Source organism: Halomonas sp. B23F22_3, from assembly GCF_043496965.1.
In the GTDB taxonomy this organism is placed as follows: Bacteria; Pseudomonadota; Gammaproteobacteria; order Pseudomonadales; family Halomonadaceae; genus Halomonas.
The window spans coordinates 334,396-558,388 of the sequence record NZ_JBIEKG010000003.1 but is presented as its reverse complement, the minus strand read 5'-3'; the positions used below and the strand labels follow the sequence as shown (position 1 = coordinate 558,388).

Annotated in this window: 199 protein-coding genes and 1 riboswitch (2 of these 200 running past the window's edge); of the genes, 95 read left to right on the top strand and 104 right to left on the bottom strand. The window is 68.9% G+C overall.

Annotation, left to right across the window (positions count from 1 at the left end; translation table 11 throughout):
- Positions 1-630 carry the 3' portion of a nuclease-related domain-containing protein gene (locus ACGTNG_RS08980; protein ID WP_394576673.1) on the top strand. Its footprint begins 270 nt before the window's first position, so only the last 630 of its 900 coding nucleotides appear in the window; the start codon falls outside the window, past its left edge; it ends in the stop codon at positions 628-630.
- Between the two features lie 38 nt (positions 631-668).
- On the opposite strand, the gene ACGTNG_RS08975 is transcribed toward ACGTNG_RS08980, so the two are convergent.
- Positions 669-1,520 carry a ribonuclease T2 family protein gene (locus ACGTNG_RS08975; RefSeq protein WP_394576672.1) on the bottom strand — a complete coding sequence of 284 codons (852 nt, stop codon included), beginning with the start codon at positions 1,518-1,520 and terminating at the stop codon, positions 669-671.
- Between the two features lie 2 nt (positions 1,521-1,522).
- Complete coding sequence (locus ACGTNG_RS08970) at positions 1,523-2,872, bottom strand: deoxyguanosinetriphosphate triphosphohydrolase (protein WP_394576671.1); 1,350 nt, start codon at positions 2,870-2,872, stop codon at positions 1,523-1,525.
- Positions 2,873-3,131: 259 nt separating this feature from the next.
- Between ACGTNG_RS08970 and ACGTNG_RS08965 the strand changes: the two genes are divergently transcribed.
- Positions 3,132-4,709: a peptide MFS transporter gene (locus tag ACGTNG_RS08965; RefSeq protein WP_394576670.1), complete on the top strand. Its 1,578-nt coding sequence runs from the start codon at positions 3,132-3,134 to the stop codon at positions 4,707-4,709.
- A gap of 1 nt (position 4,710) precedes the next feature.
- Positions 4,711-6,525, top strand: a complete 1,815-nt coding sequence (locus ACGTNG_RS08960) for an aminopeptidase P family protein (protein ID WP_394576669.1) — start codon at positions 4,711-4,713, stop codon at positions 6,523-6,525.
- 139 nt (positions 6,526-6,664) lie between these two features.
- Here the strand turns inward: ACGTNG_RS08960 and ACGTNG_RS08955 are convergent, their stop codons facing one another.
- The 8 genes from ACGTNG_RS08955 to ACGTNG_RS08920 all read right to left on the bottom strand — a co-directional run bounded on the left by ACGTNG_RS08955 (position 6,665) and on the right by ACGTNG_RS08920 (position 15,703).
- Positions 6,665-8,158 carry a tripartite tricarboxylate transporter permease gene (locus tag ACGTNG_RS08955; protein WP_394576668.1) on the bottom strand — a complete coding sequence of 498 codons (1,494 nt, stop codon included), beginning with the start codon at positions 8,156-8,158 and terminating at the stop codon, positions 6,665-6,667.
- A 7-nt stretch (positions 8,159-8,165) separates the two neighbouring features.
- The gene (locus ACGTNG_RS08950; RefSeq protein WP_394576667.1) at positions 8,166-8,618 is read right to left on the bottom strand and encodes a tripartite tricarboxylate transporter TctB family protein; all 453 of its coding nucleotides are present in this window, start codon (positions 8,616-8,618) and stop codon (positions 8,166-8,168) included.
- The gene (locus ACGTNG_RS08945; RefSeq protein WP_394576666.1) at positions 8,615-9,610 is read right to left on the bottom strand and encodes a Bug family tripartite tricarboxylate transporter substrate binding protein; all 996 of its coding nucleotides are present in this window, start codon (positions 9,608-9,610) and stop codon (positions 8,615-8,617) included. Before ACGTNG_RS08945 ends, ACGTNG_RS08950 begins: the two co-directional genes overlap by 4 nt.
- 143 nt (positions 9,611-9,753) lie before the next feature.
- Positions 9,754-10,962, bottom strand: coding sequence for a CaiB/BaiF CoA transferase family protein (locus ACGTNG_RS08940; protein WP_394576665.1), 1,209 nt, complete (start codon positions 10,960-10,962; stop codon positions 9,754-9,756).
- Positions 10,962-11,921: a hydroxymethylglutaryl-CoA lyase gene (locus tag ACGTNG_RS08935; RefSeq protein ID WP_394576664.1), complete on the bottom strand. Its 960-nt coding sequence runs from the start codon at positions 11,919-11,921 to the stop codon at positions 10,962-10,964. The genes ACGTNG_RS08940 and ACGTNG_RS08935 overlap by 1 nt, the downstream gene beginning before the upstream one ends.
- Positions 11,922-12,069: 148 nt before the next feature.
- Complete coding sequence (gene glnG, locus ACGTNG_RS08930) at positions 12,070-13,479, bottom strand: nitrogen regulation protein NR(I) (protein ID WP_394576663.1); 1,410 nt, start codon at positions 13,477-13,479, stop codon at positions 12,070-12,072.
- Entirely contained in the window at positions 13,472-14,518 is a 1,047-nt protein-coding gene (gene glnL / locus ACGTNG_RS08925; RefSeq protein WP_394576662.1) for a nitrogen regulation protein NR(II), read from the bottom strand. The genes glnG and glnL overlap by 8 nt, the downstream gene beginning before the upstream one ends.
- 597 nt (positions 14,519-15,115) lie before the next feature.
- On the bottom strand, positions 15,116-15,703 hold the full coding sequence (locus ACGTNG_RS08920) for a DUF4124 domain-containing protein (RefSeq protein WP_394576661.1): 588 nt from the start codon (positions 15,701-15,703) through the stop codon (positions 15,116-15,118).
- A gap of 150 nt (positions 15,704-15,853) precedes the next feature.
- On the opposite strand from ACGTNG_RS08920, the gene ACGTNG_RS08915 reads away from it, so the two are divergent.
- Entirely contained in the window at positions 15,854-16,567 is a 714-nt protein-coding gene (locus ACGTNG_RS08915; RefSeq protein WP_394576660.1) for a ZIP family metal transporter, read from the top strand.
- A gap of 116 nt (positions 16,568-16,683) precedes the next feature.
- Here the strand turns inward: ACGTNG_RS08915 and glnA are convergent, their stop codons facing one another.
- Positions 16,684-18,090 carry a glutamate--ammonia ligase gene (glnA, locus tag ACGTNG_RS08910; protein ID WP_394576659.1) on the bottom strand — a complete coding sequence of 469 codons (1,407 nt, stop codon included), beginning with the start codon at positions 18,088-18,090 and terminating at the stop codon, positions 16,684-16,686.
- A gap of 584 nt (positions 18,091-18,674) precedes the next feature.
- Between glnA and ACGTNG_RS08905 the strand changes: the two genes are divergently transcribed.
- From ACGTNG_RS08905 to ACGTNG_RS08870, 8 genes are all read left to right on the top strand, one after another.
- The gene (locus ACGTNG_RS08905) at positions 18,675-19,214 is read left to right on the top strand and encodes a glycosyltransferase family A protein (RefSeq protein ID WP_394576658.1); all 540 of its coding nucleotides are present in this window, start codon (positions 18,675-18,677) and stop codon (positions 19,212-19,214) included.
- Positions 19,215-19,353: 139 nt separating this feature from the next.
- Complete coding sequence (gene typA / locus ACGTNG_RS08900) at positions 19,354-21,180, top strand: translational GTPase TypA (RefSeq protein WP_394576657.1); 1,827 nt, start codon at positions 19,354-19,356, stop codon at positions 21,178-21,180.
- Between the two features lie 124 nt (positions 21,181-21,304).
- On the top strand, positions 21,305-21,634 hold the full coding sequence (locus tag ACGTNG_RS08895; protein ID WP_394576656.1) for a hypothetical protein: 330 nt from the start codon (positions 21,305-21,307) through the stop codon (positions 21,632-21,634).
- Between the two features lie 129 nt (positions 21,635-21,763).
- Positions 21,764-23,209 carry a sodium-dependent transporter gene (locus ACGTNG_RS08890; protein ID WP_394576655.1) on the top strand — a complete coding sequence of 482 codons (1,446 nt, stop codon included), beginning with the start codon at positions 21,764-21,766 and terminating at the stop codon, positions 23,207-23,209.
- A gap of 52 nt (positions 23,210-23,261) precedes the next feature.
- Complete coding sequence (locus tag ACGTNG_RS08885; RefSeq protein ID WP_394576654.1) at positions 23,262-24,029, top strand: ABC transporter ATP-binding protein; 768 nt, start codon at positions 23,262-23,264, stop codon at positions 24,027-24,029.
- Between the two features lie 107 nt (positions 24,030-24,136).
- The gene (locus tag ACGTNG_RS08880) at positions 24,137-24,841 is read left to right on the top strand and encodes an ABC transporter ATP-binding protein (protein ID WP_394576653.1); all 705 of its coding nucleotides are present in this window, start codon (positions 24,137-24,139) and stop codon (positions 24,839-24,841) included.
- 28 nt (positions 24,842-24,869) lie between these two features.
- Positions 24,870-25,874 carry a branched-chain amino acid ABC transporter permease gene (locus ACGTNG_RS08875; protein WP_394576652.1) on the top strand — a complete coding sequence of 335 codons (1,005 nt, stop codon included), beginning with the start codon at positions 24,870-24,872 and terminating at the stop codon, positions 25,872-25,874.
- Positions 25,874-27,175 carry a branched-chain amino acid ABC transporter permease gene (locus ACGTNG_RS08870; RefSeq protein ID WP_394576651.1) on the top strand — a complete coding sequence of 434 codons (1,302 nt, stop codon included), beginning with the start codon at positions 25,874-25,876 and terminating at the stop codon, positions 27,173-27,175. The genes ACGTNG_RS08875 and ACGTNG_RS08870 overlap by 1 nt, the downstream gene beginning before the upstream one ends.
- Before the next feature lie 99 nt (positions 27,176-27,274).
- Here ACGTNG_RS08870 and ACGTNG_RS08865 read toward each other — a convergent pair whose 3' ends face one another.
- Together ACGTNG_RS08865 and ACGTNG_RS08860 are read right to left on the bottom strand one after the other, a co-directional pair.
- A complete protein-coding gene (locus ACGTNG_RS08865) occupies positions 27,275-29,086 on the bottom strand; it encodes a methyl-accepting chemotaxis protein (RefSeq protein ID WP_394576650.1) in 1,812 nt (603 codons plus the stop codon).
- Between the two features lie 343 nt (positions 29,087-29,429).
- Positions 29,430-30,638, bottom strand: a complete 1,209-nt coding sequence (locus tag ACGTNG_RS08860) for an ABC transporter substrate-binding protein (protein WP_394576724.1) — start codon at positions 30,636-30,638, stop codon at positions 29,430-29,432.
- A 236-nt stretch (positions 30,639-30,874) separates the two neighbouring features.
- Here ACGTNG_RS08860 and ACGTNG_RS08855 point away from each other — a divergent pair, with 236 nt between their 5' ends.
- The 4 genes from ACGTNG_RS08855 (at position 30,875) to ACGTNG_RS08840 (ending at position 34,763) form a co-directional block, all read left to right on the top strand.
- The gene (locus tag ACGTNG_RS08855) at positions 30,875-31,642 is read left to right on the top strand and encodes a dienelactone hydrolase family protein (RefSeq protein ID WP_394576649.1); all 768 of its coding nucleotides are present in this window, start codon (positions 30,875-30,877) and stop codon (positions 31,640-31,642) included.
- Positions 31,643-31,787: 145 nt separating this feature from the next.
- Positions 31,788-33,044, top strand: a complete 1,257-nt coding sequence (locus tag ACGTNG_RS08850) for a dicarboxylate/amino acid:cation symporter (RefSeq protein WP_394576648.1) — start codon at positions 31,788-31,790, stop codon at positions 33,042-33,044.
- Between the two features lie 188 nt (positions 33,045-33,232).
- Complete coding sequence (locus ACGTNG_RS08845) at positions 33,233-34,321, top strand: C45 family autoproteolytic acyltransferase/hydrolase (RefSeq protein ID WP_394576647.1); 1,089 nt, start codon at positions 33,233-33,235, stop codon at positions 34,319-34,321.
- Positions 34,322-34,394: 73 nt separating this feature from the next.
- Positions 34,395-34,763, top strand: coding sequence for a DUF6746 family protein (locus ACGTNG_RS08840; RefSeq protein WP_394576646.1), 369 nt, complete (start codon positions 34,395-34,397; stop codon positions 34,761-34,763).
- A gap of 64 nt (positions 34,764-34,827) precedes the next feature.
- Here the strand turns inward: ACGTNG_RS08840 and ACGTNG_RS08835 are convergent, their stop codons facing one another.
- Positions 34,828-35,433, bottom strand: a complete 606-nt coding sequence (locus tag ACGTNG_RS08835) for a DUF4202 domain-containing protein (protein ID WP_394576645.1) — start codon at positions 35,431-35,433, stop codon at positions 34,828-34,830.
- Positions 35,434-35,918: 485 nt separating this feature from the next.
- Between ACGTNG_RS08835 and ACGTNG_RS08830 the strand changes: the two genes are divergently transcribed.
- Together ACGTNG_RS08830 and arsH are read left to right on the top strand one after the other, a co-directional pair.
- Positions 35,919-37,466: an alkaline phosphatase D family protein gene (locus ACGTNG_RS08830; protein WP_394576644.1), complete on the top strand. Its 1,548-nt coding sequence runs from the start codon at positions 35,919-35,921 to the stop codon at positions 37,464-37,466.
- A 152-nt stretch (positions 37,467-37,618) separates the two neighbouring features.
- Positions 37,619-38,338: an arsenical resistance protein ArsH gene (gene arsH / locus ACGTNG_RS08825; protein WP_394576643.1), complete on the top strand. Its 720-nt coding sequence runs from the start codon at positions 37,619-37,621 to the stop codon at positions 38,336-38,338.
- Positions 38,339-38,350: 12 nt separating this feature from the next.
- Here the strand turns inward: arsH and ACGTNG_RS08820 are convergent, their stop codons facing one another.
- From ACGTNG_RS08820 to ACGTNG_RS08795, 6 genes are all read right to left on the bottom strand, one after another.
- Complete coding sequence (locus ACGTNG_RS08820; RefSeq protein ID WP_394576642.1) at positions 38,351-39,412, bottom strand: endonuclease; 1,062 nt, start codon at positions 39,410-39,412, stop codon at positions 38,351-38,353.
- A 96-nt stretch (positions 39,413-39,508) separates the two neighbouring features.
- Positions 39,509-39,970 (bottom strand): DUF3592 domain-containing protein, encoded by a 462-nt coding sequence (locus ACGTNG_RS08815; protein ID WP_394576641.1) that lies wholly within the window; start codon positions 39,968-39,970, stop codon positions 39,509-39,511.
- A gap of 101 nt (positions 39,971-40,071) precedes the next feature.
- A complete protein-coding gene (locus ACGTNG_RS08810; RefSeq protein ID WP_394576640.1) occupies positions 40,072-41,517 on the bottom strand; it encodes a cytochrome D1 domain-containing protein in 1,446 nt (481 codons plus the stop codon).
- 62 nt (positions 41,518-41,579) lie between these two features.
- Positions 41,580-42,383, bottom strand: coding sequence for a zf-HC2 domain-containing protein (locus ACGTNG_RS08805; protein WP_394576639.1), 804 nt, complete (start codon positions 42,381-42,383; stop codon positions 41,580-41,582).
- Positions 42,376-42,972, bottom strand: a complete 597-nt coding sequence (locus ACGTNG_RS08800) for an RNA polymerase sigma factor (RefSeq protein WP_394576638.1) — start codon at positions 42,970-42,972, stop codon at positions 42,376-42,378. Before ACGTNG_RS08800 ends, ACGTNG_RS08805 begins: the two co-directional genes overlap by 8 nt.
- Before the next feature lie 194 nt (positions 42,973-43,166).
- On the bottom strand, positions 43,167-45,449 hold the full coding sequence (locus tag ACGTNG_RS08795) for a CehA/McbA family metallohydrolase (RefSeq protein ID WP_394576637.1): 2,283 nt from the start codon (positions 45,447-45,449) through the stop codon (positions 43,167-43,169).
- Between the two features lie 235 nt (positions 45,450-45,684).
- On the opposite strand from ACGTNG_RS08795, the gene ACGTNG_RS08790 reads away from it, so the two are divergent.
- The 3 genes from ACGTNG_RS08790 to ACGTNG_RS08780 all read left to right on the top strand — a co-directional run bounded on the left by ACGTNG_RS08790 (position 45,685) and on the right by ACGTNG_RS08780 (position 47,924).
- Positions 45,685-46,215, top strand: a complete 531-nt coding sequence (locus ACGTNG_RS08790) for a TetR/AcrR family transcriptional regulator (protein WP_394576636.1) — start codon at positions 45,685-45,687, stop codon at positions 46,213-46,215.
- Positions 46,202-47,269 (top strand): alcohol dehydrogenase family protein, encoded by a 1,068-nt coding sequence (locus ACGTNG_RS08785; protein WP_394576635.1) that lies wholly within the window; start codon positions 46,202-46,204, stop codon positions 47,267-47,269. The genes ACGTNG_RS08790 and ACGTNG_RS08785 overlap by 14 nt, the downstream gene beginning before the upstream one ends.
- A gap of 115 nt (positions 47,270-47,384) precedes the next feature.
- Positions 47,385-47,924 (top strand): GNAT family N-acetyltransferase, encoded by a 540-nt coding sequence (locus ACGTNG_RS08780; RefSeq protein ID WP_394576634.1) that lies wholly within the window; start codon positions 47,385-47,387, stop codon positions 47,922-47,924.
- A 441-nt stretch (positions 47,925-48,365) separates the two neighbouring features.
- Here ACGTNG_RS08780 and ACGTNG_RS08775 read toward each other — a convergent pair whose 3' ends face one another.
- From ACGTNG_RS08775 to ACGTNG_RS08765, 3 genes are all read right to left on the bottom strand, one after another.
- Complete coding sequence (locus ACGTNG_RS08775) at positions 48,366-48,707, bottom strand: YbjQ family protein (protein WP_394576633.1); 342 nt, start codon at positions 48,705-48,707, stop codon at positions 48,366-48,368.
- 161 nt (positions 48,708-48,868) lie between these two features.
- Positions 48,869-49,438: a cytochrome b gene (locus tag ACGTNG_RS08770; protein WP_394576632.1), complete on the bottom strand. Its 570-nt coding sequence runs from the start codon at positions 49,436-49,438 to the stop codon at positions 48,869-48,871.
- A gap of 79 nt (positions 49,439-49,517) precedes the next feature.
- Positions 49,518-50,063, bottom strand: a complete 546-nt coding sequence (locus ACGTNG_RS08765) for an outer membrane beta-barrel protein (RefSeq protein WP_394576631.1) — start codon at positions 50,061-50,063, stop codon at positions 49,518-49,520.
- A 147-nt stretch (positions 50,064-50,210) separates the two neighbouring features.
- Here ACGTNG_RS08765 and ACGTNG_RS08760 point away from each other — a divergent pair, with 147 nt between their 5' ends.
- The 8 genes from ACGTNG_RS08760 (at position 50,211) to ACGTNG_RS08725 (ending at position 58,240) form a co-directional block, all read left to right on the top strand.
- Entirely contained in the window at positions 50,211-50,807 is a 597-nt protein-coding gene (locus ACGTNG_RS08760; RefSeq protein ID WP_394576630.1) for an SAM-dependent methyltransferase, read from the top strand.
- A 137-nt stretch (positions 50,808-50,944) separates the two neighbouring features.
- On the top strand, positions 50,945-51,094 hold the full coding sequence (locus tag ACGTNG_RS08755; RefSeq protein ID WP_394576629.1) for a hypothetical protein: 150 nt from the start codon (positions 50,945-50,947) through the stop codon (positions 51,092-51,094).
- Positions 51,094-51,828, top strand: coding sequence for a metal ABC transporter ATP-binding protein (locus ACGTNG_RS08750; protein WP_394576628.1), 735 nt, complete (start codon positions 51,094-51,096; stop codon positions 51,826-51,828). Before ACGTNG_RS08755 ends, ACGTNG_RS08750 begins: the two co-directional genes overlap by 1 nt.
- Positions 51,812-52,702, top strand: coding sequence for a metal ABC transporter permease (locus tag ACGTNG_RS08745; RefSeq protein ID WP_089846549.1), 891 nt, complete (start codon positions 51,812-51,814; stop codon positions 52,700-52,702). The genes ACGTNG_RS08750 and ACGTNG_RS08745 overlap by 17 nt, the downstream gene beginning before the upstream one ends.
- A gap of 23 nt (positions 52,703-52,725) precedes the next feature.
- Positions 52,726-53,754 carry a metal ABC transporter solute-binding protein, Zn/Mn family gene (locus ACGTNG_RS08740; protein ID WP_394576627.1) on the top strand — a complete coding sequence of 343 codons (1,029 nt, stop codon included), beginning with the start codon at positions 52,726-52,728 and terminating at the stop codon, positions 53,752-53,754.
- Between the two features lie 90 nt (positions 53,755-53,844).
- Positions 53,845-54,528 carry an ABC transporter ATP-binding protein gene (locus ACGTNG_RS08735; protein ID WP_394576626.1) on the top strand — a complete coding sequence of 228 codons (684 nt, stop codon included), beginning with the start codon at positions 53,845-53,847 and terminating at the stop codon, positions 54,526-54,528.
- Complete coding sequence (locus ACGTNG_RS08730; RefSeq protein WP_394576625.1) at positions 54,519-57,053, top strand: FtsX-like permease family protein; 2,535 nt, start codon at positions 54,519-54,521, stop codon at positions 57,051-57,053. The genes ACGTNG_RS08735 and ACGTNG_RS08730 overlap by 10 nt, the downstream gene beginning before the upstream one ends.
- Positions 57,050-58,240, top strand: coding sequence for a lipocalin-like domain-containing protein (locus ACGTNG_RS08725; protein ID WP_394576624.1), 1,191 nt, complete (start codon positions 57,050-57,052; stop codon positions 58,238-58,240). Before ACGTNG_RS08730 ends, ACGTNG_RS08725 begins: the two co-directional genes overlap by 4 nt.
- Positions 58,241-58,319: 79 nt before the next feature.
- Here ACGTNG_RS08725 and ACGTNG_RS08720 read toward each other — a convergent pair whose 3' ends face one another.
- Positions 58,320-59,291: an ABC transporter substrate-binding protein gene (locus ACGTNG_RS08720; protein ID WP_394576623.1), complete on the bottom strand. Its 972-nt coding sequence runs from the start codon at positions 59,289-59,291 to the stop codon at positions 58,320-58,322.
- A 99-nt stretch (positions 59,292-59,390) separates the two neighbouring features.
- Positions 59,391-59,924 carry a lactoylglutathione lyase gene (gloA, locus tag ACGTNG_RS08715; protein WP_394576622.1) on the bottom strand — a complete coding sequence of 178 codons (534 nt, stop codon included), beginning with the start codon at positions 59,922-59,924 and terminating at the stop codon, positions 59,391-59,393.
- 203 nt (positions 59,925-60,127) lie between these two features.
- On the opposite strand from gloA, the gene ACGTNG_RS08710 reads away from it, so the two are divergent.
- The 8 genes from ACGTNG_RS08710 (at position 60,128) to ACGTNG_RS08675 (ending at position 67,486) form a co-directional block, all read left to right on the top strand.
- Positions 60,128-60,472 carry a hypothetical protein gene (locus tag ACGTNG_RS08710; protein WP_394576621.1) on the top strand — a complete coding sequence of 115 codons (345 nt, stop codon included), beginning with the start codon at positions 60,128-60,130 and terminating at the stop codon, positions 60,470-60,472.
- On the top strand, positions 60,472-60,966 hold the full coding sequence (locus ACGTNG_RS08705) for a C40 family peptidase (RefSeq protein ID WP_394576620.1): 495 nt from the start codon (positions 60,472-60,474) through the stop codon (positions 60,964-60,966). Before ACGTNG_RS08710 ends, ACGTNG_RS08705 begins: the two co-directional genes overlap by 1 nt.
- 97 nt (positions 60,967-61,063) lie before the next feature.
- Positions 61,064-61,750: a thermostable hemolysin gene (locus ACGTNG_RS08700; RefSeq protein ID WP_394576619.1), complete on the top strand. Its 687-nt coding sequence runs from the start codon at positions 61,064-61,066 to the stop codon at positions 61,748-61,750.
- Positions 61,734-63,914: an AMP-binding protein gene (locus tag ACGTNG_RS08695; RefSeq protein WP_394576618.1), complete on the top strand. Its 2,181-nt coding sequence runs from the start codon at positions 61,734-61,736 to the stop codon at positions 63,912-63,914. Before ACGTNG_RS08700 ends, ACGTNG_RS08695 begins: the two co-directional genes overlap by 17 nt.
- Positions 63,901-64,743 carry an SDR family oxidoreductase gene (locus ACGTNG_RS08690; protein ID WP_394576617.1) on the top strand — a complete coding sequence of 281 codons (843 nt, stop codon included), beginning with the start codon at positions 63,901-63,903 and terminating at the stop codon, positions 64,741-64,743. Before ACGTNG_RS08695 ends, ACGTNG_RS08690 begins: the two co-directional genes overlap by 14 nt.
- Positions 64,740-65,414: a tetratricopeptide repeat protein gene (locus ACGTNG_RS08685; protein ID WP_394576616.1), complete on the top strand. Its 675-nt coding sequence runs from the start codon at positions 64,740-64,742 to the stop codon at positions 65,412-65,414. Before ACGTNG_RS08690 ends, ACGTNG_RS08685 begins: the two co-directional genes overlap by 4 nt.
- An 18-nt stretch (positions 65,415-65,432) precedes the next feature.
- On the top strand, positions 65,433-66,101 hold the full coding sequence (locus ACGTNG_RS08680) for a response regulator (protein ID WP_394576615.1): 669 nt from the start codon (positions 65,433-65,435) through the stop codon (positions 66,099-66,101).
- The gene (locus tag ACGTNG_RS08675) at positions 66,098-67,486 is read left to right on the top strand and encodes an ATP-binding protein (RefSeq protein ID WP_394576614.1); all 1,389 of its coding nucleotides are present in this window, start codon (positions 66,098-66,100) and stop codon (positions 67,484-67,486) included. The genes ACGTNG_RS08680 and ACGTNG_RS08675 overlap by 4 nt, the downstream gene beginning before the upstream one ends.
- A 63-nt stretch (positions 67,487-67,549) precedes the next feature.
- On the opposite strand, the gene ACGTNG_RS08670 is transcribed toward ACGTNG_RS08675, so the two are convergent.
- The gene (locus ACGTNG_RS08670; protein WP_394576613.1) at positions 67,550-67,771 is read right to left on the bottom strand and encodes a ribbon-helix-helix protein; all 222 of its coding nucleotides are present in this window, start codon (positions 67,769-67,771) and stop codon (positions 67,550-67,552) included.
- Between the two features lie 143 nt (positions 67,772-67,914).
- Between ACGTNG_RS08670 and dauA the strand changes: the two genes are divergently transcribed.
- The 4 genes from dauA (at position 67,915) to thiE (ending at position 71,628) form a co-directional block, all read left to right on the top strand.
- The gene (gene dauA, locus ACGTNG_RS08665; protein ID WP_394576612.1) at positions 67,915-69,654 is read left to right on the top strand and encodes a C4-dicarboxylic acid transporter DauA; all 1,740 of its coding nucleotides are present in this window, start codon (positions 67,915-67,917) and stop codon (positions 69,652-69,654) included.
- A gap of 120 nt (positions 69,655-69,774) precedes the next feature.
- The gene (locus ACGTNG_RS08660) at positions 69,775-70,041 is read left to right on the top strand and encodes a hypothetical protein (protein WP_394576611.1); all 267 of its coding nucleotides are present in this window, start codon (positions 69,775-69,777) and stop codon (positions 70,039-70,041) included.
- 41 nt (positions 70,042-70,082) lie between these two features.
- A riboswitch (TPP riboswitch) is annotated at positions 70,083-70,182 on the top strand.
- A gap of 35 nt (positions 70,183-70,217) precedes the next feature.
- The gene (gene thiM / locus ACGTNG_RS08655) at positions 70,218-71,024 is read left to right on the top strand and encodes a hydroxyethylthiazole kinase (RefSeq protein ID WP_394576610.1); all 807 of its coding nucleotides are present in this window, start codon (positions 70,218-70,220) and stop codon (positions 71,022-71,024) included.
- Complete coding sequence (gene thiE / locus ACGTNG_RS08650; RefSeq protein WP_394576609.1) at positions 71,014-71,628, top strand: thiamine phosphate synthase; 615 nt, start codon at positions 71,014-71,016, stop codon at positions 71,626-71,628. Before thiM ends, thiE begins: the two co-directional genes overlap by 11 nt.
- Before the next feature lie 83 nt (positions 71,629-71,711).
- On the opposite strand, the gene ACGTNG_RS08645 is transcribed toward thiE, so the two are convergent.
- Complete coding sequence (locus ACGTNG_RS08645; RefSeq protein ID WP_394576608.1) at positions 71,712-72,434, bottom strand: metal-binding protein ZinT; 723 nt, start codon at positions 72,432-72,434, stop codon at positions 71,712-71,714.
- A gap of 315 nt (positions 72,435-72,749) precedes the next feature.
- Here ACGTNG_RS08645 and ACGTNG_RS08640 point away from each other — a divergent pair, with 315 nt between their 5' ends.
- Both ACGTNG_RS08640 and ACGTNG_RS08635 read left to right on the top strand, forming a co-directional pair.
- Positions 72,750-73,028: a PepSY domain-containing protein gene (locus ACGTNG_RS08640; protein WP_394576607.1), complete on the top strand. Its 279-nt coding sequence runs from the start codon at positions 72,750-72,752 to the stop codon at positions 73,026-73,028.
- Between the two features lie 10 nt (positions 73,029-73,038).
- Positions 73,039-73,608 (top strand): cytochrome b/b6 domain-containing protein, encoded by a 570-nt coding sequence (locus tag ACGTNG_RS08635; protein WP_394576606.1) that lies wholly within the window; start codon positions 73,039-73,041, stop codon positions 73,606-73,608.
- Positions 73,609-73,717: 109 nt separating this feature from the next.
- Here the strand turns inward: ACGTNG_RS08635 and ACGTNG_RS08630 are convergent, their stop codons facing one another.
- From ACGTNG_RS08630 to ACGTNG_RS08565, 14 genes are all read right to left on the bottom strand, one after another.
- Positions 73,718-74,608, bottom strand: a complete 891-nt coding sequence (locus tag ACGTNG_RS08630; RefSeq protein WP_394576605.1) for a DMT family transporter — start codon at positions 74,606-74,608, stop codon at positions 73,718-73,720.
- Positions 74,609-74,716: 108 nt separating this feature from the next.
- A complete protein-coding gene (locus ACGTNG_RS08625) occupies positions 74,717-76,141 on the bottom strand; it encodes a serine hydrolase (protein ID WP_394576604.1) in 1,425 nt (474 codons plus the stop codon).
- A 161-nt stretch (positions 76,142-76,302) separates the two neighbouring features.
- Complete coding sequence (locus ACGTNG_RS08620) at positions 76,303-79,065, bottom strand: HD domain-containing phosphohydrolase (RefSeq protein WP_394576603.1); 2,763 nt, start codon at positions 79,063-79,065, stop codon at positions 76,303-76,305.
- 121 nt (positions 79,066-79,186) lie between these two features.
- A complete protein-coding gene (locus tag ACGTNG_RS08615; protein WP_394576602.1) occupies positions 79,187-79,957 on the bottom strand; it encodes a TSUP family transporter in 771 nt (256 codons plus the stop codon).
- An 81-nt stretch (positions 79,958-80,038) separates the two neighbouring features.
- Complete coding sequence (locus ACGTNG_RS08610) at positions 80,039-80,428, bottom strand: putative zinc-binding protein (RefSeq protein WP_394576601.1); 390 nt, start codon at positions 80,426-80,428, stop codon at positions 80,039-80,041.
- Positions 80,429-80,456: 28 nt separating this feature from the next.
- Positions 80,457-81,200, bottom strand: coding sequence for a Crp/Fnr family transcriptional regulator (locus ACGTNG_RS08605; protein WP_394576600.1), 744 nt, complete (start codon positions 81,198-81,200; stop codon positions 80,457-80,459).
- Positions 81,160-82,416, bottom strand: coding sequence for a molybdopterin molybdotransferase MoeA (locus ACGTNG_RS08600; RefSeq protein WP_394576599.1), 1,257 nt, complete (start codon positions 82,414-82,416; stop codon positions 81,160-81,162). Before ACGTNG_RS08600 ends, ACGTNG_RS08605 begins: the two co-directional genes overlap by 41 nt.
- Positions 82,413-82,997, bottom strand: a complete 585-nt coding sequence (gene moaB, locus ACGTNG_RS08595) for a molybdenum cofactor biosynthesis protein B (protein WP_394576598.1) — start codon at positions 82,995-82,997, stop codon at positions 82,413-82,415. Before moaB ends, ACGTNG_RS08600 begins: the two co-directional genes overlap by 4 nt.
- A 115-nt stretch (positions 82,998-83,112) precedes the next feature.
- Positions 83,113-83,934 (bottom strand): peptidylprolyl isomerase, encoded by an 822-nt coding sequence (locus ACGTNG_RS08590; protein ID WP_394576597.1) that lies wholly within the window; start codon positions 83,932-83,934, stop codon positions 83,113-83,115.
- Positions 83,935-84,121: 187 nt separating this feature from the next.
- Positions 84,122-84,805, bottom strand: a complete 684-nt coding sequence (gene narI, locus ACGTNG_RS08585) for a respiratory nitrate reductase subunit gamma (protein WP_394576596.1) — start codon at positions 84,803-84,805, stop codon at positions 84,122-84,124.
- A gap of 12 nt (positions 84,806-84,817) precedes the next feature.
- Positions 84,818-85,603, bottom strand: a complete 786-nt coding sequence (gene narJ, locus ACGTNG_RS08580) for a nitrate reductase molybdenum cofactor assembly chaperone (protein ID WP_394576595.1) — start codon at positions 85,601-85,603, stop codon at positions 84,818-84,820.
- Positions 85,596-87,152, bottom strand: a complete 1,557-nt coding sequence (gene narH, locus ACGTNG_RS08575; protein WP_394576594.1) for a nitrate reductase subunit beta — start codon at positions 87,150-87,152, stop codon at positions 85,596-85,598. The genes narJ and narH overlap by 8 nt, the downstream gene beginning before the upstream one ends.
- Positions 87,149-90,916 (bottom strand): nitrate reductase subunit alpha, encoded by a 3,768-nt coding sequence (locus tag ACGTNG_RS08570; RefSeq protein WP_394576593.1) that lies wholly within the window; start codon positions 90,914-90,916, stop codon positions 87,149-87,151. Before ACGTNG_RS08570 ends, narH begins: the two co-directional genes overlap by 4 nt.
- A gap of 204 nt (positions 90,917-91,120) precedes the next feature.
- Positions 91,121-92,455 carry an MFS transporter gene (locus ACGTNG_RS08565; protein ID WP_394576592.1) on the bottom strand — a complete coding sequence of 445 codons (1,335 nt, stop codon included), beginning with the start codon at positions 92,453-92,455 and terminating at the stop codon, positions 91,121-91,123.
- A 152-nt stretch (positions 92,456-92,607) separates the two neighbouring features.
- Between ACGTNG_RS08565 and ACGTNG_RS08560 the strand changes: the two genes are divergently transcribed.
- From ACGTNG_RS08560 to ACGTNG_RS08530, 7 genes are all read left to right on the top strand, one after another.
- Positions 92,608-94,515 carry a type IV pili methyl-accepting chemotaxis transducer N-terminal domain-containing protein gene (locus ACGTNG_RS08560; protein WP_394576591.1) on the top strand — a complete coding sequence of 636 codons (1,908 nt, stop codon included), beginning with the start codon at positions 92,608-92,610 and terminating at the stop codon, positions 94,513-94,515.
- Positions 94,512-95,174, top strand: a complete 663-nt coding sequence (narL, locus tag ACGTNG_RS08555; RefSeq protein WP_394576590.1) for a two-component system response regulator NarL — start codon at positions 94,512-94,514, stop codon at positions 95,172-95,174. Before ACGTNG_RS08560 ends, narL begins: the two co-directional genes overlap by 4 nt.
- Positions 95,175-95,449: 275 nt before the next feature.
- Positions 95,450-97,102, top strand: coding sequence for an MFS transporter (locus tag ACGTNG_RS08550; protein ID WP_394576589.1), 1,653 nt, complete (start codon positions 95,450-95,452; stop codon positions 97,100-97,102).
- A 163-nt stretch (positions 97,103-97,265) separates the two neighbouring features.
- Positions 97,266-98,663 (top strand): MFS transporter, encoded by a 1,398-nt coding sequence (locus ACGTNG_RS08545; protein ID WP_394576588.1) that lies wholly within the window; start codon positions 97,266-97,268, stop codon positions 98,661-98,663.
- A 166-nt stretch (positions 98,664-98,829) separates the two neighbouring features.
- On the top strand, positions 98,830-99,276 hold the full coding sequence (locus ACGTNG_RS08540; RefSeq protein WP_394576587.1) for a DUF4870 family protein: 447 nt from the start codon (positions 98,830-98,832) through the stop codon (positions 99,274-99,276).
- A complete protein-coding gene (locus ACGTNG_RS08535; protein WP_394576586.1) occupies positions 99,273-99,854 on the top strand; it encodes a cytochrome c oxidase subunit 3 family protein in 582 nt (193 codons plus the stop codon). The genes ACGTNG_RS08540 and ACGTNG_RS08535 overlap by 4 nt, the downstream gene beginning before the upstream one ends.
- Before the next feature lie 2 nt (positions 99,855-99,856).
- Positions 99,857-100,147, top strand: a complete 291-nt coding sequence (locus ACGTNG_RS08530) for a hypothetical protein (protein ID WP_394576585.1) — start codon at positions 99,857-99,859, stop codon at positions 100,145-100,147.
- A 78-nt stretch (positions 100,148-100,225) separates the two neighbouring features.
- Here ACGTNG_RS08530 and ACGTNG_RS08525 read toward each other — a convergent pair whose 3' ends face one another.
- The 20 genes from ACGTNG_RS08525 to ACGTNG_RS08430 form a co-directional block, all read right to left on the bottom strand.
- Positions 100,226-100,444, bottom strand: a complete 219-nt coding sequence (locus tag ACGTNG_RS08525) for a hypothetical protein (RefSeq protein ID WP_394576584.1) — start codon at positions 100,442-100,444, stop codon at positions 100,226-100,228.
- Positions 100,445-100,482: 38 nt separating this feature from the next.
- Complete coding sequence (locus tag ACGTNG_RS08520; RefSeq protein WP_394576583.1) at positions 100,483-102,429, bottom strand: nitric oxide reductase activation protein NorD; 1,947 nt, start codon at positions 102,427-102,429, stop codon at positions 100,483-100,485.
- Between the two features lie 232 nt (positions 102,430-102,661).
- Positions 102,662-103,474: a CbbQ/NirQ/NorQ/GpvN family protein gene (locus ACGTNG_RS08515; protein WP_394576582.1), complete on the bottom strand. Its 813-nt coding sequence runs from the start codon at positions 103,472-103,474 to the stop codon at positions 102,662-102,664.
- A gap of 57 nt (positions 103,475-103,531) precedes the next feature.
- Positions 103,532-104,887, bottom strand: coding sequence for a cbb3-type cytochrome c oxidase subunit I (locus ACGTNG_RS08510; protein ID WP_394576581.1), 1,356 nt, complete (start codon positions 104,885-104,887; stop codon positions 103,532-103,534).
- A 68-nt stretch (positions 104,888-104,955) separates the two neighbouring features.
- A complete protein-coding gene (locus tag ACGTNG_RS08505; protein WP_138180175.1) occupies positions 104,956-105,408 on the bottom strand; it encodes a c-type cytochrome in 453 nt (150 codons plus the stop codon).
- A gap of 186 nt (positions 105,409-105,594) precedes the next feature.
- Entirely contained in the window at positions 105,595-106,323 is a 729-nt protein-coding gene (locus tag ACGTNG_RS08500; protein ID WP_394576723.1) for an amino acid ABC transporter ATP-binding protein, read from the bottom strand.
- Between the two features lie 58 nt (positions 106,324-106,381).
- Entirely contained in the window at positions 106,382-107,491 is a 1,110-nt protein-coding gene (locus ACGTNG_RS08495; RefSeq protein WP_394576580.1) for an amino acid ABC transporter permease, read from the bottom strand.
- 1 nt (position 107,492) lies between these two features.
- On the bottom strand, positions 107,493-108,671 hold the full coding sequence (locus ACGTNG_RS08490; RefSeq protein ID WP_394576579.1) for an amino acid ABC transporter permease: 1,179 nt from the start codon (positions 108,669-108,671) through the stop codon (positions 107,493-107,495).
- 86 nt (positions 108,672-108,757) lie between these two features.
- A complete protein-coding gene (locus tag ACGTNG_RS08485; RefSeq protein WP_394576578.1) occupies positions 108,758-109,786 on the bottom strand; it encodes an amino acid ABC transporter substrate-binding protein in 1,029 nt (342 codons plus the stop codon).
- Positions 109,787-109,904: 118 nt separating this feature from the next.
- Positions 109,905-110,222, bottom strand: coding sequence for a carboxymuconolactone decarboxylase family protein (locus ACGTNG_RS08480; protein WP_089846440.1), 318 nt, complete (start codon positions 110,220-110,222; stop codon positions 109,905-109,907).
- Positions 110,223-110,281: 59 nt separating this feature from the next.
- Positions 110,282-110,668 carry a SirB2 family protein gene (locus ACGTNG_RS08475; RefSeq protein WP_394576577.1) on the bottom strand — a complete coding sequence of 129 codons (387 nt, stop codon included), beginning with the start codon at positions 110,666-110,668 and terminating at the stop codon, positions 110,282-110,284.
- Between the two features lie 40 nt (positions 110,669-110,708).
- A complete protein-coding gene (locus ACGTNG_RS08470) occupies positions 110,709-111,923 on the bottom strand; it encodes an NnrS family protein (RefSeq protein WP_394576576.1) in 1,215 nt (404 codons plus the stop codon).
- 254 nt (positions 111,924-112,177) lie between these two features.
- Positions 112,178-113,746: a cytochrome D1 domain-containing protein gene (locus ACGTNG_RS08465; RefSeq protein ID WP_394576575.1), complete on the bottom strand. Its 1,569-nt coding sequence runs from the start codon at positions 113,744-113,746 to the stop codon at positions 112,178-112,180.
- Positions 113,746-114,594 (bottom strand): uroporphyrinogen-III C-methyltransferase, encoded by an 849-nt coding sequence (cobA, locus tag ACGTNG_RS08460; RefSeq protein WP_394576574.1) that lies wholly within the window; start codon positions 114,592-114,594, stop codon positions 113,746-113,748. Before cobA ends, ACGTNG_RS08465 begins: the two co-directional genes overlap by 1 nt.
- A 15-nt stretch (positions 114,595-114,609) precedes the next feature.
- Positions 114,610-115,827, bottom strand: a complete 1,218-nt coding sequence (nirJ, locus tag ACGTNG_RS08455; protein ID WP_394576573.1) for a heme d1 biosynthesis radical SAM protein NirJ — start codon at positions 115,825-115,827, stop codon at positions 114,610-114,612.
- A gap of 18 nt (positions 115,828-115,845) precedes the next feature.
- Complete coding sequence (gene ahbB, locus ACGTNG_RS08450) at positions 115,846-116,403, bottom strand: siroheme decarboxylase subunit beta (RefSeq protein WP_394576572.1); 558 nt, start codon at positions 116,401-116,403, stop codon at positions 115,846-115,848.
- Entirely contained in the window at positions 116,378-116,836 is a 459-nt protein-coding gene (locus tag ACGTNG_RS08445) for an Lrp/AsnC family transcriptional regulator (protein ID WP_394576571.1), read from the bottom strand. Before ACGTNG_RS08445 ends, ahbB (ACGTNG_RS08450) begins: the two co-directional genes overlap by 26 nt.
- A complete protein-coding gene (ahbB, locus tag ACGTNG_RS08440; RefSeq protein WP_394576570.1) occupies positions 116,833-117,366 on the bottom strand; it encodes a siroheme decarboxylase subunit beta in 534 nt (177 codons plus the stop codon). The genes ACGTNG_RS08445 and ahbB (ACGTNG_RS08440) overlap by 4 nt, the downstream gene beginning before the upstream one ends.
- Positions 117,363-117,836 (bottom strand): AsnC family transcriptional regulator, encoded by a 474-nt coding sequence (locus tag ACGTNG_RS08435; RefSeq protein ID WP_394576569.1) that lies wholly within the window; start codon positions 117,834-117,836, stop codon positions 117,363-117,365. The genes ahbB (ACGTNG_RS08440) and ACGTNG_RS08435 overlap by 4 nt, the downstream gene beginning before the upstream one ends.
- Before the next feature lie 96 nt (positions 117,837-117,932).
- Positions 117,933-119,663, bottom strand: coding sequence for a cytochrome D1 domain-containing protein (locus ACGTNG_RS08430; protein WP_394576568.1), 1,731 nt, complete (start codon positions 119,661-119,663; stop codon positions 117,933-117,935).
- 356 nt (positions 119,664-120,019) lie between these two features.
- On the opposite strand from ACGTNG_RS08430, the gene ACGTNG_RS08425 reads away from it, so the two are divergent.
- The 3 genes from ACGTNG_RS08425 (at position 120,020) to ACGTNG_RS08415 (ending at position 122,927) form a co-directional block, all read left to right on the top strand.
- Positions 120,020-120,355: a c-type cytochrome gene (locus ACGTNG_RS08425; RefSeq protein ID WP_394576567.1), complete on the top strand. Its 336-nt coding sequence runs from the start codon at positions 120,020-120,022 to the stop codon at positions 120,353-120,355.
- Between the two features lie 64 nt (positions 120,356-120,419).
- Positions 120,420-121,622, top strand: coding sequence for a cytochrome D1 domain-containing protein (locus tag ACGTNG_RS08420; protein WP_394576566.1), 1,203 nt, complete (start codon positions 120,420-120,422; stop codon positions 121,620-121,622).
- Between the two features lie 135 nt (positions 121,623-121,757).
- A complete protein-coding gene (locus ACGTNG_RS08415; RefSeq protein WP_394576565.1) occupies positions 121,758-122,927 on the top strand; it encodes a globin domain-containing protein in 1,170 nt (389 codons plus the stop codon).
- Between the two features lie 146 nt (positions 122,928-123,073).
- Here the strand turns inward: ACGTNG_RS08415 and ACGTNG_RS08410 are convergent, their stop codons facing one another.
- Both ACGTNG_RS08410 and ACGTNG_RS08405 read right to left on the bottom strand, forming a co-directional pair.
- A complete protein-coding gene (locus ACGTNG_RS08410; protein WP_394576564.1) occupies positions 123,074-123,631 on the bottom strand; it encodes a hypothetical protein in 558 nt (185 codons plus the stop codon).
- 49 nt (positions 123,632-123,680) lie between these two features.
- The gene (locus ACGTNG_RS08405; protein WP_394576563.1) at positions 123,681-124,109 is read right to left on the bottom strand and encodes a globin; all 429 of its coding nucleotides are present in this window, start codon (positions 124,107-124,109) and stop codon (positions 123,681-123,683) included.
- A 199-nt stretch (positions 124,110-124,308) separates the two neighbouring features.
- On the opposite strand from ACGTNG_RS08405, the gene ubiU reads away from it, so the two are divergent.
- The 5 genes from ubiU to ACGTNG_RS08380 all read left to right on the top strand — a co-directional run bounded on the left by ubiU (position 124,309) and on the right by ACGTNG_RS08380 (position 128,922).
- On the top strand, positions 124,309-125,304 hold the full coding sequence (gene ubiU / locus ACGTNG_RS08400; protein ID WP_394576562.1) for a ubiquinone anaerobic biosynthesis protein UbiU: 996 nt from the start codon (positions 124,309-124,311) through the stop codon (positions 125,302-125,304).
- An 8-nt stretch (positions 125,305-125,312) separates the two neighbouring features.
- Positions 125,313-126,230, top strand: coding sequence for a U32 family peptidase (locus ACGTNG_RS08395; protein WP_394576561.1), 918 nt, complete (start codon positions 125,313-125,315; stop codon positions 126,228-126,230).
- On the top strand, positions 126,227-126,967 hold the full coding sequence (locus ACGTNG_RS08390; protein WP_394576560.1) for an anaerobic ribonucleoside-triphosphate reductase activating protein: 741 nt from the start codon (positions 126,227-126,229) through the stop codon (positions 126,965-126,967). The genes ACGTNG_RS08395 and ACGTNG_RS08390 overlap by 4 nt, the downstream gene beginning before the upstream one ends.
- Positions 126,968-126,995: 28 nt before the next feature.
- Positions 126,996-128,129, top strand: coding sequence for an AraC family transcriptional regulator (locus ACGTNG_RS08385; protein WP_394576559.1), 1,134 nt, complete (start codon positions 126,996-126,998; stop codon positions 128,127-128,129).
- A 205-nt stretch (positions 128,130-128,334) separates the two neighbouring features.
- Positions 128,335-128,922: a DUF6448 family protein gene (locus tag ACGTNG_RS08380; protein ID WP_394576558.1), complete on the top strand. Its 588-nt coding sequence runs from the start codon at positions 128,335-128,337 to the stop codon at positions 128,920-128,922.
- Between the two features lie 129 nt (positions 128,923-129,051).
- On the opposite strand, the gene ACGTNG_RS08375 is transcribed toward ACGTNG_RS08380, so the two are convergent.
- From ACGTNG_RS08375 to ubiT, 3 genes are all read right to left on the bottom strand, one after another.
- A complete protein-coding gene (locus tag ACGTNG_RS08375; RefSeq protein WP_394576557.1) occupies positions 129,052-129,795 on the bottom strand; it encodes a ribonucleoside-diphosphate reductase in 744 nt (247 codons plus the stop codon).
- A gap of 54 nt (positions 129,796-129,849) precedes the next feature.
- Positions 129,850-131,961 (bottom strand): adenosylcobalamin-dependent ribonucleoside-diphosphate reductase, encoded by a 2,112-nt coding sequence (locus tag ACGTNG_RS08370; protein WP_394576556.1) that lies wholly within the window; start codon positions 131,959-131,961, stop codon positions 129,850-129,852.
- An 88-nt stretch (positions 131,962-132,049) separates the two neighbouring features.
- Positions 132,050-132,535 carry a ubiquinone anaerobic biosynthesis accessory factor UbiT gene (gene ubiT, locus ACGTNG_RS08365; RefSeq protein WP_394576555.1) on the bottom strand — a complete coding sequence of 162 codons (486 nt, stop codon included), beginning with the start codon at positions 132,533-132,535 and terminating at the stop codon, positions 132,050-132,052.
- Between the two features lie 603 nt (positions 132,536-133,138).
- On the opposite strand from ubiT, the gene gdhA reads away from it, so the two are divergent.
- Positions 133,139-134,491: an NADP-specific glutamate dehydrogenase gene (gene gdhA, locus ACGTNG_RS08360; RefSeq protein WP_394576554.1), complete on the top strand. Its 1,353-nt coding sequence runs from the start codon at positions 133,139-133,141 to the stop codon at positions 134,489-134,491.
- 123 nt (positions 134,492-134,614) lie between these two features.
- Here gdhA and hemN read toward each other — a convergent pair whose 3' ends face one another.
- On the bottom strand, positions 134,615-136,000 hold the full coding sequence (hemN, locus tag ACGTNG_RS08355) for an oxygen-independent coproporphyrinogen III oxidase (RefSeq protein WP_394576553.1): 1,386 nt from the start codon (positions 135,998-136,000) through the stop codon (positions 134,615-134,617).
- A gap of 114 nt (positions 136,001-136,114) precedes the next feature.
- On the bottom strand, positions 136,115-137,311 hold the full coding sequence (locus ACGTNG_RS08350; protein WP_394576552.1) for an NnrS family protein: 1,197 nt from the start codon (positions 137,309-137,311) through the stop codon (positions 136,115-136,117).
- A gap of 160 nt (positions 137,312-137,471) precedes the next feature.
- Here ACGTNG_RS08350 and ACGTNG_RS08345 point away from each other — a divergent pair, with 160 nt between their 5' ends.
- From ACGTNG_RS08345 to ACGTNG_RS08300, 10 genes are all read left to right on the top strand, one after another.
- Entirely contained in the window at positions 137,472-137,924 is a 453-nt protein-coding gene (locus tag ACGTNG_RS08345; protein ID WP_394576551.1) for an RrF2 family transcriptional regulator, read from the top strand.
- Positions 137,925-138,108: 184 nt separating this feature from the next.
- On the top strand, positions 138,109-138,426 hold the full coding sequence (locus ACGTNG_RS08340) for a c-type cytochrome (RefSeq protein ID WP_394576550.1): 318 nt from the start codon (positions 138,109-138,111) through the stop codon (positions 138,424-138,426).
- Between the two features lie 85 nt (positions 138,427-138,511).
- A complete protein-coding gene (nosR, locus tag ACGTNG_RS08335; protein ID WP_394576549.1) occupies positions 138,512-140,650 on the top strand; it encodes a transcriptional regulator NosR in 2,139 nt (712 codons plus the stop codon).
- A 4-nt stretch (positions 140,651-140,654) separates the two neighbouring features.
- Positions 140,655-142,529 carry a TAT-dependent nitrous-oxide reductase gene (gene nosZ / locus ACGTNG_RS08330; RefSeq protein WP_394576548.1) on the top strand — a complete coding sequence of 625 codons (1,875 nt, stop codon included), beginning with the start codon at positions 140,655-140,657 and terminating at the stop codon, positions 142,527-142,529.
- Positions 142,530-142,755: 226 nt separating this feature from the next.
- Positions 142,756-144,102, top strand: coding sequence for a nitrous oxide reductase family maturation protein NosD (locus tag ACGTNG_RS08325; RefSeq protein WP_394576547.1), 1,347 nt, complete (start codon positions 142,756-142,758; stop codon positions 144,100-144,102).
- Positions 144,099-145,043 (top strand): ABC transporter ATP-binding protein, encoded by a 945-nt coding sequence (locus ACGTNG_RS08320; RefSeq protein WP_394576546.1) that lies wholly within the window; start codon positions 144,099-144,101, stop codon positions 145,041-145,043. The genes ACGTNG_RS08325 and ACGTNG_RS08320 overlap by 4 nt, the downstream gene beginning before the upstream one ends.
- Positions 145,040-145,864, top strand: coding sequence for an ABC transporter permease (locus ACGTNG_RS08315; RefSeq protein ID WP_394576545.1), 825 nt, complete (start codon positions 145,040-145,042; stop codon positions 145,862-145,864). The genes ACGTNG_RS08320 and ACGTNG_RS08315 overlap by 4 nt, the downstream gene beginning before the upstream one ends.
- Before the next feature lie 25 nt (positions 145,865-145,889).
- The gene (locus ACGTNG_RS08310; protein WP_394576544.1) at positions 145,890-146,432 is read left to right on the top strand and encodes a nitrous oxide reductase accessory protein NosL; all 543 of its coding nucleotides are present in this window, start codon (positions 145,890-145,892) and stop codon (positions 146,430-146,432) included.
- An 89-nt stretch (positions 146,433-146,521) separates the two neighbouring features.
- Positions 146,522-147,118 carry a hypothetical protein gene (locus ACGTNG_RS08305; RefSeq protein ID WP_394576543.1) on the top strand — a complete coding sequence of 199 codons (597 nt, stop codon included), beginning with the start codon at positions 146,522-146,524 and terminating at the stop codon, positions 147,116-147,118.
- Between the two features lie 11 nt (positions 147,119-147,129).
- Positions 147,130-147,495 carry a DUF6164 family protein gene (locus ACGTNG_RS08300; RefSeq protein ID WP_394576542.1) on the top strand — a complete coding sequence of 122 codons (366 nt, stop codon included), beginning with the start codon at positions 147,130-147,132 and terminating at the stop codon, positions 147,493-147,495.
- A gap of 126 nt (positions 147,496-147,621) precedes the next feature.
- Here ACGTNG_RS08300 and ahpF read toward each other — a convergent pair whose 3' ends face one another.
- The 3 genes from ahpF to ACGTNG_RS08285 form a co-directional block, all read right to left on the bottom strand.
- Positions 147,622-149,178 carry an alkyl hydroperoxide reductase subunit F gene (gene ahpF, locus ACGTNG_RS08295; protein ID WP_394576541.1) on the bottom strand — a complete coding sequence of 519 codons (1,557 nt, stop codon included), beginning with the start codon at positions 149,176-149,178 and terminating at the stop codon, positions 147,622-147,624.
- 171 nt (positions 149,179-149,349) lie between these two features.
- Entirely contained in the window at positions 149,350-149,913 is a 564-nt protein-coding gene (gene ahpC / locus ACGTNG_RS08290; RefSeq protein ID WP_394576540.1) for an alkyl hydroperoxide reductase subunit C, read from the bottom strand.
- 137 nt (positions 149,914-150,050) lie between these two features.
- Positions 150,051-150,443: a ribonucleotide reductase subunit alpha gene (locus ACGTNG_RS08285; RefSeq protein ID WP_394576539.1), complete on the bottom strand. Its 393-nt coding sequence runs from the start codon at positions 150,441-150,443 to the stop codon at positions 150,051-150,053.
- 367 nt (positions 150,444-150,810) lie between these two features.
- Here ACGTNG_RS08285 and ACGTNG_RS08280 point away from each other — a divergent pair, with 367 nt between their 5' ends.
- A complete protein-coding gene (locus ACGTNG_RS08280) occupies positions 150,811-152,478 on the top strand; it encodes a BCCT family transporter (protein ID WP_394576538.1) in 1,668 nt (555 codons plus the stop codon).
- Positions 152,479-152,751: 273 nt separating this feature from the next.
- Complete coding sequence (locus ACGTNG_RS08275) at positions 152,752-153,285, top strand: invasion associated locus B family protein (RefSeq protein WP_394576537.1); 534 nt, start codon at positions 152,752-152,754, stop codon at positions 153,283-153,285.
- 120 nt (positions 153,286-153,405) lie between these two features.
- Here the strand turns inward: ACGTNG_RS08275 and mntP are convergent, their stop codons facing one another.
- From mntP to ACGTNG_RS08260, 3 genes are all read right to left on the bottom strand, one after another.
- Entirely contained in the window at positions 153,406-153,981 is a 576-nt protein-coding gene (mntP, locus tag ACGTNG_RS08270; RefSeq protein ID WP_394576536.1) for a manganese efflux pump MntP, read from the bottom strand.
- 273 nt (positions 153,982-154,254) lie between these two features.
- On the bottom strand, positions 154,255-155,028 hold the full coding sequence (locus ACGTNG_RS08265; RefSeq protein WP_394576535.1) for a glutaredoxin family protein: 774 nt from the start codon (positions 155,026-155,028) through the stop codon (positions 154,255-154,257).
- Between the two features lie 165 nt (positions 155,029-155,193).
- Positions 155,194-155,688, bottom strand: a complete 495-nt coding sequence (locus ACGTNG_RS08260; RefSeq protein ID WP_394576534.1) for a cupredoxin domain-containing protein — start codon at positions 155,686-155,688, stop codon at positions 155,194-155,196.
- Between the two features lie 208 nt (positions 155,689-155,896).
- On the opposite strand from ACGTNG_RS08260, the gene ACGTNG_RS08255 reads away from it, so the two are divergent.
- From ACGTNG_RS08255 to ACGTNG_RS08240, 4 genes are all read left to right on the top strand, one after another.
- Positions 155,897-156,643 (top strand): Spy/CpxP family protein refolding chaperone, encoded by a 747-nt coding sequence (locus ACGTNG_RS08255; RefSeq protein ID WP_394576533.1) that lies wholly within the window; start codon positions 155,897-155,899, stop codon positions 156,641-156,643.
- Positions 156,644-156,757: 114 nt separating this feature from the next.
- Positions 156,758-157,060: a hypothetical protein gene (locus ACGTNG_RS08250; protein ID WP_394576532.1), complete on the top strand. Its 303-nt coding sequence runs from the start codon at positions 156,758-156,760 to the stop codon at positions 157,058-157,060.
- A gap of 75 nt (positions 157,061-157,135) precedes the next feature.
- Positions 157,136-157,288, top strand: a complete 153-nt coding sequence (locus ACGTNG_RS08245; protein WP_394576531.1) for a hypothetical protein — start codon at positions 157,136-157,138, stop codon at positions 157,286-157,288.
- Positions 157,285-157,725: a DUF411 domain-containing protein gene (locus ACGTNG_RS08240; protein WP_394576530.1), complete on the top strand. Its 441-nt coding sequence runs from the start codon at positions 157,285-157,287 to the stop codon at positions 157,723-157,725. The genes ACGTNG_RS08245 and ACGTNG_RS08240 overlap by 4 nt, the downstream gene beginning before the upstream one ends.
- A gap of 90 nt (positions 157,726-157,815) precedes the next feature.
- On the opposite strand, the gene ACGTNG_RS08235 is transcribed toward ACGTNG_RS08240, so the two are convergent.
- From ACGTNG_RS08235 to ACGTNG_RS08210, 6 genes are all read right to left on the bottom strand, one after another.
- Positions 157,816-159,036 carry a TauD/TfdA family dioxygenase gene (locus tag ACGTNG_RS08235; RefSeq protein ID WP_394576529.1) on the bottom strand — a complete coding sequence of 407 codons (1,221 nt, stop codon included), beginning with the start codon at positions 159,034-159,036 and terminating at the stop codon, positions 157,816-157,818.
- Between the two features lie 98 nt (positions 159,037-159,134).
- On the bottom strand, positions 159,135-160,100 hold the full coding sequence (locus ACGTNG_RS08230) for a GlxA family transcriptional regulator (protein ID WP_394576528.1): 966 nt from the start codon (positions 160,098-160,100) through the stop codon (positions 159,135-159,137).
- 134 nt (positions 160,101-160,234) lie between these two features.
- Entirely contained in the window at positions 160,235-161,842 is a 1,608-nt protein-coding gene (locus tag ACGTNG_RS08225) for a BCCT family transporter (protein WP_394576527.1), read from the bottom strand.
- Between the two features lie 192 nt (positions 161,843-162,034).
- Positions 162,035-162,496: a thioesterase family protein gene (locus ACGTNG_RS08220; RefSeq protein WP_394576526.1), complete on the bottom strand. Its 462-nt coding sequence runs from the start codon at positions 162,494-162,496 to the stop codon at positions 162,035-162,037.
- Complete coding sequence (locus ACGTNG_RS08215) at positions 162,496-163,452, bottom strand: L-carnitine dehydrogenase (protein WP_394576525.1); 957 nt, start codon at positions 163,450-163,452, stop codon at positions 162,496-162,498. Before ACGTNG_RS08215 ends, ACGTNG_RS08220 begins: the two co-directional genes overlap by 1 nt.
- On the bottom strand, positions 163,449-164,369 hold the full coding sequence (locus ACGTNG_RS08210; protein ID WP_394576524.1) for a beta-keto acid cleavage family enzyme: 921 nt from the start codon (positions 164,367-164,369) through the stop codon (positions 163,449-163,451). Before ACGTNG_RS08210 ends, ACGTNG_RS08215 begins: the two co-directional genes overlap by 4 nt.
- 312 nt (positions 164,370-164,681) lie before the next feature.
- Here ACGTNG_RS08210 and ACGTNG_RS08205 point away from each other — a divergent pair, with 312 nt between their 5' ends.
- Positions 164,682-165,485: a ribonuclease H family protein gene (locus tag ACGTNG_RS08205; protein WP_394576523.1), complete on the top strand. Its 804-nt coding sequence runs from the start codon at positions 164,682-164,684 to the stop codon at positions 165,483-165,485.
- Positions 165,486-165,591: 106 nt separating this feature from the next.
- On the opposite strand, the gene putA is transcribed toward ACGTNG_RS08205, so the two are convergent.
- The 4 genes from putA to lhpI all read right to left on the bottom strand — a co-directional run bounded on the left by putA (position 165,592) and on the right by lhpI (position 173,235).
- A complete protein-coding gene (gene putA / locus ACGTNG_RS08200; RefSeq protein ID WP_394576522.1) occupies positions 165,592-169,257 on the bottom strand; it encodes a bifunctional proline dehydrogenase/L-glutamate gamma-semialdehyde dehydrogenase PutA in 3,666 nt (1,221 codons plus the stop codon).
- Positions 169,258-169,423: 166 nt separating this feature from the next.
- Positions 169,424-170,725, bottom strand: a complete 1,302-nt coding sequence (locus ACGTNG_RS08195) for an NAD(P)/FAD-dependent oxidoreductase (RefSeq protein ID WP_394576521.1) — start codon at positions 170,723-170,725, stop codon at positions 169,424-169,426.
- Positions 170,725-172,188, bottom strand: a complete 1,464-nt coding sequence (gene nhaC / locus ACGTNG_RS08190; protein WP_394576520.1) for a Na+/H+ antiporter NhaC — start codon at positions 172,186-172,188, stop codon at positions 170,725-170,727. The genes ACGTNG_RS08195 and nhaC overlap by 1 nt, the downstream gene beginning before the upstream one ends.
- An 84-nt stretch (positions 172,189-172,272) precedes the next feature.
- Positions 172,273-173,235 (bottom strand): bifunctional Delta(1)-pyrroline-2-carboxylate/Delta(1)-piperideine-2-carboxylate reductase, encoded by a 963-nt coding sequence (gene lhpI, locus ACGTNG_RS08185; protein ID WP_394576519.1) that lies wholly within the window; start codon positions 173,233-173,235, stop codon positions 172,273-172,275.
- 122 nt (positions 173,236-173,357) lie between these two features.
- On the opposite strand from lhpI, the gene ACGTNG_RS08180 reads away from it, so the two are divergent.
- On the top strand, positions 173,358-174,149 hold the full coding sequence (locus tag ACGTNG_RS08180; RefSeq protein ID WP_394576518.1) for a helix-turn-helix transcriptional regulator: 792 nt from the start codon (positions 173,358-173,360) through the stop codon (positions 174,147-174,149).
- Between the two features lie 51 nt (positions 174,150-174,200).
- Here ACGTNG_RS08180 and ACGTNG_RS08175 read toward each other — a convergent pair whose 3' ends face one another.
- Both ACGTNG_RS08175 and ACGTNG_RS08170 read right to left on the bottom strand, forming a co-directional pair.
- On the bottom strand, positions 174,201-178,187 hold the full coding sequence (locus ACGTNG_RS08175) for an EAL domain-containing protein (RefSeq protein ID WP_394576517.1): 3,987 nt from the start codon (positions 178,185-178,187) through the stop codon (positions 174,201-174,203).
- Between the two features lie 275 nt (positions 178,188-178,462).
- The gene (locus ACGTNG_RS08170) at positions 178,463-178,690 is read right to left on the bottom strand and encodes a DUF2835 domain-containing protein (protein WP_394576516.1); all 228 of its coding nucleotides are present in this window, start codon (positions 178,688-178,690) and stop codon (positions 178,463-178,465) included.
- Between the two features lie 149 nt (positions 178,691-178,839).
- Between ACGTNG_RS08170 and ACGTNG_RS08165 the strand changes: the two genes are divergently transcribed.
- Positions 178,840-179,382 (top strand): FlgO family outer membrane protein, encoded by a 543-nt coding sequence (locus ACGTNG_RS08165; RefSeq protein ID WP_394576515.1) that lies wholly within the window; start codon positions 178,840-178,842, stop codon positions 179,380-179,382.
- A 40-nt stretch (positions 179,383-179,422) separates the two neighbouring features.
- On the opposite strand, the gene ACGTNG_RS08160 is transcribed toward ACGTNG_RS08165, so the two are convergent.
- Entirely contained in the window at positions 179,423-180,412 is a 990-nt protein-coding gene (locus tag ACGTNG_RS08160) for an OmpA/MotB family protein (protein WP_394576514.1), read from the bottom strand.
- 238 nt (positions 180,413-180,650) lie between these two features.
- On the opposite strand from ACGTNG_RS08160, the gene ACGTNG_RS08155 reads away from it, so the two are divergent.
- Entirely contained in the window at positions 180,651-182,177 is a 1,527-nt protein-coding gene (locus tag ACGTNG_RS08155; RefSeq protein WP_394576513.1) for a methyl-accepting chemotaxis protein, read from the top strand.
- Here the strand turns inward: ACGTNG_RS08155 and ACGTNG_RS08150 are convergent.
- The 6 genes from ACGTNG_RS08150 to fliD all read right to left on the bottom strand — a co-directional run bounded on the left by ACGTNG_RS08150 (position 182,108) and on the right by fliD (position 192,727).
- Positions 182,108-182,764, bottom strand: a complete 657-nt coding sequence (locus ACGTNG_RS08150; RefSeq protein ID WP_394576512.1) for a transglycosylase SLT domain-containing protein — start codon at positions 182,762-182,764, stop codon at positions 182,108-182,110. The genes ACGTNG_RS08155 and ACGTNG_RS08150 overlap by 70 nt on opposite strands.
- A gap of 87 nt (positions 182,765-182,851) precedes the next feature.
- Positions 182,852-184,813 carry a diguanylate cyclase domain-containing protein gene (locus tag ACGTNG_RS08145; RefSeq protein WP_394576511.1) on the bottom strand — a complete coding sequence of 654 codons (1,962 nt, stop codon included), beginning with the start codon at positions 184,811-184,813 and terminating at the stop codon, positions 182,852-182,854.
- Positions 184,810-185,775: an ABC transporter substrate-binding protein gene (locus ACGTNG_RS08140; protein WP_394576510.1), complete on the bottom strand. Its 966-nt coding sequence runs from the start codon at positions 185,773-185,775 to the stop codon at positions 184,810-184,812. The genes ACGTNG_RS08145 and ACGTNG_RS08140 overlap by 4 nt, the downstream gene beginning before the upstream one ends.
- 6 nt (positions 185,776-185,781) lie before the next feature.
- On the bottom strand, positions 185,782-189,186 hold the full coding sequence (locus ACGTNG_RS08135; RefSeq protein ID WP_394576509.1) for an O-linked N-acetylglucosamine transferase, SPINDLY family protein: 3,405 nt from the start codon (positions 189,184-189,186) through the stop codon (positions 185,782-185,784).
- Positions 189,187-189,374: 188 nt separating this feature from the next.
- Positions 189,375-191,048, bottom strand: coding sequence for a flagellin N-terminal helical domain-containing protein (locus ACGTNG_RS08130; RefSeq protein ID WP_394576508.1), 1,674 nt, complete (start codon positions 191,046-191,048; stop codon positions 189,375-189,377).
- Positions 191,049-191,317: 269 nt separating this feature from the next.
- Positions 191,318-192,727, bottom strand: coding sequence for a flagellar filament capping protein FliD (fliD, locus tag ACGTNG_RS08125; RefSeq protein WP_394576507.1), 1,410 nt, complete (start codon positions 192,725-192,727; stop codon positions 191,318-191,320).
- 293 nt (positions 192,728-193,020) lie between these two features.
- Between fliD and ACGTNG_RS08120 the strand changes: the two genes are divergently transcribed.
- Positions 193,021-193,293: a hypothetical protein gene (locus ACGTNG_RS08120; protein WP_394576506.1), complete on the top strand. Its 273-nt coding sequence runs from the start codon at positions 193,021-193,023 to the stop codon at positions 193,291-193,293.
- An 85-nt stretch (positions 193,294-193,378) separates the two neighbouring features.
- On the opposite strand, the gene ACGTNG_RS08115 is transcribed toward ACGTNG_RS08120, so the two are convergent.
- A complete protein-coding gene (locus tag ACGTNG_RS08115; RefSeq protein WP_394576505.1) occupies positions 193,379-195,244 on the bottom strand; it encodes a methyl-accepting chemotaxis protein in 1,866 nt (621 codons plus the stop codon).
- 246 nt (positions 195,245-195,490) lie between these two features.
- Between ACGTNG_RS08115 and ACGTNG_RS08110 the strand changes: the two genes are divergently transcribed.
- On the top strand, positions 195,491-197,473 hold the full coding sequence (locus tag ACGTNG_RS08110) for a sensor domain-containing diguanylate cyclase (protein ID WP_394576504.1): 1,983 nt from the start codon (positions 195,491-195,493) through the stop codon (positions 197,471-197,473).
- Here the strand turns inward: ACGTNG_RS08110 and ACGTNG_RS08105 are convergent.
- The 5 genes from ACGTNG_RS08105 to ACGTNG_RS08085 all read right to left on the bottom strand — a co-directional run bounded on the left by ACGTNG_RS08105 (position 197,463) and on the right by ACGTNG_RS08085 (position 206,934).
- A complete protein-coding gene (locus ACGTNG_RS08105; protein ID WP_394576503.1) occupies positions 197,463-199,241 on the bottom strand; it encodes an EAL domain-containing protein in 1,779 nt (592 codons plus the stop codon). The genes ACGTNG_RS08110 and ACGTNG_RS08105 overlap by 11 nt on opposite strands.
- 14 nt (positions 199,242-199,255) lie before the next feature.
- Positions 199,256-200,905, bottom strand: a complete 1,650-nt coding sequence (locus ACGTNG_RS08100) for a methyl-accepting chemotaxis protein (RefSeq protein ID WP_394576502.1) — start codon at positions 200,903-200,905, stop codon at positions 199,256-199,258.
- A gap of 107 nt (positions 200,906-201,012) precedes the next feature.
- Positions 201,013-203,520, bottom strand: coding sequence for an EAL domain-containing protein (locus tag ACGTNG_RS08095; protein ID WP_394576501.1), 2,508 nt, complete (start codon positions 203,518-203,520; stop codon positions 201,013-201,015).
- A 186-nt stretch (positions 203,521-203,706) separates the two neighbouring features.
- Complete coding sequence (locus ACGTNG_RS08090) at positions 203,707-205,521, bottom strand: putative bifunctional diguanylate cyclase/phosphodiesterase (RefSeq protein WP_394576500.1); 1,815 nt, start codon at positions 205,519-205,521, stop codon at positions 203,707-203,709.
- A 60-nt stretch (positions 205,522-205,581) separates the two neighbouring features.
- Entirely contained in the window at positions 205,582-206,934 is a 1,353-nt protein-coding gene (locus ACGTNG_RS08085) for a sensor domain-containing diguanylate cyclase (RefSeq protein ID WP_394576499.1), read from the bottom strand.
- 483 nt (positions 206,935-207,417) lie between these two features.
- Between ACGTNG_RS08085 and ACGTNG_RS08080 the strand changes: the two genes are divergently transcribed.
- Complete coding sequence (locus ACGTNG_RS08080; protein WP_394576498.1) at positions 207,418-207,783, top strand: flagellar protein FlaG; 366 nt, start codon at positions 207,418-207,420, stop codon at positions 207,781-207,783.
- On the opposite strand, the gene fliE is transcribed toward ACGTNG_RS08080, so the two are convergent.
- Positions 207,784-208,113, bottom strand: a complete 330-nt coding sequence (gene fliE / locus ACGTNG_RS08075) for a flagellar hook-basal body complex protein FliE (RefSeq protein WP_394576497.1) — start codon at positions 208,111-208,113, stop codon at positions 207,784-207,786. It lies immediately after the preceding gene.
- A 252-nt stretch (positions 208,114-208,365) separates the two neighbouring features.
- Between fliE and fliF the strand changes: the two genes are divergently transcribed.
- From fliF to fliR, 13 genes are all read left to right on the top strand, one after another.
- Positions 208,366-210,090 carry a flagellar basal-body MS-ring/collar protein FliF gene (fliF, locus tag ACGTNG_RS08070; protein WP_394576496.1) on the top strand — a complete coding sequence of 575 codons (1,725 nt, stop codon included), beginning with the start codon at positions 208,366-208,368 and terminating at the stop codon, positions 210,088-210,090.
- Positions 210,083-211,087, top strand: a complete 1,005-nt coding sequence (gene fliG / locus ACGTNG_RS08065; RefSeq protein WP_394576495.1) for a flagellar motor switch protein FliG — start codon at positions 210,083-210,085, stop codon at positions 211,085-211,087. The genes fliF and fliG overlap by 8 nt, the downstream gene beginning before the upstream one ends.
- The gene (locus ACGTNG_RS08060) at positions 211,080-211,835 is read left to right on the top strand and encodes a flagellar assembly protein FliH (RefSeq protein WP_394576494.1); all 756 of its coding nucleotides are present in this window, start codon (positions 211,080-211,082) and stop codon (positions 211,833-211,835) included. The genes fliG and ACGTNG_RS08060 overlap by 8 nt, the downstream gene beginning before the upstream one ends.
- Positions 211,832-213,223 carry a flagellar protein export ATPase FliI gene (gene fliI, locus ACGTNG_RS08055; protein WP_394576493.1) on the top strand — a complete coding sequence of 464 codons (1,392 nt, stop codon included), beginning with the start codon at positions 211,832-211,834 and terminating at the stop codon, positions 213,221-213,223. Before ACGTNG_RS08060 ends, fliI begins: the two co-directional genes overlap by 4 nt.
- Complete coding sequence (gene fliJ / locus ACGTNG_RS08050) at positions 213,220-213,681, top strand: flagellar export protein FliJ (protein WP_394576492.1); 462 nt, start codon at positions 213,220-213,222, stop codon at positions 213,679-213,681. Before fliI ends, fliJ begins: the two co-directional genes overlap by 4 nt.
- Before the next feature lie 19 nt (positions 213,682-213,700).
- Complete coding sequence (locus ACGTNG_RS08045) at positions 213,701-215,125, top strand: flagellar hook-length control protein FliK (RefSeq protein ID WP_394576491.1); 1,425 nt, start codon at positions 213,701-213,703, stop codon at positions 215,123-215,125.
- Positions 215,126-215,257: 132 nt separating this feature from the next.
- Positions 215,258-215,737: a flagellar basal body-associated protein FliL gene (gene fliL / locus ACGTNG_RS08040; protein WP_394576490.1), complete on the top strand. Its 480-nt coding sequence runs from the start codon at positions 215,258-215,260 to the stop codon at positions 215,735-215,737.
- Positions 215,738-215,758: 21 nt separating this feature from the next.
- Positions 215,759-216,802, top strand: a complete 1,044-nt coding sequence (gene fliM, locus ACGTNG_RS08035) for a flagellar motor switch protein FliM (protein ID WP_394576489.1) — start codon at positions 215,759-215,761, stop codon at positions 216,800-216,802.
- Positions 216,795-217,298 carry a flagellar motor switch protein FliN gene (gene fliN, locus ACGTNG_RS08030; protein ID WP_394576488.1) on the top strand — a complete coding sequence of 168 codons (504 nt, stop codon included), beginning with the start codon at positions 216,795-216,797 and terminating at the stop codon, positions 217,296-217,298. Before fliM ends, fliN begins: the two co-directional genes overlap by 8 nt.
- The gene (gene fliO, locus ACGTNG_RS08025) at positions 217,295-217,735 is read left to right on the top strand and encodes a flagellar biosynthetic protein FliO (RefSeq protein WP_394576487.1); all 441 of its coding nucleotides are present in this window, start codon (positions 217,295-217,297) and stop codon (positions 217,733-217,735) included. The genes fliN and fliO overlap by 4 nt, the downstream gene beginning before the upstream one ends.
- A 26-nt stretch (positions 217,736-217,761) precedes the next feature.
- The gene (gene fliP / locus ACGTNG_RS08020; RefSeq protein WP_394576722.1) at positions 217,762-218,490 is read left to right on the top strand and encodes a flagellar type III secretion system pore protein FliP; all 729 of its coding nucleotides are present in this window, start codon (positions 217,762-217,764) and stop codon (positions 218,488-218,490) included.
- 40 nt (positions 218,491-218,530) lie between these two features.
- Positions 218,531-218,800, top strand: a complete 270-nt coding sequence (fliQ, locus tag ACGTNG_RS08015) for a flagellar biosynthesis protein FliQ (RefSeq protein ID WP_089848004.1) — start codon at positions 218,531-218,533, stop codon at positions 218,798-218,800.
- Between the two features lie 34 nt (positions 218,801-218,834).
- Positions 218,835-219,635, top strand: a complete 801-nt coding sequence (fliR, locus tag ACGTNG_RS08010) for a flagellar biosynthetic protein FliR (RefSeq protein WP_394576486.1) — start codon at positions 218,835-218,837, stop codon at positions 219,633-219,635.
- Between the two features lie 61 nt (positions 219,636-219,696).
- Here the strand turns inward: fliR and flgL are convergent, their stop codons facing one another.
- The 4 genes from flgL to ACGTNG_RS07990 form a co-directional block, all read right to left on the bottom strand.
- Complete coding sequence (gene flgL, locus ACGTNG_RS08005; protein WP_394576485.1) at positions 219,697-220,920, bottom strand: flagellar hook-associated protein FlgL; 1,224 nt, start codon at positions 220,918-220,920, stop codon at positions 219,697-219,699.
- A gap of 17 nt (positions 220,921-220,937) precedes the next feature.
- Complete coding sequence (gene flgK / locus ACGTNG_RS08000; protein ID WP_394576484.1) at positions 220,938-222,851, bottom strand: flagellar hook-associated protein FlgK; 1,914 nt, start codon at positions 222,849-222,851, stop codon at positions 220,938-220,940.
- A gap of 64 nt (positions 222,852-222,915) precedes the next feature.
- On the bottom strand, positions 222,916-223,941 hold the full coding sequence (gene flgJ, locus ACGTNG_RS07995) for a flagellar assembly peptidoglycan hydrolase FlgJ (RefSeq protein WP_394576483.1): 1,026 nt from the start codon (positions 223,939-223,941) through the stop codon (positions 222,916-222,918).
- Positions 223,941-223,993, bottom strand: the 3' end of a protein-coding gene (locus ACGTNG_RS07990; RefSeq protein ID WP_394576721.1) for a flagellar basal body P-ring protein FlgI. 1,042 nt of this gene lie beyond the right edge of the window; only the last 53 of its 1,095 coding nucleotides appear in the window; its start codon lies beyond the right edge, outside the window; the stop codon is at positions 223,941-223,943. Before ACGTNG_RS07990 ends, flgJ begins: the two co-directional genes overlap by 1 nt.

The window sequence follows — 223,993 nt, the reverse complement described above, 5'->3', positions numbered from 1 at the left end:
TGGATCGAGTGGGCGCTCTACGGCGCCTTGAGCACCCTGCTGGTGCTGGTGTTCTGCTTCCTGCTGATCCGCGATTTCCAGCGCATCCGGCGGCTCAAGCTGGGACTCGCCTGCGAGCTCGCCGTGGGCCAGGAGCTCGAGCGGCTGATCCGCCCCGAGGGGCACCCCTTCTTCGTGTTCCACGACGTGCCGGGCGACGGCCGGTCCCTCGATCACGTGGCGGTCACCCCCCACGGCATCTTCGTGGTCGAGACCCGCGCCCGCCCGCCGGCGCTCACCCCCCGCGGCCAGGAGGACAACCGCGTCGTCGTCGAGGCCGAGCGGCTGCGCTTCCCCGGCTGGAGCGAGCGGGTGCCGATGCACAAGACCCGCGAGGCGGCGAAATGGCTTTCGACCTGGCTTCAGCGCCAGGTGGGCGAGGCGGTGCCGGTCAAGGGCGTGCTGGCCCTGCCCGGCTGGCGGGTCGAGGTGGAGGGCGCGATGGATGACCTGCTGGTGGTCAACGGCGAGGACCTGGCGCGACGCCTCAGCGAGAGCCCGCAGGCCGAGCTCGACACGGCCCTGCACGACGCCGCCATCGTCGCCCTGCGCCAGCGCGCCAGCCTGGCGAGCCCGCCGCCCGCGGCCTGACCCCGAGCGCCCCCGCCGATTCACCGACGGCCGCCTCGTCAGTCGAAACTGGCGAGGCGCACCCGCGACGCGCAGCGCCCGCGCGGCTGGCGCACCAGGCTCTCGGCCGCCGGGAAGTCCTCCAGCCGCTCTGCGGCGATGCCGATGCGCACCTCGGTGAGCAGGCGGTTGCCCCGCCCCCCGCAGGTCAGCCGCAGCGCTCGCCCGGTCTGCTCGCCGAAGGCCGCCTCGAAGGCATCGATCAGCGCGTTGCGTGCCACCTCGCCGCCCTGATTCAGGGTCACGAAGGCGCCGAAGGCGCTCTCGTTGACGGCCTCGACCAGCGCCACCGAGGCCGCGAAGTAGACGGTCTCGGGCAGCGCCAGGCAGGCGGCATGCTTGGCATACTGATAGCGATCCAGGCAGCTGGCCCGGCCCGGCATCGCCGACTCGAGGCGACTCTCCAGCGCCGCCGGCAGGTCGAGCGGCGGGTGGACTCGACAGAAGCCGCCGTCGGGTCGCGGCGTCTCGAGAAAGCACCCCTCCCGCCACCAGCGGCGCCGATCGATCCCCCGCTCGGCGAAGCGCTCGGGCAGCGAGGGCCACAGGCCGTGCAGCACGAAGCCGCGATCGGCACCCTCGCGCAGGGCCGGCTCGCGACACTCTCGCGGCGGGCGCGAGCGGCTCGCGCAGAAGCCAGGGTGCCAGGTCATCGCCAGGGTGTAGTGCTCGACGCCCTCGGCCGAGAGGGCCTCGAGGGGGGCTCGTTCGCCGGCGCCCGAGGCCTGCGCCTCCACCCCGCCCGACGCCTGAGCATTCTCCGCGCCCGCCCCCTGCGCGACAAAAGCCGCCGCGACGCTGACCAGCAGCGACGCTGCCAGCCCCCGCCGCAGGCAATACCAGGCCCCCATGCTCAGTCGCCCCGCAGCCGACCGCCCATCTCCTGGGCCAGGTCCACCGCGTAGTGGTCGGTCATGCCGCCGATGAAATCCAGCATGCGTCGGTAGCTGTCGTAGAGGCTCCAGGAGGGGCGCGGGGTGTTCTCGCCGATCAGCGCCAGCACCCGCTGATGCTTGAAGGTGGAGCGCCCCTGATAGTGCAACTCGTGGGCGGCGCCGATAAAGGCCTCAAGAAGAATCCCCAATGTCGTGTACGCACCGATCTCCAGCTTGGCCTTGCGCTCGTTCTGGAAGATCCGCTTGCGTGCCAGCTGCTTGGCCGTCTTCACGCCCCAGCCGAGGTCCGGGTGGCAGAGCTCCAGCAGGTCGTCCTGGAGGCGCCCACCGAGCAGCTCCGCCTCGTGCTGGACGAAGACCGCGCCGACGTCGCTCACCGCGCGCTCCATGGCCGCCCCGCGCAGGGCGGCGATGCGCCGACGCTGGGAGACGCCGCTGCGCTGCATCTCGGGGTAGTCCGGCGGCGCGCCGCCGGCGATCTGGGTGAGGATCTCGGCCACCTCGTCGAAGCCCAGGATGCCCATCTCCAGGCCGTCCTCGAGGTCGAGCAGCGCATAGCAGATGTCGTCGGCCGCCTCGACCAGCCAGGCCAGCGGGTGGCGGCACCAGCGCCCCTCGCCGCGCGGCAGCAGGCCGAGCCGGTCGGCCACCTCCTCGAGCAGCGCGCGCTCGCTCTGGTAGCAGCCGAACTTGCCGGCCGCCCCGCCGTGCTCGACGGTCCAGGGGTACTTGAGCAGGGTGCCGAGCGTCGCCGTGGTCAGGCGCATGCCGCCGCGGAACTGGTTGTATTCGACCTGGGTGACGATGCGAAAGCCCTGGGCGTTGCCCTCGTAGGTCAGCAGGTCCTCGCGTTCGCGGGCCGAGAGCCCCTCGAGCAGGCCGCTGCCGTCGACCTCGGCGCGGGCGAACCAGTCGCGGATCGCGTACTCGCCGGCGTGGCCGAAGGGCGGGTTGCCGATGTCGTGGCCGAGGCACGCCGCCTGGACGATCACCCCCAGGTCGGCCGGCGTGATCCAGGCCGGCAGGCGCTCACTCAGCCGCTCGCCGACGATCATGCCCAGCGAGCGGCCCACGCAGCCCACCTCCAGCGAGTGCGTCAGGCGGGTGTGGATATGATCGTTGTCGGTCAGCGGGTGCACCTGGGTCTTGCGCCCCAGGCGACGGAAGGAGCCGGCGAAGACGATCCGGTCGTGATCCTTGTGGAAGGGGCTGCGGCCGATCTCGCCGCGCCCGTTGCCCGGGCGCGCGCCGCGCCGATCGTGTAGCCGTCCCGGGTCGAGCAGCCGCTCCCAGCTCATCTGCGTCATGGGCAATCTCTCCTTGGAGGCCCCATTCTGGCACCGCCACGCGCGAGATTGCCATCGCCGCGCCGCCGACGTGCCGGAACGCCTCGCGCCAGCGCCGTTATCGTTTCGCCGACTAACAAATTTCCATAGAATCGTCTGTCATAGCCGCGTCATCCAGAAGAAAACCACGCAAAACCGACATTAAACAGCACCGCTGTCTAACGCTGTCCGGATCGACGCGGCGCGCGACGCCAACACACGCATACAGGGCAGACGCTCCATGACCTCACCCTCCGACGCGCCCGACGCGACGTCCCGACAGGACCACGGCTTCTTCGGCCACCCCCGCCCGCTGGGATCGCTGTTCTTCACCGAGATGTGGGAGCGCTTCTCCTACTACGGCATCCGCCCGCTGCTGGTGCTGTTCATGGCCGCCGGCCTCGCCGAGGGCGGCCTGGGCTTCAGCCGCGAGGACGCCGCGGCCATCGTCGGCATCTACGCCGGCGCCATCTACCTCTCGGCCCTGCCCGGCGGCTGGCTGGCCGACAACTGGCTCGGCCAGCGCCGCGCCGTCTGGTACGGCTCGATCCTGATCGCCCTGGGCCACCTGGCCATCGCCCTCTCGGCGCTGTGGGGCGCCACCGCCTTCTTCGTCGGCCTGCTGCTGATCGTGCTGGGGTCGGGGCTGTTCAAGACCTGCATCACCGTGATGGTGGGCAGCCTCTACGACGAGGGCGATGCGCGCCGCGACGGCGGCTTCGCGATCTTCTACATGGGCATCAACCTCGGCGCCCTGCTGGCCCCGCTGATGACCGGCCTTTTGATCGAGAGCGGCGGCTGGCACTGGGGCTTCGGCATCGGCGGCCTGGGCATGCTCGCCGCGCTGCTGATCTTCCGCCTCTGGGCGATTCCCGCCATGCGCCGCGCCGATGCCGAGCGCGGCCGCGACGCCAGCTGGGACGCCCCGGCCGTCCAGCGCCGCGGCGTGGGGCTGGCGGTCTCGGGGCTGTCGCTTGCCGCCGCCGCCCTGGTGGGCCTCGCGGCCGTCGGCGTGATCCGGCTGGAGCCGGTGGCGATCGCCGAGGCCATGACCAGCGTGATCATCGTCTGCGCCCTGGGGTTCTTCGTCTACCTGATGGCCTTCGCCGGCCTCGACGCCCGGGAGCGCGCCCGGGTGGTGGTGGCCTTCCTGCTGATCGTCGCCTCGGCCTTCTTCTGGGCCTCCTTCGAGCAGCAGCCCACCTCCTACAACCTCTTCGCCAACGACTACACCGACCGCGCCCTGTTCGGCTGGGAGATCCCCACGGTCTGGTTCCAGTCGCTCAACGCCGTCTTCATCATCCTGCTCGGCCCGCTGTTCGGCTGGCTGTGGCCGTTGCTGGGCCGCCGCGGCCTGGAGCCGAGCAGCGCCACCAAGTTCGTGATGGGCCTGCTGTTCGCCGCCGCCGGCTTCGGCCTGATGATGCTCGCCGCGCGCCAGGTGCTCAGCGGCGACGGCCTGGTCTCGCCGCTGTGGATCACCGCCAGCCTGCTGCTGCTGACCCTCGGCGAGATGTGCCTGAGCCCGGTGGGTCTCTCCACCATGAGCACCCTGGCGCCCCAGCGCATCCGCGGCCAGCTGATGGGCCTGTGGTTCACCTCGCTGGCGCTGGGCAACCTGGTCGCCGGCCTGATCGGCGGCAACGTCAGCGCCGACAAGCTCGCCGAGCTGCCGGCGCTGTTCGGCCGCTCGGCCGTGGCACTGGTACTCTGTGCCCTGGTCCTGGCGCTGCTGACGCCGCTGATCGGCCGCATGCTCAAGGGCAGCCAGCGCGACTCCGCCGCCGCCACCCCCTCCTCATCCACCACCGGAGCCTGACATGAGCCACGCCCCCTCGACCCCCGCGGCGCGTCTCGCCGCCCTGCGCGACGCCATGCGCGAGCACGCCATCGACGCCTGGTGGCTGCCCTCTTCCGACCCCCACAACTCCGAGTACCTGCCCGAGCACTGGGCCGGCCGCGCCTGGCTCTCCGGCTTCGACGGCTCGGTGGGCACCCTGGTGGTGACCCACGACGCCGCCGGCGTCTGGGTCGACAGCCGCTACTGGGTGCAGGCCGAGGAGCAGCTGGCGGGCAGCGGCATCGACCTGATGAAGCTCCAGCCCGGCCAGGCCGACGCGCCCATGCGCTGGCTGGCCGAGCGACTCGACGAGGGCGCGACCCTGGGCTTCGACGCCGACGTGGTGACGCTCGCCAACGCGCGGCGGCTCGAGGAGGCGCTGACCCCCAAGGGCATCCGCCTGCGCGGCGATCGGGACCTGCTCGACACCGTCTGGCCCGACCGCCCGGCGCTGCCCAAGGCGCCGCTCTACGCCCATCCGGCCGAGTACCTCGACGAAAGCCGCGCCGAACGCCTGGCCCGGGTGCGCGCGGCCATGGCCGAGCACGGCACCGAGTGGCACCCGATCTCGACCCTGGACGACATCGCCTGGCTGACCCAGCTGCGCGGTGACGACGTCGCCTTCAACCCGGTGTTCCTGGCGCACCTGCTGGTGGGCACCGAGACGGCCACGCTGTTCGTCGCCCCGGGCAAGCTGGACGAGGCCCTGAGCGCGGCGCTCGCCGCCGACGGCATCGCGTTGGCGGACTACGCCGACTGGCCGCCATGCCTCAACGAGCTGCCTCCCGAGGCTCGCGTGCTGCTCGACCCGGCCAAGCTGACCCTGGGCACCCGCCAGGCGCTGCCTGCGGGCGTGACCCTGGTGGAGGCCAGCCAGCCGAGCACCCTGGCCAAGAGCCGCAAGAGCGACGCCGACCTCGCCCACGTGCGCGAGGCCATGGCCGAGGACGGCGCCGCGCTGTGCGAGTTCTTCGCCTGGCTCGAGGCGGCCCTGGCGCGCGGCGAGACGATCACCGAGTTGACCGTCGACGAGAAGCTGACCGCCGCCCGCGCCCGGCGTCCCGGCTTCGTCAGCCGCAGCTTCTCCACCATCGCCGCCTTCAACGCCAACGGCGCGCTGCCCCACTATCACGCCACGCCGGCGGCCCACGCCACCATCGCGGGCGACGGCCTGCTGCTGATCGACTCCGGCGGCCAGTACCACGGCGGCACCACCGACATCACCCGGGTGGTGCCGGTGGGCGAGATCTCCGAGCTTCAGCGCGAGGACTACACCCGGGTACTCAAGGGCACCATCGCGCTCTCCCGGGCCCACTTCCCCCGGGGCATTCCCTCGCCGCACCTGGACGCCATCGCCCGGGCGCCGCTGTGGGTCAGCGGCCGCGACTACGGCCACGGCACGGGCCACGGCGTGGGCTACTTCCTGAACGTCCACGAGGGGCCCCAGGTGATCGCCTGGTCGGCGCCGGCGGCGCCGCATACCGCCATGCAGCCGGGCATGATCACCTCCATCGAGCCCGGCGTGTATCGCCCGGGCGAATGGGGCATCCGCATCGAGAACCTGGTCGCCAACCGCCCCGCCGAGGCGAGCGACTTCGGCGACTTCCTGCGCTTCGAGACGCTGACGCTCTGCCCCATCGACACCCGGCCCATCGACGTTTCGCTGCTCGACCCCGCCGAGGCCGACTGGCTCGATGCCTACCACGCCGAGGTGCGCGAACGCCTCGCGCCCAAGCTCGAGGGCGGGGCCCTGGCCTGGCTCGAGCAACGCACCCGGCCGCTCGCGCGCGGCTGATCGCGCGTCGCTCATCGCCGAGCGACGCCCGACATGACAAGGGGCGCCGGCATGCCGGCGCCCCTTGTCGTTGGAGCCTCAGGGAGCAGTGTCAGGAGAAAGGAGCGTCTCGCGGCGCGCCTTCGCCACTGCCGCGGATTTACATCCGCCGCTTCATCAGCCAGTGGAACAAGAGCCCGCCCACCAGCAGGGCGATGGCAAACAGGTAGATGCCCACCGAGATGCCGCTGTTCCAGATGATGCTCCAGTCGCCCCCGGAGATCGACATGGCGCGGCGCAGGTTGTACTCCATCTGGCCACCCAGCAGCAGCCCCAGCACCACCGGCACCGTGGGGATCTCCAGCTTGCGCAGCCCGTAGCCCAGCACGCCGAAGGCCAGCATCAGATAGAGATCGAAGGCGCTGTTGCCGAGCGAGTAGACCCCGACGAAGGCGACCATGACCACCATCGGCATCAGGAACCAGCCCGGCGCCCTCAGCACCCGTGCGAACAGCCCCACCAGCGGAATGTTGAGCGCCAGCAGCATCAGGTTGCCGATGAACAGCGCCGCCACCAGGCCCCACACCAGCTCGGGCTGGTTCTCGAACAGCAGCGGGCCCGGGGTGATGTTCATCGACAGCAGCAGCGCCAGCAGGATGGCCGTGGTGCCGCTGCCGGGAATGCCCAGCGACAGCATGGGGATCAGCGCCCCCCCGGCGGCGGCGTTGTTGCCCGCCTCAGGTGCCGCCACCCCATGCGGGTCGCCGTGGCCGAAATCGCCGCGTGCGCCCTGCCAGCGTCGCTCCAGGGTGTAGGAGAGGAAGCTGCCCAGCGCCGCGCCCGCCCCGGGCAGCACGCCGGCGATGAACCCCAGCACCGAGCTGCGTCCGATGCTGCCGCGGCAGCGCCAGGCCGTGCGTACGCCCGGCATCGCAGAGCCCAGCGTCATGGTCGGCCTGCGTCCCTGATGCGAGTCCTCCAGAAAGACCAGGCACTCCGAGATGGCGAACAGCCCCACCAGCGCCACGATGAAGTCGATGCCGTCGTAGAGCTCGTACCAGCCGAAGGTGTAGCGGGGCACGCTGCTGACCGCGTCGATACCCACGGTCCCGAGCAGCAGACCCAGGCAGGCGGCCAGGAAGCTCTTGGCCAGATGCCCGCCGGTCACCCCGCCGATGGTGGCGAAGGCCAGCACGAACAGCGCGAAGTACTCGGCAGGGCCGAAGCGAATGGCGACCTTCACCAGCAGCGGGGCGAACAGCACCAGCCCGATCGTCGCCACCAGGGCGCCGACGAAGGAGGCGACACCGGTCAGCCCCAGCGCCTCGCCGCCGCGGCCCTGCTGGGCCATGGGGAAGCCGTCCAGGGTGGTCATCATCGCCGGCTCGTCGCCGGGGATGTTGAGCAGGATGGAGCTGATCCGGCCGCCGTACATGCAGCCGTAGTAGATGCTGACCAGCAGGATCAGCGCGGCGGTGGCCGAGAGGCTGAAGTTGAAGGTCAGCGGGATCATCAGCGCTACCCCGTTGACCGGCCCCAGCCCCGGCAGCGCCCCGATCAGCGTGCCCAGGGCGCAGCCCACCAGGGCCAGAAAGAGGTGCTGCGGCTCCAGCGCCACGGCGAAGCCCTGGGCGAGAAAGGCAAGGAGTTCCATGGCGGCGTTACCCGTCGAGGTCGGGCATGTCGGGCAGCGGCATGCCGAGGGCGAATTCGAAGAGGAGGTAGAGCCCCAGGGTCAGCAACAGCCCGAACGGCAGCGCCTGCCGCCAGGTGGCACCGAACAGCCGAATCATCAGGGTCACCGTCAGCAGGGCGGTGGGCAGAAAGCCCAGCGGCTGGATCAGTCCCGCATAGACCATCAGCAGCACCAGCAGGCAGAGCTGGCGTATCAGCGCCGCCCGGCCGGGCCAGCGCTGATTCATTCCCGGTCGCAGGATCAGGTAGAGCGACAGCAGCCCCAGGGGCACGCTGACCAGGCGCGGGAAGGCGCCCGGCCCCACCGTCTGGCCGAAACCGCTGGTGAAGTCATGGGAGAGCCACCAGGCGACGACCGCCACCACCAGCAATACCGCACCGGCGAGGCGATCGCCGAGCGCGCCAGCGCGCTCACTCACTCGATGACCCCGATCTCACGCGAGATGCTCTCCACCTCATCGATGGAGTCCAGCACGAAGGCGCTGAATTCCTCGCCGCCGCGCCACAGCGGCACCAGGCCGTTCTGCTCGGCCACGCCCTTCCACTCGTCGCTGTCGTAGAGTGCCTTGAGGTCGTCCACCATGGCGGCGTAGTCCTCATCCGAGACCTCGCCGCCGGTGTAGAAACCGCGCCAGTTGTAGCCGGCCACGTCATAGCCCTGGCCAGTGGCGGTGGGCAGATCGTCGAAGGGCGCGGGCAGCGGTTCCTCGGAGAGCACCGCCAGCACGCGCACGTCGCCGGACTCGATGAAGCCGGCGATCTCGCCCAGGTCGGTGGAGACCACGTCGACATGGCCGCCCATCATCTGGGTCACGGCCGGGCCGCCGCCGTCGAACTGCACCCAGCGCAGGCTGCCGATCTGGTCGTCCGGCATGCCCGCCTCCCGGGCCAGCATCAGCATACGGATATGGTCCCAGCCACCGGCGCCGCTGGAGCCGGCGACGGCCAGCGCCCCAGGGTCATCGACCACGGTAGTCATCAACTGCTCGAGGCTCTCGAATTCGCTCTCGTCATCCACCAGGATGACCCCCACGTCGGTGCCCAGCATGGCCAGCCAGCGCATGGTATCGGCGCCGCCGGGATACTTGCCCTGGGCGATCTGGGTCACCCCGACGGTGCTGGTGGCGACGATAAGATCGCTGTCGTCGGCACGACTGCTCTCGACATTGGCAAAGGCCACCGCCCCCACCCCGCCCGGCATGTTCGTGACCTGCACCGGGCTGTCCACCAGCTCGAGCTCCAACAGCAGCTTGCCGACCGAGCGGCAGGTGAAGTCCCAGCCGCCACCGGGATCGGCCGGGGCGATGCATTCGCTGATCGGCAGCGCCTGAGCCGGAGCGCTGACGGCGAGTCCGGCCCCCATCAGGGTGGCGGTGGCAAGGCTGAGGGCCCCTCGGGTGAGTGACGGCATGGCGTGTCTCCTGCTGATATCGTCTTGTTGTTGGAACCGCACGTTGAAACTGCGGTAAAGCGGCAGTGGTTCCCGCTGTCGCGGCGCGCGCATGGTGCTCGCCGCACGGCTCCGCCCGCCGCACGGCGGCGAACGGACGTCGTTCAGATCACCCGGTGCGCCCGAAGCGCCGCCAGCTCATCGCCCTCGACACCCAGCTCGGCCAGCAGCTCATCGGTATGCTCGCCCAGCCGTGGCACCGGGTGGTAGAGCATGGCCGGCGCCTCACGCATCTTCACCGGAAAGCCGGTGACCGGCACCCGGCCCGAGGCCTGGGTCAGCTCCAGGCGCATCTCCTGTGCCTGCACCTGGGGGTCGGCAAAGGTCTCGCGCAGGTCGTGGACGCGCCCACAGGGCACCCCGGCGCGATTGAAGTGCTCGATCCACTCGTCGACCTGGCGCGTCACGATGATGGCGTTGAGCAGCTCGCGCAGCGCCTCGCGGTTGGCCATGCGCCGACGGTTATCGAGGAAGCGCTCGTCGTCGAGCAGGTGCAGCAGGTCCAGCGCGCCGAGGAAGCGCTCCACCATGGTGTCGTTGCTGGGGGCGATGGCCACCTCGCCGTCACTGGCGGTGAACAGGCCGTAGGGGTAGAGCATCGGGTGGTCGTTGCCGGTGCGGGCCGGGACCCGATTGGTGGCGAAGTACTCCGCCGCCAGATACCCCATCATGGCGATCAGGCCGTTGGTCAGCGCCGTCTCGACGATGTCGCCCTGCCCCGTCGCGGCGCGGCGCACCAGGGCCGCGCAGATGCCGAAGGCCAGGTTCTGGCTGGCCACCATGTCGCTGATCGGCGGCGCGGCCCGCATCGGCTCGCCGTCCGCAGGGCCGTTGACGCCCATTAAGCCGCTCATGGCCTGGGCGATGAAGTCGTAGGCGGGCCGATCGCGGTAGGGCCCGGTGGAACCGAAACCGTTGATGCGCCCCACCACCAGATGCGGATAACGCTCGCGGAGGGCGTCGTCGTCGAGCCCCATCTTGCCCAGCACGCCGGGCCGGAAGTTCTCCACCAGCACGTCCGCGCCCTCGAGCAGTCGATGGAGAATGTGCTTGCCCTCGTCGCTGCGCAGGTCGAGGGTGAGCGAGCGCTTGTTGCGGTTGAACTGCGCGAAGTACCAGCTCTCGCCATTGACCATGTTGCCCTGATGGCGTACCACGTCGCCCCTGCCGGGCGGCTCGACCTTGATCACATCGGCGCCATGATCGCCGAGGATCTGGGTACAGAAGGGGCCGGAGATCACCCGGGTGAGGTCGATGACGCGAACGCCTTCGAGCGAGCCCATCGAGCGGGCGGTGGAAGTGGTCGCAGCCATCACGCCTCCCCCCGTGCAGTGGGCACCGTGTCACAGGCGCTCAGCGCGAGGCGGGCCCCGGCCCTGGAGACCTGGCCCGGCAGGGGACGTCCCATCAGGTCGCTGGCACGGCCCGCCGCTTCGATCAGCCGCTCCACATCAAGACCGGTCTCCAGCCCCATCTCCTCCAGCAGATAGGCCAGGTCCTCGGTCGCGATATTGCCCGACGCCCCCGGCGCGAAGGGACAGCCTCCCAGCCCCCCGATGGAGCTCTCGTAGCGGTCCACGCCGAGCGCCAGCCCCTGCATGACGTTGGCCAGGCCGATCCCGCGGGTGTTGTGGAAATGCAGCGTCAGTGGAAGATCGGGCGCGGCGTCGCGCAAGCGAGTGACGCGCTCGGTCACCAGCGGTGGCGTGGCCATGCCGGTGGTATCACCAAGGGACAGATGCGTGGCGCCCAGGTCGGCAAAACGACGTGCGATATCGGCCACGGCATCGACCGAGACGTTGCCTTCGAAGGGGCAGCCAAAGGCGGTCGCGATGGCGCCTCGCAGCGCCACTCCCGTGCCTTCGAGTAGCCGAGCGATCTGCTCGAACCCCGCGAGGGACTCCGCGACGCGGCGATTGACGTTCTTGGCGTTATGGCTTTCCGAGGCGGAAACGAACAGCACGACCGAGTCCACCCCCGCCTGCATGGCGCGCTCGGCCCCGCGCACGTTCGGCACCAGTGCCGAGAGATGCAGGCCGCTCATTTCACGACGCAGCGCGGCCATCATGTCGGCCGCATCGGCTAGCGCCGGCACCGCTCGCGGGCTCACGAAGGAGGTGGCTTCGAATTCTCGAACGCCGGCCGCCATCAGGGCTCGCGCCAAAGACAGCTTCTGATCGGTGGACAGCACGACGGCTTCATTCTGAAGGCCGTCGCGCAGGCCTACCTCGGTAATATGGATACCCTGCCGCGGTACATCGGGAGTGGACATGAGCTGCCTTCTTCCATGAATGCCGACTCATGGAAGCTACGCCAGCCGATAAAAAAGCAGCAATGCACCTTTCGTCCTACAGCTCCCTTCTCCAAGACCCCTTCACCACAGGGTGATATTGCCGCTCTCCTGCTCCGGCTCCGCGCCGCTAATCCTCCGCCAGCGCCGGCAGCAGGGTCTTGAGCTTGCGGGTGAGGGTGTTGCGGCCCCAGCCCAGCAGCTCGGCGGCCTCGCCCTTGCGCCCGCCGGTGTGCTTGAGCGCGGTCTCGATCAGGATGCGCTCGAAGTCCGGTACGGCCTCCTCGAGCAGGTGGGTGTGACCGTCGCTCAACGCGCGGTCGGCCCAGTCGCGGAAGGCGGCGCGCCAGTCGCCGACGCTGCCCTCGGTGGCGCCGGGCTCGCGCAGTTCCGGCGGCAGGTCCTCGACCAGCACCTCTCGACCTGAGGCCATTACGGTCAGCCAGCGGCAGGTGTTCTCGAGCTGACGGACGTTGCCCGGCCAGGAGAGCCGGGTGATGTGGGCCTCGGCCTCGGGAGTGAGCACCTTGATGTCGGTGGCGAGTTCCTTGGCCGCCTCGGAGAGGAAGTGGCGCGCCAGCCGCGGGATGTCCTCGCGGCGCTCGGCGAGCGTCGGCAGGTGCACGCGGATCACGTTGAGGCGGTGGAACAGGTCCTCGCGGAAGCGCCCGTCCTCCACCAGCGTCTCGAGGTTCTGGTGGGTGGCGGCGATGATCCGCACGTCCACCTTCACCGAGGTGTGGCCGCCCACCCGGTAGAACTCGCCGTCAGCCAGCACCCGCAGCAGGCGGGTCTGGGTCTCGGCGGGCATGTCGCCGATCTCGTCGAGGAACAGGGTGCCGCCGTTGGCCTGCTCGAAGCGCCCCTGGCGCTGGGCCGTGGCGCCGGTGAAGGCGCCCTTCTCGTGGCCGAACAGCTCCGACTCGATCAGGTCCTTGGGGATCGCCGCCATGTTCAGCGCGATGAAGGGCTTGCCGGCGCGCGGGCTGTGCTGGTGCAGGGCGCGGGCGACGCGCTCCTTGCCGGTGCCCGACTCGCCGTTGATCAGCACCGTGATGTGCGAGTGGGAGAGCCGGCCGATGGCGCGGAACACCTCCTGCATGGCCGGCGCCTCTCCGATGATCTCGGCATCCAGCCCCTCGGGCACGCTGACCGGGCGCTTGCGCTCGCGGGCGTGGGCCACCGCCCGGCGCACCAGGGCCAGCGCCTCGTCGACGTCGAAGGGCTTGGGCAGGTACTCGAAGGCACCGCCCTGGTAGGAGGCCACGGCGCTGTCCAGGTCCGAGTGGGCGGTCATCACGATCACGGGCAACTCCGGGTGGGCCTCGCGCACCCGGGCCATCAGGTCCAGGCCGTCGAGCCCCGGCATGCGGATATCGGTGACCAGCACCTCGGGCGGATCCTCGAGCAGGCGCTCGAGGGCGTGATCGGCGCGCTCATGGGTCTCCACCTCGAGATCGGGCTGGGCCAGGGCTCGCTCCAGCACCCAGCGAATGGCGCGATCGTCGTCGACGACCACGACGCGGGCGGCATCAGTCATGGTGCTTCTCCAGCGGAATCAGCAATCGGAATTGGGTGTGGCCGGGGCGCGAATCGCACTCGATGAGCCCCTGGTGCTGGTGCAGAATCGACTGGGCGATCGAGAGCCCCAGGCCGCTGCCCTCGGCGCGACCGGAGACCATCGGATAGAAGAGCGTCTCGCGCAGCGACTCGGGGATCCCCGGGCCGTTGTCGATGACCGCCACCTCGCAGACCAGCCGGTGACGCTCGGCGCCCAGGGTGAACTGACGCCGGGCGCGGGTGCGCAGCGTGAGCCGCGGCGAGGCGGTGCCGGCCTCGGTCATCGCCTCCACGGCGTTGCGCGCCACGTTGAGCAGCGCCTGGATCATCTGCGACTCGTCGCCCGAGAGTTCCGGCAGGCTAGGATCGTAGTCGCGCTCGATCCATACCGCCGGGTGCTCGACGATCAGCAGCGAGCGGACCCGCTCGAGCACCTTGTGGATGTTGAGCGGCTCGTGGCGGATCATCCGGTTGGGCCCCAGCATCGAATCGACGAGGTCGCGCAGCCGATCGACCTCCTCGATGATGATGCGAGTGAACTCCTGCAGACCGGGGTCGGCGAGATCCCGCTCCAGCAGCTGGGCCGCCCCGCGGATGCCCCCCAGGGGGTTCTTGACCTCGTGGGCCAGCCCGCGGGCCAGCACCTTGATGGTCTCCTGGCGAGTCTGCAGCGCCTCCTCCCGGGAGATCCGCAGCAGCCGGTCGCGGGGCTCCATCTCCAGCAGCAGCTCGTCCGGGGAGAGGGGGGTGACGGTGTAGTCGACGGTCAGCGGCTCGCCGGTGGGCCGGATCAGGCGCGCCTCGCGCTGAGTGAAGGGGTGGAATTCGTCCCGGGCCTTGGCCAGCAGCGCACCTATATCCTCCTCCCCCTCCACCAGGGCAGGCAGCGGCTGGCCCTGCAGGCGGCTCAGGCTGATCGCCAGCAGCGCCTCGGCGGCCGGGTTCATCCAGCGCAGCCGCAGCTCGCCGTCGAGCAGCAGCACCGCGGTGGTGAGGTGTTCCATCAAGCGTCGATACATGAAGCCGTCCTGCCCGATCCGATGAGCGCCTTTCGAAGAAGCGCCGTGAGCCTGCACTGGAGAGGACCTGCAAGAAGCGCGCCACCTCATGAAGCGGCTGGCAGCGCCTTCCCGGGGCAGGACCGCCCCATCTTGGCGCACCACTTTAGTGCATAAGGCCGTCGAACGCCCGTTTACGTGCAGCCAGGGCATCGAGCCTCGCTCGCTGCCTCAACCGGCCGAGCGATCGGGGCGCATCACGGGCGGTAGCGGGCGCTACATTCGCGTATCACCCGGGAAGCGAGCGAGCTTCTAGGGGGCGTGCCGGTGATACGGGGGCGAAGGATAGTGGGGCGGGGGGGGCCGGGTGGGAGGGTAATGGGGCCTGGTATGCCGAGGCGGACGATGCCAGGGTGGACGATGATGGCCCGGGCGATCGCCACTCTCCTCCCTCGGCTTGCCGCGCAGCCGATCGAGCACCTCGAAGGCGCCCCCCTCCTTTATCCGGTCGGCGTGATCGAAGGCATCGAAGTGTCCGTCGTCGCGAGGCATGAACTCGCGACAGGGCCAACGGGTGCCGTCCGGACACGGCGGCCGATGCGTCCGGCGAGGGGCGAACTAACCGCTCGGGTTGTTGGGGTTGCGGGGCAGGTTGACGCTGGCCCGCTGCACGTAGAGGGTCACCGGCGAGGTGCGATGGCGGACCGCCCCGCCGTCATCCAGGAGCTCGGCCTGCAGCACGTGCTCCCCGCGCGCGAGGTTGTTGAGCATGAAGGTATCGGTATGCATGGCCGATTGGCTGACCCGCCCGTCGACCAGCAGGCGCACCCGATGGTCCTCGCGCAGCTCGGGCTGGATGCCCAGGGTCACCTGGACGTTGCCGGCCGCGCCGGTGGGCAGGGTCTCCTCCTGGGCGGGCGAGAGGATGCCGAAGCGATCGTAGGGCATGAACGGCTGCCCCGGGGCGGCCGCGTCGGGCTCGCCCTGTCCGCCCTGTCCGCCCTGCACGGCGGGCGCCATGCCCGCCGTCTCGGCCGGGCTCGGCACCACGGTAAGCGGGTCGAGCGTCACCGCCTCGCCGCCCCCCTCGGGGTTGTCGGTGAACACCACGTTGCCCTGGGCGTCGGTGGTGCGGTAGATGGGCTGGGCGTGAGCCGCCAGGCTCAACGACAATCCCAGCGCCACCACTGCCAGTGCCTTGTTCATGCGCCGATTCCTGCGTTGCCGATGGGTTTCCCTTTATGATGCAAGACTAGCGCAGAAGCGACCGCCCAAGGAACGCGAATGCCCCCCCGGACGAGATCGAGGCGACCGCCGGGGGAGTCGGCACGCCCCGATGGAGAGAGGAGACGACGCATGGACGCCTGGCAGACGGTGATCGTCCTCACGCTGATGGCCGGCATGGCGATGCCGATGGGCGCCTGGCTGGCGCGGGTGGAGTGCATCCCGATCGACTGGCTCGAGAACGAGCTGCGCCACGGCATCATCGCCTTCGGCGGCGGCGCCCTGCTCTCCGCGGTGGCGCTGGTGCTGGTCCCGGACAGCCTGCCGGCCCTCGGCATCGCCACCGCCACGGGCTGTTTCGTGGCCGGCGGGCTGGCCTTCATGGCGCTGGATATCGCCCTCAATCGCAGCGGCACCTCGGCCAGCCAGCTCGCGGCCATGCTCGCGGACTTCGTGCCCGAGGCCCTGGCCCTGGGCGCGGCCTTCGCCCACGGCAGCAGCGGCAGCCTGCTGCTCGCCGGCCTGATGGCGCTGCAGAATCTGCCCGAGGGCTTCAACGCCTACCACGAGCTGCGCAGCACCACCCCCTACACGAGCCGCCGGCTGATCGGGCTGTTCTTCGCCATGGCCTGGCTAGGGCCGCTCGCCGGGTTGAGCGGCTTCCTGTGGCTGGCGCCCTATCCCACGGCGGTGGCGGTGATCATGCTGTTCGCCGCCGGCGGCATCCTCTATTCGGTATTCCAGGACCTCGCCCCCCAGGCCAAGCTCGACTACCACTGGGGACCGCCCCTGGGCGCGGTGCTGGGCTTCGCGCTGGGCCTCGTCGGCCACATGCTGCTGATCTAGCGCCCCACCGACCGGCCCCGCAAAAAAGCCGCACCAAAAAAAGCCGCACCAAAAGAAGAGGCACGCCCGGGGGCGTGCCTCTTTCGATGCTGGGGCGGCGCCGGGGCGCCGCGGGATCAGCAGCTGTAGTACATGTCGAACTCGATCGGGTGCGTGGTCATGCGGATGCGTTCCACGTCTTCCTCGAGCAGCTCGATGTAGGCATCGATCATGTCGTCGGTGAAGACGCCACCCTCGGTGAGGAAGCTGCGGTCGGCGTCCAGCGCCTCGAGGGCCTGGTCCAGGCTCTCGGCCACGGTCGGGATCGACTTGCCCTCTTCCGGCGGCAGGTCATAGAGGTTCTTGTCCATGGCATCGCCGGGGTGGATCTTGTTGCGGATGCCGTCGATGCCGGCCATCAGCATCGCCGCGAAGCACAGGTAGGGGTTGGCGGTCGGGTCCGGGAAGCGGGCCTCGACGCGCTTGCCCTTGGGGCTCGCGGTATAGGGGATACGGATGGAGGCGGAGCGGTTACGGGCGCTGTAAGCCAGCATCACCGGCGCCTCGAAGCCCGGCACCAGACGCTTGTAAGAGTTGGTGGAGGCGTTGGTGAAGGCGTTCAGGGCACGCGCGTGCTTGATGATGCCGCCGATGTAGTAGAGCGCCATCTCGGAGAGACCCGCGTACTCGTCGCCGGCGAACTGGTTGGTGCCGTCCTTCCAGAACGACTGGTGCACGTGCATGCCGCTGCCGTTGTCGCCGACCAGCGGCTTGGGCATGAAGGTCGCGGTCTTGCCGTATGCGTGAGCCACGTTGTGGATCACGTACTTCATCTCCTGGACCTCGTCGGCCTTCTTGACCAGGGTGTTGAACTTCACGCCGATCTCGTTCTGGCCGGCGTTGGCCACCTCGTGGTGGTGCACCTCGACCGACTGGCCGATGGCCTCGAGGGTGTTGCACATGGCGCCGCGGATGTCGTGGAAGCTGTCCACCGGCGGCACCGGGAAGTAGCCGCCCTTGACCCGCGGACGGTGGGCGAGGTTACCGCCCTCCACCGGACGATCGGTGGACCAGGCGCCCTCTTCGGAGGAGATCTTGTACATGGAGCCCTCGATATCGGACTTCCAGTGCACCTCGTCGAAGATGAAGAACTCGGGCTCCGGACCGAAGAAGGCGGTGTCGCCCAGGCCAGAGGACTGCAGGAAGGCCTCGGCGCGCTTGGCGATGGAGCGCGGGTCGCGCTCGTAGCCCTGCATGGTGGCCGGCTCGATGATGTCGCAGCGCAGCACCAGGGTGGCATCTTCGGTGAAGGGGTCGAGGAAGCCGGAGCCGTCTTCCGGGCGCAGGATCATGTCGGACTCGTTGATGCCCTTCCAGCCGGAGATGGAGGAGCCGTCGAACATCTGACCGTTCTCGAAAAACTCCTCGTCGACGTCACGGGCCGGGATGGTCACGTGCTGTTCCTTGCCGCGCGTATCGGTGAAGCGCAGGTCGATCCACTTCACGTCGTGTTCTTCAATCAGGGCGAGCGTCTTCTCGGACATAGGTCCTCCACAGTGAGCTGGGCTGAAAAGTGTGAGCGGTTGCAGGGCAATGGCGCGGGCTAGTTCCAACGACGTTGTAGCATGCCGCCGGGCCGGTGCCCACGACCACCCTGCCGCATCATGGCCATGCCAGGAACAATGCAGGCTGCGTGCCAACCTTGCACCACCGGGCGGCATAAAAATCACAACCCATTGATAGACATAGGCTTTACTCGACCATCTCTCGCAAAAGCATGCACCAGGATCGCCATTCTCACCGGTGGGATGACCTCTTGATCGCCTTATCGCACCACAAGGGTGCAAAAAGACCGCCTTGCGCACCAGATTGAATCGCACTCCTCGGCCGACATTCGCTTTGCCGGCGGGTCAGCGATGACCTCCCTCATGCCCGACGCAGTCGGAAGGTCATGTCCGCGACACAGAAATATCAGTCGGACGTCCGTTGATACGTGTTAACACCAAAAACTACACTCGTTTACATGGCGGCGCCGACCGGGGTGGCGCGGGCTCCGGAGCGGTGGCGTGGGTCCTGGAGTGAGCGCCATCTCAGAGCCCTGCGCCCTACCATGGGAGGCGACCCGAGCATGATCGTCTGCAGCATCATCCTCGATGCCCGCGCCTCGGGTGCCGGCCTTCCGCGCCGCCTGGCGGCGCTGAGGCCCCTGCGACAGCGCCGCGACCTGCGCCTCGAGGTACTGCTGGCCGACGATACCGGCGATGCACGCCTGCTGCGCATGACCAGCCGCCACGATGTCCGCCTGATCGTCACCGAGGGCACCCCCCTCGGCGACCGCCTCAACACGGCGGTCGCTCACAGCCAGGGCGATGTCCTGCTGTTCCCGGCCTCGGGGCGGCTCATCTCCCCGGGCTGGCTGGTGGATACCCTGGCCGACATCGAGCACCACGGCCGGGACGCCGTGGTGCTGACCACCGCGCGCCCCAACCGGCTGACGCTGTTCTGGCAACGCCTGCGCCACCAGCCCCTCGCCGACACCCTCTGCGTCTCCCGCGCCTGGTTCGAGCGCATCGGTGGCTGCGACCCGTCGCTGGACGGCGAGGCCCTGCCCGACCTCATCGCCCGCCTGCATGCCTGCCAGGCACGCGTCACCGCCGTCGACGCCTGAATGGCGCATTCCCGCGCCTTACGACCGCTCCCAAGCCACTGATATCTGGTCGTGACGGAAGATTCACGGCGACAAAGCTGGTAGCCGTCATCGCCCTGCCCCTATAATGCGGCCCCAATTTTGTCAGCAGGATCCCGTCGTGATCGAGAATCTTCGCAACATCGCCATCATCGCTCACGTCGACCACGGCAAGACCACCCTGGTCGACAAACTGCTCAGCCAGTCCGGCACTCTCGACCGCAAGGCCGAGGGGCAGGAGCGCATCATGGACTCCAATGACCAGGAGAAGGAGCGCGGCATCACCATCCTGGCCAAGAACACGGCGATCCGCTGGCAGGCCCCCGACGGCCAGGACTACCACATCAACATCGTCGACACCCCCGGACACGCCGACTTCGGCGGCGAGGTCGAGCGCGTCATGTCGATGGTCGACTCCGTGCTGCTGCTGGTCGACGCGGTCGACGGCCCCATGCCACAGACCCGCTTCGTGACCCAGAAGGCCTTCGATCAGGGCCTCAAGCCGATCGTCGTGGTCAACAAGATCGACCGCCCCGGCGCGCGCCCCGACTACGTCATCGACCAGATCTTCGACCTGTTCGACAACCTCGGCGCCAGCGATGAGCAGCTCGACTTCCCGATCATCTACTGCTCGGCCCTCAACGGCATCGCCGGGCCGGAGCCGGATCAGCTGGCCGACGACATGACGCCGATGTTCCAGTCCATCGTCGACATCGTCGAGCCGCCCAAGGTCGAGCTCGACGGCCCCTTCCAGATGCAGATCTCGGCGCTGGACTACTCCAGCTACGTCGGCGTCATCGGCCTGGGCCGCATCAGCCGCGGCTCCGTCAAGCCGAACCAGCAGATCACCGTGATCAGCAAGGAAGGCAAGGAGCGCAAGGGCAAGATCGGCCAGGTCATGACCCACCTCGGCCTGGAGCGGGTGCAGACCGACGAGGCCACCGCCGGCGATATCATCTGCATCACCGGCATCGACAACCTGGCGATCTCCGACACCCTGTGTGATCCGGCCGCCGTCGAGGCCCTGCCGGCGCTGACCGTCGACGAGCCGACCGTCTCTATGACCTTCCAGGTCAACGACTCGCCCTTCGCCGGCAAGGACGGCAAGTTCGTCACCAGCCGCAACATCAAGGATCGCCTCGACCAGGAGCTGATCCACAACGTGGCGCTGCGGGTCGAGCAGGGCGACAGCCCGGAGAAGTTCATCGTCTCCGGTCGCGGCGAGCTGCACCTCTCGGTGCTGATCGAGAGCATGCGCCGCGAAGGCTTCGAGCTGGCCGTGGGCCGTCCCGAGGTGATCATCCGTGAGATCGACGGGGAGAAGCAGGAGCCCTACGAGGAAGTGATCATCGACTGTGAGGAGCAGCACCAGGGCTCCGTCATGGAGGAGCTCGGCTACCGCAAGGGTGAGCTGGTCAACATGAACCCGGACGGCAAGGGTCGCGTGCGTCTGGACTTCATCATCCCCGCCCGCGGGCTGATCGGCTTCCGTGGCCAGTTCCTGACCCTGACCTCCGGCACCGGCATCCTCACCAGCCGCTTCGACCACTACGGCCCGCTCAAGCCGGACGCCTCCATCGAGCGGCGCAACGGCGTGCTGGTCTCCATGGTCCCCGGCAAGGCGCTGGCCTACGCGCTCTACGCCCTGCAGGACCGCGGCAAGCTGATCATCGACCATGCCACCGAGGTCTACGAGGGCATGCTGATCGGTATCAACAACCGCGCCAACGACATGGTGGTCAACCCCACCAAGGGCAAGAAGCTCGACAACATGCGCTCCACGGGCAACGACGAGAACATCGTGCTGACCCCGCCGATCAACTTCACGCTCGAGCAGGCCATCGAATTCCTCGATTCCGATGAGCTGGTGGAAGTCACCCCCAGCCACATCCGCCTGCGCAAGAAGCACCTGACCGAGAACGAGCGCAAGCGCGCCAGCAAGAAGTAAGCCGGCCCGCCATCGCCAGAGCCCGCCCCTTCGGCGGGCTCTGTCGTTTGTGGCCGCCGCCCACGGCCCTGTGCCCCGGCGACGGCTATGCTGGAGGCACACCCCCCACCCAAGGAGTACCGTCATGCACAAGCATGTGGAGTGGGACGATCCCGGCGAGCGGAGCGTCCTGCGTTACTATGCCGACCATCCCGACGACTACCGCCCGCCCGAGCGCGGCAGCATCCTCTCGGCCAGCTACCGGGGGTTCACCGTCAGGGTGAAGGTCGCGGCCCGGGTCGAGGAGACCAGCATCGGCGAGGTGGTGGCGCTGATCGCCGACGACAACGGGCGGCGCCAGCAGGCCGCCGGGGATCTCTCGCTGGGCGACACGGTGCGCCTGCCCGACGCTTACCGCGCCCTCGAACCTCGTCACCCCGAGGAGTCGGAAGAGCCGGAAGAGCCCGAGGACTGATCCCGGCGGCGGTGACCACCGGGCGCCGCCAACGGCTGCTAAACGCTGGCCCACTAGCCAGCAAGGCCCGCGTGCCGCAAAGTTGGCGGCACAGGCTCACAAGGCCCACTTAGGCAATCCTGGAATTCCATGAGCACGCACAACGTCTGGACCCACAAGGGCACCTTCCTGCTGGCCGCCGTCGGCTCGGCCGTCGGGCTCGGCAACCTCTGGCGCTTCCCCTACCTGACCGGCGAGAACGGCGGCGGCGCCTTCATCCTGGTCTACGCCCTGACCATCTTCGCCGTGGGCATCCCCATCCTGATCGCCGAGATCATGCTCGGCCGCAACAGCCGGCGCAGCCCGATCATGGGCATGCGCTTTCTCACCCGCACCCATCAGACCTCCCGCGCCTGGGAGTCCATCGGCTGGCTGGGGGCCGCCTCCGCCTTCCTGATCCTGAGCTTCTACTCGGTGATCGCCGGCTGGGCGATCCACTACACCGGGCTGATGCTGACCGGCGGGATGGCCGAGATCGACGCCGCCGGTGCCGGCCAGAGCTTCGATGCGCTGCTCGCCTCGCCGATGCTGCTGACGCTCTACCACACCCTGTTCATCGCCGCCTCGGCGCTGATCGTGGGCCTCGGCATCCACAAGGGCATCGAGTCGGGCCTGCGCCTGCTGATGCCGTCGCTGTTCGTGATCCTGCTGGTGGTGCTGGGCTATGGTGCCGTGGTCGGCGACATCGGCGCCGCGGCGAACTTCCTGTTCACCTTCAACCTGGCCGACTTGAGCCTCGAGGGCTGGCTCGAGGCGATGGGGCAGTCGTTCTTCACCCTGAGCCTCGGCATGGGCGCGATCATGGCCTACGGCGCCTATATGCCGGGCGAGTCGTCGCTGACCCGCACCGCCTTCGCCATCGCCATCGTGGATACCGCGGTGGCCATGGTGGCCGGCCTGGCGATCTTCTCGCTGGTCTTCGGCTCCGGTCTGAACCCCGGCGAGGGCCCCGGCCTGATGTTCGTCACCCTGCCGCTGGCGTTCGCCGAGATGCCGGGCGGGGCGCTGGTCGGCGGCGTCTTCTTCATCCTGGTGCTGGGCGCGGCGATCAGCTCGTCGATCTCGCTGATCGAGCCGGTGGCGGCCTTCTTGGTCGAGCGCTTCGACCTGACCCGCCCCCAGGCCGTGACCCTGATGGTCATCGCCAGCTGGGCGCTGGGGCTGCTCACCGTGGTCAGCTTCAACCTCTGGGCCGAGGGCACCCTCTTCCACACCCTGTTCGGGCGCAGCGCCTTCGGCTTCATCGAGATGCTGACCAATATCTTCATGCCGCTGGGCGGCCTGATGATCGCGCTGTTCGCCGGCTGGGCGCTGACCCACTCCGAGGTGATGAAGGAGATGCACACCAACGAGCGCTGGTTCCGCATCTGGCGCTTCCTGGTGCGCTTCGTGGCGCCGGCGGCGGTGGCCTTCGTCTTCCTGCGCAGCATCCCCCAGGTGGAGGGCTACCTGATCCCGGCCATCGGCGCCGTGGTGATCGTCGGCGCCTTCGCCGCGGGTCGCACCTTCCTCGCCGACGACAGCCAGCAGCAGTAGGCGCCGCCACGTCGGCGCAGAAACACCAGAACAACAACCAACGGAATCCGCCATGGCCGCCATCATCGATGTACAGCACGTCAACAAGGCCTTCGGGGGCCTCAAGGTCATCAATGACTGCTCGATCCAGGTGGAGAAGGGCTCGATCACCGGCCTGATCGGCCCCAACGGGGCCGGCAAGTCGACGCTGTTCAACATCATCGCCGGGGCCCTGCCGCTGGACAGCGGGCGGGTCCTGCTCGACGGCGACGACATCACCAACCAGCCGGCCAACGCGCTGTTCCACCGGGGACTGCTGCGCACCTTCCAGATCGCCCACGAGTTCTCCCACATGACGGCGCTGGAGAACCTGATGATGGTGCCGCCGGCGCAGGCCGGCGAGAGCCTGTTCGCCGCCTGGTTCACCCCAGGCCTGGTGCACCGCGAGGAGACCGAGGTGCGCCGCAGGGCCCTGGAGGTGATCGATTTCATCGGCCTGCACCACGTGCGCAACGAGCTCGCCGGCAACCTCTCCGGCGGCCAGAAGAAGCTCCTCGAGCTCGGCCGCACCATGATGACCGACGCCCGGGTGGTGCTGCTCGACGAGATCGCCGCCGGCGTCAACCGTACCCTGCTCGGCGATCTCGTCACCAACATCGAGCGGCTCAATCGCGAGATGGGCTACACCTTCCTGGTCATCGAGCACGACATGGACATGATCGCCCGGCTCTGCGACCCGGTGATCGTGCTGGCCCAGGGCAGCGTGATGGTCGAGGGCAGCATCGAGGAGATCCAGAACAATCCCGAGGTCATCGAGGCCTACTTCGGCGCTGCCAGCTGATTGGGGCGCCGCCAGCTGACCGACGTGCCGATGCCTCCACGGGGGCACGGCGTCCCGCGACGCGGGACGCCGCCAATAACGATAACGAACGCAGAGAACGACTGACCATGCCATTACTCGACGCACGCAACGTGCACGGTGGCTACGGCGGCATGAACATCCTCAACGGGGTGGACATGGCCATCGAGTCCGACCAGATCGGCGTGATCGTCGGTCCCAACGGGGCCGGCAAGTCCACCATGCTCAAGGCCGTGTTCGGCCTGCTCCACGTCAGCCAGGGCGAGATCCTGCTGCGCGGCGAGCCGATCCACAACCTGCCCCCCAACAAGCTGGTGCAGAAGGGGATGGGCTTCGTGCCCCAGGAGAACAACGTCTTCCCGAGCCTCACGGTGAAGGAGAACCTGGAGATGGGCGCCTTCCTCAAGCCGGGCAACGTCAAGCGCATGCTGGCCCAGGTCTACGACTTCTTCCCGCCGCTCCATGACAAGCGCCACCAGCCGGCCGGCGAGCTCTCCGGCGGCCAGCGTCAGATGGTGGCCATGGGCCGGGCGCTGATGGCCGAGCCCAGCCTGCTGCTGCTCGACGAGCCCACCGCCGGCCTCTCGCCGCTCTACATGAACGAGATCTTCGAGCAGGTGAAGCTGGTCAACTCGGCCGGCGTGGGCATCCTGATGGTAGAGCAGAACGCCAAGCAGGCGCTCGGCATCGCCGACAAGGGCTTCGTGCTGGCCGCCGGCCAGAATCGCTTCACCGATACCGGGGCCGCGCTGCTGGCCGACCCGGACGTCGCCAAGAGCTTCCTCGGCGGCTAGTCCGGCGCCCGACCTGGAGAATCCATCCGTGAACGAACTCGTCTTCTTTATCAACAACGTGGTGATCGCCGGCAGCGTGACCGGCTCGATCTACGCCATCGGCGCGGTGGGCGTGACGCTGATCTTCAGCATCATGCGCTTCGCCCACTTCGCCCATGGCGACATGATGACCTTCGGGGCCTTCATGGTGCTGCTGCTGGCCAGCGCCTTCCCTGGGGCCGGGGCGGCCTTCGGCGTGCCCGCCGCCCTGGTGCTGCTGCCGGTGGCCATGGCGCTCACCGCGCTGCTCGCGGTGGGCATCGATCGCGCCTTCTACAAGCCGCTGCGCGCCCACGGGGTCAAGCCCATCGTGCTGGTGATCGGCTCGCTGGGGGTGACCCTGATGCTGCAGGGCCTGATCCGGCTGTTCTCGGGCACCGGCGGGTCGAGCCTCTACGTCGACGACCGCAAGGAGATCTTCCGCCTCGCCCTGCCCTTCGAGGGCGTACGGGCGCCGGTGGTGATTACCGAGCCGCAGCTCTGGCTCTTCGTGATCACCCTCGCCGCCGTGGTGGGGCTGCACTTCTTCCTGACCCGCTCGCGGCTAGGCAAGGCGATGCGCGCCATGTCCGACAACCCCGACCTGGCCCAGGCCTCGGGCATCAACACCAACACCATCGTCGCCGTGACCTGGGTCATCGCCGGCGGGCTCGCCGCCATCGCCGGCACCCTGCTGTCGCTGGACGTCACCTTCAAGCCCGACCTCAGCTTCTTCCTGCTGCTGCCGATCTTCGCCGCCGCCATCGTCGGCGGCGTGGGCCACCCCTTCGGGGCCGTGGCCGGGGGCTTCGTGGTGGGCTTCGCCGAGACCCTGGCGGTGTTCAACTGGAGCGTGCTGCTCAGGCCCTTCCGCGACAGCCTGCCGGAGTGGCTGACCCAGGCCGGCAACCTCGCCTTCGTCGGCACCGAGTACAAGATCGTGGTGCCCTTCTTCATCCTGGTCGTCATCCTGGTGTGGCGCCCCACCGGCATCTTCAAGGGCAAGGTGATCTGATGGACACGAAACGCGCCGATATCGTCGCCGCCCCCAGCCGCCTGCCGCTGCGGGAAATGCTGCTCTTCGTCGCCCTGCTGGCGGCCGTGCTCGGCGTCTACGCCGTGATGGGCGGCGCCTACAGCACGCGCATGCTGGTGGAGGCCGCCTGCTACGCCATCCTGGCCCTCGGCCTGACCATCCAGTGGGGCTACGCGGGCCAGTTCAACGCCGGGGTGATGGGCTTCGTGGCCCTGGGCGGCTTCAGCGCCATGTTCTTCAGCATTCCTGTCAACGAGGCGTTCTGGGGCAGCGAGCTGCCCGGCGAGCTCGGCCGGGTGCTGCTCTACATGGTCGCCGCCATCCTCGTCGTGCTCGGCGCCACCCGGCTCGACCGGATCGGGGTGCCGAAGCGGCTGCGCACGATCATCGCCGTGGCGCTCGGGGTGGTGCTCTACCTGGTGGTGATCAACGCCCTGCGCGACGTGACCGACCAGATCGAGTCCCGGGCCGGCTTCATCGGCGGCCTCGGCCTGCCGGTCGGCGTCGGCTGGATCGTCGGCGGCGCGCTGGCCGGCGGCGTGGGCTTCTTCATCGGCCGGGTCTGCCTGGGGCTGCGCAGCGACTACCTGGCGATCGCGACCCTGGGCATCGCCGAGATCATCAAGGCCTTCCTCAAGAACTCCGACTGGCTGACGCGCGGCACCGCCACCGTCTCGCCGCTGCCCTGGCCAGTGCCGGGCCCGGAGGCCGTCGGCTTCACCCTGGCCCGGGCGATGTACCTGTCGGTGACCGCGGTGATGATCGCGGTGATCTTCTTCCTGCTGAGTCGCGCCTATCACGCCCCCTGGGGACGGATGATCCGCGCCATCCGCGACAACGAGCTCTCCGCCGCCGCCATGGGCAAGGACATCAACCGGCGTCGCCTGGAGATCTTCGTGCTGGGCTGCATCCTGATGGGCATCGGCGGCGCCGCCCTGGCGAGCTTCAACAGCATGTTCGATCCCCAGGGCTACCTGCCGCTCAACCACACCTTCCTGGTGCTGGTGATGGTCATCCTGGGCGGGCCCGGCAACAACCTGGGCACCATCTTCGGCGCCGTGGCGGTCTACATCATCTGGATCATGTCCGAGCCGCTGGCGCTGTTCCTGATGGAGCTGGCCGTCTCCTTCGGCGAGGGCGCCTTCGGCTGGGAGGCCCCCACCAACATGGACAGCCGGGCGCTGCAGGCGCGGGTGTTCGTGATCGGGCTGCTGATCACCCTGGTGCTGCGCTTCGCGCCCAAGGGGCTGCTGCCGGAAAAGGTCAAGCACGTGGCCTGACACGCCAGCGGCCCGGGACAGGCGTCCCGGGCCGCTGGCATCGATCTCTCCCCCGCAGTGCCGGGCCCGGTCGTCACCTCCCGACCGGGCCGGCTGCCGCTAGAAGGCTTCCCACTCGGGCTCAGGCGCCACCGCAGCGGCCCTGGATGCACGCGAGCGCGGCGACGCCTCGCCGGGCGACGCCTCGCCGGGCGCTGGCGTGATCGAGGCGGATGAAGGTGCCGATCCGGCGGGGTGGCTGCCATCCTCGCGCTCATCGCCCAGTACGAAGCTGCTGATCAGGCCGCTGAGCTGCTCGGCCTGACGGCGCATCTGGGCCGCCGTGTCGGCGCTCTGCTCGACCATGGTGGCGTTCTGCTGGGTCATGGTATCGAGCTGATTGACGGCCGTGTTGACCTCCGCGATGCCGGCGCTCTGCTCGCGCGACCCGGCGTTGATCTCGGAGATCACGGCCGTCACCTGTCCCACACGGTCGAAGATCTCGCGCATGGTCTCGCCGGCCTGCTGCACGATCCGGGTGCCATCCTGGGAGAGCGCGACCGACGACTCGATCAGGCCCTTGATCTCGCTGGCCGCCTCCGCCGAGCGCTGGGCGAGCTTGCGCACCTCCTGGGCCACCACGGCGAAGCCGCGACCGTGCTCACCGGCGCGCGCCGCCTCGACCGAGGCGTTGAGCGCCAGGATATTCGTCTGGAAGGCGATGGAGTCGATCATCGAGACGATATCGCCGATCTGCGATGACGAGCGATTGATGTCGCCCATGGTCTTCTCGACGCCCAGCATGGCCGCCTGGCCCTGCTGGGCGACGCCGGAGGTGGCGGTCACCAGCTTGTCGGCCTGCTCGGTGTGGCTGGCGTTGTTCTCCACCGTGGACGTGATCTCTTCCATGGCCGAGGAGGTCTGCTGCAGGCTGGCCGCGGCCTGGTCGGTGCGTGCCGCCAGCTCCTCGCTGCCCTGGGCGATATCGTTGGCCGCCAGGGAGACCGCGTTGGCACCGTGGCGCACGTCGCGCAGCATCGACTGCATGCGCTCGAGGAAGGCGTTGAACTGCTCGCCCAGTTCGCCGATCTCATCGCGGCTGCGCACGCTCAGGCGCCGGGTCAGATCCCCCCGGCCGGCCGCCACCTCGCTGGCGATCTCCTTGATGGTCGAGGCCGTGTAGCGCACCTGCTTGACCGTCCGCCGCGCCAACCACATCGCGAAGGCCGCAATGATCAGGTTGGCCACGGTGCCCAGGCTCCACAGCCGGACCAGGGCGGTGATGAGCGACTCCTCGGCCGCCGCCTCGATCCCGGCCATGGCCGCCTCGATATCACTGACATAGACGCCGGCCCCGATCACCCAGCCCCAGGGCTCGACGGAGGCGACATAGGAGTGCTTGGGCTCAGGCTTGCCGGTCTCGGGGTCCGGCCACTCATAGCGATAGGAGCCGCCGCCCGCCGCCGCCAGCTGGGCCATGTCGCGGATCATGTGAATGCCGTTGGCGTCGGTGGCCCCGAGCATGTTGGTGCCCACCGTATCGGGCGCCGCCGGCTGCACCAGCATGTGGCCGTTCGACTCGAAGGCGAAGATGTAATTGTCGCCCTCGAAACGCAGTCCCTCCAGCATCTCCAGGGCGCGTCGTTTCGCCTCTTCGGGGTCGGGCACCGTGGCCGCGATCCGCTCCACCATGGACGTGGCGAGCTCGACGTGCCCCCGCACGCCGCGCTGGCGGGCCTCGAGCAGCAGCTCTCGCTGCTGCTCGACCTGTTCCCGATTGGCCTGAAAACTGCCATACCCCTCGAGCAGGAGCAGGCAGGAGGAGGAGAGAATCAGCGGCATCAGGACCAGCAGCAGGATCTTTACCTGCAGGCTGTCGGTCACGCACCGCAGCAGGCGAAACCGAGGGGGTGCGGCGGAGGCATTGTTCATTATTGGGTCTCCCGGGGAAACGGAAATGGCTAGGGATCGCGAGCGTGCGAGCCGCGGCGGCTCGCGCTGGTCATCGACCAGCGGCCTGGCCGACGGCGACAGCCAGGAGTAGGGAATCGTGGATAGCATGAGTTCGATGCTGACGCCGTGCTTGGCGAGCCGATGCCGCACGTCAGCCCATTGTCGGGATCGGGCGACGGCGTTACATGATGTATATCAAGATTTATTGTTAAATATAGAACTAACTTAATGGCCCCGTTCCGAGGCCACACACGAGAAAGGCCCCGGCGGTTTCCCGCCGGGGCCTTCGTTCGGTCGCTCCCGCCTAGCGCAGGCGCGTTGCTCAGAGGTCGACGTAGCCCTTGCTGGTGAAGCTGCCGTCCTCGATCACCATCTCCAGCACCACGCCCGGCACGTCGCCGTTGGCATCGAACTCGTGGGTGCCCGAGGCGCCCTCGTAGTTGATCTCGGTGCCGGCGGCGATCAGCTCCACCGCCTTCTCCCACTCACCGGGCAGGATCACCTCACCGGGGGCGCTGGCCACGCTGCGCAGCGCCTCGTTGAGCCCCTCACGCTCGGCGCTGCCGTTCTGCTCGATGGCCAGCGCCAGCAGGAAGGCGGCGTCGTAGGCCTGGGCGGCGAACACCGCGCTGGGGTCGATGCCGGCCTCCTCGGCCTGGGCCTGGAACATCTCGGTGCCCGGCAGTTCGGGGCTGCCCGGGCGGGTGGCGATCATGCCGTCGAGCACGTCGGCGCCGATGGCCTCGACCAGGCTGTCGCCGACCATGCCGTCGGCCCCGATGTACTGGGTGAACATGCCGCTCTCGTAGGCCTGGCGCACCACCGTCTGGCCGGAGGTGTCGGCGTAGGCCAGCACCACCAGGTTCGGCACGCCGGTGGACGAGAGGGTGCCCAGCTCCGAGCGGTAGTCGGCGCGGTTGTCCTCGTGGGCGAGGTTCTCCGCCACCATGCCGCCCTCGGCCTCGAAGGCCGCGGTGAACGCCTCGGAGAGGCCGCGGCCGTAGTCGTTGTTGACGTAGGTGACGACGACTTCCTCGATGCCCTTGGAGATCAGCAGCTTGGCGAGCATCTCGCCCTGAAAGGCGTCCGAAGGCACGGTGCGGAACACCAGGTCGTTGTCATCGAGATCGGTGACGGCCGGGGCCGTGGAGGCCGGCGAGACCATGGTCACCCCGCCCGGCACGGCGGCGTTGTTGGCCGCGGCGATGGTCGCGCCGGTGCACAGCGCCCCGACGATGGCGGTGACCTGCTCGGTGTTGACCATGCGGTCGGCGGCATTCGAGGCGGCCGAGGCATCGGAGCAGGTGGTATCGCCGGTGGGCATCACCAGTTCCTGGCCGTCCAGCAGGCCACCCTGCTCGTTGACCTGGTTCACCGCCAGCTGGGCGCCGTCGAAGATCGGCGGGGTCAGGCTCTCGATGCCGCCGGTAAAGCCACCCAGGAAGCCGACCTTGACCTCGGCCTGCGCCATGCCGGAAAGGGCCAGGGTCGTCGCCGCCACCGCCGTCGCTAGAACGCGTTTCTTCATGATTGTTGGTCTCGCTCTGGTTGCTCGGATCATGAACTGCATGAATCACACATCCCAATCTGGAAGGCCGAGGAGCAAAACACAAGCCGGCGCTGCCAACGCTTCGGCCCCGCCGGTGGGTGGCAAGTCCTTGATCGCCATGCCGGATCCCCCGTGCTTAAGCGTTCGAACACGCGCTTCAACGCAACCATGGCCCCCGACCTATACTGAGAGCCGTTCCCAACCGCCAAGAGGTCACCATGACGCCACGCCTGACGCCCCTCGCCCTTGCCCTCATCACGCCCCTCACGTTTCTTATGAGCCATGCCCAGGCCGATCAGCCCGGCGGCCAGGAGATCGACTACGCCGTGGACGGCGAGGCCTTCGCCGGCTACCTGGCGAGCGCCCCGGATGAATCCCGCGGCACCGTGCTGATCGTCCACGACTGGGACGGCCTCACCGACTACGAGCGCCGGCGCGCCGACATGCTCGCCGAGCTGGGCGTCGACGCCTTCGCCATCGACCTCTACGGCCAGGGCAATCGCCCGGTGGAGACGGACGCCAAGAAGGCCGAGACCGCGCGACTCTACGAGGATCGCGAGCGCATGCGCCGCCTGACCCTGGCCGGCCTCGAGGAGGCGCGCGCCCAGGGCGCCGCCGGCCCGGTGGTGGTCATGGGCTACTGCTTCGGGGGGGCAGTGGTGCTGGAGCTCGCCCGTTCGGACGCAGCCGGGGAGATGGCAGGCTTCGCCACCTTCCACGGCGGCCTGGCCACCCCCGAGGGCCAGGGCTATCGCGCCGACACCGCGCCGATCCTGGTCGCCCACGGCGGCGCCGACGCCTCGATCTCGCTGGATGACGTCGCGTCCCTGGGCCAGGAGCTCGAGGCCGCCGGTACCCCCTACGAGATCGAGATCTACTCCGGCGCCCCCCACGCCTTCACCGTCTTCGGCAGCGAGCGCTACCAGGCGCGGGCGGACGAGAAGTCCTGGGCCGCCTTCCTGGGGCTGCTCGACGAGGTGCTGTGAGCCCCCGGACGGCCCGCGGCGCGGGTCTCATCTCGCCAGTAGGACGCTCGTTTAAATAAGGATTAATGGTTTTTCTTTCTGTAGAATCGCTTTCCCGAACTGACAATCACCACATAAAAGCTGTTTTGCAGAAAGGAGCACCGACGTGACCAGTCCCTCGACGACCGCCTCCACCAGCGTGTGGCGGCGCATTCCCCTGTGGCAGAAGATCCTCGCCGGCCTGGCGCTCGGCATCCTCGCCGGCGCGCTGATGGGCGAGGACGCCAGCGTCTTCAAGCCCATCGGTGACGTCTTCATCAGCGCCATCAAGATGCTGATCGTGCCGCTGGTGTTCTCCACCCTGGTGGTGGGCATCACGGCGATGCGCGACCCGCAGAAGATGGGCCGCATCGGCGTGCGCACCATCGGGCTGTACTTGATCACCACCGCCTTCGCCATCGCCATCGGCCTGCTCGCCTCGCTGCTCTTCCAGCCCGGCGTGGGCCTGGAGATGAGCTTCGAGTCCGGCGTCGAGGCCAAGGAGGCCCCGAGCTTGGTGGAGATCCTGGTCGGCCTGGTGCCCCAGAACCCCATCGATGCCCTGGCCAACGGCAACATCCTGCAGATCATCGTCTTCGCCATCGGGCTCGGCATCTCGCTGACCCTGATCGGCGAGAAGGGCGAGCCGGTCGTGCGCGTCTTCGAGAGCTTCGCCGAGGCGATGTACAAGCTGACCAGCTTCGTCATGGCCCTCGCCCCGTTCGGCGTGTTCGGCCTGATCGCCCACGTCTCGGGCAGCTACGGCCTCGAGGTGCTGCTGCCGCTGGCCAAGGTCATCGGCGTGGCCTACCTCGCCAGCGTGCTGCACGTGCTGATCGTCTATTCCGGCCTGCTGGCGCTGCTCGGCCGCCTCAACCCGGTGCGCTACCTGCAGGGCATCCTCGACGCCCTGGTGGTGGCCTACTCCTCGGCCTCCTCCTCCGGCACCCTGCCGGTCTCGCTGCGCTGCGCCCAGAAGAACCTCGGCGTCTCCGAGGGCGTGGCCGGCTTCGTGCTGCCGGTGGGCGCCACCATCAACATGGATGGCACGGCCATCTACCAGGGCGTGGTGGCGGTGTTCATCGCCCAGCTGCTGGGCGTCGAGCTCAGCATGATGGACTACGGCATGATCATCGTGACCGGCACCCTGGCCTCCATCGGCACCGCCGGCGTGCCCGGCGCGGGCCTGGTGATGCTCTCCATCGTCATGGCCCAGATCGGCCTGCCGCTGGAGGCGATCGCGGTGATCGCCGGCATCGACCGCATCCTCGACATGGCGCGCACCAGCGTCAACGTGGCCGGCGACCTGATGGTCACCACCCTGGTCGGCAAGAGCGAGGGTGAGCTCGACGAGGGCATCTACAACGCCCCCGGCAAGAGCTGATCCCTGCGGCGCCGGCCTCGGCCGGCGCCGCCTGGTTCCGAGCGCTGCTCGCTGACCGGCTCTCCCTCAGCGCTCCCCCTGGGCGCCCTGCGCCGCACCTCCCGCCCCGCCCCGACCGGCCCCACGCTGCGGGCGCCCGCCGAGTGCTACAGTGACCCTGTCGAAGCGCAGCGAGTCGCGAGGTCACCATGCATATCACTCCCCTGACCGGCAGCCGGACCGAGATCGGCGAGGCCCACGGTCGCGCCCATGCCGAACGCATCACCCAGAGCCTCGCGGTCTACGACCGGCTCTTCCAGGACTTCGTGGGTCTCGACTGGGCCCGGGCGCGCCGCGTGGCGGAGCGCTTCCTGCCGATGATCGAGCGCGGTTTCCCGGCGATCCTCGAGGAGATGGAGGGCATCGCCCGGGGCGCGGGCCTGGACCTCACCGATATCCTGACCCTCAACTGCCGCAGCGAGATCTCGCTGACCCAGGCCAGCGGCGGCTGCTCGGCCTTCGCCCTCGCCCGCGACGGTACCCAGTGGCTGGCCCAGAACTGGGACTGGCGCAGCGATCAGCTGCACAACGTGGTGGCGCTGGAGATCGACGTGAACGACGCCCCGGCGCTGATCAGCATCGGCGAGGCCGGCATGGTGGCCAAGATCGGCATGAACGAGCACGGGCTCGGGGTCTGCCTCAACGCCATCCGCTCCCGTACCTGCGGTGAGGGCCTGCCCATCCACGTCGCCCTGCGCAAGATCCTGGAGTGCCGCGACCTGGACGACGCCGCGGCGGTGGCACGCCATGACCGGGTCTGCTCGCCGGCCCACTTCCTCATCGCCCAGGGCGACGGTCGGGCGCTGGGCCTCGAGGTGCATCCCGGCGAACCCGGCATCCTCTCCCCCGACGACGGCGTGGTCACCCACACCAATCATCTGTATGCCGGCGGCGGCGCCGAGCGGGTCGAGGACTTCCCGCGGGCCGATTCCCGCCCCCGCCTGGCGCGGCTGGACGCCCTGCTTCGCCAGGCGCAGGGCGAGATCGGCGAGGGGGAGCTCTTCGCGCTGCTCGGCGACCATGACGGCGCGCCGCTCTCGATCTGTCGCCACTTCAACCCCGACCAGCCCGCGGAGGAGCGCATGGAGACGCTCTTCTCGGTGGTGATGAACCTGACCCGGCGGCGCCTCACCCTGCGCCACGGCAAGCCGTGTGAGAGCGACGAGAGCCTGACGGTGCAGTTCGGCGACGAGCCCGGCGTTGACCCGGATCAAACGCGACAGGATAGCGAACGATAATGATTGTCAGGCGCAGGGGCGGGTGGTAGCGTATTCGTGCGATAAATTCTCATTTGCACCAAGGATCCCCCGCATGAAGAACCTGCTGCTCACCGCGCTCTGCACCGGCCTGCTCGCCACCACCGCCCACGCCGAGGGCCCGGACCACTTCGCGGGCGAGCCCTCGCGCACCCTCGAGGAGGCGCTGACCAACCTCAGCGACTACAACGCGCGGCTGACCGAACTGCTGGCCAAGGACGAGCTGAGCAATCGCGACCTGGGCACCGTCCATGAGCTCACCTACACCCTGGAGAACGCCCTGGCCCGCCTCGATGCCGAGGTCGACACCATGGCCGCCTCCCTCGAGGAGGTCCACCTGGGCTCGGAGAGCGTCGACCGCGAGCGCGTGCGCCTCAACGGCATGGCCTACCTCAACGCCGCGCGTCCGCTGACGGCAGACTGAGGGCCTGATCGCGCCTCGAGCCTCGGGCCGCCGAGCCTGACGACCATGAGGTCCTGCCGGCGCCTCAGCCGGCCAGGGCCTCCTCGACCAGCCCACGGGCCTCGGCGGTCATCGGCAGCGCCAGGGCCAGCGCGTGGGCGTCCGGCGACATCTTCCGCCAGGTCTTCTGCACGATGCGAATCAGGTGATCGTGGTCGACCTGTCGGGAGAAGTCGCCGAAGTAGTGCTCCAGGAACACCAGGCAGGCGCAGTCCTCCACCGCCTGCACGCCCTCGTCACGCCCCAGCCCCTGCTTGCGAATCAGCGTCGCCACCCGCTCGGCCGAGGCGTCGTCATAGCCCGCCTCCCTCATCAGCGCCGCGGTGGTCTCGCCGGCGCGCTTCCCCTGATCGCGACGCCAGGTGAGATAGCCCACCCGCCCCTCGGGATAGTCGCCGCGCGGCACCTGCCAGCGCTGCAGGTGCTGGCCGCGCACCGCCAGGCGCACCAGTTCATCCGGCGACGCCTCGAGCCGCTCCAGCCAGGCGCTCATCCTTCCTGCGTGCCACAGCTCCTGGGGCACCGACTCGCCCGCCACCGTCACGCGGCGCGGGTCCTCGGCGTGCAGGGCATCCAGGGCGGCGAGGGTCGCCGCGAACGGGGAGGGGTCGCGAGGGGATTCGGCGGGCATGGGCACACTCCTTGGTCGGGTCGGGCCGATAACGGTCACGGCGGCGGCAACCACCGCCGGCACCAGCATACCGGGCCGCCGGGCACGGGGCCCAGCCCCGCATGGCGCGTATAGCGCGCATAAAAAAGGCCCCCCGAAGGGGGCCAGTGGGAGCACGCCAGCTCACTCGTTGCATCGCCACTCCAATGGCGATCCTGCCAAACAAATTGCGAAAAGCGCGCCAACCAGAAAAAACCACATACTTGACAACGAGTTAGTGGAAAATAGCGCCCCCAGCCGCCGCGCATCGCCATTCGCTCACTTCGCACCTGCACCATGGCGGGACCGAATGCCCACCCGCTGCCCCATCGCGGCCCACCGATCGCGCACGCTCGCCGGATCACCGGGATGTCACGCGGCCGACAAGCCGGTGTCATGGAAAGCCCCGATCCTGCTTCTGCCACTCGCCTCACCGTCCGTTCCACGATCCCGTGCAGGAGCCCCCGATGAAGATCTCGCGTCGCGATGCCATGAAGCTCGGCCTGAAGGGAGGCGCCGCCCTCGGCGCCTGCCTGGCCGCCCCCTCCATCGTGCTGGCCCAGGGGCGGCGCCCCACGCTGCCCTACGGCGTGATGAGCGGCGACATGCTCGCCGATCGCGCCATGCTCTGGGCGCGTGCCGATCGCCCCTCGCGCCTGCTGGTGGAACTCGCCGACAACCCCGAGTTTCTCGGCGCGCGCCAGCTCCGGGGCCCCGAGGTGCTGCCCGCCAGCGACCTCACCGCCAAGCTCGACGTGACGGGCCTCGCCGACATGGACACCGCCTACTACCGGGTGCGCTTCGCCGCCCTGGACGACCATCGCGCCATCAGCGAGCCGGTCACCGGCCGGCTACGGCTGCCGCCGACCAACCGCCGCGACGTGCGCTTCGTGTGGTCCGGCGACACCGCCGGCCAGGGCTGGGGCATCGACGAGTCGCGCGGCGGCATGACCACCTATGCCGCCATGCAGCGCCAGCGCCCCGACTTCTTCATCCACTCCGGCGACACCGTCTACGCCGACGGCCCCATGGAGGAGCGCGTGACGCTGGCCAACGGCGAGACCTGGCGCAACCTGGTCACCCCCGAGAAGCGCAAGGTGGCCGAGACCCTCGGCGAGTTCCGCGGCCAGCACGCCTACAACCTGATGGATGCCAACGTGCGGCGCTTCAACGCCGAGGTGCCGATGCTCGCCCAGTGGGACGACCACGAGACCGTCAACAACTGGTACCCGGGAGAGCTCCTCGACGACGCCCGCTACACCGAGAAGAACGTCGACCTGCTGGCGGCCCGCGCCCGCCGCGCCTTCCTCGAATACACGCCGCTGCGCCAGATGCCCGACGCCCCGGGGCGCATCCACCGGCACTTCGCCTACGGCCCCGGCCTCGAGGTCTTCATGCTCGACATGCGCAGCCACCGCGCCGCCAACAGCCGCAACCGGCAGGCCGGCGGCGAGGCGGCCAGCTTCCTCGGCCAGGACCAGCTGCGCTGGCTGCTCGACGGCCTGCGCCGCTCCACCGCCACCTGGAAGGTCATCGCCGCCGACATGCCGATCGGGCTGATGGTGCGCGACGGCGAGCACTTCGAGGCGGCCGCCAACGGCCACGGCGGCGAGCCCCTGGGGCGCGAGCTGGAGATCGCCGACCTGCTGCGCGCCATCCGCGACGAGGCGATCCACAACGTGGTCTGGCTCACCGCCGACGTGCACTACACCGCGGCCCACCACTACGCCCCCGAGCGCGCCGGCTTCAAGGCGTTCTCGCCCTTCTGGGAATTCGTCAGCGGCCCGCTGCACGCCGGCACCTTCGGCCCCGGCGAGCTCGACGCCACCTTCGGCCCCGAGGTGGTCTACCAGAAGGCGCCGCCGGCCGGGCAGTCCAACCTGCCGCCCTCCGACGGCTACCAGTTCTTCGGCCAGGTCGACCTGGACGGCGAGAGCGAGACCCTCACCGTCACCCTGATGGACGCGGCGGGCAGCGCCCTGCACACCCAGGTGCTGACGCCCGAGCGCGCCTGATCGCGACAGCTCCGTCACCGCCTCCTCGCGCGTCGCCGGGCCCCGCGCCCGGCGACGCCCCCTGTCCCGGGATCCGGCCGGAGGACGTTGCTTACATATGGAATGGCAGATATGTTGGGGCGATATGTCCCCTATCAGGCCCTTCGCTGACCATGTCCGCTTCGCACGACCTGCCCAATATCGACCGCCCGCTGTTTCGCATCCCCGACCCCGAGGCCCTCGCCGGGGGCGCGGCGCCCCGGCATCCGCCCCGGATCCTGCTGCTCTACGGCTCGCTGCGCGCGCGCAGCTTCAGCCGCCTCGCGGTGGAGGAGGCCGCGCGGCTGCTCGAGGCCATGGGCGCCGAGACCCGCATCTTCGACCCCCGCGGCCTGCCGCTGCCCGATGCCGAGGAGGCCAGCCACCCCAAGGTCGCCGAGCTCAGGGAGCTGGCCGCCTGGGCCGAGGGCATGGTGTGGTGCTCACCGGAGCGCCACGGGGCGATGACCGGCATCATGAAGGCGCAGATCGACTGGATCCCGCTCTCGCTGGGCGCCGTGCGCCCCACCCAGGGTAAGACGCTCGCGGTGATGCAGGTCTGCGGCGGCTCCCAGTCGTTCAACAGCGTCAACCAGCTGCGGGTGCTGGGGCGCTGGATGCGCATGCTGACCATCCCCAACCAGTCGTCGGTGCCCAAGGCCTACCTGGAGTTCGACGAGCACGACCGCATGCGCCCCTCGCCCTACTACGACCGCATCGTCGACGTGATGGAGGAGCTGGTGAAGTTCACCTGGCTGGTGCGCGGCCGCACCGACGTCCTCACCGACCGCTACTCCGAGCGCAAGGAGAGCGCCGAGGCGCTCTCCGCACGGGTCAACCAGCGGGCGATCTGAGGACCGCGGCGCTCAGCCGCGATCGCCGCAGAGCAGGCCGCTCCGGCGGATCTCCCCCAGCCGCCCCTCGCCGATGCCGCCGATCCGGGTGAGCTCGGCCGCCCCCCGCCACGGCCGCCCGGCGACGATGTCCGCGGCCCGCGCCGGCCCCACGTGCGGGAGCTGGGCGAGCCGCGTCGCGTCGCTGTCGTTGAGATCGATGCAGCGTGCTCGCGAGCCGACCGCCAGCGCCTCGCCCCCGGCCGCCGCCATGGGCGCGAGGCGCGCGCCGTTGAGCGCCAGGTAGACCGGCGCATGGTCCGAGACCCGGTCGCGCGCCGCTCGGTGATCCAGGGGCAGCAGGGCGGGAAAGCGCAGGATGCCCCGCTCGGTCGGCGTCAGGCGCTCGGCGTCGTACCAGAGGTTGTCGTAGAGGCTCGCGTACTCGCCGGCCGTGGTCGCCAGGGTCGAGCGCCCCTCGGTGATCGCCGGCACCGCCCCCTGGGCACGCAGCGGCGCCCAGCCCGGATGGTCGGGCGGCAGGTTGAAGTCGCCCGCCAGCAGCCGCGGTGTCCCGGGCGCGAGCTCGCCGAGCCACTGCCAGTAGTCGGCCAGCGCCGCGATCTCCGGCAGTCGGTCGCCCACGCCGTCGCCGTAGACCACGTGCACGGTGGCCAGGGTGAAGCGCTCGCCGGTCGCCAGGTCGCGAAAACGCGCCGAGTAGGGCTCGCGCGAGAAGACGTCGCCGTGATCGATGAACAACACGGCCCCGTCCTCATAGGCCACCTCGCTCTCCCGCCACAGGAAGCCGTAGTGCTCCTCGTAGCTACTCCGCCCCAGGGCGTGGCTGGCCATGGAGGACCAGGCCTCGCCCGAGCGCGCCTCGAGCTCGCGCTCCAGCGCCCCCAGGGTCGCCGGGTCCATCAGCTCCTGCACCGCCAGCAGGTCGAAGTGGTTGGCCACATGGGCCACCTGGGGCATCGCCTTGTCGTTGTTCCAGCCGAGGTGTTCGATGTTCCAGCTGCCGACGAGCACGTCGGCCGAGACGGGAAGGGGGGCGAGGGCCAGCAGCCCCGCCAGCAGATAACGCGACATGCCATCTCCAGGCAAAAGCCCGCTATCCTGGCGGCCTTCTGCATGAAGATCAATGCGTTATATAAGGGGCGGGGCGCCGGATCAGCCGACCGGGCCTCAGCTCCACGCGAGCCACAGCGCGGCGGCGGCCACGCCCAGCAGGAAGAGCGTCAGGCCGAGGCGCCGGGTCGGCAGGCGCGCCGCGCCGATGAGGGCGCGGGCGGGCTCTGCCGGGTCGTGGCGAATCGTCAGCGTGCGGCCGGGCGGGTAGTCGGCCAGGAAGGCCTCGGCCTCCTCGCGGCTCGCGAAGGTGGGCGCGCCGTCGAAGCGGCCATTGTCAGAGACGACCTCGCGGCCCTTGACCCGATAGGCGAGGCGCACCCGCGCCAGGTAGCACCGCGCCTGGTCGGGGCTCTCGCGGTTCTGCACCGGCGAGCCGAGCTCCTCGAGCGCGGTGTCGGTCACCCGGGCCGTCGCCTGGGGCCAACGGCTCGCGCCGCGCCGCCGCCATACGCCGCGCGCCGAGAGGGCGGCACCGGCCAGGGCGGCAACGGCGATCATCAGGGGAATCAGGGACATGCGGCGGCTCCTGTCACGGGGAGCCGCCATCATGGCCGTCGAGGACGCCGTTGCAAAGCCGCCGATCGCCGCCTGCACCGCGCACGCCCCCGGCCGGAGGCTCAGGGATTGCCCGGCACGGCGACCCAGAACGGGAAGGCGCCGGCGACCGGCTCGCGCCGCACCACCGTCATGGTCTCGGTATCGATCACCGCGATGGCATCCTCGGCGGTCAGGGTGGCGTAGAGGTAGCGCCCGTCCTGGGTGGCCCGTACCCCGTGGGGGCCGGTGCCGACCTCGACCGTCGCGGCGACCTCCAGAGCCTTCGCATCGATCACGGTCACCACGGAGTCGGCGATCGCCCCGGTCGCCACGTAGCGTCCGCCGGGCAGCACATCGATGCCGCCGTGGCCGTTGCCGACGGCGAAGGTCTCGACCACGCTGCGGCGCTCGAGGTCGAGCACCGCCGCCTGGCCGACGAAGTCGCGGATCCACAGCCGCCGGCCATCCGCGCTGAGATCGAGGTTGTGGGGGGTCTCCAGGCCCGGGGTGGGAATCTCGTCGACCTTGGTCAGGGTGGCCATGTCGATCACCGCGATGGCGCCGCCGCCATGCAGGGTCACGTAGGCCCGCGCGCCGTCGGTGGAGAAGACGGCGTTGTGCGGCCCGGCACCGACGGGAAGCCGCTCGATCAGCTCGCCTTCGACCAGGTCGATCACCGCCATCACGCCCTGCTTCTGGGCCATGGCGAGGCCCAGGCGCCCGTCGGGCGAGATCTTCACCCCCTGGGCCACCTCGCCGATCGGCAGCGTGGCGAGGCGTTCGCCGCTGCGGGCGTCGAGCAGATAGACATCGCCGGCCTTGAAGCCCGAGACCAGCAGCCGCGAGCCGTCGGGGCTCAGGGCAGCGTAGTGGGCGCCGGGCACGCCCGGCCAGGCCTGTCCGCCGGGCAGCGCCTGGACGGCATTGCCGTGCTGGACCGCCACATAGGCCGGCCCGGGGAACGCCGCCTCGCGGGAGAGGGTCGCCTCGACCTCGGCCGGCGCCGCGTCCGCCGCATCCGGGGTCGCCGCGCCAAGGCCCTCGAGCCCCTGGCGCAGCCGATGGACGTCGCGCCCGTCGAGCGCCGGGTCGCGCAGCGCGGCGATCTCCTCGGCGGTGTAGGGGCGGAAGCCCTCGGGCGCGGGATCGATCTCGGTGAGCAGATAGTTGAGCACCTCGGCGATCTGTGCCGCGCCCAGCGCCTCGCCCCAGGCCGGCATGTTGCCGTCGTAGGTCTCGCCGTCGACGACGATCGGGCCGGTCAGGCCATGGAGCAGCACCCGGGCCAGGTAGTCGCGCCCGCTGATCTCGTTGCCCTCGGCGGCGTACAGCTCGCCGACGTGGCCGCGATGGGGCGGGAAGACGCCGCTCACTCCCTCGCCGTCGGGACGGTGGCAGGCGGCACACTGCTCGGCATAGACCCGTGCCCCGGGGGCATCCGGCTGGGCGGCGGCCAGGGGAGCGGTCAGCGCCCCGGCCAGGCCGAGGGCCAGGGTAGCGCCCGTGAGGGAGTGGCGAATCGTCATCGTGCGACCTCCATATTTGATGGTTGTTATGGGGACTGAGCCCCTTCTTACGCCGAGGCGGCCTAGAGCCGGAGCCGCTCCAGCGACTCGCTGGGCAACTCGCCCACCAGCAGCGAGCCGGCGTTGTCGCCCGGCCAGCCCACCACGGCCTGATCGCCCAGATGGGCGACGTAGCGCCCCTCTCGGGCGACCGCATCGCGCACGCTCGCCCGATTGAAGAACAGCGGCCCGCTGACCACGTACTGGACCACGGTGTGCGCCTCGACCCGGTAGGCCAGCGCGGCCGCCGGCTGCCCCTGCAGCGCGGTCGGCCAGGCGCCGAGGAACTCCACGCCGGGCCCCTCGATGACCTCGATCGGCAGCGCCAGGGTGCGGGCCAGCGCGGCGGTGTCCCGGGAGGCCTGGGGCGGCAGCGCGCCGCTCACCCGCTGGCGGAAGTCCGCCACGGCGTCGCGCACCATCGGCACGCCCTGGCGTGCCTCCCAGCTCGGCCACCCCAGCACCACCGCCAGCACGCAGGCCTGGAGCGCCGCGACGGCCCAGCCCATCCAGCCCCACAGCGGACCAGGGCCCCTGCGGCGATAGGCGGGCGAGAGCAGCCGCTGCCTCAGCCGCCGCTTGACTGCCTCGGCCGAGGCCTCCCGGGCGGCAGCATCGGTGGAGGGCCCGTCGGCGGCGCCGAACCGCGCCAGGCGCCGGCTCACCGCCTGCTGGCGCGCCAGCTCGCGCCGGCACGCCTCGCAGTCGTCGAGATGCTGCGCCATGGCGCGGCACTCGTCGGGGATGAGCTCGTCGTCCAGGTAGGGGGCCACCCGCTCCAGCCAGGCGGCATGGGCCTCGTGCGACCGATGCTCGTGATCACTCATGGTGACGTGCCTCCTTCGCGCCCGCTGCGCCGAGCCCCTCGTCCGCCTCCGGCGCCTCGACCAGCAGCGCGGCGAGCAACCGCCGGCCGCGAGCCAGCCGGCTGGTCACGGTGCCCAGCGGCAGCTCCAGCGTCTCGGCGATCTCCCGATAGCGGTAGCCCATCAGGTCGTGCAGCTCGACGACGATGGCGAAGTCGTCGGGCAGGCGGCGCAGCAGCGCCGCGATCCGGCCGTCCGACTGGGCCGCCACGGCCTGCTCGAAGGGCCCCGGGGCCTCGCCGGCGATGGCCTCCCAGTGCGCCTCCTCGATGTCGGTGATCGGCAGCAGCGCCTGGCGGCGCGCCCGGGTGCGGCGATGATCGGCGATCTGGCGCAGCAGGATGCGCACCAGCCAGGGCCGCGACGCCTCGGCCGAGCGCAGACCCTCGAGCTTCTCCCAGGCCGTGAGGCAGCTCTCCTGCACCAGGTCCTCGGCCAGCGCCGCATGGCCCGTGCGCTGCAGGGCGATGTGCACGAGATGCGTCACGTGGGGCTGCACCAGGCGTCGATAGCGCCTCTCCCGCGACGAAAAATGGCCCAGAAACCGCATCCCGCTTGCTCCCGATTCGATTGTGCTGCCCATAGAGACGCCACGAGACGACGACCTTATTCCCGGCGCCGCAAAAAATGCCAGTGGCTCGCGGAACACCCGGCGCTCCGTGGCCCGCCGACCATGGTGCCCTCTGCCCACGAAAAAGGCCGCCCCCGGAGGGGCGGCCTGGTCATGCTGGGCAGCGGGAGCGATCAGCCCTCGGCGGCGGCCGTGTAGGGCGCCGGCTGCTCACGCGTCACCCACAACGGGTTGCTCCAGGCGGTCTCGTCATCCTGGTCGTCGACCTCGAGGGCGACCCAGCCCTCGACCGCCTCATCCAGGGTCAGCGAGAGGCTGGCCTCGCGGCCGTCCAGGGCGACGGTCTCGAGCACCTCGCCGCCTTTCCCGATCAGCCGGGCCTCCTTGAGCCCGTCGACGGCCGTGACATCGACCTTCCAGGTGAAGGCCTCCCCCTCGGGCAGGCGCAGGGTGTCGCCGAACAGGCCATTGCGCGGATGCAGCAGCGGCCCCTGGGTGGCGTAGCCGTGGCCGTCCTTGAGGGCACGGGCGAAGGCGCGCGGCGTCAGCTCGCCCGGCACCCTGGCCATCATGCGGATGCGGCCGGTGAGGTCGTTCCAGGCGTCGTGGGTGTCGGTGCCCGCGGTGAAGTAGACGCGGCTGCCCGCGTCCCAGAGGTTATGCGCCGTCTGGCGCGTCGGGACGTTGTCGACCTCGGCGTTGAGCTCGAGCAGGTCGAAGCCGGTGGCGAAGCCGCCCGGCACGCTGTCGTTGGCCAGGTTGCGCAGGTAGCCGTAGTCGTTGAACGGATGGTTCAGCGGAATCACCTCGGCGTTCAGGCGACGGGCGTCCGCGAGGATCGCCTGGACGCTGTCGGTGCCCGGATCCACCTGCATCTCACCGGCAAGGTCGATGGGGAAGGGGTTCATGTGCCCCCAGGACGCCGACACCTCGATGGACGGAATGAACGGCACGCCGCGCTGCGCGGAGAGCGCCTGGAAGCGCTCATGGTTGGCGGTGGAGTCATGGTCGCTGATGAACGTCAGGTCGAGGTCGGTGGCCAGCTGCGCCCGCACGACCGTCTCGGGCGGGGTGGTGCCCTCGAGGACGTTGGCGTGGTGGTGCAGGTCGGCGCCGTACCAGGCGTCGTCGTTGGGCTCGGCGAGCCGCTCGATCTCGAGGGTCTTCTGCACGGCCTCGCCGGAGGCCAGGCTCACCGCGAACTCCTGCTGCTCGGCGGTGAAGCCGGCGCCGGCGTTGACGCTCAGGCGGTAGTCGCCGGGCGCGAGGGCCAGCTCCGCCTGGCCGGCCGGGGCAAGCTCGGTGAAGAAGGTCTGCTTGCCGAGGAACTCGACGGGCGGCTGCTGCCCCTCGAGGATCACCAGGCGCGCATCGCGGGGCTCGCCGGTCTCGGCATCCTTCACGTCGAGACTCAGCGTGCCCGGGCCTTCCAGGCCGGCGAAGTCGAGCGTCTGCTCGCCGCCCTCGGTCACCGTCAGCGCGACGGGCTCGCTGTTGGCGTGGCCCTGGGCCGTGGCGTAGGCGCGGTACTCGCCCGCCGGCAGCGACATCTCGAAGCGGCCGCCCTCGGCCAGGGTCCAGGCGTAGGGGTGGCCCTGCTTCTCGATCATCACCAGGCCGTCCTGCGGGGCCTCGCCGCTGTCGTTGCGCAGGCTGCCCGCGATCCGACCGACCGCCTCGCCGTGGCGCTCGGCCTCGAAGGCCACCACCGGCGCCAGGTCGCCCTGGGGCACCACCTGGAGCGAGCCCTGGAAGGTGCGGGACTCGCCCGGCGCCAGGTCATGCTCGAGGTACATGTCCTGGCCTTCGTAGTTGACGCGATCGAAGTAGGGGGCGTGGAGGGCGAAGACCCAGTCGCGATCGTAGGCGACCATACGATCGGTCAGCGCCGCGTCGGCCACGGTCTCCTTGGCATCGCCGAGCCCGGGAACGCCGAACAGGAAGCCGGTGTCCGGCCACAGGGTATAGCCCGAGCGAATGGCCTCCAGCGGCGCCTCGCCGGCGTTCTCCAGCTCGGTCTCGAGGCCGATGCGGTCGCTGCCGGCCGCGAGGGTATAGGTGGTGGTGACCCAGGCCTCGCCCCAGTTGCGACGAATGCGGACCACGGCCCGCTCGGGCGAGTCCTCGACGATCTCCACGTCCTTGCCGTCGTTGGGCCAGGAGGACCAGTTGTTGGGGATGAAGTCGGCGAAGGCGATGCGGTCCAGGTCGATCTCGCCGTCCTTGACGGCGGCCAGGTCGACCAGGGTGCCGCGGGGCACGCCCCAGGGCGGTGCGGATGCCACGGCGAGGGAGAAGGCCAGCCGCTCATTGGCGATGGTCAGGTCCTCGCTCGACTGGGCTTCCCCGTCGGGGATCGCCGTGGCGCCACGGGTGATACTGACATCGGCGTGAGACGCCGCAGAGGCGCCGGCCAGCAGGCCGGCCAGCAAGAGTCGTTCGAGCCGCTTGGTCATTGAAGCGCTCCCATGCAGTACGTTGCGTTATTAGTGGGTAACGCTGCCATCCTCCTTTATTTTGATTGACCATTCAAATAACGACCGAAGGGTGGATCTGGGCCCCTTCGAGATCACCTCAATGGCGGGGGCGGTGCGACGGCTTTTGACCCGCCGTGGCATGGCATGACTTGACGAGTGTAGAAAGATCATTCTACCTTTGAGTAGAATGATCTTTCTACACTCGAGGTAGCTCATGGACAAGGATCAGATTGCGGCACGGCTGGAAGGGTTTTTCAGCCAACAGGGCTTCGCCACACCCAGCGTGCCTGAGATCCAAAAAGCATCCGGGGTCAGCATGAGGACCCTTTATCGCCACTTCCCCTCCAAGGAAGCCATGGTGATCGGAGCGTTGGATCATCGTCATGCCCGCTATCTCGCCTTCCTGGCGACGGATGCCCCACCTCCCGGGATCGATGCCATCACCGAGCTATTACAACGCCTGTCCCAGTGGATGGTGAACAACGCGCCAAATGGCTGCCTGTCCATGAGCGCCTTCGCTGCCTTTCCACACAATCCGCAGGTCAATGCCTCGGTGAAGCAGCACAAACACGACATGCGCCGATTACTGGTGACCCTGAGCGGTCGTGAGGATCTGGCGGGAGAACTTTTCCTCCTTCACGAAGGAGCCTCGACGGCTTGGCCCACGCTAGGGGAGGAAGCCATTCGGTCAGCCCAAACGGCTGCCATGCAACTGATGAGGAGAACCGACGATGACGCTGCCTGACACGATGTATGGCATCCAGCTGACCGGGCATGGTGGACCGGACATGCTTCAAGCCCGTCACGATATTCCCGTGCCTACCCCGAGGCCGGGCGAGGTATTGATTCGGGTGGCCGCGGCCGGGGTCAACAACACCGACATCAACACCCGCCTCGCCTGGTACTCCAAAGGCGATGGTGAAAGCGAGGATGCCAGCTGGTCGGGGCAGGCTCTCCAGTTTCCGCGCATCCAGGGCGCCGATGTCTGTGGCCGGATTGCCGCGGTCGGTGAGGGAGTGAGCGCCGAGCGGGTCGGCGAGCGGGTCGGCGAGCGAGTGCTGATCGAACCCTGCATCAGGGAAGGCGGCGGCCAACTGCTGGATCAGCCTTGGTACTTCGGTTCCGAGTGCGATGGCGGTTTCGCGGAGTACACGACCGTGGCTGCGCGGCATGCCTATCGCATCGACAGTCAGTTGAGCGACGTGGAACTCGCCTCCTTTCCCTGCTCCTATTCCACCGCCGAGAACATGCTGACGCGGGCCAGGTTAGCATCAGGGGAGCGCGTATTGGTCACAGGTGCCTCCGGCGGGGTCGGCTCGGCCGCCGTCCAGTTGGCCAAGGCCCGCGGGGCGTATGTGATCGCCATCACCAGCGCAGAGAAGGCCGAAATATTGCGGGAACTGGGGGCCGACGAGGTGGTGCTACGAGACGATGCTCTGCGAGATGTCATCGAGGCTGACAGCATCGATGTCGTGGTAGATCTGGTGGCCGGCGAGCAGTGGCCGCAATACCTGGAGGTCCTGTGCCGCAAGGGACGCTATGCCGTCTCGGGCGCCATCGCCGGCCCCATCGTCGAGCTGGATGTTCGCACTCTCTATCTCAAGGACCTGAACCTGTTGGGCTGTACGGTCATCGAGCCCGAGGTCTTCGGCAATCTGGTCTCTCACATCGAGCAAGGCCGCATTGCGCCCTTGGTGGCGGCGTCTCTGCCCCTCGAGCAGATAGGCGAGGCACAGGCACTGTTCCAGGAAAAGCGTCATGTCGGAAAAATCGTGCTTGAAGTTGGTGTATCAGGGTAGTCACTTGGCCCCTGAATCGCGGCTCATCAGGTGACATAACACCTGTTATTGTCTGGCTTTTGACTGGAACCTAGACGGCGGCCCTGTACATGCGCATGGCACCAAAGGAGCCCCAATGGAATTTTCGCAAGGCGTCCGAGGGCGCGATCAGGAACTCGTCGAGCTGTTCACGGCGACCTTCACCGCCTCTGAGGGAGCGTCAGAAGGTACGCTGATTGGCGACCTGGTGCGTAACCAGCTGTCTCGCACGCCAGCGTCGGATCTCTATGTTTTCACCGCTGAGTCCGATGGTGCGGTCATCGGTGGGGCGGTCTTCTCGAGGCTGACCTACGACCAGGATGATCGGAACGTGTTTGTGCTCGGCCCGGTGGCGGTGGCAACCGAGTGGCAAAGCCAAGGTGTTGGGCGGCAACTGCTAGTCTATGCCCTGCAAGCGCTGCGTGAGGCGGGGATCGACATCGCCGTGACCTATGGTGACCCGAACTACTACTCGCGTGTTGGCTTTGCTCCGGTTACTGAGGCCTTCATCCCGGCGCCCTTCAAGCTGCAATACCCTGAGGGCTGGCTCGCGCAGTCGCTGACGGAAACCGAGATGACGCCACTGAAGGGGACGGCGCACTGTGTCGAGGCGTTCAATGATCCAGCCTTCTGGTAGGAGACGCGCCGCGCAGTGAATCCCATGTCGACAGCCCTATCACCCCTGAAATGACGTGCCTCGAGGCGGCTGCTACTGTCTGGTTTCTAACTGAAACCCGGACAGTCATGGTGCTTTGTAAGATGCAAGTCCATGACAGTCGCGGGTTCTCTCCCATCCGCATCCTAAAGCCGAGTCATTGAAAACCGGACAATGCGCAACCACGCGGCACACGATGCGGCCTTGCGGACGCCGCGCTAGCGTCGGCGGCAGCCCGGTGGCCGGCACCGGCGTCGCCAGGGTCTAGCGCTGGCCAGCCGCCGAACGCCTCGGCGAAGCCACGACCAGGCGCCACGGAACGCCTTGGCGAAGAGGGCCGCGCGCAGCTCGGCATTGCGCTGTTCCAGCGCGCGCATCTTCGGATCGGGGTTATGGAAGGCCATCGGCTGCTCCGCTATCGGTTCAGGCCTGGGTGACCTTCACCGCGGTGCCCGTCGCCACCAGGAACAGCATCGACTTGCCGCCGCCGGAGATCTCGCTGTAGTCGAGGTCGATGCCGATCACGGCATTGGCGCCCATCGACTCGGCCTCGCGGCGCAGCTCGTCCAGGCAGGCCACTCTCGCGTCCCGCAGCGCATCCTGGGACGAGGTGTTGCGCCCGCCGAAGAAGTCGCGGAAGCCGGCGAACATGTCCTTGAGGATGTTCATGCCGAACACGCACTCGGCGGAGACGATGTCGACGTGCTCGGTCACGCGGTAGCCCTCGAGGTGCGAGGAGGTGGTGAGGATCACGCGCTCGGACATACGGAGACACTCCCGGTGGTGGCGATCATGATGGGTAGCGCCGGGCGAACGGAGGCACGACGCCGCCCTTCATCATGCGCGGCGCTCGAGCGGCCAGGCAAGCCCCGGCCGGGAGAGGGGGCTCGTCGGGCGGATGCCGTGAGTCGACCGGGCCCCGCCTGTCACCGGCGGCAGGAGCGACCGGGGGCCATGCGGACCAGCACGTCCTCATCGCCGCGGCGGCGGTGCCAGATCACCATCACGACATGCCCCACGATCAGCGCCAGCAGGCTCCAGCCCAGCAGGCCGTGGACGGCCCCGCCGATGGTGGTCATCCACTCGATCTCGCCCTCGAAGCCTTGCATCACCGGGAGGCCGAAGGGCGAGAAGGCACGACCCGAGCCGTACTGACGCAGCAGGGCGGCCAGCGGCACCGCCACCATCAGGGCGTACAGCGCGAGGTGGCCGAGGCTGGCCGCCAGGTTGAGCGAGAGGGGGCGCCGGGCACGATCGACCAGCGCCCACACCAGGCGCAGCACCACCAGCAGCATCAGCAGGGCGCCCAGCGGCTTATGGGCGCCCCAGACGGCCTCCTCGAGGGCGCTGTCTGGAAAGACGAAGCGCACCCCGGCCGTCACGAACTGCAGGGCGAACAGGCCCGCCATGCTCCAGTGGAGCATCCGGCTGACGCGGCCGTAGTGGGTGGTGATGGCGTCCATGAAGGGCTCCTTGAGGATGAGATTTGTTCGCATGTTAACCGCTCATCGCGCAAGAATTATGAAGGTGCGATGCGAGCCCTCGCCCCTGGCGTCCGCGTCCGGCCAGGCGCCATCAGAAGGTGTAGATCACCCCGGCGGTGAGCATGTCCAGGTCGCCGATCTCGTCGGCGTCGATGTGCTCATACTCCAGCCGTCCGGTGAGGCCGAACAGCCCGAGGCGCGCGCCCACGCCGTAGACCGGGTCGGTGCCGGAGCGATCGCCGATGCCGCTGCCGCTGCGCTCGGCGTCCCAGTCGGCCATGCCGGCCTTGGCGTAGAGGCCCAGCGGGCCGAAGCTCAGCCCGGCAAGCCCCATGGCCTGGAAGCTCTCGACCTCGAGGGTCGCCGAGCGGCCACCCACCTCGCCCTGGAGCTCGCCGGTATTGACGTAGCTCAGCTCGGCGCCGAGATCGAGGAACGGCAGCCAGCCGAAGTGGTAGCCGCCGGTGAGCTTCCAGTGACTCGTCTCGTCGTCGAAGGCGCCGTCGCCGTGGGTCTCGCCGACACCGGCGCCGACATAGAAGCCGGTGCCGGCCGCCATGGCGGGCGCGGCGCTCAGCGCGAGCCCGGCGGCCAGGCCGGCGGCGAGCAGGGGGCGGGAGAAGTACGTCCGTGGCATGCCATCACTCCTGAGAGTCGTTGAGGAGCGAGGAGTTTACGCGACCCAGGGGCGGCGCCACAGTCTTCGCGCCCCTCCCCGCTGACGCTCACCCGCCCCCTTGGTAGTCTCGATGGTCCTATCCATCGCCATCGACGAGGAACGGCCATGTGGGATGAACGCTTCGACAGCGACGACTACCTCTACGGCACCGAGCCCAACGACTTCCTGCGCGAGCAGGTCGGCCTGATCGGCGAGCCGCCGCAGAGGGTGCTGTGCCTGGCCGATGGCGAGGGGCGCAACGGCGTCTACCTGGCCGGGCTCGGCCATCGGGTGCTCTCCGTGGATGCCTCCGCGGTCGGCCTCGGCAAGGCCGCGCGGCTGGCCGAGCGTGAGGGCGTAGCGCTCGAGACCCTGCACGCCGATCTCACGCAGCACACCTTCGACGCCGAGGCCTTCGACGCGGTGGTGTCGATCTTCTGCCACGTGCCCGAGGCGGGGCGCCCACACCTGCATCGCCAGGTCGTGCGCACCCTGAAGCCCGGTGGCGTGCTGATCCTCGAGGCCTACACCCCGGCCCAGGTACCGCGGGACACCGGCGGGCCGGACACCCCGGATCGCACGCCGACCGCCGCGGAGCTGGAGGCGGCCTACGCCGATTTCGAGATCCTCGCGAGCCGCGAGATCGACCGCACGGTGATCGAGGGCCGCGGCCATACCGGCCTCGGCGCCGTGGTGCAGTTCATCGCCCGCAAGCGCCGCTGAGCCGGCCGAGGGGGACGATCGGCCGTGCCCCTGACCACGCTCCCGGACCGACGCGAGCGCTCGATGGCCGGGTTCTATTGGCCGGAAGCGCAATTGTTATGTTATAACCTTTTCCGCACTTCCGGAGACGATCCCCCATGACGCACCGACCGCACCGGCACCGCCCCGAAGGGCCCTGCCACTTCTCGCTGATGTCGCTCTCCTCGGCGCGCCGGCTGCTGCTCGCCGCCGCGCCGCTGGCCGCCCTGTGGCTGGCGGTCTCCTGGGCCGCGGGATGGTGGTCCTGATGGCGCGCCTGCAACTGCACGACCTGCAGCTGGCCCGCGGCGGCCAGACGGTCCTCGAGCATCTCGACGGGCGCTTCATGGACGGCGCCATCACCGCGCTGATCGGCGCCAACGGCGCCGGCAAGAGCACCCTGATCTCGGCGATCATGGGCATGCTCGAGCCGGTCGCCGGCCGGGTCGCGTGCACGGTGCCCCGGGAGCGCCGCGCCTGGCTGCCCCAGCAGCTGGCGCTGGACCTGACCTTCCCGATGAGCGTGGAAGAGCTGATCATGACCGGCACCTGGCCGAGCCACGGCGCCCTGAAGGGCTACTGCGGCCCTCACTACCGCCGCGGCCGCGAGATCATGGCCAAGCTCGGCATCTCGCACCTGGCGCACCGCCCGCTGGGCGCGCTCTCCGGCGGCCAGCGCCAACGCGCCCTGTTCGGCCGCACCCTGATGCAGGAGGCCGAGCTGCTGCTGCTCGACGAGCCCTTCGCCAACGTCGACATCGAGACCGTCGACGTGCTGATGGACGTGCTGCGCGACATGGCCCGGCACGGCACCACCATCATCGTGGTGCTCCACGACATGGAGCAGCTCGCCCGCCTGGCCGACGACGTGCTGCTGCTCGCCGGCGGCCACGGCCGCTGGGTGCGCCCCGACGCCCTGCTCGACCACCACAGCGGCCTGGCGCCCCGCGCGCCGCGCCTGCCCCTGACCTTTCCGGATGCTTCCCATGCTGGCACTGCTTGACGCCTGGCTGATCGCCCCCTTCGACTACGGCTTCATGCAGCGCGCCCTGGTGGCCGGGCTGGCGCTGTCGCTGGCCGCCCCGCCGCTGGGCGTGTTTTTGATGCTGCGCGGCATGAGCCTGATCGGCGACGCCATGGCCCACGCCATCCTGCCCGGCGTCGCGCTGGGCTTTCTGGCCGCCGGCTTCTCGCTGCCGATGATGAGCCTCGGCGGCATCCTCTCGGGGCTGTTGATCGCGGTGCTCGCCGGCAGCGTGTCGCAGATGACCGGCCACAAGGAGGATTCGGCCATGGCGAGCTTCTTCCTCATCTCGCTGGCCGCGGGCGTGATGCTGGTGTCGCTGGGCGGCAGCAGCGTCGATCTCACCCACGTGCTGTTCGGCTCGATCCTGGCCGTCGACTCCACTGCCCTGATCCTGATCGCCGGCATCAGCAGCCTGATCGTGATCACCCTGGCGGTGATCTTCCGCGCCCTGGTGGTGGAGTGCCTCGACCCGCTGTTCCTGCGCGGCCAGGGGGTGCGCGGCGGCCTCGTTCACGGCACCTTCCTCGGCCTGGTGGTGCTCAACCTCACCGCCGGCTTCCAGACGCTGGGCACCCTGATGGCCGTGGGCCTGATGATGCTTCCCGCCACCACGGCGCGCTTCTGGAGCCAGCGCCTGGAGGGGCTGATCGCGATCGCCATCGCCATCGCGCTGGTGGCGAGCACCGGCGGGCTGCTGCTCTCCTATCACCTGAGCCTGCCCTCGGGCCCGGCGATCATCCTGCTGGCCGGCCTCGGCTACGTGCTCTCCGCGCTGTTCGGCCGCCACCATAGCCTCACCGCCCGCCGGCGCCGCCATGCCATGCCGCTGGGCGCCCCCGAACCCGACTGACGCCCCCAACGAAGGAAGCCTCCATGCGCCTCTCCCGCCCCCTCGCCCTGCTCGCCGGGGCCACGACCCTGCTGGCCCTCCCCGCCCTGGCCGCCGAGCGCGTCCAGGTGGTCACCAGCTTCAGCATCCTCGCCGACATAATCGACCGCGTCGGCGGCGAGCACGTCGAGGTGGCGTCGCTGGTCGGCCCGGACAGCGACGCCCACGTCTACTCGCCGCGCCCCACCGATGCCCGCCGGCTCGCCGAGGCGGACCTGGTGGTCTTCAACGGCCTGCAGTTCGAGGGCTGGATGGAGCGGCTAATCGACGCCAGCGACTTCGACGGCCCGCTGGTGGTGGCCACCGACGGCCTTGAAGCGCACCTGGCCGAGGGCGACGATCACGACGCCCATGCGGACGATCCCCACGTCGAGGCGCAGGGACACGACGATCACGATCATGGCGGCGCGGATCCCCACGCCTGGCAGGACCTGGGCCTGGGCGAGGTCTACGTGGGCAACATCCGCGATGGCCTGATCGCCGCCGACCCGGCCCACGCCGACGCCTACCGGGCCAACGCCGAGCGCTACCTGGCGGCCATCGACGCCGCCGACGACGAGCTGCGCGCGCTGCTCGACGAGATTCCCGCCGACACCAGCGTGATCACCGGCCACGCCTCCTTCGACCACTTCGCCCGCGCCTACGGCCTGCGCTTCCTCTCGCCCCAGGGGCTCTCCACCGCGGGCGAGCCCAGTGCGGCCAACATGGCTCGGCTGATCGACGTGATCCGCGAGCAGAACGTCCAGGCGCTGTTCCACGAGAACATGACCAGCCCCGCCATGATCGACCAGCTGGCCGAGGAGACCGGCCTGCCGGTGGCCGGCACCCTCTACGCCGACGCCCTGGCGAGCGACGGCGAGGCCGATAGCTGGCTCGGCATGCTGCGTCACAACGCCCGGGTACTCCACGACGCCCTGGCACAGCCGGGCCATGAAGAGCCTGGCCATGGCGAGGACGGCGACGCTCACGACCACGCCAACGAGGGCGACGCGGCCCACGACCACGCGCACTGAGGTCACGCACTTGGCAACGACACGGGCGCCCTCTTCGGATGGCGCCCGTTTTGTGTACCATCGAGCCAAGCCCTCCGCCAGGACGTCGCCATGCTCGAGTTTCGCCAGGTCGCCAAGGCCTACGCCACGCCCCAGGGGCCCCTCGAGGTGCTCGCCGGGGTGGACCTCGACCTGGCGGCCGGCGAGAGCGTGGCACTGATGGGCGAGTCGGGCAGCGGCAAGTCGACCCTGCTGCACCTGGCCGCGGGCCTCGACCTGCCCGATCGCGGCGAGGTGCGCCTCGCCGGACAGGCACTCTCGTCGCTCGCCGAGCCGGCCAGGGCGCGGCTGCGCCGCGAGACCCTGGGCCTGGTGTTCCAGCAGTTCCACCTGGTGGCGAGCCTCACCGTGCGCGACAACCTGCGCCTGCAGGCGCGCCTCGCCGACCGCGAGCGACCCGACTGGACGGCCGAGCTGATCGCGCGGCTGGGCCTCGGCGGGCTGGAGCGGCGCTACCCCGAGCAGCTCTCCGGCGGCCAGCAGCAGCGCCTGGCCATCGGCCGCGCGCTGGCGCCGCGCCCCGCCCTGCTGCTCGCCGACGAACCCACCGGCAACCTCGACGAGGCCAGCGCCGGCGAGGTCCTCGAGCTGCTAATGGCGCTGGTGCGTGAGGCCGGCTGCAGCCTGCTGATGGTCACCCACAGCCCGCGGGTCGCCGCCCCGCTGGATCGCTGCCTGCACCTCACCCATGGCCGGCTGACGACACCCGCGTCGGGGCGGGACGCATGCGCCTGACGCTCGTCGCCCTGGCCACCCTGCTCGGCCACTATCGTCGCCACCCCGGCCAGCTGGCCATGCTGCTGCTGGGCCTGTGGGTGGCGGGGGCCCTGTGGAGCAGCGTGCAGGCGATCAACGCCTCGGCCAAGGAGAGCTATGCCCGGGCCGAGGCGCTCTTCACCAGCGGCCTGGATCGCCTCGAACGCCGTGACGGCGAGGCGCTGTCGCGGGGCGACTTCGTCGCGTTGCGCCGCGCCGGCCTTCCCGTCTCGCCGCTGCTGGAGGGCGAGGCGGTCAGCGTCACGGACGAACGGCTGACGGTGATCGGCATCGACCCGCTGACCCTGCCCGGCGACAGCGCCTTCGCCACCGCCGGCAGCCCCTCTTCCTCAGACCCAGGCGGACTCACCGCCTTCTTCACGCCGCCCTGGCAGACTCGCCTGGCGCCGGCCACCGCGGAGCGCCTGGGGCTCGAGGCCTCGACGGCCCCCGGCGCCACCCCGACGCTGGCCGACGGCCGGACGCTGCCGCCGCTGGTCCTCGCCCCGAGCCTGCCACCGGGCACCCTGGTCATGGACATCGCCGCCGCGGCGCGGCTGCTCGGCCGCGGCGAGACCCTCAGCCGGCTGGTGGCCGAGGCGGGCGCGCTGGATGCGGCGCCCGCGGGCTATCGGCTGGTCCGCGCCGAGACCCTGGCGGCCCCCGGCGAGCTCACCGCCAGCTTTCACCTCAACCTCACCGCCATGGCGCTGCTGGCGCTGATCGTCGGGCTCTTCATCGTCCAGGCGGCGCTGGGCCTGGCGCTGGAGCAGCGCCTGGGGCTGCTGCGCACCCTGCGCGCCCTGGGCGTGCCGGGACGCACCCTGGTCGGCGTGCTGGCCCTCGAGCTCGTGCTGCTCGGCCTCGCCGGCGCCCTGGTCGGCATCGCCAGCGGCGTCTGGCTGGCCCGTGCGCTGCTGCCGGACGTGGCCGCCACCCTGCAGAGCCTCTACGGCGCCGCGGTCGGCACTCGGCTGGCGCTGCCCTGGCACTACTGGCTCGGCGGGCTCGGCGTGACCCTGGGCGGGCTCGCCATCGCCGGCAGCGGCACCCTGTGGCGGGCCGCCCGGCTCGGCGTGCTGGAGCTCGGCCAGGTCCAGGCCTGGCGCGCCGGCTTCCAGCGCCAGCTGAGGCGCCAGGCCGTCGGCGGCGGCCTCGCCGCCCTGCTGGCGCTGGCCACGGGGGCCTGGCTCGCCACCCGGCCGCCCGGCGAGGGGCTGGTCGCCGGCTTCGTGATGATCGCGGCGCTGATGCTGACCTGTGCGCTGTGGCTGTCGCCGCTGCTGGCCGCCGGGCTCGCGGGGCTGGGACGCCTCGCCCGCCACCGCCCCCTGACCCAGTGGGCCCTGGCCGACCTGCAGTTGCAGCTGCCGCGGCTCTCGCTCGCCATGATGGCGCTCGCGATCGCACTCTCCGCCAACCTCGGCGTCGGCAGCATGGTCGGCGGCTTTCGCCTCACCTTCCTCGACTGGCTGGACCAGCGGCTGGCCGCCGATCTCTATCTGCGCCCGCCGGTCGAGCGCTTCGACGAGGTGCAGGCCTGGCTCGAACGCCGCGACGCGGTGACCGAGCTGCTGCCCACCGCCGAGGCGGACGCGACCCTCGTGGAGATCGCGGCCGACGGCGCCACTCCCCGGCCCCTGGGCCTGCCGGTGACGCTCTTCGGCATCACCCCGGGCGAGCGCCTCACCCCGAGCTGGCCGCTGCTGGAGACGGCGGCCGGTCGCGACGCGGCCTGGGCCGCCCTCGCCTCGGGCGAGGGCTTCATCAACGAACAGCTGGCCCTGGGCCAGGGCCTCGCCCCCGGCGACCGGCTCGTCCTGCAGGCGCCGAGCGGCCGAGACCCGCAGACGGTCAGGGTCGCCGCGATCTATCCCGATTACGGCAATCCCCGCGGCGAGGTGCTGCTGACCGCGGCCCGGCTGCGCGAGCGCTTCGACGCCCCGCCGGGATCGATCGGCATCGTGCTCGCCGAGGGCCACGAAGCCGACCCGCTGGCCCGGGCGCTGAGCGCGCGCTTCGATCTGGGCGACCAGGCCGTGCTCGACCAGCGCCGCATCAAGGCGCTCTCCACCGAGGTCTTCGAGCGTACCTTCGCCATCACCCGGGCCCTCAACGCCCTGACCCTGGCGGTGGCCGCCCTGGCGCTACTCGCCAGCCTGCTCGCCCAGGCCCGGGAGCGCCGCCGCCGGCTGGCACCGCTGTGGGCGCTGGGCGTGCCGCGCCGCACCCTGGCGGGGCTGCAGCTCGCCCAGCTGGGCGGCGCGGCGCTGGTGACCGGGCTTCTCGCCGTACCGCTCGGCATCGCCATCACGGCCTGCCTGGTGGCGGTGATCAACGTCGCCGCCTTCGGCTGGCGCCTGCCCCTGCACGTCTTCCCCGGCGAGATCGCGCTGACCCTCGCCACCGCCCTGGCGGTGGCGCTGCTGGCGGCCGGCCTGCCGGCCCTGACGCTCTGGCGCACGCCACCACGCGCGCTGCTGGCCGAGGAGGAGACCACATGAGGCATGCCCGCATCGGCGCATCGAGCGCGCCGCGGGCCGGCCTGTGGCTCGGCGCGCTCCTCACCCTGCTGGCGGGCTGCGGGGAGCCGGCGCCACCGCCGGCCGAGGGCTTCGCCGGGCTGGGCAGCGAGGCCGAGGGCTTCGTTGCCGCCGAGCCGGGCACGCCGCTGCGCTTCCCCGAGGATCACGGCCCCCACCCCGACTACCGCCTGGAGTGGTGGTACCTCACCGCCAACCTGGAGGACGCGGCCGGCGAGGCGCTGGGCGTGCAATGGACGCTGTTCCGCCAGGCACTCTCGCCACCACAACAGCCGCCCGGCAAGCGCCGGGAGCCATCCGGCCCCTGGGCCGCCGAGCAGCTGTGGATGGCCCACATGGCGGTCTCCCGGGGCGAGGGCCACCGGGTCGCCGAGCGCTTCGCCCGGGGCGATTCTCATGAAACATCCCCCGAGCGGGACCAGGCCGGCGTCACCGCCCGGCCCTTTCGCGCCTGGCTCGACGACTGGACGATGGCAAGCCGCGTCGAGGATCCCGCGCGCGACGCCCTGGACCGACTGACGGTGAGCGCCCGCGCCGGCACGGGCGATGACGCCTTCGGCTATCGGCTCGATCTCAGGGCACGCGGCCCGCTGGTGCGCCACGGCGAGGCCGGCTTCAGCCAGAAATCCGCGGACGGCCAGGGCTCGATCTACGTCAGCCAGCCCTTCTATGAGGTCGCCGGCGAGGTCACCCTGGCGGGCGAGAGCCATGAGGTCAGCGGCCGCGCCTGGCTCGACCGCGAGTGGAGCAGCCAGCTGCTCGGCCCGGACCAGACCGGCTGGGACTGGTTCTCGCTGCACCTCGCCGATGGCCACAAGCTGATGGCCTTTCGCCTGCGCGGCGGCGGCGAGGCGGGCGGCGACTATCTCTCCGGCACCTGGATCACCCCCGCCGGCGAGGCCACGCCGCTCGCGCCTGACGCCCTGCGCCTGACCCCGCTGGAACGACGCCCGGTGGCGGGCCGCGAGATGCCCACCCGCTGGCGGCTCGAGCTCCCGGAACGCGGGCTCGACCTGATCGTCGCCGCCCCCCATGCCGAGCGCTGGATGGCCACCACGGTGAGCTACTGGGAAGGTGCGGTGCGGGTCAGCGACCGCGACGACGGTACCCCGCTGGGCGAGGGCTACCTGGAGATGACCGGCTACTGACGGGCGGCTTTTCCGGGCCCCAATGACAACGAGGCCGCCCCGAAGGGCGGCCTCGTCGCGTCACGCGTGCCGGTGGGGATCAGGCGTCGGGGATCTCCAGCGCCTGCTGCACGGCCGGCCAGGCCGGCTCACCCTCGCGGGTGGTCACGCCGTCGAGGAACGCCTTGACCTTGGCGGGGTTGTCGCGCATCCACGACACTGCCACGTCCTCCGGCTCCTGCTCCTCATAGCTGAAGCCGCGGATCATCGCGCTCTGGTCGTCGGCGCTGAAGCTGAGTTGATCGATCAGCCGGGTGGCATTGGGGCTGGCGTCGGCGAAGGACTGGGTCACCAGTGTGCGCACGTCGCTGCGTCCGCCCTCCGGGCCCCACATGTCCTGGGTGTCGGTCAGGTACTTCACGTCGTATTCAATGTTCATCCAGTGCGGGGTCCAGCCGGCAAAGACGATCCACTCCTCGCGATTGAGGGCGTTGTCCACGGCGCTCAGCATGCCCGGCGTGGAGGTCTCGGAGAGCTCCCAGTCCCCCAGGCCGTAGGTGTCGTTCTCCACCGCCTCGTTGAGGGTATCGCTCATGCCGGTCCCCACCTCGATGGAGTAGATGGTGCGGTCCAGCTTGTCGGCGAACTCGGGCTTGTCCAGGTCCTCGGCGGAGGTGAGGCCGGCTTCGTAGAGGTAGGTCGGCACGGCGAAACCGAGGCGCGCCCCTTCGACGTTGGTGCCCAGGTCGACGAGCTTGACGTCATCGCCCTCGAAGCTGGTGTCGTACATCCCCTGCTGGGCGGGCAGCCAGGCCGCCAGGAAGGCATCCAGCTCACCCTGGTTCAGGGCCTCGTAGGTGATGGTGGCACCCAGCTCCTGCAGCTGCGGCTCATAGCCCAGGGTCTCGAGCAGGGTGGCGGCCAGGGAGGTCTTGACCGTGACGCCCGGCCAGGCCGGCACGGAGAAGCGCACCTGGTCGGGTTCGGCGGCCTGGGCCACGCTCACCGCCAGCGGGGCGGCCAGCAGGGTGCCGGCGAGGGCCAGCGTCAGGGGACGAAGAGGCAGGGTCATGTGGACTCCTTGGCAGGTCATGCCGTTGAAAACCAGACCATGACCCTAGGCTCCTCGGCGCCGCCAATCAAGCTGGCACCGCCAACGCTGGCCCCGCGCTCAGTCGCCCTTGCCGGCCATGCGGGCCGCTTCGACCACTTCGATCCAGTAGCCGTCGGCGTCCTTGACGAACACCACGTCCTTCATCTTGCCCTGGTCGGCGCGCTTGACGAACTCGACCGCGTTGGCGTCGAACCAGGCCTGGGCCGCCTCGAGGTCCGGCACGCTGAAGCAGATGTGGCCGAAGCCCTGGGGCTCGGCGTTGCCGTCGTGGTAGGCGAAGTCGTCCTGGATCTCGGTGCCCCAGTTATGGGTCAGCTCCAGCACGCCGCGCTGGTCGAAGGTCCAGACGGTGCGCTCGTCGCTCGCCTCGGGGACCGGCTCTCCGGCCTCCGGGCGCGCCAGGAAGTAGAGCGAGAACTGCATCTCCTCGAAGTCGAGGCGACGCAGCACCCGCATGCCGAAGACGCGGGTATAGAAGGCCAGTGCCTTCTCGGGATCCTTGATGCGCAGCATGGTGTGGTTGAGGCGAAAGCCATTGCTCTCGGCCGTGGGGGCCTGGACGCCCGGGTGCTGCTCTCCCTGGAAACTCATGCAGGGCTCCTGATATGAAAAAAGTGGGCAAAAAATGGCGGCACGATGCCGATATGGTGACGAGAATGAAGGACGTGGGGGCGACGGGCGGGCTTTTCCAGCCCCGACAGGCGGCAGTTTGGCCGCGAACGTCCCTTGATGTGGCCCGGCAACCTTCTACACTAGTTGTACAACACATCCGACAGTGAACGAGGCACCACCCCATGTCCATCGCGGCCTACCAGTTGGGTGATCACGTCACCCTCAAGGAAATTGCCAACGCCGTGGCCCACGGCCTGACGCCCATCGTCGAGGTCGAATCCATGGACGGCATCTACACCGTGCGCTTCCACCATGCCAACGACGTCTCGGAGCTCTCCGATGCCCACGGCAAGACCCGCACCTTCCTGGGCACCGGCGAGATCCGCGACCTGCTCGGCGGTATCGGCCTGACCCACGGCGTGCTCACCTGGGGCGACCAGTGCGGCGACGAGATGATCGGCGTGCCGGGCCATGCCCTCTCGCCGGACGAGATGCTGGCCAGCGGCACGCGCATCGCCTTTCGCTGATGCCTGCCCGTCAATCGGCCAAGGACGGCGCGATCCGGCTGGTGATCTCCCTGCTGATCGCCGGGATACTGACGGGCTGCGCGGGCCGCGAACTCGCCACCCGTGACGACCCCGAGGGGCTCTCCATCGATCGCGCGCTGATCCTCGCCGAGGCCAGGCGCTCGCTTGGCATTCCCTATCGCTATGGTGGCACCAGCGACCGGGGCCTGGACTGCTCGGGCCTTGTCCAGCGAGCCTACGCCCGCGCCGGCATCCGCGTGCCGCGCACCTCCCGAGCACAGTTCGAGGCCCTGCCGAGCGTCGACGAGGCACGCCCCGGCGACCTGCTGTTCTTCGCCACCGCCGGTGGCCGCAGGGCGAGCCACGTGGGTATCTACCTGGGCGACGGCGAGATGATCCACGCGCCGGGGCGCGGCCGCCACGTCACCACCACCGCCCTGGGCCTGGACTACTGGCAGGAGCGCTTCCTGGGCGCCGCCGCCCCCGCACCCTGAACGCCATCCTGGTATCGGCCTCACTTTGTCCTGCGCCTTAAGCCGTCGTTAAGTTGCCGGAACCACAGTATCGGGGAAACGTCATGGAGACGCCCCGATGTCGATGCCCGATCCCGTTCCCCCCCCTTGCCCGCCGACCGCCTCGGTTGCCGGGAATACGCCGATCGCCGCGGCCTCCCCACTCGAGTGGCGAGAAGGCCGCCACTGGCATGAGCGGCGCCGCCTGGAGCGGCTGGTGCGCCGCTGTTTCACCCTCGATCACGGCGCCCGCATCCGCCATTTCCTGCCGCGCCTGTTCGGGCTCTGGCAGGGCGAGATCCCCCTGGCGGCGGTCGGGGCGGGTCGGGCCAGCGCCGGACCGCTCTTCCAGGAGCACTACCTGGACGAGCCCGTCGAAGTCTTCCTCTCCCGCTACCTGGGCAGGCCCGTGAGCCGCGAGGCGATCGCCGAGATCGGCAACCTGGCGAGCCTGCGCCGTGGCCTGCAGCGCCGCCTCTTCGTGCCGCTGATCGACCAACTGGTCGCCGACGGGCTCGAATGGGTGCTGTTCACCGCGACGCCGACGGTGGCCAACGGCATCCGACGCCTGGGCATCGAGCTGCATCCGCTGCAGTTCGCCGATCCGACGCGACTGGGCGACGAACAGGCGGGCTGGGGGCGCTACTACGAACACCATCCGCGCGTGATGGCCGGCGACCTGCGCCGGGCCCACGCCGTGCTCACCGCGCGCGGCCTGCTGGGATCGACGCCCCTGGTGGAGGCCGACCATGCGGCGCGGCACTGAGGCCCTGCTCGCGCGCCTGGCCCATCACGCTGAGGCCACGCCCGACGCCCCGGCGCTGGACGACGGCCATCGGCGCATCACCTATGGCGCGCTGCCCGGCGAGATCGCGGCGCGTCATGCCCGCCTCGACGCCCAGGGGGTCCGGCGAGTGGGCCTGGCGCTGGACAATGGCCTCGACTGGGCGCTCTGGCATCTCGCCCTGCTGGCCGCTGGCCGCGTCGACGTGCCGGTTCCCGCCTTCTTCAGCGAGGCCCAGTGCCGCCACCTGGTGGCGCAGGCCGGCCTGGACGCCTGGATCGGTCCCGGCGCCGAAGCGCTAGGCTTCTCGGCGAGCCCCGATCCGGCCATCGCCCGCCGGCGGGTGGCCTCACCGGCCGCGCTGCATGAAGGCACCGGCATCATCACCTTCACCTCCGGCACCAGCGGCCAGCCCAAGGGGGTCTGCCTGGACCGCGAGGCCCCGCTACGCGTCGCCGAGAGCCTCGCCGAGGCGGTGGCGCCGCTTGGCATCCACCGCCACCTGGCCATGCTGCCCCTGGCCACGCTGCTGGAGAACATCGGCGGCCTCTACGTGCCGCTGTGGCTGGGCGCCACCGCCGGCCTGCCCGGGACCGCCGAGCTGGGCTGGAGCGGCGGCAGCGGCTTCGATCCCCGCCGGGCCCTCTCGGCCCTCGAGACGTTTCGCCCGCATAGCCTGATCCTGGTCCCCCAGCTGCTCCAGGCGCTGGTCGAGCAGTCGCCCCAGGCCCCGGCCGGGCTGCGCGTCGTCGCCGTGGGCGGGGCGCCGGTCGCCGCGTCGCTGCTCGCGCGGGCGCGCGCCGGCGGCTGGCCGGTCGTCGAGGGCTACGGCCTCTCGGAGGCCGGCTCGGTGGTCTGCCTCAACCGCCCCGGCGAGCCCGCCCTCGGCGTGGGCCGCCCGCTGCCCCATGCCCGGGTCCGCGTCGCCGCCGACGGCGAGGTCTGGATCCGCGGCGCCACCATGCTGGGCTACCTGGGCGAGCCGCCCCTGGACGGCTGGCACCGAAGCGGCGACCTCGGCCACTGGCAGGGCGAACACCTGGTGCTCGACGGCCGCCGGCGGGACGTCTTCATCACCGCCTACGGCCGCAACGTCGACCCCCAGTGGGTGGAAGGCGAGCTCTGCGCCCGGCCGGCCATCGCCCAGGCGCTGGTCTTCGGCGAGGCACTGGCGGGCAACCGGGCGCTGATCGTGCCCGCCGGCCCCGAACTCGATGACCGCGCCCTGGCGGCGGCGATCGCCTGTGCCAACGCCGAGCTGCCCGACTATGCCCGAGTGAGCGACTGGCGCCGCTGCCCGCCCTTCACCCCCGACAACCACCAGCTGACGGCCAACGGCCGCCTGCGCCGCGACACCCTCCACGACGCCTACCGCGACTGGCTGATCCCCTCTCGCCAGCCGCGCCCCGATGCCGGCTCGACCGACACCGCCGTTCCCAGAAGGAGAAATGCCATGCCCCCCTACCAGCACCTGCAGGACGCTACCCGCGCCGAGCGCGACTGGCTGCTGGCCGCCCCACTGCTGACCCGCGCCCTGAGTGGGGAGGTGAGCCACGAGGAGTACCTGGCCTTCCTCGGCCAGGCCTACCACCACGTGCGCTTCACGGTGCCGCTGATGATGGCCTGCGGGGCGCGCCTGCCCGAGCGCCTCGGCTGGCTGCGCAGCGCCCTGGTGGAGTACATCGAGGAGGAGCACGGCCACGAGCAGTGGATCCTCGACGACATCCGCGCCGCCGGCGGCGACGCCGAGGCGGCGGCCGCCGAAAAGCCCGCCCCGGCCACGACGCTGATGGTCTCCCACGTGCGCGACGTCATCGAGCACGGCAACCCGGTGGGCTTCTTCGGCATGGTGCAGGTGCTCGAGGGCACCAGCACGGCGATCGCCACCCGGGCCGCCGAGGGGCTCCAGGCGAGCCTCGGCCTGCCGGACGACGCGGTGCGCTACCTGACCTCCCACGGCAGCCTGGACATCGGCCACCTGGCCTTCTTCGAGGGCCTGGTGAACCGGCTTGACGACGAGGACCTGGCGGCGGTGATCGACACCGCGAAGATGGTCTATCGGCTCTATGGCGCCATGTTCCGCGGCGTCACCGCCCGCTGCGCCGGCAACGACGCGACCCGGGAGCTCGCCGATGCGCTCGTATAGAACGCCCTGGTCCAGACACCTCCCCGAGGGCGGCTGGGCCGCCCAGTCGGTGCTGCTCACCGGGGCGAGCGGCGGCATCGGCGAGGCCCTGGTCGACGAGCTGGCGGGCGCCGGCGCGCGGCTGCTAATCACCGGCCGCCGCCAGGGGGCCCTCGCGGCCCTGGCGGCGCGCCACCCGGGTCGGGTGACGGTCATGGCCGCGGACCTGACCCGTGCCGAGGAGCGCCAGCGACTGGTCGCGGCGGCCTTCGAGGCGCGCTGTACCATGCTGATCAATGCCGCCGGGGTGAACCGGATGGGGCTGTTCGAATCCTGCAGCGATGACGAGATCGAGGCGCTGATCACCCTCAACCTCACCAGCACCCTGCAGCTGACCCGGGCGCTGCTGCCTCAGCTGCTCGCCGCCGAGTCAGGCTGGGTGGTCAACCTGGGCTCGACCTTCGGCACCATCGGCTACCCGGGCCAGGCGGGCTACTGCGCCACCAAGTTCGCCCTGCGGGGCTTCACCCAGGCGCTGCGCCGGGAGCTCGCCGACACCCGGGTCCATGTGCTGCACGTCGCGCCCCGGGCCACCCGCACCGCCATGAATGCCCCCGAGATCGAGGCGATGAATCGGGCGCTGGGCAACGCCATGGACTCCCCCCAGCGTGTCGCTCGCCTGGTCCGGCGCGCCATCGAGGCCGGGCGCGAGGAGTCCCAGCTGGGCGGCCCGGAGCGCCTCTTCGCCCGGCTCAACGCGATGCTGCCGGGCGTGGTCGACCGGGCCCTGCGCCGCCAGCTACCCACCATCCGCCGCTTCATCGGCAAGCCCCGAGGAGAGATGCCATGATCCCCCGCCTGAGGCCCGCCCTGCGGGCCATCCTGCTGCTCCTGCTCGCCGGGCTGCCGGCCGCGCCCCTGCTCGCCGCGACGCCGAGCCCCGGTGACGAGAGCGTGGCCGCGGGCATCGAACACCTGCAGCGGCGCTGGGCCGAGATCCACTACGCCATGCCCGCGGACGAGCAGGCCAAGGCCCTCGAGGCCCTGGCCGCCGAGGCGGACCGGCGAGTGGCCGCCCACCCCGAGGCCGCCGGGCTGCAGATCTGGGCCGGCATCGTGCGCTCGACCCAGGCCGGCGCCAGCGGCGGCCTCGGTGCGCTGTCGCTGGTGAAGGACGCCAGGCGCGACCTGGAGCAGGCCCTGGCGATCGACCCGCTGGCGCTGGACGGCTCGGCCTATACCAGCCTCGGCGCCCTCTACTACCAGGTGCCGGGCTGGCCGCTCGCCTTCGGCGACGACGACCAGGCCGAGCGCTACCTGAAGCGGGCCCTGTCCATCGATCCCGACGGGCTCGACAGCCTCTACTTCTGGGGCGACTATCTGCATGAGCAGGGACGCGACGCCGAGGCCCGCCAGGCGCTTGAGAAGGCCCTTCAGGCACCGCCGCGACCGGGACGCGAGCGGGCCGATGCCGGCCGCCGCGAGGAAGTCCGCGCCCTGCTGGAAACGCTCGGAACATGATCATCGCAAGGACAGGACATGCGCATACTGCTGGTCGAGGACGACCCCAGCCTGGCGGCGGGCATCCGCCTGGCGCTCAAGCCCGAACACTACGCCGTGGACCGGCTCGCCGATGGTCGCCAGGCCCTGGCGGCGCTGAAGGGCGACGAGCCCTTCGATGCCGTGATCCTCGACCTGGGCCTGCCCGGGCTCGACGGCATGCAGGTGCTCGAGGCGGTCCGCCGGCGGGGGAACCGCGTGCCGGTGCTGGTGCTGACCGCCCGGGACGGCATCGATGATCGCATCGCCGGCCTGGATGCCGGCGCCGACGACTATCTGATCAAGCCCTTCCAGGTCGACGAGCTCAAGGCTCGCCTGCGGGCCCTGCTGCGCCGCAGCCAGGGACAGACCAGCCACGTGCTGGAAGCCCACGGCGTCCGTCTCGACCCCGCCACCCACAGCGTCAGCTGCCGGGAGGCGCCGGTGACGCTGTCGCGGCGCGAGTTCGCCCTGCTGCAGGAGTTCCTCAGCCATCCGGGGCGAGTCTTCACCCGCGACACCCTGACCCGGCTGGTCTACGGCTGGGACGAGGAAGTGGAGAGCAACGCCATCGAGGTGCACGTGCACCACCTGCGCCGCAAGCTCTTTCCCGAGCTGATCCGCACCGTGCGCGGCATCGGCTACGTGATGGACAAGACCCCCTCATGACCTCGATTCGGCGCCGCACCCTCGGCGTGGTGCTGCTGGTGTTCGGCCTGAGCATGCTGGTGATCGGGCTGACCAGCTACCACGATGCCGCCCACGAGGTGGAGGAGCTCTTCGATGCCAGGCTCGCCCAGAACGCCCGGCTGCTGGAGGGGCTGGTGGGTGCACCGCTCCCCGAGGATCAGCGCCGTGAACTGCTGGCCAGCATCGGCACGGCCCTGCAGCGCGGCGACGATACCCAAGGGCCGGTGGTGCGCCACCCCTACGAGAGCAAGCTGATCTTCCAGGCCTGGGGTGGCGAGACCCTGCTACTGCGTTCCGCCGAGGCCCCCGAGGCCCCGCTCACGACGCTGCGCAACGGCTTCGGCAGCGCTCGCCTCGACGACTACGAGTGGCGGGTCTTCGCCCTGGACGCCCCCGGCAGCCCGCGGCGAGTGCTGGTGGCGGAGCGCGAGGACGTGCGCGGCGAGCTGGTCACCGCCATCGCCCTGCGCACCCTGATGCCGGACCTGCTGGGCCTGCCGGTGCTGGGCCTGCTGCTGTGGTGGGCCATCGGCTGGGGCCTGCGGCCGCTGTCGCAGCTGGCCGAGCAGATCCGCAGCCGCGACCCCCAGAACCTGCAGCCGCTGATCATGCACCGACTGCCCCGGGAACTGGAAACCATCGCCGGCGCCCTCAACCGGCTGCTCGAGCGGATCCGCACCCTGCGTGCCCGGGAGCAGCGTTTCATCGCCGACGCCGCCCATGAGCTGCGCACGCCGCTGGCCGTGCTCGACCTGCACGCCCAGAACGCCCTGGCCGCCGATGACCCCGAGGATCGCCGCGAGGCGCTGGACAAGCTGCGCGGTGGCGTGGCCCGAGCCACGCGGATGGTCTCGCAGCTGCTCACCCTGGCCCGCCTCGAGCCCGAGCAGGAGGGCGACGGCCGGGTACGCGAGATCGCGCTGCTGCCCGAGGTGCGTGAGGCGCTGGCCAAGCTGATGCCGCTCGCCGTGGACGCCCGCCAGGAGCTGCAGCTGGAGGCCGACGAGACGGCGGACTGGCGGCTCGAGGTGGAGCCCGGCACGGTCGACACCCTGCTGCAGAACCTGGTCGGCAACGCCCTGCAGCACTCGCCGGCGGGTGCGCTGATCCGCATCGTGCTCACCGCCAGCCGCGACGCCCTGACGATCAGCGTGGAGGATCAGGGACCGGGCATCCCGGCGGACCAGCGCCAGCAGGTGCTGGAACGCTTCCACCGCAGCGGCCCCGGCGCCGGGGCCGGCCTGGGGCTCTCCATCGTCGACCGCCTGCTGCAGCGCCATCGCGGCAGCCTGCGACTCGACGAGGCCCCGGGCGGCGGCCTGCGCGTCACGACCTCGCTGCCGCGGACCCAGCACGGCACCTGATGGCGACACCGCCATGGCCGCGATCGGGCGTGCCGGACCGGCGGTCGCGCCTTCCGACGACGGTCAGTCGGCGTCTCGACGGCCGGGGCCTTGCGTCTCCCCGGACGCGCTCCCGGCCAGGTCGGGGCGCGACTCGTACGCCACGTCATGATCGCGCAGGTAGTCGCGGATCAGCTGTCTCACCACCTGAGAGGGCGTCAGGTCCTGTGCCGCACACAGCTGCTCGAAGGCGCGTTTCTTGTGCGGGTCGATCAGCAAGGTCAGGCGTGCCGTCTTCTTTTCCATGACGAGTCTCCGAAGCATTATCATCAAATGTTAATGCCCGCTCTCTTCCTGGGCAACGGCAGAGGCCCTCTGTCGACCATGCTAATGACATGTTAATGTCGTTAACATAACTGACCGGCTCGACCTCCAGGGAGGATCCCCGCATGGCACGCTACCGACCGCCTCTCCCCGCCATCGCCACCGGACTGCGCGCGGCCTGGCGAGACGGCTACGGCCTGGACGACCTGCGCCGTGACAGCCTGGCCGGGCTGACCGTCGGCACCGTGGCGGTGCCGCTCTCCATGGCACTCGCGATCGCCACCGGCGTGCCTCCCCAGCACGGGCTCTACACGGCGATCGTCGCCGGCGTGCTCATCGCGCTGACCGGCGGCTCACGCTTCAACGTCTCGGGCCCGACGGCGGCCTTCGTCGTCATCCTCTTTCCCATCGTCCAGCAGTACGGCCTTGGCGGCCTGCTAATCGCCTCGATGATGGCCGGCATGATCCTGGTTGCGCTGGGCATCACCGGCATGGGCCGTCTGATCCAGTACGTCCCCTATCCGGTGGTACTCGGCTTCACGGCGGGCATCGCGGTGGTGATCGCGGTGCTGCAGCTGCCCGACTTCCTGGGCCTGCAGGTCGAGCTGGGCGAGCATTTCGTCGACAATCTCGGGCAGATCGCTATCTCGTTGCCGACCGTGAAGCCTATCGAGCTGGGGGTCGGCCTCTTCGCCCTGGGGGTCATGCTGCTCTGGCCACGCCTGGGGCTTCCGCTGCCCGCGCCGCTGGTCGGTCTGGTGGCCGGGGCCCTGGCCGCCTATGGCGCCAACCTCTGGCTGGCCGGCTCCGGGGCGGAGGTGGAGACCATCGCCTCACGCTTCACCTGGGAGGCTCAGGGCGAAACGGGTGGCGGCATCCCTCCCATCGCGCCGAGCTTCATCGCTCCCTGGCGGCTGCCCGGCGCGGACGGCGAGCCGCTGGCGCTGGACTTCGCCTTGATTCGCGCCCTGCTGGGGCCGGCCTTCGCCATCGCCCTGCTGGGGGCGATCGAGTCGCTGCTGTGCGCGGTGGTGTCCGACGGGCTGACTCGGACCCGACACGACCCCAATGCCGAGCTGATCGGCCAGGGGCTGGGCAACATCGTGGCGCCGCTGTTCGGCGGCATCACCGCCACGGCGGCCATCGCCCGGACCGCCACCAACATCAGAAGCGGCGCCCGCTCGCCGATCTCGGCCGTGGTGCACGCCCTGGTGGTGCTGCTGGCGGTGGTGGCCCTGGCGGACCTGCTGGGGCGGGTGCCGATGGCCGCGCTGGCGGCGCTGCTGTTCATCGTCGCCTGGAACATGAGCGAGGCCCGTCATGTCCTGCACACCCTGCGCTCGGCCCCGCCGGGGGACGTGGCCATCCTCGCGACCTGCTTCACCCTGACCGTGCTCTTCGACATGGTGCTGGCCGTGGGGGTAGGCATGGGGCTGGCCGCCGCCCTGTTCATCCGGCGCATGGCGCTGCTCACCGAGACCCGTCGCGTCGATGACGCCCTCCCTGCCCGCCTCGGGGCGCTACCCGACGCGATCGCCCTCTACGACGTCAACGGCCCGCTGTTCTTCGGCGCCGCCGAGAAGGCCCTCACCTCGCTGCATGGGGTGGATCCCCAGGTGCGGGTCGTCATCCTCGACATGCACGACGTGCCGAGCATGGATGGCACCGCCATCGTGGCGCTCAAGTCGCTGATCGGTGAGATGCACCGCGAAGGCGTCTCGCTGGTACTGGTCGGCCTACCGACAAGGATCCTCGTCAAGCTGCGCCGGGCGGGCATCCGCCGGACGGCCGGCCGACTGACCTGGTGCCAGGAGCTCGTGCATGCCCGGAGCGTGGCACTGCGCTGGCTCGACCGGACCGCCTGAGCATCGCAGGGGCCCCTGACACGCGACGGTCATCTCTCCTTAAGCGGTCGTTAAGACGCTTTCCGTAGCGTCAGGGTCCGGGGCCGATGTGCGGCCCGACCACGACGAGGAGACGACCGCATGAGCACGATCACGCTGGATGCCATCCCCACCCAGGCCCGGCAGGCCCGCGGACTGGTCGTCGCGGGCCTGCTATTGTTGGCCCTCGGCGCGCTGCTGGTCGGCTGGCAGCCGGTAGCGGTGCCACTGGAACTGGTCGCCCTGGGGGCGTCTGGGCTGGTGCTGATGTTGCCCGGGGTGATCCAGCAGGAGGAGACCATGGAGGCCCTCTACTGCCTGACCCTGGCGAGCCTGATCACCCTGGCAGGCATTCAGCTGCTGGCCTGACCCCCGCTCTTTACAGCCGCCGGGGCGACACGGATAGTGGGGCCTGACGACGGGGGCGCCGCGGCGATTGGCCACGGCTGAGACGCACCCTTGGAACCTGACCCGGACAATGCCGGCGTAGGGAGTCGTGCCGCGCCGGCCGCCGCCGCGCGACACCTCCCCGCCGGGGAGGCCCCATGCACCACATCGATCCCGCCGCGCACCTGGCCCGGGTGCGCGAGACCCGCCCACTGGTCCACAACATCACCAACCACGTGGCCATGAACAGCATGGCCAACGTGCTGCTGGCGCTCGGCGCCTCGCCGGCCATGGTCCACGCCCGCGAGGAAGCCGCCGAGTTCACCGCCCTGGCCGGCGCCCTGACGATCAACATCGGCACCCTCTCGCCCCACTGGGTCGATGCCATGGAGGCCGCCGCGCTGGCCGCCGGAGAGACGGGGCGACCCTGGGTGCTCGACCCGGTGGCGGTCGGCGCCACGCGCTACCGCCGCGAGACCGGCGCGCGACTGCTGGCGCTCTCGCCGGACGTGATCCGCGGCAACGCCTCGGAGATTATCGCCCTGGCGGGCGGCGCCGGCGGCGGACACGGCGTGGACAGCACCGCCCCCTCCGAGGCGGCCCTCGCGGCCGCCCGCCGCCTGGCCGAGCATACCGGCGGCGTGGTGGCGGTGACCGGCGAGGAGGACCTCGTGACCGACGGCCGGCGCCTCGCCCGGGTGCACGGCGGTCACCCGCTGATGCCCCGGGTCACCACCCTGGGCTGTGCGCTGACCGGCGTGGTGGCGGCCTTCCTGGCAGGCGCCGACGACCATTTCGAGGCGACGACGGCGGCGCTCGCCGGCTACGCCGTGGCCGGCGAGCTCGCCGGCGAGGTGGCCCGCGGCCCCGGCAGCTTCGCGGTCGCCTTCCTCGACGCCCTCTATCACCTCGACCACGAGGCCCTCGCCGAGCGGGCCCGCCTGGAGATGACCGATGCCCCTTGATCTCTCACTCTATCTCGTCACCGACGCCGGCCTCTGCGCAGATCACGGCCTGGAGGAGACCGTCGCCGCCGCGGTGCGCGGCGGCGTGACCCTGGTGCAGCTGCGCGACAAGCACGCCAGTGACGCCGAGATGATCGAGCAGGCCCGCCGCCTCAAGGTGCTCCTCTCCGGCACCGGCGTACCGCTGATCATCAACGACCGGCTGGAGGTGGCGCTCGCCGCGGGCGCCGACGGCCTGCACATCGGCCAGGACGACGGCGACGTGGCCCGGGCCCGCGCCGCGCTCGGTCCGCAGGCGATCCTCGGGCTCTCGGTGCAGACCCACGAGCAGCTCGCCCGCCTCGACCCGAGCGCCCTGGACTACCTCGGGCTCGGCCCGGTGTTCGCCACCCCCAGCAAGCACGACCACGCCGAGCCGCTGGGCTTTCACGGCCTGGCCGCCCTGGTCGCGGCCAGCCCGCTGCCGAGCGTGGCCATCGGCGGGCTCAAGGTCGAGCACGCCGAGGAGGCGTACCGGGCGGGCGCCGGCGGCCTGGCGGTGATCTCCGCCATCTGCGGCACCCCGGATCCCGAGGCCGCCGCCCGCGCCTTCCCGCGCCGCTGACGACGCACCCCATATGATGACGTGCCCCTTCAGCATGACGCCCCTCTCAGGGAGGGGCGTCGTCGTGACGATGGGCAGGCGAATCAGTGCGCCAGCATCTCCCGCACGATGCCGTCACCGTCCAGGTGCGAGGGATAGTAGGTCGGCCAGTGCGTGACCTCCTCCAGCAGTGCCTCACGATCGTCACCCCAGTAGAGGTGGAAGTGGTCCGCGTCGGTCGGGGTGATGGCATGGTCGCTGAACTGGATATAGCGCGGTAGCGCATCGCCGCCGGTTTCGAGCTCGAAGACGTATCTCACGCCTCGATTGCCGGCTGCGTAGGTCAGAACCTCGTAGCCGTCGTACACGTAGTCGCCGGACCTCGCCTGTCCATTCTCGTGGAAGGTGACGGAATTCCCGTCGATCACGAGGCGATCGACGTCGGTCCGATAGCCCCTGTCGTAGTACTGCTTGATCTCTTCGGCCGTTTTCTCGGCGCTCCGCTCTGCCTTGTGGGCCAGCACCTCATCGAGGGTGCCATCCTGCAGGTAGGGGTAGAGCGACTGCCAGTCGCCTGCCCAGTCTGACAGTGACCGGTCCTCGATCTGGCGATCCGCGAAATACCCCGCGTAGATGTCGTCATCGTGATCGTGGCTGTGGCTCTGCTCGTGCTCGTGCTCGTGCTCGTGCTCGTGCTCGTGCTCGTGCTCGTGCTGAGCAGCATCGTGGTCGTGCTGATGGCCAGCGTGGTCTTGCCCCTGGGCCGTCGTGCTCAGCAGCAGGAGGCCCGCTAGCGGGGTGAGAAGGCGAAATGGATGGCGTGTCATGGGATCTCCCGGTCGGATAGGTGGACGCTGCTTCAAGCGCAACAAGATATGTTATAACATAACAATAAAGCCACCCTCATACCCGAAGGGGCCACGCCATCTAGAGGACGACATCGGCGTCGCCACGATGCGATGCGACGCCGGCTACCCGACGCCGTGCCGGCCGTCGGGTCTGGGTGATGCGCCGAACGCCCTTAAGCCTCTCGTAAGCTCGATGTTCGATGATGCGACGGTCCTCCCGCCATCGGCGGCCGGGGGACAGCATCGGCCACCGTCTGGGTGGCCGTTCGATACCGACACTCTGGAGGTACTGACATGAAGCGCACCCTGATTACCGGCATCCTCGTCTCCGGCCTGATGGCGGTCAGCCTGACGGCCCTCGCCGGGCCGACCTGCACCGAGGCGCCTCAGGAGGAATGGATGAGCGAGGAGGCGATGCAGCAGCAGATCGCCGACATGGGCTACGAGATCAAGGAGTTCAAGACCACCGACGGCAACTGCTACGAGATCTACGGCTGGGACGATCAGGAGCGCCGCGTCGAGATCTACTTCAATCCGGTCGACGGCAGCATCGTCAAGCAGGAGATCGACTGAGGGAGGCCGCATGATGAGAGCCAAGGCGAGTCGTCGGCGGGTCCGCGTCTGGGATCCGCTGGTGCGCATCGTGCACTGGTCGCTGGTGGCGGGCGTGGCGGCCAATGCGTTTCTCACCGAAGAGGGCGAGCGCTGGCATCAGTGGATCGGCTATGGCGTGGAGGCACTGATCGGCGTGAGGATCCTGTGGGGGTTCGTTGGCCCCTGGCCGGCCCGCTGGACGAGCTTCTGGCCGACCCCCGGGCGCCTGCGCGCGGCGATCGCCTCTGGCACGGGGGGCTCGGCGGCCGCGTCGCCCCCAGGGATCACCCACACCCCGCTGGGGGCCGTGATGATGTTGACGCTGCTGGCCCTGCTGCTGGGGCTCGGTGCGACCGGCTTCATGATGGAGGAGACCGACCGCTTCTGGGGGGTGGAGTGGGTCGAGGAGACCCATGAGCTGATGAGCAATGCGATCCTCGTGCTCGTGCCGCTTCACGTGCTCGGCGCGCTCTGGGAGAGTCGCAAGCGCCGCGACAACCTCATCGCGGGCATGCTCCACGGCGACCGGCACGCCCCCGAGGAGACGGCCTCACGCTGATCGGCCCTGCCCGGACCGGCCACGCAGAGCACGCCCCCCCTGGCCCGGACGTGCCGACAGGCCGCCGGCGATTCCTGCTGACGCCGGTTCCCGCCTGGCGGCACGAGCCTCAGGCCGTAGGCCGGCGCTTCAGGGTGGTGCGCCGCTCGTGGTGGGCGATCGCCAGGCCGCTGGCGATGATCATCGTGCCGCCGACGAAGACCCACAGATCCGGCACCTCGCCCCAGAACCACCACCCCAGGCCCACGGCCCACAGCAGGGCCGTATAGTCGAAGGGCGCGACCAGCGCCGCCGGGGCGTAGCGAAACGCCAGGGTCAGGCCGGTCATGGCGCCCACCCCGAGCACCCCCGCCACCAGGAAGGCCGGCCAGTGCAGCGGGGCCGGCGTCTGCCACACCCAGGGCAGCGTCATCGCCGAGACCGCGAGCGGCACCAGGGTGGTGTAGAAGACCATCGCCCAGAGGTGCTCGCGATCGCCGTAGCGCCGCGCGGTGAGCATGGTCAGGGCATAGAACACCGCCGCGCCGACCACCACCAGGGCCCCGGGCTGGAAGCTCGCGCCCCCCGGGCGTATCACCACCAGCACGCCGAGAAAGCCCAGCAGCGTGGCGGCGAGCGTCGGCCCATCGACCCGCTCGCCGAGCAGCGGCACCGACAGGAGGGTGACGAAGAGCGGCGCGGCGAAGGCGATGGCCGTGGTCTCGGCCAGGGGCAGCAGGGTGAGGCCCCACATGAAACAGATCATGGTGCCGCTGAAGATCAGGCCACGCAGCAGGTGTACCCCGGGGCGCCGGGTGGTGAGGGTCCGCAGGCCGCCGTTGAAGCGTGCGATCAGGGCGATCAGCGGCAGCGACACCAGGGTGCGAAAGAAGATGATCTGCAGCGGCGAGTGCACCTCGCCCAGCCACTTGGTGATGGCGTCGCCCAGTGCCAGGCAGAACACCCCCAGGCACATGAAGCCGATGCCCTTGAAGGTGGATGACGAGTAGGTCGATGACATGCCGACGGCCCTCCCTGGCGGCGACGAAAACAACCACCCCGCCGGCCCGGAGGCCGGCGGGGTGTCAGAGAGCTCAGGCTAGTCGGTGGCGCTAGCCGGGGCAAGGACTCAGAGGCTGGCCTGGACCACCATGCACTCCATGCCCTGAGCCACCAGGCGACGACAGGCGGTATGCGCCTGTCCCTCGTTCATGTCGACCAGTCGGGCGCGGTAGACGCCGGCGGACTCGGCGCTGCCCACGGCGACCCGCGCGTTGGCCAGCTCGCTGGCCAGGCGATCGGCGGCTCGGGCGGCCAGGCTGCGGGCGTGGCCGGCATCGCTGAAGGCGCCGACCTGAACGCCCCAGCGGCCCCCGGCGAGGGAAGGCGCTGCGGTGCCGTCATCGGCGATCAGCTCGCGAATCGGATCCTCGGCCGATCCCTGCGTCGGGGCCGCCGCCTCGGCCGCGACGGAACGCTCGACGCGGGAGATGCGCGGCGGCGCCACCGGCTGCGGCGCGGCGGCGATCGGCGCCGCTGCCGTGACGGGGGCCGCGACCTCACGGCGCGCCGGGGCGATCGCGCTCGGCGCCGAGCCGAGGCTCGCCAGGCGCACGTCGCGGCCGACCGGCTGCCCCGGTGTCTGGGGCTCGCCGGGCATGAGGCGGCCGCCGGAAATGTCCGCGTTGGCCAGCCAGCCGCGACCGTCGGCCAGGGACGCCCGCATGAAGCCGCGATCCAGCAGGTCGGCGGTATGCGCATCCCGCGAGGCGGCGGTGAAACCGCCCATCACCACGGTCAGCAGGCGGCGATCGCCGCGCACCGCCGAGGTGGCGACGTTGAAGCCCGAGGCGCGGATGAAGCCGGTCTTGAGGCCGTCGGCGCCGGGGTAACTCTTCAACAGGCGGTTATGGCCGGTGATGGTCTTGCCCCGCCAGGTGAAGCTCGTCCGCGAGAAGCGCGGGTAGTACTGGGGAAAGTCGCGCATCAGGTGGCGCGAAAGCACCGCCATATCGCGTGCGGTCGTGACCTGTCCGGCATCGGGCAGGCCGTTGGGGTTGCGGAAGACGGTGTCCTGCATGCCGAGCTCGCGGGCCTTGTCGGTCATCATCTGCGCGAAGCGGGTGTCGCTGCCGCCCAGGGCCTCGGCGACCACCACGGCCACGTCGTTGGCCGACTTGATCACCAGCGCATCGATGGCCGTCTCCACCGGGATGCTGGAGCCGGGCTTCACGTAGAGCTTGGAGGCCGGCTTGGAGGCCGCGTAGGCGGAGACCGGCAGCGGCTGCCCCATGCTCAGCCGGCCCTCCTCGAGCGCCTCGAACATCAGGTAGAGCGTCATCATCTTGGTCAGCGAGGCGGGATAGCGGAGCCGGTCGGCGTTCTCCGCGTAGAGGATCTCCTGGCTATCGGCATCGATGACGATGCCGGCATAGCGGGGATTGCCGGCCTGGGCGAGGCCAGCGTTCAGCAGCAAGAAGGCCAGCAGCAGGCAGGCCAGCAGCGAGCAGACGCCCCCCGTACGGCGCCGGATAGTTGTTGTGATAGGCACCATGATGCGTTCCCTCGAAGTTGCTCCAGTGACTCCTAGACATTATGGCTAGCCTCCGCGTCCTGTACAGGGTGAAGATCAGACTTTTCGCCGATTTTTCGACTGACTTCCCCCGAGTGACGCAGGCTGACGACGGGCGGCCGCCGTGGCGAGTTTCCTCACGGTCATGACAGCGGATGCGCCAGCCCTGCCTCGGCCTTGAGGGCCGCGATATCCACGCGATCGACCTGCTCGGGCTTGAGGAAGCGCGCCGCGTAGTCACGCCAGACCCCGCTGTCGAGCAGCAGCAGGAAGACCTGGGGGTCCAGGTGCCCCTCCCGGGCCATGCGCGCCAGGATCGACAGCGACTGCGACAGCGGCATGCCCGGCTTGTAGGGCCGATCGGCGGCGGTCAGCGCCTCGAAGACATCGGCCACCGCCATGATGCGCTCCTCGAGGCTCGCCTCTGCCATTATCAGGCGCCGCGGATAACCCCGGCCGTCCATGCGCTCGTGATGGTTGCCGGCGATGGCCGGCACCCGGCGCAGGTGCGCGGGCCAGGGCAGCGAGTCCAGCATGATGATGGTCTGGACGATGTGCTCCTGGATGCGAAAGCGCTCCACGTCGTTGAGGGTGCCGCGGGCCACCCGCAGGTTGTAGAGCTCGCCCTGGTGGCCGGCCACCTCGGGCGGGCGCATGTCGAAATGCCAGCGGTTGTCGGGATCCTCCGGCGCCACCGGCGGCGGCCGGGTCTTCCAGGCGATGAGATGCCGCGGGCGATCCGCGAGCAGCGGTTCCGCCACCGGCAGGGTGGGCTCGGGCTCCCGTGCCAGCCGACCGGCCTCCTCTTCCGAGACCCCGAGTCGGTCGTCGAAGTGGCGCCACCAGCGCCACGCCGCGATCTCGGCGAGCGCGCGCGCATCCTCGCCCTCGGCGAGCCCCTGCCAGTAGGTCACCTCGGCGTCTCGCCACAGCACCTCGAAGCGCATGCGGATCTCGTGCAGGCGGTTGTAACGGGTCTCGAGCTTGGTCGCCTTCTCCATCACCTCATCGGGGGTGGTCAGCTTGCCGCAGTCGTGGAGCCAGGCGGCCAGGTGAAACACCGCGCGCCGTTCCTCGTCCACCGTCTCGTCGGCGAAGGGACCGGTGCGGTCGCGCGCCACGCCCTGCAGCAGCATCTCGGCGAGCTGCGGCACCCGCGAGCAGTGACCGCCGGTATGCGGCGACTTGGCATCGGTGGCGCCGGCGATCAGCTCGACGATGGCATCCAGCAGCCGCTTCTCGCCCTCGAGCAGCCGGCGCATCTCGATGGCCACGGCGGCCATCCCGGATATCTCCTCCACGAAGCGTCGCCACGGCTGGTCGTCCCCCGTCGCGACGTCGCCACGCAGGGCCAGCAGCAGCAGTCCCTGGCACTGCCCGCGGCGATTGCACAGCGGCTGGACCAGGTATCCGCGCTCCTCGAACTCGTCGCGCAGCGTCGCAAGCCCCGCCGCCTCGAGCACCAGTCGCTCGGGCAGCGACGCGGCCCCGACAACCCCGCCCACCTCGGCCGCGCGGGTGAAGTGCGAGGCCTCGGCCTCGTCCACCAGGTAGATGGCGCCATGCTGGCTCGCGGTGATGCGCAGCAGGTCGTCGAGGATGCCGGCGAGCATCGTCTCCAGGTGGGGCTCACTGCTGAGTGTGCGGGTCATGCGCTGGAAGTCGGTGATGCTGCCGACCATGCCCGCGAGCGCCTGATTCAGCTGCTGGACCTCGCGGATCGGCGAGGCGGTGCCGCGATAGCCGGCGAAGTCGAACTCGGCCAGGGCGCGCACCTGGTCGGAAAGCGAGCGCAGGGGACGGCCGAGGCGGTGGCCTACCCAGATGCCCAGCGGCAGCAGGACCAGCACCAGCCCCCCGGCCACCAGCAGCCGCTGCCAGAGCAGGCGACGCGTGCTGGCCAGCAGCTCGTCCTCCGGCACCGCCAGCAACAGGTGCGCCTGGACATCGTCCATGGCCTGGAACGGCAGGCGCATACCGAACCAGGCCTCGTCCGCCTCCCGAAAGCGCGTCGACGGGCCGTCGCCCTCGAGGGCGTCCAGCCGGGCGAGCACCGGGTCGCCCAGCTGCGCCAGGGTCGCCAGGCGCGTGCCCTCGGCGGTCTCGACCAGCAGGCTCCCGACGTCGGGATGGGCCAGCATGTGCCCCTGTATCGAGACCGCCGCCAACCGCGTCCCCGGGGTGAGCTTGAAGCCCGCCATCTCGTCGCCCAGGTCCGCCAGGGAGACGTCGATGCCCAGCACCGCGCGCCGGTGATGGCTGCGGCGCGCCAGGGTGACGCCGATCTCGTGGGTGGTGAAGAACGCATAGGGATCGGTCAGGTGCTCCCCGTTCGCGGCCATCGCCGCGCGGTACCAGGGGCGGGATCGGGGATCGAAGTCATAGTCCGGCATGACCCGTCGCCCGAGCATCGCCAGCTCGGCGTCATAGAGCCGCCATTCGCCGACACGACGCCCGCCGGGCTCCCGGGAGATCGCCTGCAGCAGGTAGCGGGCCCGCTCGGCCCCGTCGATATCCGGCAGGCGATCCTGGTCGGCCCGCGCCGCGGGGCGCAGCAGCAGGAAATCGCCGTTGTCGTAGCCGATATAGACGGCACTGGTCACCGCGTGGGCATCCAGCGCCGCCGCCAGCATGGGCAACGCCGCCAGGCGGTCGTCCAGGCGGCGCGCCTCGCCCAGGTTGGCCCGGGCGAGCAGGCGCAACATCATCCGGCCCGGTTCGATCAGCCGGCGCGAGCGCTCCTCGGTGGTCGCGGCGAGCTGATGGCTGGTGTCCTGCATGGCGCTGACCAGGATGCGATCCGCACCGCGGGCGCCGTGCCAGAGCAGCACCGCGGCCAACATCAGCATCAGGGTGACGATCGCCAGGACCGTCAGCGCCTGGAGAGAGAGGGTACGACGCGGCATGGCGGGATCCCGTGGCAGCCTGGGGCGGGGCCGGCGCGGGCCGGTCACGCCTCTCAGCATATGTCACGGGCCAAGAGCCCTCTCGCCCGGCGGGATGGCGGCTTTCAACGGCGCCGCGGGCTCACCCCAGCTCGAGGCCCAGGCTCTGGGCTCCGAGCCAGGCCAGCCGCAGGGCGAGCAGCGTCAACGCCCAGCGGAAGAGGACATCGAAGCGCCGCTCGGAGAGGCGATGCAGCAGGCGCAGCCCCAGCCAGGTGCCCATGAAGCCCGCCGCCACCATCGAAAGCATCAGCGCCAGCCACTCATGGAAGACGAAGCCCGCCATGCCAAAGACGAAGGCCTTGGTCAGGTGCTGAGCCACCATGCAGGCGGAGAAGGTCGCCACCTTGGCCAGCCGCCCCGCCTGGCGCTGCTTGATGAAGGCCGCCACCACCGGTCCGCTGGCGCCGACCAGGCTGGAGAGCAGGGTCGTCACCGCGCCGACGACCAGGGTGCCGACACGCCCCAGGGCGCGCCCGGGCAGCCCCGGCCCCCAGCAGGTGAAGAGCACGAAGGCGGCGATGCACAGCTCCAGCACCCCCGCCGGCAGCCGGATCAGCAGCCAGGCGGCCGCCAGGGCGCCGAGCGCCACCCCGGGCAGGAAGGCCAGCAGGGTGGCGCGATCGATATGGCGCCAGGTCATCACCGTGCGGCCGACGTTGGAGCCCAGCTGCACCATGCCGTGCACCGGAATCAGCGCCGCCGCGGGCATCACCTGGGCGAGCGCCATGATCATCAGTACCCCGCCCCCGGCGCCGACCGCCGCGGTGAATGCCGAGGTGAGCATCGAGAGCAGGATCAGCAGCAGGTTGAGCGAGGCGGCGAGCGGCGAGAGGCCGTCGAGCAGCACCATGGGATCCCCTTATCGTATGAGGGGCCCACTATAGCGAAGCTCACCCGGCTTCGCCGCCCGGCGCGGGAGCCCTCGGCGGGCTCAGGTCTCGGCCGTCATCGGCAGCCGGGCGATCAGCTCGCCCACCCGCTCGGTGACCGCGGCGATGGTCGCCTCGTCGTAGCGCCGCCCCTTGCGCTTCGTGAGGCCCTGCTCGTAGAGCCGCACGTGCTCGGTGGGCGCGACGTCGGCGTTAGCCAGGCAGTGCTCGGCGCAGTGCATCTGGCAGCCGTCGATGGCCACGATGGGGCGCCCCGAGCGGGCGGTACGCACCAGGCCCGGTACGCCGCCGCCCACGCCGGCGATGCAGGACATCTCGGCGTCTCGCCGGTGATCCAGTCGCAGGGCGACCTCGTTGGCGAGCTGGGCCACGTCGGAGCAGCCCGAGCAGGCGTAGATAAGGGGACGGGATCGGTTGGCGGTGCGGGACATGCGGCCTCCCAGGACGACGGCCGTCGCGTCAGTCGTCGTCGAGCATGAAGTCGCGCAGCGCGTGCTCGTCGAGCACGACCAGGCGCTGGCGATCGATGGAAATGACGCCCTCCTCGCGCAGCCTGGCCAGCAGGCGCGACAGGGTCTCCGGGGTCATGGCGAGCTGCGCGGCCAGCCAGCGCTTGGGGATGGTCAGGCGCACCACCTGCTGCCCCCGGTGATGGCCGGCGGGCAGCTGGCGGAGCAGATAGCTGACCAGCCGCGACATGGCGTCGCCCTGGGTAAGCAGGGCCAGGTCCTCGAGACGATCGGTGAGCTCGAGGGCCAGGCGGCTCATGAACTCCGCTCGGCACTCGGGGTCGCGATCGAGGATCTCGCGACAGCGCGTGGCAGGGAGCGCCAGCACCTGGGTACGTCGCAGCGCCTCGGCGCAGTAGAGATAGACCCCTTGTCCCGAGACCATGCTCAGCTCGCCCAGGGTGCCGCCGCGCTCGACGCAGCGGATGGTGGCCAGCCGGCCGTCGCGGCCGCTGCGCACCAGGCGCACCAGGCCGTTGATCACGATGTAGACCCGCCGGGCCGGGGCATCCTGGCGAAACAGCCACTCGCGGCTCGCCAGGGTGCGGACCCCGGCATCCTTGAGCAGCCCCTCGAGGGCCTCGTCGTCGAGGCCGCCGAGCCACGGCACCCCGCGCACCAGCTCGCGGAGGTGACGCGGCCGCAGCAGCAGATCAGTCGCGGAACTGGGCTCCTGGGCAGTATCCATAGGCATGGCCTTCCTCCACGGGCGTATCGGCATCGATGATCAGGTAGCCGTGGGCCTGGCTGGCGGCGCCGAGCATATGCGAGCCCTGGCCGCCGGCCAGCCGCGCCACGGGGGCGCCGGTGCGCCAGTCGAGCACCACCCGCAGCAGCTCGCGGCGGCCGCGGCTCGCGCGGCGCGTGAAGCCGGCGGCGACCGGGAAGCGCTCGAGTGGCGCGGGCGCGCGCCCCTGGCGTCCCTGCACGAAGGGCAGCGCCAGCAGCTGCCAGCCCACCAGCGAGGCCACCGGGTTGCCGGGCAGGCCGATCAGCGGCGTCCCGGCCTGAAGCGAGGCGCCTAGCCAGCCCAGGGCGAAGGGCTTGCCAGGCTTCATGGCCACGCCGTGGAAGTCGATGCCGCCGAGGCGCTCCAGCACCGGGCGCACGTGATCCTCCTCGCCCACCGAGACGCCGCCGGTGCAGAGCACCAGGTCGGCCGCGTCGCGGGCCTCGGCGAGCACGGCGGCCAGCGCCTCGGGGGTATCGAGCACCGGGCCGAGGTCGAGCACCTCGCAGCCCTGCTCGGCCAACAGGGCGCGCAGCATCGGGCCGCTGCTGTCGTAGACGGCGCCCGGCCGCCAGGCCTGGCCGGGGGCGATCAGCTCGTCGCCGGTGGTGACCAGGGCCACCCGCAGGCGCCGCTGCACCGTGACGGCGTCGAGGCCCTGGCTCGCCAGCAGGGCGATGGCCGCGGCGTCGAGCCGCGCCCCCGCCTCCAGCAGCGTCGCGCCGGCGCGGCTCTCCTCGCCGCGACGGCGGATGTTGGCCCCCGCGGCCAGCTCGCCCGCGACGTGCACCCGCCCTTCGGCGTCCAGGCACACCTTCTCCTGGGGCACCACGGCGTCGGCCCCCAGCGGCATCGGGGCGCCGGTGAAGATACGCGCGCAGCCGCCCTCGGGCAGGCGCGTCACGCCGGCCCCGGCCGGCACGCGCAGTCGCACCGGCAGGCCCTCGGGCGCGCCGGCCAGGTCGTCGAGGCGCAGCGCGTAGCCGTCCATGGCGCTGTTGTCGACGCCGGGCATGTCGAGGGTCGAGCGTGCCGGCTCGGCCAGCACCCGGCCCGCGGACGCCTCCAGCGATACGCGCTCGAGGCCGGCGATCGGCCGGGCGGCCTGGACCATGCGGATCCGGGCCTCGAAGAGGTCGAGCAGGCCGGGGGTGACGACGTCCGCGCAGCCGCAGTTCATGCCGTCGCTCCCTGCGTCGCGTCCTGGTCAGAGGTCGCCTGGCGGGAGGCGCAGGGCGCGACCTGGGGGCGCACCATGGCGACGAAGTTGCAGGGTCGAGTGCGCGCATCCAGCTGCTCGACCAGGATGTCGTCCCAGGCGGTGGCGCAGGCCTTGGGCGAGCCGGGCATGGCGAACACCAGGGTGCGGTCGATCAGCCCGGCCACGGCGCGGGACTGGATGGTCGAGGTGCCGATGGTGACCAGCGAGCGCTGGCGGAAGAGCTCGCCGTAGCCGTCGATGGCCTTGTCGAAGAGCGGCGCCAGGGCCTCGGGGGTAGTGTCGCGCGGCGTGAAGCCGGTGCCGCCGTTGACCAGGATGGCCTGGATGTCGTCGCGCACCACCCAGGCCGAGACCACGGCACGCAGGCGATAGACGTCGTCGGGCACGATCTGGCGCTCCGCCAGGCGGTGACCGGCGGCGGTCAGGCGCTCGGCGAGCAGGTCGCCGCTGCCGTCTTCCGCGAGGCCGCGGGTATCGGAGACGGTGAGCACGGCGATGCCCAGGGGCGCGAAGGGCGTATTGGCAGAAACATGGGACATGGGGATCCTCCTTGCCGAGAATGGTGAGCCGGCACTCACACGAGGGGAATGACGCGTATCAAGAAAGCGCGAGATCCCGCCACGCCTCGGCGGGCGGGCCCTCGCGCGGCCGGCGTCACTGCATCAGGGCGCTGCCGCCGTCGTCGTCGAGGGAGAGGCCCTCGACGCCGATCTCGGCCTCCAGCGCCAGCAGGTAGTGGCGCAGGGCGCGGCGCGTGGCCTGCTCGCGCAGGCTGTGGCGGACCCGCTCGGCCACCTGCTCGAAGGGCAGCGCGCGCCCCTCCTGGCGCTCGTCGATGCTGACGACGTGCCAGCCATAGCGCGAGGCCAGCGGCCGCTCGTGGAGCCCCACGGGCAGGTGCTGCAGGGCCCGGTCGAGTTCGGCGACGGTCTGGCCGGGCGCGAGCCAGCCCAGCTCGCCGCCCGCGTCCTTCGAGGGACAGGCGGAGTGGCGCTGGGCGAACTCGGTGAAGCGCTCGGGCGCGGCCGCCAGCTCGCGGATCAGCTTCTCCCCCTGGCGATAGCCGGCGTCGCGCGCCTCAGCATCGTCCGGCGCCGCGGGCAGCAGGATATGGCGCACCTTGAGGCGGGTCGGCTCGCTGAAGCGCTCGGGGTGGGCGGCGTGGAAGCGCCGGCAGTCGGCCTCCGCGGGCTCGGGCACGTCGAGTTCGCGCTCGAGCAGCGCGGCGATGGCGTCATCGGCCTCGTCGATCTCCTCGCCAGCGGCCTCGGCCAGGCCCAGGGCCTCGGCCCGCTGGCGCAGCAGCTCGCGCACCACCAGCGCCCGGGCCGCCTGGAGCTGGGCGGTGCCGGCGCTGTCGGCGGGGTGGTACTGCATCTCCTCGGCGATAGCGGCCTCGGCGATGACGGCCTCGCCGACCCGGATCGGGGGCGGGCTGGCGCCCCCGGGAATCATCTCGATATCGATCTTCTGCATGACTAAATCCTTGAATCCTTGGTGCACATGCGCCGGTTCTCGAAGGCGCCGGGGGCAGGCCGAAGAGGGGGTCCTATGCCAGGGATGGCATCGGAAGCGCCCAGGGAGGGGTTCACAGCGCCCCCGGAGGGCCGGCCCCGCTCGTAGGCCTGTCGCCGGCAAAGCCCGGCCCCGCGTCTGCTGAGCCTCAGCCCCGCTTGCGCACCAGCTGGTAGCGGCGGGTCACGTAGCCGAAGGGCACGCTCCACACGTGCACCAGGCGCGAGAACGGGAACAGCAGGATGATGGTCAGGCCGATGAAGATATGGATCTTGTAGATCCAGGAGACCTCGGCCATGTAGTCCGCCGCCCCGCCGCTGAAGAAGACGATGGACTGCGCCCAGCTGGAGAGCGTCAGCATCATCGCGCCGTCCAGGTGACCCAGGGAGAAGATCACGGTGATCAGGCCCAGCGCCGCCTGGAAGACGATCAGCCCGAGGATCACTGTATCCATGGTGCTGGAGGAGGCCTTCACCCGCGGGTTGGTCAGGCGACGGTAGAAGAGCATGGCACCGCCCACCACGCAGAGGACCCCGGCGATGCCGCCCACCACGATCGCCAGCAGCTGCTTGGTGCCGGCGTGCAGGAAGGGCGCATAGACCCAGTGCGGCGTCAGCATGCCGAACAGGTGGCCGAAGAAGATCACCAGGATGCCGATATGGAAGAGGTTGCTGGCCAGGCGCATGTTCTTGGACGAGAGCATCTGGCTGGAGCCGGTCTTCCAGGTGTACTGGCCGTGGTCGTAGCGCAGCAGGCTGCCGACCAGGAACACCGTGCCGGCCAGGTAGGGGTAGTAGCCATAGATGAGGTGTTGCAGGTATTCGCCAATCATGACGGTTCTCCTTTAGCGTTCGGTCGGGCCGCGGTCGGCCGGGCCACTGCCGGGCATGATCCTGACGGGGTCGCTGGGCACGGCCTGCTTGCGCTCGGCGAGGCGGCGGCCCTCGGCGGACTGCAGGGCGCAGTCCTGGTCGGAGGCGGCGGAGAAGCGCACCGCCTCCTCTTCCCAGACCTCGTCCAGCGCCTCGGGGGTGTCGTCGGGCGCCTCCTCCTTAACGCTGTCTCGGTGGGCGTCGACATCACCCTCGGCGCCGATCAGCGCCAGCAGCGCCAGCGGCACCAGGGCGTGGTCGGCGTCGCGCTCCTCGAGGCGCGCGACGAGCAGCGCCAGGATGTGGCGAATCTCGCCGAGCCAACGGCCGATGTCGGCCTCCGGTCGGGTCGAGAGGTACTCCAGGAACAGCGGCAGGTAATCGGGCAGCTCCCGGGCATCGAGCTCGAAGCCCGCGGCGCGATACTCGGCCAGCAGGTCGACCATCGCCTGGCCGCGGTCGCGGGACTCGCCGTGGACGTGCTCGAAGAGCAGCAGCGAGGTGCTGCGCCCCTTGTCGAACAGCGCCACGTACTCGGCCTGCAGCTCCAGCAGGTCGGCCTCGGCCAGCCGCTGGCACCAGTCCATCAGGGCGGTGCGCAGCGCGGCCGGCAGCCGGCGCTCGGCGTCGATCAGCTCGATCATCTCGCCGGCGGCACCCTGCAGGGCCTCGCCGGGGTAGTCGAGCAGCCGGGCCAGCACGCGCAGACTCAGCATCTCCGGCTCCGTCGCGGGGTGTTGGATCGCGGCCTCAGTCATGACGCACCTCCTCGGCATGCGGATCATAGGTTTCCACCGACTTGACCAGGGTGGTGGTGGTCTTGCGCCCGCCGAACAGGCTCTCGCTGCTGTCGCCGTGGCAGCCGTCGCCGAAGCTGAAGCCGCAGCCGCCGCGCTCGGGGAAGGCCTCGGTGGCCATCTCGCGGTGGCTGGTCGGGATCACGAAGCGATCCTCGTAGTTGGCGATGGCGAGGTAGCGATACATCTCCTCAACCTGGGCCTCGGTCAGCTCGACCTCGTCGAGCACCTCGGTGGAGGTCTCGCCCTCCACGTGCTTGCCGCGCATGTAGAGGCGCATCGCCATCAGGCGCTTGAGGGCCAGCACCACCGGGGCCTCCTCGCCGGCGGTGAGCAGGTTGGCGAGGTACTTCACCGGGATGCGCAGCGACTCGATCTTCGGCAGCACGCCGTCGTACTCGACCTGGCCGGCCTCGGCGGCGGACTGGATCGGCGACAGCGGCGGCACGTACCAGACCATCGGCAGGGTGCGGTACTCCGGGTGCAGCGGCAGCGCCAGGCCCCAGTCCATGGCCAGCTTGTAGACCGGCGAGGCCTGGGCGGCGGCGATCACGTTGTCGGTGATGCCGTCTTGCTTGGCCTGGGCGATCACCTCGGGGTCGTGGGGGTCGAGGAAGATCTCGCGCTGGCGGTGGTAGAGGTCACGCTCGTCGGGGGAGCTCGCCACCTCCTCGATGCGATCGGCGTCATAGAGCAGCACGCCGAGGTAGCGGATGCGCCCCACGCAGGTCTCGGAGCAGATGGTGGGCTGGCCGGCCTCGATGCGCGGGTAGCAGAAGATGCACTTCTCGGACTTCCCGGTCTTCCAGTTGTAGTAGATCTTCTTGTAGGGACAGCCGGAGATGCACATCCGCCAGCCGCGGCACTGGTCCTGGTCGATCAGCACGATGCCGTCCTCTTCGCGCTTGTAGATCGCGCCGCTGGGGCAGGACGCCACGCAGGTCGGGTTCAGGCAGTGCTCGCACAGCCGCGGCAGGTACATCATGAAGGTGTTCTCGAACTGCCCGTAGATGTCGGCCTGGATCTTCTCGAAGTTGGCGTCGCGACGCCGCTTGGCGAACTCGGTGCCGAGGATCTCCTCCCAGTTCGGGCCCCACTCGATCTTGTTCATGCGCTGGCCGGAGATCAGCGAGCGCGGCCGCGCGGTGGGCTGGTGCTCGCCCTGCTTGGCGGTGTGCAGATGCTGGTAGTCGAAGGTGAACGGCTCGTAGTAGTCGTCGATCTCCGGCAGGTCGGGGTTGGCGAAGATGTTCGCCAGCACCCGCCACTTGCCGCCGATGCGCGGCTCGATGTGGCCATCCTTGCGGCGCAGCCAGCCGCCCTTCCACTTCTGCTGGTTTTCCCACTCCTTGGGATAGCCGATGCCGGGCTTGGTCTCGACGTTGTTGAACCAGGCGTACTCGACGCCCTCGCGGCTGGTCCAGACGTTCTTGCAGGTCACCGAGCAGGTGTGGCAGCCGATGCACTTGTCGAGGTTCAGGACCATGCCTACCTGGGAACGAATCTTCATTTCACGGCCTCCTGCTCGTAGTCGTTGCCTTCGCCATCCAGCCAGTCGATCTTCTTCATCTTGCGCACGATGACGAACTCGTCGCGGTTGGAGCCGACGGTGCCGTAGTAGTTGAAGCTGTAGGAAAGCTGGGCGTAGCCGCCGATCATGTGGGTCGGCTTCGGGCAGACCCGGGTCACCGAGTTGTGGATGCCGCCGCGGGTGCCGCTGATCTCGCTGCCCGGCATGTTCAGGATCCGCTCCTGGGCGTGGTACATCATCGCCATGCCGTTCTTGACCCGCTGGCTGACCACGGCGCGGGCGGCGATGGCACCGTTGGCGTTGTAGAGCTCGATCCAGTCGTTGTCCTCGACGCCGATGGCTTTCGCATCATCCTCGGAGAGCCAGACGATGGGACCGCCCCGGGACAGGGTCTGCATCAGCAGGTTGTCGGAGTAGGTGGAGTGGATGCCCCACTTCTGGTGCGGGGTGATCCAGTTCAGCGCGATCTCCGGATTGCCGTTGCCCTTGTCGTCGGCCAGGCTGACCGCCGCCTTGGTGTCGATGGGCGGCCGGTAGACCAGCAGGCTCTCGCCGAAGGCGCGCATCCAAGGGTGATCCTGGTAGAACTGCTGGCGACCGCTGACGGTGCGCCACGGGATCAGCTCGTGGACGTTGGTGTAGCCGGCGTTGTAGGAGACGTGCTCATCCTCGAGGCCCGACCAGGTGGGGCTGGAGATGATCTTGCGCGGCTGGGCCACCACGTCGCGGAAGCGGATCTTCTCCTCCTCCTTGGGCTCGGCGAGGTGGGTGTGGTCGAGCCCGGTGATCTTGGAGAGCGCGTCCCAGGCCTTCACCGACACCTGGCCGTTGGTCTCCGGCGCCAGGGTCAGGATCATCTCGGCGGCGTCGATGGCCGACTCGATCCGCGGGCGGCCCTTGGCCGGCCCCTCGGTCTTGACGTGATTGAGCTTGCCGAGCAGGTCCACCTCCTTCTCGGTCTTCCAGCTGATGCCCTTGCCGCCGTTGCCCAGGTTGTCGAGCAGCGGGCCCGCGGAGGTGAAGCGCTCATAGGTCTCGGGGTAGTTGCGCTTGACCTCGATCAGCGCCGGCATGGTCTTGCCGGGGACCGGCTCGCACTCGCCCTTCTTCCAGTCGCGCACCTCGACCTGGGCCAACTCGGCGGGGGAGTCGTGCTGGTGCGGCAGGGTGACCAGGTCGGTCTCCTCGCCCAGGTGCCCCACGCAGGCCTTGGAGAAGGCCTTGGCGATGCCCTTGTAGATCTCCCAGTCGCTGCGCGACTCCCACGCCGGGTCCGTCGCCGCGGTCAGCGGGTGGATGAAGGGGTGCATGTCGGAGGTGTTGAGGTCGTCCTTCTCGTACCAGGTCGCCGTGGGCAGCACGATGTCCGAGTAGAGGCAGGTGGTGGACATGCGGAAGTCCAGGGTCACCAGCAGGTCGAGCTTGCCCTCGGGCGCCTCGTCATGCCACTTGACCTCCTCGGGCTTCTGGCCGCCGAACTCGCCCAGGTCCTTGCCCTGGATGCCGTGGCGGGTGCCGAGCAGGTACTTGAGCATGTACTCGTGGCCCTTGCCGGAGCTGCCCAGCAGGTTGGAGCGCCAGATGAACATGTTGCGCGGGAAGTTCTGGGGGTTATCCGGGTCCTCGGCGGCGAAGGCCAGCTGGCCGCTCTTCAGCTGATCCACGGCGTAGTCGGCGGTGCTCATGCCGGCGGCTCTGGCGGACTCGGCCAGGCGCAGCGGGTTGGTGCCGAGCTGTGGCGCGGAGGGCAGCCAGCCCATGCGCTCGGAGCGCACGTTGAAGTCGATCAGGCTACCGGGATAGTCCTCGGCCTTGGCCAGCGGCGAGAGGATCTCCTTGATCTCGAGCTTCTCGTAGCGCCACTGGCTAGAGTGGTTGTAGAAGAAGGAGGTGGAGTTCATGTGGCGCGGCGGGCGCTGCCAGTCCAGCCCGAAGGCCAGCGGCAGCCAGCCGGTCTGCGGGCGCAGCTTCTCCTGGCCCACGTAATGGGCCCAACCGCCGCCGCTCTGGCCGATGCAGCCGCACATGACCAGCATGTTGATCAGGCCGCGGTAGTTCATGTCCATGTGGTACCAGTGGTTCATGCCGGCACCGACGATGATCATGCTGCGTCCGCGGGTCTTGTCGGCGTTGTCGGCGAACTCACGGGCGATGCGGGTCGCCTGCTCGGCCGACACGCCGGTGATCTTCTCCTGCCAGGCCGGGGTGTAGGGCTTGATCTGGTCATAGGAGGTCGCGCCGTCGTCTTCCCCGAAGCCGCGGTCGATACCGTAGTTGGCACACATCAGGTCGAACACGGTCACCGCCAGCGCCTCGGAGCCGTCGGCCTTCTTCAGGCGCTTGACCGGCAGGCTGTGGAACAGCAGCTCGTCGCTGGCGCCGCCGCTCTTGACGTGGTCGAAGTGCTCGTGGGCGATGCCGCCGAAGTAGGGGAAGGCGACCTTCGCCACCTCGTCGTGGTGCTCGGCCAGAGTCAGCAGCGGCGCGATCTCGGCGCCCTCGGCGTCCAGCGGCTCGAGGTTCCACTTGCCCGTTTCGTCCCCGGTCTCGCCCCAGCGGAAGCCGATGGAGCCGCGCGGCACCACCAGCTGGTCGCGGGTCTCGTCCCAGGCGACGGTCTTCCACTCGGGGTTGTTGCCCTGGCCCAGGCTCGCCTCGAAGTCGCTGGCGCGCATCTGGCGGCCCGGCGCGTAGCTGCCGTCCTCGCGGGCCTCGAGCTCGACCAGGAAGGGCATGTCGCTGTAGCGGCGCACGTAGTCGGTGAAGTAGGCGCTGGGCTTGTCGAGGTGGAACTCCTTGAGGATGACGTGGCCCATGGCCATCGCCAGGGCCGCGTCGGTGCCCTGCTTGGCGGAGAGCCACTCGTCGGTGAGCTTGGAGACCTCGGCGTAGTCCGGGGTGACCGACACGGTCTTGGTGCCCTTGTAGCGCACCTCGGTGAAGAAGTGGGCGTCCGGGGTGCGGGTCTGGGGCACGTTGGAGCCCCAGGCGATGATGTAGCCGGAGTTGTACCAGTCGGCGGATTCCGGCACGTCGGTCTGCTCGCCCCAGGTCATCGGCGAGGCCGGCGGCAGGTCGCAGTACCAGTCGTAGAAACTCATGCAGACGCCGCCGATCAGCGACAGGTAGCGGCTGCCCGCGGCGTAGCTGACCATCGACATGGCGGGGATCGGCGAGAAGCCGATGATGCGGTCCGGGCCGTACTGCTTGGCGGTGTAGACGTTGGAGGCGGCGATCAGCTCGTTGAGCTCGTCCCAGTCGGCGCGCACAAAGCCGCCCATGCCGCGGGCGCGCTTGTACTGCTTGGTCCTGGCCGGATCCTCGACGATGGAGGCCCAGGCATCGACCGGGTCGCCCTTCTCGGCGAGCGCCTCGCGCCACAGCGCGATCAGCGGCTTGCGCACCAGCGGGTGCTTGAGGCGGTTGGCGCTGTAGATATACCAGGAGTAGCTGGCGCCCCGCGGGCAGCCTCGCGGCTCGTGGTTGGGCAGGTCGGGCCGAGTGCGCGGGTAGTCGGTCTGCTGGGTCTCCCAGGTGACCAGGCCGTTCTTGACGTAGATCTTCCAGCTGCACGACCCGGTGCAGTTCACCCCGTGGGTGGAGCGCACGACCTTGTCGTGCTGCCAGCGCTGACGGTAGCCGTCCTCCCACTCGCGTGACTCCTGACGGAGTTCGCCATGCTCGTTGGCGAAGGGCTCACGGGCCTTGCGGAAGAAGTTCAGCCGATCGATGAAGTGACTCATGGTCGCTCTCCAGGCTCCTCGAAAAGATGCGTGACCGCTCCGGGTCACCCCTCCTGCACCGCCGCCTTGCGTCGCTCGCGGCCAGGGTCGTTGGAGCCGATTCTGGGTGATCGTCACGCCGATTACTGCCCGGTTACCTCCATATACATCGCCACTACCCCCAAGGGGATAGGCGTCGCCGAGGGAGGGGTTAGGCCGGTGGTGTCACGCCGCCCGAGGGCGCTGTCGCGCATGGTCGACGAGCATCACCAGCATGCAGACGACCAGGGCGGCGTAGAGGAACATGAAGCCGGCGGTGGAGAGCCCCAGCCACTCGCTGCCGAGCACGAAGACCGGCGGCAGCAGGGCGGCGAAGAGCCCGCCCAATGTCAGCGCCAGCCCCCCCACCAGGGCCATGTCGCCGCCGTGGTCGCGATGGATCAGGCGCATCAGGCTGCCCTGCCCGACCCCCATGGCCACGCCCATGGGCACCAGCAGGCCGAGGAACCCCCACAGCGGCGCCGCGTAGTGCCAGTTCAGCGGGCCGTGGGTGCCCTCGATGCGGAGTTCGAAGGGCGGATAGGAGAGCAGGAAGAGGCAGACCAGCACGAAGGCGCAGATCCACCAGCGCAGGCTGCGAAAGTCGCAATGGTCGGCCAGCCAGCCGCCGAGCACCTGGCCCGCCCCGACGGCCAGGGTGAACGGGATCGCGCGCAGCGCCGCGCCCTGCAGCGAGAGCTCGAAGCGCGCCGCCAGGTGGCCGGGCAGCCACAGCGCCAGGGCCAGGAAGGCGCCGAAGAAGAAGGCATAGGGGAGGGCCAGGCGCCACGGCGACCAGTCGGCGAGCCGCCGGGCGAGGCGAGCGATGCGCACCCGTCGCGAGGGACGGGACGGACGCGCCTCGTCGTCGCCCAGGGGGTCACGCACGGGCGGAAGCGGGTCACGATCCTCGGCGAAGAGCCACAGCAGCCCGGCGACCAGCAGCACCGGCAGCAGGTAGAGCAGCGGCGCCGTCCGCCAGCCGTAGGCCTGGCTGATCAGCGGCAGCAGCAGGTAGCCGAGCCCCGCCCCGACCATGCCGGCGGCGTAGAGTCCCAGCGCCAGGCCGGCATGCCGGGCCGGCCCGAGCTCCGCCACGTAGACGAGCCCGGCGGCCAGCGCCCCGGCCCCGAGCCCCAGGCCGAGGCCCGCCAGCAGGAACTCCGCATAGTGCTGGGCGTGGCCGATCCACCACAGGAAGGGGCAGATCAGCAGCAGGCAGCCGAGCATGACGCGGCGCCCGCCGTGGCGTCGGGCCAGCCTCGCCATGGGCAGGCTCGCCAGGGCGCCGGCGAGCATCGGCGTGGAGAGCAGCACGGCGAAGGCGACCCCGCCCAGGGCCAGGTCGCGGCGCAGCTCCACGCCGAGCACGGCGAACAGCGTCCAGCAGGCAAATACCAGGGCGAAGGCCAGCGGCGAGAGCGCGACCACCACCAGCGCGCGGTAGCCCGGCGGCGCCTCGCCCCCGCCGCGCGGCGAGGCGCGGCGGGGGCGCGAGGATGACGGGAGATCGCAGGGCATGGGCCGACGCTCGAGAAGGGTTACCCGAAAGTCTCGGGAGCCGGGGGGAGGACGTCAAAGAGGCAATCGGGGTACGCCTTTGAGGGAGCGGCACCTACCTACTAGGGTATAGTGGCATTCGACACCCCTCGTTCGTCCGGCTGGAGACCCCGATGAAGCTGCTGCAGCGCTCCCTGGTGGCCCGCATCAGCGCCTCGCTGCTGGCGATCAGCGCCATGGCGCTGATCAGCATCGTGGTGACCATGATGGTGGCCAACAGCAGCCGCGGCGACGCCGCCGCCATCAACGTGGCCGGCTCGCTGCGCATGAACACCTACCAGATCGTCGCGGCCCTGCAGCGTTACGAACGCGAGCCGACGCTGGCGCATCGCGAGCGAGTCCAGGCGCTGAGCGAGCGCTTCCACGAACGGCTGGCCAGCCCCCGGCTGACCGCGGCGCTGCCCGAGGCCGAGGACCACCCCCTGGCCGAGCAGTACCGGCGGCTGCAGACACGCTGGCAAGAGGCGCTCGCGCCCCAGGTGATCCGCGCCATCGCCGGCGGCGGGGTGGAGGTCGACACCCTTCGCCAGGCCCTCGACGGCCTGGTGGGCGACATCGATCAGATGGTCACCCGGCTCGAGCAGAACAGCGAGGCCAAGATCCGCCTGCTCAGCGCCCTGCAGATCCTCTTTTTGGTGCTGACCGCGGTGGTGGTGGCGATCGCCCTCTACGACATCCGCCACAACCTGGTGGGCCCGCTGCACCAGCTGGTGGTGCAGGCCCGGGAGGCGGGACGCCGCAATTTCGGCCATCGCACCCGGCTCTCGGGCAGCGACGAGCTGGCGCTGCTCGGCACCACCCTGAACACCATGGCTGCGGAGCTCGGCGAGAGCTACGCGGAGCTCGAGGCACGGGTCTCGCGCAAGAAGCAGGAGCTGGCGCGCAGCAATGAGGCCATGCAGATCCTCCACGACGGCAGCCGGGAGCTCTACGGCGGGGGCAACGACCTCTGCGCCAGCGCCGCCCCCATGCTGCGCCGCCTCGAGACGCTGCTCGGCATCGGGCCCATCGGCCTGTCGTTGAACGACCCCTTCGACCAGCGCGAGGTGTCGATCCTCGCGACCCACTCGCCCAGCCGGCCGACCTACTGCCGCAACCACGACTGCCACGCCTGCCTGATCGACCCCCAGCCCCTGGAGCTCTCCGAGGACGGGGGCTCGGAGTGCCTGATGCTGCCGGTGAGCATCGGCGAGACCCTGCTCGGCACCCTGGAGGTCTGGTACCCCAGCGCCTCGCCGCTCAGCGCCAGCACCCGCCGGCTGCTCAACACCCTCACCGACCAGCTGGCCACGGCGGTCTACCTGCAGCGGCGCATCGAGGAGGAGCAGCAGGTGACGCTGATGAACGAGCGCACCATCATCGCCCGTGAGCTCCACGACTCCCTGGCCCAGTCGCTCTCCTACCTGAAGATGCAGGTGGCGCGCCTGGAGCGCATGCAGGCCAAGGAGATGCCCCGGGAGACCCAGGCGCCGGTGTTCGACGAGCTGCGCACCGGGCTCGACAGCGCCTATCGCCAGCTGCGCGAGTTGCTTACCACCTTCCGGCTGCGCCTGGAGGGCCCGGGGCTCGCGAGCGCCCTGCGCCAGACCACCGAGGAGTTCAGCGAGCGCCTGGGCTTCACGGTGGAGCTCTACGTCGACGTGCCGCCGCACCTGCTCAACCCCAACGAGGAGATCCACGTGCTTCAGGTGGTGCGCGAGGCGCTGGCCAACGTGCACAAGCATGCCCGGGCCCACTGGGCGGCGGTGACGGTGCGCTTCGCCGAGGCCCGCCTCGAGGTGATGATCGAGGATGACGGCATCGGCCTCGAGACCCAGGACTCGCCGCCCATGCACTACGGCCTGGTGATCATGCGCGACCGGGCCGATACCCTGGGCGGCGACTTCCGGGTGCGCAACCGCGACGCCGGCGGTACCCTCGTGGCCATCGCCTTCACTCCGCAGACGGCCCGACTGATCGCCCAGCAGCCCGCCGAGCCGCCCGAAAGCCTTCAACCCGTGAACAGGGACCCTGCCGGATGACCCGAAACGCCCACGACCCCGCCACCCTCCTGATCATCGACGACCACCCGCTGCTGCGCCGCGGGGTGACCCAGCTGCTCGAGCTGGAGGACGACCTGTCGCTCGCCGGCGAGACCGGCGAGCCGGAAGAGGGCGTCCGCCTGGCCGGCGAGCTGGACCCGGACCTGGTGCTGCTGGACCTCAACATGCCGGGGATGGACGGCCTCGAGACCCTCAAGCGGCTGCGCCAGGAGGGCTTCGCCGGGCGCATCGTGATGTTCACCGTCTCCGACCACGAGGAAGACGTGGTCGCCGCCCTGCGCGCCGGCGCCGACGGCTACCTGCTCAAGGACATGGACCCGGACGACATGATCCGCCAGCTGCGCCAGGCGGCGCTGGGCCGCATGGTGATCAGCGAGCGCCTCACCGCCCTGCTGGCCGAGGCGCTGCGCAGCCAGCGCAGCCAGCCGGCCACCCCGGATATCCACAGCCTGACCCAGCGCGAACGGGAGATCCTGCGCGAGCTGGCCGCGGGCCTCTCCAACAAGCTGATCGCCCGCCAGCTCGACATCACCGAGGGCACGGTGAAGGTCCACGTCAAGCACCTGCTCAAGAAGCTCAACCTGCGCTCCCGAGTGGAGGCCGCGGTGTGGGCCGTGCAGGAGGGTGTGGACAAGTAGCCGGGCGGGGCTCCGTGTGGATACCTCCAAATAGCCCCGTCGCCCGCCTCCGGTCCCACGCCGTCCGGGGAGCGGCGCTAAGCCCCTGATATGGCTGGCAAGACCCCGCTTATCCCTCTACCCCTCAAGGGGTATCCCGCTGTTTTAGCGGACTTTTTGGGCCGTTTCGCCGGCTGTCTCCCGGGCGTATCTTGCGTGGCAAAGCCCCTGGCTTGATGCCGGTCAACCGCCATCGCGCGAGGGGCGCCACCGAGAGACCGCGAGGGGGAACCACCATGACCAGAGAGAGTGCCGACTCCACCCGCTGGGAGGGCCAGCGCCAGCCGCTCCCGCCCGGCGGCCGTCGTAACGCCGACATCGAAGACTGGGACGTCGAGAACGAGGAGTTCTGGAGGACGCAGGGCAAGAAGATCGCCAGCCGCAACCTCTGGATCTCCATCCCGAGCCTGCTGATGGGCTTCGCCGTCTGGCTGATGTGGGGCATGATCACCACCCAGATGCGCAACCTCGGCTTCCCGTTCACGGTGGACCAGCTGTTCACCCTGACCGCCATCGCCGGCCTCGCCGGCGCCACCCTGCGCATCCCGGCCTCGTTCATGATCCGCATCGCCGGCGGGCGCAACACCATCTTCCTGACCACCGCCCTGCTGATGATTCCGGCACTCGGCACCGGCATCGCCTTGATGAACCCGGGCACGCCCTTCTGGGTCTTCCAGGCCCTGGCGCTGCTCTCGGGCATCGGCGGCGGCAACTTCGCCAACTCGATGAGCAACATCTCGAGCTTCTTCCCCAAGAAGCAGCAGGGCTACGCCCTGGGCATGAACGCCGGGCTGGGCAACTTCGGCGTCACCACCATGCAGATCCTGATCCCGCTGGTGATGACCGTGGGCCTCTTCGGCGCCCTGGGTGGCGAGCCGATGGAACTGCAGAAGGCCAGCGGCACCCTGATCGGCCGCATCGAGGCGGGCACCGACACCTGGATCCAGAATGCCGGCTTCATCTGGCTGGTCTTCCTGATCCCGCTGGCCTTCGCCGGCTGGTTCGGCATGAACAACATCCGCGCCATCACGCCCCACCCCGGTTCTCCCGTGCAGGCCTTCGGCAAGATCCTCGGCCTCTACGGCGTGGGCCTCCTGACCTCGATCGTCGGCGTGGTCGCCCTGGGCTGGCTCAACATGTGGCTCGCCCTGCCGCTGACCATCGCCCTGACCCTGGGGCTGCTGCGCCTGATTCCCGGCGACATCAAGCCGAACATCCAGAAGCAGTTCGCCATCTTCTCCAACAAGCACACCTGGGCGATGACGGTGCTCTACATCGCCACCTTCGGCTCCTTCATCGGCTTCTCCGCCGCCCTGCCGCTCTCCATCAGCGTGATCTTCGGCAACATGATGGAAGTCGCCGCCGACGGCACCATCACCCGCGTGGCCAATCCCGATGCGCCCAGCGCCCTGACCTGGGCCTGGATGGGCCCCTTCGTCGGCGCGCTGATCCGCCCGGTGGGCGGCTGGATCTCCGACAAGGTGGGCGGCGCCATCGTCACCCAGGCGATCTCCGTGGTGATGGTCCTGGCCTCGGCGGCGGTGGGCTACGTGATGATGCTCGCCTACAACGCCACCGATCCCAACCAGTACTTCTGGATGTTCCTCGTGCTGTTCATCGTGCTGTTCGCCGCCAGCGGCATCGGCAACGGCTCCACCTTCCGCAGCATCGGCTTCATCTTCGACCTGCAGCAGAAGGGCCCGGTACTCGGCTGGACCTCCGCCGTGGCCGCCTACGGCGCCTTTATCGCCCCGCGGGTGATGGGCGAGCAGATCAAGGCCGGCACCCCGGAGATGGCCATGTACGGCTTCGCGGTCTTCTACGCCCTCTGCCTGGTCGTCAACTGGTGGTTCTACCTGCGCCCCGGCGCCTACGTGAAGAACCCCTGAGCCCGCAAGCGGATGGGGCGCCGAAAGGCGCCCTACTCCCAAAGGGATAGGCCTGGAATATCAAGGGGTAGCGGAGCGGCAGGCTTGACGCACGTCAATATCTCCCGCCCCCCGCCTGCCAGTCTGGAACGCGACCATTCATGCACGCCGAAGGAGGCACGACATGAAACACCTCGAGGGGGTGACCCGGCCCCAGCAGATCCGGGCGCTGTCACTCAGTACCCTGGCGTTCACCACCTGCTTCGCGGTGTGGACGATCTTTTCCATCATCGGCATCAAGATCAAGCAGGACCTCGGCCTCAACGAGACCCAGTTCGGCATCCTGGTGGCCACGCCGATCCTCACCGGCTCGATCAGCCGCATCTTCCTCGGCATCTGGACCGAGCAGTTCGGCGGCCGGCGCGTCTTCAGCCTGTTGATGCTGGTCACCGCGGCCTGCGTCTTCCTGCTCTCCTATGTCGAGTCCTACGCGATGTTCCTGGTCGCGGCCCTCGGCGTGGGCCTGGCCGGCGGCTCGTTCATCGTCGGCATCGCCTACACCTCCTACTGGTTCGAGAAGGAGCGCCAGGGCACGGCGCTGGGCATCTTCGGCGCCGGCAATGCCGGGGCGGCGGTGACCAACTTCGCCGCGCCCTTCCTGCTGCTGGCGCTGGGCTGGGAGCAGACCGCGGTGGTCTATGCCATCGTGCTGAGCGTGGTGGCCGTGGGCTTCTGGGTGTTCTCCAAGGAGGATCCGCTGACCCGCTCCCGGCGCGGCCAGGGCGGCAAGGCCACCTCCGCCCGGGAACAGCTGGCCCCGCTCAAGCACCTGCAAGTGTGGCGCTTCGCCCTCTACTACTTCTTCGTCTTCGGCGCCTTCGTCGCCCTGGCCTCCTACCTGCCGCGCTACTACGTGGGGGCCTACGACGTCAGCATCGCCGTGGCCGGCTCGCTGGCCGCCCTCTACACCCTGCCGGCCAGCGTCTTCCGGGCGCTCGGCGGCTGGATGTCCGACCGCTACGGCGCGCGCTCGATCATGTACCTGACCTTCATCGCCTCGCTGGTCTGCCTGTTCCTGCTCGCCTATCCCGAGACCCACTACGTGGTGGAGGGCAAGGAGGGCCAGATCGCCTTCTCGCTCGCCATGCCGCTGTGGGGCGTGGTGGTGCTGACCGTGCTGCTGGGCTTCTTCATGTCGCTGGGCAAGGCCGCGGTCTACAAGCACATCCCGGTCTACTACCCGGAGAACGTCGGCTCGGTGGGCGGCCTGGTCGGCATGATCGGCGGCCTGGGCGGCTTCTTCCTGCCCATCCTGTTCGGCGCTGTGCTCGACCTCACCGGGGTCTGGACCAGCTCCTACATGGTGCTCTTCGTGCTGGTGGCGATCTCGCTGGTGTGGATGCACGGCGCGATCCGGCGCATGGAGCGCGCCCGGGTGCCGGAGCTCGGCGAGGAGCGCTATCGCTACCTGCCGGAGCTTCAGGAGCCGGCGGCCCGCTATGCCGCGGGCAAGGAAGCCGCTGGACGAGACGCCACCGGCGACGCCGCGCCGTCACGCCCGGGTCGGCAGGCCGAGGCCTGATCCGCTCCGCCCATTCAGGAACGCCACCTCAGGAATGCCGCCCACGGGCGGCATTCGCGTTTACGGGCGCGGACTTGATCCAGGTTAGGGAAGGCCGCCGCGCCCCGCGCTATAGTGGCATATGAAATACATCAATTGACCGACGGCCGGCTGCGAGGTGCTCCCCATGTCTTCCACCCACTCCCTGGCGCACGACCCGGACTTCCGCCACGACAAGGCCGCCCGCGGGCGCGGCGCCGCCATCGTCGTTTACCTGCTGTTCCTGGGCAGCGTGCTGGCCGTGGTCACCGCGCCGATCGGCGTGCTGATCGCCCACCTCAAGCGGCGCGACGCCGCGCCCTGGGTGCAGAGTCACCTGCAGTTCCAGATCCGCACCTTCTGGCTGGGCATGCTGTGCGGGGGGGGCTTCGTCGCCGCCTGGCAGCTGCTGGGGCTGATCGGCGCCCCCGCGGTGGCGCCCTGGGCGCTGGGCTACGTCTACTTCACCGCCTGCCTGATCTGGATGGTGGCGCGCTGCGGCGTGGGCATCAGCCGACTGACCGCCAACGAGCCGGTGCGCGACCCGAGAAGCCTGGCCTTCGGCGGCGCCCGGGTGACCCTGGCGGACGCATGAGCGAGCGCGCCCTGTCCCGCGAGCTGCCCAACCCCGGCTGGGGACCGCTCTCGGCGCTGCCCGGCAACCCGCTGATGTGGGTGCTGATCCTGAGCGAGATGCTGGTGTTCAGCGCCTTCTTCGCGCTCTATGCCGCGGAGCGGGTCGGCGCGACGGCGCTGTTCGACGCCTCCCAGCGCGGGCTCGACCCGCTGGTCGGCGGGCTCAACACCCTGGTGCTGCTGACCAGCGGGCTCTGCGTGGCCCTTGCCGTGGATGCGGTGAGCACCGAGCGGATTCGCCGCGCCCGACAGTGGCTGGGGGCCTCCATGGCGCTGGGCGTGCTGTTCGGCGTCATCAAGGGGATCGAATATGCCGGCAAGTTCGCCGCCGGGATCACCCCGGAGACCAACGCCTTCTTCGGCTTCTACTACGGGCTCACCGCCTTCCACTTCGCCCACGTGCTGTTCGGCCTGGCGCTGCTGGCCCTGGTGACCTGGCGCACCTCCCCCGAGAACGTGGAGACCGCCGCGGCCTTCTGGCACATGGTCGACCTGATCTGGATCCTGCTCTATCCGCTGCTCTACCTGTTGAGGTGACCATGACCGCCCTGCCCGGCACCCGCCGCCTGCTCGCGACCTGGGCCACGCTGATGGCCCTGACGCTGCTCTCGATGCTCTCGGCGCGGCTAGACCAGGGCAGCTGGCAGGCGCTGCCACTGTGGTCGGCGGGGCTAGTGATCGCCGCCACCGGCTTCAAGGCGCAGCGGCTGCTGATGGTCTACCTCAACCTGCGCGCCGCCACGCCGGCCTGGAAGGGCACCTTCGTGGGCCTGGTGGTGCTGACGCTGACACTGATCGCCGGCGGCTACCTGGTCGCGCGCTTTACCTGACACTCACTGCCCGCAATGCCGAAGGGCCTGCATCCGCAGGCCCTTCGGCGTCGTGTGGTTCTGGATCGTGAGGGGTGGCTAGCGACGCTGCGGGTGCTCGGGCGGCGGCGTCGCCCTTGCCCAGCCCTCCAGGGACCGGCCCAGGCGCAATAATCCGTAGACCGCGAAGGGCACGACCAGCATCAGCGCCACGCCCCAGTCGCGGGTGTTGATCAGCCAGGCGAGCGGCAGCACCACCGCCACGGCGACCAGGCACCAGGTCGCCACGGCGAGGATCAGTCGGGTACGGATGGTCATGGCGCGTTTCCTCGGCGATGGTTCGACGGACAATAGGCTCAGGTGGCGATGATCTGGCGATAGATGCCCGGCAGCGCCAGGGAGAGGTGCTCGGGGCGCTGCACGATGGCGTAGCCGCCGCGACCGAACAGGTGCGGGATGTAGCGGCCCGCCTCGCGGTCGATGGTCACGCCGAACACCCGCACCTCCTGGCGGCGCGCCTCGAGCACCGCCTTGCGGGTGTCCTCGATGCCGTAGCGCCCCTCGTAGTAGTCGTTGTCGTTGGGCTTGCCGTCGGTGAGCAGCAGCAGCAGCCGGTGGCGGTTGGGCCGCTCGGCGAGCTGGCCCGCCAGATGGCGGATGGCCGGCCCCATGCGAGTGTAGGAGCCGGGCTTGAGCGCGGCGATGCGCCGCGAGACCCGCTCGCCCATGGGCTCGTCGAAGTCCTTCAGGGTGTTGACCCACACCTTGTGGCGCCGCTGGGAGGTGAAGCTGTGGATGGCGTAGTCGTCGCCGCAGCCGGAAAGGCCGTGGCCCAGCACCAGCAGTGCCTCCTTGGCCACGTCCAGCACCCGGCGATCCTCCAGCCAGGCCTCGGTGGAGAGCGAGACGTCGACCAGGATCGACACCGCGAGATCCCGGGCCTGGGTGCGGCTGTCCACGTAGAGCCGGTCGCTGGACTCGCCGGTGGCCGCCAGGTCGCAGCGGGCGCGGATCACCGCGTCCATGTCGAGCTCGCTGCCGTCCAGCTGGCCGCGCAGCAGCTCGCGCCGCGGGCGCAGGGCCTCGAACTCGCGGCGCACCCGGCGGATGCGCCGGCGGGTGGTCTCGTCCGGCGTCCAGTCCTCGCCCTCCTCCTCCTGCACGCCGCTGAGTACCACGCAGTGATCGGGCAGGTAGGCCTGGCGGCGGTGGTTCCACTCGGGATAGGTGTGGCGCCCCGCCAGCCGGCCGCCGCTGGCCTCGTCCGGGGCCAGGTCGAGGTCGAGCTTGAGCGTCGAGGCCGCCCGCTTGCGGTTGGGGGTGAGCACGATCTCGTCGATCTGGTCGGCGGCCTGTCTCGCCTCCTCCTCTTCCTCGTCGTCGACGTGGCGATTGAGGTTCACCATCTCGGCCCAGGAGAGCATCTTCTCCATGTTGTTGAGCATCAGCGGGTCGTCGCGGTCGGCCTGGTCCTGCTCGCGGCGGTCGGCCTTGCGCTTGCCCTGGTCGTCCTCGGGGGAGGCGCCGGCGCCGGCCGGCGCTTCGTCGTCGTCCGGCGTGGCCTCGCGGGCCTCGTCGCGTGTGCCCAGGGTGATGGCCTGGCCCCAGAGCGGCACCGGCAGCAGCGGACGGTAGCCGCGCGGGGCGCGGAAGTCGTCCAGGGGCCGGTCCGGCTCGCGAATGGCCCGCTGCATGGCGAGGGCCCACGCCTGCTCGGGGTCGGGCGCGCCCAGCTCCGCGCGCAGGGCGGCCTCCAGGGCGGCCTCCATGGGCGGCAGGCGCCTGCGCTGTGGGCGGATGGCCAGCAGCTCGCCGCTCAGCCGCACGTAGCGCTCCGTCAGCCCCGGGAAGCGCGCCAGTGCCGCCCGCACGGTACGCCGCGCCTCGCGCAGGCGTTGGAGATCGGCCTGCAGCGGGTCCGCGGCCGGCGTCAGCGGCCGGGCCTCGGCCAGGAAGGCGGTGAGCCAAAGGTAGAGGTCGCGGTTGAGGGACGCCTCGGGAAACAGCGCCAGGCGCGGCGGCAGCAGCAGGTGCTCCTCGTCGCGGCGGGCCTGGTCGAGGTCCTCCTCGTCGAGGCCCAGGCGCTGGCGCAGGCTCAGCCGGTGCGCCGAGGCGCGCCGGGCGATGGCGGCCACCTCGACCCCCGCCTCGCCGCCGCCGGCGCGGAAGAAGACGCCGAGCATGGGGCGCAGGCTCTCGAGGGTCACCGCCGCCTCGGGATGGTCGGGGTAGCTGGCTGCGCCGGACGCCCAGCGGTGCCAGAAGCGGCCGACGGTCTCCTCGACCTCAAGAAAGTCCAGCATCCATAGCCTCCTGATGTACGTGTCGAGCCGGTGTGACGTAGCGCTGATGGGCCGCCGGGGCTTTCCCGGCGGCAGGCCCCGACGTGTCGGACCATCGAGGAGGCGCTGTAAACCCTTCCCTGGGCGCTACATTTGCCATCCCTGGCAAATGACCTCCTCTTCGACCTGCCCCCGGCGCCCCTGTCCGGAGAGCCGTATCCGCCAGATTCCTCGGCACCCAACCGGCGTCGTCTCAGCCGAACGTGGCCTGAATGGCTTCCATCAGCCCCTCCTGGACGTCCACGTCATCCGAGAGCGGCTCCACCAGGGTGGCGCGGGCGGCCTCGAGGATCGGCATGCCGGCGCCGATCAGGGTCGCGCAGTAGACCAGCAGCCGGGTGGAGACGCCCTCCTCCAGGTCCTGGCCCTTCATGGCGCGCAGGCTCGCCGCCAGGTTGACCAGCGCCGCGCAGCGATCGGGGGCGAGGCCGCTCTCGCGGGCGACGATGTCGCGCTCCACCGCCGGCGGAGGGAAGTCGAAGGACATCGCCACGAAGCGCTGGCGGGTGCTCGGCTTGAGCGACTTGAGGATATGCTGGTAGCCCGGGTTGTAGGAGACCACCAGCATGAAGTCGTCCGGCGCCTCGAGCAGCTCGCCGGTGCGCTCCAGCGGCAGCAGGCGGCGGTCGTCGGTGAGCGGGTGCAGTACCACGGTGACGTCCTTGCGCGCCTCCACCACCTCGTCGAGGTAGCAGATGCCGCCCTCGCGCACCGCGCGGGTCAGCGGCCCATCGACCCAGCGAGTCTCGCCGCCCTGCAGCAGGTAGCGGCCGGTGAGGTCGGCGGCGGTCAGGTCGTCGTGGCAGGAGACGGTGTAGAGTGGCTTGCCGAGCTTGGCCGCCATGTGGCTGACGAAACGGGTCTTGCCGCAGCCGGTCGGCCCCTTGAGCAGCATGGGCAGGCGCTGCTGGAAGGCCTGGTCGAACAGGGCACACTCATTGCCGACGCTCTGGTAGTAGGGCATCGCCTGCTCGTCGGCGTGGGTGGCCACGGTGGAAAGGGGCATGGGGGTCACTCCCGTCAGGATGAGCGGACGAGGGCCCCGTCCGGGGCCCTCGGGTGGTCAGGCGCGCTCGGGGCCTGCGGTCAGCTGGGTGCCACCGGCCGGCACCTGCTCGCGGGCAGGGCCGAAGAAGGCGTAGATCAGCATCACCGCCCCCACGGCCACCGCGATACCGGCGCCCAGGCGCATCAGGTAGAAGAGGCCGAGCTGGTCCTGCACCTCCATGTAGTTCATGCCCAGCACGCGCTGCAGGTGGGTCTGGACGACACCGGCGAAGGTCAGGGTGAAGGTCATGAAGCACATGGCACCGGTCATGATCCAGAAGCCCCACATGTTCAGCACCTGGTTATAGGGCTGCACGCGGCGCAGCTGCGGCATGGCGAAGGTGATCACGCCGAGGATCAGCATCACGTAGGCGCCGTAGAAGGCCAGGTGGCCATGGGCGGCGGTGACCTGGGTGCCGTGGCTGTAGTAGTTGATCCAGTGCAGGGTGTGCATGAAGCCCCACACGCCGGCGCCGAAGAAGGCCACGGTCGGGCAGCCCAGGGCCCACAGCATGGCGGCCTTGTTGGGGTGGTTACGGCTGCCCTTCCAGAACATGGTGAAGGCGAACACCACCATGGCGAAGAAGGGGATCACCTCCAGGGTGGAGAAGATGCTGCCGATGGGCTGCCAGTAGCTCGGCGCGCCGATCCAGTAGTAGTGGTGGCCGGTGCCCAGCAGGCCCGAGAACAGCGACAGGCCGACGATGACGTAGAGCCACTTCTCGATCACCTCGCGGTCGACGCCGGTCATCTTGATCAGCAGGTAGCCCAGCAGCGAGGCCATGATCAGCTCCCAGACGCCCTCGACCCAGAGGTGCACCACCCACCACCAGTAGAGCTTGTCCACGGCGAGGTTGGAGGGGTTGTAGAAGGCGAACAGCCAGAACACCGCGGCCAGCCACAGGCCCAGCATCAGCACCAGGTTGATCGCGGTCTTGCGGCCCTTGGCCAGCGTCATGCTGGTGTTGAACAGGAACATCAGAAACGAGATGGTGATCAGCACCTTGACCCAGAACGGCTGCTCCAGGAACTCGCGCCCCTCGTGGATCCCGAACTGGTAGCCGACCAGCGCGGCCGCGCCGGCGAAGGCGAAGATCGCCAGCTGGATGTAGGCGATGGTCGGGCTGTGGATCTCCCGCTCGGCCTCTTCCGGCATCAGGTAGTAGGTGCAGCCCATGAAGCCGAGCAGCAGCCAGACGATCAGCAGGTTGGTATGGCTGACGCGCATGATATTGAAGGGCATCAGCTCGGCCATGAAGTTGGGCCAGGCGTAGACGGTGGCGGCCAGCAGCCCGAAGACCACCTGCAGCGCGAAGAGCGCCATGGCCACCATGAAGAAGGGCAGCGCCACCCTCTGGGTTTCGTATTTCATTGGTCTCGTTCTCCTCGATTGATCCGCGATCCGCGATCCGCGGTCCGGCGTCCCGGCGGTCCTGCGGCTCAGCCAGCGGGCGTCGGCGGCCAGTCCTGGGCGTCGATGCCGTCGGTCCACTCCAGGAAGTCGATCAGCGCCTGCATCTCCTCCTCGCTGAAGTCGTAGGCGGGCATCTGGCGGCGTCCCTCGGCCCCCAGCGGCTGCGCGCGGATCCAGGCGGCGAGGCCCGCGCGGGCCGCGTCGGGGTTCTCGTGACCGCCGTAGCGCTCCCAGACGTTGCCCAGCTCCGGCGCGAAGTAGGCACCCTCGCCCATGATGCTGTGGCAGTTGATGCACATGTTCTTTTCCCACACTTCCTTGCCGTGCTTGACGGACTCGGTGAGCCCTTCGCTGTCGGTGGACGTGTTGACCATGTACCAGTGGCTGTGGGCCGTCAGCGCGGCAAACAGCAGAAAGAAGAACAGCGACCCGCCGTAGAAGATGTTGCGGGCCGCCGACTTGGTGAGACCGTCGGCCATGGACCATACCCCCCTTGCTCGTGTGGCAGTGCCCTCGCCTCTCACGGCAAGCGGCCCTGCGCCCCTCTTAAGATGTATAGCAGATACATGTTAAGGGTAGCAGCAGGGCACGCCGGGTGGCCTTGACGTCGATCAATTTTCTGAAAGAGGCGGGCGACGGCTGCGTAGCCGCCGCCCGGGAGGAGCTCAGTGGCCGAGGATCTGGCCGAGGAAGAGCTTGGTGCGCTCGGAGTGCGGATGGTTGAAGAAGGTCTCGGGGGGCGCCTCTTCGATGATCTGGCCCTGGTCCATGAAGATCACCCGGTCGGCCACGGTCTTGGCGAAGCCCATCTCGTGGGTCACGCAGAGCATGGTCATGCCGTCCTGGGCCAGCTCGACCATCACGTCGAGCACCTCCTTGATCATCTCGGGGTCGAGCGCCGAGGTCGGCTCATCGAAGAGCATCACCTCCGGCTGCATGCACAGCGCCCGGGCGATGGCCACGCGCTGCTGCTGGCCGCCGGAGAGCTGGCCCGGGTACTTGCGGGCCTGGTCGGCGATCTGCACCCGTTCGAGGATCTCCAGCGCCGTGCGCTCGGCCTCGGCACGCGGCTTCTTTTGCACCCAGGTCTGGGAGATGCAGCAGTTGTCCAGCACGCTCAGGTGGGGGAAGAGGTTGAAGTGCTGGAACACCATGCCGACGTTACGGCGGATCTGCTCGATGCGCTTCACGTCGCGGGTCATCGGCAGGCCGTTGACCACGATGCGCCCCTCCTGGTGCTCCTCGAGGTGGTTGATGCAGCGGATCAGCGTCGACTTGCCCGACCCCGAGGGGCCACAGATGACGATGCGCTCGCCCTGGGCGACCGTCAGGTCGATGTCACGCAGCACGTGGAAGTCGCCGTACCACTTGTTGAGCCCGGTGATCTCGACCATGGGCGCGTCGGCCCGGGCAGCATTTGCCTGATTCATGAGAAAGTCCCGTTGATGATGGTCAGTTCCGATGGCCGGTGTGCAGGCGTCGTTCGATGTACTGGCTGTAGCGCGACATGCTGAAGCAGAACACCCAGAACACCAGGGCCGCGAAGACGTAGCCCTCGGTGGCGAAGCCCAGCCAGTTGCTGTCGGTGAGCCCCGCGCGGATGATCGCCAGCAGGTCGAAGAGCCCGATGATCAGCACCAGCGAGGTGTCCTTGAACAGCGCGATGAAGGTGTTGACGATGCCGGGGATGACCAGCTTGAGTGCCTGGGGCAGCACGATCAGCGCCATGCGCTGCCAGTAGCCCATGCCCAGCGCCTTGGCGGCCTCCTCCTGGCCGCGGGGAATCGCCTGGAGCCCGCCGCGCACCACCTCGGCCATGTAGGCGCTCCAGAACAGCATGATGCCCACCAGCGCCCGCAGCAGCTTGTCGAACTCCACCTGGGCGGGCACGAACAGCGGCAGCATCACCGAGGCCATGAACAGCACGGTGATCAGCGGCACGCCGCGCCAGAACTCGATGAACACCACGCAGAAGCCCCGCACCAGCGGCATCTGCGAGCGTCGCCCCAGCGCCAGCACCACGCCGATGGGCAGCGAGCCGACGATCCCCACGACGGCGATGGTCAGGGTCAGCATCACCCCGCCCCAGTCGCGGGTCGGCACGGCCGGAAGGCCGAAGTGGCCGCCCGCCAGCAGCAGGAAGGCGAGCAGCGGGAAGCCCACCAGGGCGAATGCCCCCACCCAGCGCTTGGCGGGCAGGCGCGGGATGGCGAGCCAGGCGATCAGCGCCGCCAGCAGGGCGAAGACCAGGTTCACCCGCCAGCGTTCGGCCTCGGGATAGAAGCCGTAGACGATCGACTCGAAGCGCGCGCTGATGAAGACCCAGCAGGCCCCCTCGCCGCTGCACGCCTCTCGGGAGTCACCGAGCCAGTCGGCCTGGAACACCGCCCACTGAAGCGCGGGCCACAGCAGCATGGCCAGCAGGGTCACGGTAACCAGGGTCACCACCCCGTTGAGCCGGGTATTGAAGAGGTTGGCGTGCAGCCAGCCGAGCGGGCCGCGGCGCAGGTCGGGGGGACGGCGCTCGGCGACCATCTCGGTCGCGGTCGTGGTCTGGACCATCTCAGCGCTCCTTGAGCAGCGTGCGCGCGTTGTAGAGGTTCATCAGCGCGGACACCAGCAGGTTGATCAGCAGGTAGACGGCCATGGTCATGGCGACGATCTCGATCGCCTGGCCGGTCTGGTTCAGGGCCGTGCCGGAGAACACCGCCACCAGGTCCGGGTAGCCGATCGCCGTGGCCAGCGAGGAGTTCTTGATCAGGTTGAGGTGCTGGCTGGTGAGCTGCGGCACGATCACCCGCATCGCCTGGGGAATCACCACCTTGCGCAGGATGACGCCGCCCGGCAGGCTCAGCGCCTTGGCCGCCTCGACCTGGCCCTGGGGCACCGACTGGATCCCCGAGCGCACGATCTCGGCGATGAAGGAGGCGGTGTAGATGGAGAGCGCCAGCCACAGCGCCATCAGCTCGGGCAGGATCGTCACGCCGCCCTGGAAGTTGAAGCCGGCAAGCGACGGGATGGACCAGTCGAGCGGCATGCCCGTGGCGACGAAGGTGAGCGCCGGCAGGCCGACGAGGATCAGCGCGCCGAGCTTGAAGACCGGCAGCGCCTGGCCGGTGCGCGCCTGGCGCTGCCGGGCGTAGCGCACCAGCAGGGCGGTGGCGATCACCGCGACCAGCAGCGCCCAGGGAGTCGCGGCGAAGCCCGGCAGCGGCTGGGGGGCGGGCAGCACCACGCCGCGCACGTTGAGAAAGATCGCCTCGAACAGCGAGTGGCTGTTGCGGGGGCTCGGCAGGGCCTGCAGGACGGCGAAGTACCAGAACAGGATCTGCACCAGCAGCGGGATGTTGCGGAAGATCTCGACGTAGGCGGTGGCCAGCCGGGCCAGCAGCCAGTTGGGCGAGAGCCGGGCGATGCCCACGGCGAAGCCGATCAGGGTCGCCGCGACGATGCCCATGGCGGAGACCAGCAGGGTGTTGAGCAGCCCCACCACGAAGGTGCGGGCGTAGGTGCTGTCGCCGGAGTAGTCGATCAGGGTCTGGGGGATGGAGAAGCCGGCGCGGTCCTGGAGGAAGCCGAAGCCGGTGGTGATCCCCCGGGCCTCGAGATTGGCCAGGGTGTTCGACACCACCATGGCGATGAAGGCCCCCAGCGCCAGCAGCAGGATGCCCTGCACCAGCAGGGCGCGGAAGGTGGGGTCACGCCACAGCGGCCCCCGCTCCCGTGAAGAAGAACGCAGCATATCGAGCCTCGTGGACGTCAACGACACGGCATCACGCATGTCGCCATGCGTGATGCCCGTTCAGGGAACGTTCGGTGTCCGGGAGATCAGCGGACCGGCGGGGCGTAGAGGATGCCGCCCTCGTCCCACAGGGCGTTCACGCCGCGGCTGATCTGCATGGGCGACTGCTCGCCCACGGTGCCGGCGAAGACTTCCTCATAGTTGCCGACGTGGCTGATCAGCTGATAGGCCCAGTCGTTCTCGAGCCCCATCTGCTCGCCGTAGTCGCCGTCCACGCCCAGCAGGCGCGCCACCTGGGGGTTGGGCGGATCGGCCTTCATCGCGTCGACGTTGTCGCTGTTCACGCCGAGTTCCTCGGCGTTGACCATGGCGAAGATCGACCACTTGACGATGTCCAGCCACTGGTCGTCGCCCTGGCGCACCACGGGGCCGAGCGGCTCCTTGGAGATCAGCGTCTCGAGGATCTCGACGCTGTCCGGCTCGGGCAGCTGCAGGCGCAGGGCGCTGAGCTGCGAGGTATCGGAGGTCAGGATGTCACAGCGGCCGCTGGCGAAGCCCTGGGCGGTCTGGTCGGGGGTGTCGAAGGTGACGGTCTGGATGTCGATGCCGCGGGAGGGGAAGTAGTCGGCCAGGTTGAGCTCGTGGGTGGTGCCGGACTGGATGCAGATCGAGGCGCCGTCGAACTGCTCCGGGCTATCGATGCCCAGGTTCTTGGCCACCATGAAGCCCTGGCCGTCGTAGAAGGTGGTGGCGGTGAAGTTCAGCCCCAGGGAGTTGTCACGGGTCGCGGTCCAGGTGGTATTGCGCGAGAGGACGTCGATCTCGCCGGACTGCAGGGCGGTGAAGCGCTCCTTGGCGGTCAGCGGCGTGAAGGAGACCGCTTCGGGGTCGTCGAAGATCGCGGCGGCGATACCGCGGCAGGTCTCCACGTCCAGCCCCTGCCAGGTGCCGTCCTCGTCGGGGGAGGAGAAGCCCGAGAGGCCCACGTTGACGCCGCAGCGCAGTTCGCCGCGCTCCTTCACCTCTTCCAGGGTGGCCGCCGAGGCGGAGGAGACCATGCCGACGCAGAGGGCGGCGGCGGAGAGGGAGAGCAGTGTCTTGTTGTTGTACCGCATGAAATGACTCCGGGGTCTGATAAATCGAGTGCTGCCAATACAGCAGCCTCGAAACTACCAGACCCCGGAACGGCGTGACCAACTCACGATTAAACGCTTGTCTCAGCGCCGCAACACCTCAGGATTCGGTGATGTCCTCGATCCAGGTCAGGGCCGCGACGCCGCCGGGCAGGCCCAGGGTGGGAATGGCCAGCATGGCCACCTGCTTCAGGGCCTCGGCGGACTCGCCCTCCTCCAGGCCACGGCGCACGTGGGAGTGCACCGCCCCCTCGGAGCGCGCGCCCACGGCCAGCGCCAGCTTGATCAGTCGGCGCGTGCGTGCGTCCAGCGGGCCGGACTCGGCGCAGGCCCGACCGAGCTCGGCATAGGCCGACCAGACCTCGGGGTACTGCTCGGCCACTTGACCGGCACCGGCGGGGAGTTCCTGTTTCGACATGAGAGCATCCTTCTTCAGACGAGTGGCGGGGTCAGTATAGGTCAGCGCGCGCCTCGGTCTCACGCCAGCCAGGAGAGCGGGCTGTGAGTCACGGCCGCCCCCAGCATGTAGGCGAAGGTAGCCAGCGCGGCCAGCGCCGCGACGCCGCGCACCGCGGGGGTGCGGCCGCGCTTGATCGCCAGCGTGCCCAGTCCGATGTAGCCCAACAGCGCGATCAGCTTGGCGGCGAGCCAGGGCTGCTGGTGGGGCCAGGCGGAGAGCATCACCATCAGCGTCACGCCGAGACCCAGCAGGGCGGTGTCGATGAGGTGGGGAGCGATCTTCACCCAGCGCCGCTGCAGCAGCGGCGACTCGCGCACCGACCACCAGGCCCGCAGCAGGAAGAAGGCGAGGCTCAGGGCGGCGGCGGTGACGTGCAGGTGCTTGATCAGGGTGTAGTGTTCCACGGGGCGCGATGTCCTCGGCGTCGGTGTCGGGGCGGTTGTCCTATCCGTCCTTGCCGTCGGCCCGGGCCGACAGCAGCGGCCCCGTATAGTGGAACAGGAAGATCGCATAGGCCAGGCACCAGAAGATGATGCCCAGGTTGTAGGTCCAGTGGGTGATCTCGGGGACGAGCGCCAGCACCGGCGAGCGCAGCACGGCGGCGGCGAGCATCAGGCCGAGCGCCACGCCGATGCCCGGCAGGGTGCGGATGGGGCGCGCAGTATGGCCAAGCGAGACCCGCGACATCATCGCCAGCATCATGGTGCCCATGCCGCCGATGGTCATGGCGTGCACGGCCAGCTCCGCGCGGAACACGCCGAGCGCCGCCAGCGCCCACATCGCGAGGCCCACGGGAATGAAGGCGTAGCTGCCGTGCAGTCCCCAGAGCAGCGGCTCGGAGCCGCTGTGCTGGCCGCCCCAGCGCGCCAGGCGCAGGGCGTTGGCGAGCGCCGCCAGTCCCAGCAGGGTGGCGAAGAGCGCGCCCGGCAGCGCCACGCCGAGCACGGCGAGCCCCTGGGCCAGGACCACCGCCAGCACGCTCCCCAGGCTCGCGGCCTCCAGCGCCGGGATCGCCGGCCGGCGGGTGAGGCCCAGACGGTTGGCGGTGAACATGGCGATCACCCGGCCGCCCACCACCACCATCAGCAGGGTGATCAGCAGGACCGCCAGGTAGGCGGCCTGGCGGATCAGCTCGGCATCGCCGGTGAGCACCCCCAGGTGCATGGCCAGGTTGGCCAGGGTCAAGAGGCCCAGCGCCGGCAGGAAGATCAGGTTGCGCCAGCGCTTCGCGGCGATCACCAGGCGGGCCATGACGCCGGCCACCAGCGGCAGGAACGCCAGGTCGACCAGCATCGGCAGCCACTCCGGCAATCCCAGCGGGAAGGCCATCAGGGCCCGCCCGGCCAGCCACAGCGCGACCAGCGCCAGCAGCGGCCCGCCCCTGAGGCTCGGCAGCCCGGTCCAGTTCTGCACCGCGGTGAGCAGGAAGCCCGCCACCACCGCGGCGGCGAAGCCGAACAGCATCTCGTGCTGGTGCCAGAACATCAGCCCGCCGACCGGGCGCAGCAGGATGTCACCGTGCCAGAAGGCCAGCCACACGACCATCGCCGCCACGCTGTAGAGCGCGGCCAGCAGGAAGAAGGGGCGAAAGGCCAGCCTCGCCACCGGCAGGCGCGACAGCGAGGAGGGGCGGACGGAAGAGGATGAGGTCGATTGCATGGCGCCATACCCGACTAAAACGCTTGGTAATGGCCATTGTGACCCACGGCCCCGGCACCTTCCTTGACAGGCATCAAGAATGCTTCTTATGAGAAAAGCCATTCATTCCTGTCGCGAGCGAAGAGAGGCTGACCGCCGCCGGAGCGGAGCAACCGGAGTTGACTGGCGGCTCAATGAGGATTTGACCGGGCCGGCGTTCCGGCACCGCCGGTGGCCAGGATATCGAGCGCAGCAAGGAATGACGGCTTTTCGACTCAGTGGCTGGTGCCCTCCTCGTACCGCGTCTTGTTCCAGACGTTGTACTTGCCCGAGGGCCTGCTCATCGGGATGCGTTGCTCCTCCTCGAGGGTGACGGCGTCGTAGACGATCACCGCACCGTCCTCCTCCCACAGGCTCAGCAGCAGCTTCTCGCCGTCGCGGTCGAACTCCACGTGGGCGGCGGTCTTGCCCGGCTCGGGGGTCAGGGTCTCGACGATCTCGAGGCTCGCCTTGTCGATCACGTGCACCCGGTCGCGGTTCGGGCCGAAGAAGACGTCCACCCAGGCGTAGGGCGAGTTGGCGTGGCTGCGCATGAAGAAGCCGGGGCCGTCGGTCTCGAGGGTCTTGATCACCGTCCAGTCGGTCATGTCGATGATCGACACCGCCGCCCGGGTCAGGTGGGGCGTGGCCATGACGCGGCGCCCCTGGTGCTCCCAGGTGATGCCGGAGCCCAGGTGCGGCATGCCCTCCAGGGGCAGGTCGGCGACCTTCTCGCCGCTGTCCAGGTCGATCACCATGCCGCCCTGGCCGCCCCGGGAGGCGCCGATCACGTGGCGATAGGCCGGGTCGAAGAAGAAGTCGTCCAGGTAGTCCGGCACCGGGAGGCGGCGCACCCGGAAGGTGGGCGTGTCGTGACGGCGCCTCGGCTCGAGCGGGGTGGCCATGTGCCCGGTGGAGACCACCGGCTCGGTGGGCAGCGGCCAGGGAATCTCCCACACCTCCTCGAGGTCCTTGAGCGCGGCGATGAAGCTGCCCCGGGGCGGCGCGGCGTAGACAGCGCTGACCCGCGAGCTATCGCCATTCTCGCCGACCACCGGGTAGACCTTCATCAGGTCGAGGTTGTGGGCATCGAAGAGCACCAGGCTGTGGGGCAGGTAGTTGGCGGCCATGACGTAGCGGCCGTCGGCGGAGACGGCGATGTTGCGCATGTTGATGCCGGCGCGCACCTCGGCGACCACCTCGAGGTTGTAGAGGTCGACCTTGGTGATCCAGCCGTCCCGGGAGCCGAAGAAGACGTAGCGCCCGTCCGGGGTGTACTTGGGCCCGCCGTGCAGGGCGTAGCGGGTCGGGAAGCGGTGGATCCGCTCGAAGGTGTCGCCGTCGAGCACGCTGGCGTGATGGTCGCCGGTCTCCACCACCACGAAGAGGTTGAGCGGGTCGGCCTCGAAGCGCGGCGTGTCGGGCAGCGAGCCGTCCGGATGCGGGACCGACTGGCTGGCGAGGATCTCGTCGCGCCCCCAGGTGGGTGCCACCTCGGGTTCGCGGTAGAGCCACTCGGCGAGCGACGCGATCGCCGCGTCGTCGAGCCGTTCGCCGAAGCCGGGCATCTGGCTGGCCGCCCGGCCGTCACGGATCACCGTCTCGGCGGCCTCGGGCGTGAGCCTGGAGAGGTTGCCCGGCAGCAGCGCCGGGCCGATGCCGCCGAGGCGATCCTCGCCGTGGCAGGAGGCGCACTGGGCCCGGTAGAACGCCTCGGGGCCGTCGGCCAGTGCCGGCGAGAGGAGCGTCATCAGCGCGGCGCCGAGCAGGGTCGCGAGGCCGCGGGGGAGCGAGCGCACGGGCATCAGAGCGCCACCCGCCGGGGCACCAGCTCCAGCGTCTCGCCCTCGATGAAGGTGGCCTCGGCCGGGGTGGGCTGGGCCAGGGTCGAGGCCAGGCGCACCACCTCGCCCACCACGATCAGCGTCGGCGGCTGGAGCGCCTCGCGGGCGATGGTCTCGACCAGCTCGCCCAGGCAGGTGATCACCCGGCGCTGCTCGGGGGTGGTGCCGCGCTCCACCAGCGCCACGGGATGGCTCGCCGGCAGGCCGTGGTCCTGCAGCTGGCGGCTGATCAGCTCGGCATTGGCCAGGCCCATGTAGAACACCGCCGTGTGGTGGGGCACCGCCAGGGCGCTCCAGTCCAGGGCCAGCTCGCCGTCAGCCTTGCAGTGGCCGGTGACGAAGGTGACGCTCTGGGCGTGGTCGCGATGGGTCAGCGGGAAGCCGCCGTAGGCCGCGCAGCCCTGGGCGGAGGTGATGCCCGGCACCACCCGGAAGTCGATGCCGTGCTCGATCAGCACCTCGGCCTCCTCGCCGCCGCGCCCGAAGATGTAGGGGTCGCCGCCCTTGAGCCGCACCACCCGGCGGCCCTCCTCGGCCAGGCGCACCAGCAGCGCATTGGTCTCGTCCTGGGTCAAGGCGTGGCAGCGCGACGCCTTGCCGACGTAGAAGCGCCGGGCCCGTGGGTTGGCCAGGGCCAGCACCTCCCTGGAGACCAGGCGATCGAAGACCAGGCAGTCGGCCTGCTCGAGCAGCGACAGGGCGCGCAGGGTCAGAAGCCCGGGATCGCCCGGGCCGGCGCCGACGATGGCCACCTCGCCGGGCGCCATGGGCGCCTCGGCGAGGTCATAGGAAACGCGACGTGACGGCATGGGGATCTCCTCGCCTTACGGGATTTCGATGGCCTGGATGGGAGCAAAGGGGGCGCCGACGCGCCGCTCGGCCGCCTCGGCGACCCCGATCTCGCGGTTGGCCAGGTAGCAGCCGGGATCCTCCTCCCAGGGGTCGCCGGTGACCTTCCAGGCCCGCACCCGGGTGTTGCCGTTGCAGATCGGCAGGAAGCGGCAATCGGCGCAGCGCCCCTTGAGCGGCCGTGGCCGCTGGCGAAAGCCGATCATCAGCGGGTCCCGGGTATCGCGCCAGATCGCGGAGAAGGGCATCTCGCGGACGTTGCCCAGGGTGTGGTCCCACCAGAAGGTATCGGGGTGGACGTTGCCCAGGTTGTCGATGTTGGCGATGTGCTCGCCCGAGGCGTTGCCGCCCCAGTCGATGAGCTGTCGCTCCAGGGCCTCGGCCCGCTCGGGTAAGTGCTCGCGGGCCCACATCAGCAGGAAGGGGCCGTCGGCGTCGTTGTTGCCGGTGACGTACTCGCGCCGGATGCCGCGTGCGAGCTCGGCTCGGCAGTGGTCGAACAGCCGGGTCATGGCGTCGCGGGTCATGCGGTACCAGGCGTCCTGCTTGCTGTGGCGCCGGCCGCGCCCGCCGTAGTTGAGGTGCGAGAGGTAGAACTTGTCGACGTCGTGCTCGTCGATCAGCGCCAGGATGTCGTCGAGCTGCTCGACGTTCTCGCGGGTCAGGGTGAAGCGCAGCCCCACCTTGATGCCGCGCGCCTTGCACAGCTTCACCGCGTGCATCGACTCGCGAAAGGCGCCCTGGCGCTGGCGGATGGCGTCGTGGGTGGCCTCCAGGCCGTCGATGCTGATGCCCACGTAGTCGTAGCCAACGTCGGCGATGGCGTCGATATTTTCCTCGGTGATCAGGGTGCCGTTGGTGGAGAGCCCGGTATAGAGGCCGAGCTCGCGCGCCCGGCGCGACAGCTCGAAGATGTCGGGGCGCATCAGCGGCTCGCCCCCGGAGAGGATCAGCGCCGGCACCCGGAAGGCCTTGAGGTCGTCGAGCACCGCGTGGGCCTCGGCGGTCGAGAGTTCGCCGGCGAAGTCGATGTCCGCCGAGGTGGTGTAGCAGTGCTTGCAGGTCAGGTTGCAGCGGCGGATCAGGTTCCAGATCACCACCGGCCCGGGCGGCTTGCGGGCCCCTGCGCGCGGCGCCTGTCCCGGCGCCGCCGGTTCCATCAGGCTCTGGATGTAGCGGGTGACGCGAAACATGGCGTTCTCCTGCCGTCGTTAGGCGAGCGGGGCGCGGCGCGCCAGGCGCAGCCCGGTCTTCTTGAGGATGCGCGAGCTGTAGAGGATGCGGTGGTCGCGGCAGGCCTCGCCGAGGCGGGCGCGCAGCGCCTCGGCCTGGCGTTCGACCTCCTCACGGCTGCGCCCGTGGAGCATGGCGAAGAGGTTGTAGGGCCAGTGGGGCCGATGCCGTGGGCGGCGATAGCAGTGGCTGACGCCCTCGATGGCGGCCACCTCGCGGCCCAGCCGCTCGACCTCGGCGTCGTCGACGTCCCAGACGGTCATGCCGTTGGCCACGTAGCCCAGGCGATAGTGGTTGGGCACCGCGGCGACGCGCCGGATCACCCCGCGCGCCTCCATCGCCCGCATGCGCGCGAGCACCTCCTCGCCCTCGAGGCCCACCTCGCGGCCCACCGCGCCCCAGGGATCGGGCACCAGCGGCAGCCCGGCCTGGGTGGCCAGCACGATGGCGCGGTCGTGGGCGTCGAGGCCCCGTTCGTCGGGACCGGTGGCATCGCGAATCGAGCCCCGGCTAGACCGGCAGATGGAGACGGACATGGAACTCCTCCTCCTTGGGCATGTTGTAGACCGGCAGGCCGGTGGCCGCCTCGATGGCCGTGATCACCTGGTCGATGCGCGCCGGGGTCTCGGTGGCCAGCACGAACCACATGTTGAGCGCGTGCTCGCGCCGGTAGTTATGGGCCACCTCCGGGAAGGCGTTGACCGCCTCGACGACCCGCTCGTAGTCGGGCTCCGGCACCGCGAGCGCCGCCAGGGTCAGGCCGCCGCCCAGCCGCTCGGCGTGGTACATGGGGCCGAAGCGGCTGAGCATGCCGCTCTCGCGCAGGCGCTCCAGCCGGTAGAGCAGGTCGCCCTCGGCGATGCCCAGCGCCTCGGCGACGACCGCATAGGGACGCGCCACCAGCGGCAGGCCCTCCTGCAGGCGATTGATCAGGCGGCGATCCACGGCGTCCAGCTCGGCCAGGCTCATGCGTCCTCCTCCCGGGCATAGCGGGCGCCGCACTGGCGGTAGGCGCGGGTGCTGAACAGCGCCCGGTGGGGGATCCCCTCGAGGCCGAGCCGCGCGACGATCGCCGCGAGCTCCTCGAGCACCCGCTCGCGGCGCGCGCCGTGGATCATGCAGAAGAGGTTGTAGGGCCAGTCGGGCCGCCGTCGCGGGCGCCGGTAGCAGAGCGTCACGGCGGTCTCACGGGCCAGCCGCCGCCCCACCAGGGTGACCCGCTCGTCCGGCACGTCCCACACCACCATGGCGTTGGCCCCAAGGCCCAGGTGGCGATGGCGCACCACCAGGCCGAAGCGCTTGATCAGCCCCTCGGCCTGCCAGCGACTGACGCAGGCCATCGCCTCCTCCTCGGCGAGGCCGGCCTGCTCGGCCAGGGTCTGCCAGGGCCGCGACGTGAGCGGCAGGCCCTGCTCGAGCAGCGCGCGCAGGCGACGATGGGCCGCCGGCTCATCAAACGAGCGGGCGGCCTCGAGGGAGAGCGGGGTCGCGGGTCTCATAGGCGCTCCAGTTCGGCCCAGGGAATGGGAAACGCCAGATCGATATGGAAGCTCTCCAGCATCGGCAGGCGCAGGATCGGCACGCCCAGGCGCGCCTCGAGGGCATCGAGACGCGCGTCGAGCGCGGATGCGTCGGGGGCGGTCATCACGAACCAGAGGTTGTAGTCGTGCTCCCTTGCGTAGTTGTGGTTGACGCCGGGGGCGGCGTTGATGAGCTCTGCGAAGGCATCGCGCTCGGCCTCGGGCACCGCCACGGCGGCCAGCAGGCTGGCGCCGGCGCGGGCATGGTCGAAGACCGGCCCCACGCGGCTCAGCACGCCCCGTGCCTGCAGGCGCTCCAGGCGCGTGATCACCTCGTCCTCGGCGGCGCCCAGGCGCTCGGCGATCCGCGCGAAGGGTCGGGAACAGACCGGCAGGCCGCGCTGGTAGCTGTCGATCAGGCGGCGGTCCAGCGCATCGAGGTCCTGCACCTGTCCATGTGGGGGTCGGCAATGCATCGGCACAGCTCACTCAGGGCGGGGAAGGCGGGCGGGCCCCCGAGGGCCCGCCGCCGTGTCCCGCTCGGTTCAGTAGATGTCGTGCTGGGTGTTGATGACGTTGAACTTGCCGGTCGGGGTGACCAGGCGCTCGTCCTTGATCACCTTCTTCAGCTCGCGAGTCTCGTCATCCACGACCACCAGCGCGGAAGTCTTGTCCGAGGTGTTCCAGACCGAGAACCACACCTCGTCGCCGGCCTGGTTGTACTCGGGCTGGACGACGCGCTTGGGCCCCTCGCCCACGTCGGCCCACTCGGCGATGGGCAACACCTCATAGCCGGCCTCCAGGTCGTTGACATCGAAGACCGCCACGCTCTGGCTGATCGCCTCGCCCGGGTTCAGCGCGGTGTCGACGTAGAGGTTGTCGGACTCGGGGTGGGTCTTGATGAACAGCGAGCCGCCGCCCTGGCCGTCGAGGGTGCGCACGACCTGCCAGGCGTTGTCGGGATGGCCCTCGGGGTCGGTGCCGATCAGCTGGATGGTGGCATCGCCGAGGTGGCTGGTGGCCCACACAGGACCGAACTCGGGATCGACGAAGTTGGCGCCGCGCCCCGGATGGGGAATCTTGCCCACGTCGACGATCGCCTCGAGCTCACGCTCCTGGGCGTCGATCACCACGATCTGGTTGGACTCGTTGGCCGCGGTGAGGAAGTAGCGACCCGAGGCGTCCCAGCCGCCGTCATGCAGGAAGCGCGAGGTCTCGATCTCCACCGTGGAGAGCGCCTCGAGGTTCTCGTAGTTGACCAGCTGGACCTTGCCGGTCTCCTTGACGTTGACGATGAACTCGGGGTGCTGGTGGGAGGCCACGATGGCCGCGACCCGCGGCTCGGGATGGAACTCCTGGGTGTCCACGGTCATCCCGCGGGTGCTGACGATCTTCTTCGGCTCCAGGGTCTCGCCGTCCATGATCACGTACTGGGGCGGCCAGTAGGCGCCGGCGATGGCGAACTTGTCCTCGTAGCCCTCGTACTTGGAGGTCTCGACCGAGCGGGCCTCCATGCCGACCTTGATGGTGGCGACGATCGACGGCTCCTCCATCCACAGGTCGATCATGTCCACCTTGGCGTCGCGGCCGATCACGAACAGATAGCGACCGGAGGCGGAGAGGCGCGAGATGTGCACCGCGTAGCCGGTGTCGAGGATCTTGACGATCTCCTTGCTGCCCCCGTCGATCAGCGCGACCTGACCGGCGTCACGCAGGGTGACCGAGAAGAGGTTCTCGAGCTCCAGGTCATTCATCTGCTCGGTGGGGCGGTCCTCGGGGGCCACCTTCACCTCCCAGGTATCGCGCATCTCGGGCATGCCGAACTCCGGCGGCACCGGCGGCTCGTGCATGATGTACTTGGCCATCATCTCGACTTCCTCCTCGGTGAGATCCCCCGAGGTGCCCCAGTTGGGCATGCCGGCCGGCGAGCCGTAGGTGATGAACGCCTTCAGGTAATCCAGGCCGCGCTCCTGGGTGATGTCGGTGGTCAGCGGCTTGCCGGTGGCCCCCTTGCGCAGCACGCCGTGACAGCCCGCGCAGCGCTGGAAGTAGATCTCCTTGGCCTGCTCGAACTCGGTCTCGGTCAGGTCCGGCGCGCCGGGCGTGCGCACGACCTTGGCGGAGCCCGGGTCCACGGTGGAGGACGTGCCCTGATAGGCGCTCTTGGCCTCGTCGACCTCCTTGTGGCCATCCTGAGCCTGGGCCGCCGTGATACCCATGGCGACGGTCGTCACTGCCACCACCAAGGGCTTGAGATACCAGTGTTTCTTCATCATCGTTCCACCTCTGTCATGATCCTCGGATGCGCTGCCGCCAGGCCATGCCGCTGTTGTTGTTCGACGGACGGCCACCCGACGCGAACGCATGGTCGATGACCCTCCTGGCCCTGAAGAGTGGTCCATGAACGCGCATAATTCATGCATCTTTAGCGATGTCCGACGCACTTTCCCCGCCGGCATTGACCTGCGTCAACGGCCATCGGCCCCTACCTCCAAAGAGGCGTTGCCAGCCGTTGCGCGCCGTGCTTGATGTGAGCGGTAAGACGCCGCCTTGACCGTCGTCATGGCGCGGCGCCACGAGCGCCGCGAGACTGGAGGCGCCCTGCTGAAGACGCTCTGTCCGAGGAGATGCCATGCCCCTGCCTGCCCCCCGCCTTCTGCTGCTGGCCCTCTGCTGGCTGCCGGTCGCGGCGCTCGCCGACGGCGCGCTCTCCGACGAGCGAGAACAGGAACTCGAGACGCTGCTCTATCAGGACTGCGGCTCCTGTCACGGCATGACCCTGCGCGGCGGGCTGGGACCGCCCCTGCCGCGATCGCGCATGAACGCCTATGATCGCGACGGCCTGGCCGCGCTGATCCTCAATGGCGTGCCCGGCACCGCCATGCCCGGCTGGGCGGGATTACTCAGCGAGCAGGAGGCCCGCTGGCTCGCCGATCACCTGCAGCACGACAACCCCCTGGATGAGTGAGCGCGCCACGCCCCGGCCCTCGACGCGGCACTCGACACGGCTCTCGCTACGAGAAGGAATCGCCATGAAGCTCCCCGGACTGCGCACGCCCCTGATCGCTCTCGGCCTGGCCGCCATGCTGGCCGGCTGCCAGGCCACCCCGCCGGTCGAGCCGCGCGGCACCGGGGATCTCGGCGTGGTGGTCGAGCGCGCCACCGGCAGCCTGGCGGTGGTGGACACCAGCGAGCGTCGGATCCTCACGCGCGTCGAGGGGCTCGGGGACCTGTCCCACGCCTCGGTGAAGTTCTCCCGCGACGCCCGCTACGCCTTCGTCTTCGGCCGCGACGGCGGGCTCAGCCGGGTCGACCTGCTCAGCGGCGAGATCACCCACCGCGTGATGCAGTCCGGCAACAGCATCGGCGGCGCCATCTCCCAGGATGGCTCGCTGGTGGCGGTGGCCAACTACGAACCGGGCGGGGTGCGGCTCTTCGACAGCGAGACCCTCGAACCGGTGGCCGAGATTCCGGCCACCTATCGCAACGCCCAGGGCGAGACCGTGCGCTCCAAGGTGGTGGGGCTGGTGGACGCGCCGGGCAACCGCTTCGTCTACAGCCTGTTCGAGGCGGGCGAGATCGCCATGATCGACACGAACGGCGAGACGCCGGCGGTGACACGCTTTCGTGATATCGGCGAGGCGCCCTACGACGGCCTGATCGGCCCCAACGGGCGCTACTACATCGCCGGGCTGTTCGGCGAGGACGGCCTGGCGCTGCTGGACCTGTGGCACGTCGAGGAGGGCGTCACACGCATCCTGCCCGACTACGGTCGCGGCGAGAAACGCCTGCCGGTCTACAAGATGCCGCACCTGGAGGGCTGGGCGGTGGCCGGCGACGAGGCCTGGCTGCCGGCGGTGGGCCGCCACGAGGTGCTGGTCGCCGACGCCGACGACTGGTCGCTTAAGGAGCGCATCCCCGTCCACGGCCAGCCGATCTTCGTGATGAGCCGCCCCGACGAGCGCCAGGTGTGGGTCAACTTCGCCCATCCCGACAACGACGTGGTGCAGGTGATCGATACCGAGACGCGCCGGGTCATCCGCACCCTCTCCCCGGGCGAGGCGGTGCTGCACATGGAGTTCACCCCCAAGGGCGAGCACGCCTGGGTCTCGGCCCGGGACAGCGACCGGATCACCGTCTACGACACCCGCACCTTCGAGGTGCTGGCGACCCTCGAGAGCGAGTCGCCCAGCGGCATCTTCTTCACCGACCGGGCCCACCGCATCGGGCTATAGGCACGCGCCAGGGCGAGCAGCGGGCGGCGCCGCCCGCCCTGCGACATTTTGCGTCAGCCCCGCGGGGTGTCGGCGGCGACCTTTAAGATGTATTTTACATACCTCTTAAAACATCCCCCTGACCGGAGCCCTGCCATGCTGACGCCAGACCAGGAACGCCTGATCGCCGCCACAGCCCCCGTGGTGGCCGAACATCTCGACGCCATCACCCAATGCTTCTATCCGCTGATGTTCTCGCGCTATCCCGAGGTAAAACCGCTATTCAACGAGGCCCACCAGCGTGACGGCGGCCAGCCCCGGGCGCTGGCCGGCGCGGTGCTCGCCTATGTGCAGCTGCGCCAGGATCCCCAGCAGGCGCGGGGCGCGATGGGCACCATCGTCGGCAAGCACGTCGCCCTCGGCATCCAGCCCGACCAGTACCCCATCGTCGGCGAGTGCCTGATGGCCGCCATCGGCGAGGTGCTCGGCGAGGCGGTGACGCCGGAAGTCGCCGCGGCCTGGAGCGCCCTCTACGAGGAGCTCGCCGGCCTGCTCATCGAGCTGGAGGACCATCGTTACCACGAGTTCGCCCGGCGCCCCGGCGGCTGGCGCGGCACGCGCCGCTTTCGCATCGCCGACATCCGCCGCGAGAGCGCGGTGATCCGCTCCTTCGTGCTCGAGCCCGAAGAAGGCGGCCTGGTGGCCAATCACGCCCCGGGCCAGTTCATCGGCGTGCGGCTGACCATCGACGGCGCGCCGGTCTATCGCCACTACAGCCTCTCGGACGTGCCCAACGGCCGCTCCTACCGGATCTCGATCAAGCGCGAGCCCGAGGGTAAGGCGAGCCGGCACTTCCATGACGCCATGGCGGTGGGCGACAGCCTGGAGCTGCTGCCGCCCGCCGGCGAGCTAACCCTGCAGGAGGGCGACGAGCCGCTGCTGCTGGCCTCCGGCGGCGTCGGCCAGACGCCTCTGCTCCCCATGGCCCGCCACGCCCTGGCCGCGGGGCGCCGGGTGATCTATCTGCATGCCGCCCTGGACGCCGAGCACCACGCCTTCCGCGACGAGGTGGCGGCGCTGGCCGCCGAGCATCCGCAGCGGCTGCGCGCCGTGAGCGTCCACGAGCGCGGCGGCGATGCCGACCATATCGGGCGCATCGACCGCGCGCTGCTGGCCCGCCTGCTGCCGGAAGGCGCCCGCTGCTACTTTGTCGGCCCCCCGGGCTTCATGACCGCCGTGGACCAAGCGCTGGCCGCCCTCGGCGTGCCCGACGAGCGCCGCCACTACGAGCACTTCGGCCCCTCACGCCCCCTCGAGGCCGCCTGACGCTGGCATGACAGCAGGCTCAGGACCCCGTTCCAGGAGCACGCCCCGACACCACGACGCCCCGGCCATGCCGGGGCGTCGTCGTAAGCGGGCCAGCAGGATCCGGTCGGTCTGGCCGCCGTCGCGGATCGGCGCACGCCCTCGCCTTAGGGGGTATCGATACCCCAACTATCGGGCACAGGCTGAGCCTCGAGCCCCGCAAAACGATCCGTCACGTAGCGGCTGTGACAGGCCACGCAGGACTGGGTCATGTGATGGAAGACGTCCACCTGCTTCGGCGTATTCCGCTGTCTACCCGCCTCGGCCAGTGACGCCGCCAGCTCATGTAACCTCGCGTCCAACTGCAGAAACGCCGCCGGCACCGCGTCCTTCAGGTCCCGGCGATCCTGCTGGGTAAGGGACTGTTCGAGGATAAAACTGTCGTGGATGGCCTGACCATGGCCTGCCACCTCGTCATGCCTGCCCTGGATGATGGCGCTGTACGTCGCCTGCATCGCCGCCTCGATCTCGACCATCTCCTTGACCAGCAGCCCGCGCAGCTTCTCGGTCAGGTCAGGGCCCACCGGCTCCGCGGCACCAGCGACGCTACCCGCCGTCACCATGCCCAGTATCGCGGCACCGACGATGGCTCGGCGGCAACGTCGTGGGCCGAGCCACCGGAGGGCCGTGCTGAAGGTTTCACTCACTGCGGTGCGTGTGTTCATCGCGATACGCCTCACTCTATCGGTGTCGCGCCCTCTTCGAGGACGCCTCCTAGCCGGTACGATCCCCCCGGTCGTAATGGAACGTCATGAAGACGATGCCCGGCGTCATCACCAGCCGCCAGGCCAGCTCGACGTCGTCGTCGAAGGCCTCGTCGAAGGCGCGCACCGTGTCGATCAGGCACTCGAGCCAGAGATCGTAGAGCACCGGGGGGATATCCCGATGGGCACGGTCGTGGCTGATCGCCACCTGCTGGAGGTAGTAGTCGGCGTGGCTCGAGGCGTAGAACGCCAGCAGGTGGTAGAAGGCCTTCTTGAGCATCGCCTGCTGGCGCGCCATGTCGGTGTAGCGAAACTTCTCGGCGACCGCCGGCGAGGCATCGATGAAGCGGTCGTAGAAGGCCGCGAAGAACGCCCGCCCCTCGACCTCGCGGTCGAGCACCCGCACGTAGCTCTCATCGAAGAGGCGTTCGATATCCATGGCCACCCCGCATGGTGAACGATCCTGATCTCAGCCTAGGTCAGGCGCGCACGCACGCCATGGCCGGGGGACGTTCGGCGGGCAGGACATGACCTGGATCATGCCGGGAGCGAATGCCCGGCCCGGCATGACGCCCGTCAAGGGCAGGGCCGGGAGGGTCGACTAGCATGGCCGGGTTTTCATCGAGAGGAGTCGCGCCATGGAGCTCGTTTGCCCCGCCGGCAACCTGCCCGCCCTGAAGCGCGCCGTGAACGAGGGCGCCGATGCCGTCTACTTCGGCTTCCAGAACACCACCAACGCGCGCCAGTTCGCCGGGCTCAACTTCACCGACAAGCGCGCCGGGGAGGGCATCGACTACGCCCACGCCCGCGGCAAGCGGGTGTTCTGCGCCATCAACACCTACCCGCAGCCGGACGGCTGGGCGATGTGGACTCGCGCCGTGGATCAGGCCGCCGAGCTCGGCGTCGACGCCCTGATCATGGCCGACATGGGGCTGCTCGACTACGCCGCCCGGCGCCACCCGAACCTCGACCGCCACCTCTCTGTGCAGGGCTCGGCGACCAGCCATGAGGCGCTGCGCTTCTACCATGAGCAGTTCGGCATCCGGCGCGCCGTGCTGCCTCGGGTGCTCTCCATCACCCAGGTCCGCGACCTGGCAAAGCAGAGCCCGGTGGAGCTCGAGGTGTTCGCCTTCGGCAGCCTGTGCATCATGGCCGAGGGGCGCTGCTATCTCTCGTCCTACCTCACCGGCGAGTCGCCCAACACCCGCGGCGTCTGCTCGCCGGCGGCCCATGTGCGCTGGGAGGAGACGCCCCGGGGCCTGGAGTCGCGCTTGAACGGCGTGCTGATCGACCGCTACGCCAAGGGCGAGCGGGCCGGCTACCCGACCCTCTGCAAGGGGCGCTTCGCGGTCGATGGCGAGACCTACCACGCCATCGAGGAGCCCACCAGCCTCAACACCCTGGAGCTGCTCCCGGAGCTCAAGCAGCTCGGCATCAGCGCGGTGAAGATCGAGGGCCGCCAGCGCAGCCCCGCCTACGTCTCGAAGGTCGCCGGCATCTGGCGCCAGGCCCTGGATCGCGTCGCGCGCGCCCCCGGGCACTTCCGCGCGGACCCCGCCTGGATGACCGGCCTCGGCGAGCTCTCCGAGGGCGCCACCACCACCCTGGGCGCCTACGAGCGGCGCTGGAAATAGGAGGCCTCATGACCGCCACGACCCTGGAACTGAGCCTGGGCCCGGTGCTCTTCTACTGGACCCGCGAGCAGTACGTCGACTTCTACCGCGCGGCCGCCGACTGGCCCGTCGAGACCGTCACCCTGGGCGAGTCGGTCTGTTCGCGGCGCCGCGACATGAAGCTCGACGACTGGCTGGGACTCGGCCGCGAGCTGGCCCAGAGCGGCAAGCGAGTGGTGCTGGCGAGCCAGACCCTGATCGAGTCCGAGGCCGACCTGCGCGACCTGCGCAAGCTCTGCGACAACGGCGAGTTCACGGTCGAGGCCAACGACCAGAGCGCGGTGCAGCGCCTCGCCGCCGCCGGGCTGCCGTTCGTCGCCGGGGCCGCGCTGAACCTCTACAACCCGGCCTCGCTCGCCGTGCTGGCGCGGGCCGGCATGCAGGGCTGGCAGGCGCCGGTGGAGATGTCCCGGGAAGACCTCACCCGGCTACTGGCCGACTGCCGCGACCAGGGGCTCGAGCAGCACTGCGAGGTCTTCGCCTACGGCCACCTGCCGCTCGCCTGGTCGTCGCGCTGCTTCACCGCCCGGCGCCATCAGAAGCCCAAGGACCGCTGCCAGTTCGTCTGCCAGCAGTATCCCGAGGGCCTCGCCCTGCGCTCCCAGGAATCGCGGGAGGTGTTCACGCTGAACGGCATCCAGACCCTCTCCGGCGCCTGCCAGGACCTGCGCCACGAGCTGCCGACCATGGCCGGGATGGGCGTGGCAAGCGCCCGACTGAGCCCGCGCGCCGAGGGCATGGCCGAGGTGGTCGACGCCTTCGATGCGGCGCGGCATGGCGCGCTGCCCGCCCGCGACCCGCTGGCGCTGGTGGAGGCCGAGGTCTGCGACGGCTACTGGTATGGCCGTCCCGGCATGGACAACACCCGCGGCGTGGCCGCGCCGTGAGCACGCCGGGCGGGGGGCGGCCCGGCGCCGGCGACATCCGCCTGCCGGTGGCGAGCCTGACCGCGCTCAGCACGACGGACTTCCCCGGCCGTCGCGCCGCGGTGATCCACCTCCAGGGCTGCCCGCTGCAGTGCGGCTACTGCGAGGTCAGCGAGATGGCCGTCCCGCGCCGCGGCGATCCCGGCGAATGGCCGGCGATGCACGCCTTCCTGATGGCCCGGACCGAGGGGCTCGATGCCGTGGTGTTCAGCGGCGGCGAGCCCACCCTGCATGCCGACCTGCCGCGCGCCGTCAAGCAGGCCCGCGCGCTGGGGCTGGCCGTGGGACTGCAAACCGCCGGCCCCTATCCGGAGCGCCTGGCCGACCTGCTGCCGCGGCTCGACTGGGTGGCCCTGGACATCAAGGGGCGCGGGCGGGACGTCGACCGGATCTGCGGGCGCCGCGGCATCTGGCAGCCGCTGGCCCGCAGCCTCTCGCTGCTGCTGGAGGGCGCGACTCCCTTCGAGTGTCGCACCACGGTGCACTGGCGTGACTTCTCCCTGGACGACCTGGAGCGCCTGGCGATGACCCTGGCCGACTGCGGCGTGCGCCACTACGCCCTGCAGCTGGCCCGCCTCGAGCGCTGCCGCGACCCCGACTACTGCCTGCCGGTGGCCGGCGCCCCGCCCCGGGAGGCGCTGGCGGCGCTGGTGCGCCGGCTGGCGCCCCACTTCGAGGGCGTCGAGCTGCGCGTCTGAGCCGGCAAACCGAGGATAGGCCTCAATCATGTATCTGACGCTTGCCGATATCCTGTTGGCCACCAGCATCCTGCAGTCATTGGCCCTGGCCGCCTTCCTGCTGCTGCCCGAGACCTTTCGACAAGTCAGCAACCGGCTGCTGGCGGCCAGCCTCCTCGCCTTCGCAGCCGGCCTCGGCGAGGTCTTCCTCTATTCCACCGGCGTCGCCCTGCGGCATCCGAACCTGGCCTACCTGGGCACCCTGATGGGCCTGCTCCAGGCGGGCCTGCTCTATCTCTACGCAAAGTCGCTGATGTATCGCGACTTCCGGCTCGTTCCAGGACACGCCATCCATACCCTGCTGTTCTGGGTGGTCTCGGCCATCTTCCTGGTGGAGTACTACCTGCAACCCGGCGAGGTGAAGCTCCAGATACTGATGAGCCGCGACCACCCGGGCGTGCTGAGCTCTCCCCTGCTGGCCGCGGCCATCCACCTGGTGTTCCTCGGCTACCTGTGGGCCACCATTCGAGCCCTCGGCCGCTTCGGCACCACGGTGCGCCAGCTCTTCTCGAACCCTGAGAACAAGCAGCTGGCCTGGCTGCGCATGCTATTGATCGGCTACGCCTTCGTCTGGACCCTCAGCCTGCTCTACTGCCTCTCCGCCCATGTCTTCAAGAGCAATGCCAGCGTCCAGTGGGTCTCCGCCATAGCTGCCGTGACCGGCTTCCTGTTCATCAACTACCTGGTCATTAACGCCCTGCGCCAGCCCGTCATCTTCTCGGGGTTGAGCGCCGAGGAAGCACGCCTTGCCCAGAGCGACGACGACCCGGACGCACCAGAGGAAGACGTGGATGATGAACTGCTGCGGCGCCTCGCGACCCACATGACAGAGGCCAAACCCTACCTGGATGCCAACCTTTCCGTGGCACAGCTGGCACGCCAGCTCGGTGTGCCTGCAAGAGAACTGTCACGCACCATCAATCGGGGACTCGAGAAGAGCTTCTTCGAATTCGTCAGCGACTACCGCATCGCCGAGGCTCGCCGGCGACTGCAGGTGGATGATCCCGGCACCACCATTCTGCAGGTGATGTACGACTCGGGGTTCAACTCCAAGTCGGTGTTCAACACGGCGTTCAAGAAGGCCACCGGCATGACACCCAGCGCCTATCGTGCTCGCTCATAGCCAGTCACCACGCTCATCACCCAACCTCTCGGTGTTCGACTTTCCGCTCCCCGAATAACGAACCATCAGGATACTGATTTAAAAGGATTTCCAAAGGGGTTCGAGCTCAGGTTTTCGAACGACCCCGACGTCTCGGCTCCCTAGCATGGAGGCACAGTCGATCAGCAACTCGACTGACTCATCCATGACGTTGGAGCAAGACACCATGACACTGCCACTTCGTAAGCAACTTCTGGCCATCGGTACCACTTTCGCCCTTTCCCTGTCACTGGTAACGCCGGCGCTCGCCCACTGCGATGCCATGGACGGCCCGTTGATCACGGAAGCCCAGAGGGCCCTCGACTCGGGCGATATCAGCCCTCTGCGCAAGTGGGTACCGGCCAAGGATGAAACCGCACTAGCAGAGAGCTTCGACAAGACACTGGCGGTGAGGAAGCTCAGCGACGACGCCCAGGAACTGGCCGACAAGCAGTTCTTTGCCACCCTGGTGGAGATTCACCGTACCTCGGAAGGCGCTCCCTTCACCGGCATCAAACCGGCAGGCGACATCGATCCAGCCATCCAGGCGGCCGACCGCTCACTGGAAGAGGGTGAGATCGATGCCTTCCTGGCGCGCGTGGTCGAGCAGTTCGAACGGCAGGCCCGCTCGGCTTTCGAGGCCACCCTCGCGGCCAAGCAGCGGGCCGACGACAGCCCCGAGCTCGGCCGGGAGTTCGTCGAGGATTACGTGAACTACGTGCACTACCTCGAGGAGGTGCACAGCGTGATCGCAGGTAATGCCAGTGCCCACTGAGCATTGAGCAACACCTCATTGAGCAACAACGCCCCGGGGCGCACTGCGTCCCGGGGCGTTTTTTTCTGGCCCTGGCGGCCGTTCAGCCGGGCCGGCCGGCGTTATCCACAGGGCCCTTGGCGGGCCCGCTTATCCACACTTGGACCAGCCGCAGCCGGAGTAGCAGGTGGGGCAGCCGTCCATCATGATCAGCTCGCCGTTGCACTCCGGGCAGTGGCCGACCACGGCGGGGCCGCCGCCGCTGTGTTCCTGCGCCTGGCGCTCGGCCTGCTCGAGCTCCTCCGGGGTGGGCGGGTGCCAGGGATGGCCGCTCGCCAGGCGCTGGGCGTAGCGGCTGACCAGCTCCTCCACCGGCACCTGGTTGCCGTCCTGGTCGAGGAAGCCGCGACGGTAGAGGATCTGCTGGATCGACCAGGCGATGGCCGCGACCTCGGAGTCGTGGAACACCGGCTTGCCCCAGCGGTTCATGCCGCAGCGCACCAGGCCCTTGTCCCAGGCCACCTTGCGCAGGTCGGCCACCGCCTGGGTGACGTAGCCACCCCGGGCGGCCAGCGACAGGCTGCGCATGGTGGCGGTGATCCACTGGTGCTCGCTGGAGAGCTGGCCCGAGGGGAAGAAGAACTCTACCGGACGCTCGATCACCACCCGCTTGCCGTTGACCACGCCCTCCACCGGCATGAACGACACCAGCAGGTAGACCTTCTTGCGCCCCTCGGCACCGACGTAGGAGATCTTCTCCGACACGGCCTCGAGGGTCCCCTCGGGACGCGAGGGGATGCGCACCGTGAGCGGGTTCTCTTCGGCCAGCGGCGGCTCTTCCACCGCCTTCTTGACGCTGTAGGACACGATCTTGGAATTGATCTCGACGGCCATCAGGAGGCTCCTCCGGAAAGTTTGTGATTAACGCTGGGCATCAGGCAGATCGACTTACCACTTGCCATAGGTGCCTTCCTTGAGCGCGTCATAGAGGTTCGCCGCGTTGTGCTCCTCGCCGTCGTAGATGACCTTCTCGTCGCCGGCGAGCTCGACGGTCTCGCCGTTCTCCAGCTCGAAGACGTAGGTGGTGTTCTTGAGGTCGTCCTCGCGCACCAGCACGCCCTGGAAGGCCTCGGGGTTGAAGCGGAAGGTGGTGCAGCCCTTGAGCTTGCTGGCGTAAGCGTCCAGGTAAAGGTCCTTGAACTCCTCGAAGGCGAACTCCGTGGGCACGTTGACCGTCTTGGAGATCGCCGAGTCGACCCACACCTGGGCCGCCGCCTGCACCGCCACGTGCTGCTTCGGGCTCACCGCGTCGGCGGTGATGAAGTAGTCGGGCAGATCGCTCTCCACCGCCTCGGCGGCAATGAAGTGGCGATAGGCGGCCAGCTCGAAGGAGACCACCTCGACCTGCTCCTTGGTCTTCTTGCCCGACTGGATGACGTTGCGGAAGTAGCGGTGCGAGAACGAGGGCTCGATGCCGTTGGAGGCGTTGTTGCCCAGCGACAGCGAGATGGTGCCCGTGGGGGCGATCGAGCTGTGATGGGTGAAGCGCGCGCCGTGCTCGGCGAGCTGAGCGACCAGCTCCGGCTCCACCTCGGCGACCTTCTGCATATAGCGGCTGTAGCGGGCGTGGAGGATGCGGCCCGGCACCTTGTCGCCGATCTCGTATGCCGTCTTCTTCTTTTTTAAAAAATCGCGCATCATCCGCGGGGTGATCTCGTAGTCCTCGGCGAGCGCCGGCGCCACGCCCTTCTCGCGGGCGAGTTCCAGCGCCTGCTTCCAACCCTCCAGGGCCAGGTTGCGGCTCACCTCCTCGGTGAAGGCCAGCGACTCCGGCGAGCCGTAAGGGATCTTGAGCATGGTCAGGGTCGAGCCCAGGCCCAGGAAGCCCATGCCGTGGCGGCGCTTGGCCTCGATCTCGCGGCGCTGGCCGGGCAGCGGCAGGCCGCTGATCTCCACCACGTTGTCGAGCATGCGGGTGAAGATCGCCACCACCTGGCGGTAGCGCTCCCAGTCGAAGCGCGGCTTCTTGCCGAAGGGATCGATGACGAAGCGGGTCAGGTTCACCGAGCCGAGCAGGCAGGCGCCCTCCCGGGGAAGGGGCTGCTCACCGCAGGGGTTGGTCGCCCGGATCTCCTCGCAGAACCAGTTGTTGTTCATGCGGTTGACCTGGTCGATCAGGATGAAGCCCGGCTCGGCGAAGTCGTAGGTCGAGGCCATGATGGTGTCCCACAGCTCGCGGGCCTTGATCACCTCGACGATGCGACAGGCCACGCGCCCCTCGTCATCGACGGTGTAGCCCTCCTCGATCACCGGCCAGTCGCGGTAGATCAGCTCGCTCTCCTCGACGTCGTCCTTCTCGCCCTCGTGGAGGGGGAAGGCCAGCGGCCAGTCGGCATCCTGCTTCACCGCCTCCATGAACTCGTCGGTGATCAGCAGCGAGAGGTTGAACTGGCGCAGGCGGCCCGCCTCGCGCTTGGCCTCGATGAAGCTCTTCACATCGGGATGGCCGACGTCGAAGGTGCCCATCTGGGCGCCGCGGCGTCCGCCGGCCGAGGCCACCGTAAAGCACATCTTGTCGTAGATATCCATGAACGCCAGCGGGCCGTTGGTGCCGGCGCCGGCGCCGAACACGAAGGCGCCCTTGTGGCGCAGGGTGGAGAACTCGTAGCCGATGCCGCAGCCCGCCTTGAGGGTCATGCCGGCATCCACCACCGAGTCGAGGATGTCGTGCATGGAGTCGCGGATGGTACGCGAGACGGTGCAGTTGATAAGGCTCACCGCCGGCTTGTAGGCCTCGGCACCGGCATTGGACATGATCCGCCCCGCCGGGATGGCGCCGTTCTCCAGCGCCCAGCGAAACTTCGGCAGCCACGCCTCGGCCTGGTCGCCCTCCACCGCCGCCAGGGCCTTGGCGACACGCTCCCAGGTGGCATGAACGTCCTTGTCCACGGGGTGGCCGTGACGGTCCTTGAGGCGATACTTGGCGTCCCAGATATCGCGGGACGGCACCTGCAGGGGCACCTCGTTGGAGGTCTTGACGGCCTTGGCGGATGTGCTCATGTCGGGGGTCTCCAGAGCGGTGTCAGGGTGAGTCGATATCAATATCAATAGAACAGTCGGGCCCGCCCGGCGCCGGCGGGCCGCGAGATCAGCGATCGCGCGCCGTGAGACGCTCCAGGCGCAGCAGCCACTCGCCGAGGCGCCCTTGGGCGAGGCCCTCCTCGCGCCCGTCGAGCAGGTTCTTGACCGTCAGGCCAAGCTCGGTGTCGCCCTCGATCAGCAGGCGACGCTGGAAGAACAGGCTGTCGGGATCCTCGCGCCGGGTGGCCAGGCACAGGAACTCGCGCCAGCCGCCGCGGATGGTCGCCTCGCCGGGCTCGCGGCAGAGCAACAGGCGCTGATCCGCGAGACTCAGGGTCAGCGTCACGCCGAGGTCCTCGACGGTCAGGCTGATCCGACGCCCTTCCAGGGCATCGAACTCGCCCTCCGCGAGCGGCTCGGCGAAGGTGCGGTTGAGCAGCGGCTCCACCAGCCGACGCTTGACGCCCAGCGGCACCCGGGGGTCCAGGGCGCGGATCAGGCGGCTCGGGGTGGGCGGACGCACAAGCGACAACGGCGGATGGGGCAGAGACATGAGGATTCTCCTGATGACGTCGAGGCGGCTGGGCCACCGAAGCGCTCATCCTAGGGGGCATCTAAACCGCCTGCACTGACATGCGTCAAGGCGTCGCCAGCACCGTGCTCCCCGAGGGCTGCGTACCATATATAGACCACTGGAAAGACTCAAGCACAAGATGTGCAAGAATCGCCTCAACGCACGCGATCACGCCGCGGGGCCGTTCGCACCGCCCAGGCCCCGCCGCGACGCGGCTCCAGCGAGGCGGCGGGGTGCTCGTCGCCGGAGGAAGTGGCGGCGCCGGCAGGCTGCCTGATCCCCCCGCCCTGCCCCAGGCGCTGTCCTGCCGATATCTGCCTCACTCTCCCCCGGCCGCCCCGGTTTTTCCCCGGTGCTGACGCGATCCTTGCCCGCCTTGCTCGCCCCGGATCGGGCATCAACGTTGACTCACCATCTATTAAATATATTTTATGTTTTATTGTGGTGCATAGATTTGTGCGGTTTTGAAGGGATTTCGCATCAAAACCATGCCCAATCCCTGCATGACCCATGCGCTTGCTGCATAATGGTGCATTGGCATATAGTGCGTGGAACCTTTTTCCACTGCATAGGAATCGCCCCATGCCCTACGTGCACGACACCCTCGAGGCCCTGCGCAAGAGCAGCCCGGCCCAGACCGAGTTCTACCAGGCCGCCGAGGAGGTGCTCGAGTGCCTGCGCCCGCTCTTCGAGCGCAGCCCCCACTACCTCGACCACAACATCATCGAGCGCATCGTCGAGCCCGAGCGGCAGATCATGTTTCGCGTCTGCTGGACCGACGACGAAGGCAAGGTGCAGGTCAACAAGGGCTATCGCATCCAGTTCAACTCGGCCCTCGGCCCCTACAAGGGCGGGCTGCGCTTCCACCCCAGCGTGACCTCGGGGACCATCAAGTTCCTGGGCTTCGAGCAGATCTTCAAGAACGCCCTCACCGGCCTGCCCATCGGCGGCGGCAAGGGCGGCTCGGACTTCGATCCCAAGGGGCGCTCGGACGCCGAGATCATGCGCTTCTGCCAAGCCTTCATGAGCGAGCTCTACCGGCACATCGGCCCGACCACCGACGTGCCGGCCGGCGACATCGGCGTGGGCGCGCGCGAGATCGGCTTCCTCTACGGCCAGTACAAGCGCCTGACCGGCCGCTACGAGGGCGTGCTGACCGGCAAGAGTCTCAACTGGGGCGGCTCCATCGGGCGCAAGGAGGCCACCGGCTACGGCGCCGTCTACTTCGCCGAGAACATGCTCGCGGCCCGCGGCGAGACCCTCGCCGGCAAGACCTGCCTGGTCTCCGGCGCCGGCAACGTGGCGATCTACACCATCGAGAAGCTCCTTGAGCTCGGCGCGATGCCCGTCAGCTGCTCCGACTCCCGCGGCACCCTGCATGACCCGCGCGGCATCGACCTGGCGCTGCTGCGTGAGCTCAAGGAGGTCCAGCGCACCTCGCTGGAGGCCTACCTGGCACAGCACCCCCAGGCCCGCTACATCCCCACGGGCGACTACCCGGCCGATGGCCACGCGGTGTGGCGGCTCGAGGGCGAGGTCGCCTTCCCCTGCGCCACCCAGAACGAGCTGACCGAGGCCGACGCGGAGACGCTGCTGGGCAACGGCGTGACCTGCATCAGCGAGGGCGCCAACATGCCCTCCACCGCCGCGGCGGTGGATCGCTTCCTGGCGGCGAAGATCGCCTACGGCCCCGGCAAGGCGGCCAACGCCGGCGGCGTGGCGACGAGCCAGCTGGAGATGGCCCAGAACAGCAGCATGGAGCAGTGGCCGCTGGAGAAGGTCGACGCCAAGCTCAAGGCGATCATGGCCAACATCCACCGGCAGTGCGCCGAGACCGCCGCCGAGTTCGACGACCCCACCAACCTGGTGCTGGGCGCCAACATCGCCGGCTTCCGCAAGGTCGCCGACGCCATGATCGAGCAGGGCGTCTGCTGATCCCGAGGCGCCGGGGCAGAGGCCAGAAGAGGCCAGACTGAAGCAACAAGACAGCGCGGCGCCCCGAGGGGCGCCGCGCTGCATTGGGCGGGGGAACCGCGTGGCGCGGAATGGCCGTCGGGGTCAGACGGTACGCGAGTAGCGCCCGGTGCTGTGGCTCAGGTAGGCGTCGAAGGCCATGGCGGCGTTGCGCATCATCAGCCGCCCGGCGGGCAGCACCTCGATGGCGGTATCGGTAATGGAAAGCAGGCCGTCGTCGACCATCTCCGTAAGCTCCTCGAGGGCCTCGGCGAAGGTGTCGCGGAAGACGATGCCGTGGGCCGCCTCGATCGCGGCGAAGTCGATGCGGCCGTGGCACATCAGGGCGTTGATCACGTCGCGGCGCAGCACATCGTCGGCGTTGAGGCGGTAGCCGCGCATCACCGGCAGCCGGCCCTGCTCGAGGCGCGCCTGGTACTGGGCGGTCTCCTTGACGTTCTGGCTGTAGCTGTCACCGACCTTGCCGATGGCGGTGTTGCCGAGGCCGATCAGGTCGCAGTCGGCGTGGGTCGAGTAGCCCTGGAAGTTGCGCTGCAGGGTGCCGTTCTCGCGGGCCAGCGAAAGCTCATCCTCGGGCAGGGCGAAGTGATCCATGCCGATGTAGACGTAGCCCGCCGCGGTGAGACGGCGGATGATCAGCTCCAGCAGCTCGATCTTGCGCTCCGGCGGCGGCATGTCCTCGGGGCGGATCAGCCGCTGCGCCTTGAACAGCTCCGGCAGGTGAGCATAGCTGTAGGTGGCGATGCGATCCGGGCGCAGGGCGATGATCTTGGCAAGCGTCTCGTCGAAGCTCGCCACGGTCTGCAACGGCAGGCCGTAGATCAGATCGACGCTCACCGACTGGAAACCCGCCTCGCGGGCCGCCGCCACCAGCTCCAGCACCTGCTCCTCGCTCTGGATGCGGTTGACCGCCTCCTGCACCCGAGTATCGAAGTCCTGCACACCGAAGCTCAGGCGATTGAAGCCCAGGGCGTAAAGCTCGTGGATCTGCGCGGGGGTCACGGTGCGCGGGTCCACCTCGAGGGAGAACTCCCGCTCCTCGGGGGCGGCGAAGTGGAAGGCCGCGTCCAGCGCCGCCATCAGCTCGCCGAGCTGGTCGTTGTCGAGGTAGGTCGGGGTACCGCCACCCAGGTGCAGCTGGGTCATGCGCCGCGACTCGTCGAACAGTGCCCCCTGCAGCGCGATCTCCCGCTTGAGCCAGGCCAGATACTCCGCCGCACGCTGCCGGTTGTGGGTGATGATCTTGTTGCAGGCGCAGTAGTAGCAGAGGCTCTCGCAGAAGGGGATGTGCACGTAGGCCGACAGCGGCTTGGGCGAGGCGGCCCGGTTGCTGCGCTCGGCGGCGGCCCGGTAGTCATCCTCGGCGAAGGCCGCCTGGAACTGCGGCGCCGTGGGATAGGAGGTGTAGCGCGGGCCGGGGCGATCGTACTTCTCGACCAGGGGACGGATGAACGGCAGGGTATCTTGCATGAGCGAATCGAGCCTCTTGAACCGAAGGGCGGCGGCCGCAGCCGTCACCGTTGGACGAATTATGCCAGCCGCGACCGGGCCCGTCGGTACCCTCGAAGGGGTAGCTGACCCAGATCAAGTTGCCGCCGCCGGGGTCGCGGCGCGCGCCGAGGCACGCATCGCCGCGCGGCGGGACCAGTGCCGCAGCCGCCAGACCACCAGCAGCCAGGCCAGGCTCCAGCAACCGGCCGCGCCCCACAGCAGCAGGTGCCAGCCGCTCCCCGCCAGGGGCATGGCGAGCCGCAGCCCGGCCGCCAGGGCAAACAGCCCCGCCAGGACCACCAGCCACGGCTCCTCGGCCGGCTGCCCCTTGGCCCTCAGGATGGCCTGACGCAGCATGATGCCGCTGGCCAGCGTGCCGAGCGCCCCGACTGTCACGGCATGCAGGCGAGTCGTCGGCGCGATACCGGCCAGCAGATCGGCCGCCACGAGCAGCGCTCCAACGCCCAGCCAGGCGTACCCCAGCAGCAAGGCGAGCAGGTCGGGGCGGTCCCGTAGCCGCCAGGGCGACCAGCGCCACAGGCGCATCGGGATCAGCAGCCAGGCCAGGGCGAGCAGCGCACCGGCCAGCGGCCATAGCGCGCGCTGAGTGACGAGGAGACCGACGCTTACCAACAGGCCCAGGAGGGCGGCTTCCAGGCGCGGCTGCACGCCCGCGCCCGCGGCCCGCTCGCGAGCCATCAGGTGCCCGTTGAGCGCAGGCGCGATCACCCGCCCGCCCATGAAGACCATCAGCAACAGCAGCCAGAGCACGCCCTGATGGAGCAGGGGCGGGAGATGCTCCGGGGCGAGGGCTCGCACCGCGAGGCTGGCCACGGCCAGCAGGCAAAGCAGCCCCAGCAGCGGGGAGAGCAGGCGGTTTCGCCACTTCTTCGCGGCCAGAAAGCGCGGCACCATGCCCGCGGCCAGCAGCAGGGCGAAGGTCGCCTCGGCCAGCAGCGCCGGCCAGGCCATGGGCGGGGCCAGCCACCCGAGGCGTCCGACCAGCCACAGCCCCGCCAGCAGGATCCGTCGCCGCCTAGGCAGCGGTCCCAGCAGATAGCCGGCGATCACCGCCAGGGCGAAGCCGAACAGCAGTTCCCGTCCATGGGCGGCCGGTGTTGCCAGCCCGGAGAGCCACCCTGACCCGGTTGCCATCACCGCCAGCGATAGCGGCAGCGCCAGCGCCGCCTGCAGGGCGGCGAGCGGAAAGAATAGCGTCCACGCGGGTCCCCGATCGGCCCGACGCTCATCCGAAACTTGACCTGGCGCATTGACAGGGACCTTTAACATGCATGTAAATTACATCTTAAAAGCGGTCTTGCCAATCCTGCTCGAACGGCCGCCTTCGGGACCGAATGCCGCGGCGCAGCGGCCGAGGTTGGCAGAGTGGTAGAATGGGGGCTCTTCCGCCTATCCAACCCATCGAAGCGCCCGACGCGCCGGGATTGCCATGCACCTGACCCGTTTCACCGACTATTCGCTGCGAGTCCTGCTCTACCTGGCCGTCAAGGGCGAGGAGCGTTCGACCATCAACGAGATCGCCGAGCGCTTCGAGATCTCCCGCAACCACCTGATGAAGGTGGTGCAGGACCTCAACCACCAGGGCTATCTCACCGCCATACGCGGCAAGAACGGTGGCCTGGTGCTCAAGCGCCGACCCGAGGACATTCCGCTGGGCGAGCTGGTGCGCGCCACCGAGCGCGACCTGGAGCTCGTCGAGTGCTTCGGCGACAGCAACGAGTGCGTGATCACCCCTGCCTGTCGGCTCAAGCCGATCCTGGCCGAGGCCCTCGCCGCCTTTATCGCCGTGCTCGATCGCTACACCCTGGCCGACCTGCTCGGCCCCCAGCGCCCCGCGCTGGTCAGGCTGCTGCAGCTCAATGATCCTCCGCCCGGTGATTGAGACGTTCCGCCCTCGCCTGCATTAGCGCTTCCTTTTCCTCTCTCGCTGCGCAGGCTAGGCTGAACATGATGCATGTCAAGCCAGATCCAGGTGGCAGCTGGCATCATCACATGACTCGCCTGACACGGCGTTCGACCGGGACAGGTTTTTTTATACCTATAAAGATGCATTCTGGAGGTACGTTATGAAATCCTTGATCGCTGTGGCCCTGCTGGGCAGCGCCTTCCTCGCCCTGGACGCCCAGGCCGCCGGAGATCCCGCCGCCGGAGAGGGCAAGGTCGCCGCCTGCGCCGCCTGTCACGGCACCGACGGCCAGGCCACCGCGCCCATCTATCCGAACCTCGCCGGTCAGAACGCCGACTACCTGGTGAGCGCCCTCAAGGCCTATCGGGCCGGCGAGCGCGGTGGTGGCATGTCCGCGATGATGACGCCTCAGGCCCAGGCGCTCTCGGACGAGGATATCGCCGATATCGCCGCCTACTACGCCAGCCTCACGCCCTGAGCCCCCCGGCCGGCCGTCGGGCTGGCCGACTGACTGAAGGGCGGCATGCCCGCCCTTCCCATGCGCTTTTCCTCCGGGAGCCGCCATGTCGATACGCCACAGGATCGCGGCCCGATGGCTCGGGCTGTTACTCGCTCTTGGCCTGTTACTGCTCTCCTCGTCGCTGCAGGCCCTCGAGCTGGCCCAGGTTCGCGAGGGGTTTCCGGAGAGTGATCGACTCGAGGCCGCCGAGTCCCAGTGGCCGGTGAGCGAGGTGTACGCCGGGGATGACCTCATCGGCTATGCCTTCGAGAGCGTCGACGTGGCACCGATCCCGGCCTATTCGGGCAAGCCGGTCAACCTGCTGGTGGGCATCGATCTCGAGGGACGTATCGTCCAGGCCGACATCCTCGGCCACGAGGAACCCATCATGCTGGTGGGCATCCCCGAGTCGAAGCTCGAGGGCTTCGCCGACGACCACGTGCCCGCCCACGTCAACGACCGCCTCAAGATCGGTGAGGAACTGGACGCCATCTCCGGCGCCACCGTCACCGTCATCGTCGTCAGTGACACCATCACCCGGGCCGCACGGCAGGTCGCCGCCGAACAGGGGCTGATCGCCGATCCGTCCGCCGCCCCACCGGCGCGAGTCCTTCCGGAGCGCTTCACGCCCGCCGACTGGGCGACGCTCACCGGCGACGGCACCATCCGCCGCCTGCGCCTGACCCATGGCGAGGTCGACGCCGCCTTCGCCGGCAGCCCCGCCGAGGACTACCTGCACACCCCGCAGCCGGCCGACCGGACCTTCATCGAGCTCTTCACCACCTACCTGAACCCGCCCACGGCCGGCCGCAACCTGCTGGGCGAGACCGAGTACGAGCAGCTGATGGCCGAGCTGGACGAGGGCGAACACGCCATCGCGGTCATGGGTCGCGGCGACTACTCCTTCAAGGGTTCGGGCTACGTGCGCGGCGGCATCTTCGATCGCATCGAGCTCGCCCAGGGCAACACCACGGTCAGCTTTCACGACCGTGACCATATCCGCCTGGGCCGGCTGGACATCGAGGGGGCTCCGCGCCTCGACGAGCGCGACATCTTCATCGTTCGCGACGCGGCCGCCTTCGATCCCGGCCGGCCCTGGCAGCTGGAGCTGCTGGTGCGCCGCGCCTCCGGCCCCCTGGACACCGAGTTCCGCCGCTTCAGCGCCGACTACAGCGTCCCCGAGGCCTACATCGAGCGCCCCGAGCCGCCGGTGGAGGAGCCGATCTGGGTCCAGGTGTGGCGCGACAAGGCGTTCCAGATCGCCGTGCTGGCCGCGGGCCTCATCGTGCTGACGATCGTCATGCTGTTCCAGGACGTGCTGGCGCGCCATCCGCGGATCCTGCGCCCGCTGCGCCTGGGCTTCCTGGTCTACACCCTGGTGTTCATCGGCTGGTACTCCCTGGCCCAGCTATCGGTGGTCAACATCCTGACCTTCACCAATTCGCTGATCAGCGGCTTCAGCTGGGGCTCCTTCCTGATCGACCCGATGATGTTCATCCTCTGGTCCTTCGTGGCGGTCAGCCTGCTGCTGTGGGGGCGCGGCGTCTTCTGCGGCTGGCTGTGCCCCTTCGGGGCGCTGCAGGACCTGGTCAACAAGGCCGCCCGCAAGCTGGGCGTGAAGCAGATCGAGGTGCCCTTCGCTCTCCACGAGCGCCTATGGGCGGTGAAGTACATCCTCCTGCTGGGGCTCTTCGCGGTCTCGTTGCACTCGCTCGGTACCGCCGAGCGCTACGCCGAGGTGGAGCCCTTCAAGACCGCCATCACCCTGCGCTTCCAGCGCGAGTGGGGCTTTCTGCTCTACGCCCTGGCGCTGGTGGCGATCTCGGCCTTCAACCATAAGTTCTACTGCCGCTACGTCTGCCCGCTGGGGGCCGGCCTGGCCATCCCCGCCCGCCTGCGACTGTTCGACTGGTTGAAGCGGCACCGCAATGACTGCGGCAGCCCGTGCCAGATCTGCGCCAACGAATGCGAAGTGGCTGCCATCCACCCCGACGGCCACATCAATGCCAACGAGTGTCACTACTGTCTCGACTGCCAGATCACCTACCACGACGACCAGCGCTGCCCGCCGGTGATCAAGCGCCGCAAGCGCTATGAGAAGGCGGCACGCCTGGCCGCGGGCAAGGGTGGCGTCGAGACCCATGACCCCGGCACCGCCGGAGACCGCAAGCTGCAGCGAATCCCGACTCTTCAGGAGGAGTGAAACCATGGTAGACAAGAAGAAAGAGATCGAAAGCCTCGGCCGCCGCCACTTCCTGCGCAACAGCGCGGTGACCGGCGTCGCCGGCGCCGGGCTCGCCGGCGGCTTCGGTGCCGGCGCGCTGATGAGCAGCCGCGAGGCGCAGGCCGCCGAGAACGGCGTCGAGATCGCCCCCGGCGAACTCGACGAGTACTACGGCTTCTGGAGCGGCGGCCATCAGGGCGAGGTTCGGGTGCTGGGCATCCCCTCCATGCGCGAGCTGATGCGCATCCCGGTCTTCAACGTCGACAGCGCCACCGGCTGGGGCATCACCAACGAGTCGAAGCGCATCCTCGGCGACTCGTCGCGCTTCCTCAACGGCGACTGCCACCATCCGCACATCTCCATGACCGATGGCAGCTACGACGGCAAGTACCTGTTCATCAACGACAAGGCCAACACCCGCGTGGCCCGCATCCGTCTCGACATCATGAAGACGGACAAGATCACCAGCATTCCCAACGTGCAGGCGATCCACGGCCTGCGCCTGCAGAAGGTGCCGCACACCAAGTACGTCTTCGCCAACGCCGAGCTGCCGATCCCGCAGGTCAACGACGGCCGCGACCTGGAGAGTCCCGACAACTACTTCACCATGTTCAACGCCATCGATGCCGAGAGCATGGACGTGGCCTGGCAGGTGATCGTCGATGGCAACCTCGACAACACCGACGCCGACTACACCGGCCGCTTCGTGGCCTCGACCTGCTACAACTCCGAGAAGGGCATGACGCTGGCCGACACCATGCGTGCCGAGCGCGACTGGGTCGTGGTGTTCGACGTCGAGGCGATCGAGGCCGCGGTGGCCGCCGGCGAGTTCGAGACCCTGGGCGACAGCGAGGTGCCGGTCCTCGACGGCCGCCATGGCTCCAAGCTGACCCGCTACATTCCGGTGCCCAAGAACCCCCACGGCCTCAACACCTCACCGGACGGCAAGTACTTCATCGCCAACGGCAAGCTCTCGCCGACCGTCTCGATCATCGCCATCGACAAGCTGCCCGAGCTGTTCGACGGCGCCATCGAGCCCCGCGACGCCGTGGTCGGCGAACCCGAACTGGGCCTGGGGCCGCTGCATACCACCTACGACGGTCGCGGCAACGCCTACACCACGCTGTTCATCGACAGCCAGGTGGCCAAGTGGAACATCGAGGACGCCATCCGCGCCTATAACAGCGAGGACGTGAACTACCTGCGCCAGAAGCTCGACGTCCACTATCAGCCGGGCCACAACCATGCCAGCCTCACCGAGTCCAAGGACGCGGACGGCAAGTGGCTGGTGGTGCTCTCCAAGTTCTCCAAGGACCGCTTCCTGCCGGTGGGCCCGCTGCACCCGGAGAACGACCAGCTGATCGACATCTCCGGCGAGGAGATGAAACTGGTCCATGACGGCCCCACCTTCGCCGAGCCCCACGACTGCATCCTGCTGCGCGCCGACCAGCTCAACCCGAGCCGGGTCTGGACCCGCGACGATCCCTTCTTCGCCGAGACGCGCGCCATGGCCGAGGCGGACGGGGTCACCCTCGAGCGCGACAACAAGGTGGTCCGCGACGGCAACCAGGTGCGCGTCTACATGACCTCGATCGCCCCGCAGTTCGGCCTGACCGAGTTCAAGGTCAAGCAGGGCGACGAGGTGACCGTGACGGTCACCAACCTCGACCAGGTGGAGGACCTGACCCACGGCTTCGTGATGGTCAACCACGGCGCCTCCATGGAGATTGGCCCGCAGCAGACCTCCAGCGTCACCTTCACCGCCGACAGGCCCGGGGTGTACTGGTACTACTGCTCCTGGTTCTGCCATGCCATGCACATGGAAATGACCGGCCGCATGCTGGTCGAGAAGGCCTGATCGCTATCGAACCCCGATAGCTGGCCAAGGGAGGGTAAGCCGTTAGCCTCGGAGTGAGAGGCACCGGGGGCAAACCAAAGCGGAGGTCCTACGCCAGGGACGGCGTCGGTAGCGTACAGGGAAGTATTCACAGCGCCTCCTCGACGGTTTGCCCTCGGAACAGCCTCGAGCGATGACGGCCAAGCGTATTGCCCTCGGACTTTCCCGCTTGTTCGCGGAGAGACGCATGATCCGACGACTGCTTCGCGTCGTCCCGACACCGATTCTCGTCGCCTGGCTGCTCGCGTGGCTGCCGGGCGACCTGCTGGCCGCCGTCTGGACGGCCAGCCCCGGCGAGCCGCTGCAGCCGCTGGTCGACCGCGCCAGCGACGGCGACCGCCTGATGCTGCCCCAGGGCCGCTACCCTGGCCCCGTGATCATCGACCGTACCCTCACCCTCTCGGGCGAGCCGGGCGCGGCGATCGACGGCGGCGGCGAGGGGCATGCCGTGGTCCTCGCCGCCCCGGACATCGTGCTGGAGAGCCTCGCCATCGAGAACTGGGGGGCCAATCTGACCGACATGGATGCCGGCATCTTCGTCGAGAAGCGCGCCGCCGGCAGCGTGATCCGCGACGCACGCCTCACGGGCCCCGGCTTCGGTATCTGGCTCGACGCCGTGAGCGAGGTGCAGGTCCTCGACAACGTGATTCGCGGCGACGCCACGCTGCGCTCCCAGGATCGCGGCAACGGCATCCACCTGTTCAACGTCGTGGACGTGCGGGTGGAGGGCAACGACATCCGCCGCACCCGCGACGGCATCTACATCGATACCAGCCGCGACAGCCTGCTGCGCGACAATCACATGGCAGACCTGCGCTACGGCGTGCACTACATGTACGCCCACGACAACCGGCTGGTGAACAATGTCACCCGGGGCACCCGCACCGGCTATGCCCTGATGCAGTCCAAGCGGCTGACGGTGATTGGAAACCGCTCGGATAACGACCGCCACTACGGCATCCTGATGAACAACATCACCCACTCCACCCTGCGCGACAACCGCGTCACCGGCATCCAGCAGCGACGGGACGCCCAGGGCCAGGGGCTGGTCAGTGGCGCCGCCGGCAAGGCGCTGTTCGTCTACAACGCCCAGTACAACCGCTTCAAGGGCAACCGCTTCGCCGACAGCGACATCGGCATCCACCTCACCGCCGGCTCCGAGGACAATGCCGTGGTGGGCAACGCCTTCATCGACAACCATCAGCAGGTGATGTACGTGGCCACCCGCCCCCAGGAATGGTCCGAGGCGGGCCGCGGCAACTACTGGAGCAACTACCTGGGCTGGGATCTCGCCGGCGACGGCATCGGCGATACCCCCTTCGAGCCCAACGATGCCATGGACCGCCTGCTGTGGCGCTACCCGGTCGCCCGCCTGCTGATGCACAGCCCCGCGGTCCTCGCCCTGCGCTGGATACAGCGCCAGTTCCCGGTGTTCCGTCCCCAGGGGGTCAAGGACAGCGCCCCCCTGATGACGGCACCCGACATGAATGCCCCCGGCCTGAATCAACCCAACCTCGGAGACGCCGACGCATGACCGCGGTGATCGATTTTCAGGGCGTGACCAAGCGCCACGGCGACCTGGTGCGCCTCGACGCCCTCGACCTCTCGGTCAACGAGGGCGAGGTCCTGGCCCTGCTCGGCCACAACGGCGCCGGCAAGACCACCATCATGCACCTGATCCTCGGCCTGCTCTCGCCCAGCGCCGGGCGCGTCTCGGTGCTCGGTGGCGCCCCCGACGGCCCCCATGCCGAGACCCTGCGCCGACGGCTGGGCTACCTGCCCGAGAACGTCAGCTTCTACGAGCAGTTGAGCGGCCGCGAGGTGCTCGACTACTTCGCCCGCCTCAAGCGGGCCGATCGCCGCCAGGTCGACGCCCTGCTCGAGCGGGTCGGCCTGGGCCCCGCCGCCGACCGACGCGTGAAGACCTACTCGAAGGGCATGCGCCAGCGCCTGGGCCTGGCCCAGGCGCTGCTCGGCGAGCCGCGCCTGCTGCTGCTGGACGAACCCACCACCGGGCTCGATCCCGCGGCCACCCGCGACTTCTACGACACGGTGCGCGAGCTGCGAGAACGGGGCTGCACGGTGCTGCTCTCGTCCCACATGCTGCCCGGGGTGGAACCCTACATCGATCGCGCCCTGATCCTGGGCGGCGGACGACGCCTGGCGCTGGGCGACATGGAGGCCCTGCGCCGACAGGCGTCGCTGCCGCTGACCATCCGCGCCTGGGGGGCCATGCACGACCACGACTGGCGGCACGGCTGGGAGGACCCGCGCATCGAGGCCAGACCCGTCAACGGCCACGAAGTGACGCTCTCGGTGCCCGCCGACGCCAAGCTCGCCGTGCTGCGCCGCCTGACCGCCCTGCCCGGCGTGAACGACATCGAGCTGCTGCCGCCGACCCTGGAACACCTCTACACCCACTTCTCCGCGGCGCCTGCAGCCCCGCGGGGGCCCGCCTCGGGAGACGCCCGATGACTGCCATTCTGACCATCGCCGGCAAGGAGTTCCGCGACGGCCTGCGCAACCGCTGGGTGCTGGCCATCGCCCTGGTGCTGGCCCTGCTGGCCGTGGGCATTGCCTGGTTCGGGGCCGCGGCCAGCGGCGGGCTGGGCTTCACCTCGCTGGCCACGACCCTGGTCAGCCTGGCCACCCTGGCGGTGTTTCTGATTCCGCTGATCGCCCTGCTGCTGGCCTACGATGCCGTGGTGGGCGAGCAGGAGGCCGGCACCCTGCTGCTGCTGCTCACCTACCCCATCAGTCGCACCTCGCTGCTGCTCGGCAAGTTCCTGGGCCACGGCCTGATCCTCGGGGCCGCGACGACGCTGGGCTTCGGGATCGCCGGGGCGGTGATCGCGCTGGCCGCCGATGGCGTGGCCCTCGCGGAGCTCAGCGCCGGCATGGGCCTGCTGATCGCCAGCAGCGTGCTGCTGGGCTGGGTCTTCATCGCCTTCGCCTACCTGATCAGCGTCTGCGTCACCGAGAAGGCCCGGGCCGCGGGGCTCGCCCTGGTGGTGTGGTTCCTCTTCGTGCTGGTCTTCGACCTGGGGCTGCTGGCCCTGCTGGTCAGCGTCGAGCGGGGTGGTGACTGGCTGCCCTGGCTGCTGCTGCTCAATCCCATCGAATGCTTCCGCCTGATCAATCTGGCCGGCGTCGAGGCGGCCCGCAGCTACATCGGCCTGACCGCCATCGCCGAGGGCGGGGCCTTCCAGCCCGCCGTGGTGGTGCCGATCCTGATGGCCTGGATCCTCGTTCCCCTGGGCCTGGCCCTGCTGCGCTTCCGCCACCGTTCGGCCTGAGCCCCCCATGTTCCGGAGTCTTGCCATGCCCCGCTTACCTATCTTGCTGACGCTGCTCCTGGTGCTGCTCACCGGATGCAGCGAATCCGACCCCGAGACCCTCGCCGCTCCGGTGCCCATCGCGGACGGCGACAGCTGTCACGTCTGCGGCATGCTGATCCAGGACTTCCCCGGCCCGAAGGGCGAGGCCTTCCTGAAGGGGCAGGACACGCCGAGCAAGTTCTGCTCGACCCTGGAGCTCTTCACCTTCCTCAAGCAGCCGGAGAACGAGACCCGCCTCTCCCACGCCTATGTCCACGACATCGGCAAGACGACCTGGCAGCAGCCCGCGGACGAGGCCTTCGTGCCGGCCAGCGACGCCTGGTACGTGGTCGGCCATGACCGCCGCGGCGCCATGGGCCATACCCTGGCCTCCTTCGCCGCACGCGGGGATGCCGAGGCCTTCCGCGACGAGCATGGCGGCCGGCTGGTGACCCATGAGGAGATCGACCTCGACCTGCTGGGGCGCCTGGGACGCGGCGAGCTGGGCGGCGCCATAGCCGAGATGGACGCGCACACCGCCCATTGAGCGGGGCGCTCCACCGGCGGCGGAGCGCAAGACAGCCCCGCCGCCCCATGCTAGCCTCGGGCGCGTCCCGGTCCGAGGAAGCCCCTGCCATGCCCCGCCGCTCCCGTCTCGCCCCGTTCCTGCCACTGTGCTCGACGCTGCTCCTGGCAGCAGGCCTGCTGCTGGCCGGCCCCGCCGCGGCCACGAACTACAACACCAGCGACGTCCGGGCCCATGGCGGCTGGCACTCCCTGGCCCTTACGCTCGGCGAGGCGCGCCACTTCCGCGCCATCGACCAGCAGAGCTACAGCGACTCGATCTTCAGCGTCAACGCCAGCGCCGGGGCCTGCGACCTGCCCTGGCTGGAGCTTCGCGTGGCGCTCGACGACTACCAGCCCGAGAGCGCCACGGTGAATCGCGTCCCCGCCGACCTGCGCGTCGATCACGCGCCCATCCACAGCGGCCGTGCCGCCTTCATTACCGAGCGCGGTGACCGCGGCTTCTACGTGCGCATCGCGCTGGCCGAGCTGGACCCGCTGCTCGACGAGATGGCCGACGGCGAGCTGCTGCGCCTGCGCCTGATGCGCGGCGAGGACGACCCCTGGTACATGGCCTTCAGCCTGGACGGGGCCGGCGAGGCGATCACGCGCATGCGCCGCCTCTGCGCACGGGCGCCCGTCCCGGGCGGCGACGGGCGCGAACACTGACGGAGAGCAAGATGGCCAAGCTGCTGTTTCACCTGGGCAACGTGCCCGACGAGGAAGCCGAGGAGGTGCGTCGCCTGCTCGACGAGCACGCCATCGCGAGCTACGAGACCCGCGCCGGCTTCTGGGGGCTCGGCGTGGCGGCCATCTGGCTGCGCGACGAGGCCCAGCGGGAGCAGGCCCGCGCGCTGATCGACGCCTACCAGCAGACGCTCGGCGCGCAGGTGCGCGACGAGCAGGCGCGCCTCGCCGCCCGCGGCGAGGCGCCGACCCTGTGGCGGCGCCTCCGGCGCCGGCCGGTCCGCACGCTGCTGCTGGCCCTGCTGGCCGCCGCGGTGCTCGCCGTCTCGCTGCTGCCCTTCCTATGGCTGCTCGACTGACGCCGCCCCCGGCACCCGGCCGGGCGGCATGACGCCCTGCCATTAACGACCATGCCCCCGCCGGGTTCACCGACGGGGGCATGGAAGGACCGGTCGAGGGGCATCAGCGATGCCCGGGCCGTTGGATCACTGCCGGATGAGGTAGTCGAAGGCGCCGAGGGCGGCCTTGGAGCCCTCGCCCATGGCGATGACGATCTGCTTGTAGGGCACGGTGGTCACGTCGCCGGCGGCGAAGATGCCGGGGATCGAGGTCATGCCGTGGTTATCGACGACGATCTCGCCGCGCTCGGAGAGCTCGATGGGTGATTCCTGCAACCACTCGGTGTTGGGCACCAGGCCGATCTGCACGAAGACGCCCTCCAGGTCGACCCGGCGCAGCTCGCCGGTGGCGCGCTCTTCAAAGGTCAGACCGTCGACGCGCTTGCCGTCGCCGTTCACCTCGGTGGTGCGGGCCCCGAGGATGATCTCGACGTTGGGCAGGCTGCGCAGTTTCTTCTGCAGCACCGCGTCGGCGCGCATCTCGTCCATGAACTCGAGCAGCGTCACGTGGCCGACGATGCCGGCCAGGTCGATGGCCGCCTCGACGCCGGAGTTGCCGCCGCCGATCACCGCCACGCGCTTGCCCTTGAACAGCGGGCCGTCGCAGTGGGGGCAGTAGGCCACGCCCTTGTTGCGGTACTCGGCCTCGCCGGGCACGCCCATCTCGCGCCAGCGGGCGCCGGTGGCCAACACCAGGGTCTTGGCACGCAGGCGGGCACCGGACTCGAACGCCACCTCGTGCTCGCCGCCCGGCTGGGTGGCCGGCACCAGCGACACCGCCCGCTGCAGGTTCATGATGTCGACCTCGTACTCCTTGACGTGCTCCTCCAGCGCCGCGGCCAGCTTCGGGCCCTCGGTGCGGGGCACGGAGATGAGGTTCTCGATGCCCAGGGTGTCGAGCACCTGGCCGCCGAAGCGCTCCGCGGCGACGCCGGTACGGATGCCCTTGCGCGCGGCGTAGACCGCCGCCGCGGCGCCGGCGGGCCCGCCGCCGATCATCAGGGTGTCGAAGGTGGCCTTGTCGTTGAGCTTGGCGGCCTCGCGCTCGGCGGCGCCGGTGTCCACCTTGGCCAGTATCTGCTCCAGGCTCATGCGGCCCTGGTCGAAGGGCTCGCCGTTGAGGTAGACGCTCGGCACCGACATGATCTCGCGCGCCTTCACCTCGTCCTGGAACAGCGCGCCGTCGATGGCGACATGGTGGACGTTGGGGTTGAGGATCGCCATCAGGTTCAGCGCCTGGACCACGTCCGGGCAGTTCTGGCAGGAGAGCGAGAAGTAGGTCTCGAAGCGCATCTCGCCGTCGAGGCTCTTGATCTGCTCGATCACCTCCTCGGAGGCCTTGGGCGGATGACCGCCGATCTGCAGCAGCGCCAGCACCAGCGAGGTGAACTCGTGGCCCATGGGGATGCCGGCGAAGACCACGCCGCTCTCCTCGCCGGGACGGTTCAGGGCGAAGGAGGGCGTGCGGGTGTCCTGACCATCGAGCTTCAGGGTGATCTTGTCGGTCAGCCCGACGATGTCGGTCAGCAGACCGTGCAGTTCCTTGGACTTGTCGCCGTCATCGAGGGACGCGACGATCTCGAACGGCTGAGTGACCTTCTTAAGATAGGCGTTGAGCTGGCTTTTCAGATTGTCGTCCAACATGACAGCGGCATTCCTTCATGTTCGGGGTTCAAGACGGAGGCATGAGGATCCCGTGGCTTCCCGCGCGGGGCGCCTCGGTCGCTCAAACTTCCTGAATCGAGACCCGGGCAGGGGATGCCCGGGTGGGGACAGGCGAGGCCGTGAGGGGCCTCGCCGGCAGGGGCAGATCGTTTAGATCTTGCCGACCAGGTCCAGAGAGGGAGAGAGGGTCTCTTCGCCTTCTTCCCACTTGGCCGGGCAGACTTCGTTCGGGTTGGCGCGCACGTACTGGGCGGCCTTGACCTTGCGCAGCAGCTCTTCGGCGTTACGGCCGATGTTGCCGGCGTTCAGCTCGATGATCTGGATCTTGCCGTCCGGGTCGACCACGAAGGTGCCGCGCTCGGCGATACCGGCGTCCTCGATCAGCACCTCGAAGTTGCGCGAGATGGCGTGAGTCGGATCGGCGATCATCGGGTAGGTCAGCTTGTTGATGGTCTCGGAGCTGTCGTGCCACGCCTTGTGGGTAAAGTGGGTGTCGGTGGAGACGCTGTAGATCTCGACGCCCAGCTTCTTGAACGCTTCGTAGTTGTCGGCCAGGTCACCCAGCTCGGTCGGGCAGACGAAGGTGAAGTCGGCCGGGTAGAAGAAGAAGACGCTCCACTGGCCCTTGAGGTTCTCGTCGGACACGTCGACGAACTCGCCGTTGTGGTAGGCGGTGGCGTTGAACGGCTTGACTTCGGTGTTCAGCAGGGACATTCGGTGATGCTCCTTTCGACTATCGTTGAATGATTGGCGGGGATACGGGAGGCATGGTAGCCCGTATCTTTTGATAGCGTAAATTGAATGGTGCCATGGATCTGATAATTCAACCCTATGGTCCCAGCCGACGGGCGTCAGCCGATGCTCACCGCCTCGCCCTGGCGGTCGAAGGCCAGGAAGGACGCGACATTGCCCATCTTCAGCGACTCCACCATGCGGTTGAGGTGCTGCTCGGCCTCTGCCTCGGCGTTCTGGCCGGCCAGGGCCGCCACGAAGACGATGTCCCACTCGGCGCCGGTCTCGCGGGACTCCGCCAGCAGCGCCGCCATGTCGGTCAGCGCCTCGGGGGCCTTGTCGACGCAGACCACCGGGGTCAGCACGCCGCCCTCGCCCTGCTCGAAGCGACGCCGCTGCTCCTCGCTGGGGTGGTCGGGCAGTTCGGCGCGGGTGAAGACGAACAGCAGGCGCTGGGGCTCGGACTGGGCACGCGCCTCGTCCAGCAGGTCGGCAAAACATGAAATGGCCACGGGCCCTCCTCAAGATGAAATGACAGTTGCGGGCTGACAGGTACGGGCAGCGTAACGGGCCGCCCCCGTTCCGTGAAGGAAGGATCGCGGCCCGCGCGATCCAGGTCAGGTTTCTGCCCGGCGCTTCAGGGGGATGGTCGGCGCCAGCCGATGCCGAGCGTTGAGACCCGAAGTGGCAATTCCCCGGGCGAATCCTCAGACTGGCGAGGCTTTCGGACCCTCAGATCGTGACGCAGCGGCACCTTCGCCGGCGCGGCCCTCGAGACGGCCCTCGGGGAGTCGCGAGATTTCCCGACACCCGCCACATCGATGTGACCGTGAACACGCGCGACGCTCTCCTTTCGTTTCCCCCACCGGAGGTTTCCCCATGGAAAAAGACTCCCCCCAAGCGCCCAGAGACAAAGGCACCCCTGTCTCTGACGGCGTCCCCAGGCCGGAAGGCCCGGCGAACCTGATCGATACCGACTACGTGATCGGCCAGGACAACGTGACCGCCAGCCGCTTCGGCCTCGATGTCGACCTGCACGGCAAGGTGTTCTCGATATCCGCCCTGACGATCCTCTTTTTCGTGTTCATCACCCTGGCCCTGCAGGACCAGGTCGAGCCGATCTTCGATGCGGTCTTCGCCTTCCTGACCGGCAACATGTCCTGGTTCTTCCTGCTGGCGGCCAACGTCTTCGTGCTCCTCGCCGTGGGGCTGATCTTCACGCCCCTGGGCAAGATCAGGATCGGCGGGGCCCACGCCACGCCGGACTTCAGCTACACGGGCTGGTTCGCGATGCTGTTTGCCGCCGGCATGGGCATCGGCCTGATGTTCTACGGCGTCTCGGAGCCGCTGACCCACTTCGGTACCGCCCTGGGCGGCACCAGCATGGAGGGTGGCGCCCGGACCGACTGGGCACCGCTGGGCGCCGCGGCCGGCGACACCGACGGGGCGATCTCGCTGGCCATGGCGGCCACCATCTTCCACTGGGGCCTGCACCCCTGGGGGATCTATGCGGTGGTGGCGCTGGCACTGGCGCTGTTCTCCTTCAACAAGGGCCTGCCGCTGACCATGCGCTCGATCTTCTACCCGATCCTGGGCGAGCGGATCTGGGGCTGGCCGGGCCATGTGATCGACATCCTGGCGGTGTTCGCGACCCTCTTCGGCCTGGCGACCTCGCTCGGCCTGGGGGCCTCGCAGGCCGCTGCCGGACTCGGCTACCTGTTCGACGTTCCCAACAACAACGTCACCATGGTGCTGCTGATCATCGGGATCAGCGCGGTGGCGCTGCTCTCCGTCATGGCCGGCGTCGACAAGGGCGTGCAGCGCCTCTCCCAGATCAACATGGTGCTGGCCTTCCTGCTGCTGGCCTTCGTGATTGCCGTCGGTCCGACACTGGCCATCGCCACCGGCTTCCTCGATAACCTGAGCGCCTACCTGGTTCATCTGCCCGCCCTGTCGATGCCCTTCGGGCGTGAGGACGCCAACTTCAGCCAGGGCTGGACCGCCTTCTACTGGGCATGGTGGATCTCCTGGTCACCGTTCGTCGGCATGTTCATCGCCCGCGTCAGCCGCGGCCGCTCCGTGCGCGAATTCCTGATCGCCGTGCTACTGGTGCCGTCGCTGGTCTCGGTGCTGTGGATGACCGCCTTCGGGGGCACCGCCATCGACCAGGTGATCAGCGACAACTTCCAGGGCGTCAAGGAAGCGGCGCTCGAGCTGCAGCTGTTCACGATGCTGGGCCAGCTGCCGCTGACCTCGATCACGTCCTTCGTGGGGATCGTGCTGGTGATGGTGTTCTTCATCACCTCGTCGGACTCCGGCTCGCTGGTGATCGACTCCATCACCGCCGGCGGCAAGGTCGATGCGCCGAAGCCGCAGCGCATGTTCTGGGCCATCATCGAGGGCGTGATCGCCATCGCCCTGTTGCTGGGTGGCGGCCTCGCCGCACTGCAGACGGCGGTGATCACCACCGGCCTGCCGTTCACGCTGGTCCTGCTGGCGGCCTGCTACGCCATCATCAAGGGACTGCTCTCCGAGCCGCGACGCTGACCCCCGCCCCTCTCCGGCCCTGCCGGAGAGGGGGCTCTTCTCTGGCCGGGACCCGTGGCCCCGTACGGGGCCATGCCACGATGAGCGGGCCAGGCCCGCTCATCGCCCCCGGCGGCGGCCGGGCTCGACCTCGCGCCAGCGAACAGGCATGGTTGTGCTCTAGTGTCGGATCTCTCACCGCGCCCCAGGAGGCCCTCTCTGTGCGGTGACGAGTGCCGAATGCCGCGACCCCCACGAGCGTTCATGGCCCTCGAGGCCGAGGAGGAAACACCGATGTCGAACCGTCTGACCAGACGCCTGTGCATGACCGCCCTGCTGTCGCTGCTGGCCATCGCGCCCACGGCCTTCGCCCAGCAGGCGACGCCGGGCGCCGCCGGGGCCAATGTCCAGACCGAGCAGTTCCGCGATTGGCAGGTACTCTGCCCGCCCGAGGGCCAGCAGGGCCCCTGCACCATGAGCCAGCTGGTCACCAACCCGAACAGCAGCGATCCGCTGATGCGGGTGATCCTGGGCTATCCGCCGGAGCTCGAGGGCCGGCCGGCGATGACCTTCCTGCTGCCGCTGGGCGTGCGCCTCGCCGCGGGCCTGCAGCTCGCCGTGGGCGGCGGTGAGCCGGCCCAGTTCCCCTATCAGGTCTGCCTGCAGCAGGGCTGCCGCGCCGACCTGCCGGTGCCGCCGGCGCTGCTCAGCGACCTGCGCGGCGGTAGCAGCGCGACCCTGAGCCTGGTCGGCCCGCGCGGCAACCGCATGGACCTGGACATCTCGCTGATGGGCTTCACCGACGCCAACGCGCGCATCGAACCCTGAACGCCTGAATGAACGACCGTCCCGAGACGCAGACGCCCCGGCCATTGGCCGGGGCGTTTCGTTGGGGCTGTCGTCGAGGCGAGCGCGGGGATGCCGGGCGACACCCACCCGGCCCGGGCCCTACCAGAGCCCCACATGGTCGTGCAGGATGGCGGTGCCGATACCGATCAGCACGACCCCGCCGAGCAGCTCCGCCCGCTTGCCGATCAGCGCCCCGAGGCGGCGCCCCAGCAGCACGCCCAGGGTCGCCATCAGGGTGGTGGCCAGGCCGATGGCCAGGGCGGTGACCAGGATATTGACCTCCATGAAGGCCAGCCCGACCCCCACGGTCAACGCATCGATGCTGGTGGTGACGGCGGTGGCGACCAGCAGCCAGCCGCCGTGGCGACGCGGCGGGTCATCCGCCTGCCCCGCCGGCTCGGGCGCGGCGAGGCCGGCGAGGATCATGCGCCCGCCCAACAGCAGCAGCAGGGCGAAGACCACCCAGTGGTCCCAGGCGTCGATATGACGCGAGGCGCCGTAGCCCAGTACCCAGCCGATCAGCGGCGTCAGGCCCTCGATCACCCCGAAGATCAGCCCCGTGCGCAGCGCCTCGCGAAAGCGCGGCTGGTGCAGCACGGCCCCCTTGCCGATGGCGGCGGCGAAGGCATCGGTGGACATGGAAAAGGCCAGCAGGGTGGTGGACAGCAGCGTCATCCTGAATCGCATCCCGGCCGGGCGGTCACCACGACGGCGCGGCGCGCCCGGCCTGGGGCACCGCACAGTCGATGGTCTCGCCAACCCGGAGGTACACCTGCCACGGCATCTGGCCGACTGTGTTGACAGGCATGCTCACGAGGGCGTGAGCCGGCTACTCCCCAACGAAGGGCATGTGGATCGGCGGGGCGTCCCGCCGTCCTCGATGCGAGAGTATATCAACTCTTGATGTTGCCATGCAGCACGCGGGTGCCTGCCTTCGATACCCGGGCCTCACGACAGGAGCGCTTTCAAGGGCATCCACAGTCCCATGAAGATCATGACCAGGTTCTCGGTCAGGGAAACGAAGCCCAGGGGAACATTGCTGTTGCCGCCGACGCAGGCGCACTTCAGCTCTCGCTTGTCGATATAGACGGCCTTGAAGACCGAGACGGCGCCCACCGTGCCGATGAAGAGCGCCAGGGGGGCGGCGAGCCAGATAAAGGCACCGGCCAGCATCAGGACACCGGCCAGGGTCTCGGCGAAGGGGTAGACATAGCCGTAGCGGACGTGGCGCTGGGCGAGCAGGTCGTAGTTGAGGAACATGGTGCTGAAACTTTCGACATCCTGCAGCTTCTGGAGCCCCAGCAGGGTCATGGCAGCGGCGATCGCATACTCCAGCATGCGCCCGGAGACGAGGGTGTCGCTGGCCGTCCAGCTCACCGCCAGGCCGATCAGCAGGGAGGTCGCGAAGATGGCGATGACGGGCTGATAACTGGTCTCCTTCTCGCCGGGCACGCTCATGCCGAGATACTCGCGGACCTCCTCATAGCCCCCCACGCGCGTATCGCCGATATAGACCTGGGGCGTGGTATCGACGCCGGCCTCTTCCTTGAACGCCTCGATCGCCTCGCGAGAATCGAGGGTGTGATCGTCCACCCGATAGCCCTTGCGCTCGAGCAGATCCAGGGTCTTCAGGCCAAATGGGCACAGATGCTCGTCCGTCTTCATGCGGTAGAGGCGAGCGCTCTCATGCGGCGCAGACGATGCCGAGGTAGCGTGGCTCATGATCATCGACCTCCTGGCGGTAGCGGGAGCGGATCGGGGCGCCCGGACACTCCAGGCCATTCCGCACCATCGCCTTGCCGATGGCTGCGGTGGCGCCCCGCACGTTACCTCCAGCCTAGAACCCTTGTGTGACCCAAGGGTCAAGGTGGTGCTCGCCGAGCCAGTTCACTCCTGCAGCTCGATGCGGCCCGACATGCCCGCTTGGTAATGCCCGGGAATGTTGCAGGCGTATTCGAGGCTATCCACATTCTTCGGAGCGGTCCAGACGAGCGTGGCGCGCTCTCCCGGGGCCAGGGTCACGGCAGGCATCTGGCCGCCGTGCTGCCCCTCGGCCATGTCGTGGCCGCCATGGCTACCATGACCTTGATCATCATGGCCACCACTCATCTGCTGCATCATGTCCCGGTGAGCCTCCTGGGCCTCGGCGTCGCCGATCACGAACTCGTGGGCTAGATTACCGGTGTTGGTGATCTCGAAGCGGATCGTTTGGCCAGGTGTAACGTCCAGTGATTCGGCATCGAACCACATGTCGCCCGCCTCGAGGCGGATGGTGCGGTCGACCTCGGCGTCGGCCGGCGCATGGGAACCACCGTGCTCGCCGGCGGCGAAGGCGGTGCCGGTGACGAGCCCCAGAGTCAGGGCCAGTAGCGTCTTGCGCATCGCGGGTACCTCTCGCGTCGTATCGGGGAGTGCCCTTTATACCCTAGCAACCTGAAACGAGACTGAAACCGGGCGTCGGCATCAAGTACCCCGCGGGGCGCTTGACCTCTGGGCGACCCAAGGGTTGTAAGCTCATAACGAAAGTTGCCAGCGTCTTCCCCTCGGGGGAGATGTCGCTCCTACCCTACGCACGACGAGGAGAACGATCATGGTCAGATACCAACACGTCATCGCCATCGCCCTGGCGGCCGGCCTCGGCATCGCCGCCAGCGGCGCCGCTTCCGCTCACGGTACGCATCAAGGTCAACATGGCGCCGGCGGCATGATGGGCTACGGCCATCAGGGTGGCATGGGGCCCGGCATGATGGGCTACGGCCAGCAGGGCGGCATGGGACCCGGCATGATGGGCTACGGCCAGCAGGGCGGCATGGGCCCCGGCATGATGGGCTACGGCCAGCAGGGCGGCATGGGCCCCGGCATGATGGGCTACGGCCAGCAGGGCGGCATGGGCCCAGGCATGATGGGCTACGGCCAGCAGGGCGGCATGGGCCCCGGCATGATGGGCTACGGCCAGCAGGGCGGCATGGGGCCCGGCATGATGGGCCAAGGCCAGGGCGGCATGGGCCCAGGCATGATGGGCTACGGCATGATGCAGGGGCTCGAGCTCGAGCCGGATCAGCGTCGCGAGATGCGTGAGCTGATGCAGCAGCACCGTCCCGCCCAGTTCGACCGCATGGGGCAGATGATGGATCTGCGCATGGCGCTGATGGAAGAGATGCATGCCGAGGCGCCGGACCCCGACGAGGTGAAGTCCCTTCATGACCAGATGGCCGAGCTGCAGGGCGCGATGATGGCGGATCGGGTGCGCCTGCATAATCAGCTGCGGGACCTGCTGACCGACGAACAGCGTCAACGGCTCCGGCAGGGTGCCTCAGGCCAGCCGCGTCAGCCATGACGCCGGCGCTTGACGGGCTCCACGGGCGATGCGGCCATCCCTTGCGCTGGATCAAGGTGGCGGATCGCCCAGTGGACTCACAATGAGGCTGCCACGACGAGGTGACACTCCCCCATGACCGCACCGGCTCGACACCCACATCCCCGACAAGGCCAGCGCCTGCTGGCGTTGCTGCTCGCGGTGCTGCTGTCGGTGGCGAGCCTCTCAGGCCACGCGGCGATGGACGCCTGCGCCGCCGATTGCACGACGACCCAGGCCGACATGCTGGCGGGGGATGACCTGGACTGCGGCGCCTGCGCGGCCGTGGCCGCGGTGCCCGTCATGGCTTCCCTGCCGGCCGCCACGCCGATCGACGCCGCCGGCCCGGCGCTGGTCGATCACGCTCTCCTGCCGGCCCGGCCCCCTCCCAGACCCTGACGCGACGCTAGCCTTGCTCGGTGCGCCGGCATCGCCGCCACCGGATCATTTCGCACTCTCGTCAGGAGTCACCTCATGATGACCACCGACTGCTTCGCCCTGATGGGCGCCATGGGCTGGATGGGCTGGCTGATGCCGCTCGCCGTCCTGCTGCTGCTGGGCCTCGGCATCGCGGCCCTCACCAAGTACCTGTTCACGTCACGCGCTTCCCGGGAGGATCGCTCATGACCCGCCTCGCTCCGCCGCTGCTGCTCTCCACCGCCTTGCTGCTGGGCGCCGGGACCGTCCAGGCCGCCCTGCCGACCCAGGCCACCCTCTACAAGAACCCGCAGTGCGCCTGCTGCGACGGCTATGCCCGGCACCTCGAGGCGCTGGGCGTCGAGGTCACGGTCGTCGACGACCGGCCGCTTGGCCAGGTCAAGGCCGACGCCGGCGTGCCCTACGGGCTCGGCTCCTGCCACACCGTCACCATGGGCGACTACGTGATCGAGGGTCACGTGCCGATGGCGGCCGTGGAACGGCTGTTCGAGGAGCGCCCGTCGATCGACGGCATCGGCCTTGCGGGCATGCCGATCGGCACCCCCGGCATGCCCGGCCCCCAGCGCTCGCCCTACGAGGTCTACCGGTTCACCGACCGGCAGGACGCGCCCTTCATGACGCTCTGACGCCCCCCTTAACGCGACGCTTAGCAGCCACCCAGCGAGATCGCCCCGCCATAGGCCGGGGCGAGTTCGTTATCGCGTTCACCAAAGGCCTCAGGCCTCGGCGGTGACCCGCCGACGGCGCCGGGCCCGCTGGATCATGCGATAGCGCGAGCGGATCTCGTCGCGCTCCATGTAGCAGCCCTGCAGCCAGCGGCGGCCGGCGCTGCCCTCGAAGGCGTCCCGGGCGTGCAGCAGGCGACGGTTGTCGAAGATCACCAGGTCCCCGGGGTGGTAGGTGAAGCGGATCGCGAAGGCCGGATCGCCCAGCAGGCGCTGCAGGGTCATCAGCGCCTCATAGGCCGGCTCGACGTCCTCGAAGGCGGTCTGCAGCGGGCCGCGCAGGAAGTCGGCGATGCGCACCTCGAGCAGTTCGCCCCGGGCGTCCAGGCGGATCATCGGCTCGAACCAGACGTAGTCGGTGGTCTTGGCGGTGTTCGCATAGCACCAGCGAACCCGGGTCAGGGTCTCCCAGGCGTCGGGATGGCGCTCGCGCAGCGCCTCGGCCACGGCGAAGCCGTCGAGCATCACCGCCTGGCCGCCTTCGACGCTGTTCTCCAGGCAGTGCAGCATCTGCAGGCCGGGGTGGTACTCGCGGGTCGGCAGGTCGGTATGCGGCGGCAGGGCGATGGAGGTGTAGGCGTTGGAGTCCGGGTCCGGCTTGGCCCGGACGTTGAACAGGCCGCCGAAGTTGGTGTCTCGGATCGGCCCGATGCGATGGGCGATGGCCTCCAGGGAACCCGGCTCGGTGGGCAGGTCGCGCAGGCGCACGAGGCCCTTGCCGAGCACGCTCGCAAGCGCCGGGGCGAGGATCGCCTCCTCGGCCTCGCTATCGGGGGCGGTGTCGAGCAGCCCGGCGGCCGAGAGGGTGTCCGGGCCGGCCTCGGGACCGCCCAGCCAGTGAGTCACCGGCACCAGCGGCGCCTCGGCGTCGTGGAGGTTGTCGTAGTCGTGGGCGCGCAGCCAGCCGGGATGGAAGCGCAGGCGGCGATCCTCCACGGCGAAGTCCACGCAGAGCGCACCGGCGGCGTCGATCTCGGCGCCCTCGACCTCCGGCCAGGCCGGCAGCGTGGAGAGGTCCAGGATGCGCTCCCGGGTCGCCGCGTTGACGGTGGTGTCGTCGGCGGCGTTCTCGCGCAGCCAGACGCTGTGGTAGCGGCTGACGCGGCCGTCGCTCCAGTGCACCGTCACCAGGCGCGGGGTGGAGGAGACACTCTCGAGGTCGGCCTCGATGGGCCAGGCGTCGTAGTCGGGGGTAAGCGGTAGCGTGGTCATGGGGTGTCTCCCGTTGGCGTTGAGCATGGCCACAGGATGACAGCCGAAACGGGGCGAGATGCGACCCGATTCGACACCCACTGTGCACGATTCGACAGTCAGCTCGGCTCGAGGCCGCGGCGCAGCTGGCTCGGCGTCACGCCATGATGGCGGCGGAAGGCACGGGTGAAGCTCGAGGCGGAGGCGAAGCCGCTGGCCAGGGCGATCTGGGTGATCGGGTGGCGTGTCTCGCGCAGCAGCCGGTGGGCATGGGCCAGGCGACGCTCCACGTAGAAGCGCTGGGGCGAGCAGGTGAGGTCCCGCTCGAAGAGGCGCTCCAGGCGGCGCCAGCCGAGCCCCAGCTCGTCGGCGAGCGCGCGGATGCTCAGCGGCGCCTCGAGGTGATCCTCCATCAGCACGATGGCGCGATGGATCAGCGGGTCGAGGCCCTGGCCCGGCAGGCCACGCTGGCGGCTCGCCGGCCGGCGTCCCTGGTGGTGGACGAGCTGATCGCGGACCCGGTCGGCCAGGTCATCGCCATGACGCCGCCGGATCAGGTCCAGGCTCATGTCGATGGCCGCGCTGCCGCCGGCGCAGGAGAAGCCGCTCGGCGTGACCTCGAAGACCGACTCCACCGCCTCGATCTCTGGGAAGCGCTCGCGAAACTCCGGCAGGCTCTCCCAGTGCAGGGTCACCGTCTGGTCGGCGAGCAGGTCGGCGGCGGCCAGCACGAAGCAGCCGGTGTCCATGCCGCCCAGGGTGACGCCTTGGGCGGCCCGCTCGCGCAGCCACTCGAGCAGCGCGGCGTCGATGGCGGCGTCCGGCGCGAAGCTCGCGCACACCGCCAGGCTCGGCGCCATCGGCACGTCATCCAGGCTGCAGTCGGCCGCCAGGGTCATGCCGTTGGAGGCCTCCACCGGCCCGCCGTCGCGGCTGATCAGGTCCCACTGGAAGAGCGTCTGCCCGCTGATGCGGTTGGCGATACGCAGCGGCTCGATGGCCGAGAAGAAGGCCACCATGGCGAAGCGCGGCAGCAGCAGGAAACCGAGACGCTCCGGGATGGACGAGGGAGGCTGGAGTCGCATGGAGCACCTGGGCGAGGAGTGGGCCGGCATCGAGCGCCGATTGTAGGCGGCCGGGACGGTGCAACGGAAGCGGCCGAGATACCCGGGGGTATCTCGGCCGCCTTCATCGACCCGCGCGAGGACGCGGCGTCGGGTCACTGGCGCTGGGTCGCCCCGATGCGGCGACGCGACTCGCGAAACAGCGAGACCAGCACGCCGGCGGTCATCACCAGGATCACCACGCTCAGCGGCAGGGCCGCGGCGATCAGCGCGGTCTGCAGCGCCTTGAGGCCGCCGGCCATCAACAGTGTCGCGGCCACCAGGCCGATCACCACGCCCCAGAACACGCGGAAGCGCTTCGGCGGCTCCTCGTTGCCCAACGACAGGATGGTGGTCAGCACCAGGGTGCCGGAGTCCGACGAGGTGACGAACCAGCTCATCAGCAGGAACACCATCAGCGCAGAGAGCACCCAGCCGAAGGCCCCGGTGCCGGCGATGCCGTCGGCGCTGGCGAACAGTGCGGCCGGCAGGTTCCAGGCGTTGACCAGTTCGATGATCCCGCCGCTGCCCGGGCCGCCGGCGGCGGTGAGCTCCTGGTGCAGGGCGTTGCCGCCGAAGATGATCAGCCAGACGAAGATGATCATCGTCGGCACCAGCAGCACGCCGAGCACGAATTCACGCAGGGTGCGGCCGCGGGAGATGCGCGCGATGAAGATGCCGACGAACGGCGCCCAGGCCAGCCACCAGCCCCAGTAGAAGATGGTCCAGCCCTGCTGCCACTCGGTCGTGCCGGGATCGTCGGCGAACCACAGCCCCATGGGGATGAAGTTGAGGGCGTAGTCGAGAACGGTCTCGCCGAAGGTGCTGACCAGCCACAGGGTCGGCCCGCCGATCAGGAAGGTCGCGACCACGGCCACCGAGACCCAGATGTTCATCTCCGAGATGATCTTGATGCCGCGCTGGACCCCGGAGACCGCCGAGATGACCGACACCGCCGAGATGACGGCGATCAGCACCAGCTGGGTATTGAGCCCCGGGTCGGTGCCGACCAGGCGCTCCAGACCCACGGCCATCTGGCTGACGCCGAGCCCCAGCGAGGTGGCGACGCCGAACACGCAGCCGAGCACGCCGAGGATGTCCACCGCGTGGCCGATGGGGCCGAAGATGCGCTCGCCGATGAACGGATAGAGCGCCGAGCGCAGCGCCAGGGGCAGCCCCTTGCGGTAGGCGAAGTAGGCCAGCGACATGCCGACGATCACGTAGATCGCCCAGCCGTGCAGTCCCCAGTGGAACACCGAGACGCGCAGCGCATCGATGGCCCGCTCGTGGTTCATGGCGGCGGCGCCGGCCATGTCGGCGTGGGGGTTGTTGGGGTAGCCGAAGGCGCCGGTGTTGTCGAAGTAGAAGACCGGCTCGGCGACGCCGAAGAACAGGATGCCGATGCCGATGCCGGCGGAGAACAGCATCGAGAACCAGGCGAAGTTGCTGAAGTCGGGTCGGCTGTCGTCGGGGCCCAGGCGCACGCCACCGTGGCGGCTGAGCACGATGTAGCCGCACACCGCCAGCAGGATCATCACGGTGATCAGGTAGTAGCCGCTGAAGGTGGTCTCGATCCAGGCGCGGGTGGTGCCGAACAGGCCGCCGGCGAGCTCCGGCATCACGCCGGTGAAGAGCACGAAGCCGAGCACCAGCAGCGCAGCGGTGATGGTCATGCCCTTGTGCATGCCGCTGAAGAAGCCGTCCTGGGAGAGCTCGGTGACCATGTAGTCGGTCGAAGTCTCGACCTCATGGCTGGCACGGCGTGTCGGCGGGGTGGGGGGAGTTGGAGTAGCGATGACGTCGTCCTCTTGAGCCGGGCCTCGGGCCGGCGATCCCGTAAACCGCCCGGCGTCGGCCGGGCGGTACCTCGTTATTGTTCTCGGCGTCCATGTTCTTGGCGTAACGGCCGAAGCCGTTCAGCGCTTGGGCGGCAGCCCGATGCGACGGCCGGCGAGTTCCGGCCACTCGCTCTCGGCGGCGGCGGGCAGCGTCTCGATGACGCCGGCCACGGCCTCCGGGAAGGGGGCCGGGCGACCGGCATCGCTGTCGATGCCCATCAGCATCTGCTCGCTGGTGGCCAGCAGCGTGCCCTCGCGGTCGTGCATGGTGAAGAAGACGTGCAGGCGCTTGGCGTCACGCGCCAGCACCGTCACCTCGACCGACAGCGGCTGGCCCTCGTGGGCCTCGCGACGGTAGCAGAGGTGCGTCTCCAGGGTGTAGATCGTGTAGCCATGGCGCGCCCTTCCGGCCTCGTCGAGGCCAATGGCGTCCATCAGCGCCTCCACGCCCAGCGAGAACACCCGCGCGTACTCGGCATCGTTCATGTGGCCGTTGTAGTCGACCCACTCCGGGGCGACACGGATCTCCATCAGCGCCATCAGATGCGCCCCTCCAGGCCTTCGGCCTCGGGCCAGTACTTCTGCACCAGGTCGAGCAGCTCGACCAGGAAGTCGTCGCGGCGGCGATCGAGCTCGGCGACCGGACGATCGGCGGCCTGGTACTCGCAGCCCTCGACCACCTTGTCGATCAGCTCATCGGTGAGCTCCGGGGCCTCGAGCTTGGTCCAGGGCAGCTTCAGCGCCGGACCAAACTGCTCGAGCATGTGACGCATGCCCTGCTCGCCGCCGGCCAGGTGGAAGGTCAGGAAGGTACCCATCAGCGACCAGCGCAGGCCGCAGCCGTAGACCACGGCGGCATCGATCTCCTCGGTGGTGGCGACGCCGTCGTTGACCAGGTGCAGCGCCTCGCGCCACAGCGCCTCCATCAGGCGATCGGCGATATGGCCCTCGATCTCGCGACGCACCACCAGCGGGCGCATGGCCAGGTCCTGGTAGAGCGCCTGGGCCCGCTCGATCTGGTGGGGCTCGGTGGCCTCGCCGCCGACCAGCTCGACCAGCGGCAGCAGATAGACCGGGTTGAAGGGGTGAGCGACGATCACCCGCCCCGGGACCCAGGTGCAGTCGCGCTGCAGGTCGCTGGGCTTGAAGCCCGAGGTGGAGGAGCCGACGATCGTGCCCGGGGCGGCGGCGGCATCGATGGCGGCGAGGATCTCGCGCTTGAGCTCGAGGCGCTCGGGCACGTTCTCCTGGACCAGGTCGGCGCCGGCCACGGCTTCCTCGAGGCTCGCGACGAAGGTCAGTCGCGCCGGGTCGGCGCCCTCGGCGAGGCCCAGCTTCTCGAGGGACGGCCAGGCGTTGGCGACGAAGCTGCGGGTGCGCTCGGCGGCGCCCTCGGCCGGGTCGAAGGCGACCACGTCCCAGCCGCGGGCCAGGGCCCGGGCGATCCAGCCGTTACCGATGACGCCGGTGCCGATGACGGTCAGCTGCTGGCTCATGCCTCACCTCCCACGGCTGTCTCGACGGTCAGGCCAGTGTTCGGGTCGCGCAGCTTGAGGTGCGCGCGGGTCTCGGCCGGGGTCATGATGCGACCGCCGAGGTTCTCGATGATGGTGCCGGCCTTCTCGACCAGGCCGCCGTTGGTGGCCATCACGCCCTTCTCGAGGTAGAGGTTGTCCTCCAGGCCGACCCGGGCGTGGCCGCCGAGCAGCATCGCCTGGGCGACCATCGGCATCTGGTGGCGGCCGATGCCGAAGGCGGCCCAGTTGGCGTTCTCCGGCAGCTTGTTGCGCATCGCCAGCATGGTCTCGGGGTCGGCCTCGGCGCCCCAGGGAATGCCCAGGCAGAGCTGAAACAGCGGGTCGCCGTCGAGCAGGCCTTCCTGCTGCAGCTGGCGGGCGAACCAGACGTGGCCCAGGTCGAAGCACTCGAGCTCGGGCTTGACGCCGGCGGCCTGCACCAGGCGGGCGTGCTCGCGCAGCCAGTCGGCGGTGTTGACGTAGACCATGTCGCCGAAGTTGAGGCTGCCGCAGTCCAGGGTGCAGAGCTCGGGCAGCAGCTCGCCCACCGGGGCATGGCGCTCGGCCGGGGTCTGGATGTCGGTGCCCGGGCCGCCGCGGGTCGGATCCTCGACGTCCGGCACCCAGTCGCCGCCGCCGCCGGCGGTGATGTTCATGACGATGTCGACGTCGGCCTCGCGGACGCGCTCCATCACCTCGCGGAAGTGCTCGGTGGAGTGGCTGATGCCGCCGGTCTCGGGGTCGCGCACGTGGATGTGGGCGACGCTGGCGCCGGCGCGGGCGGCCTCGATGCAGTTGTCGGCGATCTGCTGCGGCGTGACCGGGACATTGGGGTTCTTGCCGGCGGTATCGCCGGCACCGGTGACGGCGCAGGTCAGGATGACGTTGCGGTTCATGGTCGACCTCCTGGGGTTCTCGGATGGGAATGGCGACAGTGTGGGGGTATCCTGCCCGCTTGATTCGACGCAAAACGACCTTAAATACACACAAGGCGACATCACCACCCGAATCGTCGCCTTTCGACACGAGCCAGCGGCCGCGAATTCGGCAGCGCGCGCGTCCCTCCCGTAGAATTGGTCCCGTCGCGACGGCGCCTCGCCGCGTGCCGCTCGTCGACGCCGAGCGAGTGCGAACGACGGTCCGCGAGGATCGCGTGCGGCCAGACTCAGCCATCACTGACACCGAGCCACCCCATCACGGAGCGCCGCATGGCAGCACGGAAAGGCCCCAAGTCCTACGTCGTCTGGGTCGGGCGACAGACCGGTATCTTCAGCACCTGGGACGAGTGCAGTCGCCAGGTGAAGGGCTATCCCAAGGCCCGCTACAAGTCCTTCCCCTCCCGCGAGGAGGCCGAGGCCGCCTTCGCCAAGGGGCCGGGTGGCGCCGCCCCGGCGCGCACGCCCCGGACGTCGAGCGCCTCCGCCACGAAGGCCGCCAGCGGTGCCGCGCGGCGCACCAAAACGGCGCCTGCCCGCGACGAGCCGGCCCAGCGCTTCGATACCGAGATCTACTGCGACGGCGCCTGCGAGCCCAACCCCGGCGATGCCGGCTCGGGCATGGTGGTCTACCGCCAGGGGGTGCTCGCCGAGCTCTGGTACGGGCTGCACAACCCCCAGGGCACCAACAACACCGCCGAGCTGAACGCCTTCCACCAGGCGCTGCGGGTGGCCGAGCAGGAGATCGCCCGGGGTGCCTCGGTGCGCATCCACTGCGACTCCACCTACACCATCAACGCCATCACCAAGTGGGCCGGCGGCTGGAAGAAGCGCGGCTGGAAGAAGGCCGACGGCCAGGCGATCAAGAACCCGGAGATCATCCAGCCGACCCACGCCCTCTACGAGCGCCTCAAGGCGAAGGTCGCCATCGCCCACGTCAAGGGCCACGCCGGGGTCGAGGGCAACGAGCTGGCCGACCGGATGGCGATGTACGGCGCCGACCAGCGGGAGCCCGCCTTCACGCGCTACCAGGGCAACCAGGACGTGGCCGAGGTGCTCAGGCTCAAGCGGGGCTGAACGGCGCCGTCGAGGCGAGCCGCGCGGCGATCGCTCCCGGTAACGAAAAAGGGCCTGCGACGATGTCGCAGGCCCTTTCGATTGCCTACCGGTCGGGCTGGCGCACCTACTCGGCCGTGGCCAGCAGGCTGGCGTTGCCGCCGGCGGCGGTGGTGTCGATACAGAGGTGACGCTCCACCGCGTAGCGCTCCGGCGCGATGACCTGGGTCTCCAACGGCACGATGGCTCCCTCGCGCTCGGCGAGCGCGAGGCGCAGCGCGCGGGTCCAGTCGCCGGTGCCGGCGGCGGCCACCGCCACGATGCCCTCGACGGCGGTCAGCGTGTCGGCCGAGACGCGGCCGTCGAGCCCGGCGACCGGTGCTCCGGCACGCTCGAGCGGCTGCACGGCCTCGGCCGCCCCCGGCGCGACAATCAGCGCCGGACAGCCGGCGCCGAGCGCCTGCACCGCCTGGGCGACGGCGATCTCCAGCGTCGGGCCGAGGCACAGCACCGGCCCCTTGGGATACATCGCCAGCCGGTTGCTCTCCCCGGTCGGCCCCGGCAGCGTCTGCGGCGTCATGTCCAGGGACGCGGCCTCGGCCAGCGCCTTGCGGACCACGCCGCGCTGGCCGGAAAGCGCCCGGCGCAGCACCTCGACCCGATCGGGTCGCGCCGCCCAGTTGCGCGGGTCGAGCCCGTCGAGGGCCGACTGGAGCTCACCGAGCGACACGGTATCACCGCTGGGTGCCTCAACGCGCTCGGCCTCGGCGGTGCGGCGAAAGCGGGTGACGTAGAGCGGCCCGCCGGCCTTGGGGCCGGTGCCCGAGAGCCCCTCGCCGCCGAAGGGCTGGGAGCCGACGATGGCGCCGATCTGGTTGCGGTTCACATAGACGTTGCCGACGTGGATCCGCTCGACGATCTGCTGCACGCGATCGTCGATGCGGGTGTGCAGGCCGAAGGTCAGGCCGTAGCCCCGGGCGTTGATCCCATCGACCACCTCGTCGATCTCCCGCGCCTTGAAGGTGGCCACGTGCAGCACCGGCCCGAAGATCTCGCGCTCCAGATCCTCGATGCCGCCGACCTCGACCACCGCCGGGGTGACGAAGGTGCCGACGTCCGGCGCCGGCAGGGTCTTGAGCAGCTTGCCGGCCTTGCGGGCCGCCTCCACGTAGGCGGTGATATCGGCCTGAGCCTCGGCGTCGATCACCGGCGAGACGTCGGTGTCGGTATTCCAGGGATCGCCGATCACCAGCGCGTCCATGGCGCCGTCGAGCATGGTCAAGAGCCGCTCGCGCGCCTCCTCCTGGACGTAGAGCATGCGCAGCGCCGAGCAGCGCTGGCCCGCCGACTGGAAGGAGGAGATCAGGATGTCGCGCACTGCCTGCTCGGTCAGGGCGCTGGAGTCCACGATCATGGCGTTGAGACCGCCGGTCTCGGCGATCAGGACCGCGTCCGGGCCGGCGTTCTGGGCCAGCGCCTTGTGGATGATCTGCGCCACCTCGGTGGAGCCGGTGAAGCAGACACCGGCGATGCGCGGATCGCTGGTCAAGGGGCCGCCCACCGTCGGGCCGTCACCGGGCAGCAGCTGCAGCGCCGCCTCGGGCAGGCCGGCCTCGCGCATCAGCTCGACGGCCCGGGCGGCGATCAGCGGGGTCTGCTCGGCGGGCTTGGCGAGCACCGCGTTGCCGGCCCCCAGGGCGGCGGCGATCTGGCCGGTGAAGATGGCCAGCGGGAAGTTCCACGGGCTGATGCAGACGAAGATGCCGCGGGCGCTGCCGGGCTCCTCGGCCTCGAGCCGCTCGCTCTCGTTGGCGTAGTAGCGCAGGAAGTCCACCGCCTCGCGCACCTCGGCGATGCCGTCGAACATCATCTTGCCGGCCTCGCGGGTGGCGATCACGGTCAGCTCGGCGATGTGCTCCTCGTACAGATCCGCGGTGCGGCGCAGCACCGCGGCGCGCTCGGCGACCGGCCGTGACGACCACTCCTTGAAGCCATCCTCGGCAGCGTCCAGCGCGGCCGCCACCTCCTCCTTGGTCGCCTCATGCACCTGGCCGACCACCCGGGAGGTGTCGGCAGGAGAGAGCGCATCGCGCGCCTTGCCCTGGGGCGCCGGGCCGCCGGCGAGCATCGGCCCCGCCGTCCAGGTGGTGTCGGCGAAGGCCTCGCGGGCCTCGATCAGCGGCAGGATCGAGGCCGGCTCATTGATCCGGTAGCCCCGGGAGTTCTTGCGCTCGGGGGCGAACAGCTCACCGGGCTGGCGAATCGACGGGCTGGCGATGGCGTCGCCCAGGCGCTCGAGCTCGGCCACCGGATCCTTGGAGACCTCGCTCGGCGGGATGGTGTCGTCCACCACCTGGTTGACGAACGAGGAGTTCGCGCCGTTCTCCAGCAGGCGACGCACCAGGTAGGCCAGCAGGTCGCGGTGCGCGCCGACCGGGGCATAGATGCGGCAGTGGGTGCCCTCCGACTGCTTGACGATGTGGTGCAGCGACTCGCCCATGCCGTGCAGGCGCTGGAACTCGTAGCTCTCCTTGTCGTCGCCCCCCATGGCGATGATGGCGGCGCAGGTGTGGGCGTTATGGGTCGCGAACTGCGGGTAGATGCGATCGCGCCGCTCGAGCAGCATCCTGGCGCAGGCCATGTAGCTGACGTCGGTGTTGACCTTGCGGGTGAAGACCGGGAAGGTCTCGACGCCCATCTCCTGGGCCAGCTTGATCTCGGTGTCCCAGTAGGCGCCCTTGACCAGCCGCACCATGATCTTGCGGTCGTAGCGCTCGGCCATCTCGTGCAGGGCCTCGATCGTCGGTGCGGCGCGGCGTCCGTAGGCCTGGACCACGATCCCGAAGCCGTCCCAGCCGTCGAGGCTGGGATCGGACATCAGTTCCTCGATCACGTCCAGCGACAGGTCCAGGCGGTCCTGCTCCTCGGCATCGATGTTGAAGCCGATGTTGGCCTTTGCCGCCTGCTTCACCAGTTCCCGCGCGCGGGGCACGAGGTCGCTCATCACGGTGTCGCGATGGGTGTACTCGTAGCGCGGATGCAGCGCCGAGAGCTTCACCGAGATACCGGGGCTGCCGCGCACGTCACCCTTGGCCTGCTTGGCGATGGCGGCGATCGCCGTGGCGTAGGCCTCGTGATAGCGCAGTGCATCGTCGTCGGTGCGCGCCGCCTCGCCCAGCATGTCGTAGGAGTAGGTGTAGCCCTGCTTCTCGAGCTCACGGGCGTTCTTCATGCCCTCGTCGATGGTCTGGCCGAGCACGAACTGGCGGCCGAGGATCTTCATCGACTGGCCCACCGCGGTGCGCACCACCGGCTCGCCCATGCGGCGCACCAGGCCACGCAGCGCGCGCACCGGCCCCTTGGGATCGTCGTCGAGCACCTTGCCGGTCAGCATCAGCGCCCAGGTCGAGGCGTTGACCATCGACGAGGAGGACTTGCCGAGGTGCGCGCCCCAGTCGGAGGGCTCGATCTTGTCGTGGATCAGGTCGTCGATGGTCTCGGCATCGGGCACCCGCAGCAGCGCCTCGGCCAGGCACATCAGGCCGACACCCTCCGCGGTGGAGAGCCCGTACTCGGCCAGGAACGACTCCATCATGCTCGGCGAGGTCTCCTTGCGCACCCGTGCCACGTAGTTGGCGCCGGCCTCGGCCACCCGTCGGCGCTCCTCGGCCGACAGCTCGATACGCCCGACGAGCTCCTTGAGCACCTCGGCCTCGTCGGCCGCATAGTGGGCGCGAATCCGCTGGCGCAGCTCGCTCACGTTGCCTTGCGGCTGAAAGTTGGCTTCATTCATGCAGGGTCCCCCTAGCGACGCGCATCGCATCGTCGAAGTGTGATCTCGGATGCCGTCGTCGTTATCGAAAGTCATTCATCTAGCGTAGGCGCCCCGGCCGGGGTTGCACCCACCCGCTTCGGTCACGCAATAAACGGTGGCCCACAGGAACCCGACGGCAGTGGCGCTAGGCCGGGCAGTGGCCGGTCTCCTGACGCCTTCCCCGACGCCGCGAAAAGCGTGTCACGCGGTAGGGAGCGAGGTCCAGGGCCGGGGCTTCACCGGCCATTCGCGCGGCCAGAAGCTCCGCGGTGACCGCCGCCTGGGTCAGGCCCAGGTGCTGGTGGCCGAAGGCGAAGTGCACCCCGGCATGGTCCGGATGGGTATCGATCACCGGCAGGGAATCGGGCAGGGTCGGCCGGAAGCCCATCCACTCCTCGGCGGTGTCGTCGAGACCCGCGGGGTCACGCAGCAACGCCTCGGCATGGCGGCGCAGCGATCCATAGCGGCGCCTGATCGGGGCCAGCGAGAGCCCGCCGAGCTCGGTGAAGCCGACCACCCTCAGACCGCAGTCCATGGGCGTCATCACGCAGCGGCGCTCCGCCGAGCCCACCGGCTGGCGCAGCGCCTGGCCTCGCGCCGGCAGCGTCAGGTGATAGCCCCGCTCGGTCTCCAGCGGAATCGACAGGCCGAGCCCGGCGGCGAGCCGGTGGCTCCAGGCCCCGGCCGCGACCACCGCCTGACCGGCCATGACCGGCCCCTGGTCGGTGTGCAGCCGCACGCCCTCGCCCCGGGGCTCGAGCCGCGCCACCCGGGCCTGGCACAGCGTCCCGCCGCGCGCCACGAAGGCCTCGGCGAGGCGCGTTACCAGGGCGTGTGGGTCGCGTACCTGGTGGCCGCCGGGGCAGAAGAGCCCGTGGCTCAGCGCCCCGGTCAGCCCCGGCTCACGCTCGCGAAGCGCCTCCGCCTCGAGCCACTCCACCTCGTGTCCCCAATGGCGCAGGTGCGCCATCTGGGCCCGGGCCCTGGCCCGCCCCGCGGGGGACTCCCAGACCAGCAGGTAGCCCGAGGCGACCAGTTCCTCCTCGGCACCGATATCGGCCAGGCAGCGCCGCCAGGCGGCCACCGCCACGCCATTGAGGGCCGCCAGGGCCTCGCGCCCTTGCGTGACCCGAGTAGGACGGGCGGCCGCGGCGAACCGCGCCAGCCAGGGTGTGAGCCTCGGCAGGTAGCGGAGCGGCAGGGCCAGCGCCCCGTGGGGGTCGAGCAGCAGGCGTGGCGCCAGGCGCAGGGTGGCCGGCGTCGCCAGCGGGTCGATCAGCTCGGTGGCGAGGAAGCCGGCATTGCCGTAGGAGGCCCCGCTTCCCGGCGCCTCCGGGTCCAGCACGGTGACCTCGAAGCCCTGGCGCTGCAGGGCCAGCGCGGTGGTCATGCCCACCACGCCGGCGCCCACTACGGCGACCCGGGAGCGAGGGTCGAGGCCGTCCATCAGCGAGCCTCCCCCGGGGCGATGGCCGCCTCCGATGTCGCTTCGACCGGCTCGGCGCGTTTGGAGAACCAGCCGAGCTGGGCATAGAGGATGCCGATCAGCGGCGACAGCCAGCAGGCAAAAGCCAGCGGGATGTACAGCAGGTCGGTGAAGTCGCCGGACGTCACCGCCAGTCCCAGCGCGCCCATCACGAAGGCGCCGCCCGCGTTCCAGGGCACCAGCGGCGAGACCAGGGTGCCGCCCTCCTCGATGGCCCGGGCCAGGTTGAGACGCGAGTAGCCGATCTTGTCGTAGGCGGGCTTGTACATGCGACCCGGCAAAGCGATGGACAGGTAGACGTCACCGGACGCCACGTTGGTGGCGATGGAGGTCAGGATGGCGCTGGTCTGCAGGCCGCGAAAGCTCTTGATACGCTTCATGATGGCGGCAACGATCGCCTCCAGACAGCGGGTGCGCTCCAGAGCACCGCCGAAGGCCAGGGCGAACATCATCAGGGTGACCACCCAGGTCATGGACGTGACGCCGCCGCGATTGAGCAGGCTGTCCAGGGTCGCGGTACCGGTCTCGATGACATAGCCGCTGTGGGCAAACGTCAGCGCCTCGTGGATACTCGCGCCCTGGGTGAGGATGGCGACGCCGCCGCCGAGCATCACCCCGGTGAACAGTGCGGGGATCGGCGCCACCTTGAAGAAGGCCAGGCCGATGACCACCACCAGCGGCAGCAGCTGCCACACGCCCATGGTGAAGCTCGCGGCCAGCCCCTGCTTGATGACCTCGATGCGTGTCAGCGAGTCTGTGCTTCCCGCCTCGGCCCCCCCGACGAGCAGATAGATCGCCAGGGCGATCAGCATCGCCGGAACGGTGGTCGGCAGCATGTAGCGGATATGGTCGAAGATGTTGGTCTCCGTGACCGCGGGGGTGAGGTTGGTGGTATCGGACAGCGGCGAGATCTTGTCGCCGAAGAAGGCCCCGGAGACCACGGCACCGGCGGTCCAGTAGATGGGCACGCCGAAGGCATCGCCGATGCCGATCAGCGCCAGGCCCACGGTGCCGACGGTGGTCCAGGAGGAGCCGATGGACAGCGAGACCATCGAGCACATCAGCATGGCGGCGGCCAGGAACCAGCTCGGCTCGATCAGATCCAGGCCCAGGTAGATCAGCATCGGCACGGTGCCGCTGGCGATCCAGGTCCCCACCAGCATGCCGACGATGATCAGGGTGGCGATGGACGGCATGGCCACGTGCAGCACCTGGAAGGCGCCCGATTCGATGTCCTTCCAGCGATAGCCTTGCAGCCAGCCGACCAGCGCGGTGATGCCGAAGCCGATGGCCAGGGGGATGTGCGGGGTGAAGTCGTCGTAGTAGAAGATCTGCACACCGAGCAGCGCGATGGTCAACACGATGGGGATGAGGGCCAGGGGTAGCCCCGGCATCGGAATGGTCGGTGCCTGATACGTCGTCATGTCGTGCGCTCCTGGGCAGGCTCGAGCCTGCCCTGTTGTCGTTGTGTCACAGGAGTCGGGGAGAGGCGGGGAACCGCCTCGTACTCAGCGTTTCTCGGCGCAGCGCTCGTAGGCCAGGATGGCGGCGGCGAGATCCTCCACCGAGGCGCCCACCGACTTGAAGACGGTGATCGCCTGGTCGGGCTCCTCGAGGGCGGCGCGGCCGGCGTGGCGCTTGCCGCACAGATCGGGGAAGTCGGCGAGGATGTCCGCCTCCGCGATCACCCCGGTCTTCAGCGGCTCGATCAGGTCGCCGGTCTCGCTCATCGCGCCCTCGCGGGTATCGACGAAGACCGCGCCGCGGCGCATCACCGCGTCGTCGGCCTCACGCATGAAGGGCGTGAAGCTGCCGACCAGATCCAGGTGAGTGCCCGGGGTCAGCCACTCACCCTCGATCAAGGGATCGCGACTCAGGGTGGCGCAGCTGATGATGTCGGCGCTGGCGGCAGCGGCGGCCAGCCCATCCGCCGGAACCGCCTGGGCATCGAGGCCCTCGGCCTGGAGCTCGTCGGCCAGGGCCTGTGCCGAGGCCGCGTGAATGTCCCAGATGCGCACCCGCTCGAGGGGCCGCATGGCTCGGTGTGCCGGGATCAGACGACGCGCCATGCGCCCGGCGCCGACCATCAGCAACTCGCGGGCATCCTCGCGGGCCAGGTAGCGGGCGGCCAGGGCCGAGGCCGCCGCCGTCCGCCGCGAGGTCAGCTCGTTGGCGTCGAACTGCGCCAGATGATGTCCGGTGCGCGCGCAGCTCAGCAGGTAATGGCCGGTGAGACCGGGCAAGCCCCGGGCGCTGTTGCCGGGAAAGACATTGACCTGCTTGACGCCCAGGTACCGCCCCTCGATCCAGGCCGGCATCAGCAGCAGGGTCGCGTCCGGGTCACCGGGCACCTGCAGATGATGGTGGTGGCGCACCGGCGAGTGCACGGTACGGGTGAAGATGTCGTCCAGGGCGTCCACCAAGGCGCCCCAGGGCAGCGCCTGGGTCACTTGCTCGGCATCGAGATACATGTCAACCTCATTTCAACTGTGCTTGTCAGGCCAGTCTACGAGGCGCATCTCCCGGTCTCTTGATCCTGTCTCCGCAAGCGTTGTCCCAGGCTCCGCTATTGCCCCGCTCCCGAGGGGGCTTCATGACTCAGACCCAGGTCCACTGCAACCGCATCGCCCGTTCCTCCGGCGAACACTGCCACGAGCATCACCAGCTGATGCTGGGGTGGCGGGGTGCCATGGACTACGAGTTCACGCGAGGTAGCGAGCGGCTGGTGCTCGGTCAGGCGGCCATCCTGCCCCACCGCGAACCGCACACCTACCTGGGCCGCCAGGACGACAGCGAGGTGCTGGTGATCGACCTCGATGGCGACGACCCCTGCCTGGCCGCCCTGGAACAGAGCTGTTCCCTGGCGCTGCGCGAGTCGCTGTTCGCCGAGGCCCGAGCGCTCAGCCTGCCCCCGACCCTACTGCCGATGGTCGAGTTCGCCACCGAGCGGCTCAAGGCCGCACACACCGCCGAACAGCGCACCCTGGTCAACCACCAGCTGGCGGTGCTCTTCGTCAGCCAGTTCTGTCAGCTGCTCGCCCAGGACACTCTCGAGGCGACCCGGCGCAGCCGACTCTCCGCCTCGGCCCTCGACGCCTTCATCGACGAGCGCCTGGCCCGGCCGCCGGACAACCCGGCGCTGGCCGAGGCGATGCACCTCGGCCAGAGCCAGCTGCACCTGCTGTGCCAACGCCAGTTCGGCCTGACCCCGCAGCAGTACGTGATGAACCGGCGCCTGCAGTGGGCGCGCTACTGGCTGTGCCAGACCCGCCGCCCGGTGGGCGACATCGCACTCGACCTGGGCTTCGCCGACGTCTCGAGTTTCTCGCGGGCCTATCGGCGCCGGGCGGGTCGCTCGCCCAGTGAGGAGCGAAGGTCGCGCTGAACGCCATCGCCGGGGTGACGGCTCTCGCGCGTGGGCCGGGCCGGCAACGACCTAGGTGTCGTCGACCGAGAGCGGACGATGCTCGGCGAGAAAGTCGATGAGCGATTCGAGCGGCATCGGACGGGCGAAGTGATAGCCCTGGAAGAGATCGCAGCCATGGGCCTTCAGCAGGTAGTGCTGCTGCTCGTGCTCGATGCCCTCGGCGACCACCTTGAGCCCGAGATGATGGGCCATGGAGATGATGCCCTGGATGATCGCCGCGTCCTCCGCGCTGTCGGCGACCCCGCAGACGAAGCTGCGATCGATCTTGACCCGGTCGATGGGCAGGTTCTTGAGGTAGCTGAGGCTGGAGAAGCCGGTGCCGAAGTCATCGATGGCGACGCCCACGCCCATCGCCCTGAGGGCGTGCAGGGTCTCGATGGCGCCTTCGGTATCGTTCATCAGCACGCCCTCGGTCAGCTCCAGCGACAGCTGGGGAGCCGGCAGCCCGGTCACCGCCAGGGTCTCGCGCAGATTGCCGAGAAAGCTCGCGCGGTGAAACTGCAGCGGCGAGAGGTTGACCGCGACGTTCAGAGTGCCCTGTCCCACCCGGTCGAGCTGACGCAGATCCTGGCAGGCCCTGGACAGCACCCACTCGCTGATCGGGATGATCTGTCCGGTCTCCTCGGCCAGGGGAATGAACTGGGCGGGCGAGACATAGCCGCGCAGGGGGTGGGGCCAGCGCAGCAGCGCCTCCACGCCCGCCACTTTCCCCTCGCGATCGATCAGCGGCTGATAGTGGAGCTCGAAGGCACGCGTCTCGATCGCCTCCTGGAGGTCGTTGCGCAGCGTCACGCGATCGCCCATCCGGTGGATGATCTCCGGGGTGAACCACTGGCAGGCATTCCGCCCCTGCTGCTTGGCGCGATACATGGCCATGTCGGCCTGCTGGATGAGTTCGAGGGGCTGCTCAACCTCGGCACCACTGACGGCGATGCCGATGCTGCACGACAGCGAGAGCTCGTTCTCGCCGACCCGATAGGGCCGGGCCACGATCGACAGCAGGCGCTCGGCGACCTCCTTCGCCTCGGCGGGGTCGTGAAGGTCCGGCAGCAGCGCCACGAACTCGTCGCCACCCAGGCGCGCCAGGGTATCGCCCGGCCGCATCGCCGCCGACAGGCGCTGCGCGACCCCGCGCAGCAGCTCATCACCCACGGCATGCCCAAGGCTGTCGTTGATCGGCTTGAACTCATCGAGGTCGAGGAAGAGCACCGCCAGTCGCTTGCCCTGGCGCCTGGCCAGCTCGACGTCGTGCATCAGCCGATCCTCGAGCAGCGTCCGGTTAGCCAGCCCCGTCAGGGCATCGTGACCGGCGTGATAGGCCAGATGCGACTCATAGGCCTTCTGCTCGGAGATGTCGTGCTGGATACCCACGTAGTGGGTCACGAATCCCTGCTCGTCGCGCACCGGGGAGATATAGAGATCGTTCCAGAACGGCGTACCGTCCTTGCGATAGTTGCAGAGGGTGACGTGTACCTCGCGCTGTTGCGCCAGCTCACGGCGAATCTTATGCACCGCCGCCGGGTCGGTCTCGCTGCCCTGCAGGAAACGCGCATTGCGCCCGATCAACTCTTCCCGGGCATAGCCCGTCATGCGCTGGAAGGCGTCGTTGGCATAGATGATCGGCAGGCCGGGCACGCCCGCATCGGCGATCAGCACGCCGTTGACGCTGGCCTCCACGCCGCGCTCCAGGATCCTCAGCCGCGTCTCGTGCTCCCGCCGCTGGGTGACGTCCTTGGCGATGCCATAGACCCCGATGATGCGCTCATCGACCACCACCGGCAGCGTGCTGAGATCCAGCCGGCGCAGCGTGCCGTCGCGATGGGGCACCTGCAGCTCGTAGCGGCAGGGCTCTCCGGCCCCCGTGAGCTCGAATTTCTGCTGCACCGCCGCCAGATCGTCCGGCTGGAGGAATTCGGAAAAGTGAGTGCCCCGTAGCGCCTCGATGGAGTAGCCGGTCAGGTCGGCGCAGTGATCGTTGGCGGTGACGAAGTGACCCTGCAGGTCCATGGAGAACACCGCATCCGGATTGTAGGTGAACAATGACCGATAGCGCTGCTCGCTCTCCCACAGCGATCGCCGATCCTGCGCGCGCTCCATGGCCAGGGCCACCAGGTCCACGGCCTGGACGATGCGCTCGAGCTCGTGGCTGCCCGGCGCCGCCGGGCGTCGGTAGTAGGTGGCGAAGGTGCCCAGCAGCCGACCATCGCGGGCAATCACCGGGTAGGACCAGCAGGCCCTGAGCCCCTCGCTTTCCGCCAGGTCATAAAATCCTTCCCATCGGGGGTCGCGGGCGAGGTCCTTGCAGACCACCAGCTCACGGCGGTGGGCGGAGCTTCCGCAGGCGCCGATGTCCGCGCCGATGGGCACCGAGGCGATCGCCTGTCGGTATATCTCCGACAGCCGATCGCCCGCGACCAGGTGCAGCCGGCGCCCTTCGAGATCGGCCTGCATAATCGAGCAGATCCCCCCCTGCAGCTGGGCCTCGAGCATCCGGCAGATGGCCTCGAGCGTCTGGTCGAGCGGCGCCTCCTCGACGATCATCGCCTGAATGCGCTGCTGCTGCTCGAGCTGCTCCCGTGCCGCCACCAGGTCCCGTGAGCGCCCCACCACCAGGCGCACCATGCCCAGGCTGAAGACCAGCAGGTAACTCAGCGTCAGCCCGCCCATGGCCACGGCCGACGGCACCATGCCGGCCTGCAGCCCGCCCATCCCGGGCCAGGCATGCACGGAGGGACTGAGCATGGTCCCACCGGGCAGGCCGATATGGCGTGCTGCCAGGGTAGGCGCGCCGGCCATATCGCCCGCGACTCGGCCAGGGCCGGCCAGGGCGGTCAGCAGCTCGCCGTCGCGGGCGAGGCTCAACTGGAAATCGCCCAGCTGGACACGCAGCTCGCGATCCAGGAGGGTCGCCATGTCCAGCACGGCCACCAGCTGCTGATCGCGGCTCGGGATGGCGATCGCCAGGATCGCCAGGCCCGGCTCCGCCTCATCGGGCACCATCATGTGAGGTTCGGGAAAGGAGAGACTCAACCAGTCGCCGACGCGGGCGTCCTGCATCCAGCGCATCAGCCAGCGCCGCGCCGCATCGTTGCGCGACTGCTGCCAGCGCCAGTCGTGGCGATGCTCCAGCAGGCCGATGACCTCGAGGCTCGTGATATCACGCAGATAATGGGCCGCATCTTGGATCGGTCCGGCCGTGTCACGCTCCTCGGCGGACGCGTCCAGGCGCTCGGCCATGCGCTGCATCTGCTGCAGGTAGGAGTGCATCAGCTGGTCGGCATTGAGGCGCACGCTATCGAGCAGATACTCCGCCTGCTGGTGAACCCGCTGCTGCTGTTGGCCGCTGAGCAGATACCAGGCCAGGCTGCTGACCAGAATCCCGACCAGGCCGGCCATGATCGCGGTGCGGCCCAGTTCGAGGGGCGAGGCGTTTCCCCGGGCGCTGACCGCCAGCATGGCGGCGCCATACAGCAGCGAGAACGGTGCCACCAGCCAGGGAGAGGCGGTCAGCTCCTGCAGGCCCCAGCCCCCGGCGGGGGCGAGAAGCCTCACGACGAGCACCAGGAGTCCATAGGCGAGCAGCAGCAGTCCCACCATCTGCCAGAGCCGCCGCCGTCCGGGCCGCCCGAGCCCTGCCGAGAGGCAAAGAGCCGTCATCGCCATCATCGCGGCCGACCAGGAGGAGAGGCGCGCACCGCCCGACAGCCAGGAGACACCCGCCTGATTACCCCCGAGCAGGGCGTTGTGCGAGAGCGTGTAGAGCATCATCGCCAGCAGCGCGATACCGGCCGCGAGGCGCACTCGCCGCCACTGCTGCACCGCGGCCAGCAGGCCGCCGCCGCCGAGCAGGATGGCCAGGGCGGCATCCGGGGTCAGCAGGGTCGGCACGGGGGCATGCCACCACTGCACCAACCCGACCAGACCCATCAGCACGAAGGCCGCCGAGACCATCAGCAGCCAGCTGTCCAGGGCGATATCGCGGGTCTTGAAGGGCATGGTGGTGTGCTCCCTGCACGTGGGCAACGGCTGACCTGGAGTGGCGTCCTCCATTGTCACCCGGTCCAGAAGGCTCAGAGGATGAGGGGATTCGCGTCGGGGCACCAGCCATGGGGCCTCATTCATTGGGCGAAGACACACCGAGCCCTCTGCTTCTCCACCTCAGGCTATCGGCCACCGTCGCCACAACTTGACGGCAATCGACCCGACGAGCGCCTCTCGGGCGGACGATAGGCCAACACTCATGCAGGAATGCCATCACGATGAAACCGGCCTCAGGACACGCCCAGCCGCTGAATCGCGCAGAAGCGTCCGGCCTCGGTGAAGGTGAGCCGAAAGCGGCCATGCACACCGTCGCGGGTCACCACCCGCCTGAGTGCCTCGGCGGGAAACACCACCCGGCGGCCGTCCAGGCTGCGAGTCTGCACCTGAGCCACCTGCCCGGTGTAGTGCGCCAGGCAGGCCTCGTAGGAAAGCTCGATCACTACGTCGATACTGGGCATGAGGGTTCCGCTGGCGTGTCGCTCCAACCATGTTAGCTAATACTCTACCACTCCTGCCCCGCCACCGGCGCTGGCACCTTGACCGCCTTCAAGTTCCCGGACGATCCGCCGAAGTAGGGAGCGATATCCTCTCGGGAGACGCCACCATCATGCTCACCCCCCTGCGCCTGGCCTGCCTGCTGCTGATCCTGCTGTTGAGCCTCGGAGGCTGCGCCCACCACCAGCGTGCGCTCTACAATGCGCCCCCCGCCCCTGGACTGTCCGACGCCCTTGCTACAGCCATGCACGAGATGGTCGAGGCATTTCCCGACCTCCCCGAGCAGGGCCCAATGATCACGGCCTCCTTCATCGACGTGGCGGGCGGTGTCCCCTCGACGCCGTTCAACCGCATCGCCGCGGAGCTCTCGACCGCGGCGCTGGCCCGGGCCGGGATGCCGGTGCGCGAGGTGTTGATCGACGGTGGGCAGCTGCTGGTCATGGAGGGCAGTTACGGCCTGCTGACACGGCGGATACGACGCCTGGGGGCCAGCGAGGGCGCCAGGACGATGCTGCTCGGCACCTACGCCCGCGGCCACGAGCGCCTCTTGCTGGCCCTGCGCGTGGTGGACCTGCGCACCGACCGGGTGCTGGCGAGCCGCGGCCTCTCGCTGCATCTCAACGACGATCTGAGGGCGCTGCTGGGCACTCGTTAAGGCCCCGCCGAGCCCGCGCTGAGTCCGCGCTGGATTGCGATCAGCGCGCCTGGATCACCACCTCTACCCGGCGGTTGCGGGCGCGCCCCTCGGCCGTGGCATTACTGGCCAGGGGCCGGGTATCCGCCAGGCCCACGGCGCGCAGCCGCGTCGGGGCGACGCCGGCCGCCACCAGCGCCTCGACGATGGCGATCGCGCGGGCGCTGGAGAGCGCCCAGTTGGAGGGGAAGCGCTCGGTGCGGATCGCGCGGCTGTCGGAGTGCCCCTCCACCGCCACCTCCCCCGGATGACGCCGCACCATCTCGGCGAGCCTCTCCGCCACCAGGGCCCGCCCCTCCTCGGTCAGCTCGGCCTCCGCGGTCGGAAACAGCAGGCGATCCTCGACCCGCAGCCTTACCCCCTCGGGAATGCGCGACACCTCCATGCCGTCCAGGTCCGCGAGATAGGGGGCCTCCTCGAGCGCCTCATTCACCGCCTGCGCGCCCTCGAGGGCGGCCGCGTCGACCGCCTCGACGCCCAGTGGGGGGGCGTCGGTGAGTACCACCAGGTAGTCGGCGAGCGGTTGGGTGAGATCGACACCGGCCGACATCAGCCACCGGTAGCCGTCGACGGAGGGCGCATCCTGCTCCTTATCCTGAGCCTCGACGGCGGCCAGCAGCGGCGGGGGCGGCGCGGGGGGCGCCGCCGGCAGGCCGGCCACCCCCAGTGCGGCCGTGATGGCATGGCGTGACAGGGCACCGGGCGCGGCGGAGAGAGCCTCCCGCTCGGCCATGACCCGCCGCAGCGGCTCGGGAAGCGGCACGCCGAGATCGAGCGTCGCCGTCGGCGCGGTGGGCGCATCGGTGTCGGCGGCCTCCGGCGTGGCGGCCCCGGCGCCCAGCTCACCCAGGGTGATGATCAGCACCAGCAGGGCCACCAGCAGGGTCATGATGTCGACGTAGCTGACCATCCAGCCGCTGGCGTCGTCCTCCGCCGGCAGGGGACGCATCAGGGAATCGTGGCGGCCTCGCCCGCGGTGCTCATCGATCATGGGTCCCCTCCGGGCGCTCCTGTGGCAGATGACAGAAAGCCGCCAACCTTAGGCCCAGGCCGCCGCGGACACAACCGTTCGCGGGGAGCGCGACCAGACGCACAACCCCATCCGTTACAAACCTCATACTTAACCGTGCCCATGTATAAAGTTCGTCATGGGACGGCCGATAACCGAACGCATCACCCCCTGAATCCCGACATGCATCCCCCGCGAATACGCACAAGGAGCCAACGCCGTGTCCCGATATCGGACCACTCCCGCTACGTCCCAGGCCGGGAACGATCACCGCCAGCGTATCGACCGGCTGATGTGGCTGCTCGCCGGCCTGCATCTGGCGCTCTGCCTGGCCGTGGGCCTCTATAACGGCACCCTGGCGCTGGCCCTGGCGTTTGGCGCCACCGCCTTCCCCCTGGTAGCGCTGCTGCAGTGGCGGCTGCCCACCGGCGCCGGCGGCTTCCTGATGGCGGCGCTGTTCATGGGGCTCTCGGCACTGCTCATCGAGCAGAGCGGCGGCCGGATCGAGGCCCACTTCAGCATCTTCATCATGCTCTCGGCGCTGATTCCCTACAGCGACTGGCGTGTCATCGTGCTGGGCGCCGCGGTCATCGCCGTGCACCACGTGCTGTTCACCTGGCTCCAGTACCTCGGCATGGTGAACCTGTATGGCGGCATGGCGCACCAGGACGCGGCGGCCCTCGTCATCTGCCTGCTGCAGCACGCCGGCGCCGTGGTGGTGCAGGCCGTGGTGCTGGGCTATCTCGCCCGCATGCTCGATCGCATGGTGCAGGACGGCCTGCGCGTCGCCCGCTTCGCCGAACAGGCCGGCCAGGGGCGGCTGGACATCCCGTTCAGCGACGCGGAGCGGCGGCGAGAGACCCTGGCCGCCGTCGACACCATGCGACAGCGGGTGGCCTCCACCCTGCTGACGGCCCAGGCCACCGGCCATGAGGTGAGCGATCTAAGCGATACGCTGTTCGCTGGCCAGGCCGGCCTGCGGCGCCAGGCCGAGCGCAACGCCGCCCAGGTCGAGCGCGTCTCGGCCAGCGCGACCGAGCTCAGCGCCACCACCCGCGAGAGCGCCAGCGAGGCCAGCCGGGTTCGCGAGCTGGCGGGCGAGGCCGCCGAGCACGCGCGGGGCGGGCAGCAGCAGGTGCTCGCCCTCGAGCACTCCATGCAGGAGCTCTCCACCAATGCCGCCGGCATCGCCGAGCTGCTGGGGGACATCGACGAGATCACCTTCCAGACCAACCTGCTGGCCCTGAACGCCTCGGTGGAGGCCGCCCGCGCCGGCGAGCAGGGCCGCGGCTTCGCGGTGGTGGCCGGCGAAGTGCGCCAGCTCGCCCAGCGCACCCAGGAGACGGCCGGGCAGATCCGCTCACGCATCCAGCGCAACGACGAGAGCGTGCAGGCCGGGGTCAGCCGCACCCGCGTCGCCGGCGAGGCGATGACCCGGGTGCTGGGCGCCTTCGACCGGGTGGCCGAGCGACTGCGCGAGATCGACGGAGCCAGCCAGCAGCAGCACCACGGCATCGAGGAGCTGGAGAGCAGCGTGCTGGAGATGCAGGGCTCCCTGCGGCACTCCGCGCGCGCCCTGGATGAGGCCCACGCCACGGCCGAGAAGCTGGGCGAGGCGGCCGGCGAACTGATGGACGCGGTGGGCTCATTCCGCCTGAGCGCGCCCTCGGTGGGAGATCAGCGGCAGAAAGGCCAGACCTCGAGCAGCCCGTCACAGCGGAACTCCGCCTCGCAGGCGGCCAGCTGACTGCGATAGCGAGAGGCGGTGCGCTCGACTTGGCCGGCCGCGCGCTGAACGGCGGGCTTACGGCGCCAGGAGCCACGTTGATAGCCGCCCTGTCCCTCGTGGTAGGCAAGGTAGAGGTGGCGAGGGTTGTGCAGGGAGACACCGGTCATGCGCCGGGTGCGGGCGTTGTACCAGCCGATGAAGTCGGTGGCGTGCTTCATGTGGGTGCGCCGCGCGAACAGCCGCCCGGCGTCCGCCTCATACTCGCCCCACACCGGGTCCTGGGCCTGGGCATAGCCGTAGGCCGACGAGGGCCGGGTCCAGGGAATGAAGCCGAGCAGCCTCGTGCGCGGCGGCTTCACGTGGCTGCGAAAGCTGGATTCGCGCTGGATGAAGGCCATCTGGGTGGCGATGGGTGTGCCCCATTTCTCCTCGGAGGCCCGGGCGTAGTCGTACCAGTCGGGCTGCTCGCGGAAGATCTCGCAGACGTTCGACTGACGCTCGGGCGGTGCCGGCGCCAGCATGGCGCAGCCGGTCAGCGACAGCAGCAGCGTCAGCGCCGCCAGGGGCCGCAGCCCTATGGTCCTTAACGTCTTGCCTCTCATCATCCTGACCTGTCTCCCTTGATGGTGCTCGCTGCAGGGACGTGCCCCTAGTCGCGCATGGTTCGCGGCGCCGCGCTGCCCAAAACCGGCCTATCGGCCTGCACACTCGAAGCTTGAGGTGGCATCAGGCGTCGAGGCGCCCTCTTGCATTGCCCCATGCACCCGATAGCACTGCTTGCCGGCCTCCTTGGCCCGATACATGGCCTGATCGGCGTATCGCAGCAGAAGATCCGCCTCGCTGCCATCGGCCCCATCGTAGTAGGCCACCCCCAGGCTGGCGGAGACCTCGAGACGGTGCCCCGCGATCTCCACGGGTGCCGCGGTGGCCGCCAGCAGCCGCTCCAGTACCCGCTCGCCCTCCTCGTCGCTCGCCAGGTCCAGCAGCACGGCCACGAACTCGTCGCCGCCCAGGCGCGCCAGGGTATCGCTGGCGCGCAGCTCGCCCTGCATGCGCTCGGCGAGGGCCACCAGCAGGCGATCGCCCACGTGATGGCCATGGGTGTCGTTGATCGCCTTGAAGCCATCCAGATCGATGAAGACCACGGCCAGGCGCTGGCCGCTGCGGTCGGCCTGGGCCATCGCCACGCGCAGCCGGTCGTCGAGCAGCGCGCGATTGGGCAGACCGGTGAGGGCGTCGTGCTGGGCGGCGTGGGTCAGCGCACGCTGGTGCTCCTTGAGCTGGGAGATGTCGGAGAGCAGGCCCACATAGCGCTGCACTTCCCCTGCGGCATCGGTGACGGCGCTGATGGTGAGCCGCTGGGGATAGATCTCGCCGTTCTTGCGCCGGTTCCACACCTCACCATCCCAGTGGCCGGTGCGCTTGAGCTGCTGCCAGAAGTCCGCGTAGAAGGCCTGAGGGTGACGGCCGGCACCGAGCAGGCTGGCGTTGCGCCCCACCGCCTCGTCGCGAGCGTAGCCGGTGATCTGGCTGAAGGCATCGTTGACCTCCAGCAGCTCGCCATGGGGTGCGGTGATCATCACGCCCTCGTGGGAGTGGGTGAAGACGCCGGCGAGCAGGCTCAGGCGCTCACGCTGCTGGCGCAGCAATCGGTTTCGCCGCGCCAGCATCACCAGCAGCACCACCACCAGGGCACCGGCGGCCGCGAAGCCGAGCAAGAAGCCGGCATAGCGCTGCCAGATGTCGCGCCAGGTGAAGTCGGGCACGGCATCATAGGGCGGCAGGCGCAGGCGGCGCGCCAGGTTCTCCACGGGCAGGTAGTCCTGGGGCGGCGCGAAGCCGGCGATCATCGCTTCTCGGGCGGCGGGATGCTCGGGCTCGAGGGTGAACAGCGCCACGGCGATCCGGCGCACCGTCTCCGGCGCCACCTGGGGCAGTACGACGAGAGGCCACTCGGGATAGAGCCGCGTGGAGACGGCGAAGGGGAAGCTCGCCAGCCGCTGGGCATTAATCACCTCCAGCTCTCCCGGGGCGAGATCCCCCTCGGCGATCAACCGTTCGAGGATGCCGGTGCGAATGAAGCCAGCCCCCGCCTCGCCCGTCAGCACCGCCGCCACCACGGCGTCGTGACTGCCGGTGATCACAGGCGTGATGCCGCGACGTGGGTTGATCCCCGCGTCCATGAGTTCCAGGGCATGGGTCTGGTAGCCGCCCAGGAAACGCCGACCCGGCATGGCGACCCGCCGGCCCGCGAGATCCTCCAGGTTCTGGATCGCCGCGTTGCCCGCCGCCTTGATCATCGTCCCCCCGAGGCTGCTGACGGGCTGGCCGTGCTGGGCGTTGATGACGGTCGCCAGCGCCCCGGTCAGGCTGTTGCGGCTGCGGATCTCGAGGTAGTGGCTGGGATTGGTCATCAGCAGGTCGAGGCGTCGATGGGAGATCGCCTCCTCGATCTCGTCGAGCGTCAGTACCTCGAGCTCGACACGATGATGAGGCAGCCTCTCGCCGAGATATTCGGCCAGCGGGCGATAGCGCGCCTCCATCACCGCCTCGGGGCGATAGGCGAAGACGCCCAGCGTCAGCGTCTCCTCCGCCAGCAGCGGGCCAGGCAGCAACATCAGCGCGACAAGTAGCAGGTGACGAAGCACGCTCATGCGACCGCTCCAATCTCGGGCAGGTAGCGCGGCGTCGAGAGCGCCTCCAGGGAATCCGGCCGCGACAGCTGGCCGTTGGCCACCATGACGTCGTTGAGCAGCCGCGCCGCCCTCGCCAGATCGCCTTGCGGACCGAAGTAATCGCGGTTCCCGGCGGGCCCCGGCAGCTCCAGCCCGGCGTAGGAGGCGCGCACCTCCTCGAAGCCGAGCCCCCGCCAGGCGCCGATGCGGCGCATGGCATCCTGGGGACTGACCCGCAGGTGGTCGAGCCCGCGAAAGTGACCGGCCACCAGCGAGCTCACCGCGCCCCTTCGCCAGCGAAGGCGATCCTCACGCACCGCCAGCACGTCTAGGATGACGTCCGGAAACTGGCTGCTGTCATAGAGGCGCACCGCGCCCTCGCGCAGCAGCCGGCTGGCGGCGGGCTCGTAGGTGATGGCCGCCTCGATCTCCCCCGCTCGCCAGGCGGCCAGCTGTGCGTTGGGCGCCATATCCACCACCCGAAGCTCATCGCGGCGCAGGCCGGCAGCCTCGAGGAACTGCGACAGCACCAGGTTACCCAGAGCCGTATGCTCCACGGCGATGCGCCGGCCGACGAGCGCTCTCGGCGTCTCGATGCCTGGCCGGGCCAGCACCATGTCGGCCCCCACCGAATCATCGCAGACCGCGACCACCGTCAGCGGGATGCCCTCCGAGCGCGCCTTGAGCACCTCGTCCAGGGTCAGTGCGGCCCCGTCGAGCTCGCCGCGACGAAGCCCGGCCAGGGTATCTCCGGCATTGCCCCCCTCGCGAAGCACCACCTCGCCCGGCAGCCAGCCGAATGCCCGCGCCAGGTAGAGCGGCTCGTAGCCCGGCCAAGGGTGAAGGCCGATGGTCAGCGGACCACCGGGCGAGCACCCCGCCAAGCCAAGCGGGGCCGCCGCCAGCGCGGTAAGGATCTTAAGGAGGTCACGTCGATGCATGGGGACTCATGCCGGCTGCGCCGCATACTCTTCCCAAACCCTCTCAATGTTTTCGGTGTCAACGTTTGACTTCAACTTGAACACACCAGCCGACTCCGAGCGCTTGACCGTTTCAAGGAATTCAAGCACCACATGATAATTCGGTCGATTCCAGAAATCGTGGATGAAGATTCTTGCCGCATTGGGGTCATCGGAATGCATTAAAATATGCTTAATCGCTGCCATCGCGCATGCCACCCGGAAACGGCCATCCACCAGAATCAAGTCAAATCCTACTTGGTGGTTGAGTATTTCCTTGCTGTAGTCAGCGAAAACCTCAGCGTTGTCCAGTGAAACTGGATACCCCCACTCGCGGGTTGGACCAATATCTACTGCCTTTACCTGACAGCGTTCACCCAACTTACCCTTCAGACCATTTACCCACTGATCGTCGCTTTCTACACCATATACGGTCAGCCCCTGGTTGACCGCCCATACCGTTGAACCGCCGCTGCCAAATTCAAAATAATGCCTCGCCGCTTGCAGCGATTCCTTGAATAACGCTCGCTCACTTTCGCTCATAAAAGGCGCATCGGGTATCGATATGCCCGGCGTTTCATCTTTTACATTAGCTTCCACGAGGTTTTCTTCACGCGCCCTGTAACCGAGGCTCACCAGATACTGCTCTGCTTTTTCTTTGCACACGGCCTCCAGCAGGCCATACGCTGTGTCCTTGGCACCAAACACCGTATCCAACACAAAAGCCAGTTTCATACGCTGGTTATCGCTCAGGCTCGCCATACGCTCGTGACTCGGCAGGTACAGCACATCGGCGCTTTCCAGCTCTGTGGCTTGACGCTGGCTTGCGGGAACGTCGTCGGGCAGCTGACTGCGGTGATGCTCATCATTGAAACGGTAGAAACGGAAACCATGACGGCTGGCCCAATGGCTTACCTGGGCGAAGTCCGGCTGATGCTGATGGGTGGGCTGAAAGGCCAACCGCACTTGTAGCAGCAGGGTATCTTTCAATGCCTCTCTGCCGTTTTCCAGCACCGCCATGGCGTCGCTCTTGTCATCGAGGATCAACCAGTCGAGGCTTTCCAGACCTTCGATGCTGTCCAGCGTGACGGTATTGACCGGCAGACTGGTCAGTACTCGGGTCGCTTTAGCCTGCTCGGGGCGCAGGCGCTCCGCCGGCAGCGGCTCCAGCGTGGCGCTGGCCGTCGGATCCAAGGTGGCATAGAGCGTTGCCGGTTGGCCATCGCCCAGGGCGGCGTGGGGCAGCAGCTGCACGTCCTCACTATTGTCGAAGCGCTCGGGATTGGCCACGCGGCTGGCCGGGTCAAAGGCGACCACACCAAAAGCGCCCAGTTTCAGCAACCCGTCGATGCCGGCGCTGCGCCGCATCAGCTTGGCACCGTTGTCCAGCACGATCACCTTGCCGGTAAAGCTCCAGCGGAAGCGGTCCTCATCACTCTCTATCGCCTCCGGCTCAACGAGTGCTACCGGGTGGCTTTCGCCATCAAAGGTGGCCTGCCCCGCCTTGTCGAAGGTGAGCGCGGCCGGCGCCTTGCCTTCACAGTAGCGTTGCCAGATGGCGCGCATGGCAATGGTGAAGTGCTTGGCAAAGCGCTTAGCGTCACAGACGGGCGATTCCAGCAGGGCTTGACGGAGGTGCGTGCGAATGGTGGCCAGACTATCCAGATCGGAAGCCAGCTCCACCACCCGCTCGCGATACTCATCCCAGCTATTAACGACAAGTTCCGGCATTCCGGCGTTGACCAGATGAGTGGCACTATGGCGTCCGGCGAAGGTGGGCCCCGGAAGAGTGACAACCGGCACACCCATCAACATCGCCTCACAAGTAGTCAATCCGCCCGAGTAAGGCCAAGGATCGAGAGCAATATCTACCCGATTGTAAGCTTCCATAAGCCCTCGATGAGAGGACGGCCCCTCAATTATAAGGCGCTCTCTCTCTATCCCTTCATCTTCCATCAATAAAAAAATTCGTTCACATAAAGATTCACTGGTGTAAGGTTTACCCTTGAGGAAGATCCTTGAGCTGGGCAGCATGTGCATTAACACTGCCCATTCCTTTAGAACTAAATCATTGATTTTGGTTGGATTATTAAAGCAACCAAGGGTAACATACTCGTTTTCCAGGGCAGGGAGGGTATTGCAAAGTGGAGCATGCTTCGGCGGTGAAAAGACAATATAGTCATCTGGCAGACGAATCAATTTTTCTGTATAGAAGTCATCCTCCTCTTTGGTCGCAGGCGTCTCGATAGCATCACTGATCAGGTAGTCTATTGCATGAACACCCGTAGTATTAATTAACCCTCCAACCCACTTTACGATCAAGGGCGCTGGCTGCATGGCTACAACCTTTGATCGAGACCCGCTGTTATGGCCCGACAAATCAATTAGAATATCTACCTTGTCTTTAATCAACTCTTGATAGAACGCATCATCTGACATGTATTTTGCCGGACGCCAATGATGGCTAATTTTAAAAAGCCGCTCGGTAATGTAATCATTTTCTTCACTGGAAGAATACAAATAAATATCAAAATCTTTGGATTCCAGTGCTGCCAACACCTCAACAATCATAGTTCCAACAGGATGATTACGAAATCCATCCGAGAACATCCCTATCCGTAAACGACGCTTAGGGTCAATATTATCGGGAACGGGGCGCTGGTGAAGCGCTTCAGGCGCAAATCGAGCCTGCCACTCTTGGCAGAGGTGGAAAACAGCCTCACGGCTCCACCCAGGTTGGTAATGTGCTGCCGTAAGGCGATTGGAGAAGGGAGTAGAATCGTCTCCTGCCAGCTCTATAGCCTTCTGGTAGTGATGATCGGCACGGTGTAAATCACCAAGATCTCGAAAAATGTTACCGATGTTATTCCAATAATTATAATTTCCCGGAAACAATTCAACAAGATCTGAGTAGACGTCAGCCGCCTCACCGAAGCGGCCAAGCATATAAAAAGACCTAGCCTTTATCTCCCGAAGTGCAATATTATTCTTGTCGAATTTTTCCGCCTTTTCCACTAGCGTGAGTGCTTCATCATGTCTCCCTCTATCACGCATGAGCATGGCCTTTACCAGTAGCGCCTGCACATGGTCGGGATTAATATACAGTGCACTTTCAATCTTCTCGGCGGCTTTCCTTGTCTCCCCTTCACGATACTCTACGAAGCTCAGCCACGCCAAACTATCGGCGTCATCGGGCCCTAATTCAAGTGCCTTTTCCAGGGCAGGACGTGAAGCCTCAAGCTGCCCTTTATTGACAAGCATGACACCGTATATCTTCCAGTTCTGGGAATCCAGAGGCTTTTTTTCTACCGCTCGTCGTGCCTGAGCAAGTGAAAGCTGAAAAGGCTTGCCCTTCCGGATCTTGCGAGTCGATTTTGCCATGAGCATTACCATATCAGCTCCGAAATTACTATCATCCTATAAGGATTCACGAGACCACGTCCTTTAGAAAAGCCACATCGGATCGCGGCTTATCGAGCTTTGGTGAGAAGGGTAAAGCTTCCATCAAAAAACCGGCCCGCAGTGGGCCGGTTCGTTCTAGCTATCTGATAGACCGAAAGCCTCTCACGGTCAACTGGCGATTAGCCCAGCAGTGACAGCACGTTCTGCGGGATCTGGTTGGCCTGTGAAAGCACCGAGGTGCCGGCCTGCTGCAGAATCTGGGCACGCGTCATGTTAGCCACTTCCACCGCATAATCGGCATCTTCAATACGCGAACGGGCAGCTGAAAGGTTGGTCTCGTTAGTGCTCAGGTTGGTGATCGCCGATTCGAAACGGTTCTGCACCGCACCCAGTTCCGAACGTAAGCTGTCGACCTGATTCAAGGCGCTATCCAGCGTGTCCAAGGGGTCGGCGGTGCGGGAAGCTTCCACATCCTCATTGGTGTAGGTCGCATCCGTGGTCAGCGTGCTGGTCGCATCCGGATCGCCATCCACGTAGATAGTCTGCCCAGTGCCATCTTCACGAGTGTTGAAAGTATCGTTGCCGTCAGCATCCTTCACACCGTACAGCGTGGTCTGGGTATCGCTCAGCTGGTTACTGGTGGTGACGTATTGGGTGGAGCCATCGGCCGTAACGGTAGCCCCCCCTGCAGCGACAGTGTAGTCCGTGCCTTCAATCGACATGGTGCTGCCATTGAACTCACCAGACGCAGTTGAGTCATTGATGGTTTGCGTCAGCTGGAAAGTGTCGCCCGCCAGATTGCCAGTCACGGAGATGTTCTCGGCTGCGGCAGTGCCGCCCGTACCGGTCAACGTCAGGTCCTCGCTGGCCGTCGAATTGGCAAATACGGTTGTGATATTACCCAGCGTAGTGTTCGGGGCAGATCCAGAAGAAATTGTAAAGGTACCACCTGCCGTGATGCCAAAAGTCCCGCTACCCGATGTAATAGTGCCGTCTGCAGCGACATCAATATTAACTGTCACGCCTTCATCGTTAGTAATGGAATAAGTGCCTGCTGCGATAGCACCACCTGCTGTACTGTCATCCAGAACCCCTCCAGAAGTAGCACCAGCTGCCAGTTCGCTCTCCACTCGGGTGATCGCATCGGATCCGGCACGGGTATAGGTGACATCACCGCTACGCGCGACATCACCCTCTTCGGCGATCAGGCCCACGACATCGTCGGCGTCTGCCTGGCCGGCAATATAGTTATCACCGCTTGCCACAAAGCCTGCGCTCAGCATATCGGCATCGGCTGCTAACGCGTTGTCCTTTTGCTCAAACCCACCAACGCTGAAGTCTGAGATGCCCAGCGCTTTCGTATTGACTGTTTCCAGGTTAACGGAAATGCTTTCGCCATCGTTGGCGCCGACCTGGATGTTCATCTTTTCGACGCCGTCGGCCAGCACCTTGGTACCGTTGAAGTCGGTCTCTTCGGAGATACGGTTGATCTCGTTCAGGCGCTGACCGATTTCATCTTGAATGGACTGCAGGTCCGCCGTTGAGTTGGTGCCGTTCTGAGCCTGAACCGTCAGCTCACGAACGCGCTGCAGGTTGTCATTGATCTGGTTCAGGCCGCCTTCCGCGGTCTGGGAAATCGAGATACCGTCGTTGGCGTTACGCTGCGCCTGGCCGAGGCCGGTGATCTGGCTACTCATGCGATTCGCGATGGCCTGACCTGCGGCGTCGTCCTTGGCGCTGTTGATGCGCAGGCCGGAGGAGAGACGTTCCATGCTGGTCTGCAGGTTGTTCTGCGATTCACGCAGGTTCTGCTGGCCAATCATGGAAGTGATGTTGGTATTGATCACGGACATGGTGTGATTCCTTCCCGATAGTTGAGGGCTCCATTGGCGGGCCCGCTGCGAGTTACCGAGGCCCAGCGGGCCTGCCACAACGGCGCCGTTGGCCGTTACCCTCTATAACGACTGGTCGCGGGCGAACTTTAGGCTTCGATCGGATTTTTTTGGCACGGGTCGCTTGACATGCCGCGCACCGAGCCAGGCCGCCCAACACGATAGCGCCCCGACCGAGGGGCCAGGGCGCTGGATGAGAGGCTTCAAGAGGCCGGGTAGCCCGAAGAGGATCAGTCTCGGCCGAGCTGGGCATCCAGGGCGTCGAACTGCTGGGTCAGGTAGGTGCTGGTCTGGTTCATGTTGGCGATCATGGCATCGAGCTGTCCGAACTGGGCACGATAGCGCTCGATGGTGCGCTCCACGCTCGTCTCCATGCGAGTGAAGCGTTCGCCGAGGCGCTCGAGGCGCCCCTCGGCCCCTTCGATGGAACGGGCCACCAGGCCACTTTCCTCGTCGAGCATTCTCCCCAGAGCCTCGTCCACCTGTCCGGCCATGCCGATGCTTTCCCCGCTGCCGGCGAAGAACTCGCCGAGCGCGGCCATGTTGCCGCTCACCTGCTCGCTCAGCGCGTCCTCGTCGAGCTCGAGAGTACCGTCGCGCTGCAGGGTGATACCTACCTCGCTGAGCATGCTGAGCTCACCACCCGGCACGCCGCCGGAAAGCACGCTACGCAGGCGCGACTCCACGGTGCGCACGGTGCGGTCGCCGTTCAGCTCGCCGGCCTGGCCGGTTTCGCTGTTGTAGCTGGTGAGGGTGCCGATGGTGTCTTTGAGTGCGTTGTACGACTTCACGAAACCGGAGACCGCCTCACGCACCTTGAGGGTGTCCTGCTCCACTTTCAGGGTGATCGGGCTACCCGCCGCCGTCGTTTCGTTCAGGCTCAGGGTGACGCCCTGAATGGCCCCTTCCACGGTATTGCTGGCGCTGGTGATATCGATGCCGTTAAGCGTCAGGGCGGCATCCTGGCCGGCTTGGGCCACGATCACATTGCTGCCCGGCTCAGCAGTATTGTCGGCGGCAATGGCATCCTTCACGCCCTGGCTGAGCAGGTCATGGAAGTTGGTGCTGTCGATCGCAGCGTCGACACCGGTTTCGCTGCTGTTCAAAGCCAGGCGATAGCCCTGGCCGTCGTTGACGATGGAGGCGCTGACCCCGGCGCCCTCCTTGGCATTGATGGCGTCGCGAATGTCTTCCAGGGTGCTGTCGGCAGCGATCTGGATATCCACCGGCGCCACCTCGCTACCGGCGAAGTCAAGCGTCAGGGTGCCTTCGGTATCGACGATTGGGGTATCAGATGCCTCGACCCGCTGGGTGGCCAGGGTGCCGGCCTTCGCCAGGTTGCTTACCTCGACGCTGTAGCTGCCCGGCTGGGCCGCGCCATCCACGCTGGCAGAGAGCGTGTCCCCTCCCCCGCTGGCCGAGAGGCTTTCATAGAGCGAGGCGTCCTTCAGGGTTTCCACGCTGTCGTCGAACTGGGTCATGGCCGACTGCAGCTTGCCCAGGGCCGAGATGCGCGACTGCTGCTGCTCCTGCTGGGCGACGATGGGCGTGAGCGTCTCGCGCTCAGCATCGCGCAGCTGGTCGAGCAGGCCGTTGAGATCCAGGCCGGAACCGATGCCGAGAGATGAGATGCTGGCCATGCGAAAGCCCCTCCGTGAGCGCCCATAGGATGTCTGCCACGAGCTATCGGCCGTGGCGCGGCAAACTTTAGCAAAAAAGGCGCCGCGCCGATCAGCTCGCGGCGGGCAGTGCCACGCGACTTTCTCGACCAACCCTCAAGATGGCCGCGCCACAGGCGATAAGAGGGCTTGGATACCGAAAGACTGCCTGGAGTCACAGCACCTTGCCTGAACCGAGCCCGCACGCCGAAAACCTATATGCCCGCGATGTCGTCTACGACGTTATCCCCAAGCTCAAGACCACCGAACGCCTTGTGGACAGTACGCTTCGGGGCCGCATCGCACGCTGTGCCGATGCCGACGAGAAGGCCCGGCTCGAGGAGCTGAAGATCGAGTTCGAGCTGGAGATCTCGATGATCCGCATGAACCTCGAGCACCTGATGCGGCGCTATTCGCGCCAGCTGGAGGAGGCCGCCCGGAATGGCGCATCGCGCCAGGGGGCGGTGCTGACGCTGGACGCCCACGAGGCCGTCGCCATCGAGAGTGCGCGCACCCTCTATCGCCGCGCCCAGGCGCTCGCCACCTGATGGCCTCATGAACGGTGAAGCCCGCGGCAGTGCGCCGCGGGCGTCGTGTTTCAACCGGCCCGAGGTATCGGGCCAGCCACAGGCCTCAGGCCCGCTCGGTCTCGCGATCGGGCTGGGTGGCCTCGCTGCTCAGCCCCGCCGTGTAGCGCTGGCTCAGCGTGAAGCCGCCCACCGTCTGGGCGAGACGGTTGGCCTGCTCCTTGAGCTGCTCGGCGGCGGTGGTGGACTCCTCCACCAGGGCGGCGTTCTGCTGGGTCATGCGGTCGAGCTCGGAGACCGCCACGTTGACCTGGCCGATGCCGTCGCTCTGCTCGCCGGTGGCGGCGGTGATCTCGCCCAGCACGTCGGCGACCCGGGTGACGCTCGCCACCAGCTCCTGCATGGTCTCGCCGGCGGCGCGCACCTGGCTGGCACCCTGCTCGGTGCGCGCCGCGGAGGTATCGATCAGCGCCTTGATCTGCTTGGCGGCGTCGGCCGAGCGGCTGGCCAGCTGGCGCACCTCGTCGGCGACCACCGCGAAGCCGCGCCCGGCCTCACCGGCCCGGGCGGCCTCCACCGAGGCGTTCAGCGCCAGCAGGTTGGTCTGGAAGGCGATGCCGTCCATCACGCCGACGATCTCGCTGATCTCCCGGGAGGAGTCGGTGATGCCCTGCATGGTGGTCACCACCTGGTCGACGGCCTCGCCGCCGCGCCTGGCCGTCCCGGCCGCCGACTCGGCCAGGCCGTTGGCCTGGCGGGAGGACTCGGCGGTGTGCTCCACGGTGCTGGTGATCTCCTCCATGGAGGCGGAGGTCTGCTGCAGGCTGGAGGCGGCGTTTTCGGTGCGCCGCGAGAGATCCTGGCCGCCCTGGGCGATCTCGGTGGCGGCCACGTGCACCGATTCGCTGCTGTCGCGGATGGTCAGCATCACCGTCTCCATGCGCGAGACGAAGCGGTTGAAGGCGTTGGCGATCTGCGCCACCTCGTCGTGGCCCTCCTCGGGCAGGCGCCGGGTCAGGTCGCCGCTGCCGCTGGCCACGCTCTCCATGGCGTCACGCGCCGCCAGCAACCGCCGGAAGACCACCTTGAGCAACGTGCCCAACAGCAGCGCCGCCAGCAGGCCGACCACCACCAGGGTGATCGCGGAGGCGCTCATCACCCCGCGCAGCCCGGCGGTGGCCTCGTGCTCGTCGAGGACCACGCCCAGCTCCCAGTCGCTGCCAGCGATAGGCGTCACGGCGAGGCGCTTGTCGGCCCCGTCGACGACCACCCGCTGCCAGGCCTCCTCGGCCCCGCCCAGCGCGGCGATGAAGGCGGGCGTCATCGTCTCGCTCATCCGGGTCAGCGGCTCGAGGGTCAGGTCGGCATCGGGGTGGGCGATCAGGCTCTCGCCCTGGCTGCTCAGGAAGGCGAAGCTCGCGGGGGTGGGGCGGATCGCGGCGACCTGCTCGATCAGCTGGTCGATCACCACATCGCCGCCGATCACCCCCACCAGCCGGCCGTTGCGCTCGACCGGCGTGGCGACGGTGACCACCATGCCGCCGGTGTTGGCGTCGATGTAGGGCAGCGAGACGATGGTCTCATCGCGCTCGGTGGCGTCGAGGTACCAGCCGCGCTGGCGCGGATCGTAGTCGTCGGGCGGGACCCAGCCGTCGGAGGAGACCAGGGTGCCATCGGGCCGGCCGAAGTAGGCCGACAGGAAACCGCCGGACTCGGCCAGCTGGATCAGCGCCTGTGTCGAGGCCTCGCCCATGACCGGCTCGCGGGCCGCTTCGACCATGCTGGTGCGGGCGGCGATCCACTCCTCGATCGCCTGCGCATTGCCGCTGGCGATGGAGTCGAGCTGCTGGGCGATCTGTCGATCGTTGTGGGACTTGACGGTGAAATAGCTGGCCGCGCCGTTGGCGATCAGCGCCACGGCGATCACCAGCAGGGTGGCAAGGAGGATTCGCAGTCTCAGGGAAGTCAGCATGATCACTCTCGTGGAGGGGTTATTGTTCACGCCGGCCACGGGTGCCACAGCCGGCGACCCTCGCCATATCGGCGCCCCACGCCGAGACTTGAGCGAGATCAAGAAACTCGATATCGCTGCGAAAAACAAAAGAAAGGCCTAATGAATAAGGCGCAGGGGGATTGGAGCCCGTGCCTCAGGCTGGCAACATGCTTCTCTATATGCCCGCACGGTGTCGTCTCGATCGTGGAGACGACAACAACCTGAGTGGTAGCCAGCCTGACGATCATCGAATCCCTGACAGCCGCCCTTCGGCGACACCTGCTTTCCCTGCGCGGACGCCTGCTGCTGGGCGTCGCGGCGGTATGGAGCCTGCTGTGCGTGATGCTGCTGGCCTTCGGCTGGCAGTCCGGCACCCTGCTGGTCGAGGAGACCAACAAGGTGCACCTGCGCTACGAGGCGGAGCTCGTGAGCAATGCCATCACGCAGAAGATCGAGCAGCGACTGGAGGCGCTGGAGCGCCTGGCCGAGCAGTTCCCACGCGCCTCATCCGGTGCCCTGGCCGAGGGCGGCCACGAGGAGATGCTCACGCTCTTCGAGGGCCTGGTGCTGGTCGATGCCGAGAACACCATCGTCGACAACTGGCCCATGCTCGCCGGCCGCAACGGTCGCAACATCAGCCATCGCGGCTATGCCCGCTTCATGCGCCACGTGCAGCGCCCCCACGTCAGCGACCCCTTCATCGGCATCGTCTCCGGCAAGCCGATGGTCATGATGCTGGTCCCCCGCCGGGACGCCCAGGGCCGCTACACGGGCTTCCTCGGCGGGCTGGTGGAGATCGAGCGCAGCGAGCTGTTCGAGGACTTCAAGCGCCTGCGCCTCGGGGACAACGGCCATGTGGTGGTGGCCACGTCCTCGGGCCGTCTGCTCTACCACCCCGGGCAGCGCAATGACCTGCCGAGTGACGTCGCCACGCTGAACGACCCCGCGCTCGAGCTCGCCCTGCTGGGCTGGGAAGGCGAGGCGCTGGGGGACACCGGCCAGGGCGGCGAGGCCCTCAAGGCCTATCGACAGATCTGGCCCGCCGACTGGGTGGTGGGCATCTACCTGCCCATGGAGCAGGCCTATGCGCCCCTGGCCAGCGTGATGCAGCGCATCACGCAGCGAGCCTGGTGGGCCCTGGGCCTGCTGCTGCCGCTGATGGGCGCGCTGATCTGGCTGACACTGCGACCGCTGACACGCCTGGCACAGCAGATCCGCGAACTGAGCCTCGGCCACCGGCGCAGGCTGGAGATCCCCACCCAGATGACGGAGCTGCGCCGCGTCGTCGATGTCTTCAACGAGCTGGAACAGCAGCGGCTGCAGAGCCTGGGCGATCTTCAGCAGCGCGAGGCCTTCCTGAGGGGGATCCTCGACGCCTCGCCCCAGGGCATGTTCGTGACCGACACCCGCGGCCAGCTGACCTTCGTCAACGAGGCCCTCAAGGAGCTTTTGAACATCGCGCCGCCGATTGGCCTCACGGCCTGGGCACAGCGCATTCATGACGAGGATCGCACGCCGATGGTCGAGGCCTGGCGAGCCAGCCTGCGCGAGCATCAGGACGTCGTGCGCCAGTTCCGCTACGTCGACGAGCACGGCGAGACGCTGTGGCTCGACGTGCATACCAACGCGATCCACGTGGACGGCGAGTTCATCGGCCTGGTGGGCGCCGTGCGCGACATCACCCAGCGTCAGCACGAGGATGCCCTGCGGCGCTGGGAAGCGGAACACGACCCGCTGACCGGCCTGCTCAACCGGCGCGGCTTCGAACGCAGGCTAGAGGAGGCCTTCGCCGCCTGGGAGAAGGCCGGCACCCCCTCGGCGCTGCTGCTGTTCGACCTGGACCACTTCAAGCCCGTCAACGACGAAGGCGGCCATGCTCTGGGCGACAGCATGCTGCGCCTGGTGGCCGCCGCGATGGGCGAGGAGACGCGCAGCAGCGACCATGCCGCCCGCCAGGGCGGCGACGAGTTCGCCATGCTGTTGCCGGGCTGCGAATCTCCCCGGGCGATGCGCATCGCCGAGGCGCTGCGGGCGCGGATCGAGGCCAACGGGCTCGAGCAGCACGGCAAGATCTGGCGGGTCACCGTCAGCATCGGCGTGAGCACTTTCCAGCGGGGAGATGCGAGCGTAGACGACGCGATGCGGCGCGCCGATGCCGCGAGCTACCGCGCCAAGGCGCAGGGGCGCAACGCCGTGGTCAGCGCATGACCCCGTCAGCGCGCCGATCGACGAACAGGCTGTTGCCGGCCTGACGCTTGGCCTGCCCCTTGAGCTCGGCCAGGGCGTTGGCGATCTCCATCGCGGTCAGCCGCGAGCCTTTCGGGACCGGGTAGGCGGCCATCGAGAGCGTCATCAGTGGCAGGGGCATCTCGCGCCGTTCACGATCGCCCCCGGTGAGAGCGCCCGCCTGACGATGCGCCTGGTCATGGAAGGTCGGGATGAAGCGTGCGAAACGCTCGAGAATCGCCTCGCAGCTCGCCCGGGCGCCCTCGGGCTGGAGCACCAGCATGAAGTCGTCGCCGCCCACGTGCCCGACGAAGCCCGCCTCGCCGACCACCTCCTGCAACAGCCGCCCCACCGCCAGGATCACCTGGTCCCCCTGGGCATAGCCGTAGGCGTCATTGAAGGCCTTGAAGCGGTCCAGGTCGGCATAGATCGCGACGAAGGCCTCGCCGTCGGCCAGCCGCGCCGCCAGGATGTCGTTGATCGCCTGGTTGCCGGGCAGTCCGGTGAGCGGGTTGGCCTGACGGGCGCTGCGCACCTGCAGGGCGGTGATCTCGCGCAGCAGGTCGATCACCTGGCCGAGCCCGCGATAGCGCCCGTCGGCATCGACGATGACGAAGTCGTCCTGGCCTCCCTGGGTCGAACCGGTGATGTGGCGGCTGAGCGCCTCCAGCGGCATCGACTCCTCGGCGAGGCGCATGCGCCGATCCATCACCGCATCGATGGGGCGCCGGGCATGCAGGGAGTGGCTGAAGGGGTTGGTGAACAGCGACAGGAAGGCGTGCTGGCGCACCACGCCCACGGGGCGCTGCTCGGCGTCCAGCACCGCCAGGCAGCGCAGGCCGGGATCGTCGCGAAAGCGCGCCACCACCTCGGGTACCGGCGTGCCCTGGGCCACCGGCGCCAGATGGCGGCAGAGCGTGGCGGCGCTGGCGCCGAAGGAGCCCGACACCGCCGCGGGCGTCGGCGCGGGCTGCTCGAGCCGGCGCGGCGGCTGGCGGGAGGGACGCGCGAAGTGGTACCCCTGCATCAGCATGCAGTTCATGCCCCACAGGCAGCGCTGCTCGCCGGCGGTCTCGATGCCCTCGGCGATGACGCGACAGCCCAGGCTGCGCGACACCTCGAGCAGCGAATGCAGAAACTGCCCCTTGCCGGGGTCGCGGTCGACCTCCTGGACGAAGTGACGATCGACCTTGACGAAGTCGGGGCGCAGCTCGGCCCAGTGGCGCAGGCTGGAGTAGCCGGCCCCCAGGTCATCCAGGGCCACCTGGAAGCCCATGCGCCGATAGTGATCCACGGCCTGGCGCATCAGCGCGTAGTCGTGGATCGGCAGGTGCTCGGTGAGCTCGATCACCACCCGCTCCGGCGAGAGCCCGACGCCGGCGAGGAAGGCGCGGGTGAGCCCCTCGCGAAAGTCCTCCTCGAGCAGCGAGGTCGGCATGACGTTGAGGAAGAGCCGCCCCGGCAGGTCGAGGGCGGCGAAGGCCTCGATGGCCAGGCGACGACAGAGCAGGTCGAGCTCCACCAGGCGCCCCGTCAGCCGCGCCGTGTCGAACAGCGTCACTGGCGAGTGCAGCGGCGAGTCCGACGGCCCGCGGGACAGCGCCTCGTAGCCGAAGATCCCCTGACAGCCGGCATCGACGATCGGCTGGAAGAGCGGCGTGATGGCCCCCTCGCGCAGGATGCGGTCGAGCTCCCGGGCCTCGTGATCGAGCATCGCCTCGGCGGCGCTGCCCGGGGCGGTATCGGGCATCGGGTCCTCTCCCATCAGGCGGGCTGCGCCATCGAGGCCTGGGCGACGTGCGCCTCTCGCGCATCGGGCGGCGTTGCGCTGTCCGGGCTGCTCTCGTCGTCCGTCGCGGCCATCGTCGGCAGGCAGAAGCGCGCGGTGAAGGCGCGCATCCGCTCGGCCTCTTCCTTGAGGGCCAGTGCGGTGCGCTGCGCCTCGGCCACCCGCGCGGTATTGCGCTGGGTGACGATGCCCATCTGGTGCATCGCCTGGTTGATCTGATCGAGCCCGCGGTGCTGCTCGGTGGCCGCGTGGTCGATCGAGCCGATGCGCTCGCCGAGGCCGCGGATGGCGGTGACGATGGCCGCCATCGCTTCGCTGGCCTGGCGCGACAGCTCGTCGCCCTGCGCGACGCTGGCCCGGGAGGCCTCGGTGAGCGCGCGAATCTCGCCGGCCGACCGGGCGCTGCGCGAGGCCAGCTGGCGCACCTCGTCGGCCACCACCGCGAAACCGCGGCCATGCTCGCCCGCCCGGGCGGCCTCCACCGAGGCGTTGAGCGCCAGCAGGTTGGTCTGGAAGGCGATGTCGTCGATCAGGCCGACGATCTCGCCGATTCGGGTCGAGCGCTCGCGGATCTCCCCCATGGTCTCGATGAAGGCGCTCATTCCCTCGCTGCCGCGGTGGGCCCGCTCGGTGGCGTGGTCGGCCAGCTCGTTGGCCTCGCGGACGTGGCCCGCGGTATCGGCGACCGAGGCGGTCATCTCGTCCAGGCTGGCGGCCGTCTGCTCGAGCGACGCCGCCTGCTGCTCGGTGCGCGCCGAGAGCTCCTGGTTGCCCTCGTTCAGGCGCGCCGCCGTCTCCAGCACCGCGCCGCCGCCGTCGCGGATGCGCTCGACGGTCTGGGCCAGGGCCCGGCGCATGCCGTCGAGCTCGGCATAGAGCTGGCCGATCTCGTTGCCCCCCCGGGCCTCCACCGGCGTCGAGAGGTCGCCGTCGGCGATGCGCCGGAAGTGCCCGGTGATGCGCGACAGCGGGCGGATGACGTTGGCCCGCACGCCCCAGACCACCACCAGCACCAAGGCCAGCGCGCTTCCCAGGGCGGCGATCAGGGCCAGGTTGAGCCAGCTCGCCATGGCGTCGAAGCGCTCGGCCTGGGCGTCGCCGCGCTGGGCCGACGCCGCGAAGAAGGCATCGGCGCCGTCCATGAAGGCCTGACTCATCTGAGCCAGCCGGGACTTGCCGGCGTCGTAGCCGCCCAGATCCTCTTCCTCGAGCAGCATCAGCTGCAGCGAAAGCCCGGTGCCGAGCAGCGAGTGGAAGCGCTCGGCCAGCGACTCGACGGTCCCCTCGCCGGCCGCCGGCAGCGCCTGGAAGCGCTCGAAGGCCGCCTTCGCGGCGGCCATGTCAGACCGGGCCTGATCGATGACCGGCCCCGGACGATCGAAGGAGGGCAGCCGCAGCAGGTGGGCGGCGCGCTCCATGGCGACCTGGGCCCTGAGGGTCGCGATATAGGCCTGGTGCAGGGCCCGGGACTGCTGCCCCTGGACCTCGCGAAGGTCAGCGAAGGCGGTGCGGCCGTGATGGTTGGCGTAGAGGCCGAGCGCCCCGGTGCCGAGGATGATCGCGCCGAAGGCGATCAACACCAGGCTCCAGCTGAGCCGGATGGTCAGTCGATCGAGAAGTCGCATCAGAGGTCCTGTCGCTGAGGGTCGTGCGGCCGGCGGGCGGCCTGACCCGGTTTATATCAGCGATTTATGACATTCCGATGGCGAGGTGCCCGCGCCGGCCTGGCCGCTCAGGCCGGCGCGCCGTTGCGCACCAGGTAGCGCTCGGCGAAGGTGGCGGCCTCGACCGGGCGGCCGGTGAGAAACCCCTGGATCAGGTTGATGTGGTAGCGGGAGAGCGCCTGTAGCTGCGCCTCGGTCTCCACCCCCTCGGCCACCACGCGCAGGCCGAGCTCCTTGGCCAGGCCCGTCACCGCGGCGACGATGGCCGAGCTGCCGCGGCTCTCGCCGAGCTTCTGGATGAAGCTGCGGTCGATCTTGAGGGTGGTCACCGGCAGCTCCTGCAGGTAGCTCAAAGACGAGTAGCCGGTACCGAAGTCATCGATGGCGATGCGACACCCCAGTTCCCGCAACCCCGCCAGGGTGTGGATCGCCTCCTGATGCTTGTCGAGCAGGATGCTCTCGGTGAGCTCGAAGCCGAGCTGGCCCGGCGGCAGCTCATAGGCGGCATGAAGCTCACGCACCTGGGCGACCAGATCGCTCTGCCAGAACTGGCGCGCCGACAGGTTGACGGCGACCCGCGGCGGCGCAAGGCCGGCGGCCAGCCAGTCGCGCTGCTGGGCGGCCACCAGATGCATCAGCCGCTCCCCCAGCGGCAGGATCAGCCCCGAGCGCTCGGCGAGGGGAATGAAATCGCCGGGCGATACATGGCCCAGCGTCGGGTGATGCCAGCGCAGCAGCGCCTCGGCGCCATGCACCTCGCCGCTGTCGCGATCGAAGAGCGGCTGGTAGTGCACCCCGAGCCCCTCGCCGGTCTCGGCGGTGTTGCGCAGCGCGGTCTCCAGCTCGAGGCGGCCGCGATCCTGGCGATGCATCTCGGCACGGAACAGCCGGTAGGTATTGCGGCCCTCCTGCTTGGCGCGGTACATGGCGGCATCGGCCTGGCGTACCAGGGTCTCGACCTGGTCGCCGTCGTCCGGATAGAGACTGATGCCGAGGCTGCAGCCGACCCGGAACACCTGCCCGCCCACCTCGAAGGGGGAGCTCACCGATTCGACGAGCCGGCGCGCCACCCGGGTGACCTCCTCGACCTCCTCGATCTCGTTGAGCAATACGATGAACTCGTCGCCCCCCTGGCGGGCCAGGGTGTCGTCCTCGCGCAGCTGGGCGCGCACCCGCTGGGAGACCTTGAGCAGCAGCTCATCGCCCATCGCATGGCCCAGGGCGTCGTTGACCTGCTTGAAGTGATCGAGATCGAGGAAGATCACTGCCAGGCGCTGCTGCTGGCGGCGGGCGTGGCGGATCGCCAGCTCCAGGCGGTCCTCCAGCAGGCGTCGGTTGGGGAGCCGGGTCAGCGGATCGTAGTAGGCCAGGCGACGCACCTGCTCCTCGTTCTCGCGGACGTGGGTGATGTCGCTGAACAGCGCCGCGTAGTTGCTGACCTCGCCCTGGTCATTGCGGATCGCGGTGATGGTCAGCATCTCCAGGTAGAGCTGGCCGCTCTTGCGCCGGTTCCAGATCTCGCCGCGCCAGTAGCCATGCTCCTGCAGGGTCTCCCACATCTCGCCATAGAAATCGGCATCGTGGCGCCCCGAGGAGAGCAGCGCCGGGGTGCGCCCCGCCGCCTCCTCCAGGCTGTAGCCGGTCAGATGCGTGAAGGCGGGATTGACGAACTCGATGCGGGTCTCGGCATCGGTGATGATGATGCCCTCCAGTGAGGAGTCGATCACGCGCTCCGCGAGCTGCAGATGGCGTCGCGACTGGGACAGCGCCTGGTCGCGCTGTTCCAGGGCCTCGCGCAGATCCTCCAGGTAGAGGTGCTCGGCGCCGGCCAGCAGGTCCTGGAACCCCAGCAGGCCGACGACCTCTCCCTCGCCGTCGAGCACGCCCAGGTGGCGCACGCGCCGGTCGATCAACAGATCCCGGGCGTGGATCAGCGCCTCCTCGACGCCGATCGTCAGCAGCGGCCGGCTGGCGAGCTCCCCCACGGCGGTGGCCCCCGGATGACGGGCGACGAAGCGCACCAGGTCGCGCTCGGTGAGGATGCCGAGCTCACCGTCACGACAGGTCACCACGGCGGCGTCGCAGCCATGGCGGCGCATGCGCCGCGCGGCTTCGTTCAACGACAGCTCACCCGCCAGCAGCAGGGGGCGCTTACGCATCGCGCCCCCCACCTCACGCAGGCGCAGGTAGGGCTCCAGGCCCTGGTTGAGGGCCATGTCGGTCTGGGAGAGGATGCCTTGCGGGCGGCCGGCGTCGTCCACCACCAGCAGGTGGCGCCGCCGCTCGGCGCTGAAGCGCAGGGCGGCCTCACCGACCGGGGTGGTCAGATGGATCGTGGCCACGGGCTGGCTCATCACGCGTTCGATGGGCAGCCTGACGGCCTCGGGGTCGGTGAAGTCGACGAACAGGCTATCGTGTTCGGTCCAAATGCCGACCGCCAGGGCGTCGCGCACCACCAACATCGCGCTGACACGCCGTTCGGCCATGCGAGCCGCGGCCTCGCACAGTGGCGTCTCCGGCGCGCAGGTCAGCAGGCCGGTGTTCATAATGCGCTCGACGGGGAGCTCTTGCGTCATGAGGTCTCGCTTTCGCTCCAGGGGGACAACGTGCCGAGAGCACGCCCGGAAAACATCAAGAAAAAGTAATGTAATTTAAACGTCTTGGTCACAATTCAAAAGCGCAAGCTGCGCCGGTATCTTGATGTTGATCAATGCATCGACGGTATCGACGCCCGGTCAACCGGGGCACCGGTTCCCGGACGATCATTTCGTCTCGAGCGACGGACGCGAGCCCGACGACCCGGTCAGATGCATGGCCAGGGCCGACCATTCGTGCCGGCTCGGCCACTCCCTCAGCCAGCCGGGGAAGCGCTCGGCCGGCATCGGTCGGGCGATGCCGTAGCCCTGCACGCGGGCACAGCCCAATGCCAGCAGGGCCCGGGCGTGCTCCAGGGTCTCGACGCCTTCGGCAAGCATCGGCCGGCGGAAGCGATTGGCCATGAAGATGACGCTCTCGACGATGGCCATGTCGTCGGGATCGGTGAGCATGTCGCGCACGAAGCTCTGATCGATCTTGATCAGGTCCACCGGCAGCTGACGCAGGTGCGTCAGGGAGGAGTAACCCGTGCCGAAGTCGTCGATGGCGAAGTCGACGCCCAGCGCCTGACACTCGCGCATGACCGTCAGGGCCGCCTGCATGTCGTGCATGGCGGCACTCTCCAGCACCTCCAGCTTGAGCAGCCTGGAGGGCACCTCGGGGAAGCGGTTCAACAGCCACTCCAGCCGCTCGGCGAATCGGCCACTGAGCAGATGCGCGGGACTGATATTGACGTGCACCGCCAGCTCGAGGCCCTCCGCTCGCCACGTCCGCAGCTGCCTCAGCGCGGCCTCGATCACCCACTCGCCGAGCTCGATCTCGAGCGCCGTGCCCTCGATGACCGGCAGGAAGCACCCGGGCGCGAGCATGCCCCGTTCCGGATGCTGCCAGCGCACCAGAGCCTCGGCGCCGATTACGTCACCGCCGAACATGTCCACCTGTGGCTGGTAGTGCAGCGTCAGCTCGCCCTGCGCCAGGGCTACGGCGAAGCGCTGTCGATACGCCTCTCGCGCCTGGATCTGACGATCGAGGCCGGTATCGAAGACATGATAGGTGTCGCGACCCTGCTGCTTGGCACGATGCATCGCCTGGGTGGCGTGGCGCAGCAGGACGTCGCCATCCTCGTCGTCCTGGGGATAGAGCGTCACGCCGAGGCTCGCCGTGACCTGCACGCACCGCCCCTTGAGAAAGAGCGGGCGGCGGATGGCCGCCAGCAGCTGGTCCAGGGTGTCGTCGTCGGCGCCCTGATGCAGCAGCAGCACGAACTCGTCGCCGCCGACGCGGGCCAGGATATCGTCGCCGTGCAGCAGGTAGCTGATGCGCTGGGCGAAGGCGGCGATCAGCAGGTCACCGACCTCCTGCCCGTGGTGATCGTTGATTCGCTTGAAGTGATCGATGTCGAGCGAGCACACCGCCAGGTGGCTGCCGTGGCGGGCGGCATGCTGCAGGGACTCCTGGATGAGCTGCGTCAGCAGCTGAAGGTTCGGCAGGCCCGTCAAGGCATCGAAGTAGACCTGACGGCCGGCCCGCCGGCCGGAGGAGGCCAAGGCGGCCAGGTCGGAGAGCATCATGACGTGATGAGAGATGTTGCCCTGCGCGTCGCGCACCCGGCTGATGGAGAGCACCGCCGGACAGGCGTGCCCGTCACGATGGCGGTAGGAGATCTCGGCCTTGCCGTGGCCGTTGAGGTCCACCTCTCGCCACAGCCCCTCGATCCCGGCCGAGGGCGCTCCGGGGAGGAGAAGCCCTCGCGGCGATTGACCGAGTACCGCCTCGCGGGTCAGGCCGGTCAGCGCGCTGAAGGCCGGATTCACCTCGAGGATGGCATGCTCGGCATCGGTGATGAGGATCGCCTCGGCGACATGATCGAAGACGCCGGCGGCGAGGGCGCCGGGGGATGTGACCCCATGGGGCTGCCCGCAGGTGCAGGAGATCTCTTGTTTTTTTGCACGCCCCAGGCGTGACTGACGCTCCCTGCTCATTCTGTCATCGCCTCCCTGCTTCGCCCCCTGAGATGTCGTCTCGGCCCTCCGCTCGGGCCGCTAGTGTCGTACCGTCTCTTCGGCCGCCACACACTCCCCAGCTACTACACGCTCATCGGCCACCACGCAGTTGCGGCCCGCCGACTTGGCCCGGTAGAGCGCCTCATCGGCTCGCGCCAGCATGCTGTCCATATCATCGCCCGGCCGGTACTCGGTGATCCCCATGCTGATGGTGATGCTCAGGCCATGCAGGCGGGACTCGGCAATCTGGCCGCGCAGGCGCTCGGCGAAGGTGCGGGTTCCCCGCAGCCGGGTATCGGGCAACAGGATGGTGAACTCCTCGCCTCCCCACCGCGAGAGGATATCGGTGCTCCTGAGATTGCCAGCCACGCGATTGGCCAACTGCTTGAGGATGGCATCGCCCGTGTCATGGCCGTGCCGGTCGTTGACGTGCTTGAAGTGATCGATGTCGAAGATCAGCAGCGAGAAGCTCTCATCGCTGAGTTCGGCCTGGAAGATGGCCTGACGAAGGGCCGTATCGAAGGCGCGGCGATTGTAGGCCCCGGTGAGGTGATCGAGGGTCGCCTGCCGCTCCAGCTCGTCCTCCATGCGCTTGCGCTCGGCAATGTTGTGAAACACGGACACGAAGTGGCGAATCCGGCCGGCGTCGTCGCATACCGCCGTGATGGATTGCCAAAGGGGATAGATGTCGCCGTACTTGTTGCGGTTCCAGATCTCGCCCTGCCAGTGCCCGGTGCTGAGCAGGGTCTCCCAGAGTTCGGCATAGAAGTCGGAGGAGTGTCGCCCGGACTTGAAGATGCGTGGCGTCTTGCCGAGCACCTCGTGCTCCCGATAGCCGGTGATGTTGGTGAACGCCTGGTTGGCACGCTCGATATACATCTCGGCATCGGTGATCAACGTCGCCTGTCCGGTCTCGAAGGCGGTCGCCATCAGTTTCAGCTCGTTCTCCTGGCGCTTGCGCTCGGTGATGTCCTCCTTGACCGCCACGAAATTGACGATCTCGCCCTCGTCATTGCGTACCGGCGTGATCACCTCGGCCTCCCAGTAGAGCTCCCCGTTCTTGCGCCGATTGAGCAGCTCCCCCTGCCACACGCGACCGGCTCGCAGCGTCTGCCAGAGGTCACGATAGACCTCGCCGGGCGTCTCGCCGGACTGGATCACCGCCGGCGTCTGGCCGATCAGCTCCTCGCGCGAGTATCCGGTCACGTCCAGGAAACGCTGGTTGACGAACTCGATGCGCCCCTTCAAATCGGTGATCGCCGTGGCCGCCGGGCTCTGCTCAACGGCGATATAAAGCTGGCCGAACCGCTTTCGCAGCAAGGCGATATCATCCCAGGCAGGACCCAGGATGCTTTCCACCTCCGCCATGGTGCCGACCCGAGCTTCGGTCATTGAACAACTTCCTTTTCCCTATGGACACGCCCCACCCTTTCATCCCGGCGGCTGGTTCGCCTGTGGCCGTGGGGTATGACGGATGGCCGGCTAGAGAGGCCGGAGGTGGCGTGGGCCACGCGATGCCCTAACGATGTCCGATTCTTATGATGCGCCCGCGCGAGCGCCCGTTGTTATTAATGCAAACGAGGGTAGTGCAAGCTATTGGGCCAAGTGTTACCGAATGCCTCACATTGAGCTTTCATTGATGTATATCAATTTGTGCTGAACAAAGCGATTCCCTTTGGGTATCAAACGTGCCCGCTCATCGAGAGAAGCCAAGCGGGAGAGATCATGCGACATCCCGACACGGGCTGCGAGAGAACGTCACCCGTTAAAGCCATCACACGTCATGGCCGATAACAAGGTTGAAGCGTCATGAAATGCCATCGCGCCATGATGCCGACACCCCCATCAAGATCGAACAATAAAAGGGCACCGGTCATGACGCCACCCCTCACCGAGATCACTGCGACACCTCAGGCCTCATCCCCGCTGACGGCCCACCAACGGCTGGAGAGCCTGCTCGGCAACCTGCCCCCTCCGGACGGGGCGATGGCTCAAGGCGCAGCGGGAGGCATGGCGACGATCGGCCGGGATCGGCTGGTCGCGCCGATCCAGCGCATCAACGAGGTGATGCGCCCCTACGGCGTGGAGTTCGAGCTGAGCGAGGCGACGTCACGCCTCGTGACCCGCATCGTCGATCGCGAGAGCGGCGAGCTGATCCGCCAGATCCCGGCGGAGGAGGTGCTGCGCATCGCCGAACGCCTGGAGGAGGCGCAGGGGCGATTGATCCACCTGGAGGCGTGATCACACCTGCATGTTCATGACGTCCTTGTAGGCCGTGACCAGGCGGTTACGAACCTGGATGCCCATCTCGGTCGCCACGCTCGCCTTCTGCATGTCGACCATCACGTCGTTGAGTTCCACGCCCGGCGTGCCGGCTTGGAAGGCCTCGGCCTGGGCGCCGGCCTCTAGCTTGAGCTCGTTGATGCGGTGGATGGCCGACTGCAGCTCGCCGGTGAAACCGCCGCCACCCACCTGGGTATCGACACGCTGGCCGCTGGAGGGCTGCGACGCCGCCTGGCTGGACAACGACTGCATCTGGGAGAGAACCGACTCGATCGCGGGCGCGCTCATCACAACCACCTTGGCCTGTAGGACACGGGAATAGGACAGGCAGGCTACCAGCCCGCGTCCCGCACCCAAGCCGCCAATTGCCTCATAAAAACGGGGCTTTTCTGGCCTTTAGGGTGACAGGGGGGGCGGATAATGGCCGCCATCAGAATTCCGCCCATTCCAGGGGCGATCAACCGCGATGGACGGACAGCACTCGATGTCTTCTGCCTTGACGAACTTCGCCAACGCCTCCCGCCGCTCCGGGAGGCCTGCATGAGCAGTGGCGCCTCCGCCACCAACCCACAGGCCGGCCAGGGCGCGGCGGGTTTCGCGCGCCTGAAGGATCAGCTGCGTGGCAACCCCTTGGTCTTCCTGCTGATCGCGGGCGCCGCCTCGATCGCGATCGTGATCGCGCTGCTGATGTGGGCGCGTAGCCCCGACTACCGCGTGCTCTACAGCAACCTCAGCCAGTCGGACGGCGGCAGCATCATCAACGAGCTGGATACCCGCGGCGTGCCCTACCGCTTCAGCCAGGGCGGCCAGGCGCTGCTGGTGCCCGCCGATCGGGTGCATACCCTGCGCCTGCAGCTGGCCGAACAGGGATTGCCCAAGGGCGGCAACGTCGGCTTCGAGCTGATGGAGAACCAGGCCTTCGGCATCAGCCAGTTCGCCGAACAGATCAACTACCAGCGCGGCCTGGAGGGCGAACTGTCGCGCTCCATGGAGTCGCTGGGGCCGGTCAATGGCGCCCGCGTGCACCTGGCCCTGGCCAAGGACTCGGTGTTCGTGCGCGACCGCCAGCCGGCCAAGGCCTCGGTGGTGCTGACCCTGCATCCCGGGCGCGTGCTCGGCGAGGGACAGATCAACTCTATCGTGCACATGGTCTCCAGCAGCGTGCCGGACCTGGCCGCCGAGGCGGTGACCGTGGTCGACCAGGACGGCCGCCTGCTGACCGCCCCCGAGAGCAACGGCCTGGGGATGGACGGCACCCAGCTCGAGTACATTGCCGAGGTGGAGCGCTCCTACCAGCGGCGCATCGAGTCGATCCTGGCGCCGATTCTCGGCAACGAGAACGTCAAGGCGCAGGTCACCGCCCAGGTGGACTTCTCCCGCCGGGAAGAGACCTCGGAGCGCTACGCGCCCAACCAGCCGCCCAATGAGGCCACCGTGCGCAGCCGCCAGAGCAGCGTCAACTACAGCGGCAATGACGACCTGGCCGGCGGCATCCCCGGCGCGCTGAGCAACACGCCTCCCGGCACCGCGCCCTCCCCGGTGGCGAATCCGCCCGAGGGCGAAGAGAACGCGGACGCCGAGGGCGAGCAGGCCGGCGCGGAGCCCCCGGCGACCCGCAACCTCAACCGCGACGACGTGATCAACTACGAGGTCGATCGCCAGATCTCCCATGTCCAGCACCGCCGTGGCCAGGTGGAGCGGCTGTCGGCCGCCGTCGTGGTCAACTACCGCGCGACCCCGGACGAACAGGGCGTGATGCAGCCGACCCCGCTCAGCGAGGTCGAGATCGATCAGATCGAGCGCCTGGTGCGCCAGGCGATGGGCTTCTCCCAGGCCCGCGGCGACGAGATCGCCGTGGTCAACAGCCCCTTCACGCAGACCGACCCGGAGATCGAGCCCCTCGACTGGTGGCAGCAGCCCGATGTCCAGCAGCTCGCGCTGACCCTGGGCCGCTACCTGCTGGTGGGCCTGGCGATCCTGCTGCTCTACCTGCTGATCCTGCGTCCGCTGATCAAGCGTGCCAGCCAGGCACCTCAGCCGGCCGTCACGTCGCCCACCTCCACCTTCCAGGCCCGGGTCGGCGAGGGAGACGAGGAACGCACGCCCGCCGAGGGACAGGAAGACGACACCACCTACGACAAGCCGCGACGCACCCGCAAGGCCTCGGCCTACGAGGACAACCTCAAGGACCTTCGCGAGATGGCCGAGGAGGACCCGCGCATGGTGGCGATGATCGTTCGCGGCTGGATGAACAAGCATGAGTAAACTTCAGGAAATGAGCGGCGCGCGTCGCAGCGCGATCCTGCTGCTGGCCCTGGACGAGGACAGCGCGGCCGAGGTGTTCAAGTACCTCTCCCCCTCCGAGATCCAGCAGATCAGTACGGAGATGGCGCGCCTGGATCAGGTCTCCCACGAGGAGATGCGCCAGGTGCTGAAGGCCTTCAGCGACGAGACCGAGGAGTTCATCGCGCTCAACCTCAACTCCAGCGAGCACATCCGCTCGGTGCTGACCAAGGCACTGGGCAGCGACCGCGCCTCCAGCCTGATCGAGGACGTGCTGGAGACCAGCGGCTCGGGCTCCGGCATCGACGCCCTCAACCTGATGGAAGCCTCGATGGTGGCGGAGCTGATCCGCGACGAGCACCCGCAGATCATCGCCACCGTGCTGATCCACCTGGACCGTCACCAGGCGGCGGACGTGATGGCGCTCTTCGACGACAAGCTGCGCAACGACGTGGTGCTGCGCATCGCGACCTTCAGCGGCGTGCAGCCCGCCGCCCTGCAGGAGCTCACCGAGGTACTGACCAACATGCTCGACGGCCAGAACCTCAAGCGCAGCAAGATGGGCGGCGCCCGCACCGCGGCGGAGATCCTCAACCTGATGAACTCCAACCAGGAAGAGGCCGCCATCGAGACGGTGCGCTCCCACAGCGAGGACCTGGCCCAGAAGATCATCGACGAGATGTTCCTGTTCGAGAACCTCATCGACCTGGACGACCGCAGCATCCAGATGATCCTCAAGGAGATCGATACCAACTCGCTGGTGGTGGCCCTCAAGGGGGCGCCGGAGGCGCTCATGGACAAGTTCATGCGCAACATGTCCCAGCGCGCCGCCGATCTCATGCGCGAGGACATGGAGGCCCGCGGCCCGATCCGCGTCTCCCAGGTGGAGACCGAGCAGAAGACCATCCTGCAGGTGGTGCGACGCCTCGCCGACGGCGGCGAGATCGTGCTGAGCGGCGGAGACGACACCTATGTCTGAGACCGACGCCCCGAACCGGGACGAGGGCCGCTCCCCCTGGCGGCGCTGGCAGATGGGCGAGCTGCAGGCCCCGCCGCGCCAGGCGCCGGGCGAATCCGAGAACGTCGAGGAAACGCAGCAGTCCGCCGCGCGGCGCGACGCCCTGCGCCGCCAGGCCGAGCTCGAGGCGCTGCGCGAGCGGGTGCGTCGCGAGGCCCATGAGGAGGGTCTCGCGACCGGCCGCGAACAGGGCCATGCCGAGGGGCTGGCCCAGGGGCTCGAGGAGGGACGCCAGCAGGCGAAAGAGGAGCTGGAGGCGCGCCTCGCCGAGACGCTCACCCCGCTGGCCGAGCTCGCCGGCGCCTTCGGCGAGGCCCTCGAGACGCTCGACGAGCGCGTCGCCGAGGACCTGGTCGACCTGGCGCTCGCCGCCGGGCATCAGCTCGCCGGCGAGGCTCTCAAGTCGCGCCCCCGCCAGGTGCTCGAACTCGTCCGCGCGCTGCTGCACACCGAGCCGCCCCTGGTCGGCCAGCAGCGCCTCTGGCTGCACCCGCTCGATCACAAGCTGGTGAAGACGCACCTGGGCGAGGAGCTCTCGGCGGCCGGCTGGACGCTGCAGCCGGACGACCAGCTGAGCCGCGGTGGCTGCCGGGTCACCAGCGCCAACGGCGAGCTCGATGCCACCTGGGAGAGCCGCTGGCAGGCCGTGAAGGCCCAGGTCCGTCATCGGCGGCCCGCCGCCAAGACATCGGAGGACGACAAGCAGTGACCGAGTCGCTGTCCGCCAATGCGCATCAGGCCCACTGGCAGCGCGCCCTTCGCGGGGTGCGCGACCGGGTGGCGCCGCTGCCGCCCAGTCGCGCCAGCGGCCGGGTGGTGCGGGCCACCGGCCTGGTGATCGAGGTGGTCGGCCTGCAGGTGGCGTTGGGCAACGCCTGTCGCATCGAGCTGCCGGCCGGCCAGGGCGAGGCGCGTCGCTTCGCCGAGGCCGAGGTGGTGGGGTTCTCCGGCGACCGGCTCTACCTGATGCCGCTGGCCGAGATCTCGGGCCTGATGCCCGGTGCCCGGGTCTTCGCGCTGGCCGACGGGGCCCAGGGCAGCGCCCGGCGCTTCCCCCTCGGCGAATCCCTGCTCGGCCGCGTGGTCGACGGCAACGGCACGCCCCTGGACGGCCTGGCGCCGCTTTCCGAGGCGCCCCGCGCCCCGCTCGCCACGCCGCCGCTGAACCCGCTGGCCCGCGCGCCCATCGAGGAGCAGATCGACGTCGGCATCCGCGCCATCAACGCCCTGCTCAGCGTCGGCCGCGGCCAGCGCATGGGGCTCTTCGCCGGCTCCGGGGTCGGCAAGTCGGTGCTGCTCGGCATGATGGCCCGCTATACCCGCGCCGACGTGATCGTCGTCGGCCTGATCGGCGAGCGGGGCCGCGAGGTCCAGGATTTTATCGACAACATCCTCGGCGAGGAGGGGCTGCGCCGCGCGGTGGTGGTGGCGGCCCCCGCCGACACCTCGCCGCTGCAGCGCCTGCAGGGCGCCTCCTACGCCACGCGGCTGGCCGAGGGCTTTCGCGATCAGGGGCGCAACGTGCTGCTGATCATGGACTCCCTGACCCGCTACGCCATGGCCCAGCGCGAGATCGCCCTGGCCGTGGGCGAGCCGCCGGCGACCAAGGGCTACCCGCCCTCGGTCTTCGCCAAGCTGCCGAGCCTGGTCGAGCGCGCCGGCAACGCCGAGCGCGGCGGCGGCTCGATCACCGCCTTCTATACCGTGCTCACCGAGGGCGATGACCAGCAGGACCCCATTGCCGACTCGGCCCGCGCCATCCTCGACGGCCACATCGTGCTGTCGCGCACCCTGGCGGAGGCGGGCCACTACCCGGCGATCGACATCGAGGCCTCCATCAGCCGCGTGATGACCGCCGTCGTCGATACGTCTCAGCAGCGCCAGGCCCAGCAGTTCAAGGGGCTCTTCTCGCGCTACCAGCGCAACCGCGACCTGATCAGCGTCGGCGCCTACCACCCGGGCAACGACCCGCAGCTCGACGAGGCGGTGCGGCGCTATCCCCAGCTCGAGGGCTTCCTGCAGCAGCGCATCGAGGAGAACAGCAGCATGGACAACGCCCGCCAGGCCCTGGCCGGCGTCCTCGGAGGATCGTCATGAGCCGTGATCGCACTTCGCTCGACACCCTCGTCGAGCTCGCCCGGGAGGCTCGGGACCAGGCCGGCCAGAACCTGGCCGGCGAGCAGCGCACCGCGAGCCAGGTCAGCGAGCAGCTGACAGCGCTGCACCGCTATCGCCAGGAGTACGCCGACAAGCTGAACGCGGCCATGCGCGACGGCATCGACCCGGCCACCATGCGCAACTACCAGCAGTTCCTCGCCTCGCTGGACGACGCCCTGGCGCGCGCCCGCCAGGCCCTGGCCGCCCAGCAGCAGCGCGTCGAACGCACCCGCCAGCACTGGCAGCAACAGCAGCAGCGCCTCTCCTCCTACGACACCCTGGCCGAGCGCCGGGAGGCGGTCAGGCGCCGCGACGAACAACGCCGGGAACAGCACGTCAGTGATGACCTGGTCAACAACCGACTGGTCCGCCAGCGCTCGTCCCACTTCGAGCACTGAGCCGACAAGGAGACTGTCGATGGATATCCAGCTGCTCATCAATGCCCCGGGGCATACCAACGGGAACCGCACCGCCTCCGGGGACGCCAAGGCGCCCGGGGGCGAGTTCGCCCGCCACCTGGCCGGGGCGAGTCAGAACGGCGCCCGCGAGGCCGCCGCCCCGTCGGGTCGGGACGCGTCCCGGCAGGCCACGTCCTCGGCCGCGCCGCTCGGCCAGGGCGAGGCGCCCACCGATGCCACCACGCGTCGCGAGGCGCTCGAGGCCCTGCTGGCCAGGGCCTCGAGCGCGGCGGAAGCCACCGGTGAGACGGGCGAGACTGGGAAAAAGGGCGAGAACGCCCACACCGCCGCCAAGCTGGCGCCGCTGCTCGACGGCGAGGCCGGCCGGTCCGCCTGGGCGGGCCTCTCCGCCAACGAGGTCGAGGCCGCCCTTCAGTCGCTCCAGCAGGGCGGCCCGCGGCCGGGCAGCAGCGCGTCAGCGGACAAGGGCCAGAGCGACGGCGCCTGGGACGCGCTGCAGGAGCGCCTCGCGCTGATCGAACAGGCCGGCCGCCCCGAGGCGGACGATGCTCTGGCGCTGCTGCCCCTGGCCGCCGCCGTGGGCCCGGCCGGCGCCAGCACGCCGGGCACGGCGACTTCCGCCGCCCCGACGCCTGGCGGGGCCGGCCAGCCGATGCGCACCAACCCGCTGCTCGAGGCGATCGCCGCCGATCGTCGCGCGCCTGCCGGCCCGTCAGCGTCGAGCGCGGCGGCGCTCTCCGCCGCGGCCGAGCGTCTCTCGGCTCAAGGCACCGGCCAGGCCGCCGCGACGAGCGAGGAGGCGCTGCGCGTCGCGGCCACCGGCGATGCCCTGCTGGCCCAGCGCGGCGAGACCTCGCGGGCCGGGGCTGGCCTCGAGCCGGCCGGCCAGGGTGCAAGTGCGATGTCCGGTGTCATGCAGGGTGCGACGGGCGGCGGCATGGCCGGGGCGCTGAACGGCGCGGCGACGCCGAGCCAGGCCAGCCTCCCGGCGCCGGTCGCGAGCCCCGCCTGGTCCCAGCAGCTGGGCCAGCAGCTGGTGCGTCTGAGCCAGCAGGGCGGCGAGCAGCATGTCGAACTCAAGCTCCACCCGGCGGAGCTCGGGCCGCTGTCGGTCTCGCTGAAGATGAGCGATCACGGCGCCCAGGCGCAGTTCGTCTCCGCCCATGCCCAGGTGCGCCAGGCGCTGGAGCAGGCGATCCCGCAGCTGCGCGAGGCGCTGGCCGAGCAGGGCATCAGCCTGGGCGAGACCTCGGTGGGCGAACAGCGCCAGGGCGGTACCGAGGGTGACGGCACCTCCGCGCGGCCCGGCGAGATGCTGGCCTCGGCCGGGGGCGACGCCGCCGAGGATGGGACGACCGTCGCCCTCGAGGAACGCGGAGCCCGGGAGCTTCCCCTGGACGGCCGCGTGGACCTCTATGCCTGAACCGAAACCCGGCCGGGCGCCAAACGGGCAAGATAGGCGCCATCTTCGGGCCTGTTCGGACCATCATGCCCCCTTCACGACCCGCATACTGCGGCGTCAGCGTCGGCAACCTACTGCAACCTAGGAATGAGAATGGCGAAATCCAGCGGCGGCTCGCGCAAGCTCCTATGGACGATGATGGTGCTGCTGATCCTCTCGAGCTCGGCGGCGGCGGTGGCGCTCTACATGGTGCTCAGTCAGCCCGACGATGAGGCGCAAGCCGGGCTCAACGTCCAGGTGGAGCCCGAACCGCAGGCACCGATCTTCCTGCCGATCAAGCCCTTCACCGTCAACCTGGCCGACGACGAGTACGGACCACGTCTGCTCTATACCGGCCTGTCGCTGAAGCTCGGCGATGAGCGCAGCCAGGGGGTGCTCGAGCAGCACATGCCCCAGGTGCGCAGCCGCCTGCTGATGCTGTTCTCCGGCAAGCAGGCCGATGAGCTGACGTCGCCCGGCGGCAAGCAGCGCCTGGCCGGCCAGGTAATCGCCGCCCTCGAGGCGCCCATGTCGGACAACCAGCCGGAACTGGCCATCGACGACGTGCTCTTCACCGAGTTCATCGTCCAATAGGCTGGGGGTAGCCAACACACCATGTCCCAAGACGACCTGCTATCCCAGGATGAGATCGACGCCCTGCTCAAGGGCGTGAGCGGTGATGACGAACCCGAAGCCCAAGGCGACGGCGCGGCGCGCGTGCGCCCCTACGACCCGGCGTCCCAGCACCGCATCATCCGCGAGCGGCTGCATGCGCTGGACATCATCAACGAGCGCTTCGCGCGGCACTTCCGCATGGGGCTGTTCAACCTGATTCGCCGCAGCGCCGACATCACCGTGGACTCGGTTCGCTACCAGAGCTACAGCGAGTTCTCCCGCAACGTGCCGGTGCCGACCAACATCAACATGATCGCCATGAAGCCGCTGCGTGGCTCGGCCCTGATCGTGTTCCCCCCGAGCCTGGTGTTCATGGTGGTGGACAACCTGTTCGGCGGCGACGGGCGCTTCGTGACCAAGTCCGAGGGCCGCGAGTTCACCAACACCGAGCAGCGCATCATCCAGCGCCTGCTGCACCTGGCCATCGACGCCTACAGCGAGTCCTGGAAGTCCGTCTATCCCCTGGAGATCGGCTTCCTGCGCTCGGAGATGCAGTCGAAGTTCGCCAACATCACCAACTCGCCCAACGAGATCGTGGTCAACACCAGCTTCAACCTCGAGGTGGGCAACCTGGCCAGCAGCTTCCAGATCTGCATGCCCTACGCCATGATCGAGCCGCTGCGCGACCTGCTGACCAACCCGCTGAGCGACGGCAGCAAGGATCAGGATGGCACCTGGACCCGACGCATCGCCGGTGAGATCCGCCACTCCGAGATCGAGCTGGTCGCCAACTTCACCGACATCCCGAGCCGCATCGACCACGTCATGGCCCTCAAGGCCGGCGACGTGCTGCCCATGGAGCTTCCCGAGACGGTGACGGCCAGCGTGGATGGCGTGCCGGTGATGGAGTGCGAATACGGCAGCCAGAACGAGCTGCATGCCCTGCGCGTGCTGCGCATCTTCGACCACGCCGCCGGCCACGCGCCGACCGACGCCTTCGTGAAAGGCTCCCGGCCGAAATCCAAGGAATCCTCTCATGACTGATCCCAACCAGCCCGATCAGAATATCAGCGACGACGACTGGGCCGCCGCCATGTCGGAGCAGCAGGACGAGGCGCCGGGCGCCGACGACGATCCCTGGGCGGAGGCGATGGCCGAGCAGGCGGCCGCGGAGTCTACCGAGCCGGAACCGCAGCCGGAGGCCGAGGCGTCCGCCGCCCAGTCCGCCGGCAGCAGCGTCTTTCGCCCCCTCGAGGGTGGACAGAGCACGACCACGGGCCGCGATCTCGAGATGATCATGGACATCCCGGTCAAGCTCACCGTGGAGCTCGGCCGCACCAAGCTGACCATCAAGCAGCTGCTGGAGCTCGCCCAGGGCTCGGTGATCGAGCTGGATGGCCTGGCCGGCGAGCCCATGGACATCCTCATCAACGGCTACCTGATCGCCCAGGGCGAGGTCGTGGTCGTCGAGGACAAGTACGGCATCCGCATCACCGAGATCATCACCCCCTCCGAGCGGGTCCAGAAGCTCAACCGATGAGCGCGGGCGCGACTGACACGTCGTCTGCCGGCCTCGACGCCGCCGTCAGCGGCGGCGAGTCGCTGATCGGCATGGCGACGCTGGGCAAGACCGCCGCTGCCCTGGCGCTGATCCTGGTCATCATCCTGGTGGCCACCGCCTTGCTGCGCCGCTGGGGGCTGCCCCACCAGCGCCACGGCCACCACCTGCGGGTGGTGGGCAGCGCCGCGGTGGGCGCCAAGGAGCGCGTGGTGATCGTCGAGGTGGAAGGGACCTGGCTGGTGCTCGGTGTCGGCGGCGGCCAGGTCACCAGGCTGCACGACCTGCCGGCGCCGGCCGAGCCTCAGGAAGGCGCCCCTGCGGGCGGGCCGGGCTTCGAGCCGGGCGACTCCTTCGCCACGCGGCTGGCCAAGGCGATCCGCCATAACGCCGGCCTCGGTGGACGGGACAAGGCATGAGGGGCCGCGTGTCGCGACGGAGACTGATGACGCTGGCCGTGGCGCTGCTGCTGGCCGCGCCGACCCTGGCCCTGGCCCAGCAGATTCCCGGCATCGTCAGCCAGCCGATGGAGGACGGCGGGCAGCAGTGGTCGCTGTCGCTGCAGACCCTGCTGCTGCTCAGCTCGCTGGCGTTCCTGCCGGCGGTGCTGCTGATGATGACCTGCTTCACGCGCATCATCATCGTGCTGAGCCTGCTGCGCACCGCCATGGGCACCCAGGCCACCCCGCCCAACCAGGTGCTGCTGGGGCTGGCGCTGTTTCTCACCCTGTTCATCATGGCCCCGGTGCTGGGTCAGGTGCACGAGCAGGCCTGGGCGCCGCTGGCCAGCGACGCCATCGGCTTCGACGAGTTCCTCGCCCGCGCCCAGGGCCCCTTCCGCGAGTTCATGCTGGCCCAGACCCGCGAGCCGGACCTCGCGATGTTCGCCCGCCTGGCCGATATCGGCGAGCTGCAGGGGCCCGAGGACGTGCCGATGCGGGTGCTGGTGCCCTCCTTCGTCACCAGCGAGCTGAAGACCGCCTTCCAGATCGGCTTCACGATCTTCATCCCCTTCTTGATCATCGACCTGGTGGTGGCGAGCGTGCTGATGTCGCTGGGCATGATGATGGTGCCGCCGATCACCATCTCGCTGCCGTTCAAGCTGATGCTGTTCGTGCTGGTGGACGGCTGGCAGCTGATCATCGGCTCGCTGGCCGAGAGCTTCTATCTGTGATGCCACATCCTTCCATGAACGCATTCGCAAGGAGACCAGGATGACACCGGAAGAGGTGATGAACATCGCCTACCAGGGCATGCGCGTCACGCTGCTGCTGGCCGGTCCGCTGCTGCTCACCGCCCTGACCACCGGCCTGCTGGTCAGCCTGTTCCAGGCGGCCACCCAGATCAACGAGATGACGCTGTCGTTCATCCCCAAGATCCTCGCGGTGTTCGCGGTCCTGGTGCTGGCCGGCCCCTGGCTGCTCACCCTGATCATGAACTTCACCCGCGAGCTGTTCGGCAACATCCCCGCGATGATCTCGTGACCCCAAATGATCTTGTGAAGAGAAGCACCCGCTGATGGTGGAGGTCACCTTCGCGCAGCTGCACGGCTGGCTGGTCGCCTTCCTGTGGCCCTTCGCACGCATCACGGCGCTGATGCTCAGCGCCCCGCTGTGGGGCCACTCCAGCATCCCTCGCCAGGCCAAGCTGGGCCTGGCCGGCGCCGTGGCGGTGGTGATCGCCCCGGTGCTGCCGCCGATGCCCGAGGTGCCGCTGTTCTCCTGGGCGGGCTTCGGCATCCTGGTCGAGCAGCTGCTAATCGGCGCCGCCATCGGGCTCACGGTCCGGGTCATGCTCGTCGTGGTGCAGGCCTCGGGCGACTTCATCGGCCTGCAGATGGGTCTGGCCTTCGCCACCTTCTTCGACCCTTCCAGCGGCACCAACATGGTGGTGCTGTCGCGCATCCTCTACATGGTCACGCTGCTGATGTTCCTGGCCTTCAACGGCCACCTGATGGTGCTCCAGGTGCTGGTATCAAGCTTCGAGACCCTGCCGATCGGCATCGCCCGCTTCAATCCTGAGGCCTTCATCATGCTGGCCCGCTACGGCGGCACCATCTACACCGCCGGCCTGCTGCTGGCCCTGCCGCTGGTGGCCTCCCTGCTGATCATCAACCTCTCGCTGGGCATCCTCAACCGCTCGGCGCCGCAGCTCACGGTCTTCAACATCGGCTTCCCGACGTCGCTGACGGTCGGCCTGATCCTGCTGATGGTGCTGATGACCGACCTGGCGAGCTTCCTGGAGCGGCTGTTCAGCCAGGGGCTAGCCTTCCTGCAGAACCTGCTGGAGACCCTGGCGCCGCTGCCGGTCGCCGGCTGACACGACAACGCCCCGGCCGGGACGGCGCGGGGCGTAGGGGCCTGGAGGACGCGGGAGAGGTCTAGAGGAACTGGAAGAGCGACATGCCTTTCATGTCGGCGAAGGCCTTCTGGGAGGCCTGCAGGCCGACCTGGCGCAGGCTGTATTCGCCGATCGCCTCGGCGTAGTCGAGGTCGACCAGATCCGACAAGGTCTGCTCGTAGTTGAGCATGCGGTTGCCGCCGACGGAGTCGACGACGTCCAGCTCGTTGAGGCGCGCGCCGACCGAGGCACGGGTGGTCAGGACGTTGTCCAGGCTGTTGTCGAGCTCGCGCATCGAGGTGCTCAGGGTGTTGCGCAGGGCGGCCTTGTCGGCGGCGTTCTCGGTCGGATTCTCGAGCACACCGAGGGCGTTCTCGATCGTCGCGAATATGCTGGTGTTGCCCTGATCGGCCGGGTTGACCGCGATACTGTCACCCGTGGACGGCTCGCCCTCGAGTTCCAGGGCGAGACCCTGGAACTGAACTCGAACCGGATCATCGCCATTGGACTCATAGTCACCGTTCGCCACGCTCGCTCCAGTATCCAGATCCTTAACGGTGTATGTCATCGGATCGGTACTGTCATCGAAGGTGATCTCGTATGCCCGGTTTGGCTCGACGCTCTCCTGATCGACGATCTGCGGCCCCTTGAAGGTCACATTCCCGGTATTGCCGTCACCCGCGGTGGCCACGTGGCCGGCACCGCTGGGCACGCTCTGAAAGATGGCCTGGCCGTTGTCGCTGACCTTCATCAGTCGTGAGGCGTCGATGCGCTGCTCGCGGGCGTTGTTGTCGCCCACGTACTCGACCTTACCATCCTGCTTGACGAAGGGCTCGGTGCTGTCCTGGTAGCCGCCGAAGAGGTGGCGGCCGTTGCCGTCGGTGGCGTTGGCCTGGCCGATCAGGGTCTCGTAGACGCCGCGCAGCTCCGAGGCCACCGACTGGCGGTCGGCATCACTCAGGGTGTCGCTGGAGGCCTGGACCAGTAGCGTCTTGGCGCTGGTGACGGCATCGCTGACGCTATTGAGCACGCTCTCGGTCTGAGCGAGGGAGTTGCGCGCGGTGACACGGGAATCGGCGTGCTGCTGGGTGACCGCCCGGGCCTGGTCGACGCCCACGGCGCGGGAGGCGGCCTGGGGGTCGTCGGAGGGATTGACCACCCGGCGGCCGCTAGCGATCTGCTGGCTGACCTTGAGGAAATCGCTCTGCTGGCGATTCATGGACGAGACGCTCTGCTCGAAGATGGTGACGCTGCTGATACGCATCTAGGGCTCTCCGACAATCAGTTACGCAGACCGAGGATGGTGTCGATGACCGTGCTCCCCGTCTCGATGACCTTGGCATTGGCCTGGTAGAACTGCTGGTAGCGGATCAGGTTGGCCGCCTCCTCGTCCAGGTTCACGCCGGACTCGGACTGCTGCACGGCCTTGAGCTGATCGGTCAGCCCCTGCTGGGCGTCCAGGTTGACCTGCACGATATTGGTACGGTTGCCGACGTCGCTGACCATGGCGCCGTAGGCCCCGCTCAGGCTGGCCGAGCCGCTCACGATGCTCTCGTCCTGAAGATCCTGCAGCGCCAGGGCGTTGCGGTTATCGCCGCTGCCGGGAGCCTCGGCCTTCAGGGTCAGGGTCTGGCCATCCTCGAGCTCTCCCAGGGTCAGGGTAATGCCATCAACGGTGATCTCGTCACCGGACTGCTGAGCCGTGAAGGTCTGCGTTGCCCCGGTGTCGTCCTCGGCGACGATCTCGAAACTACCGCCGCCCGTATCCGTGACGGAAAGGCTCCACGGTGCATTTCCCGACGCCAAGGCGTTGCCGGGCTCGGCCTGGAGGTCCTTGATGGCATTGGTATCCCCACCGAGCCCGACGAAGTTGCCCGCGGCGATCTTGTCCAGGTCGGTGATGGCGCTCTCCAGGTTGGCGGCGGCGCGGCGCACCGGCTGGACCTCGAAGCGATCGTTTTCCTGCAGCCCCGTCGCGGGATCGAGGGTCAGGGTCACGCCGCCGAAGCTCAGCTCGCCATTCGCGGTGTCGAACGTGACCTCGTCGGGATCCAGCACCTGACCGCTGTCCTGGCGCGTCACCTCGAAGGTCGGCGGGGTCGCGGTGGCATCGGTCACCCGCACCGAATAATCGGTCGCCTTGAGACGCTCGATGTTATCCACATCGAACCGCGCCTCCGTGACCTGGGCACTCCCGGCGTTGCCGTCGTCGGCATACGCCCGGGGCTCGCCGATGTCGAAGAAGGCCCCGCCCTGCTCACCATCGAGATCGACGCCGTTGGCGTGCTGCTGGTTGAACGCCACGGCCAGGGAGACGGCCATCTGGCCGATCTGGTTCTGGGTCTTGTCCAGGGTCTCGGCGCGGAAGGCCATCAGCCCGCCCAGGGTGCCGCCGGTGACGACCTCCTCGTCCAGCGCCACCAGGCTACCGCCGGAGTCGCGATAGCCCAGCACGGTGCGCTGGGGATCGGCGGGAGAGTCCATCGCCTCGAGGGCGAACTGCTGGGTGCCGGCGACCAGCGGCTGGCCATTGGGCAGGCTGACGTTGTAGGTCTTGCCGTCCTGGATGTTGAGCCGCACGTCCATGCGCTCGCTGAGCTCGTTGACCAGCCGGTCGCGCTGGTTGAGCAGGCCGTTGGGCGCCTCGCCGCTGCGCGCCCGGGCCAAGGCGATCTCGCGGTTGAGGCCGGCGAGCTGCTCGGTGGTGTTGTTGATCTGGGTGACCTCGTCGGCGATCTGGCCGTTGATGCCCTCCTGCATGTCCTGCAGGTAGCCGTCGAAGGAGCGGAACTGCGCGCTCAGGGTATCGGCCGAGCCGAGCACGCCCTGGCGGGCCGCCGGGTCCGAGGGGGCGCTGGCCAGGTCCTCCAGGGAGGAGAAGAAGTTCTGCATCAGCGGTGCCAGGCCCGCCTCGCGATCCGCCAGCAGGCTGTCGATCTGGCCGACCTGGTTGGCATAGGTCTCCAGAGCGCTGGACTTGCTGGTGGCGGCATTAAGCTGCGAGGCCACGTAGTCGTTGAACTGGCGCTGGATGTCGTTGACCTGTACGCCACCGCCGCCGGTCGAGCTCTGGCCGAGGAGCGTCACCTCGCGGTTGTAGCCCGGGGTGAAGACGTTGCTGATGTTGTTGCTGGTGGTCGCCAGGGCGTTCTGGGCCGCGTTGAGGCCGCTCAGTCCTGTGGAGAAGATACTCATGGCGTGATTTCCTTAGGCCGATAGCCGTCTTATCGGCAGTGAGGCGGCACTCTTGAGCGCCGAATCAGAACGTGGCTCCGAATCCGCCGGCCGCGCCGCGACTCGCCAGGGTCCCGTCGCCGGCCAGCGGCCCGAGGGTATCCATCACGGCGATCAGCTTGTCGGCGTAGGCCGGGTCGGTCGCGTAGCCGCCCTGCTGCAGGGCGCGGGCGGCCTGGTCGGCGCTGCCGGCCGAGACCACGCCGGCGTAGCGGGGATTGTCGCCGATCAGCCGGGCATAGTCGGTGAAGGCCTCCTCGAAGGAGCCGTAGACGCGGAAGCGATCGCGAACGGCCTGGCGCCGGCCGTCGATCACCTCGTGGGTGAGGATCTCGGTGGTCTCCCCCCGCCAGGCGCTGCCGGCCTTGATGCCGAAGAGGTTGTGGCTGTTGCCGCCGCCGGGAGTGGCGATCTCGTGCCGCCCCCAGCCGGTCTCCAGCGCCGCCTGAGCCAGGATCAGCTCGGCCGGCACGCCGGAGGCGCGGCTGGCCGCCCGGGCGGGGGCCTCCAGGCGTTCGAGGAAGTCGCGCACATGGGCGGGCCGCTCGTCACGGGGCCGAGAGACGGTGTCCACCGGGACGGTGGCCTGCAGCGCGTCGAGAAAGGAACTCGGCATCGGCGCGGCATCCGTCTCGCCGTCGTCCTCCGGGCGCAGCGCGTTCTCGAGGGGACGCGGCGTGCCGCGAGGAATGCCGGCGATCAGCGCCTCGGTCTCGCCGTCGCGGGCCAGCGGCGCGCCGCCAACACCACCGTCGAGCTGCGCCGTCAGCCGCTCGGCCAGGCCCACGCCGCGCTCGGCCATGCCCTGGGACCACTGCTTGTCGAGCAGCTCCTGGAAGTACTCCGTCTGACGATTGTCGAGCAGCCCCGAGGAGGGGACGGCGTCGCGCATGCTCTTCATCATCATCTGCACGAACAGCGCCTCGAACTGCTTGGCCGCGGCGTCCAGCCCCTCGCCCGGGGTCTGGCGGGCGCTGTGCTTGATCCGCTCGAGGCCCTGGACGTCGAGGGCGAACTGCCCGCTCATGGTATCGGGAGCATTCAGGCTCATCAGATGATCTCCAGCTCGGCGCGCAGCGATCCAGCCGCCTTGAGGGCCTCGA

Excerpts from the sequence above, each read along its gene's own strand:
- ACGTNG_RS08975 (WP_394576672.1), bottom strand. The coding sequence starts at position 1,520 with ATGGGGGCCTGGTATTGCCTGCGGCGGGGGCTGGCAGCGTCGCTGCTG.
- ACGTNG_RS08970 (WP_394576671.1), bottom strand. The coding sequence starts at position 2,872 with ATGACGCAGATGAGCTGGGAGCGGCTGCTCGACCCGGGACGGCTACAC.
- ACGTNG_RS08965 (WP_394576670.1), top strand. The coding sequence starts at position 3,132 with ATGACCTCACCCTCCGACGCGCCCGACGCGACGTCCCGACAGGACCAC.
- ACGTNG_RS08960 (WP_394576669.1), top strand. The coding sequence starts at position 4,711 with ATGAGCCACGCCCCCTCGACCCCCGCGGCGCGTCTCGCCGCCCTGCGC.
- ACGTNG_RS08955 (WP_394576668.1), bottom strand. The coding sequence starts at position 8,158 with ATGGAACTCCTTGCCTTTCTCGCCCAGGGCTTCGCCGTGGCGCTGGAG.
- ACGTNG_RS08945 (WP_394576666.1), bottom strand. The coding sequence starts at position 9,610 with ATGCCGTCACTCACCCGAGGGGCCCTCAGCCTTGCCACCGCCACCCTG.
- ACGTNG_RS08940 (WP_394576665.1), bottom strand. The coding sequence starts at position 10,962 with ATGGCTGCGACCACTTCCACCGCCCGCTCGATGGGCTCGCTCGAAGGC.
- ACGTNG_RS08935 (WP_394576664.1), bottom strand. The coding sequence starts at position 11,921 with ATGTCCACTCCCGATGTACCGCGGCAGGGTATCCATATTACCGAGGTA.
- glnG (WP_394576663.1), bottom strand. The coding sequence starts at position 13,479 with ATGACTGATGCCGCCCGCGTCGTGGTCGTCGACGACGATCGCGCCATT.
- glnL (WP_394576662.1), bottom strand. The coding sequence starts at position 14,518 with ATGTATCGACGCTTGATGGAACACCTCACCACCGCGGTGCTGCTGCTC.
- ACGTNG_RS08920 (WP_394576661.1), bottom strand. The coding sequence starts at position 15,703 with ATGAACAAGGCACTGGCAGTGGTGGCGCTGGGATTGTCGTTGAGCCTG.
- ACGTNG_RS08915 (WP_394576660.1), top strand. The coding sequence starts at position 15,854 with ATGGACGCCTGGCAGACGGTGATCGTCCTCACGCTGATGGCCGGCATG.
- glnA (WP_394576659.1), bottom strand. The coding sequence starts at position 18,090 with ATGTCCGAGAAGACGCTCGCCCTGATTGAAGAACACGACGTGAAGTGG.
- ACGTNG_RS08905 (WP_394576658.1), top strand. The coding sequence starts at position 18,675 with ATGATCGTCTGCAGCATCATCCTCGATGCCCGCGCCTCGGGTGCCGGC.
- ACGTNG_RS08895 (WP_394576656.1), top strand. The coding sequence starts at position 21,305 with ATGCACAAGCATGTGGAGTGGGACGATCCCGGCGAGCGGAGCGTCCTG.
- ACGTNG_RS08890 (WP_394576655.1), top strand. The coding sequence starts at position 21,764 with ATGAGCACGCACAACGTCTGGACCCACAAGGGCACCTTCCTGCTGGCC.
- ACGTNG_RS08885 (WP_394576654.1), top strand. The coding sequence starts at position 23,262 with ATGGCCGCCATCATCGATGTACAGCACGTCAACAAGGCCTTCGGGGGC.
- ACGTNG_RS08880 (WP_394576653.1), top strand. The coding sequence starts at position 24,137 with ATGCCATTACTCGACGCACGCAACGTGCACGGTGGCTACGGCGGCATG.
- ACGTNG_RS08870 (WP_394576651.1), top strand. The coding sequence starts at position 25,874 with ATGGACACGAAACGCGCCGATATCGTCGCCGCCCCCAGCCGCCTGCCG.
- ACGTNG_RS08865 (WP_394576650.1), bottom strand. The coding sequence starts at position 29,086 with ATGAACAATGCCTCCGCCGCACCCCCTCGGTTTCGCCTGCTGCGGTGC.
- ACGTNG_RS08855 (WP_394576649.1), top strand. The coding sequence starts at position 30,875 with ATGACGCCACGCCTGACGCCCCTCGCCCTTGCCCTCATCACGCCCCTC.
- ACGTNG_RS08845 (WP_394576647.1), top strand. The coding sequence starts at position 33,233 with ATGCATATCACTCCCCTGACCGGCAGCCGGACCGAGATCGGCGAGGCC.
- ACGTNG_RS08840 (WP_394576646.1), top strand. The coding sequence starts at position 34,395 with ATGAAGAACCTGCTGCTCACCGCGCTCTGCACCGGCCTGCTCGCCACC.
- ACGTNG_RS08835 (WP_394576645.1), bottom strand. The coding sequence starts at position 35,433 with ATGCCCGCCGAATCCCCTCGCGACCCCTCCCCGTTCGCGGCGACCCTC.
- ACGTNG_RS08830 (WP_394576644.1), top strand. The coding sequence starts at position 35,919 with ATGAAGATCTCGCGTCGCGATGCCATGAAGCTCGGCCTGAAGGGAGGC.
- arsH (WP_394576643.1), top strand. The coding sequence starts at position 37,619 with ATGTCCGCTTCGCACGACCTGCCCAATATCGACCGCCCGCTGTTTCGC.
- ACGTNG_RS08820 (WP_394576642.1), bottom strand. The coding sequence starts at position 39,412 with ATGTCGCGTTATCTGCTGGCGGGGCTGCTGGCCCTCGCCCCCCTTCCC.
- ACGTNG_RS08815 (WP_394576641.1), bottom strand. The coding sequence starts at position 39,970 with ATGTCCCTGATTCCCCTGATGATCGCCGTTGCCGCCCTGGCCGGTGCC.
- ACGTNG_RS08810 (WP_394576640.1), bottom strand. The coding sequence starts at position 41,517 with ATGACGATTCGCCACTCCCTCACGGGCGCTACCCTGGCCCTCGGCCTG.
- ACGTNG_RS08805 (WP_394576639.1), bottom strand. The coding sequence starts at position 42,383 with ATGAGTGATCACGAGCATCGGTCGCACGAGGCCCATGCCGCCTGGCTG.
- ACGTNG_RS08800 (WP_394576638.1), bottom strand. The coding sequence starts at position 42,972 with ATGCGGTTTCTGGGCCATTTTTCGTCGCGGGAGAGGCGCTATCGACGC.
- ACGTNG_RS08795 (WP_394576637.1), bottom strand. The coding sequence starts at position 45,449 with ATGACCAAGCGGCTCGAACGACTCTTGCTGGCCGGCCTGCTGGCCGGC.
- ACGTNG_RS08790 (WP_394576636.1), top strand. The coding sequence starts at position 45,685 with ATGGACAAGGATCAGATTGCGGCACGGCTGGAAGGGTTTTTCAGCCAA.
- ACGTNG_RS08785 (WP_394576635.1), top strand. The coding sequence starts at position 46,202 with ATGACGCTGCCTGACACGATGTATGGCATCCAGCTGACCGGGCATGGT.
- ACGTNG_RS08780 (WP_394576634.1), top strand. The coding sequence starts at position 47,385 with ATGGAATTTTCGCAAGGCGTCCGAGGGCGCGATCAGGAACTCGTCGAG.
- ACGTNG_RS08775 (WP_394576633.1), bottom strand. The coding sequence starts at position 48,707 with ATGTCCGAGCGCGTGATCCTCACCACCTCCTCGCACCTCGAGGGCTAC.
- ACGTNG_RS08770 (WP_394576632.1), bottom strand. The coding sequence starts at position 49,438 with ATGCGAACAAATCTCATCCTCAAGGAGCCCTTCATGGACGCCATCACC.
- ACGTNG_RS08765 (WP_394576631.1), bottom strand. The coding sequence starts at position 50,063 with ATGCCACGGACGTACTTCTCCCGCCCCCTGCTCGCCGCCGGCCTGGCC.
- ACGTNG_RS08760 (WP_394576630.1), top strand. The coding sequence starts at position 50,211 with ATGTGGGATGAACGCTTCGACAGCGACGACTACCTCTACGGCACCGAG.
- ACGTNG_RS08755 (WP_394576629.1), top strand. The coding sequence starts at position 50,945 with ATGACGCACCGACCGCACCGGCACCGCCCCGAAGGGCCCTGCCACTTC.
- ACGTNG_RS08750 (WP_394576628.1), top strand. The coding sequence starts at position 51,094 with ATGGCGCGCCTGCAACTGCACGACCTGCAGCTGGCCCGCGGCGGCCAG.
- ACGTNG_RS08745 (WP_089846549.1), top strand. The coding sequence starts at position 51,812 with ATGCTGGCACTGCTTGACGCCTGGCTGATCGCCCCCTTCGACTACGGC.
- ACGTNG_RS08740 (WP_394576627.1), top strand. The coding sequence starts at position 52,726 with ATGCGCCTCTCCCGCCCCCTCGCCCTGCTCGCCGGGGCCACGACCCTG.
- ACGTNG_RS08735 (WP_394576626.1), top strand. The coding sequence starts at position 53,845 with ATGCTCGAGTTTCGCCAGGTCGCCAAGGCCTACGCCACGCCCCAGGGG.
- ACGTNG_RS08730 (WP_394576625.1), top strand. The coding sequence starts at position 54,519 with ATGCGCCTGACGCTCGTCGCCCTGGCCACCCTGCTCGGCCACTATCGT.
- ACGTNG_RS08725 (WP_394576624.1), top strand. The coding sequence starts at position 57,050 with ATGAGGCATGCCCGCATCGGCGCATCGAGCGCGCCGCGGGCCGGCCTG.
- ACGTNG_RS08720 (WP_394576623.1), bottom strand. The coding sequence starts at position 59,291 with ATGACCCTGCCTCTTCGTCCCCTGACGCTGGCCCTCGCCGGCACCCTG.
- gloA (WP_394576622.1), bottom strand. The coding sequence starts at position 59,924 with ATGAGTTTCCAGGGAGAGCAGCACCCGGGCGTCCAGGCCCCCACGGCC.
- ACGTNG_RS08710 (WP_394576621.1), top strand. The coding sequence starts at position 60,128 with ATGTCCATCGCGGCCTACCAGTTGGGTGATCACGTCACCCTCAAGGAA.
- ACGTNG_RS08705 (WP_394576620.1), top strand. The coding sequence starts at position 60,472 with ATGCCTGCCCGTCAATCGGCCAAGGACGGCGCGATCCGGCTGGTGATC.
- ACGTNG_RS08700 (WP_394576619.1), top strand. The coding sequence starts at position 61,064 with ATGTCGATGCCCGATCCCGTTCCCCCCCCTTGCCCGCCGACCGCCTCG.
- ACGTNG_RS08695 (WP_394576618.1), top strand. The coding sequence starts at position 61,734 with ATGCGGCGCGGCACTGAGGCCCTGCTCGCGCGCCTGGCCCATCACGCT.
- ACGTNG_RS08690 (WP_394576617.1), top strand. The coding sequence starts at position 63,901 with ATGCGCTCGTATAGAACGCCCTGGTCCAGACACCTCCCCGAGGGCGGC.
- ACGTNG_RS08685 (WP_394576616.1), top strand. The coding sequence starts at position 64,740 with ATGATCCCCCGCCTGAGGCCCGCCCTGCGGGCCATCCTGCTGCTCCTG.
- ACGTNG_RS08680 (WP_394576615.1), top strand. The coding sequence starts at position 65,433 with ATGCGCATACTGCTGGTCGAGGACGACCCCAGCCTGGCGGCGGGCATC.
- ACGTNG_RS08675 (WP_394576614.1), top strand. The coding sequence starts at position 66,098 with ATGACCTCGATTCGGCGCCGCACCCTCGGCGTGGTGCTGCTGGTGTTC.
- ACGTNG_RS08670 (WP_394576613.1), bottom strand. The coding sequence starts at position 67,771 with ATGGAAAAGAAGACGGCACGCCTGACCTTGCTGATCGACCCGCACAAG.
- dauA (WP_394576612.1), top strand. The coding sequence starts at position 67,915 with ATGGCACGCTACCGACCGCCTCTCCCCGCCATCGCCACCGGACTGCGC.
- ACGTNG_RS08660 (WP_394576611.1), top strand. The coding sequence starts at position 69,775 with ATGAGCACGATCACGCTGGATGCCATCCCCACCCAGGCCCGGCAGGCC.
- thiM (WP_394576610.1), top strand. The coding sequence starts at position 70,218 with ATGCACCACATCGATCCCGCCGCGCACCTGGCCCGGGTGCGCGAGACC.
- thiE (WP_394576609.1), top strand. The coding sequence starts at position 71,014 with ATGCCCCTTGATCTCTCACTCTATCTCGTCACCGACGCCGGCCTCTGC.
- ACGTNG_RS08645 (WP_394576608.1), bottom strand. The coding sequence starts at position 72,434 with ATGACACGCCATCCATTTCGCCTTCTCACCCCGCTAGCGGGCCTCCTG.
- ACGTNG_RS08640 (WP_394576607.1), top strand. The coding sequence starts at position 72,750 with ATGAAGCGCACCCTGATTACCGGCATCCTCGTCTCCGGCCTGATGGCG.
- ACGTNG_RS08635 (WP_394576606.1), top strand. The coding sequence starts at position 73,039 with ATGATGAGAGCCAAGGCGAGTCGTCGGCGGGTCCGCGTCTGGGATCCG.
- ACGTNG_RS08630 (WP_394576605.1), bottom strand. The coding sequence starts at position 74,608 with ATGTCATCGACCTACTCGTCATCCACCTTCAAGGGCATCGGCTTCATG.
- ACGTNG_RS08625 (WP_394576604.1), bottom strand. The coding sequence starts at position 76,141 with ATGGTGCCTATCACAACAACTATCCGGCGCCGTACGGGGGGCGTCTGC.
- ACGTNG_RS08620 (WP_394576603.1), bottom strand. The coding sequence starts at position 79,065 with ATGCCGCGTCGTACCCTCTCTCTCCAGGCGCTGACGGTCCTGGCGATC.
- ACGTNG_RS08615 (WP_394576602.1), bottom strand. The coding sequence starts at position 79,957 with ATGGTGCTGCTCGACGGCCTCTCGCCGCTCGCCGCCTCGCTCAACCTG.
- ACGTNG_RS08610 (WP_394576601.1), bottom strand. The coding sequence starts at position 80,428 with ATGTCCCGCACCGCCAACCGATCCCGTCCCCTTATCTACGCCTGCTCG.
- ACGTNG_RS08605 (WP_394576600.1), bottom strand. The coding sequence starts at position 81,200 with ATGCCTATGGATACTGCCCAGGAGCCCAGTTCCGCGACTGATCTGCTG.
- ACGTNG_RS08600 (WP_394576599.1), bottom strand. The coding sequence starts at position 82,416 with ATGAACTGCGGCTGCGCGGACGTCGTCACCCCCGGCCTGCTCGACCTC.
- moaB (WP_394576598.1), bottom strand. The coding sequence starts at position 82,997 with ATGTCCCATGTTTCTGCCAATACGCCCTTCGCGCCCCTGGGCATCGCC.
- ACGTNG_RS08590 (WP_394576597.1), bottom strand. The coding sequence starts at position 83,934 with ATGCAGAAGATCGATATCGAGATGATTCCCGGGGGCGCCAGCCCGCCC.
- narI (WP_394576596.1), bottom strand. The coding sequence starts at position 84,805 with ATGATTGGCGAATACCTGCAACACCTCATCTATGGCTACTACCCCTAC.
- narJ (WP_394576595.1), bottom strand. The coding sequence starts at position 85,603 with ATGACTGAGGCCGCGATCCAACACCCCGCGACGGAGCCGGAGATGCTG.
- narH (WP_394576594.1), bottom strand. The coding sequence starts at position 87,152 with ATGAAGATTCGTTCCCAGGTAGGCATGGTCCTGAACCTCGACAAGTGC.
- ACGTNG_RS08570 (WP_394576593.1), bottom strand. The coding sequence starts at position 90,916 with ATGAGTCACTTCATCGATCGGCTGAACTTCTTCCGCAAGGCCCGTGAG.
- ACGTNG_RS08565 (WP_394576592.1), bottom strand. The coding sequence starts at position 92,455 with ATGCCCTGCGATCTCCCGTCATCCTCGCGCCCCCGCCGCGCCTCGCCG.
- ACGTNG_RS08560 (WP_394576591.1), top strand. The coding sequence starts at position 92,608 with ATGAAGCTGCTGCAGCGCTCCCTGGTGGCCCGCATCAGCGCCTCGCTG.
- narL (WP_394576590.1), top strand. The coding sequence starts at position 94,512 with ATGACCCGAAACGCCCACGACCCCGCCACCCTCCTGATCATCGACGAC.
- ACGTNG_RS08550 (WP_394576589.1), top strand. The coding sequence starts at position 95,450 with ATGACCAGAGAGAGTGCCGACTCCACCCGCTGGGAGGGCCAGCGCCAG.
- ACGTNG_RS08545 (WP_394576588.1), top strand. The coding sequence starts at position 97,266 with ATGAAACACCTCGAGGGGGTGACCCGGCCCCAGCAGATCCGGGCGCTG.
- ACGTNG_RS08540 (WP_394576587.1), top strand. The coding sequence starts at position 98,830 with ATGTCTTCCACCCACTCCCTGGCGCACGACCCGGACTTCCGCCACGAC.
- ACGTNG_RS08535 (WP_394576586.1), top strand. The coding sequence starts at position 99,273 with ATGAGCGAGCGCGCCCTGTCCCGCGAGCTGCCCAACCCCGGCTGGGGA.
- ACGTNG_RS08530 (WP_394576585.1), top strand. The coding sequence starts at position 99,857 with ATGACCGCCCTGCCCGGCACCCGCCGCCTGCTCGCGACCTGGGCCACG.
- ACGTNG_RS08525 (WP_394576584.1), bottom strand. The coding sequence starts at position 100,444 with ATGACCATCCGTACCCGACTGATCCTCGCCGTGGCGACCTGGTGCCTG.
- ACGTNG_RS08520 (WP_394576583.1), bottom strand. The coding sequence starts at position 102,429 with ATGCTGGACTTTCTTGAGGTCGAGGAGACCGTCGGCCGCTTCTGGCAC.
- ACGTNG_RS08515 (WP_394576582.1), bottom strand. The coding sequence starts at position 103,474 with ATGCCCCTTTCCACCGTGGCCACCCACGCCGACGAGCAGGCGATGCCC.
- ACGTNG_RS08510 (WP_394576581.1), bottom strand. The coding sequence starts at position 104,887 with ATGAAATACGAAACCCAGAGGGTGGCGCTGCCCTTCTTCATGGTGGCC.
- ACGTNG_RS08505 (WP_138180175.1), bottom strand. The coding sequence starts at position 105,408 with ATGGCCGACGGTCTCACCAAGTCGGCGGCCCGCAACATCTTCTACGGC.
- ACGTNG_RS08500 (WP_394576723.1), bottom strand. The coding sequence starts at position 106,323 with ATGGTCGAGATCACCGGGCTCAACAAGTGGTACGGCGACTTCCACGTG.
- ACGTNG_RS08495 (WP_394576580.1), bottom strand. The coding sequence starts at position 107,491 with ATGGTCCAGACCACGACCGCGACCGAGATGGTCGCCGAGCGCCGTCCC.
- ACGTNG_RS08490 (WP_394576579.1), bottom strand. The coding sequence starts at position 108,671 with ATGCTGCGTTCTTCTTCACGGGAGCGGGGGCCGCTGTGGCGTGACCCC.
- ACGTNG_RS08485 (WP_394576578.1), bottom strand. The coding sequence starts at position 109,786 with ATGCGGTACAACAACAAGACACTGCTCTCCCTCTCCGCCGCCGCCCTC.
- ACGTNG_RS08480 (WP_089846440.1), bottom strand. The coding sequence starts at position 110,222 with ATGTCGAAACAGGAACTCCCCGCCGGTGCCGGTCAAGTGGCCGAGCAG.
- ACGTNG_RS08470 (WP_394576576.1), bottom strand. The coding sequence starts at position 111,923 with ATGCAATCGACCTCATCCTCTTCCGTCCGCCCCTCCTCGCTGTCGCGC.
- ACGTNG_RS08465 (WP_394576575.1), bottom strand. The coding sequence starts at position 113,746 with ATGCCCGTGCGCTCGCTCCCCCGCGGCCTCGCGACCCTGCTCGGCGCC.
- cobA (WP_394576574.1), bottom strand. The coding sequence starts at position 114,594 with ATGCCGTCACGTCGCGTTTCCTATGACCTCGCCGAGGCGCCCATGGCG.
- nirJ (WP_394576573.1), bottom strand. The coding sequence starts at position 115,827 with ATGTTTCGCGTCACCCGCTACATCCAGAGCCTGATGGAACCGGCGGCG.
- ahbB (WP_394576572.1), bottom strand. The coding sequence starts at position 116,403 with ATGTCCGTCTCCATCTGCCGGTCTAGCCGGGGCTCGATTCGCGATGCC.
- ACGTNG_RS08445 (WP_394576571.1), bottom strand. The coding sequence starts at position 116,836 with ATGAGCCTGGCCGAGCTGGACGCCGTGGATCGCCGCCTGATCAATCGC.
- ahbB (WP_394576570.1), bottom strand. The coding sequence starts at position 117,366 with ATGAGACCCGCGACCCCGCTCTCCCTCGAGGCCGCCCGCTCGTTTGAT.
- ACGTNG_RS08430 (WP_394576568.1), bottom strand. The coding sequence starts at position 119,663 with ATGATGAAGAAACACTGGTATCTCAAGCCCTTGGTGGTGGCAGTGACG.
- ACGTNG_RS08425 (WP_394576567.1), top strand. The coding sequence starts at position 120,020 with ATGCCCCTGCCTGCCCCCCGCCTTCTGCTGCTGGCCCTCTGCTGGCTG.
- ACGTNG_RS08420 (WP_394576566.1), top strand. The coding sequence starts at position 120,420 with ATGAAGCTCCCCGGACTGCGCACGCCCCTGATCGCTCTCGGCCTGGCC.
- ACGTNG_RS08415 (WP_394576565.1), top strand. The coding sequence starts at position 121,758 with ATGCTGACGCCAGACCAGGAACGCCTGATCGCCGCCACAGCCCCCGTG.
- ACGTNG_RS08410 (WP_394576564.1), bottom strand. The coding sequence starts at position 123,631 with ATGAACACACGCACCGCAGTGAGTGAAACCTTCAGCACGGCCCTCCGG.
- ACGTNG_RS08405 (WP_394576563.1), bottom strand. The coding sequence starts at position 124,109 with ATGGATATCGAACGCCTCTTCGATGAGAGCTACGTGCGGGTGCTCGAC.
- ubiU (WP_394576562.1), top strand. The coding sequence starts at position 124,309 with ATGGAGCTCGTTTGCCCCGCCGGCAACCTGCCCGCCCTGAAGCGCGCC.
- ACGTNG_RS08395 (WP_394576561.1), top strand. The coding sequence starts at position 125,313 with ATGACCGCCACGACCCTGGAACTGAGCCTGGGCCCGGTGCTCTTCTAC.
- ACGTNG_RS08385 (WP_394576559.1), top strand. The coding sequence starts at position 126,996 with ATGTATCTGACGCTTGCCGATATCCTGTTGGCCACCAGCATCCTGCAG.
- ACGTNG_RS08380 (WP_394576558.1), top strand. The coding sequence starts at position 128,335 with ATGACACTGCCACTTCGTAAGCAACTTCTGGCCATCGGTACCACTTTC.
- ACGTNG_RS08375 (WP_394576557.1), bottom strand. The coding sequence starts at position 129,795 with ATGGCCGTCGAGATCAATTCCAAGATCGTGTCCTACAGCGTCAAGAAG.
- ACGTNG_RS08370 (WP_394576556.1), bottom strand. The coding sequence starts at position 131,961 with ATGAGCACATCCGCCAAGGCCGTCAAGACCTCCAACGAGGTGCCCCTG.
- ubiT (WP_394576555.1), bottom strand. The coding sequence starts at position 132,535 with ATGTCTCTGCCCCATCCGCCGTTGTCGCTTGTGCGTCCGCCCACCCCG.
- gdhA (WP_394576554.1), top strand. The coding sequence starts at position 133,139 with ATGCCCTACGTGCACGACACCCTCGAGGCCCTGCGCAAGAGCAGCCCG.
- hemN (WP_394576553.1), bottom strand. The coding sequence starts at position 136,000 with ATGCAAGATACCCTGCCGTTCATCCGTCCCCTGGTCGAGAAGTACGAT.
- ACGTNG_RS08350 (WP_394576552.1), bottom strand. The coding sequence starts at position 137,311 with ATGTTAAAGGTCCCTGTCAATGCGCCAGGTCAAGTTTCGGATGAGCGT.
- ACGTNG_RS08345 (WP_394576551.1), top strand. The coding sequence starts at position 137,472 with ATGCACCTGACCCGTTTCACCGACTATTCGCTGCGAGTCCTGCTCTAC.
- ACGTNG_RS08340 (WP_394576550.1), top strand. The coding sequence starts at position 138,109 with ATGAAATCCTTGATCGCTGTGGCCCTGCTGGGCAGCGCCTTCCTCGCC.
- nosR (WP_394576549.1), top strand. The coding sequence starts at position 138,512 with ATGTCGATACGCCACAGGATCGCGGCCCGATGGCTCGGGCTGTTACTC.
- nosZ (WP_394576548.1), top strand. The coding sequence starts at position 140,655 with ATGGTAGACAAGAAGAAAGAGATCGAAAGCCTCGGCCGCCGCCACTTC.
- ACGTNG_RS08325 (WP_394576547.1), top strand. The coding sequence starts at position 142,756 with ATGATCCGACGACTGCTTCGCGTCGTCCCGACACCGATTCTCGTCGCC.
- ACGTNG_RS08320 (WP_394576546.1), top strand. The coding sequence starts at position 144,099 with ATGACCGCGGTGATCGATTTTCAGGGCGTGACCAAGCGCCACGGCGAC.
- ACGTNG_RS08315 (WP_394576545.1), top strand. The coding sequence starts at position 145,040 with ATGACTGCCATTCTGACCATCGCCGGCAAGGAGTTCCGCGACGGCCTG.
- ACGTNG_RS08310 (WP_394576544.1), top strand. The coding sequence starts at position 145,890 with ATGCCCCGCTTACCTATCTTGCTGACGCTGCTCCTGGTGCTGCTCACC.
- ACGTNG_RS08305 (WP_394576543.1), top strand. The coding sequence starts at position 146,522 with ATGCCCCGCCGCTCCCGTCTCGCCCCGTTCCTGCCACTGTGCTCGACG.
- ACGTNG_RS08300 (WP_394576542.1), top strand. The coding sequence starts at position 147,130 with ATGGCCAAGCTGCTGTTTCACCTGGGCAACGTGCCCGACGAGGAAGCC.
- ahpF (WP_394576541.1), bottom strand. The coding sequence starts at position 149,178 with ATGTTGGACGACAATCTGAAAAGCCAGCTCAACGCCTATCTTAAGAAG.
- ahpC (WP_394576540.1), bottom strand. The coding sequence starts at position 149,913 with ATGTCCCTGCTGAACACCGAAGTCAAGCCGTTCAACGCCACCGCCTAC.
- ACGTNG_RS08280 (WP_394576538.1), top strand. The coding sequence starts at position 150,811 with ATGGAAAAAGACTCCCCCCAAGCGCCCAGAGACAAAGGCACCCCTGTC.
- ACGTNG_RS08275 (WP_394576537.1), top strand. The coding sequence starts at position 152,752 with ATGTCGAACCGTCTGACCAGACGCCTGTGCATGACCGCCCTGCTGTCG.
- mntP (WP_394576536.1), bottom strand. The coding sequence starts at position 153,981 with ATGACGCTGCTGTCCACCACCCTGCTGGCCTTTTCCATGTCCACCGAT.
- ACGTNG_RS08265 (WP_394576535.1), bottom strand. The coding sequence starts at position 155,028 with ATGAGCCACGCTACCTCGGCATCGTCTGCGCCGCATGAGAGCGCTCGC.
- ACGTNG_RS08260 (WP_394576534.1), bottom strand. The coding sequence starts at position 155,688 with ATGCGCAAGACGCTACTGGCCCTGACTCTGGGGCTCGTCACCGGCACC.
- ACGTNG_RS08255 (WP_394576533.1), top strand. The coding sequence starts at position 155,897 with ATGGTCAGATACCAACACGTCATCGCCATCGCCCTGGCGGCCGGCCTC.
- ACGTNG_RS08250 (WP_394576532.1), top strand. The coding sequence starts at position 156,758 with ATGACCGCACCGGCTCGACACCCACATCCCCGACAAGGCCAGCGCCTG.
- ACGTNG_RS08245 (WP_394576531.1), top strand. The coding sequence starts at position 157,136 with ATGATGACCACCGACTGCTTCGCCCTGATGGGCGCCATGGGCTGGATG.
- ACGTNG_RS08240 (WP_394576530.1), top strand. The coding sequence starts at position 157,285 with ATGACCCGCCTCGCTCCGCCGCTGCTGCTCTCCACCGCCTTGCTGCTG.
- ACGTNG_RS08235 (WP_394576529.1), bottom strand. The coding sequence starts at position 159,036 with ATGACCACGCTACCGCTTACCCCCGACTACGACGCCTGGCCCATCGAG.
- ACGTNG_RS08230 (WP_394576528.1), bottom strand. The coding sequence starts at position 160,100 with ATGCGACTCCAGCCTCCCTCGTCCATCCCGGAGCGTCTCGGTTTCCTG.
- ACGTNG_RS08225 (WP_394576527.1), bottom strand. The coding sequence starts at position 161,842 with ATGGTCACCGAGCTCTCCCAGGACGGCTTCTTCAGCGGCATGCACAAG.
- ACGTNG_RS08220 (WP_394576526.1), bottom strand. The coding sequence starts at position 162,496 with ATGGCGCTGATGGAGATCCGTGTCGCCCCGGAGTGGGTCGACTACAAC.
- ACGTNG_RS08215 (WP_394576525.1), bottom strand. The coding sequence starts at position 163,452 with ATGAGCCAGCAGCTGACCGTCATCGGCACCGGCGTCATCGGTAACGGC.
- ACGTNG_RS08210 (WP_394576524.1), bottom strand. The coding sequence starts at position 164,369 with ATGAACCGCAACGTCATCCTGACCTGCGCCGTCACCGGTGCCGGCGAT.
- ACGTNG_RS08205 (WP_394576523.1), top strand. The coding sequence starts at position 164,682 with ATGGCAGCACGGAAAGGCCCCAAGTCCTACGTCGTCTGGGTCGGGCGA.
- putA (WP_394576522.1), bottom strand. The coding sequence starts at position 169,257 with ATGAATGAAGCCAACTTTCAGCCGCAAGGCAACGTGAGCGAGCTGCGC.
- ACGTNG_RS08195 (WP_394576521.1), bottom strand. The coding sequence starts at position 170,725 with ATGGACGGCCTCGACCCTCGCTCCCGGGTCGCCGTAGTGGGCGCCGGC.
- nhaC (WP_394576520.1), bottom strand. The coding sequence starts at position 172,188 with ATGACGACGTATCAGGCACCGACCATTCCGATGCCGGGGCTACCCCTG.
- lhpI (WP_394576519.1), bottom strand. The coding sequence starts at position 173,235 with ATGTATCTCGATGCCGAGCAAGTGACCCAGGCGCTGCCCTGGGGCGCC.
- ACGTNG_RS08180 (WP_394576518.1), top strand. The coding sequence starts at position 173,358 with ATGACTCAGACCCAGGTCCACTGCAACCGCATCGCCCGTTCCTCCGGC.
- ACGTNG_RS08175 (WP_394576517.1), bottom strand. The coding sequence starts at position 178,187 with ATGCCCTTCAAGACCCGCGATATCGCCCTGGACAGCTGGCTGCTGATG.
- ACGTNG_RS08170 (WP_394576516.1), bottom strand. The coding sequence starts at position 178,690 with ATGCCCAGTATCGACGTAGTGATCGAGCTTTCCTACGAGGCCTGCCTG.
- ACGTNG_RS08165 (WP_394576515.1), top strand. The coding sequence starts at position 178,840 with ATGCTCACCCCCCTGCGCCTGGCCTGCCTGCTGCTGATCCTGCTGTTG.
- ACGTNG_RS08160 (WP_394576514.1), bottom strand. The coding sequence starts at position 180,412 with ATGATCGATGAGCACCGCGGGCGAGGCCGCCACGATTCCCTGATGCGT.
- ACGTNG_RS08150 (WP_394576512.1), bottom strand. The coding sequence starts at position 182,764 with ATGATGAGAGGCAAGACGTTAAGGACCATAGGGCTGCGGCCCCTGGCG.
- ACGTNG_RS08145 (WP_394576511.1), bottom strand. The coding sequence starts at position 184,813 with ATGAGCGTGCTTCGTCACCTGCTACTTGTCGCGCTGATGTTGCTGCCT.
- ACGTNG_RS08140 (WP_394576510.1), bottom strand. The coding sequence starts at position 185,775 with ATGCATCGACGTGACCTCCTTAAGATCCTTACCGCGCTGGCGGCGGCC.
- ACGTNG_RS08135 (WP_394576509.1), bottom strand. The coding sequence starts at position 189,186 with ATGGTAATGCTCATGGCAAAATCGACTCGCAAGATCCGGAAGGGCAAG.
- ACGTNG_RS08130 (WP_394576508.1), bottom strand. The coding sequence starts at position 191,048 with ATGTCCGTGATCAATACCAACATCACTTCCATGATTGGCCAGCAGAAC.
- fliD (WP_394576507.1), bottom strand. The coding sequence starts at position 192,727 with ATGGCCAGCATCTCATCTCTCGGCATCGGTTCCGGCCTGGATCTCAAC.
- ACGTNG_RS08115 (WP_394576505.1), bottom strand. The coding sequence starts at position 195,244 with ATGCTGACTTCCCTGAGACTGCGAATCCTCCTTGCCACCCTGCTGGTG.
- ACGTNG_RS08105 (WP_394576503.1), bottom strand. The coding sequence starts at position 199,241 with ATGCCCGATACCGCCCCGGGCAGCGCCGCCGAGGCGATGCTCGATCAC.
- ACGTNG_RS08100 (WP_394576502.1), bottom strand. The coding sequence starts at position 200,905 with ATGCGACTTCTCGATCGACTGACCATCCGGCTCAGCTGGAGCCTGGTG.
- ACGTNG_RS08095 (WP_394576501.1), bottom strand. The coding sequence starts at position 203,520 with ATGACGCAAGAGCTCCCCGTCGAGCGCATTATGAACACCGGCCTGCTG.
- ACGTNG_RS08090 (WP_394576500.1), bottom strand. The coding sequence starts at position 205,521 with ATGAGCAGGGAGCGTCAGTCACGCCTGGGGCGTGCAAAAAAACAAGAG.
- ACGTNG_RS08085 (WP_394576499.1), bottom strand. The coding sequence starts at position 206,934 with ATGACCGAAGCTCGGGTCGGCACCATGGCGGAGGTGGAAAGCATCCTG.
- ACGTNG_RS08080 (WP_394576498.1), top strand. The coding sequence starts at position 207,418 with ATGACGCCACCCCTCACCGAGATCACTGCGACACCTCAGGCCTCATCC.
- fliE (WP_394576497.1), bottom strand. The coding sequence starts at position 208,113 with ATGAGCGCGCCCGCGATCGAGTCGGTTCTCTCCCAGATGCAGTCGTTG.
- fliF (WP_394576496.1), top strand. The coding sequence starts at position 208,366 with ATGAGCAGTGGCGCCTCCGCCACCAACCCACAGGCCGGCCAGGGCGCG.
- fliG (WP_394576495.1), top strand. The coding sequence starts at position 210,083 with ATGAGTAAACTTCAGGAAATGAGCGGCGCGCGTCGCAGCGCGATCCTG.
- ACGTNG_RS08060 (WP_394576494.1), top strand. The coding sequence starts at position 211,080 with ATGTCTGAGACCGACGCCCCGAACCGGGACGAGGGCCGCTCCCCCTGG.
- fliJ (WP_394576492.1), top strand. The coding sequence starts at position 213,220 with ATGAGCCGTGATCGCACTTCGCTCGACACCCTCGTCGAGCTCGCCCGG.
- ACGTNG_RS08045 (WP_394576491.1), top strand. The coding sequence starts at position 213,701 with ATGGATATCCAGCTGCTCATCAATGCCCCGGGGCATACCAACGGGAAC.
- fliL (WP_394576490.1), top strand. The coding sequence starts at position 215,258 with ATGGCGAAATCCAGCGGCGGCTCGCGCAAGCTCCTATGGACGATGATG.
- fliM (WP_394576489.1), top strand. The coding sequence starts at position 215,759 with ATGTCCCAAGACGACCTGCTATCCCAGGATGAGATCGACGCCCTGCTC.
- fliN (WP_394576488.1), top strand. The coding sequence starts at position 216,795 with ATGACTGATCCCAACCAGCCCGATCAGAATATCAGCGACGACGACTGG.
- fliO (WP_394576487.1), top strand. The coding sequence starts at position 217,295 with ATGAGCGCGGGCGCGACTGACACGTCGTCTGCCGGCCTCGACGCCGCC.
- fliP (WP_394576722.1), top strand. The coding sequence starts at position 217,762 with ATGACGCTGGCCGTGGCGCTGCTGCTGGCCGCGCCGACCCTGGCCCTG.
- fliQ (WP_089848004.1), top strand. The coding sequence starts at position 218,531 with ATGACACCGGAAGAGGTGATGAACATCGCCTACCAGGGCATGCGCGTC.
- fliR (WP_394576486.1), top strand. The coding sequence starts at position 218,835 with ATGGTGGAGGTCACCTTCGCGCAGCTGCACGGCTGGCTGGTCGCCTTC.
- flgL (WP_394576485.1), bottom strand. The coding sequence starts at position 220,920 with ATGCGTATCAGCAGCGTCACCATCTTCGAGCAGAGCGTCTCGTCCATG.
- flgK (WP_394576484.1), bottom strand. The coding sequence starts at position 222,851 with ATGAGTATCTTCTCCACAGGACTGAGCGGCCTCAACGCGGCCCAGAAC.
- flgJ (WP_394576483.1), bottom strand. The coding sequence starts at position 223,941 with ATGAGCCTGAATGCTCCCGATACCATGAGCGGGCAGTTCGCCCTCGAC.